Origin of the sequence: Pelagibius marinus, assembly GCF_014925385.1 — a bacterium.
In the GTDB taxonomy this organism is placed as follows: domain Bacteria; phylum Pseudomonadota; class Alphaproteobacteria; order Kiloniellales; family Kiloniellaceae; genus Pelagibius; species Pelagibius marinus.
The window spans coordinates 225,700-447,654 of record NZ_JACSDK010000003.1 but is presented as its reverse complement, the minus strand read 5'-3'; the positions used below and the strand labels follow the sequence as shown (position 1 = coordinate 447,654).

The 221,955-nt window shown below is 67.0% G+C and carries 215 protein-coding genes, 2 tRNA genes, 1 other RNA gene and 2 pseudogenes (1 of these 220 only partly in view); 95 read left to right on the top strand and 125 right to left on the bottom strand.

Translation table 11 applies throughout. From position 1 onward, the window contains the following. Positions 1 to 311 precede the first annotated feature (311 nt). The 3 genes and pseudogenes from H7X47_RS07440 to H7X47_RS26500 form a co-directional block, all read left to right on the top strand. Positions 312 to 1,205, top strand: a complete 894-nt coding sequence (locus tag H7X47_RS07440) for a hypothetical protein (protein ID WP_193367994.1) — start codon at positions 312 to 314, stop codon at positions 1,203 to 1,205. Positions 1,206 to 1,390: 185 nt separating this feature from the next. Further along, positions 1,391 to 1,699 carry a hypothetical protein gene (locus tag H7X47_RS07435; protein ID WP_193367993.1) on the top strand — a complete coding sequence of 103 codons (309 nt, stop codon included), beginning with the start codon at positions 1,391 to 1,393 and terminating at the stop codon, positions 1,697 to 1,699. A 2-nt stretch (positions 1,700 to 1,701) separates the two neighbouring features. Beyond that, positions 1,702 to 2,727: pseudogene (locus H7X47_RS26500) on the top strand (recombinase family protein); the annotation flags it as partial. A 33-nt stretch (positions 2,728 to 2,760) separates the two neighbouring features. Here H7X47_RS26500 and H7X47_RS07415 read toward each other — a convergent pair. The 4 genes from H7X47_RS07415 to H7X47_RS07400 form a co-directional block, all read right to left on the bottom strand. After that, positions 2,761 to 3,027: a hypothetical protein gene (locus H7X47_RS07415; RefSeq protein ID WP_193367992.1), complete on the bottom strand. Its 267-nt coding sequence runs from the start codon at positions 3,025 to 3,027 to the stop codon at positions 2,761 to 2,763. A gap of 264 nt (positions 3,028 to 3,291) precedes the next feature. Next, positions 3,292 to 3,367 (bottom strand) — tRNA-Glu (locus H7X47_RS07410). A 121-nt stretch (positions 3,368 to 3,488) separates the two neighbouring features. Beyond that, on the bottom strand, positions 3,489 to 4,535 hold the full coding sequence (locus H7X47_RS07405) for a threonine aldolase family protein (protein ID WP_193367991.1): 1,047 nt from the start codon (positions 4,533 to 4,535) through the stop codon (positions 3,489 to 3,491). A gap of 1 nt (position 4,536) precedes the next feature. Continuing rightward, positions 4,537 to 4,875, bottom strand: coding sequence for a hypothetical protein (locus H7X47_RS07400; protein ID WP_193367990.1), 339 nt, complete (start codon positions 4,873 to 4,875; stop codon positions 4,537 to 4,539). A gap of 121 nt (positions 4,876 to 4,996) precedes the next feature. Here H7X47_RS07400 and H7X47_RS07395 point away from each other — a divergent pair, with 121 nt between their 5' ends. Both H7X47_RS07395 and rpoH read left to right on the top strand, forming a co-directional pair. Beyond that, positions 4,997 to 5,953, top strand: coding sequence for an RluA family pseudouridine synthase (locus tag H7X47_RS07395; RefSeq protein ID WP_319633553.1), 957 nt, complete (start codon positions 4,997 to 4,999; stop codon positions 5,951 to 5,953). 194 nt (positions 5,954 to 6,147) lie between these two features. After that, positions 6,148 to 7,032 (top strand): RNA polymerase sigma factor RpoH, encoded by an 885-nt coding sequence (gene rpoH / locus H7X47_RS07390; RefSeq protein ID WP_193367988.1) that lies wholly within the window; start codon positions 6,148 to 6,150, stop codon positions 7,030 to 7,032. A gap of 59 nt (positions 7,033 to 7,091) precedes the next feature. Here the strand turns inward: rpoH and H7X47_RS07385 are convergent, their stop codons facing one another. The 4 genes from H7X47_RS07385 to H7X47_RS07370 all read right to left on the bottom strand — a co-directional run bounded on the left by H7X47_RS07385 (position 7,092) and on the right by H7X47_RS07370 (position 12,402). After that, positions 7,092 to 7,625 carry a hypothetical protein gene (locus H7X47_RS07385; RefSeq protein ID WP_193367987.1) on the bottom strand — a complete coding sequence of 178 codons (534 nt, stop codon included), beginning with the start codon at positions 7,623 to 7,625 and terminating at the stop codon, positions 7,092 to 7,094. An 84-nt stretch (positions 7,626 to 7,709) separates the two neighbouring features. Continuing rightward, positions 7,710 to 9,755, bottom strand: a complete 2,046-nt coding sequence (locus H7X47_RS07380; RefSeq protein WP_193367986.1) for a protein kinase family protein — start codon at positions 9,753 to 9,755, stop codon at positions 7,710 to 7,712. Between the two features lie 193 nt (positions 9,756 to 9,948). Beyond that, positions 9,949 to 11,241 (bottom strand): adenylosuccinate synthase, encoded by a 1,293-nt coding sequence (locus H7X47_RS07375; RefSeq protein ID WP_193367985.1) that lies wholly within the window; start codon positions 11,239 to 11,241, stop codon positions 9,949 to 9,951. A gap of 6 nt (positions 11,242 to 11,247) precedes the next feature. Continuing rightward, on the bottom strand, positions 11,248 to 12,402 hold the full coding sequence (locus tag H7X47_RS07370) for an ATP phosphoribosyltransferase regulatory subunit (protein WP_193367984.1): 1,155 nt from the start codon (positions 12,400 to 12,402) through the stop codon (positions 11,248 to 11,250). A 297-nt stretch (positions 12,403 to 12,699) separates the two neighbouring features. Between H7X47_RS07370 and H7X47_RS07365 the strand changes: the two genes are divergently transcribed. Next, positions 12,700 to 13,236, top strand: a complete 537-nt coding sequence (locus H7X47_RS07365) for a paraquat-inducible protein A (protein ID WP_193367983.1) — start codon at positions 12,700 to 12,702, stop codon at positions 13,234 to 13,236. On the opposite strand, the gene H7X47_RS07360 is transcribed toward H7X47_RS07365, so the two are convergent. From H7X47_RS07360 to H7X47_RS07350, 3 genes are all read right to left on the bottom strand, one after another. Next, positions 13,233 to 14,222: a VCBS repeat-containing protein gene (locus H7X47_RS07360; RefSeq protein WP_193367982.1), complete on the bottom strand. Its 990-nt coding sequence runs from the start codon at positions 14,220 to 14,222 to the stop codon at positions 13,233 to 13,235. The genes H7X47_RS07365 and H7X47_RS07360 overlap by 4 nt on opposite strands. Continuing rightward, positions 14,179 to 15,756, bottom strand: a complete 1,578-nt coding sequence (gene serA / locus H7X47_RS07355; RefSeq protein ID WP_193367981.1) for a phosphoglycerate dehydrogenase — start codon at positions 15,754 to 15,756, stop codon at positions 14,179 to 14,181. The genes H7X47_RS07360 and serA overlap by 44 nt, the downstream gene beginning before the upstream one ends. 91 nt (positions 15,757 to 15,847) lie before the next feature. Beyond that, positions 15,848 to 17,017 (bottom strand): phosphoserine transaminase, encoded by a 1,170-nt coding sequence (locus tag H7X47_RS07350; protein ID WP_193367980.1) that lies wholly within the window; start codon positions 17,015 to 17,017, stop codon positions 15,848 to 15,850. Positions 17,018 to 17,315: 298 nt separating this feature from the next. On the opposite strand from H7X47_RS07350, the gene H7X47_RS07345 reads away from it, so the two are divergent. The 6 genes from H7X47_RS07345 to H7X47_RS07320 all read left to right on the top strand — a co-directional run bounded on the left by H7X47_RS07345 (position 17,316) and on the right by H7X47_RS07320 (position 22,103). After that, a complete protein-coding gene (locus H7X47_RS07345) occupies positions 17,316 to 17,612 on the top strand; it encodes a hypothetical protein (protein WP_193367979.1) in 297 nt (98 codons plus the stop codon). Beyond that, entirely contained in the window at positions 17,609 to 17,974 is a 366-nt protein-coding gene (locus H7X47_RS07340; RefSeq protein WP_193367978.1) for a hypothetical protein, read from the top strand. Before H7X47_RS07345 ends, H7X47_RS07340 begins: the two co-directional genes overlap by 4 nt. After that, on the top strand, positions 17,971 to 19,956 hold the full coding sequence (locus tag H7X47_RS07335) for a hypothetical protein (protein WP_193367977.1): 1,986 nt from the start codon (positions 17,971 to 17,973) through the stop codon (positions 19,954 to 19,956). The genes H7X47_RS07340 and H7X47_RS07335 overlap by 4 nt, the downstream gene beginning before the upstream one ends. Positions 19,957 to 19,960: 4 nt before the next feature. Beyond that, positions 19,961 to 20,647: a hypothetical protein gene (locus H7X47_RS07330; protein WP_193367976.1), complete on the top strand. Its 687-nt coding sequence runs from the start codon at positions 19,961 to 19,963 to the stop codon at positions 20,645 to 20,647. After that, entirely contained in the window at positions 20,647 to 21,012 is a 366-nt protein-coding gene (locus H7X47_RS07325; RefSeq protein WP_193367975.1) for a hypothetical protein, read from the top strand. The genes H7X47_RS07330 and H7X47_RS07325 overlap by 1 nt, the downstream gene beginning before the upstream one ends. Positions 21,013 to 21,155: 143 nt before the next feature. Next, complete coding sequence (locus H7X47_RS07320; RefSeq protein ID WP_193367974.1) at positions 21,156 to 22,103, top strand: hypothetical protein; 948 nt, start codon at positions 21,156 to 21,158, stop codon at positions 22,101 to 22,103. A 12-nt stretch (positions 22,104 to 22,115) separates the two neighbouring features. Here H7X47_RS07320 and H7X47_RS07315 read toward each other — a convergent pair whose 3' ends face one another. From H7X47_RS07315 to H7X47_RS25745, 5 genes are read right to left on the bottom strand one after another with little or no spacing between them, the layout of a single operon-like run. After that, positions 22,116 to 22,565 (bottom strand): MaoC family dehydratase, encoded by a 450-nt coding sequence (locus H7X47_RS07315; RefSeq protein WP_193367973.1) that lies wholly within the window; start codon positions 22,563 to 22,565, stop codon positions 22,116 to 22,118. A 60-nt stretch (positions 22,566 to 22,625) separates the two neighbouring features. After that, on the bottom strand, positions 22,626 to 23,108 hold the full coding sequence (locus tag H7X47_RS07310; protein WP_193367972.1) for a GNAT family N-acetyltransferase: 483 nt from the start codon (positions 23,106 to 23,108) through the stop codon (positions 22,626 to 22,628). Then, a complete protein-coding gene (locus tag H7X47_RS07305) occupies positions 23,108 to 23,587 on the bottom strand; it encodes a cupin domain-containing protein (RefSeq protein WP_193367971.1) in 480 nt (159 codons plus the stop codon). The genes H7X47_RS07310 and H7X47_RS07305 overlap by 1 nt, the downstream gene beginning before the upstream one ends. A gap of 41 nt (positions 23,588 to 23,628) precedes the next feature. Then, positions 23,629 to 24,426, bottom strand: a complete 798-nt coding sequence (locus tag H7X47_RS07300; RefSeq protein WP_193367970.1) for a PhzF family phenazine biosynthesis protein — start codon at positions 24,424 to 24,426, stop codon at positions 23,629 to 23,631. 14 nt (positions 24,427 to 24,440) lie between these two features. After that, on the bottom strand, positions 24,441 to 24,683 hold the full coding sequence (locus H7X47_RS25745) for a DUF1127 domain-containing protein (protein WP_227010265.1): 243 nt from the start codon (positions 24,681 to 24,683) through the stop codon (positions 24,441 to 24,443). A 103-nt stretch (positions 24,684 to 24,786) separates the two neighbouring features. Between H7X47_RS25745 and H7X47_RS07290 the strand changes: the two genes are divergently transcribed. The 3 genes from H7X47_RS07290 (at position 24,787) to dapB (ending at position 27,725) form a co-directional block, all read left to right on the top strand. Continuing rightward, positions 24,787 to 26,175, top strand: a complete 1,389-nt coding sequence (locus H7X47_RS07290) for an aminotransferase-like domain-containing protein (protein ID WP_193367969.1) — start codon at positions 24,787 to 24,789, stop codon at positions 26,173 to 26,175. A gap of 16 nt (positions 26,176 to 26,191) precedes the next feature. After that, the gene (locus H7X47_RS07285; RefSeq protein WP_227010264.1) at positions 26,192 to 26,545 is read left to right on the top strand and encodes a hypothetical protein; all 354 of its coding nucleotides are present in this window, start codon (positions 26,192 to 26,194) and stop codon (positions 26,543 to 26,545) included. 379 nt (positions 26,546 to 26,924) lie between these two features. Further along, a complete protein-coding gene (dapB, locus tag H7X47_RS07280; RefSeq protein WP_193367968.1) occupies positions 26,925 to 27,725 on the top strand; it encodes a 4-hydroxy-tetrahydrodipicolinate reductase in 801 nt (266 codons plus the stop codon). Positions 27,726 to 27,862: 137 nt separating this feature from the next. Here the strand turns inward: dapB and H7X47_RS07275 are convergent, their stop codons facing one another. The 19 genes from H7X47_RS07275 to H7X47_RS07185 form a co-directional block, all read right to left on the bottom strand. Further along, entirely contained in the window at positions 27,863 to 28,045 is a 183-nt protein-coding gene (locus H7X47_RS07275; RefSeq protein ID WP_193367967.1) for a hypothetical protein, read from the bottom strand. A 36-nt stretch (positions 28,046 to 28,081) separates the two neighbouring features. Continuing rightward, positions 28,082 to 28,306, bottom strand: a complete 225-nt coding sequence (locus tag H7X47_RS07270) for a carboxymuconolactone decarboxylase family protein (RefSeq protein WP_193367966.1) — start codon at positions 28,304 to 28,306, stop codon at positions 28,082 to 28,084. A 209-nt stretch (positions 28,307 to 28,515) separates the two neighbouring features. After that, positions 28,516 to 29,235 (bottom strand): LrgB family protein, encoded by a 720-nt coding sequence (locus H7X47_RS07265; RefSeq protein ID WP_193367965.1) that lies wholly within the window; start codon positions 29,233 to 29,235, stop codon positions 28,516 to 28,518. Next, positions 29,232 to 29,600, bottom strand: a complete 369-nt coding sequence (locus H7X47_RS07260; protein ID WP_193367964.1) for a CidA/LrgA family protein — start codon at positions 29,598 to 29,600, stop codon at positions 29,232 to 29,234. The genes H7X47_RS07265 and H7X47_RS07260 overlap by 4 nt, the downstream gene beginning before the upstream one ends. A 58-nt stretch (positions 29,601 to 29,658) precedes the next feature. Then, positions 29,659 to 31,005, bottom strand: coding sequence for a phosphoglucosamine mutase (glmM, locus tag H7X47_RS07255; RefSeq protein WP_227010263.1), 1,347 nt, complete (start codon positions 31,003 to 31,005; stop codon positions 29,659 to 29,661). A 59-nt stretch (positions 31,006 to 31,064) separates the two neighbouring features. Further along, positions 31,065 to 32,231: a dihydropteroate synthase gene (folP, locus tag H7X47_RS07250; protein WP_227010262.1), complete on the bottom strand. Its 1,167-nt coding sequence runs from the start codon at positions 32,229 to 32,231 to the stop codon at positions 31,065 to 31,067. 94 nt (positions 32,232 to 32,325) lie between these two features. Beyond that, positions 32,326 to 34,260 carry an ATP-dependent zinc metalloprotease FtsH gene (gene ftsH, locus H7X47_RS07245; RefSeq protein ID WP_193367963.1) on the bottom strand — a complete coding sequence of 645 codons (1,935 nt, stop codon included), beginning with the start codon at positions 34,258 to 34,260 and terminating at the stop codon, positions 32,326 to 32,328. A gap of 88 nt (positions 34,261 to 34,348) precedes the next feature. Beyond that, positions 34,349 to 35,734, bottom strand: coding sequence for a tRNA lysidine(34) synthetase TilS (tilS, locus tag H7X47_RS07240; RefSeq protein WP_193367962.1), 1,386 nt, complete (start codon positions 35,732 to 35,734; stop codon positions 34,349 to 34,351). Between the two features lie 27 nt (positions 35,735 to 35,761). Beyond that, a complete protein-coding gene (gene ybgF / locus H7X47_RS07235) occupies positions 35,762 to 36,898 on the bottom strand; it encodes a tol-pal system protein YbgF (protein WP_227010261.1) in 1,137 nt (378 codons plus the stop codon). A 258-nt stretch (positions 36,899 to 37,156) separates the two neighbouring features. After that, the gene (gene pal / locus H7X47_RS07230) at positions 37,157 to 37,681 is read right to left on the bottom strand and encodes a peptidoglycan-associated lipoprotein Pal (protein ID WP_193367961.1); all 525 of its coding nucleotides are present in this window, start codon (positions 37,679 to 37,681) and stop codon (positions 37,157 to 37,159) included. Between the two features lie 148 nt (positions 37,682 to 37,829). Further along, positions 37,830 to 39,239, bottom strand: coding sequence for a Tol-Pal system beta propeller repeat protein TolB (gene tolB / locus H7X47_RS07225; protein WP_193368023.1), 1,410 nt, complete (start codon positions 39,237 to 39,239; stop codon positions 37,830 to 37,832). A 5-nt stretch (positions 39,240 to 39,244) separates the two neighbouring features. Then, the gene (gene tolA / locus H7X47_RS07220) at positions 39,245 to 40,174 is read right to left on the bottom strand and encodes a cell envelope integrity protein TolA (RefSeq protein ID WP_193367960.1); all 930 of its coding nucleotides are present in this window, start codon (positions 40,172 to 40,174) and stop codon (positions 39,245 to 39,247) included. 54 nt (positions 40,175 to 40,228) lie between these two features. Further along, the gene (gene tolR / locus H7X47_RS07215) at positions 40,229 to 40,720 is read right to left on the bottom strand and encodes a protein TolR (protein WP_193367959.1); all 492 of its coding nucleotides are present in this window, start codon (positions 40,718 to 40,720) and stop codon (positions 40,229 to 40,231) included. A gap of 3 nt (positions 40,721 to 40,723) precedes the next feature. Beyond that, on the bottom strand, positions 40,724 to 41,452 hold the full coding sequence (tolQ, locus tag H7X47_RS07210) for a protein TolQ (protein ID WP_193367958.1): 729 nt from the start codon (positions 41,450 to 41,452) through the stop codon (positions 40,724 to 40,726). Between the two features lie 3 nt (positions 41,453 to 41,455). Continuing rightward, a complete protein-coding gene (ybgC, locus tag H7X47_RS07205) occupies positions 41,456 to 41,932 on the bottom strand; it encodes a tol-pal system-associated acyl-CoA thioesterase (RefSeq protein ID WP_227010259.1) in 477 nt (158 codons plus the stop codon). Further along, positions 41,929 to 42,999: a Holliday junction branch migration DNA helicase RuvB gene (gene ruvB / locus H7X47_RS07200; RefSeq protein WP_193367957.1), complete on the bottom strand. Its 1,071-nt coding sequence runs from the start codon at positions 42,997 to 42,999 to the stop codon at positions 41,929 to 41,931. Before ruvB ends, ybgC begins: the two co-directional genes overlap by 4 nt. Further along, positions 42,996 to 43,601, bottom strand: coding sequence for a Holliday junction branch migration protein RuvA (ruvA, locus tag H7X47_RS07195; RefSeq protein ID WP_193367956.1), 606 nt, complete (start codon positions 43,599 to 43,601; stop codon positions 42,996 to 42,998). Before ruvA ends, ruvB begins: the two co-directional genes overlap by 4 nt. Then, positions 43,598 to 44,173: a crossover junction endodeoxyribonuclease RuvC gene (gene ruvC, locus H7X47_RS07190; RefSeq protein WP_193367955.1), complete on the bottom strand. Its 576-nt coding sequence runs from the start codon at positions 44,171 to 44,173 to the stop codon at positions 43,598 to 43,600. The genes ruvA and ruvC overlap by 4 nt, the downstream gene beginning before the upstream one ends. 36 nt (positions 44,174 to 44,209) lie before the next feature. Further along, complete coding sequence (locus H7X47_RS07185; RefSeq protein ID WP_193367954.1) at positions 44,210 to 44,959, bottom strand: YebC/PmpR family DNA-binding transcriptional regulator; 750 nt, start codon at positions 44,957 to 44,959, stop codon at positions 44,210 to 44,212. A gap of 281 nt (positions 44,960 to 45,240) precedes the next feature. Between H7X47_RS07185 and H7X47_RS07180 the strand changes: the two genes are divergently transcribed. Further along, on the top strand, positions 45,241 to 45,528 hold the full coding sequence (locus H7X47_RS07180) for a hypothetical protein (RefSeq protein WP_193367953.1): 288 nt from the start codon (positions 45,241 to 45,243) through the stop codon (positions 45,526 to 45,528). Between the two features lie 8 nt (positions 45,529 to 45,536). Here the strand turns inward: H7X47_RS07180 and H7X47_RS07175 are convergent, their stop codons facing one another. From H7X47_RS07175 to H7X47_RS07155, 5 genes are all read right to left on the bottom strand, one after another. Further along, on the bottom strand, positions 45,537 to 46,349 hold the full coding sequence (locus H7X47_RS07175; RefSeq protein WP_193367952.1) for a TIGR00282 family metallophosphoesterase: 813 nt from the start codon (positions 46,347 to 46,349) through the stop codon (positions 45,537 to 45,539). A gap of 31 nt (positions 46,350 to 46,380) precedes the next feature. Next, positions 46,381 to 46,998, bottom strand: a complete 618-nt coding sequence (locus H7X47_RS07170; RefSeq protein WP_227010258.1) for a 5-formyltetrahydrofolate cyclo-ligase — start codon at positions 46,996 to 46,998, stop codon at positions 46,381 to 46,383. A 49-nt stretch (positions 46,999 to 47,047) separates the two neighbouring features. Continuing rightward, positions 47,048 to 47,204: non-coding RNA, 6S RNA (gene ssrS, locus H7X47_RS07165), on the bottom strand. Between the two features lie 20 nt (positions 47,205 to 47,224). Beyond that, on the bottom strand, positions 47,225 to 47,587 hold the full coding sequence (locus H7X47_RS07160) for a cell division protein ZapA (protein WP_193367951.1): 363 nt from the start codon (positions 47,585 to 47,587) through the stop codon (positions 47,225 to 47,227). A gap of 16 nt (positions 47,588 to 47,603) precedes the next feature. Then, positions 47,604 to 47,843, bottom strand: coding sequence for a hypothetical protein (locus tag H7X47_RS07155; protein WP_193367950.1), 240 nt, complete (start codon positions 47,841 to 47,843; stop codon positions 47,604 to 47,606). Between the two features lie 401 nt (positions 47,844 to 48,244). Between H7X47_RS07155 and tkt the strand changes: the two genes are divergently transcribed. From tkt to H7X47_RS07100, 11 genes are all read left to right on the top strand, one after another. Further along, the gene (gene tkt, locus H7X47_RS07150) at positions 48,245 to 50,191 is read left to right on the top strand and encodes a transketolase (protein WP_227010257.1); all 1,947 of its coding nucleotides are present in this window, start codon (positions 48,245 to 48,247) and stop codon (positions 50,189 to 50,191) included. A gap of 74 nt (positions 50,192 to 50,265) precedes the next feature. Beyond that, the gene (locus H7X47_RS07145; protein ID WP_193367948.1) at positions 50,266 to 51,270 is read left to right on the top strand and encodes a class I fructose-bisphosphate aldolase; all 1,005 of its coding nucleotides are present in this window, start codon (positions 50,266 to 50,268) and stop codon (positions 51,268 to 51,270) included. Between the two features lie 79 nt (positions 51,271 to 51,349). Next, entirely contained in the window at positions 51,350 to 52,357 is a 1,008-nt protein-coding gene (gene gap / locus H7X47_RS07140; protein WP_193367947.1) for a type I glyceraldehyde-3-phosphate dehydrogenase, read from the top strand. 99 nt (positions 52,358 to 52,456) lie between these two features. Further along, positions 52,457 to 52,867 carry a beta/alpha barrel domain-containing protein gene (locus H7X47_RS07135; RefSeq protein WP_193367946.1) on the top strand — a complete coding sequence of 137 codons (411 nt, stop codon included), beginning with the start codon at positions 52,457 to 52,459 and terminating at the stop codon, positions 52,865 to 52,867. Between the two features lie 4 nt (positions 52,868 to 52,871). After that, positions 52,872 to 53,375: an ATP-binding protein gene (locus H7X47_RS07130; RefSeq protein ID WP_193367945.1), complete on the top strand. Its 504-nt coding sequence runs from the start codon at positions 52,872 to 52,874 to the stop codon at positions 53,373 to 53,375. 23 nt (positions 53,376 to 53,398) lie between these two features. Beyond that, entirely contained in the window at positions 53,399 to 54,091 is a 693-nt protein-coding gene (locus tag H7X47_RS07125; RefSeq protein WP_193367944.1) for a thiamine phosphate synthase, read from the top strand. Positions 54,092 to 54,204: 113 nt separating this feature from the next. Further along, complete coding sequence (efp, locus tag H7X47_RS07120) at positions 54,205 to 54,771, top strand: elongation factor P (RefSeq protein ID WP_193367943.1); 567 nt, start codon at positions 54,205 to 54,207, stop codon at positions 54,769 to 54,771. 62 nt (positions 54,772 to 54,833) lie between these two features. Then, the gene (locus H7X47_RS07115; protein ID WP_193367942.1) at positions 54,834 to 55,637 is read left to right on the top strand and encodes an inositol monophosphatase family protein; all 804 of its coding nucleotides are present in this window, start codon (positions 54,834 to 54,836) and stop codon (positions 55,635 to 55,637) included. A 240-nt stretch (positions 55,638 to 55,877) separates the two neighbouring features. Continuing rightward, on the top strand, positions 55,878 to 57,332 hold the full coding sequence (locus H7X47_RS26275) for an OmpA family protein (RefSeq protein WP_193367941.1): 1,455 nt from the start codon (positions 55,878 to 55,880) through the stop codon (positions 57,330 to 57,332). A 113-nt stretch (positions 57,333 to 57,445) separates the two neighbouring features. Beyond that, entirely contained in the window at positions 57,446 to 58,606 is a 1,161-nt protein-coding gene (locus H7X47_RS07105; protein ID WP_193367940.1) for a flagellar motor protein MotA, read from the top strand. A gap of 270 nt (positions 58,607 to 58,876) precedes the next feature. After that, positions 58,877 to 60,304 (top strand): peptidoglycan -binding protein, encoded by a 1,428-nt coding sequence (locus tag H7X47_RS07100; RefSeq protein WP_193367939.1) that lies wholly within the window; start codon positions 58,877 to 58,879, stop codon positions 60,302 to 60,304. Positions 60,305 to 60,435: 131 nt separating this feature from the next. On the opposite strand, the gene H7X47_RS07095 is transcribed toward H7X47_RS07100, so the two are convergent. Further along, complete coding sequence (locus tag H7X47_RS07095; protein WP_193367938.1) at positions 60,436 to 62,277, bottom strand: ABC transporter transmembrane domain-containing protein; 1,842 nt, start codon at positions 62,275 to 62,277, stop codon at positions 60,436 to 60,438. Between the two features lie 279 nt (positions 62,278 to 62,556). Here H7X47_RS07095 and rpmE point away from each other — a divergent pair, with 279 nt between their 5' ends. Then, positions 62,557 to 62,778: a 50S ribosomal protein L31 gene (gene rpmE, locus H7X47_RS07090; protein WP_193367937.1), complete on the top strand. Its 222-nt coding sequence runs from the start codon at positions 62,557 to 62,559 to the stop codon at positions 62,776 to 62,778. A gap of 129 nt (positions 62,779 to 62,907) precedes the next feature. On the opposite strand, the gene H7X47_RS07085 is transcribed toward rpmE, so the two are convergent. Continuing rightward, complete coding sequence (locus H7X47_RS07085; RefSeq protein WP_193367936.1) at positions 62,908 to 63,321, bottom strand: DUF1465 family protein; 414 nt, start codon at positions 63,319 to 63,321, stop codon at positions 62,908 to 62,910. Between the two features lie 363 nt (positions 63,322 to 63,684). Between H7X47_RS07085 and H7X47_RS07080 the strand changes: the two genes are divergently transcribed. Then, positions 63,685 to 64,152 carry an Hsp20 family protein gene (locus H7X47_RS07080; RefSeq protein WP_193367935.1) on the top strand — a complete coding sequence of 156 codons (468 nt, stop codon included), beginning with the start codon at positions 63,685 to 63,687 and terminating at the stop codon, positions 64,150 to 64,152. Positions 64,153 to 64,243: 91 nt separating this feature from the next. On the opposite strand, the gene H7X47_RS07075 is transcribed toward H7X47_RS07080, so the two are convergent. After that, positions 64,244 to 65,422, bottom strand: a complete 1,179-nt coding sequence (locus H7X47_RS07075; protein ID WP_193367934.1) for an MFS transporter — start codon at positions 65,420 to 65,422, stop codon at positions 64,244 to 64,246. A 206-nt stretch (positions 65,423 to 65,628) separates the two neighbouring features. Between H7X47_RS07075 and H7X47_RS07070 the strand changes: the two genes are divergently transcribed. From H7X47_RS07070 to H7X47_RS07060, 3 genes are read left to right on the top strand one after another with little or no spacing between them, the layout of a single operon-like run. Continuing rightward, entirely contained in the window at positions 65,629 to 67,197 is a 1,569-nt protein-coding gene (locus H7X47_RS07070; RefSeq protein ID WP_193367933.1) for an ATP-binding protein, read from the top strand. Positions 67,198 to 67,247: 50 nt separating this feature from the next. Then, positions 67,248 to 67,859, top strand: coding sequence for an ABC transporter ATP-binding protein (locus H7X47_RS07065; protein ID WP_193367932.1), 612 nt, complete (start codon positions 67,248 to 67,250; stop codon positions 67,857 to 67,859). Then, positions 67,856 to 68,653, top strand: a complete 798-nt coding sequence (locus H7X47_RS07060) for an ABC transporter permease (RefSeq protein WP_193367931.1) — start codon at positions 67,856 to 67,858, stop codon at positions 68,651 to 68,653. The genes H7X47_RS07065 and H7X47_RS07060 overlap by 4 nt, the downstream gene beginning before the upstream one ends. A 131-nt stretch (positions 68,654 to 68,784) precedes the next feature. Here the strand turns inward: H7X47_RS07060 and H7X47_RS07055 are convergent, their stop codons facing one another. From H7X47_RS07055 to H7X47_RS07040, 4 genes are read right to left on the bottom strand one after another with little or no spacing between them, the layout of a single operon-like run. Beyond that, positions 68,785 to 69,219, bottom strand: coding sequence for an acyl-CoA thioesterase (locus H7X47_RS07055; RefSeq protein WP_193367930.1), 435 nt, complete (start codon positions 69,217 to 69,219; stop codon positions 68,785 to 68,787). Next, a complete protein-coding gene (locus tag H7X47_RS07050; protein ID WP_193367929.1) occupies positions 69,216 to 69,725 on the bottom strand; it encodes a hypothetical protein in 510 nt (169 codons plus the stop codon). Before H7X47_RS07050 ends, H7X47_RS07055 begins: the two co-directional genes overlap by 4 nt. Positions 69,726 to 69,756: 31 nt before the next feature. Continuing rightward, positions 69,757 to 70,545, bottom strand: coding sequence for an alpha/beta fold hydrolase (locus tag H7X47_RS07045; RefSeq protein ID WP_193367928.1), 789 nt, complete (start codon positions 70,543 to 70,545; stop codon positions 69,757 to 69,759). Positions 70,546 to 70,553: 8 nt separating this feature from the next. Further along, on the bottom strand, positions 70,554 to 71,849 hold the full coding sequence (locus H7X47_RS07040) for an O-acetylhomoserine aminocarboxypropyltransferase (protein ID WP_193367927.1): 1,296 nt from the start codon (positions 71,847 to 71,849) through the stop codon (positions 70,554 to 70,556). Positions 71,850 to 72,935: 1,086 nt separating this feature from the next. Here H7X47_RS07040 and H7X47_RS07035 point away from each other — a divergent pair. The 4 genes from H7X47_RS07035 to H7X47_RS07020 all read left to right on the top strand — a co-directional run bounded on the left by H7X47_RS07035 (position 72,936) and on the right by H7X47_RS07020 (position 76,137). Then, positions 72,936 to 74,387 carry a TrkH family potassium uptake protein gene (locus H7X47_RS07035; RefSeq protein ID WP_227010256.1) on the top strand — a complete coding sequence of 484 codons (1,452 nt, stop codon included), beginning with the start codon at positions 72,936 to 72,938 and terminating at the stop codon, positions 74,385 to 74,387. A 7-nt stretch (positions 74,388 to 74,394) separates the two neighbouring features. Continuing rightward, a complete protein-coding gene (locus tag H7X47_RS07030; protein ID WP_193367926.1) occupies positions 74,395 to 74,904 on the top strand; it encodes an Aq_097 family APC-type transporter in 510 nt (169 codons plus the stop codon). Then, on the top strand, positions 74,817 to 75,353 hold the full coding sequence (locus tag H7X47_RS26615; RefSeq protein WP_496196151.1) for an Aq_097 family APC-type transporter: 537 nt from the start codon (positions 74,817 to 74,819) through the stop codon (positions 75,351 to 75,353). The genes H7X47_RS07030 and H7X47_RS26615 overlap by 88 nt, the downstream gene beginning before the upstream one ends. A 253-nt stretch (positions 75,354 to 75,606) precedes the next feature. Next, entirely contained in the window at positions 75,607 to 76,137 is a 531-nt protein-coding gene (locus H7X47_RS07020; RefSeq protein WP_322096459.1) for a peroxiredoxin, read from the top strand. A gap of 61 nt (positions 76,138 to 76,198) precedes the next feature. Here H7X47_RS07020 and H7X47_RS07015 read toward each other — a convergent pair whose 3' ends face one another. The 3 genes from H7X47_RS07015 to H7X47_RS07005 form a co-directional block, all read right to left on the bottom strand. Next, entirely contained in the window at positions 76,199 to 77,404 is a 1,206-nt protein-coding gene (locus H7X47_RS07015) for a flavin-containing monooxygenase (protein WP_193367923.1), read from the bottom strand. 240 nt (positions 77,405 to 77,644) lie between these two features. Continuing rightward, positions 77,645 to 79,060, bottom strand: a complete 1,416-nt coding sequence (locus H7X47_RS07010; protein WP_193367922.1) for a cytochrome P450 — start codon at positions 79,058 to 79,060, stop codon at positions 77,645 to 77,647. A gap of 249 nt (positions 79,061 to 79,309) precedes the next feature. Then, a complete protein-coding gene (locus H7X47_RS07005) occupies positions 79,310 to 79,696 on the bottom strand; it encodes an ArsR/SmtB family transcription factor (protein WP_193367921.1) in 387 nt (128 codons plus the stop codon). A 122-nt stretch (positions 79,697 to 79,818) separates the two neighbouring features. Here H7X47_RS07005 and H7X47_RS07000 point away from each other — a divergent pair, with 122 nt between their 5' ends. The 3 genes from H7X47_RS07000 to H7X47_RS06990 all read left to right on the top strand — a co-directional run bounded on the left by H7X47_RS07000 (position 79,819) and on the right by H7X47_RS06990 (position 82,725). Then, positions 79,819 to 80,364, top strand: a complete 546-nt coding sequence (locus H7X47_RS07000) for a TRAP transporter small permease subunit (RefSeq protein WP_193367920.1) — start codon at positions 79,819 to 79,821, stop codon at positions 80,362 to 80,364. Between the two features lie 7 nt (positions 80,365 to 80,371). After that, positions 80,372 to 81,745, top strand: a complete 1,374-nt coding sequence (locus H7X47_RS06995; RefSeq protein ID WP_193367919.1) for a TRAP transporter large permease — start codon at positions 80,372 to 80,374, stop codon at positions 81,743 to 81,745. Positions 81,746 to 81,861: 116 nt separating this feature from the next. After that, positions 81,862 to 82,725 (top strand): cation efflux transmembrane domain-containing protein, encoded by an 864-nt coding sequence (locus tag H7X47_RS06990; protein WP_319633552.1) that lies wholly within the window; start codon positions 81,862 to 81,864, stop codon positions 82,723 to 82,725. Between the two features lie 135 nt (positions 82,726 to 82,860). On the opposite strand, the gene katG is transcribed toward H7X47_RS06990, so the two are convergent. Then, entirely contained in the window at positions 82,861 to 85,020 is a 2,160-nt protein-coding gene (gene katG, locus H7X47_RS06985) for a catalase/peroxidase HPI (RefSeq protein ID WP_193367918.1), read from the bottom strand. A 164-nt stretch (positions 85,021 to 85,184) separates the two neighbouring features. On the opposite strand from katG, the gene H7X47_RS06980 reads away from it, so the two are divergent. After that, positions 85,185 to 86,153, top strand: a complete 969-nt coding sequence (locus tag H7X47_RS06980) for a hydrogen peroxide-inducible genes activator (RefSeq protein WP_193367917.1) — start codon at positions 85,185 to 85,187, stop codon at positions 86,151 to 86,153. Between the two features lie 13 nt (positions 86,154 to 86,166). Here the strand turns inward: H7X47_RS06980 and H7X47_RS06975 are convergent, their stop codons facing one another. Both H7X47_RS06975 and H7X47_RS06970 read right to left on the bottom strand, forming a co-directional pair. After that, complete coding sequence (locus H7X47_RS06975) at positions 86,167 to 86,949, bottom strand: 3-hydroxybutyrate dehydrogenase (protein WP_193367916.1); 783 nt, start codon at positions 86,947 to 86,949, stop codon at positions 86,167 to 86,169. Between the two features lie 46 nt (positions 86,950 to 86,995). Then, on the bottom strand, positions 86,996 to 87,931 hold the full coding sequence (locus H7X47_RS06970) for an AEC family transporter (RefSeq protein WP_193367915.1): 936 nt from the start codon (positions 87,929 to 87,931) through the stop codon (positions 86,996 to 86,998). A gap of 96 nt (positions 87,932 to 88,027) precedes the next feature. On the opposite strand from H7X47_RS06970, the gene H7X47_RS06965 reads away from it, so the two are divergent. Then, positions 88,028 to 88,261: a hypothetical protein gene (locus H7X47_RS06965; RefSeq protein ID WP_193367914.1), complete on the top strand. Its 234-nt coding sequence runs from the start codon at positions 88,028 to 88,030 to the stop codon at positions 88,259 to 88,261. On the opposite strand, the gene H7X47_RS06960 is transcribed toward H7X47_RS06965, so the two are convergent. The 3 genes from H7X47_RS06960 to H7X47_RS06950 form a co-directional block, all read right to left on the bottom strand. Then, positions 88,254 to 89,627, bottom strand: coding sequence for a TRAP transporter large permease (locus tag H7X47_RS06960; RefSeq protein WP_193367913.1), 1,374 nt, complete (start codon positions 89,625 to 89,627; stop codon positions 88,254 to 88,256). The genes H7X47_RS06965 and H7X47_RS06960 overlap by 8 nt on opposite strands. A gap of 3 nt (positions 89,628 to 89,630) precedes the next feature. Beyond that, positions 89,631 to 90,284, bottom strand: coding sequence for a TRAP transporter small permease (locus H7X47_RS06955; RefSeq protein WP_193367912.1), 654 nt, complete (start codon positions 90,282 to 90,284; stop codon positions 89,631 to 89,633). Between the two features lie 133 nt (positions 90,285 to 90,417). Beyond that, positions 90,418 to 91,428: a TRAP transporter substrate-binding protein gene (locus H7X47_RS06950; RefSeq protein WP_319633551.1), complete on the bottom strand. Its 1,011-nt coding sequence runs from the start codon at positions 91,426 to 91,428 to the stop codon at positions 90,418 to 90,420. A 457-nt stretch (positions 91,429 to 91,885) separates the two neighbouring features. Here H7X47_RS06950 and H7X47_RS06945 point away from each other — a divergent pair, with 457 nt between their 5' ends. From H7X47_RS06945 to H7X47_RS26070, 3 genes and pseudogenes are all read left to right on the top strand, one after another. Further along, positions 91,886 to 92,032, top strand: a complete 147-nt coding sequence (locus H7X47_RS06945) for a hypothetical protein (protein ID WP_193367910.1) — start codon at positions 91,886 to 91,888, stop codon at positions 92,030 to 92,032. Then, a pseudogene (locus H7X47_RS26495) lies at positions 92,020 to 92,238 on the top strand (SUMF1/EgtB/PvdO family nonheme iron enzyme); the annotation flags it as partial. The gene H7X47_RS06945 and the pseudogene H7X47_RS26495, both read left to right, overlap by 13 nt. 95 nt (positions 92,239 to 92,333) lie before the next feature. Next, positions 92,334 to 92,585 (top strand): SUMF1/EgtB/PvdO family nonheme iron enzyme, encoded by a 252-nt coding sequence (locus H7X47_RS26070; protein ID WP_319633550.1) that lies wholly within the window; start codon positions 92,334 to 92,336, stop codon positions 92,583 to 92,585. 15 nt (positions 92,586 to 92,600) lie between these two features. Here H7X47_RS26070 and H7X47_RS06935 read toward each other — a convergent pair whose 3' ends face one another. Then, positions 92,601 to 93,023 (bottom strand): DUF6647 family protein, encoded by a 423-nt coding sequence (locus tag H7X47_RS06935; protein ID WP_193367909.1) that lies wholly within the window; start codon positions 93,021 to 93,023, stop codon positions 92,601 to 92,603. A 588-nt stretch (positions 93,024 to 93,611) separates the two neighbouring features. Between H7X47_RS06935 and H7X47_RS06930 the strand changes: the two genes are divergently transcribed. Continuing rightward, positions 93,612 to 96,539 (top strand): caspase family protein, encoded by a 2,928-nt coding sequence (locus H7X47_RS06930; protein ID WP_193367908.1) that lies wholly within the window; start codon positions 93,612 to 93,614, stop codon positions 96,537 to 96,539. 3 nt (positions 96,540 to 96,542) lie between these two features. Further along, positions 96,543 to 97,826 (top strand): tetratricopeptide repeat protein, encoded by a 1,284-nt coding sequence (locus H7X47_RS06925; RefSeq protein WP_193367907.1) that lies wholly within the window; start codon positions 96,543 to 96,545, stop codon positions 97,824 to 97,826. Here the strand turns inward: H7X47_RS06925 and H7X47_RS06920 are convergent. From H7X47_RS06920 to H7X47_RS06910, 3 genes are read right to left on the bottom strand one after another with little or no spacing between them, the layout of a single operon-like run. Beyond that, complete coding sequence (locus H7X47_RS06920) at positions 97,823 to 99,184, bottom strand: sigma-54-dependent transcriptional regulator (protein ID WP_193368018.1); 1,362 nt, start codon at positions 99,182 to 99,184, stop codon at positions 97,823 to 97,825. The genes H7X47_RS06925 and H7X47_RS06920 overlap by 4 nt on opposite strands. Positions 99,185 to 99,186: 2 nt before the next feature. Further along, on the bottom strand, positions 99,187 to 101,082 hold the full coding sequence (locus H7X47_RS06915) for a sensor histidine kinase (protein WP_319633549.1): 1,896 nt from the start codon (positions 101,080 to 101,082) through the stop codon (positions 99,187 to 99,189). Then, positions 101,057 to 101,239 (bottom strand): DUF1192 family protein, encoded by a 183-nt coding sequence (locus tag H7X47_RS06910; RefSeq protein WP_193367906.1) that lies wholly within the window; start codon positions 101,237 to 101,239, stop codon positions 101,057 to 101,059. Before H7X47_RS06910 ends, H7X47_RS06915 begins: the two co-directional genes overlap by 26 nt. Before the next feature lie 183 nt (positions 101,240 to 101,422). On the opposite strand from H7X47_RS06910, the gene H7X47_RS06905 reads away from it, so the two are divergent. After that, the gene (locus tag H7X47_RS06905) at positions 101,423 to 102,427 is read left to right on the top strand and encodes an NAD(P)H-quinone oxidoreductase (RefSeq protein ID WP_193367905.1); all 1,005 of its coding nucleotides are present in this window, start codon (positions 101,423 to 101,425) and stop codon (positions 102,425 to 102,427) included. 193 nt (positions 102,428 to 102,620) lie between these two features. Beyond that, positions 102,621 to 103,271 carry a DUF1013 domain-containing protein gene (locus H7X47_RS06900; RefSeq protein ID WP_193367904.1) on the top strand — a complete coding sequence of 217 codons (651 nt, stop codon included), beginning with the start codon at positions 102,621 to 102,623 and terminating at the stop codon, positions 103,269 to 103,271. 82 nt (positions 103,272 to 103,353) lie between these two features. On the opposite strand, the gene H7X47_RS06895 is transcribed toward H7X47_RS06900, so the two are convergent. Next, positions 103,354 to 103,986, bottom strand: a complete 633-nt coding sequence (locus H7X47_RS06895) for a hypothetical protein (protein WP_193367903.1) — start codon at positions 103,984 to 103,986, stop codon at positions 103,354 to 103,356. A 277-nt stretch (positions 103,987 to 104,263) separates the two neighbouring features. On the opposite strand from H7X47_RS06895, the gene H7X47_RS06890 reads away from it, so the two are divergent. Then, positions 104,264 to 105,817 carry a peroxidase family protein gene (locus H7X47_RS06890; protein ID WP_193367902.1) on the top strand — a complete coding sequence of 518 codons (1,554 nt, stop codon included), beginning with the start codon at positions 104,264 to 104,266 and terminating at the stop codon, positions 105,815 to 105,817. A 35-nt stretch (positions 105,818 to 105,852) separates the two neighbouring features. Here the strand turns inward: H7X47_RS06890 and H7X47_RS06885 are convergent, their stop codons facing one another. The 10 genes from H7X47_RS06885 to H7X47_RS06840 form a co-directional block, all read right to left on the bottom strand. Next, positions 105,853 to 106,512 carry a hypothetical protein gene (locus H7X47_RS06885; RefSeq protein ID WP_193367901.1) on the bottom strand — a complete coding sequence of 220 codons (660 nt, stop codon included), beginning with the start codon at positions 106,510 to 106,512 and terminating at the stop codon, positions 105,853 to 105,855. 19 nt (positions 106,513 to 106,531) lie between these two features. After that, the gene (locus tag H7X47_RS06880; protein ID WP_193367900.1) at positions 106,532 to 107,545 is read right to left on the bottom strand and encodes an Ldh family oxidoreductase; all 1,014 of its coding nucleotides are present in this window, start codon (positions 107,543 to 107,545) and stop codon (positions 106,532 to 106,534) included. Between the two features lie 26 nt (positions 107,546 to 107,571). Beyond that, a complete protein-coding gene (locus tag H7X47_RS06875; protein ID WP_193367899.1) occupies positions 107,572 to 108,363 on the bottom strand; it encodes an SDR family NAD(P)-dependent oxidoreductase in 792 nt (263 codons plus the stop codon). Positions 108,364 to 108,383: 20 nt separating this feature from the next. Continuing rightward, positions 108,384 to 109,304: an HAD family hydrolase gene (locus H7X47_RS06870; protein WP_367575726.1), complete on the bottom strand. Its 921-nt coding sequence runs from the start codon at positions 109,302 to 109,304 to the stop codon at positions 108,384 to 108,386. Then, positions 109,288 to 109,986: a hypothetical protein gene (locus H7X47_RS06865; protein ID WP_193367897.1), complete on the bottom strand. Its 699-nt coding sequence runs from the start codon at positions 109,984 to 109,986 to the stop codon at positions 109,288 to 109,290. The genes H7X47_RS06870 and H7X47_RS06865 overlap by 17 nt, the downstream gene beginning before the upstream one ends. Before the next feature lie 81 nt (positions 109,987 to 110,067). After that, on the bottom strand, positions 110,068 to 111,963 hold the full coding sequence (locus H7X47_RS06860) for a propionyl-CoA synthetase (protein ID WP_193367896.1): 1,896 nt from the start codon (positions 111,961 to 111,963) through the stop codon (positions 110,068 to 110,070). A 288-nt stretch (positions 111,964 to 112,251) separates the two neighbouring features. Continuing rightward, positions 112,252 to 112,755: an NUDIX hydrolase gene (locus H7X47_RS26490; protein WP_367575725.1), complete on the bottom strand. Its 504-nt coding sequence runs from the start codon at positions 112,753 to 112,755 to the stop codon at positions 112,252 to 112,254. Positions 112,756 to 112,767: 12 nt separating this feature from the next. Beyond that, positions 112,768 to 113,268 (bottom strand): hypothetical protein, encoded by a 501-nt coding sequence (locus H7X47_RS06850; RefSeq protein ID WP_193367894.1) that lies wholly within the window; start codon positions 113,266 to 113,268, stop codon positions 112,768 to 112,770. Continuing rightward, positions 113,262 to 114,704, bottom strand: coding sequence for a hypothetical protein (locus H7X47_RS06845; protein ID WP_193367893.1), 1,443 nt, complete (start codon positions 114,702 to 114,704; stop codon positions 113,262 to 113,264). Before H7X47_RS06845 ends, H7X47_RS06850 begins: the two co-directional genes overlap by 7 nt. 58 nt (positions 114,705 to 114,762) lie before the next feature. Beyond that, complete coding sequence (locus tag H7X47_RS06840; RefSeq protein WP_193367892.1) at positions 114,763 to 115,035, bottom strand: hypothetical protein; 273 nt, start codon at positions 115,033 to 115,035, stop codon at positions 114,763 to 114,765. 340 nt (positions 115,036 to 115,375) lie between these two features. On the opposite strand from H7X47_RS06840, the gene H7X47_RS06835 reads away from it, so the two are divergent. Both H7X47_RS06835 and H7X47_RS06830 read left to right on the top strand, forming a co-directional pair. Further along, positions 115,376 to 115,864 (top strand): GNAT family N-acetyltransferase, encoded by a 489-nt coding sequence (locus tag H7X47_RS06835; protein ID WP_193367891.1) that lies wholly within the window; start codon positions 115,376 to 115,378, stop codon positions 115,862 to 115,864. Positions 115,865 to 116,042: 178 nt separating this feature from the next. Beyond that, entirely contained in the window at positions 116,043 to 116,735 is a 693-nt protein-coding gene (locus tag H7X47_RS06830; protein ID WP_193367890.1) for a hypothetical protein, read from the top strand. 175 nt (positions 116,736 to 116,910) lie between these two features. On the opposite strand, the gene H7X47_RS06825 is transcribed toward H7X47_RS06830, so the two are convergent. The 3 genes from H7X47_RS06825 to H7X47_RS06815 form a co-directional block, all read right to left on the bottom strand. Continuing rightward, on the bottom strand, positions 116,911 to 118,038 hold the full coding sequence (locus H7X47_RS06825; protein ID WP_193367889.1) for a slipin family protein: 1,128 nt from the start codon (positions 118,036 to 118,038) through the stop codon (positions 116,911 to 116,913). A 487-nt stretch (positions 118,039 to 118,525) separates the two neighbouring features. Then, positions 118,526 to 118,601 (bottom strand) — tRNA-Asp (locus H7X47_RS06820). A 517-nt stretch (positions 118,602 to 119,118) separates the two neighbouring features. Further along, positions 119,119 to 121,188, bottom strand: coding sequence for a methyl-accepting chemotaxis protein (locus H7X47_RS06815; RefSeq protein WP_193367888.1), 2,070 nt, complete (start codon positions 121,186 to 121,188; stop codon positions 119,119 to 119,121). A 299-nt stretch (positions 121,189 to 121,487) separates the two neighbouring features. Here H7X47_RS06815 and H7X47_RS06810 point away from each other — a divergent pair, with 299 nt between their 5' ends. Further along, positions 121,488 to 123,119 (top strand): acyl-CoA synthetase, encoded by a 1,632-nt coding sequence (locus H7X47_RS06810; RefSeq protein WP_193367887.1) that lies wholly within the window; start codon positions 121,488 to 121,490, stop codon positions 123,117 to 123,119. 313 nt (positions 123,120 to 123,432) lie between these two features. Here the strand turns inward: H7X47_RS06810 and H7X47_RS06805 are convergent, their stop codons facing one another. After that, on the bottom strand, positions 123,433 to 123,603 hold the full coding sequence (locus H7X47_RS06805) for a YdcH family protein (RefSeq protein ID WP_193367886.1): 171 nt from the start codon (positions 123,601 to 123,603) through the stop codon (positions 123,433 to 123,435). Positions 123,604 to 123,706: 103 nt separating this feature from the next. On the opposite strand from H7X47_RS06805, the gene H7X47_RS06800 reads away from it, so the two are divergent. Together H7X47_RS06800 and H7X47_RS06795 are read left to right on the top strand one after the other, a co-directional pair. Then, positions 123,707 to 124,303, top strand: a complete 597-nt coding sequence (locus H7X47_RS06800; protein ID WP_193367885.1) for a UbiX family flavin prenyltransferase — start codon at positions 123,707 to 123,709, stop codon at positions 124,301 to 124,303. A 15-nt stretch (positions 124,304 to 124,318) separates the two neighbouring features. Next, complete coding sequence (locus H7X47_RS06795) at positions 124,319 to 124,549, top strand: hypothetical protein (protein WP_193367884.1); 231 nt, start codon at positions 124,319 to 124,321, stop codon at positions 124,547 to 124,549. 4 nt (positions 124,550 to 124,553) lie between these two features. Here H7X47_RS06795 and H7X47_RS06790 read toward each other — a convergent pair whose 3' ends face one another. Continuing rightward, positions 124,554 to 125,105 carry a TIGR02444 family protein gene (locus H7X47_RS06790; protein ID WP_193367883.1) on the bottom strand — a complete coding sequence of 184 codons (552 nt, stop codon included), beginning with the start codon at positions 125,103 to 125,105 and terminating at the stop codon, positions 124,554 to 124,556. Then, entirely contained in the window at positions 125,102 to 126,217 is a 1,116-nt protein-coding gene (locus tag H7X47_RS06785; protein WP_193367882.1) for an ATP-dependent 6-phosphofructokinase, read from the bottom strand. The genes H7X47_RS06790 and H7X47_RS06785 overlap by 4 nt, the downstream gene beginning before the upstream one ends. 216 nt (positions 126,218 to 126,433) lie before the next feature. Here H7X47_RS06785 and H7X47_RS06780 point away from each other — a divergent pair, with 216 nt between their 5' ends. After that, complete coding sequence (locus tag H7X47_RS06780; protein ID WP_193367881.1) at positions 126,434 to 126,640, top strand: YdcH family protein; 207 nt, start codon at positions 126,434 to 126,436, stop codon at positions 126,638 to 126,640. A 59-nt stretch (positions 126,641 to 126,699) separates the two neighbouring features. Here the strand turns inward: H7X47_RS06780 and H7X47_RS06775 are convergent, their stop codons facing one another. After that, entirely contained in the window at positions 126,700 to 127,431 is a 732-nt protein-coding gene (locus H7X47_RS06775; protein WP_193367880.1) for a GGDEF domain-containing protein, read from the bottom strand. A 296-nt stretch (positions 127,432 to 127,727) separates the two neighbouring features. On the opposite strand from H7X47_RS06775, the gene purE reads away from it, so the two are divergent. Together purE and H7X47_RS06765 are read left to right on the top strand one after the other, a co-directional pair. Beyond that, positions 127,728 to 128,225, top strand: a complete 498-nt coding sequence (gene purE / locus H7X47_RS06770) for a 5-(carboxyamino)imidazole ribonucleotide mutase (RefSeq protein WP_193367879.1) — start codon at positions 127,728 to 127,730, stop codon at positions 128,223 to 128,225. A gap of 15 nt (positions 128,226 to 128,240) precedes the next feature. After that, on the top strand, positions 128,241 to 129,350 hold the full coding sequence (locus H7X47_RS06765) for a 5-(carboxyamino)imidazole ribonucleotide synthase (protein ID WP_227010254.1): 1,110 nt from the start codon (positions 128,241 to 128,243) through the stop codon (positions 129,348 to 129,350). 19 nt (positions 129,351 to 129,369) lie between these two features. On the opposite strand, the gene H7X47_RS06760 is transcribed toward H7X47_RS06765, so the two are convergent. Both H7X47_RS06760 and H7X47_RS06755 read right to left on the bottom strand, forming a co-directional pair. Beyond that, a complete protein-coding gene (locus tag H7X47_RS06760; RefSeq protein ID WP_193367878.1) occupies positions 129,370 to 129,744 on the bottom strand; it encodes a response regulator in 375 nt (124 codons plus the stop codon). 8 nt (positions 129,745 to 129,752) lie between these two features. Then, positions 129,753 to 131,114 (bottom strand): sensor histidine kinase, encoded by a 1,362-nt coding sequence (locus H7X47_RS06755; protein WP_193367877.1) that lies wholly within the window; start codon positions 131,112 to 131,114, stop codon positions 129,753 to 129,755. 550 nt (positions 131,115 to 131,664) lie between these two features. Here H7X47_RS06755 and H7X47_RS06750 point away from each other — a divergent pair. The 4 genes from H7X47_RS06750 (at position 131,665) to H7X47_RS06735 (ending at position 133,345) form a co-directional block, all read left to right on the top strand. Next, positions 131,665 to 131,895, top strand: coding sequence for a PAS domain-containing protein (locus H7X47_RS06750; RefSeq protein WP_193367876.1), 231 nt, complete (start codon positions 131,665 to 131,667; stop codon positions 131,893 to 131,895). Between the two features lie 84 nt (positions 131,896 to 131,979). After that, entirely contained in the window at positions 131,980 to 132,138 is a 159-nt protein-coding gene (locus H7X47_RS06745) for a hypothetical protein (protein ID WP_193367875.1), read from the top strand. Between the two features lie 58 nt (positions 132,139 to 132,196). After that, positions 132,197 to 132,715, top strand: a complete 519-nt coding sequence (locus H7X47_RS06740) for a PAS domain-containing protein (RefSeq protein ID WP_193367874.1) — start codon at positions 132,197 to 132,199, stop codon at positions 132,713 to 132,715. 111 nt (positions 132,716 to 132,826) lie between these two features. Continuing rightward, a complete protein-coding gene (locus tag H7X47_RS06735; RefSeq protein ID WP_193367873.1) occupies positions 132,827 to 133,345 on the top strand; it encodes a PAS domain-containing protein in 519 nt (172 codons plus the stop codon). A 16-nt stretch (positions 133,346 to 133,361) separates the two neighbouring features. Here the strand turns inward: H7X47_RS06735 and H7X47_RS06730 are convergent, their stop codons facing one another. Together H7X47_RS06730 and def are read right to left on the bottom strand one after the other, a co-directional pair. Beyond that, entirely contained in the window at positions 133,362 to 134,084 is a 723-nt protein-coding gene (locus tag H7X47_RS06730) for a COQ9 family protein (protein ID WP_193367872.1), read from the bottom strand. Beyond that, complete coding sequence (gene def / locus H7X47_RS06725) at positions 134,077 to 134,673, bottom strand: peptide deformylase (RefSeq protein WP_193367871.1); 597 nt, start codon at positions 134,671 to 134,673, stop codon at positions 134,077 to 134,079. Before def ends, H7X47_RS06730 begins: the two co-directional genes overlap by 8 nt. A 372-nt stretch (positions 134,674 to 135,045) precedes the next feature. Here def and rpsU point away from each other — a divergent pair, with 372 nt between their 5' ends. Next, positions 135,046 to 135,249 carry a 30S ribosomal protein S21 gene (gene rpsU, locus H7X47_RS06720; protein WP_167223142.1) on the top strand — a complete coding sequence of 68 codons (204 nt, stop codon included), beginning with the start codon at positions 135,046 to 135,048 and terminating at the stop codon, positions 135,247 to 135,249. Between the two features lie 243 nt (positions 135,250 to 135,492). Here the strand turns inward: rpsU and H7X47_RS06715 are convergent, their stop codons facing one another. After that, entirely contained in the window at positions 135,493 to 136,095 is a 603-nt protein-coding gene (locus tag H7X47_RS06715; protein WP_193367870.1) for a GNAT family N-acetyltransferase, read from the bottom strand. A gap of 368 nt (positions 136,096 to 136,463) precedes the next feature. Next, a complete protein-coding gene (locus tag H7X47_RS06710; RefSeq protein WP_193367869.1) occupies positions 136,464 to 137,924 on the bottom strand; it encodes a tetratricopeptide repeat protein in 1,461 nt (486 codons plus the stop codon). Positions 137,925 to 138,448: 524 nt separating this feature from the next. Between H7X47_RS06710 and H7X47_RS06705 the strand changes: the two genes are divergently transcribed. Continuing rightward, a complete protein-coding gene (locus tag H7X47_RS06705; protein WP_193367868.1) occupies positions 138,449 to 141,157 on the top strand; it encodes a PAS-domain containing protein in 2,709 nt (902 codons plus the stop codon). Between the two features lie 14 nt (positions 141,158 to 141,171). On the opposite strand, the gene H7X47_RS06700 is transcribed toward H7X47_RS06705, so the two are convergent. Beyond that, the gene (locus H7X47_RS06700) at positions 141,172 to 142,110 is read right to left on the bottom strand and encodes a DNA-formamidopyrimidine glycosylase family protein (RefSeq protein WP_193367867.1); all 939 of its coding nucleotides are present in this window, start codon (positions 142,108 to 142,110) and stop codon (positions 141,172 to 141,174) included. Between the two features lie 7 nt (positions 142,111 to 142,117). Continuing rightward, a complete protein-coding gene (locus H7X47_RS06695) occupies positions 142,118 to 142,540 on the bottom strand; it encodes an NUDIX hydrolase (protein ID WP_193367866.1) in 423 nt (140 codons plus the stop codon). A 111-nt stretch (positions 142,541 to 142,651) separates the two neighbouring features. Here H7X47_RS06695 and H7X47_RS06690 point away from each other — a divergent pair, with 111 nt between their 5' ends. Further along, a complete protein-coding gene (locus H7X47_RS06690) occupies positions 142,652 to 144,136 on the top strand; it encodes an AMP nucleosidase (protein ID WP_193367865.1) in 1,485 nt (494 codons plus the stop codon). A 189-nt stretch (positions 144,137 to 144,325) separates the two neighbouring features. Here the strand turns inward: H7X47_RS06690 and araD1 are convergent, their stop codons facing one another. The 4 genes from araD1 to H7X47_RS06670 all read right to left on the bottom strand — a co-directional run bounded on the left by araD1 (position 144,326) and on the right by H7X47_RS06670 (position 148,603). Next, a complete protein-coding gene (gene araD1 / locus H7X47_RS06685) occupies positions 144,326 to 145,324 on the bottom strand; it encodes an AraD1 family protein (protein ID WP_193367864.1) in 999 nt (332 codons plus the stop codon). Between the two features lie 142 nt (positions 145,325 to 145,466). Beyond that, on the bottom strand, positions 145,467 to 146,069 hold the full coding sequence (locus H7X47_RS06680; RefSeq protein ID WP_193367863.1) for a GNAT family N-acetyltransferase: 603 nt from the start codon (positions 146,067 to 146,069) through the stop codon (positions 145,467 to 145,469). A 225-nt stretch (positions 146,070 to 146,294) separates the two neighbouring features. Beyond that, the gene (locus tag H7X47_RS06675; protein WP_193367862.1) at positions 146,295 to 147,977 is read right to left on the bottom strand and encodes a methyl-accepting chemotaxis protein; all 1,683 of its coding nucleotides are present in this window, start codon (positions 147,975 to 147,977) and stop codon (positions 146,295 to 146,297) included. A 26-nt stretch (positions 147,978 to 148,003) separates the two neighbouring features. After that, positions 148,004 to 148,603 carry a hypothetical protein gene (locus H7X47_RS06670; protein WP_193367861.1) on the bottom strand — a complete coding sequence of 200 codons (600 nt, stop codon included), beginning with the start codon at positions 148,601 to 148,603 and terminating at the stop codon, positions 148,004 to 148,006. Between the two features lie 494 nt (positions 148,604 to 149,097). Between H7X47_RS06670 and H7X47_RS06665 the strand changes: the two genes are divergently transcribed. After that, complete coding sequence (locus H7X47_RS06665) at positions 149,098 to 149,652, top strand: PAS domain-containing protein (protein WP_193367860.1); 555 nt, start codon at positions 149,098 to 149,100, stop codon at positions 149,650 to 149,652. Between the two features lie 283 nt (positions 149,653 to 149,935). Then, positions 149,936 to 150,433 carry a PAS domain-containing protein gene (locus H7X47_RS06660; RefSeq protein ID WP_193367859.1) on the top strand — a complete coding sequence of 166 codons (498 nt, stop codon included), beginning with the start codon at positions 149,936 to 149,938 and terminating at the stop codon, positions 150,431 to 150,433. Here H7X47_RS06660 and H7X47_RS06655 read toward each other — a convergent pair. From H7X47_RS06655 to H7X47_RS06630, 6 genes are all read right to left on the bottom strand, one after another. Next, positions 150,426 to 152,939: a cation:proton antiporter gene (locus H7X47_RS06655; RefSeq protein WP_193367858.1), complete on the bottom strand. Its 2,514-nt coding sequence runs from the start codon at positions 152,937 to 152,939 to the stop codon at positions 150,426 to 150,428. The genes H7X47_RS06660 and H7X47_RS06655 overlap by 8 nt on opposite strands. Before the next feature lie 148 nt (positions 152,940 to 153,087). After that, positions 153,088 to 153,420 carry an SHOCT domain-containing protein gene (locus H7X47_RS06650; protein ID WP_193367857.1) on the bottom strand — a complete coding sequence of 111 codons (333 nt, stop codon included), beginning with the start codon at positions 153,418 to 153,420 and terminating at the stop codon, positions 153,088 to 153,090. A gap of 12 nt (positions 153,421 to 153,432) precedes the next feature. Then, positions 153,433 to 154,104, bottom strand: coding sequence for a hypothetical protein (locus H7X47_RS06645; protein WP_193367856.1), 672 nt, complete (start codon positions 154,102 to 154,104; stop codon positions 153,433 to 153,435). 126 nt (positions 154,105 to 154,230) lie between these two features. Next, on the bottom strand, positions 154,231 to 154,980 hold the full coding sequence (locus H7X47_RS06640) for a retropepsin-like aspartic protease family protein (RefSeq protein ID WP_193367855.1): 750 nt from the start codon (positions 154,978 to 154,980) through the stop codon (positions 154,231 to 154,233). Between the two features lie 90 nt (positions 154,981 to 155,070). Next, the gene (locus tag H7X47_RS06635; protein ID WP_319633548.1) at positions 155,071 to 155,652 is read right to left on the bottom strand and encodes a DUF4396 domain-containing protein; all 582 of its coding nucleotides are present in this window, start codon (positions 155,650 to 155,652) and stop codon (positions 155,071 to 155,073) included. A gap of 140 nt (positions 155,653 to 155,792) precedes the next feature. Further along, positions 155,793 to 156,542 (bottom strand): GntR family transcriptional regulator, encoded by a 750-nt coding sequence (locus H7X47_RS06630; protein ID WP_193367854.1) that lies wholly within the window; start codon positions 156,540 to 156,542, stop codon positions 155,793 to 155,795. Positions 156,543 to 156,781: 239 nt separating this feature from the next. On the opposite strand from H7X47_RS06630, the gene H7X47_RS06625 reads away from it, so the two are divergent. From H7X47_RS06625 to H7X47_RS06595, 7 genes are all read left to right on the top strand, one after another. Beyond that, positions 156,782 to 157,768 carry an ABC transporter ATP-binding protein gene (locus H7X47_RS06625; RefSeq protein ID WP_193367853.1) on the top strand — a complete coding sequence of 329 codons (987 nt, stop codon included), beginning with the start codon at positions 156,782 to 156,784 and terminating at the stop codon, positions 157,766 to 157,768. Positions 157,769 to 157,856: 88 nt separating this feature from the next. Continuing rightward, positions 157,857 to 159,146 carry an ABC transporter substrate-binding protein gene (locus H7X47_RS06620; protein WP_193367852.1) on the top strand — a complete coding sequence of 430 codons (1,290 nt, stop codon included), beginning with the start codon at positions 157,857 to 157,859 and terminating at the stop codon, positions 159,144 to 159,146. A gap of 67 nt (positions 159,147 to 159,213) precedes the next feature. Next, on the top strand, positions 159,214 to 160,083 hold the full coding sequence (locus tag H7X47_RS06615) for an ABC transporter permease (protein WP_193367851.1): 870 nt from the start codon (positions 159,214 to 159,216) through the stop codon (positions 160,081 to 160,083). Positions 160,084 to 160,085: 2 nt separating this feature from the next. Beyond that, on the top strand, positions 160,086 to 160,934 hold the full coding sequence (locus H7X47_RS06610; RefSeq protein WP_193367850.1) for an ABC transporter permease: 849 nt from the start codon (positions 160,086 to 160,088) through the stop codon (positions 160,932 to 160,934). Positions 160,935 to 160,947: 13 nt separating this feature from the next. Next, on the top strand, positions 160,948 to 161,649 hold the full coding sequence (locus tag H7X47_RS06605; RefSeq protein ID WP_193367849.1) for an aspartate/glutamate racemase family protein: 702 nt from the start codon (positions 160,948 to 160,950) through the stop codon (positions 161,647 to 161,649). Continuing rightward, positions 161,646 to 162,503, top strand: coding sequence for a GNAT family N-acetyltransferase (locus H7X47_RS06600; RefSeq protein WP_193367848.1), 858 nt, complete (start codon positions 161,646 to 161,648; stop codon positions 162,501 to 162,503). Before H7X47_RS06605 ends, H7X47_RS06600 begins: the two co-directional genes overlap by 4 nt. Before the next feature lie 101 nt (positions 162,504 to 162,604). Continuing rightward, a complete protein-coding gene (locus tag H7X47_RS06595) occupies positions 162,605 to 163,003 on the top strand; it encodes a VOC family protein (RefSeq protein WP_193367847.1) in 399 nt (132 codons plus the stop codon). Here H7X47_RS06595 and guaD read toward each other — a convergent pair. Together guaD and H7X47_RS06585 are read right to left on the bottom strand one after the other, a co-directional pair. Further along, a complete protein-coding gene (gene guaD / locus H7X47_RS06590; RefSeq protein ID WP_193367846.1) occupies positions 163,000 to 164,310 on the bottom strand; it encodes a guanine deaminase in 1,311 nt (436 codons plus the stop codon). The genes H7X47_RS06595 and guaD overlap by 4 nt on opposite strands. Positions 164,311 to 164,320: 10 nt before the next feature. Next, positions 164,321 to 165,544, bottom strand: coding sequence for a urate hydroxylase PuuD (locus tag H7X47_RS06585; RefSeq protein ID WP_193367845.1), 1,224 nt, complete (start codon positions 165,542 to 165,544; stop codon positions 164,321 to 164,323). Between the two features lie 330 nt (positions 165,545 to 165,874). Here H7X47_RS06585 and H7X47_RS06580 point away from each other — a divergent pair, with 330 nt between their 5' ends. Next, a complete protein-coding gene (locus H7X47_RS06580) occupies positions 165,875 to 166,858 on the top strand; it encodes a LysR family transcriptional regulator (RefSeq protein WP_193367844.1) in 984 nt (327 codons plus the stop codon). Between the two features lie 10 nt (positions 166,859 to 166,868). Here the strand turns inward: H7X47_RS06580 and H7X47_RS06575 are convergent, their stop codons facing one another. The 5 genes from H7X47_RS06575 to H7X47_RS06555 all read right to left on the bottom strand — a co-directional run bounded on the left by H7X47_RS06575 (position 166,869) and on the right by H7X47_RS06555 (position 170,903). Further along, positions 166,869 to 167,645 (bottom strand): alpha/beta hydrolase, encoded by a 777-nt coding sequence (locus H7X47_RS06575; protein WP_193367843.1) that lies wholly within the window; start codon positions 167,643 to 167,645, stop codon positions 166,869 to 166,871. Between the two features lie 10 nt (positions 167,646 to 167,655). Continuing rightward, positions 167,656 to 168,681, bottom strand: coding sequence for an adenylate/guanylate cyclase domain-containing protein (locus tag H7X47_RS26440; RefSeq protein ID WP_193367842.1), 1,026 nt, complete (start codon positions 168,679 to 168,681; stop codon positions 167,656 to 167,658). Between the two features lie 157 nt (positions 168,682 to 168,838). Then, complete coding sequence (locus H7X47_RS06565) at positions 168,839 to 170,263, bottom strand: protein kinase domain-containing protein (protein WP_193367841.1); 1,425 nt, start codon at positions 170,261 to 170,263, stop codon at positions 168,839 to 168,841. A gap of 30 nt (positions 170,264 to 170,293) precedes the next feature. Then, the gene (locus H7X47_RS06560; RefSeq protein ID WP_193367840.1) at positions 170,294 to 170,596 is read right to left on the bottom strand and encodes a zinc-ribbon domain-containing protein; all 303 of its coding nucleotides are present in this window, start codon (positions 170,594 to 170,596) and stop codon (positions 170,294 to 170,296) included. A gap of 85 nt (positions 170,597 to 170,681) precedes the next feature. Further along, on the bottom strand, positions 170,682 to 170,903 hold the full coding sequence (locus tag H7X47_RS06555) for a hypothetical protein (RefSeq protein ID WP_193367839.1): 222 nt from the start codon (positions 170,901 to 170,903) through the stop codon (positions 170,682 to 170,684). Positions 170,904 to 171,131: 228 nt separating this feature from the next. Between H7X47_RS06555 and H7X47_RS06550 the strand changes: the two genes are divergently transcribed. Further along, on the top strand, positions 171,132 to 172,817 hold the full coding sequence (locus tag H7X47_RS06550) for a tryptophan halogenase family protein (protein ID WP_193367838.1): 1,686 nt from the start codon (positions 171,132 to 171,134) through the stop codon (positions 172,815 to 172,817). A gap of 21 nt (positions 172,818 to 172,838) precedes the next feature. Here the strand turns inward: H7X47_RS06550 and H7X47_RS06545 are convergent, their stop codons facing one another. From H7X47_RS06545 to H7X47_RS06535, 3 genes are all read right to left on the bottom strand, one after another. Next, on the bottom strand, positions 172,839 to 173,261 hold the full coding sequence (locus H7X47_RS06545) for an MOSC domain-containing protein (protein WP_227010253.1): 423 nt from the start codon (positions 173,259 to 173,261) through the stop codon (positions 172,839 to 172,841). A gap of 187 nt (positions 173,262 to 173,448) precedes the next feature. Beyond that, positions 173,449 to 173,757: a hypothetical protein gene (locus tag H7X47_RS06540; RefSeq protein ID WP_193367837.1), complete on the bottom strand. Its 309-nt coding sequence runs from the start codon at positions 173,755 to 173,757 to the stop codon at positions 173,449 to 173,451. Between the two features lie 354 nt (positions 173,758 to 174,111). Then, positions 174,112 to 174,666, bottom strand: a complete 555-nt coding sequence (locus tag H7X47_RS06535; protein WP_193367836.1) for an MOSC domain-containing protein — start codon at positions 174,664 to 174,666, stop codon at positions 174,112 to 174,114. 181 nt (positions 174,667 to 174,847) lie between these two features. Between H7X47_RS06535 and H7X47_RS06530 the strand changes: the two genes are divergently transcribed. Both H7X47_RS06530 and H7X47_RS06525 read left to right on the top strand, forming a co-directional pair. Continuing rightward, a complete protein-coding gene (locus H7X47_RS06530) occupies positions 174,848 to 175,555 on the top strand; it encodes a DUF899 domain-containing protein (RefSeq protein ID WP_193367835.1) in 708 nt (235 codons plus the stop codon). A gap of 157 nt (positions 175,556 to 175,712) precedes the next feature. Continuing rightward, positions 175,713 to 176,603, top strand: coding sequence for a DUF2167 domain-containing protein (locus H7X47_RS06525; RefSeq protein WP_193367834.1), 891 nt, complete (start codon positions 175,713 to 175,715; stop codon positions 176,601 to 176,603). A gap of 78 nt (positions 176,604 to 176,681) precedes the next feature. On the opposite strand, the gene H7X47_RS06520 is transcribed toward H7X47_RS06525, so the two are convergent. The 7 genes from H7X47_RS06520 to uraH all read right to left on the bottom strand — a co-directional run bounded on the left by H7X47_RS06520 (position 176,682) and on the right by uraH (position 185,687). Continuing rightward, complete coding sequence (locus tag H7X47_RS06520) at positions 176,682 to 177,764, bottom strand: BMP family ABC transporter substrate-binding protein (protein WP_193367833.1); 1,083 nt, start codon at positions 177,762 to 177,764, stop codon at positions 176,682 to 176,684. A 51-nt stretch (positions 177,765 to 177,815) separates the two neighbouring features. Next, positions 177,816 to 178,745: an ABC transporter permease gene (locus H7X47_RS06515; protein ID WP_193367832.1), complete on the bottom strand. Its 930-nt coding sequence runs from the start codon at positions 178,743 to 178,745 to the stop codon at positions 177,816 to 177,818. 5 nt (positions 178,746 to 178,750) lie between these two features. Next, positions 178,751 to 179,854: an ABC transporter permease gene (locus H7X47_RS06510; RefSeq protein ID WP_193367831.1), complete on the bottom strand. Its 1,104-nt coding sequence runs from the start codon at positions 179,852 to 179,854 to the stop codon at positions 178,751 to 178,753. Beyond that, positions 179,844 to 181,406 (bottom strand): ABC transporter ATP-binding protein, encoded by a 1,563-nt coding sequence (locus H7X47_RS06505; RefSeq protein WP_193367830.1) that lies wholly within the window; start codon positions 181,404 to 181,406, stop codon positions 179,844 to 179,846. Before H7X47_RS06505 ends, H7X47_RS06510 begins: the two co-directional genes overlap by 11 nt. Continuing rightward, complete coding sequence (xdhB, locus tag H7X47_RS06500) at positions 181,403 to 183,745, bottom strand: xanthine dehydrogenase molybdopterin binding subunit (RefSeq protein WP_193367829.1); 2,343 nt, start codon at positions 183,743 to 183,745, stop codon at positions 181,403 to 181,405. Before xdhB ends, H7X47_RS06505 begins: the two co-directional genes overlap by 4 nt. A gap of 96 nt (positions 183,746 to 183,841) precedes the next feature. After that, on the bottom strand, positions 183,842 to 185,326 hold the full coding sequence (xdhA, locus tag H7X47_RS06495) for a xanthine dehydrogenase small subunit (RefSeq protein ID WP_193367828.1): 1,485 nt from the start codon (positions 185,324 to 185,326) through the stop codon (positions 183,842 to 183,844). 4 nt (positions 185,327 to 185,330) lie between these two features. Beyond that, on the bottom strand, positions 185,331 to 185,687 hold the full coding sequence (gene uraH / locus H7X47_RS06490) for a hydroxyisourate hydrolase (protein ID WP_193367827.1): 357 nt from the start codon (positions 185,685 to 185,687) through the stop codon (positions 185,331 to 185,333). 266 nt (positions 185,688 to 185,953) lie between these two features. Here uraH and puuE point away from each other — a divergent pair, with 266 nt between their 5' ends. From puuE to H7X47_RS06470, 4 genes are read left to right on the top strand one after another with little or no spacing between them, the layout of a single operon-like run. Then, positions 185,954 to 186,862 carry an allantoinase PuuE gene (puuE, locus tag H7X47_RS26435; protein WP_193367826.1) on the top strand — a complete coding sequence of 303 codons (909 nt, stop codon included), beginning with the start codon at positions 185,954 to 185,956 and terminating at the stop codon, positions 186,860 to 186,862. After that, entirely contained in the window at positions 186,859 to 187,365 is a 507-nt protein-coding gene (uraD, locus tag H7X47_RS26430) for a 2-oxo-4-hydroxy-4-carboxy-5-ureidoimidazoline decarboxylase (RefSeq protein ID WP_193367825.1), read from the top strand. Before puuE ends, uraD begins: the two co-directional genes overlap by 4 nt. After that, positions 187,362 to 188,615 (top strand): allantoate amidohydrolase, encoded by a 1,254-nt coding sequence (locus H7X47_RS06475; protein WP_193367824.1) that lies wholly within the window; start codon positions 187,362 to 187,364, stop codon positions 188,613 to 188,615. Before uraD ends, H7X47_RS06475 begins: the two co-directional genes overlap by 4 nt. Before the next feature lie 12 nt (positions 188,616 to 188,627). Continuing rightward, positions 188,628 to 189,869 (top strand): M20/M25/M40 family metallo-hydrolase, encoded by a 1,242-nt coding sequence (locus H7X47_RS06470; protein ID WP_193367823.1) that lies wholly within the window; start codon positions 188,628 to 188,630, stop codon positions 189,867 to 189,869. Here H7X47_RS06470 and H7X47_RS06465 read toward each other — a convergent pair whose 3' ends face one another. From H7X47_RS06465 to H7X47_RS06455, 3 genes are all read right to left on the bottom strand, one after another. After that, positions 189,870 to 191,057, bottom strand: coding sequence for an adenylate/guanylate cyclase domain-containing protein (locus H7X47_RS06465; protein WP_193367822.1), 1,188 nt, complete (start codon positions 191,055 to 191,057; stop codon positions 189,870 to 189,872). It lies immediately after the preceding gene. A 222-nt stretch (positions 191,058 to 191,279) separates the two neighbouring features. Continuing rightward, positions 191,280 to 192,275 (bottom strand): sugar-binding protein, encoded by a 996-nt coding sequence (locus tag H7X47_RS06460; RefSeq protein WP_227010252.1) that lies wholly within the window; start codon positions 192,273 to 192,275, stop codon positions 191,280 to 191,282. Positions 192,276 to 192,318: 43 nt separating this feature from the next. Further along, the gene (locus H7X47_RS06455) at positions 192,319 to 193,299 is read right to left on the bottom strand and encodes an NAD-dependent epimerase/dehydratase family protein (protein WP_193367820.1); all 981 of its coding nucleotides are present in this window, start codon (positions 193,297 to 193,299) and stop codon (positions 192,319 to 192,321) included. A gap of 308 nt (positions 193,300 to 193,607) precedes the next feature. Here H7X47_RS06455 and H7X47_RS06450 point away from each other — a divergent pair, with 308 nt between their 5' ends. The 7 genes from H7X47_RS06450 to H7X47_RS06420 all read left to right on the top strand — a co-directional run bounded on the left by H7X47_RS06450 (position 193,608) and on the right by H7X47_RS06420 (position 200,097). Beyond that, positions 193,608 to 194,348: an ATP-binding cassette domain-containing protein gene (locus H7X47_RS06450; RefSeq protein ID WP_193367819.1), complete on the top strand. Its 741-nt coding sequence runs from the start codon at positions 193,608 to 193,610 to the stop codon at positions 194,346 to 194,348. Positions 194,349 to 194,359: 11 nt separating this feature from the next. Further along, positions 194,360 to 195,379 (top strand): ABC transporter permease, encoded by a 1,020-nt coding sequence (locus H7X47_RS06445; protein WP_322096458.1) that lies wholly within the window; start codon positions 194,360 to 194,362, stop codon positions 195,377 to 195,379. A gap of 124 nt (positions 195,380 to 195,503) precedes the next feature. Then, positions 195,504 to 196,520: a LacI family DNA-binding transcriptional regulator gene (locus H7X47_RS06440; RefSeq protein WP_193367818.1), complete on the top strand. Its 1,017-nt coding sequence runs from the start codon at positions 195,504 to 195,506 to the stop codon at positions 196,518 to 196,520. A 6-nt stretch (positions 196,521 to 196,526) separates the two neighbouring features. Continuing rightward, entirely contained in the window at positions 196,527 to 197,279 is a 753-nt protein-coding gene (locus tag H7X47_RS06435; RefSeq protein WP_193367817.1) for a class I SAM-dependent methyltransferase, read from the top strand. A gap of 197 nt (positions 197,280 to 197,476) precedes the next feature. Beyond that, positions 197,477 to 197,926, top strand: coding sequence for a hypothetical protein (locus H7X47_RS06430; RefSeq protein ID WP_193367816.1), 450 nt, complete (start codon positions 197,477 to 197,479; stop codon positions 197,924 to 197,926). Positions 197,927 to 198,064: 138 nt separating this feature from the next. Continuing rightward, positions 198,065 to 199,735 carry a gamma-glutamyltransferase gene (locus tag H7X47_RS06425; protein WP_319633547.1) on the top strand — a complete coding sequence of 557 codons (1,671 nt, stop codon included), beginning with the start codon at positions 198,065 to 198,067 and terminating at the stop codon, positions 199,733 to 199,735. Between the two features lie 101 nt (positions 199,736 to 199,836). Next, on the top strand, positions 199,837 to 200,097 hold the full coding sequence (locus H7X47_RS06420) for a DUF6455 family protein (protein WP_193367815.1): 261 nt from the start codon (positions 199,837 to 199,839) through the stop codon (positions 200,095 to 200,097). 8 nt (positions 200,098 to 200,105) lie between these two features. On the opposite strand, the gene H7X47_RS06415 is transcribed toward H7X47_RS06420, so the two are convergent. The 9 genes from H7X47_RS06415 to H7X47_RS06375 all read right to left on the bottom strand — a co-directional run bounded on the left by H7X47_RS06415 (position 200,106) and on the right by H7X47_RS06375 (position 209,985). Further along, entirely contained in the window at positions 200,106 to 200,960 is an 855-nt protein-coding gene (locus H7X47_RS06415; RefSeq protein ID WP_193367814.1) for an amidohydrolase family protein, read from the bottom strand. A gap of 15 nt (positions 200,961 to 200,975) precedes the next feature. Beyond that, on the bottom strand, positions 200,976 to 202,004 hold the full coding sequence (locus tag H7X47_RS06410) for an aldo/keto reductase (RefSeq protein WP_322096457.1): 1,029 nt from the start codon (positions 202,002 to 202,004) through the stop codon (positions 200,976 to 200,978). Between the two features lie 65 nt (positions 202,005 to 202,069). Continuing rightward, positions 202,070 to 203,503, bottom strand: coding sequence for a homospermidine synthase (locus H7X47_RS06405; RefSeq protein ID WP_193367813.1), 1,434 nt, complete (start codon positions 203,501 to 203,503; stop codon positions 202,070 to 202,072). Between the two features lie 37 nt (positions 203,504 to 203,540). After that, positions 203,541 to 204,098, bottom strand: a complete 558-nt coding sequence (locus tag H7X47_RS06400; protein ID WP_193367812.1) for a GNAT family N-acetyltransferase — start codon at positions 204,096 to 204,098, stop codon at positions 203,541 to 203,543. Positions 204,099 to 204,123: 25 nt separating this feature from the next. After that, the gene (locus H7X47_RS06395; RefSeq protein ID WP_193367811.1) at positions 204,124 to 205,254 is read right to left on the bottom strand and encodes a type III PLP-dependent enzyme; all 1,131 of its coding nucleotides are present in this window, start codon (positions 205,252 to 205,254) and stop codon (positions 204,124 to 204,126) included. A 491-nt stretch (positions 205,255 to 205,745) separates the two neighbouring features. Beyond that, a complete protein-coding gene (locus H7X47_RS06390) occupies positions 205,746 to 206,678 on the bottom strand; it encodes a carbohydrate kinase family protein (protein ID WP_193367810.1) in 933 nt (310 codons plus the stop codon). A gap of 113 nt (positions 206,679 to 206,791) precedes the next feature. Continuing rightward, complete coding sequence (locus tag H7X47_RS06385) at positions 206,792 to 207,592, bottom strand: ATP-binding cassette domain-containing protein (protein ID WP_193367809.1); 801 nt, start codon at positions 207,590 to 207,592, stop codon at positions 206,792 to 206,794. Continuing rightward, positions 207,589 to 208,824 carry an ABC transporter permease gene (locus tag H7X47_RS06380; RefSeq protein WP_193367808.1) on the bottom strand — a complete coding sequence of 412 codons (1,236 nt, stop codon included), beginning with the start codon at positions 208,822 to 208,824 and terminating at the stop codon, positions 207,589 to 207,591. Before H7X47_RS06380 ends, H7X47_RS06385 begins: the two co-directional genes overlap by 4 nt. Before the next feature lie 120 nt (positions 208,825 to 208,944). Then, positions 208,945 to 209,985, bottom strand: coding sequence for a sugar ABC transporter substrate-binding protein (locus H7X47_RS06375; protein WP_193367807.1), 1,041 nt, complete (start codon positions 209,983 to 209,985; stop codon positions 208,945 to 208,947). A 334-nt stretch (positions 209,986 to 210,319) separates the two neighbouring features. Between H7X47_RS06375 and glgC the strand changes: the two genes are divergently transcribed. The 7 genes from glgC to H7X47_RS06340 form a co-directional block, all read left to right on the top strand. Beyond that, positions 210,320 to 211,600: a glucose-1-phosphate adenylyltransferase gene (glgC, locus tag H7X47_RS06370; RefSeq protein WP_193367806.1), complete on the top strand. Its 1,281-nt coding sequence runs from the start codon at positions 210,320 to 210,322 to the stop codon at positions 211,598 to 211,600. 42 nt (positions 211,601 to 211,642) lie between these two features. Continuing rightward, positions 211,643 to 213,130, top strand: coding sequence for a glycogen synthase GlgA (gene glgA, locus H7X47_RS06365; protein WP_193367805.1), 1,488 nt, complete (start codon positions 211,643 to 211,645; stop codon positions 213,128 to 213,130). Next, on the top strand, positions 213,127 to 215,226 hold the full coding sequence (glgX, locus tag H7X47_RS06360) for a glycogen debranching protein GlgX (protein ID WP_193367804.1): 2,100 nt from the start codon (positions 213,127 to 213,129) through the stop codon (positions 215,224 to 215,226). Before glgA ends, glgX begins: the two co-directional genes overlap by 4 nt. After that, positions 215,223 to 217,334 (top strand): 4-alpha-glucanotransferase, encoded by a 2,112-nt coding sequence (gene malQ, locus H7X47_RS06355; RefSeq protein WP_193367803.1) that lies wholly within the window; start codon positions 215,223 to 215,225, stop codon positions 217,332 to 217,334. The genes glgX and malQ overlap by 4 nt, the downstream gene beginning before the upstream one ends. Further along, entirely contained in the window at positions 217,325 to 218,968 is a 1,644-nt protein-coding gene (locus tag H7X47_RS06350; RefSeq protein WP_193367802.1) for an alpha-D-glucose phosphate-specific phosphoglucomutase, read from the top strand. The genes malQ and H7X47_RS06350 overlap by 10 nt, the downstream gene beginning before the upstream one ends. 142 nt (positions 218,969 to 219,110) lie before the next feature. After that, positions 219,111 to 220,322, top strand: coding sequence for an ROK family transcriptional regulator (locus H7X47_RS06345; RefSeq protein ID WP_193367801.1), 1,212 nt, complete (start codon positions 219,111 to 219,113; stop codon positions 220,320 to 220,322). A 63-nt stretch (positions 220,323 to 220,385) separates the two neighbouring features. Continuing rightward, positions 220,386 to 221,955: the 5' portion of a glycogen/starch/alpha-glucan phosphorylase gene (locus H7X47_RS06340; RefSeq protein WP_193367800.1), read on the top strand. The gene runs 848 nt beyond the window's last position; the window shows 1,570 of its 2,418 coding nt (coding positions 1-1,570); its start codon is at positions 220,386 to 220,388; the stop codon falls past the right edge of the window.

Below are 221,955 nucleotides of genomic sequence, written 5' to 3'. Positions count from 1 at the left end.
GGCAAGCGGGGGGGAAGAAGGGGAGGACTAAAATCCCTATCCGCCCCCCCCCCCCCTCCCTCCGCTTTTTTGGCGCGTCGCGGAAAAATTCGAATTTCTGAGTCGATTTTCGGGCCGGACTGATCAGGACGTACCCACGTCATCTCTAAGTGACAATTTTTCTTTGTTTTTGCCTCCGCCCCGCCGCGAAGCGCTCAGCGAGGCAAAAGGAGAAAGCAGAGTTATCGGACGCCTCGTGAAAGCTGCATATAGCAGTCGTTTGATCCCCGGTCGGTCGGAAGACGACCCTAACAGAAGGACCTTAAGATTCGATGAGTAACAAGCCTGAGTCGCCCAAGTCCGCCACGCCGAAGCGTGACGAAACTTCGCCCGCCAACAACAAGGACGCCGCGAAGGTGGACGTTCCGTCGCCGGAGAGCGTGGCCGGGAACGCCTCCTGGGGTGAGCTGAACGAGCCCCAGAAGGCGATGACCGCGGCGGAAAAGCTCAGCCCCGAAATCTTCGGCCCGCTGGCCAAGAAGCTCTCGGGCCCGCGCAAGAAGTTCACGCTCTCACAGAGCAGTGCGGCCAGGAGCATCACGCACCTCCATGACGGCCTCGAAGCGACCTATGGTCTCTGCCAGTCGGTCCGCGATCGGCCCGAGATCCTGGTCGCCATCGCCCTCGCCGAAAAGATCACCTTCAACAAGCGTTCGCTTGAGACCGGCTTTCTCCTCGGCGTGAAGCTCGCCATGAACCTCAAGGGCAACGAAGACGACCGGAAGACGGCCTCCTTCTATGCCCGCGCCATGAACTATGCCGCGGCCTGTGACATGGGCCCGGCCGAGTTTGGCCAGGCGCTCAAGGAGCACGGGGTGAAGGCCCTGGCTGACCTGGAAGCGCAGCGCCAGAAGCTGCGCAAGGCCAAAGCCGCGGAGATCCCGACGCCGGAGGATCCGATAGAGCAGTTCTTGGCCCGCCACGAGCCGGTCGCGCCGATCGATGGAGTGGTCCTCCCCGAAGAGATCGAGAAGCAAGGTCTGGCGCTTCTCATGGTCGGGACGCGCAACGGGAAGGCCGAAGCCTATGCCTTCGACACGGACCCCAAGCGACTCCTCGCCGCGGTGCGCAGCGCCAACAAGCGGTGCACGACCGAAGCATCCGAGAGCGAGGACTCCGAAACCGAGGAGTCTGAAATCACGGAGGAAGTCCTGGCCGCGGAATAGCTACGGCGAGGCCTCCCCAAAAAAAATCGCCGGGGGGGGGGCCGGGCCGCCCCCCCCCCCGCCGGGGGCACCGAGCCAAGCCGCAAGGTCTGCGCTCCAACCCAACCAGTGACAATACCCGATCCATCGAGCTGAACCGGCTGCCACGAGCCGGAAACCCAAAACACAGAACCCACGAGACGAAGATGACCGACGCGCCAGACCACCGGACCAACAGCGCCCAGCCCGCGGACGATGAGCAGCATGCCTCTCTGAGCTCGCTGGACGCCCAGACCGAATCGCCTAGATCTCCCTTTGCGAACCTGCATGAGGTAAACTTTGAGGGCGTCGGTACGGGATCTCCCCCTTCCGGTTCGAAGGCCCGAGTGAAGGTGATTACGGATTGGCCGGAGAGATTCCCGATCAGCGAAGCCGAAGTTCTCCTCGCGTCCACCTTCTTCGCCGACCTGCTGAGTGAAGCCGTAGCTAACGACAACCACCCCCAGGAAGACTGACCATGACTCTCCGTGTCGCTACTTACCTTCGAGTCTCCACGACGCGCCAAGCGGAGAACGACCTTTCGATTCCCGATCAGCGGTCAAAGGCGAAGCAGTATTGCGATGCGAAAGGCTGGTCGGTTATTGCGGAATACGTAGAGCCCGGTGCGAGCGCCACGGAAGATCGGCGCCCTCAGTTTCTACAGATGGTAGACGATGCGTGCAGGCAAGATAGCCCGTTCGATGCGATCCTCGTACACAGCTATTCACGCTTCTTCCGCGACGCCGTAGGAATGGAGATCTATATCCGCCGGCTAGCTAAGAAGAACGTGAAGGTGCTCTCGGTCACGCAGGAGCATGGTGACGACCTGAACGGCGAGCTCATTCGGCGTATCCTCTCCCTATTCGACGAGTACCAGAGCAAGGAGAACGGTAAGCACACACTGCGGGCGATGACCGAAAATGCCCGACAAGGTTTCTGGAACGGCGCAGTTCCTCCTCTCGGCTATCGCGCGGTTGCCGCAGAGCAACGTGGCCAGAAGACAAAGAAGAGGCTGGAGGTCGAGCCCACCGAGGCTCGGATCATCCAGACAATCTTCAAGCTTTATCTCTACGGAAACGGGGAGAGCGGCCCTCTCGGAATCAAGGCCATCGTCAACGAGATCAATAGGGCTGGGCTTCGGCAACGCAGCGGACGCCCGTTCTACCAGAAGAACGTGCATCAGATCCTGACTCGAACGACCTACGCAGGGCGGCACTTCTTCAACCGGGTCCACGCAAAGACCGGCGAGGAGAAGCCTCGCGATGAATGGGTGGAGCTTGAGACGCCTGCCATTATCGATCAGGAGACCTTCGATGCGGTGCAGTCTCGGCTCAAGCGCAACCGCCCTGATGCCACCCCGCCTCGTGTCACCAGCGGGCCGACCGTCCTGACCGGCCTTCTTCGGTGCGGCTACTGCAACGACAGCGGCATGACGATCAGGACCGGCAAAGGTGGGCGCTACCGCTATTACGCCTGTGCAAAGAAGATCCGGCAGAGCAAGGACGCTTGCCACAGCCCGAACCTGCCGATGGCCGAGCTAGATGCGCTGATCATGCAGGCCTTGGCCGATCAGATCTTCACCGGCGAACGCATCGCAGAACTGCTTGAACAGCTTTTTGAGAGACAGGCCTCGAGCAAGGACGGAGCCAAGGGCGAGCTTCAGCAGCTTAAGCAGGAGCTGAACAAGGCCGACAGTGGCATCGGCCGCATGTACGATGCGTTGGAGAACGGAGTCCTGACAGCGGACGAGACTTTCCGTGACCGCATCCAGGCTCTCAAGGCGCGGCGCGAGCAAACCCTGCACTTAATCGCGAAGACGGAGCGGAGGATGACCCTCCCCGGCCTCGAACTGAGCCCTGCCAGGATTGATGCCTTTGCACATAAGCTTCGCGAGAGGCTCTTGACCGGCGACGCCAAGCTCAGGAGGGCCTATCTGCAGCTTTTTGTGAGCGAGATTGTGGTGACAGAGGGGGAGGCGCGCGTTCTCGGCCCGGTTTCCAGCCTTGAGAAGGCTGCGGAAGGCCAGGAGGCTGGCCTTGAGGGCTTGGTGCCCACTTCTGAGCGAGAGTGGCGTCCCCTAGGGGAGTCGAACCCCTGTTTCCGCCGTGAGAGGGCGGCGTCCTAGGCCACTAGACGAAGGGGACCAATGGCCGGAAGGCCGGTGGTGTAGCCCAAGATCCGGCCGCTTGCAAGCCCCATGTGCGGGGCCGGCGGCACACCCTTCGAGACGGCGGCTCCGCCGCCTCCTCAGGGTGAGGAAGATCGTTAATGGCCGCCCAGCCCCGCCAGGCGCGCAGCCTCGGCCAGGAGGGCGGCCACGTCCTCGGGGCGGCTGTCGAAGGACGTCACGAAGCGGCAGAGCGGGGCCGGGCCTTCGTCGCGCCAGACGTAGAAGACGAAGCCCTTGGCCTGCAGCCCCTCGACCAGGGCCCGCGGCAGGGCGGCGAAGACCTCGTTGGCCTGCACCGGGGCGGTCACTTCCACGCCGGGCAGGGCCTGCAGCCCCTCGGCCAGGTGGGTTGCCTGGGCGTTGGCGTGGTTGGCGTTCCTCAGCCAGAGGTCGCCGGTCAGATAGGCCTCGAGCTGGGCCGAGACGAAGCGCAGCTTGGAGAAGAGATGCCCGCCGCGCTTCCTGAGATAAGGGAACTCCGCCGCCTGCTCGGGCCTGAAGAAGATCGCCGCCTCGGCGGCCAGGGCGCCGTTCTTGGTGGCCCCCAGGGTCAGCACGTCGACACCGGCCTTCCAGCTCGCCTCGGCCGGGCTGCAGCCCAGGCGGGCCAGCGCGTTGGCGAAGCGCGCGCCGTCCATGTGCAGGGCCAGCTTGTGTTCCCTGGCCACGGCGGCCAGGGCCGCCACCTCGCCCGGCGCGTAGACCGTGCCCTGCTCGCTGGCCTGGGTGATGGAGATCGCCGCCGGCTGCACGTGGTGGACGACGCCGGCGCCGCTCACCGCCGCGGCCACGGCCGCCGCGTCGATCTTGGCGTGGGGACCGTCCAGGGCCACCAGCTTGGCGCCGCCGGTGAAGAACTCCGGCGCGCCGCACTCGTCGACGTTCACATGGGCCTCGCGGTGGCAGTAGACGGCGCCGTAGCGCGGCGCCAGGACCGAGAGCGCCAGGGCGTTGGCGCCGCTGCCGGTGGCCAGCGGGAAGACCGCCACCTCGTGCTCGAAGACCTCGGCCACCAGCGCCTCCAGGCGCCGGGTGATATCGTCCTCGCCGTAGGGCATGGCCGGGCCGGCGTTGGCGCGGGCGACGGCCTCCAGGATCTCCGGGCTGGCGCCGCTGACGTTGTCGGAAGCGAAGTTGGCCATGTTACCGCGTGCCGGCGGGAACGGCCTTCACCCGGCCCAGCTCCTTGCCGCTGGCCAGATCGACGATCACCAGTTGCTGGCAGCCGCGCTCGGCCTGGCCGTCCAGGCGGATCACCAGGCGCTCGCCGGTGAGTTCGCTGCCCGCGATGACGCAGCCCGCCGGCAGCGCCAGTTCGACCTCGCCGAAGGGCGCGCTCATGGCGCCGCCGGCCCCTGCACCCTGGCCATCCGCCGCCGTCTCGTTCCCGCCGGTGCGGGTCACCAGGCCGTACACCAGCAGGGCCATGCCGGCCATGATGAGGATGCCCATGAAGATGACGAGGGCTTTCAACGCTTGCATCGGGTAGAACCCCTTATCAGAACCTGTATGCGTGGTTAGGGAGCGAGGAAGCATGGCCGCCCAGCGGGGTCAAGGTCCAGATCAGGGTCAAGAACCGGATGGGGACCAGGAGAGACACGAGGTGACGGCCGGGCCGGAGGCCGCCGGCGGGCGGCTGGACCGCCTGCTGGCCGGCGCCCTGCCCGCCCTCTCCCGCAGCCGCCTGAAGGCCCTGATCGAGGAGGGCCAGGTGAGCACGGACGGCAAGGCCGTCACCAGCCCGGCGGCCAAGGTCAAGGCCGGCCAAACTTTCGCCGTCATTATCCCCGAAGCTCGGCCCGTCGCCCTGGAAGGCCAGGCGATTCCGCTGGAAATCCTCTACGAGGACAAGGACCTCATCGTGTTGAACAAACCGGCAGGCTTGGTCGTGCACCCGGCGGCGGGCAACCCCGACCGCACCCTGGTCAATGCCCTTATCGCCCACTGCGGGGCCCAGCTTGAGGGGGGACTGACGGGCATCGGCGGCGAGCAGCGCCCGGGCATCGTCCACCGCCTGGACAAGGACACCTCCGGCGTGATGGTGGCGGCCAAGACCGAGGCGGCCCACCGGGGCCTGGTCGAGCAGTTCTCCGCCCGCAGCATCGAGCGCAGCTACCTGGCCCTGGTCTGGGGCCGGCCCAGCCCGGCGGCGGGCGCGATCACCGGCAACATCGGGCGCAGCCCCCGCAACCGCAAGAAAATGGCGGTTCTGCGCCGCGGCGGCCGCCCGGCGGAAACCGGCTACCGCGTGCTCGAGAGCTTCCAGAACGGCAAGGTCAGCCTGGTGGAATGCCGGCTCAAGACCGGACGCACCCACCAGATCCGCGTCCACCTGGCCGAGGCCGGGCACCCCCTGCTGGGCGACCCGCTCTACGGCCGCGGCGACGGCCGGCGGGCCCAGGCCCTGCCGGCGGAGGCGCAGGCGGCGCTGACCGCCCTGGGCCGCCAGGCCCTGCATGCGAAAACCCTGGGATTCCAGCACCCTGTCAGCGGGGATACCTTGCAGTTTACCTGCGAACTACCATCTGACATTGGTGCCTTGATTCGTTCCTTAGAATGATTTTAAATATACCTGACTGAACTGGTCGGATTTGGCGCTATCCGCAGGGGGACCCATGCTAAACTGGCATCCGAAAGCACGGAATTCCCACCCCTGCCGTTGGGCCGCCGTGTCAGTTTCCGTTCAGTCGAAGCGCTTATAAGGAGTCTGGGGCAGCGCCAGCCGCCCGAGCCTGCCGACCACGGAGTATCGCTATGGCCGCACCTAAAGTTCCCGTCCTTGCCCCGGAAGGCAATCTCAGCAGCTATCTGCAGGAGATCCGCAAGTTTCCGATGCTGGAGCAGAACGAAGAGTACATGCTCGCCAAGTCCTGGCGGGAACGCGGCGACACCGAGGCGGCGCACAAGCTGGTGACCTCCCACCTGCGCCTGGTGGCGAAGATCGCCATGGGCTACCGCGGCTACGGCCTGCCGCTCTCCGAACTGATCTCCGAGGGCAACGTCGGCATGATGCAGGCGGTCAAGCGCTTCGATCCGGAGCGCGGCTTCCGCCTGGCGACCTATGCCATGTGGTGGATCCGCGCCTCGATCCAGGAGTACATCCTGCATTCCTGGTCGCTGGTGAAAATGGGCACCACGGCCTCGCAGAAGAAGCTGTTCTTCAACCTGCGCAAGCTGAAGGGCCAGTTGAAGGCCATGGAGGAAGGCGACCTGCACCCGGAGAACGTCTCCAAGATCGCCGAGACCCTGGGCGTGCCGGAGCAGGACGTTGTCTCCATGAACCGCCGCCTTTCGGCGCCGGACCACTCCCTCAACGCGCCGCTGCGCATCGACGGCGACGGCGAATGGCAGGACTGGCTGGTCGACGAGGGTGAGGATCAGGAGACCCTGCTGGCCGAATCCGAAGAGCTGGGCAAGCGCCGCGCGCTGTTGAAGGCGGCGATGGAGAACCTCAACGAGCGGGAGCGCCACATCCTCCAGGAGCGCCGGCTGAAGGACCAGCCGACGACGCTGGAGGATCTTTCCCAGGAATACGGCATCAGCCGAGAGCGGGTGCGCCAGATCGAAGTGCGGGCCTTCGAGAAGCTGCAGAAGGCGATCCGCAACGCCGCCATCGAGGAACGCCTCGCGGTAAGCTAAGAGGGACGGTCAACCGGGGCCACCCTTCCTCCAGCGGGGAAAAGGAACAGGCCGGGGCTCTAGCCCGCTTGGGGCTCGACCAGCTCCGCTTCGGTCACCTCTGCCGCGTCCTCGTCCGCGTCTTCCGCATCCTCGTCTTCTTCCTCGTCGCTGTGCATCGCCACCTCGAGGCCCTCGGCCACGGCATGGCCCCATTCGGCGATCAGCGCCTTCTGCCGGCGCACCAGCCCGTGAATGCGGGTCTGCGTGGTCATGCGGAAGTAGCTGCCAACGAAGGACGGCATGATGGCGAAGATCCCCCAGCCGACGAAGGCCGCTCCGTAGGCAATCACCCACACGAAGACGTCGCCGATCAGGTCCATGGCCGCCGGGTGGCTCTGCCCGCGCGTCCAGAGATCGATGATGGCCGGCAGCGTGCCGGCGAAGTTCAAGAGACCGACGGTGATCGCCAGGTGCTTCTCGCGCGAGCGATCGGTGATATAGGCGACGAAGGTCGGGCCCATCATCGTGACGAAAACCAGGGTCGTCGGCAGCAGCAGCGCCGCGAAGGGAAACAGCAGGATCAGCACCAGGACCTTGACCCAGGTCTTCATCGGCCCGCGCCTCGCCTTGCCCGGCTTACGCCTGGCCGCTGTCTTCGTCCTTGCCGCTGCTTTGGCCATGGTCCCCGCCCCGCCCTAGAATACCGAGTTCAAGGTGATCAGCAGCACCGTCACCGCGGCCACGACGGAGGAAAAGACGCTGGAGGCCTCGCGGGCGTTGGCCTTGATCACCGCCGGCTTGGTCAGGCCGCCGTTGCGCAGCCAGTTCGTCTGCTCGACCAGGGAGGCGAACTCGGCCTTCGCGCGGCGGAAGCCCTCCTCATCGGCAGCCCGGCGCTGCGGATCGTCCGCCATCAGAACCAGGGCGGAGATATTGCCCTTGGCCGCGGTCTCCTGCAGTTCGGTCAGCAGCTGTTCTCGGCGGCTGCGGTTGCGGAATTTTTCGATCGCCGGCTTCAACAGCGACGAGCACCAGGCCGCGAGATAGGGTGTGCTGGCCGGCCCGACCGCTTCCTGCACCCTGGCCAGAAGCCGCACCACGCCCAGATTGAAGACCGCCGCATCCTCGTCATGCGTCATCTCGTCGAAGGCGCGGTCCGGCGCCGACTTCATGTGCGCGGAGACGAAACCCGCGATGTGCCAGTCGATCGGCAGGCGATCGGTCTTGCCTTCGCGGGCCACGCGCTCCAGGGCCGGCAGCAGGCTCTCCAGGTCCGCCACATAATCGTTGCGCAACAACGGGCTCTGGCAGGGCCAGCTCGCGTTGAGGGAATAGACCGCCCGCTCCAGACCGTAGCCGATGCGCGGCTTGGTCAGGTGCATGAGGATGTGATCGTAGGTGCGCGCAAAAGCGATGTAGTCCGCCCGCGAAACCGGCTGCGCGTCGATCCACGCCTGGGGCAGCTTGTGGACCATCAGCTCGGCAAAAGTCTGGCGCCGTTGATCGTCGTGATAGTTCACCGCGAAGGCCGTGGCCAGCCCCTGGATACGCGCGGCAACCTGCTTGTAGCGCAGCGGCGCCTGGCTATCCAAGGCGATGAGCACCCGCGACAGCAGGCGGTCTTCCAGCGAGCCGGCGGTGCCGCCGCCGATGCCGATCACCGCCTGCGTCGCCGCCCCGACGGCGTCGGCCCGGGTGTCGTCGGAAAGCGAACGGCGGATCCAGCGCTCCAGGTCGTTCTCTTTGATGACCTGCAGCCCGGCGGACCAGTTGCGCCCCATGGCGTTGGACAGTGCCGGGGCGTTGTTGTAGTCGACGCCCTCGAAAGGAAAGAGCCGGGCCGCCTTGGGCGGCAGCAGGGCCTGCTTCGGGCTCAAGTGGCGCCCGTTCAGCCACATCATCACGTCATCGTGGCGCCAGCGCTCCTCGGGATCGTCGCACAGCAGACCGCGCAGCATCTCCACCATGGGCAGGGACAGGCGCGTATCGCCCACCAAGGTGGCGTAGGAGCCTTTGCTGATCTTGGACTCGACGATTTCCTGCTCGCTCATATCGGTGCAGGGATTGCCACCACAGATCAGCACCAGGATCATCACGCCCAGCGCGTAGTAGTCGTCGGCGGGGGTGCCATGACCACGCCCTTCCGGCATCGACATGGCACTGTCGATGGGTTCGTAGATCGACGGCTGCGCCATGGCCGGCGGCGCCGAGAAGCACTCGCCCAGCACCACCGAATCCCGGGAGCCGTCGGCAAAGAAGAGGTTGTCGGCCCGAATGCCGCGGTGGGTCAGCAGGCGGTCGCCCAGTTCCTTGAACATGGGCAGCAGCGGATGCATGACCACCCGGACCACGCGGTCCTCGCGCCAGGGCTCGATCGTCGCGTCGGCTTTGGGCAGAACCCGTTCGCCGCCCGGCTGGTGCAGGACGATGGCGAAGCGCCGCGCCCGCTCCGGCGGCCAGTGGACCACGCCCCAGCGCAGGGGCGAGGTCATCGGCAGGCGGCTGAAGCGGGAAAACTGGTTCAGAACTTCGGTTCTGGGCGCGACGTCGCTGCGGCACACCAGGGCAAAGAGGGCCTTGGGCGCGCCGCGTTCGTCGGTGACATTGAATGCCCTGACGCCCGCCGGTCCATCCAGCGCGGGGATCGGTTCCTCGGGATGGATACGGTAGCGATCGGCCACCATGACCGATCCCGACGTGTCTCCCCCACTGACATCCGCTTGGCGCGCTTTGCTGCTCATTGCCGTTTCTAAACGAAGCCGAGTTCCCAGGGGCGGCCGGAGAGGCCGTCCCGCAGCCATGAACTTAGCCGCAATAAGGCAAACAGTTCGTTAAGGCGGCCCCTCCGCAATCGCAGAATTCCGCGCCTTTCGGGCGTTCGGGGGACCTGAAAGGGCCCCGGGCGCAGCCCGCGCCCCGCAAATCCGGGGAGCCTCAGTCGGCGAAGGGGTCGCGCACCAGGATGGTGTCGTCGCGCTCGGGCGAGGTGGAGAGCAGCGCCACCGGCACCTCGATCAGCTCCTCCAGGCGGCGGATGTACTTCACCGCCGGGGCCGGCAGCTCGGCCCAGGAGCGTGCGCCCATGGTGCTTTCCGACCAGCCGGGAATGGCCTCGTAGACCGGCTTGGCCGCGGCCTGGCGCGAAGGCTGCGCCGGCAGGTAGTCGATCCGCTCTCCCTCGACCTCGTAGCCGATGCAGACCTTGATCTCCTCCAGGCCGTCCAGCACGTCCAGCTTGGTCAGCGCGATGCCGTCGATGCCGGCCACCTTGGCGGCCTGGCGCACCATCACCGCGTCGAACCAGCCGCAGCGCCGCTTCCTGCCCGTCACCACGCCGAACTCGCGCCCGCGTTCGCCCAGGCGCTCGCCGATGGCGTCGGTCAGCTCCGTCGGGAAGGGCCCGCTGCCGACGCGGGTCGTGTAGGCCTTGGTAATGCCCAGCACGTAGTCCAGCGCCGCGGGGCCCATGCCCGAGCCGGCGGCGGCGCTGCCGCCCACGGTGTTCGAGGAGGTAACGAAGGGATAGGTGCCGTGATCGACGTCCAGCATGACCCCCTGCGCGCCCTCGAAGAGGATGCGGCGGCGGTTGTGGCGCGCCTCGTCGAGGCTCTGCCACACGCGGTCCGCGAAGGGCAGGATGCGCGGCGCCAGTTCCAGCAGGCTGGCGACGATCTCGTCGGCGGTGAACTCCGGCTGGCCGAGGCCGCGCAGCAGCGCGTTGTTGTGTACCAGCAGGCCCTCGACGCGCTGGCGCAGCAGCTCGGGATCGGAGAGGTCGCAGAGCCGCACCGCGCGGCGGCCGACCTTGTCCTCATAGGCCGGGCCGATGCCACGCCCGGTGGTGCCGATCTTGCCGTCGCCCTTTGCGGCCTCGCGGGCGCGGTCCACGGCCCCGTGCATGGGCAGGATCAAGGCCACGCTCTCGGCGATGCGCAGGCGCTCCGGCGTCACGTCGACGCCCTGAGCGCGGATGCGGTCGATCTCCTCGATCAGGGCCCAGGGGTCCACCACGACGCCGTTGCCGATGACGGAGAGCTTGTCCTGGCGCACCACGCCCGAGGGCAGCAACGACAGCTTGAAGACCTCGCCGCCGATGACCAGCGTATGTCCGGCATTGTGGCCGCCCTGGTAGCGCACCACAACGTCGGCCCGCTCCGACAGCCAGTCGACGATCTTGCCCTTGCCCTCGTCCCCCCATTGGGACCCGACGACGACCACGTTAGCCATGATGGATCAGTCCTTTATTTCTGAAATCTCGCCGTCGCGCAGCATATGGCCGCAGCCCAGGCGCCTGGCCTCGACCGCGGGATCGGCCTCCGCCGTGAGGCCGGCCAGGGTGACCCAGCCTTCGGCGCGCAGCCGCCTGCCCTCCTCCGCCGGCGTGCCCAGCGGCAGGTAGACGCGCCGGGCCGGCGCCGGCGCCGGCAGGGCCCGCAACACGGTGTCCATGAAGAGCGTGAAGCCGGTGGAGGACTCGCGTTCCCCGTTGGGGCCGGAGGCCTCGTAGCGGCCGCCGCGGCCCAGCTCGCCGCGCACGCCCTTGGCGAAGAGAATGAAGCTGATGCCGGTTTGATACTCGAAGCCGCGATGCTCCACCGGATCGACGGTAAGACGCGCCTGGGGCGCCGCCGCACAGATCAGCGCCACCACCTCGGCCAGATGCCTCACCTCGCCAGCCGCGGCCGCGGGCAGCGCGAGCTTTTCCAGCGCCGCCAGCGCCTTGTCCGCCGGCCCGGCCGCGCGCAGCAGCTCCTGGAACAGGCCCGCATGGCCGCCGGCCAGGTCGCTCACCTCCGCGGCGTCCTTGCGGTCGAGGGCAAGACGCAGCTCGGCGACCTGCTCGGCCGCCAGACCGAGATCCTTGGCCAGAGCGCCGACCAGCGGCGGCAGGTTGAGATCGACGGAGAGGTTCTCGACGCCCAGCGCGGTCAGTGCCTCGATGGCCAGGGCCACCACTTCGGCATCGCCGGTCGCGTCGGTGGCGCCGATCAGCTCGACACCGGCCTGGGCGAACTGGCGCTCGGGGCGCAGCTGGCTGCCGCGCACCTGCAGCACCTGGCCGCCGTAGCAGAGGCGCAGGGGACGCGGCGTGTTCTTCAGGCGCGTGGTGGCGATGCGCGCCACCTGCGGCGTCATGTCGGCACGCAGGCCCATCATGCGCTGGCTGACCGGGTCCATGAGGCGGAAGGTCTGGCCCGCCACGGCGGCGCCGGCGCCGGCCAGCAGCGCTTCCTCGAATTCCAGCAGCGGCGGCTTCACCCGGTCGTAGCCCTGCGCCTGGAAAGCGGCGATGAGGCGCTCCACCACCGCCGACTCATGCGCGGCGAGCGGCGGCAGCACGTCTTCCAGGCCGGCCGGTAGAAGGCCCTTTTCGGCATGATCGGTCATGTCAGTAGATCGGCGGAAAAAAGCGGTCCGGTTCCATGGGGCAAGCACGGAAGCGGTCGCGCCCCGGTCCCCCAGCGCCTCTTGCGCCGTCACGGGGCCCGCTTCCGCCCTCTGTTACCAGCCCAGGCCCCGGCGGGCAAACAGAAAACCGCCGCGTCTCTTCGAGCCCCGAAGGGAATGCCTGGAATATCAACGCCTTGACGCGCCGTCGGGCTGGCTGCCGCGCCCGGGCCGGTGTAGACTGGCGGTCAACAAACAAGACCGGACGCCATCGACCCACCCCTTTATCCTGCCCCCATGCGCCTCAAAGCTTTCCGCCTCTCCGCCCCCGGCACCCTGGCCGCCGACAGCCGCGGGCCGGACCGTTTCCTGGGCCTCCTGCTGCTGGCCTCGGCCGCGGCGCTGCTCGCCGGCTGGCTGCTGCCGGTGATGACCGTCCACACGCTGGTGATCTTCGACGACGAGGTCTCCATCCTGACCGGCGCCTTCCGCCTGCTGGAAAGCGGCGACTACGCCATCTTCATCCTGATCGTGCTGTTCACCGTGGTGCTGCCGGTGGGCAAGCTGATCTTCGCCTGGCTCGCCTGGAGCCGCCTGAAGGTCGACGACCCGCGGGTGCGGCGTGCCCTGCACTGGGTCGAGGCCGTCGGGCGCTGGTCCATGCTCGACGTCTTCGTCATCGCCATCCTGGTGGTGGTGATCAAGCTGTCGCTGATCAGCGACGTGGAGATCCATTCCGGGCTCTACGTCTTCATCGCCGCGGTGGTGCTCTCCATGATCGCCGTGCGGCGCATCGCCGTTCTGGCGCACAGGAAGCTGGAAGAAGGCCGCTAGCGGTACAGCCGCACTTCCAGGCCGTCGTCGAGCTGGAAGATGACCTCGTCCATGCCGTTGCCGTCCAGGTCTTCCAGGCGGAAGTCGCCGATGATCTGCGCGTCGTAGAAGCTGCGCCCGAGAAGCTTCAGCTCGCCGTCCTGGTAGCGCATGACGCGCAGGGAGCGGCGCCGCGCCGAGGGCAGGAAGATCTCCGGCAGGCCGTCCTCGTCGAAGTCGAGGATCGCGGAGAGGCCGAGCTCGCGCGTGCCGATGAGGTGGTTGGAGAAGCCGGCCCAGGAGGCCTCCTCCACCAGCTTGTCGCCTTGAAGCGAGACGATGCGCAGGATGCCGCCGATGTGCGGCGTCTCCACATAGGCCACCTCGATCTGGCCGTCGCCGTCGAAGTCGGCGGCGCCGATGGGGTTGAGCCAGCGGTGCGCGGTGAGGTTCTGCGGCCCCTCGGCGATCAGCTTCAAGTCCTCGCCGACCAGGCCATAGGCGGTCAGCACCGCACCGTGGTCGAGGGAGGAGCGCACCAGCAGCACCTCCGGCTCGCCGTCCCGGTCCAGGTCGGCCAGGCGGGGCGTGAGGTCTTCGAAGACCTGGTCTTCGGGCAGCAGCAGCCGGCGCTCGCTGCCGTCGGTGAGACGCAGCAGCAGGCCGCCGGCCTCCACCGCGTCGCCCAGCACGCCGTGGTCGTAACGCTCGGTCGGGTCGATGAGCCAGGCCTCGGCGATGCGTCCCCAGCCACCGCCCGCCGCCAGGGCCGGCTGGCCGTCGGGCAGCGCGTTTTCCGGCCGCGCGGTGCGGCGCACCTCGACCTTCACCCGCGAAGAGGGTTCGGTGAACAAGGGCCGGAAGCCGAGGGCCTCCAGGCTCTTGATCGAAGCGGCCGCCGCGCCGTCCGGCGGCGCCCAGAAAAGGGCGGCGCCGAGCAGCGCGAGGCCGGCGAAGAGGACCTTAGAAGCGCAGGGGCTCGGCCTGCTTGGTGTGCGGCAGGGCACGCACCTTCTCCAGCGTCTGGGGATCAATCTGCCCGTCCAGTTCCAGAAGCGCGATGGCGCCCTGCCCCTGGGCGGCGCGGCCCAGGTGGAAGGTGGCGATATTGACCCCGGCGTCGCCCAGCGTGGTGCCGAGCGCGCCGATGAAGCCCGGCTTGTCCTCGTTGGTGATGTAGAGCATGTGCGGCGTCAGCGCCGCTTCAATGGAGATGCCCTTGATGTCCACCACGCGCGGCTTGGTGCCGCCGAAGAGGGTGCCGGCCACGCTGCGCTCGCCGCGCTCCGTGGTCACGGTCATCCGGATCAGGGTCTGGTAGTCGCAGTCGCGCTCGTGCTTCACCTCGGCCACGTCGATGTCGCGTTCGCGCGCCACGTGCGGCGCGTTCACCATGTTGACCGTATCGAGCATGGGGGTGAGCAGACCGCAAAGCGCCACCTGCGTCAACGGCCGGGTGTTGTGCTCCGCCACGTCACCTTCGTACTCGATGGTGATCGCCTTCAGCCCGGTGCGGGTCAACTGGCCGGCGAAGCTGCCGAGCTGCTCGGCCAGCGTCATGTAGGGCTTCAGGCGCTTGGCCTCGTCGGCGGTGAGCGAGGGCATGTTGAGGGCGTTGGTGATGGCCCCGGTCATGAGGTAGGCGCTCATCTGCTCGGCGATCTGCAGGGCCACCTTCTCCTGCGCCTCGGCGGTCGAGGCGCCCAGGTGCGGCGTCGCCACCACCTGCTCGAGGCCGAAGAGCACGTTCTCCTTGGCCGGTTCCACGGAGAAGACGTCGAAGGCCGCGCCGGCGACGTGGCCCGACTCGATGGCCGCCCTCAGATCCTCCTCCACCACCAGGCCGCCGCGCGCGCAGTTGACGATGCGCACACCCGGCTTGGTCTTCGCCAGGGCCTTGGCGTCGATCATGCCGCGGGTCTGGTCGGTCATGGGCACGTGCAGGGTGATGATGTCGGCGCGCTTCAGCAGCTCGTCCAGCTCTACCTTCTCCACGTCCAGGTCGGCGGCGCGGTCGGGCGAGAGGAAGGGGTCATAGGCGATGACCCGCATGCGCAGGCCCAGGGCGCGGTCGACGACGATGGCGCCGATGTTGCCGCAGCCGATGACGCCCAGCACCTTGCCGGTCAGCTCCGTGCCCATGAAGCGCGACTTCTCCCACTTGCCGGCCTGGGTCGAGGCGTTGGCCGCCGGGATCTGCCGGGCCAGGGAGAGCATCATGGCGATGGTGTGCTCGGCGGTGGTGATGGAGTTGCCGTCAGGGGTGTTCATCACCACGATGCCCCTGCCGGTGGCGGCCGGGATGTCGACGTTATCGACGCCGATGCCGGCGCGGCCGACGACCTTCAGGTTATCCGCGGCGGCGATGATCTCCGCCGTCACCTTGGTGGCCGAACGGATGGCCAGGCCGTCGTAGTCGCCGATGCAGGCCTTCAGCTCCTCCGGCGTCATGCCGGTCTTCACGTCGACCTCGACCCCGCGCTCGCGGAAGATCTCCGCCGCCTTCTCGCTCAACTTGTCTGAAATCAATACCTTTGGCATTTCGGTTTAGACCTCTCTCTCGCGGTGCGCCAATTTCACGAGGGGGCGCGCCGTCGTTGTGCAACTCGTTGTCTTCAAAGGGTCGTGCCGTTCAGGCGGCCGCCTTCTCCGTCTTAACCGCACCGTAGGCCCAGTCGAGCCAGGGCAGCAGGGCCGCCATGTCGGAGGGCTCCACCGTGGCGCCGCCCCACAGGCGCAGGCCCACCGGCGCGTCGCGGTAGCCGCCGATGTCATAGGCCACGCCTTCTTCCTCCAGCAGGGAAGCGATGCGCTTGGCCGCCGCGGACTGCGCGTCCGGGTCCAGGGAGCGGAACCAGGGGTCGACGATCTTCAGGCAGATGGAGGTGCAGGAGCGCGTCTCCGGCGTCGCGGCCAGGAAGTCGGCCCAGTCGGAGGCGGCCACCCAGTCGGCCACGGCCTTGAGGCTCTGCTCGGCGCGGGCGATGAGCGCCGGCAGGCCGCCGATCTCCTCGGCCCACTTCAGGGCGTCGAGGGCGTCTTCCACCGCCAGCATGGAGGGGGTGTTGATGGTCTCGCCCTTGAACACGCCCTCGATCAGCTTGCCGCCCTTGGTGAGGCGGAAGATCTTGGGCAGCGGCCAGGCCGGGGCGTAGCTCTCCAGGCGCTCGACGGCGCGCGGGCTGAGCGCCAGCATGCCGTGGGCCGCCTCGCCGCCCAGCACCTTCTGCCAGGACCAGGTGACCACGTCGAGCTTGTCCCAGGGCAGCTCCATGGCGAAGGCCGCCGAGGTGGCGTCGCAGATGGTGAGGCCCTGGCGCTCGGCCGGGATCCAGTCGCCGTCCGGCAGCTTCACGCCGGAGGTGGTACCGTTCCAGGTGAAGACCACGTCGCGGTCGAAGGACACGCTCGAGAGGTCCGGCAGTTCGCCGTAGCCGGCCTCGATGATATTGAGGTCGGTCAGCTTCAGCTGCTTGGCCGCGTCGGTGGCCCAGCCCTTGCCGAAGCTTTCCCAGGCCAGCACGTCGACGCCGCGGGCGCCGAGCAGCGACCACAAGGCCATCTCCACGGCGCCGGTGTCGGAAGCCGGGACGATGCCCAGGCGGTAGTCCGCCGGCATGCCCAGGATCGTCTTGGAGCGCTCGATCACCTCGGCCAGCTTGGCCTTGCCCAGCTTGGCGCGATGAGATCGACCCAACGCCGCCTCGCTCAGACCACCCAGGGACCAACCCGGGCGCTTCGCGCAGGGTCCTGAGGAAAAGCAAGGGTTCCCAGGCCGATTGGCCGGGCGGACGGCGTTCATAAGGCTGCTCCTTAAGAAGAGAGTGTGGAAGTGTCGCTGCACCCCATTTGAGCTATCAAACGCCCACAACTCCGGGGCGCGCGCGGGCGGATACTAGCACCGTGTTGCACCGCGTCAATTATTGAAACGCCGCTTTCCGGCGCCAAAGCGTCGCAGCTGGCAAACTTGACCGAAGAGTCAGGAAATGAGGGATAGCAGTCCGGCGAGGGTCCCTGCCCTGGCATTGGCCCGCGGGATGCGGAATACTGCTGCTCAACCCAAGGATTAGTAACTTTCGAGACCATCGCAGTTGGACCCTATGGTCACCAAGCTCGCCCTGATCGCCGTGGTAATTCTTTCCTTCTTGGTGGCAGCCGCCTCAATGGGCCTGTTGCTGTACAGCGTCATCAGGCTGTTGAGCACCATCGAAGATCGCAGCAGGAGAACTAGCCACAAGGTCGCTGCTGCCATCTTGCCGCTTCTCCTCTTTACTCCCGCTTTTCAGCCCCCCGAGAAGCACAAATACATCAAACGCTTCTATCTTAGCCTTGTCGCATTTCTGATCTCATTTGGGCTTGCTCTCTTCATCCAATCTAGAAACTGGAGCCCGAATTGATCCGCCGCCTGCTCCTCGCCCTTGTCCTCGGCGCTGCGCTGCTACCGGCCGCAGACGCCTCGGCGCAGGAGGCCACCCGGCAAGACGATCAGCCGGCACTGCAGAAGAACTTCGCCTGGGCCGTCGAAGCAACACGCGATTACGTCGCGAGAGCTGAAGGCTGGCCCGAGTCCGAGTACACGATCACTCTCAAGGTGGATAGTCCAGACCAGCCAAGATCGGTCACCGCCCGAGTGGTGCGTCGCGATAATCAGTTCTTTGGTTTGGAGGAGTGCTTTATCTCGCCGCCGATCTGCTGGAACGAACTCCGCTTCTCCGTAGAGACCAAAGAAATTTACTACATGCTCTGGGGCACCCAATGATCCGCCACTTGGTCTTCGTCCTCGGCCTCCTGGCCACGCTGCTGCCCGGCACCGCCGCCGCGCGGGACGTCACCTGGCAGGACGTGGCGCAGTCGTTCCTCATCGTCGCCGGCACGCCGGAGCCGTATGAGTCCAAGTTGCTGTCCCAAGATGACCTGCAAAACAGACGGCTTTTGCAGGTCAAGAACCCGGTCTTCCTGAAGGGCGACCAATCAGACATTCCGGTTCTGCTCCAGGTACTTCCCTACGACCTCGTACTTTGGAACCAGCCGACGGTCTTCTTTCTGAGGAAATTCTCGCTGGAAGAAGGTGCCGAGGGGAGAGAACTCTACGGTTTGACCTCCTGGTACGACTCTGAAGGCATGTTCAGGTTGGATTACGGACCCAGACCGCGGCCCTATACCGACGGTTTGGCGGCGCAGATCAGGAAGCTGATCGCCCAGAACGATCACTACCGGGAAATCGGCGCCGCCTACAAGCCGGACCCGGATGACCCTCTCCTGGCAGAGGTTCAGAGAGATCTCCACGAGATCGCAAACTCACTGGACCTTCAGGGGGGCACGGAACCAGCGGAGATCGCACCGCACAGCCTGGCAATCCGCCGCCTCTTGTATCGGGGAGAAGACATCGTTCCGCGGCTGGTCTCACTGCTTGATACCGCGGCTCCGTTCCCGGCGGGATATATCATCGAGGATCCGACCCACTTCCAGTGGATGGACGCCAAACCCCCTCCGTCTGCGGGCAACAAGGCCGAAGCCATCGACATTCTGCTGAGAAGCTGGTCGGGCTTCATCTTCGGCTATCGCAATTCCTTTCCCACCCACCGATCTGTCGTCGAACTCTGGCAGACCTACCTCGGATACCAGCTATCGGGGATCGATCCGTTGCAGGTTGGTCCAGTCGATTGGAAGCTGATTGCCCAAAGCCAGTTGATCGCTGAAGGAACACTGACCATTGCAGAGGACCGGTACGAGCGGGACATCTACAAGCCCTATAGCAGCATCTGGGCGACCCTTTCGGACCCGAGGTTCCTGAAGGGGGAAGATCAAGGCGCCCCCTATCGAATACCCCTCAACAAGCATTGGATCCGGCGGGCGAAGAAGATCGAGGGCAAGGTCGTCGTTTTCTCCAGGGGGAGGCAAATCAGCACAGCCGACCAGCAGCCATTCTATGGCCTTGTCCTCGTAGAAGATCACAAAGAGCTTCATCGATCCGAGGGCTTTGACTTCAACCAACTCGACACTGTTCTGGCGATAAGTCGGAGTTACCGGGAGAGCGGAGGTTCCTTTCAAATCGACGCCAACGATCCCTACTGGTCGGAACTCAGACGCAGCCTCGAGAGCATAGCGACAGCTTCCGGTAAGGACGAGTTCAGCTCCGCCGTGCAGCGCGTGATCGAGTATGGCGAGCCGGCGGTTCCCTATCTCATTGCACTCCTGACTGCTCAGGAACCGTGGCCCTATGGCAAAATTTTCAGTTTTCTGGAGCGGCCGTGGCTGGGCACCCCGTCTACTGTCTACGCAAAGAACTGGGGACACATCGCAATGCAGTCTCTCAATTGGATCACGGAGTTACCCCTGAGCGAGTGGCCCATCGGCCCCTCCCTCGTCGAAGAGCCGGGGCGAAGCGCATACTGGTCCGCCTACCTCGGACAGAGGCTATCCACGCCGGAGGGGCGCCTGTCGCTGTCGCACGATCCGGCCGTGAGCAAAGCCGAAGCGCTGCGCCGCGCAATCTCAGCCGAACTGCCTCCTGGCGTGGGGCGACCGGAAATCGATGCCTTTTTCGACAGACGAGAGCTATCCCCCTTCTACGATGAATTCAGCTACTACGGCGCGATCAGCCCGCGTTACCAGGCCGTTGTGCCCGATGCCAATCCCGACGACGACCTGGACGAGACGGTCGTCGTGCATATCTTCCTCGACAACGACGCGCGCCTCATCGGCTCCGACGTCCGCTACCTCTTTGACCTCTACCGGTGAGAAAATGAAGCTAGCCGCTGCATTGCTTACCGTCCTCTTGTTGCTCCTCAACAGAGCGGCAGCGGCAGAAAACGCTGTCGTCGAGGTCTACTTCCTCCCTTTCGAAGGCGGTCCCAGGGAAGCCGTCACGACGGAAAGCATCCGGACTCTCGGGTCCCATTTTGAGGTCCCGATATTCAGCTTTGCCCTGTCGGATCTGACGTCATGGATCGAGCAGGCGCGCCGGTCAGGGCCTTTTGACGATAAGTCAGTTCGCGCATGGATCGCGTTCCCGGATGGCTCGGAGGTCGCCATCGATGCCAGAGGGACCATCAGGAGAGAGGCGGGACTCTTCCGCAATGGCAAAAAAACCGTGGACGACCTGGCGAGCATATTCGAGCGGCTGCGCAGGGAGGTTTTGGCGGAACAGAAGCTTCGCAAGCAATGGCCGTGGGTCATCGCCGCGGCAAACGCACAGATTGCCAGCAACGAAGGCTGGCCGGAATCCGACTACGGGCTCTGGCTGGCATCGCCTTGGTGTCGCGATCAAAGTCCAGACGAACTCTGTGTCATGGTTTCGCATCGGGAGGATACTGAGCCCTACATAAGCGACGTGCCGCCCGAAGTCCTGACTGCCGGCGGCGGCAAGTCGACTCTTCTCTACTTCGACAAAAAAACACGGCAGTTGGTCCGGCAGATGTGGTTTCAGTGATGAACAAGGAATTCCTGCCGCGCATTGCCGAGCTCTATGAACTGCTGCGCAATGATGGCCAGTATCTCACCGGCGAATTTGATTCCAAAGACGATGAGGATGCCGCCTTCGATCTCTTCGATCATGAGAACCTGATCTGCCCGGCCGCGTGGAAGATGCTGAATGGGTTCGAGACGCTCCATCCTCTCGACAAGGCCGCCCTGCAGGATCCCATACTCTTCGGCACGCGGCTGCTCAAAATCCCGGACGGCAGCGACGACGGGGCGACAACCCGGGAGATCGGCCACCTCGAGCATATCCTGCGCTATGCCCGCAACCTTGAAGAGCTCCGCCGGGTCTGCCTGCGCTGCATGACGGAGCCCTGAATCCCCGAACTCCCCCTCCAAAGAGCAGGTGCCGCCGCTGTACAGGCCGCCGCAGAGAGATCACACTATTGGCGTTGCTTCCTGTTGTAGCGTCGTCAGTTCCTTGACCTGTCGCAGCTTCCGGAGGTGCCCCCGCGTCCGCCATGACGAAAGCGCCAGCATCCGTTATCCAGGGTCTCACCCGGCCGCTGATCCTCGCCGGCTTCCTGGTGGCGGGCGAGGTCGCGCTGATCACCGGGGCGGCTGAATTCTTCCGCGCCATGAACGGCGACATCCCCGCCGACCTGCTGAGCGGGCTGCTGCCCGCGCCCGACGATCCCACCCTGCGCGCCGAGGCGCTGCACGCGCGTCTTGCCTGGATTGTCAGCGTCGTCCTGGCGATCTTCGCCTCCATCGGCGCCACGCTGCTGGCGGTCACCAAGATCATGAAGGAGGCCGAGCCGCTGCGCCGCGGACTGCTGATCGCGGTCGCGGCGCTCGCCTTTGTCACCGCCATCGTCGCCGCCAGCTCCGACGTGTCGCGCGAGGTGCTGCAGCGCCCGGTCCTGGAGCCGACCCTGGGGAGCTGGAGCGTCGGCGGCATCGCGGTGGCGACGACCTTCACAACCATCCGCCAGGTGGTGAACGCCCTCTTCTCCGCCGCCACCGTCGCCCTGGTGCTGGCCCTGGCCGCCCGCGCCGCCCTGGGCCCGACCCAGGAGCTGCAGCAGGGCCGGGAGTTGAACGCGGCGGAGCGCAAGGCGGACCTGCGCGAGCTGCTGCTGGGCGCCGCCGCGGTGCTGGTCTCCATCGTCATCACCATGGCGGCCTGGCTGACCTGGCCCAAGGCGGGGCTGGCCGACAACTCCGCCGCCTTCGTGACGCTGGACCACATCGCCCAGGGAATCGGGCTCTACTGGGGCGGGGTCTTCTCGCTCTGCCTGGTGCTCGCCTATCTGCCCTGCGTGGCCTACCTGAAGGACCTGGAAGGCAAGGGTGCGGCGGCGGGCGAGGCCGCCGGCGACGGCGGGCGCCAGGTGAAGCTGCTGCAGGACGTGGCGGCGCTCGTCAGCCCCTTCGTCTCGGCGCTGGTGCCCGTCTTTCTGATCTAGCCTGTTCCTGACCTAAGCCGTCTTGCGCGCGAAAATGTGGATGGCGGTGAAGGTCATCACCGCCTCGCCGTGCTGGTTGCTCACCTCGTAGTCCATCAGCAGGGTGCCGCGGTCGGGCTTGGACTTGGAGGGGCGCTTCTCGCGCACCGTTCCCTTCACCTTCAGGGTGTCGCCGGGACGCACGGGGCGCAGCCAGCGCAACTCGTCCAGGCCCGGCGAGCCCATGGAGCAGGCATTGATGATCTTCTCCTGGTAGAACAGGCGAAAGGCGAGGGAGAGAGTCTGAAAGCCGGAAGCGATGAGGCCGCCGAAGGGGCCTTCCGCCGCGGCGTTTACATCCAGGTGGAAGGGCTGCGGGTCGTAGAGCAGGGCGAAGTCGAGGATCTGCGACTCCGAGAGGGTCGCGCCCTTGCTGTGGAATTCCTGTCCCGGCTCGAAGTCGTCGAAGTAGAGGTCCTGCACCGTCGCGCGCCCTTCCTGCTGTTCATCGTGTTGGGAAAAAATAGCCGCTAGTACCCACTATCAGGCGGAGGCGAGCGCCGACAGGTCGCAGACCAGGCGGCGCACATTGGCCGGGGTCCCCGGCTCCGGCGGCACGGCGCGGAAGCCGAGCTCCGCATAGAGCGCCTGGGCGGCGGTCATGAAGTCCAGGGTCTCCAGCACCATGCGGCGGTGGCCCCCGGCCCGCGCGCCCGCCAGCGCCGCCTCGGCCAGGCGGTGGCCGAGCCCCAGGCCGCGATAAGCCTCGCGCAGCCAGAGGCGTTTCATCTCACAGGCCCCGTCCGCCAGCGGCCAGAGGCCGACGACACCGGCCGGGGCGCCATCGACCCGGGCGATCCAGAGGCCGCCGGCCGGCGGCGCGTAGGCGCCGGGCAGGCCGGCCAGCTCGGCCTCGAAGTCCTGCAGGCAATAGTCGACCCGCAGCCAGGCCGCGTATTCGCGGAAGAGGTCGCGGACGTCGTCCAGGTCCGCTCCTGCGGCGGGAGCGACAACAACCTCAGCCATCAGTAAGGCTCGCCGTTCTTACGGGTGAAGCGATAGTTCCCGTCCGGAGCGGCGGGCAGGTGGAGATCGATGTCCGGGTAGTGGCAGGCATCGTCCGGTGAACGGCTGCCGACCTCCAGGTAGACCGCCCAGGCATCGCTCCTGTTCACCATGTGGTGGCCGTCTTCCTTGCCGGCGGGAAAGCCGGCGGTCATGCCCGGCGTCAGCACCTGCTCGCCGGCATCGGTGATGAGGGTCACCTCGCCCTCCAGCACGTAGACGAACTCGTCCTCGTGGCTGTGCCAATGGCGCTGCGAGGAGGGGCAGCCCGGCGGCAGGCGCACCAGGTTGACGCCGAAGGCCGAGAGGCCCAGCGCATCGCCGAGGGCGCGCTTGTCCCGCGCGCCGCAGGCCGAGCCCCAGGGCTCGGGGTAGGAGGACCCGGTGCGGGCCTCGAGGGAGGCGGGATCGAGGGCGGGCGGCGTCGGTTTCCCGGTCATGAGCGCTCCTGGTCGGTCGTTTTGGTTGATCGACCGCCAGTTTATACGCGGATGCGGCCCTCGAGATAGGGGGCGACTTTGCCCGAGATCAGCGTGCGCGCGCCTTTGTCCTCCACCGTCAGCTTGCCGAGGCGCTCCGAGATCTGCCGCGCCGCCAGCTTGGCCTTGCCGAGCCGGGCCGCCCAGTAGGGCGTCAGCACCACATGGGCCGAGCCGGTGACCGGATCCTCCGGAATGCCGGCGTGCGGCGCGAAGTAGCGCGAGACGAAGTCCACCTCGTCGCCTTCGGCGGTGATGATGAGGCCGTCGCCGGGCAGCGCCTTCACCTTGGCCAGGTCCGGCGCCGCGGCGCGCACTTCCGCTTCATTGGCGAGCACCGCCATGATCTTGCCGCCGTCGATCCTGGGCGCCTTCAGCACTTCCTGCGGGACGATGCCCAGCGCCGCGGCGACGGCGCCGCCGTCGTCGAAGGCGGCCGGCGGCTCGCTCGGGAAGTCGAGGGTGAAGACCTCGCCGTCGCGGGTGACCGTCAGCGGGCCGCTGGCCGAGTGGAACACCACCCGCTCCATGGCGGAATCGATGTAGGTAGCGATGACGTAGGCCGAGGCGAGGGTCGCATGGCCGCAGAGCGCCACCTCGATCGCCGGGGTGAACCAGCGCAGGCGGTAGCCGCCGTTTTCGGGTACGAAGAAGGCGGTCTCCGAGAGATTGTTCTCCGCCGCGATGGTCTGCATCGTCGCATCGGGCAGCCACGCCTCCAGCGGACAGACCGCCGCCGGATTGCCGCCGAAGACCGCATCGGTGAAAGCGCCCACCTGGTAGAGGGTGATCTCGGTCATCGCCTTTGCCTTCCTCACGCCCGCCAGAACGGCTTCTCGGCCTCGCGCCGGGCCTCGGCGCGGGTGAGCCCGATGTCGCGCAGGCGCGCCTCACTCATGGCCTCCAGGCAGGCACGGTCTTCCAGGCGCTGCTGCCAGACCATCAGCAGGTTCACGGTTCCCAGGACCAGGCGCCGGGCGAAACCCACAAAAAAACCGGGGGCGCCATCTTGCCCGCGACCCGGCAGGCGGGCGGCCGGCAGGTCCGTTCTCATCATTGTACTCATTTCATCCTCCTATCGAAGGGGATTGTATCGATCCAGTTGTTGAATATTGTATTAGTTGTTGCCATCGCCTGAGGTCAATTGCTATATTGTCATCATGACAAATTGGACGCCTTCCCTGGAGGGAGCCGCGGGGCCGCGCTATCTGGCCATCGCCGACGCCCTGGCCCGCGATATCACCGCCGGCCGCCTGAAAGCGGGCGATCGCCTGCCCACCCACCGGGACCTTGCCTGGCACCTGGGGGTGACCGTGGGCACCGTCAGCCGCGCCTATGCCGAGGCGGAGCGGCGCGGCCTCACCTCCGGCGAGGTCGGCCGCGGCACCTTCGTGAATGTCCCCGTCTCCTCGGAACAATTGCACCGCTGGCACGACGCCAGGCCCGGCACCATCCATCTGCGCTCGGCGCCGCCCATGCCCTGCCCCGAGGAAGCCGAGATTTCCGAGGTCATGCAGCGCGTCGCCGCCAGCCCGCGCGCCATGGAGATGATGCGCTACCAGCCGCAGCGCGGCCGGCCGGAGCATCGCGAGGCCGGCGCCCTGTGGATGAGCCGGCCCGGCTTCGAGGTGACGGCGGACCACATGACGCTCAGTGCCGGCGCCCATCACGGGGTCCTGATCGCCCTGGCCGCGGTGACCCGGCCGGGCGAACACATCGTCTCCGACTCGCTGACCTATCCGGGCATCCGCAGCCTCGCGCGCATGCTGGGCCTGCGCCTCGACGGCCTGGAGCGCGATGCCGACGGCCCGCTGCCCGATGCCTTCGAGGAAGCCTGCCGCACCCACGACGTGAAGGCGATCTACCTCTGCCCGAACCAGCACAACCCGACCAGCGTCACCATGTCGGAAGAGCGCCGCCGCGATCTCGCGGCCGTCGCCCGCAAGTTCGGCGTGGCGGTGATCGAGGACGACACCTTCGGCTTCCTGGACGGCTCCGAGCCCCTGCCCCTCGCCGCCCACGTGCCTGAACTGGGCTACTACGTGGTCGGCCTTTCCAAGACCGTCTCGCCGGGACTGCGCTGCGGCTACGTGGTGGCGCCGGAAAAGGCGCAGAGCCGCCTGGCCAGCGCCGTGCACAGCACCTGCTGGATGGCCTGCCCGCTGACCGCCGAGATCGGCGCCGAGCTGATCCGCAGCGGCGTCGCCGCCCGGATCAGCGCCGGGCGCAAGCGCGAGGCCGAGGTGCGCAGCGTCATCGCGCGCGAGGCCCTGGACGGCTGGGACTTCGACTGCAGCGAGGGCTCCACTTTCCTCTGGTTGCGCCTGCCCGAGCCCTGGCGCTCCAGCGAGTTCGCCAGCGAGGCGGAGCGCCGCGGCGTTCTCGTGACCCCCAGCGACCCCTTCATGGTCGGACGCCGCGAAAGCGCGCCGGCGGTGCGCGTCTGCTTCGGCCCGCCCGAAGACCACGACGAACTGCGCCGCGGCCTCGCCATCCTCGGCGAGCAGCTCCGCGAAGGCCCCTCCTATGCCTTCAACAACGTGGTGTAGGCGAGAAGCTCAAGCGATGGCCAAGAAGCTTTACTGCTGGCGTTGTCAAGTCGAGGTCCCGATGCTCGACGAGGCTGAGTGGGTGCAGGTGGAGCCGCTGCTGTCGAACGCGATCAAGCAAATCAAGCGCTACCGCGCTGAGCATGACGTATCTCTCGCCGAAGCGAGACGTGACGGCTATGGGAAGGATGCGCTGGAACGCTACTTCCAAATCACCGGCTACCGCGAAACGAATGCAGACGCCCTTTGGCACCATAGGCTGCTCTACTATGGTCCACCATGCATAAAGTGTGGAAAGCCGCTTCGCACACCCCAGGCCAAGCTCTGCGCTGAGTGTGGAGCAACCGTGGCCGTTCCAAATCAGGGCTGAGGGCACTCGCCCCTTACCATAGCCAATCGATCAGCAGCGGCACCAGGAAGGCGGTCAGGAGGCCGTTCAAGTCCATCAGGCGACCTATGCCCCTTGGCGGGCATTGCACCTTGACAAGCTACCTTGGCATTGGCGCATGCTGTGCTGTCTCGTATCACCGCGCCTATGGAAGAAGTTCATTTGCGGCGCCGGCCTTCCGGCGGCCGATCGAGTTCTTGGCACCCAGCAGGCGAGAAGCTCCAGATGATTGTCATTCAACTGGGGCGATATCCGTGTCGCCAGTCGAACCAGGAAAAACTGTCCCAGAGACACTTGGCGAAGGGGTGATGGACCCATTCTCACGAGTGATCGTGATGGTGAAGGTCGGAGTGCAAAGAGAATGACCAAGATTGGATTGTACGGCGCTGCCGGTCACATGGGCCTAACCCTGATTAAGGCCATCAGCGAAAGTGACGTCTGCGAACTCGCCGGCGGCTGCGAGAGGCCTGACTCACCGAAGCTTGGCGAAGATCTCGGAACGATGGCCGGCCTGCCGCCTCTCGGAGTTGAGGTGACAGCTGATCTGACCGCTGTTTGCGACGCAGCGGACGTGATTGTCGATTACAGCGCGGCATCGGCGACGATGTCTCTTCTGCCGGTCGCGATTGAACGGCAGACTCCGGTTCTGATATGCACGACCGGATTCAATGAAGAACAGCACGGCGCGTTGGTCGATGCAGGTCGGTCGCTGCCGGTCATGATTGGGGCGAACATGAGCATTTCAGTCATCGCGATGTACGAGCTGGTCACGGCCGCCGCACGATTGCTTGGCGATGAATTCGACATCGAGATCTTCGATTTCCATCCATGGGACAAGATCGACTCCCCATCCGGGACGGCGCTGGAACTTGCCGAATATGCCGCCGCAGGTCGCGGCGTTGCTCTGTCCGACGTCATGGTGACCGCACGCCACGGCGAAACCACCAAGCGCAAGCGTGGCAGCATCGGCTTTTCGTCGGCCAGAGGCGGTGACGTACCGGGCGAGAACTCGGTCTTCTTCGCAGGCCCCGGCCAACGTCTTGAGATCACCAGCCGGGTGACGGACCACAAAGCCTTCGCAGGAGCTACCCTGGATGCCGCGGTATGGATCGCAGCCAAGGGGCCTGGATTCTACGGCATGGATGACATGCTGCGGCCTTAGGGCGACTCCCCGCACGGGAAAGAGCCAACCCGGCTTCTCCCGAGCGGGTCGGAAAACCGTGGCAGCGGGCTATACCTGATCGACCTATGGCACTTCCCGCCACAATCAAGACACTCGATTGGGGGCGCTGCAATGCCTCAAACCGGGCCGGCAGCGGACCCCGACAAAACGATCACCGCAGCCAGTCGATCAGCAGCGGCACCAGGAAGACAGTCAGCAGGCCGGTTCAAGCCCATGGCGATGGGCGCGGTCACCACATTGGGCGCCAGGGAGGCCAGGGCCTCGAAACTGACGCCCAGCAGGGCGGCGACGCGCACCATTCTCCGCCGCTTCCAACCATTACTGTCGCCGTGCGCCTAGGCTGCCGCGTCCATCGACTCACCGAGCAGTTCTCGTGCCTTTTTGCGAATAGCGCGCTCGGCACCGTGATTGACTATCAGGCCCACCTTGACCGCTTCGATAATCTCCGCACGGGAAATTCCTAGTTCGTCACACTTGGTCAAATGATGGTCCATACAAGGATGGCAATTGGCTGCCGCTGCGGCACCTATCGCCACAAGCTCTTTCATTTGCTCATCCATCGTCTTAACTCCAGAAATCGGGGAGCCAGTTGGATTGTTAACTCACTTTCCTCGTCCGCGCATTGATGTGGATCTATATCTCGATTATTGAGAACCCGAGTCCACCTGCGCCTGGTCTCTGGGAGGTCCGTATCTGGCACATTCGGGACGTTTGGTCGGCGGCGCAGCGATGTTTCAAACGACGCCGACAGCGGACTCCGAAAGAGCGATCAGCGCAGCCAGTCGATCAGCAGCGGCACCAGGAAGGCGGTCAGCAGGCCGTTCAATCCCATCGCGATGCCGGCGAAGGTGCCGGCGACCTCGCTGACGTGGAAGGCCCGCGCGGTGCCGATGCCGTGCGCGGCGACGCCGGCGGCGAAGCCGCGCGCTTTCCAGTCGGTGATGCCCAGCAGGTTGAGGACCGGCGTCGCCAGCATGGCGCCCAGGATGCCGGTCAGAATCACCAGCACCGCGGTCAGCGACGGCAGGCCGCCGATGCGCTCGGAGATGCCCATGGCGATGGGCGTGGTCACCGACTTGGGCGCCAGCGAGGCCAGGGTCTCGAAGCTGGCGCCCAGCAGGGCGGCGACGCCCACGGCGCTGACCACCGCGGTGACCGCCCCGGCCAGCAGCGCCACGAGCATGGGCACGACCACGGCGCGCACCTTGCCGAAGTGGCTGTAGAGCGGGATGGCCAGGGCGATGGTCGCGGGCCCCAGCAGGAAGTGCACGAACTGCGCGCCCTCGAAGTAGGTCTGGTACCCGGTGCCCGTCGCGGTCAGCAGGGTGACCAGCAGGACCACGGCGATGGCGACGGGGTTCAGCAGCGGGTTCAGGCCGGCGCGCTCGTAGAGCCACTGCGCGGCCACATAGGCGGCCAGGGTCACCGTCAGCCACAGCAGCGGCCCGGTGCGCAGGTAGACCCAGATGTCGGTGAACTCGGCGATCATGCGGCGCCTTCCTGATCGTCATCGAGCTTCATCAGCCGCATCATGGCGCGCATCACCACCGCGGTGACGACGATGGTGGCGACCGAGCTGACCAGCAGCGCCGCGGCCAGCGCCAGCCATTCCGCCTGGATGCGCGCCAGGTGCTGCAACACGCCGACGCCGGCGGGCACGAAGAGCAGCGAGAGGTGTTTCAGCAGGGTGCCGGCGGTGGTCTCCAGGCTGCCGGGAATGCCCTTGCGCAGGGCCAGGAAGGCCAGCATCAGCACCAGGCCCAGCACCGGGCCGGGCACCGGCAGATGGGTGAGGCGCACCACCGTCTCGCCGATGAGCTGGCACAGCAGCAGGCCCGTCAACGCCGTCAGCATGGCCCCTCCCCCGCTTGGCCCCCCGTGCCGTCTTGCAGTGTGCCGCCCTGCCGCCGGCTCAGCCGGCGCGCTGTTCGATGGTCTGGCAGATGTCGCTCACCACCTGGTCGACCAGGGCCTCGTCCTCGCCCTCGGCCATGACGCGGATCAGCGGCTCGGTGCCCGACTTGCGGATCACCAGGCGCCCGGCGTCGCCCAGACGCGTCTCGCCGTCGCGGATCGCCGCCTGCACCTTGTCGTCCTCCAGCGGCGCGCCGCCGTTGAAGCGCACGTTGCGCAGCAGCTGCGGCAGGGGTTCGAAGAGCCGCGTCACCTCGCTGGCCGGCTGGTCGGACTGCACCACCACCGCCAGCACCTGCAGGGCGGCGATGAGGCCGTCGCCGGTGGTGGCGAAGTCGGTCAACACGATGTGGCCCGACTGCTCGCCGCCGACGTTGAAGCCGCCGGCGCGCATCTGCTCGACCACGTAGCGGTCGCCGACCGGGGTGCGCACCAGGCCCACCCCAAGGTTGCCCAGGAAGCGTTCGAGGCCCAGGTTGGACATCACCGTGGCGACCACCGCGCCGCCGCTGAGGCGCCCGTCCTGCAGCCAGGAGCGTCCGACCAGGGCCATGACCTGGTCGCCGTCGACCACGTTGCCCTTCTCGTCGGCCAGGATGGCGCGGTCGGCATCGCCGTCCAGCGCGATGCCGAAGTCGGCGCCGTGGGTCACCACCGCTTCCTGCATGCGCGCCGGATCGGTCGCGCCGCAGCGCTGGTTGATGTTGAAGCCGTCGGGATAGACGCCCACCGGCACCACCTCGGCGCCCAGTTCGTAGAGCACCTTGGGGGCGACGCGGTAGGCGGCGCCGTTGGCGCAGTCGATCACAACCTTCAGCCCGTCCAGGCGCAGCCCGCGCGGGAAGCTGCCCTTCACGAACTCGATGTAGCGGCCGTGGCCGCTCTCGTCGAGGCGCTGGGCGCGGCCGAGCTGGTGGGCCGGCGCTACCTCGCAGTCGCCGTTGTCGATGCGCGCCTCGATCTCCGCCTCGACCTCGTCGGAGAGCTTGTAGCCGTCCGGGCCGAACAGCTTGATGCCGTTGTCTTCATAGGGGTTGTGCGAGGCCGAGATCATGACGCCCAGGTCGGCGCGCATGGAGCGGGTCAGCATGCCCACCGCCGGCGTCGGCAGCGGGCCGAGCAGCACCACATCCATGCCGACGGAGATGAAGCCCGCGGCCATGGCCGGCTCCAGCATGTAGCCGGAAAGGCGCGTGTCCTTGCCGATCACCACGGTATGGCGGTGGTCGCCGCGCAGAAACTGGCGCCCGGCGGCCTTGGCCACCGCCAGCGCGGTCTCGGCGGTGATCGGCTCCACATTCGCGGTGCCGCGAATGCCGTCGGTTCCGAAAAGCTTGCGTGTCATCAGCGGGTCCTGGTTCTGCGACTCGCCCCGGCCGGGCGACTCTCTATATAGCAGAGCCCTTACGGGAGGGCACTGCCGCGGCGCGCGGCCGCGCTGTCGGCGTCCTCGACCGCTGCCCCTCCAACGGGTGGGGGCACGGCGCCGGCCGCCTGCCATACGGCGACCGCCTGGACGGTCTCGGCCACGTCGTGAACGCGCAGGATCTGCGCGCCGCGCTGCAGGCCGAAGAGCGCCGCCGCCAGGGAGCCGGCGAGGCGCTGCTTGGGCCCAACGGCTTGTCCTGCGGCCTGGGGCGCCAGCTTGGCGATAAAGCTCTTGCGGCTGGCCCCCAGCAGCACCGCGCTGCCGAGGCCCTGGAACAGCGCCAGCTGCTCGAAGAGCTGCAGGTTGTGGTACAGGGTCTTGCCGAAGCCGATGCCGGGGTCGACGACCACCCGGCCGGGCTCGATTCCCGCCGCCGCGCAGGCCTCCAGGCGCCCCGCGAGATAGCCGTAGATGTCGAGGGCCGCCGAGTCATAGGTCGGGTTGGCCTGCATGGTCTGCGGCTCGCCCTGCATGTGCATGAGGATGACCGGCGCGCCGGTTTCGGCCGCCACGGCGAGACTGTCGGGGTCGCCCTCCAGGGCGGTGACGTCGTTGATGATGGCCGCGCCGGCGGCCACCGCCTCGGCCATGATGGCGGCGTGGCGGGTGTCGATGGAGACGACGGCGCCGGCCTTGGCCAGGGCCTCGACCACCGGCAGCACCCGCGCCCGCTCCTCGGCCAGGCTGACCGGCTGCGAGCCGGGGCGCGTCGACTCGCCGCCGACGTCCAGGATGTCGGCGCCGTCCGCCAGCATGGCCAGGCCGTCGCGCACGGCGACCTCCGGGGCGGCGCGGTCGCCGCCGTCGGAGAAGGAATCCGGCGTCACGTTGAGGATGCCCATGATCCGGGGGCGGTCGAGGCTGAGCCCGGCCAAGGGCGCGCGCGGCGCGCTGAGGCGCTGGAGCAGGGCTTCCGCCTCGGCGGCGCCGCGCCCTGGTGCCTGCGCCTCCGCCCAGGGCGCCAGGTCGTCCAGCGGCAGCACGGCGCGCCGGGTGTTGCCAGCGGCCCGCCAGATCGCCTCGCACTTGCCGAACCGCAGCGGCCCGGCGGCCAGGCGGAGCAAGTTCTCCGCCGCCGCGTCGATTTCCGCCGGCCCGCGCAGGCCGACCGGCCTCAGGGTGAGCTCACCGTTCATACCCATGCTTATATCCGCGCCGGGCCGTCAAGAAAACGGCCATAGAAAAAGGGCCTCCGCGCGGCGGAGGCCCTCGATCGTTGTCTTCGCGCCGGCGCTTCTAACTTCCCGGCTGGGGCTCCGGCTCCAGGCCGCCCGGCGACTCGCCGCTGTCCTTGCCGGCGGCCTTGCCGCTGGTCGGCACCGAGGAACGGCGTCCCGTGGGGCCGCTCGGCGTCTCGTCACTGCGGTCGATGCTGCCGCCGTCGATGATGATCTGCACCTCGTCGCCGCTCAGCGTCTCGAACTCGAGCAGCGCCTTGGAGACGGCGTGCAGGGCGTCCATGTGGTCGGTCAGCACCTTGCGGGCCTTCGCCTCCGCCTCCTCGATGATGCGGCGGATCTCCTCGTCGATAAGCCGCGCCGTCTCCGGCGAGATGGTCTGACTGCGCGCCACGGAGTGGCCCAGGAAGACCTCTTCCTGGTTGTCGACATAGCGCAGGCGGCCGAGCTTGTCGCTCATGCCCCACTCGGTGACCATGGAGCGGGCCATGTTGGTGGCCTGCTGGATGTCGTTGCTGGCGCCGGTGGAGACGTTCTCGATGCCGTAGATCAGCTCCTCGGCCATGCGGCCGCCGAACATCATCGCCAGCTTGGCCGTGATTTCCTTGAACTTCAGGCTGTAGCGGTCGGATTCCGGCAGGTTCATGGTAACGCCCAGGGCGCGGCCGCGCGGAATGATGGTGACCTTGTGCAGCGGGTCGTTGCCCGGCGTGAAGAGACCGACCAGGGCGTGACCGGCCTCGTGGTAGGCGGTCATCTCCTTGTCTTCTTCGCTCATCACCATGGAGCGGCGCTCGGCGCCCATCATCACCTTGTCCTTGGCGTTCTCGAAGTCGGCCATGGTGACGACGCGCTTGTTGGCGCGCGCGGCCAGCAGGGCGGCCTCGTTCACCAGGTTGGCGAGGTCGGCGCCGGAGAAACCCGGGGTGCCGCGCGCGATGGTCTTGGCCTCCACGTCGGGGCCCAGCGGCACCTTGCGCATGTGGACCTTGAGGATCTTCTCGCGGCCGATGATGTCGGGGTTCGGCACCACCACCTGGCGGTCGAAGCGGCCCGGGCGCAGCAGCGCCGGGTCCAGCACGTCGGGCCGGTTGGTGGCGGCGATCAGGATGACGCCCTCGTTGGCCTCGAAGCCGTCCATCTCAACCAGCAGCTGGTTCAGGGTCTGCTCGCGCTCGTCGTTACCGCCGCCCAGGCCGGCGCCGCGGTGGCGGCCGACGGCGTCGATTTCGTCGACGAAGATGATGCAGGGGGCGTTCTTCTTGCCCTGCTCGAACATGTCGCGCACGCGGCTGGCGCCGACGCCGACGAACATCTCGACGAAGTCTGAGCCGGAAATCGTGAAGAAGGGCACGTTGGCCTCGCCGGCGATGGCGCGGGCCAACAGGGTCTTACCGGTGCCCGGCGGGCCCACCAGCAGGCAGCCCTTGGGGATCTTGCCGCCCAGGCGCTGGAACTTCTGCGGGTCGCGCAGGAATTCCACGACCTCTTCTAGTTCCTGCTTGGCCTCGTCGATGCCGGCGACGTCGTCGAAGGTGACGCGGCCGACCTTTTCGGTCAGCAGGCGCGCCTTGGACTTGCCGAAGCCCATGGCCTTGCCGCCGCCACCCTGCATCTGGCGCATGAAGAAGATCCACACGCCGATCAGCAGCAGCATCGGGAACCAGGTGATGAGGATGTTCAGCAGGGTGTTGTTGTTGTCGACCGGCTTCACCGTGAAGGTCACGCCGCCCTCGCGCAGCGCCGGGACCAGACCGTCCAGTTCGTCCGTCGCGCGGGTGGCGAAAGCCCGGCCGTTGCTGTCGATGCCGGTAATGTCGCTGCCCTGGATGGTGACGCTGGTGACCTGGCCACTCTGCACGTTATCCAGGAAGGTCGAGTAGGGGATGTCCGACTGCGGCCCCCGACTCATACTGCTCTGGAAGAAGTTGAACAGCGCAAACAACAGCAGAACGATAATGATCCACAGCGCTGCGTTCCGGCTGAAATTCACGGCCTAACCCCTGTTAAACGTCCAGGCACCCAAAAGGGCCTCGGCGGCCGCCCGACCGCCTCTCGTAGAAGATAATGCGCCTTGCGGTCTAAACAACCGTAAAAGCGGGGTTGGTTAACCCGTTTGTGGGGGCAAAACGGCATTCTTTCAACCGCTTGGCCGTTCCGGCGTCCCGAAAATAGCCCACAGGTGGCACCGCCGCCAGGCCCGCTCGGTCGCGGAGGGCCGGCAGAGCCCCCCGGGCCGCCGTCGGAATCCGGGCGGCCCTTGCCCCGGCCCCCACCGCCTCCAGCGCCTTGGCCAGGCGGCGCCAGCCCTCGCTGCCCAGCGGGCCGATGGTCATCTCGCCGGCGGATTTTTCCCGGGTTTCCGCGGTCGCGCCGCGCGACAGCCGGACCTCGAAGCGGCCGTCCCACAGCAGGGCGCCGCCCGGCTTCAGGGCCGCTTCGGCGCTGCGCCCGGCCTCCCGGACGATGAGCCAGCGCTCAGCCCCCGCGGACGACTTGCGCGGCAGAATGCGGCAGCCGCCCAGGGTCACGCCGCGGGCCAGGCCGCTCTCCAAGTAGGCATGCAAACGTTCCAGGCGCTCCAGGCGCGGCGTGTAGTCACAGCCGCCCACGGCCATGAGGCAGCGCGCCAGGGCGCGCAGGGACACCTCGGCGCTCTCGCGCCGCAGGAGAGCGGGATCCAGATCCAGAAAACCCGCCGGGTCGGGCCGCACCGCCCGCGCCAGGGCCGCCGCCACGTCCGCCTCCAGCGCCGCGCGGGCGCGGCCCAGATTGTGGCTGGCGCTGCCCAGGCGCGCCGGCGTCATCCCCTCGTCCGCCAGCTCCGGCAGCAGGCGGCGCAGGCGCACCCGCGCGAAGGCGCCGTCGGCATTGCTCGGGTCCTCGACCCACTCCTGTCCGCGCGCCGCCAGCAGCTCGACGAGCTGCGCCTTGGAGATGGAGAGCAGCGGGCGCAGCAGGCGCAGGCCGCTGGTCTCGCTGACCGGCGCCATGGCGGCCAGACCGTCCAGGCCGCTGCCGCGCCCGAGACGCAGCAGGAAGGTCTCCGCCTGGTCCTCCAGGTGATGCGCCAGGGCGAGATGGAAGATACCGCGCGTCTCGCAGGCCTTCAGCAGCAGCGCGTAGCGCGCCGCGCGCGCCGCCGCCTGGTACGAGGACCCGCTCTTCTTCAGGGGCTTGGGCCCCTCCCACCGCAGGGTGCGGTGGGCAACGCCGAGGGGCTTCAACTGCTTCGCCACCCAGGCCGCCTCTTCCGCCGATTCGGGCCGCAGGCCGTGGTCGACGGTGAAGGCGGTGAGCCTGCCGCCGCGCGGCGCCAGCCAGTCAGCCAGCAGCAGCGCCAGCGCCATGCTGTCCGGACCGCCGGAGACCGCCGCCGCCACATGAGGACGGGGCTCGAAGGGTCCGAGTTCCGCCATCAGGCGGTCGAAGGCCTCAGAAGTGACGCTGGCGGCGCGGTCGCTCATCGGCGTGTCGTCCGCTGGCCGCGCGGCTCAGGGACAGCTCAGCCGCTGCGATTCCCGCTGCGCCCGCGACAGGATCGTGGCCGGGGCGTCAGCGTAGCGGTCCAGCAGCACGTCGAAGGTGCCGCAGGCGTCCTGGGTGCTGCCCAGAGAAGCCAGCGACATGCCGAGTTTCAGCAGGTTGTCCGGCGCCTTGGAGTTTTCGGGATAGGTCTCGAAGCCCTCCGCGAAGGTCACCGCCGCCTGCTGGTAGTTGCCGCGCACGTAGTAGGTCTCGCCCAGCCAGTACTTGGCATTGCCGGCGAGGGCGTCGCCCGGGTGCTGGGCCAGGAAGGCCGCGAAGGCCTGCTCGGCGCCGGCATAGTTGGCCTGGCGCAGCAGGCCGAAAGCGTAGTCGTACTGCTGCTGCGGCGTGCCCGCCGGCAGCACCCCCGCGCCCGGCGGCACGGCGGCCTGCTGCTGGCCGCCGAGGACCGGGGCCGACGGAGTCTGGGCTTGGGTCTGGGCCTGGGCTTGGGCCTGAGCTTGAGCCTGGGCGACGTTGGACGACTGCTGGCTCTGGAAGCTGCTGAGATCCGATTCGCTGATCGAGCCGATGGTGCCCGGCTGCGTCCCGCCGGCAGCGGCGGCGCCCGCGGGCGCCGCCCGGTTCAGCGGCGCCGTCTGGCCGCCGGCCATTTGCCCGGCGGCCATGGTCTCGCCGCCGCTGGTGGCGTTCGCGCCGACCGGCGGCAGGCCGCCCTGCTCCAGGTTGCGCAGGCGCAGGTCGACGTCGGCGACCAGCTTGTCGAGGCGGTCGCTGACACTCTGCATCTGGAAGCCCATCTCCTCGACGCGGCCGGTCAGTTCCTGCAGCTGCACCTCGTACTGGTCGAGCTGCAACTGGATACGGGCCGCCTGGGTCGGCGCCACGCCGCCCGAGGCGGCGCCGGACGTGGCCGCGCCAGCTGGGGGCGCTTCGCCGCCGTAGACCTGCCGCTGCAGGTCAGAGAGCTCGCGCTGCAGACGTTCCAGCTGATCGTCGACGCTCTGCGCCAGCACCGGCTGCTGCAAGCCGGCGAGCAGCACCAGCGGCAGAGCCAGAACGCCGCCGCGCGCCAAAGACACCACCCTGGAAATCGGGAAGGGGGAAGTCGTGAAGGGGAAGCTGCGGACCCTGCAGGCCATCGCTCTTTCCTCCGCTTTGTATTCGGTTCCGGGAGCCTTCGGCCGGGGGCGACCCCGTGGCTCCGCCGGCCATCTTCTGTGGCAGGTCTTCATGTCATCTTTATGGCGCAGTTGCCCACCCGAGACCAGTTTTACGGCCGGCGTGCGGCCCAGCGCAGGCCCGGGAAGGCGCGCCAGACATGCGAAAACCCCGCCCGGCAAAGCGGCAGACGCTCGGCCGGACGGGGCTCTCAACACGACTGAGGCGTCAAACGCCCCTTAGTTCACAACGAAGACGCCGCGGCGGTTCTGCGCCCAGGCGGAATCGTTGGAGCCGAGCACGGCCGGACGCTCCTCACCGTAGCTGACGGTGGAGAGGCGGCCGGGGTTGATGCCCAGCGCAACTAGGTAGTCGCGGACCGAGTTGGCGCGGCGCTCGCCGAGCGCCAAGTTGTACTCACGCGTACCGCGCTCGTCGCAGTGGCCTTCGATGGTCAGGGTGACCGACGGGTTGGTGTCAAGCCAAGCCGCCAGAGCCTCCACGGTGCCACGCTGATCGGCCCGGATGTTGTACTTGTCGAAGTCGAAGAAGACGCGGTCGCCCACCTCGACGGTCAACTCTTCCTGAGTGCCCGCGCCAGGACCGGGAATGGTCTGGGAATCGGTGCCGCTGGTGGACGACTGCGAGGTCGTGCCGGTGCCACTCGAGCCGCTGCCAGACGCTGCGCCGGAATCTTCGGACGGAGTAGAACACGCCGCGAGCAGCAAGGCCGCAGCGAAAGTCGTAACAAGGGAAAAGCGCATATTCTGCCCTCTCAAACACATCCCCGGATTTTCTGGATTCGAGGCCGATCTGCCACCGGTGACTTAACAGATCGAACCTGCTTGATACGGCCCCCCAACGTCGGCAACTAACAGCCGAAAATGGTTAACGGACTATACCGACGCCCCCCTAGCGAATCAAGGGGGACCACGCCGGATCGGATGCGTCCAGAGGCGTCACAAGCTCGCGTTCGTTGAACCCTGTAAGATCAATCGTAAAGATCTTACTAGTGATCTTCCCGCGCGAGTCGGCGCGGGAACTACGGAAGTAGGACAGGACCCGCCCGTTGGGGGCCCAGGTAGGGGCTTCCACGTTGTAATCCCTCACTAACATGCGCTCTCCGGAGCCGTCCGGGCGCATCACGCCGATGTAGAATTCCCCCGCATGCTGACGTGTGAAAGCGATCAGATCGCCGCGCGGAGACCACACCGGCGTGTAGTAATATCCCTGTCCACGACTGATTCGGCGCACATTGCTTCCATCACGATTCATCACATAGATCTGAGGCCGCCCGCCGCGGTCTGAATTAAAGACAATTTCGCGCGAATCGGGCGAAAACGACGGCGAGGTGTCGATGGCCGGGTGGTTGGTCAGCCGCGTCTGGCGCCGGGTGCGCAGGTCGACGGTGTAGATTTCCGTGTTGCCGTCTTTGGCCATGGAGAGGATGACCTCATTGCCCTCGCTGGAAAAGCGCGGAGCGAAGGTCATGCCCGGAAAGTCGCCGAGCACCTCCTGCTGGCCGGTGTTGAGGTTGAAGAGATAGACCCGCGGCACCTCGGCATTGCCGACCGCCTGATAGGCCATGTAGGTGATCTCGCGGCTGGACGGCGAGAATCGCGGGGTCAGCACCAACTCGTTGCCGCTGGTCAGAAAGCGGTGGTTGGCGCCGTCCTGGTCCATGATCGCCAGGCGCTTGATGCGCCGGTTCTGCGGTCCCTGCTCGGCAATATAAACGATCTGAGTATTAAAATAGCCGTCCTCGCCAGTGAGGCGCTCGTAGATCTCGTCGGCGATGCGGTGGGCGATGCCGCGCCAGTTGGCCGGCGGCGTGGTGTACTGGGTGCCGCGCATCTGCACTTCGGAATAGACGTCCCAGAGGCGGAACTGCACCACCATGCGGCCGTCGGCCTGCAGCTGCACGGCGCCGGAGACCAGCGCCTGGGCGTTGATCAGACGCCAGTCGCCGAAGCGCGGGCCGTAGCGCAGGCTGGCGGCATCCTGGATGAAGGCGCCCTTGTCCACCGGGCGGAACAGGCCGCTGCGCTCCAGGTCGGAGGCCACCACGCCGGCGATGTCGGCGCCCAGCTTGGCCTCCTCCGAGACCTCGCCGTAGAGCTCGGGAATGGCGATCGGCAGCGGCTCGACGAAGCCCTTGGTGATATCGACGTTGAGCTGCGCGCGCGCCGGCGTGCCCCCGGCGAGCACCAGGGCGGAGAGGACGGCGGCGAGGGCCAGGCTCCCGCACCAGGCCCGGCGCAGGGTCCCGCGAAAGGCCTCGGGTCGGGCGAGCCTGGTCGGACGGGATTTGAAGCGGTGCATCGACATCATGATCCAAGCATCTCTCTCGGGTTGAAGGTCAGGTTCATCGTCTTCCATGCCGTATATTGGTCGGCGGGCAGCTGGAAGGGGCTGCATTTCAGGATCGCGCGCACGGCGTTCTCCGCCGCGCTGCGGAAATAGGCGTCACGGCTCATGCGCACGGTATCGACCACCCGCGGCTGACCGATCACGCGGCCGTCGGCGGCGAGATCGACGGTAATCTCGACGATCAGGTCTTCGGCCTGGCGGGCCCCGGCATCGATGCGCCAGCAGCGCCGGATCTGGTTCTGCACCGAGTTCTCCAGCTGCTGGCGCTGCACGGCGGAGATCTTCGGCGTCGCCGCCTGAACCGGCGCGCGGGCGGCCTGCTGCGGCTGGCTGGAAGGCTTGTCCTTCAGCTTCTCGACGTTCTTCAGGATCGAGGTCAGGCGGTCTTCCGGCTTGGGCTCTTCCTTCTTCTTCTCCGGCTCCGGCTGCTCGGCGACCTGCACCGGCGGCTTGGGTTTGGGCTTCGGCTTGGGCGGCGGCGCCTCGGCCTCCGGCTCGGGTTCCGGCTCAGGCTCGGGCTCCGGTTCGGGCTCCGGTTCGGGTTCCGGCTCGGGTTCGGGCTCCGGTTCCGGCTCGGGTTCGGGCAGCGGGGCCGGCTCGGGCTCCGGTTCCGGCTCCGGTTCGGGCAGCGGGTCCGGCTCGGGCGGCGGCGCCTTGGCGATCTCGGGCTCGGGCTCCGGGGCTTCCTCGGGCGCCTCGTTCACCGGCTCCGGTTCGGGCTCGGGCTCCGGCACCGGGGCATCGGTGGCCGCCTCCGGCTCGAACACCATCTCCACCGGCACCGAATCGAAATCGACCATGGGGTCGCGCAGGGCGGGCAGCCCGAACACCAGGGCGAGGATCACCCCGAAGTGCAGAAGCGCGGAAAGGAGACTGGCCTTACCCATGATGGCGTTCAGCGATGCTCTCTTGGCTCGAAATGGCGCCCGGCGGCGGCGGGCTTACTGCTGCCCGGCCGGCGCCGGCTCTTCGTCGGCGGCACCCGCCTCGCCGCCCTTCGGCAGTTCGGCGATCAACGCGACCCGCTTGAAGCCGGCCGAGTTCACCGTGCCCATGACCTGCATGATGCGGCCGTAGGCAATGGCGCGGTCGCCACGCACGAAGATGCGGGTATCCGGCTTGTTCTCGGTGATGGCGCGCAGGCGCGGCACCAGCTTGTTCAGCTCGACCTCCGTGTCCTGGATGTAGATCGTCCCTTCCGCGTTGACGGAAATGACCAGCGGTTCATCCGGGTCGGCGATCGACTGGGCCTGGGTCTTCGGCAGGTCGACCGGCACGCCGACGGTCAGCAGCGGCGCCGTCACCATGAAGACGATGAGCAGCACCAGCATGACGTCGACGAAAGGCGTCACGTTGATCTCGCTCAAGGGGCGGTAGCGCTTCTGGGCGCCCCGGCCGCCGCGGCGGCCCGATGACATGAGTGTCGCGGCCATGGCTCAGTTCTTCTCGTCGAGCTTGCGCGACAGGATGGCGCCGAACTCGCCGGAGAAAGCCTCCAGGCGGCCGGCGTAGCGCCCCAGGTCGTTGGACAGCTTGTTGTAGCCGATCACCGCCGGAATGGCGGCGACCAGGCCCAGCGCCGTGGCGAAGAGCGCCTCGGCGATGCCCGGCGCCACCACCGCCAGGCTGGTGTTCTTGGCCGCGGCGATGGAGGTGAAGGCGTTCATGATGCCCCAGACCGTGCCGAAAAGGCCGATGAAGGGCGCCGCCGAGCCGACCGAGGCGAGGAAGGTCATGTGCCGCTCCAGGCGGTCCATCTCGCGGCCCATGGCGATCTCCATGACCCGCTCGATGCGCTGCTGCAGGCTGGCCTTGATCTCCGCCGAGTTGGCGAGGCCGCGCGCCGAGGAACGGCGCCATTCGCGCATCGCCGAGACGAAGATCGAGGCCATGGGATCGGGCGGGCGGTTGTCCAGCCGGTCGTAGAGGTCGTCCAGCGAGCCGCCGGACCAGAAGGCTTCCTCGAACTGGCCGGCGCGTTCCTTCAGGCGCCGCATGCGCAGCACCTTCTCGAAGATGATCGCCCAGCACCAGAACGACGCCATCAGCAGCAGGATCATCACGACCTGCACGACGATGTCGGCCTCCAGGAAAAGCGCCCAGACCGACAAACTCGGGTCGACCGAACCCTCGAGCACAAGAGAATTAACGGCGTCCTGTTCCATGGGTTACCCCTGCTTCAAAGGCTGTATGAAAGGTTCCAAGGCGGCGCGGATCGGCGCCGGAATGCGGGCCGGGCGGCCGTCGCCGTTGACCGAGGCGACGACCACGACCAGGCGGACCAGTTCCTCACCGGCCCGGCAGATGCTCTGCAGGGCGCCGAGCCGCGCCCCACGCAGCTCGGTGAAGCGCGAGCGCACCTCCACCAGGTCGTCGAGCCGCGCGGGGCGGCGGTAGTCGACTTCGCAGCGGTGCACGGCGAAGACGATGTTGTGGCTGTCGCGCAGCTTCGACTGCTCGATGCCGGCCAGGCGCAGGAGCTCGGTCCTTGCCCGCTCGGCGAACTGCAGGTAGCGCGAGTGGTAGACGATGCCGCCGGCGTCGGTGTCTTCGTAGAAGATGCGCAGCGGATAGTGGTGCTCGCCATCGACCACCTTGCCCGACAGCTCAAAAGCGGGCAGTTCGGAAGCGCGAAGGTCGATCAAGCCGCGCCTCCCCCGTTGCCCGTCTCGTCGCCCAGGAAGTCGAGCTGCTCCAGGTTGCGCGGCACGTCGAGGCCCAGATAGGTGAAGCCGCCGCGGGTCAGCACGCGCCCGCGCGGGGTGCGCTGCACCAGGCCCTGCTGGATCAGGTAGGGCTCGATGACCTCCTCCAGCACGTCGCGCTGCTCGGACAACGCCGCCGCCATGGTCTCGACCCCGACCGGCCCGCCGCCGTAGTTGTCGGCCATGCACCTCATATAGCGCCGGTCCATGGCGTCCAGGCCGCGTTCGTCCACGTCCATGCGCTTCAACGCGCTGTCCGCCTGCACCGCCGCGACCTCCTCGACCCCGGCCACCGCCGCGAAATCGCGCACCCGGCGCAGCAGGCGCCCGGCGACACGCGGCGTGCCGCGCGAACGCCGCGCGATCTCCGCCGCCCCCTCGGCCGTCAGCTTCATGTCCAGCACCCGCGCGCCGCGGCTGACGATGAGTTCCAGTTCGTCCGGCTCATAGAACTGCAGACGCAGGGGGATGCCGAATCGTTCCCGCAAAGGGGTGGTAATGAGGCCCGAGCGCGTGGTCGCGCCGACCAGGGTGAAAGGCGGCAGGTCGATGCGCACCGAGCGCGCCGCCGGCCCCTCGCCGATGATGAGGTCCAGGTGGAAGTCCTCCATCGCCGGGTAGAGCACCTCTTCCACCGCCGGGGAAAGGCGGTGGATCTCGTCGATGAACAGCACGTCGCGCGGCTGCAGGTTGGTGAGGATCGCCGCCAGGTCGCCGGCCCGCGCGATGACCGGGCCGGAGGTGGCGCGAAAGCCGACGCCCATCTCGCGGGCGACGATCTGCGCCAGGGTGGTCTTGCCCAGGCCCGGCGGGCCGAAGAACAGCACATGGTCCAGGGCGTCGCCGCGCCCGCGCGCCGCTTCGATGAAGACGCGCAGGTTCTCGCGCACCGCGCGCTGGCCGATGAAGTCGTCCAGGTGGGAGGGCCTCAGGGTGACCTCGCCGTTGTCCTCCTCGCGGAAGTCGGGCGTCACCACCCGGTCGTCCTGGGCGCTGAAGTCGCTCATGACGCCAGCTCCTTGAGGCCAGCCTTGATCAGCGACTCGACCGAGGCCTTGGCGCCCAGCTCACCGCTGGCCTTGGCCACCGCGGCGAAGGCCTCCGCCCGGCGGTAGCCCAGGTTGACCAGCGCCGAGACCGCGTCTTCCGACACCTCGCCGCCGGCACCGCCGACGCCGTTGACCGCTTCGGCGGGCCCGAGGGCCATGCCCCCGGCCTTGTCCTTCAGTTCGGACGCGATGCGCCCGGCCAGCTTGGGGCCGACGCCGCTGGCGCGCGACAGCGAGGCCTTGTCCTGGGCGGCGATGGCGCGCACCAGCTCGTTCGGCGGCAGCACCGAGAGCACGGCCAGCGCCATCTTGGCGCCGACGCCCTGCACCGAATGCAGCAGGCGGAACCAGTCACGCTCGGCGGTCTCGGCGAAGCCGTAGAGATGGATGTGGTCCTCGCGCACGTGGGTCTCGATCCACAGGGTCGCGGCGCCGCCGGGCGGCGGCAGCAGACCCAGGGTGCGCCCGGAGCAGAACACCAGGTAGCCGACCCCGCCGACATCGAGGATCGCCCAGTCGTCGCCGGTGGAATCGACGATGCCGGTCAGCTTGCCGATCAACGGCGGCCTCCCGCGGCAAGACGCCGGGAGGCCGGTTTGATTTTCGCCGCGGACTTGCCTGCGGCGGCCAGGGGATCCTCGACCCCGGCGGCCCATTTCCGCCCGGTGGCCAGGTTGTGGGCGTGGCAGATGGCGACGGCCAGGGCGTCGGCGGCGTCCGCGGCCGCCGGCTTGCAGCCCGGCAGCAGGCGGGTGACCATCATCTCGACCTGTTGCTTGTCCGCGTGGCCGGTGCCGACCACCGCCTTCTTGACGATCATCGGCAGGTATTCGGCGACCTCCAGCCCGCTCAGCGCCGGGGTCAGCAGCGCGATGCCGCGCGCCATGCCGAGCTTCAGGGTGGAGGAAGGGTTCTTGTTGGCCAGCGTCACCTCGACCGCGGCGGTCTGCGGCGCATGGGCCGCCACCACTTCGGCGATGCCGCGGTAAAGCTGCAGCAGACGCTCGGCCAGGTCGGCCTTGCCGTCGGAAACGACCACGCCGTTGGCGACGTGCCGGAGGTGATTGCCCTCGGCATCGATGACGCCCCAACCGGTATGGCGCAAACCCGGATCAAGTCCAAGTACTCGCATTACGGTCGCTTCGGTTCCCCCACTCGTTGCCGCCGGCTAGGCGGTCAGGCGCGCCATCACGTCGTCACTGATGTCGAAGTTGGCCGCGACCCGCTGCACGTCGTCGCTGTCGTCCAGCACGTCGAGCAGCTTCAGCATGGTCTGGGCCTTGTCCTCATCGATCTCGACGGTGTTCTGCGGGCGCCAGGTCAACTCCGCCTCGCGCGGATCGCCGAACTTCTCGGTCAGCGCGTCGCGCACGGTGGAGAAATCGTCGGGATCGCAGGTGATCTCGTGCTGCTCGGCGTTGCTCTCCACGTTGCTGGCCCCGGCCTCGACCGCCGCCTCGAAGACCTCCTCGGCCGAGCCGACCTCGGCCGGATAGGCGATGACGCCGAGACGGTCGAACATGAAGGACACCGAGTTGGTCTCACCCAGGGTGCCGCCGTGCTTGCTGAAGGCAGAGCGCACCTCCGAAGCCGTGCGATTGCGGTTGTCGGTCAGCGCCTCGACGATGACGGCCACGCCGCCGGGGCCATAGCCCTCGTAGCGGACCTCTTCGTAGTTGGTGCCTTCGTCGCCGCCGGCGGCACGCTTGATGGCCCGCTCGATGTTGTCCTTGGGCATGTTCGCCGCCCGCGCGGTCTGGATGGCGCCGCGCAGGGCCGGGTTCTTGTCCGGATCCGGCAGGCCCGCCTTGGCCGCCACCATGATTTCACGGGTAAGACGTGCGAACTGCTTGGCGCGCTTCTTATCCTGCGCGCCCTTGCGGTACATGATGTTCTTAAATTGTGAATGGCCCGCCATAACTCGACGATCCTGATCCTACATAGTGGGACGATAAGGTGAACAGCCTACCACATTTTGAGTGAAGCGGGGCACTCCAGCGCAACGCATAAGCTCCCAATATGGCGACATTAGGGCGGCTTCTAGCAGGTCGCCCGCCCGATCTAAAGACTTAAGAGCCAGCAAAACCGCGGGTTGGACGGCCAGACACCAGAAATGCAATGGGGCGGGTTAACGCCAAATTAACACCGCCGCGTCACTCTCAGGGCTCTCAAACCCCTTTCCTTGAAGGACGGAGCCCCATGCAGCGGCCCTTGAACATCATCGATCTGGCCATCACCGAGGAGGTGTCGGACGACGCCGCCGAGGTCGCCCGGCGCCTGGATCTGGCCGCTGACCTGGTCGAGGAGTTTGCGGAGGAGACCGCCATCGGCGCTCTGGACAGCCTGCTGGCCGCCGCGACCGCGGGAGGCAAAAAGAGCGCCGCCGAGATCGGCCAGCTGGCCGACGACACCGCCGAGCAGACGGAAATCCTGCATTCCGAGATCGAGCGCTTCCTCGCCGTCTCCGCCGGCCAGCGCCCCAACTGATACCCTAGTCAGTCCGGAACGGCTTCCGACAGCCGCCCACCGAGCCTGACCGGCGCCACGCGACGGGCCAGCCCGGTGGCATCGTCGGTTTCCACGAAAACCGCACAGAGCGTCCCCTCGCCGCCGGCGACGGAGAGCCGCTCGCCCCGCACCTTCTTCACGAAACGCTCCATCGGCACGGTCTTGTCCATGCCGATCACCGAATCATAGTCGCCGCACATGCCGGCGTCGCTCTGGTAGGCGGTGCCGCCGGTGAGAATCATGCTGTCGGCGGTGGGCACATGGGTGTGGGTACCGACAAAGAGCGACACCCGGCCGTCGACGACATGGCCGGCGGCCATCTTCTCGGAGGTCGCCTCGGCGTGGAAATCCAGGATCGCCGCGTCCACCGTGGCCCCCAGGCGGTGCTGGGACAGCTGGTTGTTCATGCAGGCGAAGGCGTCGTCCAGGTCCTCCATGAAGAGCTGACCCATGACGTTCAGCACCAGCACCTTCTTGCCGCGCCGCGCCGCGAAGACGCCGACGCCGCGCCCCGGGGTGCCGGGCGGGAAGTTCTGCGGACGCAGCAGGCGCGGCTCGCCGTCGATGTAGGACATGACGTCGCGCTGGTCCCAGGAGTGGTTGCCGCCGGTGATCACGTCGACCCCGGCCTCGAAGAGCTGGCGGCAGATCTTTTCGGTAATGCCGAAGCCGGAGGCGGCGTTCTCGCCGTTGGCGACCACGAAGTCGAGGTCCAGGCGCTGGCGCAGGCCCGGCAGGTGGGCGGCGACGGCGTCGCGCCCGGGCCGGCCTACGATGTCGCCGCAGAACAGAAGTCGCATGCTCGGGGTCTTTCCTTAGTCTTTGCCCGTCTTAGTCTTCCGGGGCGCCAGGCGTGACCACGCCGCGCTCGGTGACCACCAGGTCGAGGGGCTGGTCCGTCACCTCGCGCGGCACCGCCGCCACCTGCTGGCCGGCATAGGCCAGGCCGACCGCCAGGGTATCGCCCGCCTTGCGCAGAAGGGCAAGGCTGCGGTCGTAGAAGCCGCCGCCGTAGCCCAGGCGGTAGCCGGCTCCGTCGAAGGCCAGCAGCGGCACCAGCAGCAGGCCGGGCCGCAGTTCTTCGGCTCCGGAAAGCGGTTCCCGGGTGCCGAAACCGGCCGGCTGCAGGGCGTCGCCCGGCCGCCAGGCCCGAAAGTCGAGCGGCTGCCCGGCGGCGCGGATCGCCGGCAGGGCCAGGCGGTGGCCGCGCCCGGCCAGGGCGTCCATGAGGGGGCGCGGGTCGATTTCGTCGCCCATCGGCCAGTAGGCGGAGACCACCACCCCTTCGGCCAGGGGGACCGCTGCCAGGAAATGGTCGCGCAGGACCGCGGCGCCGGTGCCGCCGGCCTGCCGGTCCGCCGCCGCGGCGCTGGCGCGGGCCGCCTTGGCGCTCCGCCGCAGCGCCCGTTTTGCTTCCTGAAGGGGCGGAATCGCAGGATCAGCGGGCAAAGTCGGGGCTTTCGGGCTGGACGGGGACAGGAGGCGGGAAGGTGCGTGTGGCGGCGCCGCGAAGGCCGTTGGTAACATGAATCCTCTGCGGCCTGCCAAAGCAGGTGGGCGCCATATACCGAGACCAGGGTCCCGGCAGGGACAGCTCCCTAGAGGTTTGTATTGGCCCCAGGGATTGCGATACCTGACGCACCCCGCAGCGCCGCCACACGCTTGAAGACCCTATCTAGGCACCCTGGAGGCGGGCGGCAATAGCTTCTATTCGCTGGGCACAGGCGTCGAGGGCCCGCGAGGCCTGCTCTTCGGAGGCGCCCGGGGGCCCTCCGGCGGCCGCGGCCGGCGCGCGCTGGCCGGCGGGACGGCCGGCCTTGAGGCCGTCGACCTGGCGCTGGGCGTCGTAAAGCTCGTCGGCGATCAGGAGGCAGGCCATGAACAGCAGGCGCTGCTCGCCGACCTGCCCGATGCTGCCTTCCAGCTCCGCCATCTTGCCGTCGATGTGCTCGGCCAGCTGCAGCAGGTGGCTCTCCTGGCCGTCGTCGCAGGTCACCTGGTAGCTGCGGCCGTGAACGGTGAGGGAAATCTGTGCCATGCCCCGGTCCTTATCCTTAGCTCACCAGCTTGCGCAGGCGTCCGATGGTCGCGTCCAGGCGCGTCGACACCGTGCCGGCAAGCCGCTGCAGCTGGGCGTTCTCGCGCCGCGCCGCGTCCAGGGCCTCGCGCAGGGCGTCATCCTCGCCGCCCGCATTACCGCCGGGGCCACCCTGGGCGGCCCGCGCCGCCACCACCCGTTCCAGATTGTCGATCGCAACCTGCAGCCTGTGGCTGGCTTCTTCCAATCGGGGCATTCCGCTTCCGTTCGATTTTCCGGTCGATGCACAGATCTGGAGATCGATCCCTTTTCAGGTCGGATTCCTGTTCAGGCCGATCTGTAGTCGTGGCGACGGCGCGGATTCCCGCGCCGCGCGCCCTAGCAGAGGATAGGCTTCGCCTTCGTGACCGGTCAACTGCGGACCCGGGAAAGCGCCCGCGCCACCGCCGCGCAGCGGTGGTAGGACAAAAGGCGGCAGATTCCGCCTTTCTGCGGCGATATGCCGGTTGACCTTGGCGGGGCGTGGCGGCATGTTGCCGCACGAAAGCGGCCCGCGCTGCCGCCCTTCCGTTCCCCACCAGGTGGACCTTCTTGATGGACGTCGTCACGTCATCCCCGACGCAAGACAACTCAGCGATCCCCGAAAACCAGCAAGACATGGCCAACGCGATCCGCGCGCTGGCCATGGACGCCGTGCAGAAGGCCAATTCCGGCCATCCCGGCATGCCCATGGGCATGGCCGACGTGGCCACGGTGCTGTTCTCGCGCTTCCTGAAGTTCGATCCCACGCGCCCGGACTGGCCCGACCGCGACCGCTTCGTGCTGTCGGCGGGCCACGGCTCCATGCTGCTTTACGCGCTGCTGCACCTGACCGGCTACGAGGACATGACGCTGGAGGAGATCAAGAACTTCCGCCAGCTCGACAGCCGGACCGCCGGCCACCCGGAATACGGCCACGCCAAGGGCATCGAGACCACGACCGGCCCGCTGGGCCAGGGCCTGGCCAACGCCGTCGGCATGGCGCTGGCCGAGCGCCTGCTGAACGCGCGCTTCGGCGACGCGCTGGTCGACCACTACACATATACGATCGCCGGCGACGGCTGCCTGATGGAAGGCGTCAGCCACGAGGCCATCTCCCTGGCCGGCCACCTGAAGCTGAGCAAGCTGATCGTCCTCTTCGACGACAACTCCATCTCGATCGACGGCAGCACGGACCTCACCTGCGACGACGACCAGATCAAGCGCTTCGAGGCCTCGGGCTGGGACACCGCCCGCGTCGACGGGCATGACCCGGAGGCCGTGGCCGCGGCCATCGCGGCGGCCCGCGAGAGCGACAAGCCGAGCCTCATCGCCTGCAAGACCACCATCGGCTACGGCGCCCCCAATAAGCAAGGCACCGCCGCCACCCACGGCGCGCCCCTGGGCGACGAGGAGATCGCCGGCGCCCGCGAGGCGCTGGGCTGGCCCTACCCGCCCTTCGAGATCCCCGAGGCCGTGCTGAAATCCTGGCGTGCCGTCGGCCGGCGCAGCCAGGAGGCGGTGCAGGCCTGGCAGGGCCGCCTGGAGGCCAGCGACCAGCGCGCCGTCTTCGAACGCCAGATGGCCGGCAAGCTGCCCGAGGGCTGGCAGGACGCCGTTGCCGCCTTCAAGGCCGAGATTGCCGCCGAGGCGCCCAGCGTGGCGACCCGCGTGTCCTCGCAGAAGACCCTGGACGTGCTGGCCGCCGCGATCCCCGAGATGATCGGCGGCTCCGCCGACCTGACCGGCTCCAACAACACCAAGGCCAAGTCCCAGGGCGTGGTGACGCCCGACGACTTCTCCGGCAGTTACATCCACTACGGCGTGCGCGAGCACGGCATGGCCGCGGCCATGAACGGCATCGCCCTGCATGGCGGCCTGATCCCCTACGGCGGCACCTTCCTGGTGTTCAGCGACTACTGCCGCCCCTCGATCCGCCTCTCGGCGCTGATGGGCCAGCGGGTCGTCTACGTCATGACCCACGATTCCATCGGCCTGGGCGAGGACGGCCCGACCCACCAGCCGGTCGAGCACCTGGCCGCCCTGCGCGCCATCCCGAACCTGCTGGTCTTCCGTCCGGCCGACACCATCGAGACCGCCGAGTGCTGGGAACTCGCCCTGCAGAGCGAGGACGCGCCCTCGCTGCTGGCGCTGACCCGCCAGGGCCTGCCGACCCTGCGCAAGGACATCTCGGAGAACCACTCGGCCTACGGCGCCTACATCATGGCACCGGCCGACAGCGAGCGGCAGGTGACGCTGATCGCCTCGGGCTCCGAGGTGCAGATCGCCCTGGAGGCGCAGAAGCTGCTGCGCGACGAAGGCATCTCCGCCGCCGTGGTGTCCATGCCCTGCTGGGAGCTGTTCGACCAGCAGCCGCCGCACTACCGCGACGAGGTGCTGGGCCCCGGCACGCTGCACATCGCCATCGAGGCCGCCGTGCCCTTCGGCTGGGAGCGCTGGGTCGAATCCGGCGGCGCCTTCGTCGGCATGCGAAGCTTCGGCGCCTCGGCGCCCATCAAGGATCTGTACAAGAAGTTCGGCATCACCGCCGAAGCCGTGGTGGAAGCCGTCAAGACACGCATTTGACCGCGCCCACGGCGTCGCGGGTTTTCTATAAGAGCCCTGCCCACTGAAGCAGGAACGCAATTGGAGGCCAAGTTATGACTTCTTCTGCGCTGGCGGAAACCGCCCAAGCCCTGGTTGCCGACGGCAAGGGAATCCTGGCCGCGGACGAAAGCTCCCCGACGATCAAGAAGCGCTTCGACAGCATCAAGATCGAGAGCACCGAAGAGAACCGCCGCGACTACCGCGACATGCTCTTCACCACGCCGGACGCCGGCAAATACATCTCCGGCGTCATCCTCTACGACGAGACGATCCGCCAGAAGGCCGCCGACGGCACGCCGCTGGTCGACAAGCTGACCAAGGCCGGCATGATCCCCGGCATCAAGGTCGACATGGGCGCCAAGCCGCTGGCCGGCCACCCCGAGGAGACTGTGACCGAGGGCCTGGACGGGCTGCGCGGGCGCCTGGAGGAATACGCCAAGCTGGGCGCCAGGTTCACCAAGTGGCGCGGCGTCTACCGCATCGGCGACGCCATCCCCAGCGCCGGCTGCATCACCGCCAACGCCCACGCCCTGGCCCGCTATGCCGCCCTGGCGCAGGAAGCCGGCCTGGTGCCGATCGTCGAGCCGGAAGTGCTGATGGACGGCGACCACGACATCGATGTCTGCGAGGCGGTCACCGAAGAGGTGCTGCGCAGCGTCTACAACGAACTGGCGCTGCAGGACGTCTGGCTGGAAGGCACGCTCTTGAAGCCGAACATGGTGATCTCCGGCCAGGACTGCAAAGACCAGGCCGGCGTCCAGGAAGTCGCCGAGCGCAGCGTGCAGTGCCTCAAGCGCACCGTGCCGGCCGCCGTGCCCGGCATCGTCTTCCTGTCCGGCGGGCAGAGCGACGCGCTGGCCACCGAGCACCTCAACGCCATGAACAGGCTGCCCGGCACGCTGCCCTGGAAGCTCAGCTTCTCCTACGGGCGCGCCCTGCAGGCGGCGCCGCTGAAGGCCTGGAGCGGCAAGGCGGCGAACCTGGAAAAGGGCCAGGCCGCCTTCCTGAAGCGCGCCCAGGACAACGCCGCGGCAGCGAGCGGAAAATACGCCGCCTGATCCGCGGCACACAAGAAATGCAGGGGAACCGCCGGCTGCCTGAACGAGGGCGGCCGGCTTTAGGGAACGGAGACTGAATATGGCAGTTCGGGTTGGTATCAACGGTTTCGGGCGCATCGGGCGGCTGGTGTTCCGCGCCGCGATGGAGTCCAAGCGCAAGGACGTGGAATTTGTCGCCATCAACGACCTCGGCACGCCCGAGGCGAACGCGCACCTGCTGAAGTACGATTCGGTGCACGGCACCTATCCGGGCAAGATCCAGGCCATGAAGGACGCCATCAAGGTCGACGGCAAGAAGGTCAAGGTGCTGTCCGAGCGCGACCCGGCGAACCTGCCCTGGGGCAAGCTGGGCGTTGACATCGTCATGGAATGCACCGGCATCTTCACCAGCAAGGAAGCGGCCGGTAAGCACCTGGAAGCCGGCGCCAAGAAGGTGCTGGTCTCCGCGCCGGCCAGCGGCGCCGACATCACCGTGGTCTACGGCGTCAACGACAAGAAGCTGAGGAAGAGCCACAAGATCATCTCCAACGCCTCCTGCACCACCAACTGCCTGGTGCCGGTGGCCTGGATCCTGGACAAGACCGTCGGCATCAAGCACGGCTTCATGACCACCATCCACTCCTACACCGGCGACCAGCCCAGCGTGGACACCCTGCACAAGGACCTGCGCCGCGCCCGCGCCTCGGCCCTGTCGATGATCCCGACCTCGACCGGCGCCGCGCGCGCCACCGGCCTGGTGCTGCCGGAGCTGCTGGGCAAGCTGGACGGCACCTCGGTGCGCGTGCCGACCGCCAACGTCAGCCTGGTCGACCTGGTCATCGAGGCGAAGAAGAAGACCGACGCCGAGGCCATCAACGCCGCCATGGTGAAAGCCGCCAACGGCCCGCTGAAGGGTGTGCTGGCGATCAACGACGAGCCGCTGGTGTCCAGCGATTTCAACCACGCCCCGGCCAGTTCGACCTTCGACGTGACCCAGACCCAGGTGCTGGACGGCACCTGCGTGCGCGTCCTGTCCTGGTACGACAACGAGTGGGGCTTCTCCAACCGCATGAGCGACACCGCCGTGGCGCTCGGCAAGCTGCTCTAGGAGCCGCGTCCCCGGACCCGATGGGCGGGCCGGGAACAGTCTGGAGTTGCAAAAAATAAAGCGGGACCTTCGGGTCCCGCTTTTTATTATCATCCGGCCATGAACGAACGCGTCATCATCATCCACTCCCTGGAACAGGCGGTCACCGCGCTGAAGGCGGCGCGCGACCTGGACCTGCCGGTCACCCTGGCCTCGCCGCCGGGAGCGGCGGCCTATACCGGCGCCCTGTGGTTCCGCGAGGTGGTGAAGCAGGCCGAGCGCGAGGTCCCCCAGGCCGAGGTCTCCTCGATCCTCGACTGCGGCGACAAGCCGGGCCTGGTCATGGCGGCCTTCCGCCAGGGAGTGCTGCGGGTGCGCTTCACCGGACCCAAGGCGGCCGCCGACAAGCTGCGCGCCATCGCCGAGGCCGAGAGCCACCACCTGATCACGGGGCCGCTGGAGGCCCTGGACCTGCTGGACGTCGCCGACAAGGCCCAGGCCTGCCGCGACTGGCTGAACAAGGAGACCTAGCGACATGACGAAATCGCCGGCACCGCTGCTCATCGACGAACTGCCGCTGTCGCAGAAGGACATCGATATCCTCCAGAAGATAGCCGGCAACGCCGGCAAGAAGGCGCACCAGCTCTGCCTCTTCTCCGGTCCCAGCGGCACCGGCAAGACCCTGGTCGCCTCGGTCCTGGCCAACCAGCTGGAGCGGCCGCTGCAGCGGGTGAAACTGCCGGCGTTGGTCGGCAAGTCCGCCGAGGAGACGGAAAAGAACCTGGTGGCCTTGCTCGAGAAGGCGCAGGCCGCCGAGGCAGTGCTGTTCTTCGACGAGGCCGACGCCCTCTTCGGCAAGCGCAGCGAGGTCAAGGACAGCCACGACCGCTTCGCCAACCAGGAGGTCAGCCACCTGCTGGACGCCCTCATCGCCTACAACGGCCTGGTGATCCTGAGCAGCAACCTGAAGGCCGCGGCGGATTCTCCCGTGTCGGCCTGCAAGGCGCACGCGCTGACCTTCGAGAAACAGGACCACTGAGCACCTTCGAGAAAGTCCCGCCCTTGTCCGACTTCCTGCCCCGCCTGATGCTGGTCTCGCCGCCGCTGGACGACAGCGCGGCCAGTGATGTGGCCAAGGCCCTGGCGGCCCTGGCTCCGGAGGCCCCCGACCAGCAAACCAAGGGCGACGTCGAGGTCTCCGCCCTGCTGTTGCGCGGCGGGGCGCTGAACGACGCGGCCTTTGCCCGCCTGGCCGCGCCGCTGATCGCCGCCGCCCAGGCGCGGGACATCGCGGTGCTGCTGGAGGACCGCCCGGCGCTGCTGCCCGCCAGCGGCGCCGACGGCCTGCACCTGAACCTGGCGGAAGATGAGAAGTCGCCGGTAAAGGCGCTGCGCAAGCGCTTCGGCGAGGACGTCATCCTGGGCGCCGGCTGCGGCAACTCCCGCCACCTGGCCATGTCCGCCGGAGAGGAAGGGGCCGACTACATTGGCTTTGGGGGCTTCGGAGACCTGGGAGGCGCCCCGGAAGGCGCCCCGGAAGGCAGCGGAGCCGCCGATCCGGAGGTCATCGCCTGGTGGGAAGCGGTCATGACCCCGCCCCAGGTGGCCTTCGGCGCCGGGACCCCGGAGGAAGCCCGCGCCCTGGCCGCCGCGGGCCCCGACTTCCTGGCCCTCGGCCCGGCCTTCTGGCTGGGGCAAGAGGACCCTGCCGCGGCGCTGCAGGCGCTGCTCCGCGGCCCCGGCGAAGGCGCCTGACAGCGCAGTTTCCCGCCCTTTCCCCCGGCTGACCTCCGGCGTTGCCACCTTAGGGGCAAGCTGGTAGCTTCCGCGCGCTTTCCAGAACACCTAACTTTCCGGACGATCCCCCAATGAAGATCAACGGCAACGCGATCCGCCCTGGCAACGTCATCGAGCACAAGAACCGCCTGTGGCGCGCCGTCAAGATTCAGCACACCCAGCCCGGCAAGGGCGGCGCCTACCTGCAGTGCGAACTGAAGGACATCCGCGACGGCACCAAGCTGAACGAACGCTTCCGCGCCAGCGAGGACGTCGAGCGCGTGCGCCTGGATCAGAAGGAGTACCAGTTCCTCTTTGAAGACGGCGAGATGCTGACCTTCATGGACAACGACACCTACGACCAGATCACCCTGAACAAGGACCTGGTGGGCGAGCCGGTGGTCTTCCTGCAGGAGGGCATGAGCGTCACCATCGAGTCCTACGAGGAAGAGCCGATCTCGGTCATGCTGCCGGACACCGTGGTCATGGAGATCACCGAGGCCGACCCGGTGGTGAAGGGGCAGACCGCCTCTTCTTCCTACAAGCCGGCGGTGCTGGAAAACGGCAGCCGCATCATGGTGCCGCCGCACATCGAGGCCGGCACCCGCGTGGTGGTGAACACCGCCGACGCCACCTACGTCGAGCGCGCCAAGGACTGACGCCTCTCACAAGGCCTTCGCCGAAGGCCACCCCTTCCCGACCGAAAGACCGCAAGACCCGCATGGCCACCCGCTCCGCCCTTTTGAACGTCATGACCAAGGCCGCCGACAAGGCCGCCCGCGGCCTGAAGCGCGACTTCGGGGAGGTCGAGAACCTGCAGGTCTCCCGCAAGGGGCCGGCGGATTTCGTCTCCACCGCCGACCTGAAGGCCGAGAAGGTCCTGAAGGAGGAACTGCGGAAGGCGCGGCCCGGCTACGGCTTCCTGATGGAGGAATCGGAGGAAGTGGCGCCGAGCGACGACAGCGGCCGGCGCTGGATCGTCGATCCCCTGGACGGCACCAGCAACTTCCTGCACTCGCTGCCGCATTTCGCCATCTCCATCGCCCTGGAGGAGCGCGGCGAGATCATCGCCGGACTGGTCTACGACCCGATCAAGGAAGACCTGTTCCACGCCGAGAAAGGCCAGGGGGCCTTCCTCAACGACCGCCGGATCCGGGTTTCCGCCCGCAACCGGATGACCGACTGCCTGATCGCCACCGGCGCGCCCTTTGCCGGCAAGGGCGACCGCCCGCAGTTTCTGGGCGAAATCGACGCCGTCATGGCCAATACCGCGGGAATCCGCCGCTGGGGCGCCGCCGCCCTGGACCTGGCCTATGTGGCGGCGGGGCGTTTCGACGGTTTCTGGGAGCGCGGCCTGGCCCCCTGGGACTACGCCGCGGGCCTGATTCTCGTGCGCGAGGCCGGCGGATATGTCAGCGAAATGAACGGGAAAGCCCTCATCATGGGCTCTCCCAGCGTTCTGGCGAGCAACAACGCCATCCACAGCGACCTGATGAAGCTGCTACGCAAACCTTTAAGTAACTAAAAGGCTCAATAATACGACCCTCGGCGGCCACCTCGGTGCGCCGCCCGCCGCCCCTGCGGCCCGCAAAGCAGGTTGTCCCGGGCGCGGCGGAAGCATAGTGTTAACCATAGAGGTTAGCAGGGGAAATCGGGGTATTAGGGGCTCATGAGCAGACTCGCACCACTTGGCCGGAAATCGGCTGAAAACCAGGCAAAAGGCCGCCGTTTGGCGCCGGCCTGCGCGGCTGCAGGCGCCCTCACCGTGGCCCTTTCCCTGACGACGGCCCTGGCCCCCGTGGCGCTGGCCCAGTCCAACAACGGCATCACCATCAACAACGACGTGCTCAACAGCCTCGGCCCGGGTCCCAGCCCCGCGCCGGGTGCGCCGCTGGCCCCGCAGCCGGGCTACGCGCCGGCCCCGCAGGTCCAGGCCCAGCCGACCCTGCAGCTGGCGCCGCAGTTCCAGGAGGCGCCCGGCAGCACGTCGCTCCAGCCCTACGGCGGCGGCAACTACGTGGTGACCCGGCCGGGCACCCTGCTGTTCCCGCCGTTGGAGCCGCCGACCAGCACCCTGGCGCCGGGCTTCAGCGACAATCACGCAGCCCGCAACGAGGCCATGCAGAACGCTTTTGCCGAAGGGCCCGAGCCCTCCTCGCAGCTGCTGATCCCGCTGGACGACGGCGGGGCCCCGGCCAACGGCGCGGGTTCCGACAGCAGCGTGGTCGTCTTCATGGACAACCTGCCGCCCGCCGACAACAGCGCCGCGGCCGCCGACGCGCCCCGGCTGACCCTGCGCCGCCCGCCGATGGCCGCCCCCCAGCCGGCCCCGCGCAAGCCGGAAGTCTCGCCGGAGATGCTGGCCGAGGTCGGCGTGACCACGGTCGACGAACCGGCAACGGCTTTGGCGCCGGAGTTCCAGACTTCGCCCGGCGCCGACGAGACCCCGGCCATGGCCCCGACGGTGGCCGAGGTGCCGCCGGTGGCCGAGGTCGAGACCACCGCCATCGAGCCCGCGCCCGCTGCGCCGGCCGCCGCGACGGCCGCGCCCGAAGCTACGATGACCGAAGCTACGATGACCGAAGCTACGATGACCGACGACACGATGACCGGGAGCACGATGGCCGAGAGTGCCATGCCGGCCGGCGGCGCCGACATGCCCGCGCCCGTCGCCATGACCGAGCCGGCCCCCCAGGCGCCGATGGTCGAGGCGGAGAACGAAGGTCCGGTCAACCTGCTGCCGGCGGAAACCCGCGAAGCCGCCGCGGCTGATACGTCTACGAACGAACCCCGGCCCGCGGCTTCCATGACCAGCGAAACCGTCGCCAGTGCCGACGTTGCGGCGCCGGTCGCCCCGTCGCCCTCCACGCCGGGCGTGCAGACCGCCAGCCTGACGCTCGGCGAGCCGCTGGAGGACATGAGCGTCGCCTTCGACAGTGATTCTGCGGAGCTCTCCGACCTGGTCCAGGCCGAGTTGCGCTCCCTTGCCGACAGCCTGCGCGCCAATGATGACGGCCGCATCCAGGTGCTCGGCTTCGCCAGCGCCAAGGACGGTTCCCAGGACCTCGCCCGCAAGCTGGCCCTGTCCCGGGCGCTCAAGGTCCGTACTTTCCTGATCGACGCCGGCGTGCCCTCGGCGCGCATCCAGGTCCGTTCCCTCGGCGACCAGGCCGACGGCGGTCCCGCAAATCGGGTCGACATCCGGCCAATTGACAGCTAACCCTTAGGGACGTGAGCTTAAGGCGGATTCCCGGCTGCGCGGGTCGCGGCGCGGGCGAATCTGCCTTATGATTGACACATCCGCCCCGCGGACCCGAGGGTAAGACCGTCACGATGTCCTTCCTGCAGACCTATCTCATCCGAATGGTGGCGTTTCTGGCGGCCTGCGTCGTGGCCGGCGCCTTCATCGCCCCGCAGCTGCAGAACGCCTTCGTCGCCAATCTCTGGCTGAACGGTTTCATTATCCTGATTCTGATCGTCGGCATCGCCTACAGCTTTATCCAGGTGCTGGGCCTGCGCGGCGAGATCTACTGGCTGGAGACCCTGCGGCGCGAGAGCCGCGGCGGACTGGTCTTCCCCGGCACCCTGTCGCAGGACAGGCCGCCGCGCCTGCTGGGCCCCATGGTCACCATGATCGGCGACAAGGCCGGGCGGCTCAGCCTCTCGACCATGTCGATGCGCTCGCTGCTGGACACCATCCAGGCCCGCATCGAGGAATCGCACGAGATCTCCCGCTACGTCATCGGCCTGCTGATCTTCCTCGGCCTGCTGGGCACCTTCTGGGGCCTGCTGGACACGGTCAACGCCGTGGGCGAGACCATCGGCGGCCTGTCGGGCGGCAGCGGCGACGCCGTCGCCCTCTTCGAGGAACTGAAAGGCGGCCTGCAGGCGCCGCTGTCGGGCATGGGCACGGCCTTCAGCTCCTCGCTCTTCGGCCTCGCCGGCTCGCTGGTGCTGGGCTTCCTGGAACTGAACTCGGCCCAGGCGCACAACCGCTTCCTCAACGAGCTGGAAGAATGGCTCTCCAGCGTCACCAAGCTCAGCAGCGGCGGCGGCTTCAGCGGCGAAGGCGAGCAGCCGGTTTCGGCCTACGTCCACGCCCTGCTGGAAAAGACAGCCGACAGCCTGGAGCAGCTGCAGCGCACCGTGGCGCGCGGCGAGGAAGACCGCGCCAGCGTGAACCAGAACCTGGTGGCGCTGTCAGAGCGGCTCAGCAGCCTCACCGACCACATGCGCACCGAGCAGTCGGTGATGCTCTCCATCGCCGAGACCCAGGCCAGCCTGAAGCCCCTGCTGCAGCGCCTGGCCGATTCCGGCAGAGAAGACGGCGGCGGCCTCGACAAGGCCACCAAGGGGCATATCCGCAACCTCGACCTGCGCCTCGAGCGCATCTCGGCGGAGATGGCGCACGGCCGCGAGTCCGCGGTCGAGGAACTGCGCAGCGAAATCCGCCTGCTGACCCGCACCTTGGCGGCCATGGCCGAAGAGGGCTAGGTAAGGCCCCACCATCAGGATTAGGTGCATCATGAGATCGACTTTTCGACCGCACCCGACAGGAGCCACGCACAGCAGGATGTGGTGCATGGGGCAAGCGGGGCAACGCCGCGGGTGCGGAGCGAAAAGCGACCCTGCGGGCGGTCGGGAAGGTCCCGTGGACGTCGTCGCACCGGCTTGCCGATGGCCCACATCGCCTGCACCGGTGCTCCTAGCCACGGGGCGTTCCCGACCGTCTCATGGCGCACCTAATCCTGTTGGTGGGGCCTAATGTACGCGCTGGGCAGAGGAGGCTCACGCCGCTCGATCAACATCTGGCCGGGCTTCGTCGACGGCCTCGCGACCCTGCTGCTGGTCGTCATCTTCGTCCTCATGGTCTTCATGGTGGCGCAGTTCTTCCTCTCGGTCGCCATCACCGGCAAGGACGAGGCGCTAACGCGCCTGGAATCGGAAATCAACGAGCTGGCCCAGCTGCTGGCGCTGGAGCGCAGCGCCAATACCGAGTTGCGCCTCAACGTGCAGCAGCTCTCCGCCGAGCTGCAGAGCTCCCTGGCTTCGCGGGAGTCGCTCTCCGGCCAGCTCGCCACCCTTACCGAGGAACGCGAGTCCCTGGCCAACCAGCTCGCGGCCCTGGCCGACGAGCGCGACCGTCTGGCGGCGCTGCTGACCGAAGAGCAGAGCGAGCGTGAGCGCCTGGCCAGCGTCGCCGCGAGCAGCGAGGAAGAACTGGCCGCCGCGCGGGCGGAGCTGCAGCAGAACCGCCAGGCGCTCAGCCAGGCCGAAACGGCACTGGCCGACAAGCGCGACGAGTTGAACGCCGCCCTCGCCCGCCTGGAGGTCGAGCAGAAGAAGCTGGAAGAGGCCCTTGCCGCCATCGCCGCCGGCAAGGCAGAGCTGGAAGACGCCTATTCGACCATCGAGGTCGACAAGGAAAAGATCGAGGCGCAGCTCGCCGAGCTGGCGATCCTCAAGTCCCTGCGCGACGACCTGGTGGAGAAGCTGCAAAGCTCCGAAGGAGCCCTGGAAAAGGAGCGCGCCGCACTCGCCGAACAGAAGCAGCTCTCCGAGGAAGCCCAGCTGCAGGTGACGCTGCTGAACCGCCAGCTGGCGGCGCTGCGCGAACAGCTCGCCCAGGTCGCCGATGCGCTGGAAATCTCCGAAGCCAAGAACAAGGAGCAGGAGGTGCAGATCGCCGACCTCGGCAAGCGCCTCAACGTCGCCCTGGCCAGCAAGGTGCAGGAGCTGGCGCGCTACCGCTCCGAGTTCTTCGGGCGCCTGCGCGAGGCGCTGGGCAACCGCCAGGACATCCGTATCGTCGGCGACCGCTTCGTCTTCCAGTCGGAGATTCTCTTCGCCAGCGGCCAGGCCACCATCGGCGGCGAGGGCCAGCGGCAGCTGGCGCAGCTGGCGGCCACCCTGAAGGAGATCGCCTCCACCATCCCCGGCGAGCTCGACTGGGTGCTGCGCGTCGACGGCCACACCGACCGCGCGCCCATCAGCACCTCCGCCTTCCCCTCGAACTGGGAGCTGTCGACGGCGCGCGCCGTCTCGGTGGTGAAATTCCTCATCGCCCAGGGCATCCCGCCGGAACGTCTCGCCGCCACCGGCTTCGGCGAGTTCCAGCCCCTCGACCCCGGCGGCGACGAGATCGCCTACCGCCGCAACCGCCGCATCGAATTCAAGCTGACCCAGCGCTGAGTTATTTCCCAGCGGCCCGCCTCGCCCTTCGAGACGGCCTTTCAGGCCTCCTCAGGGTGGGCTCTAACCCGGACCTCATGCTGAGGTGGCCGCGCAGCGGCCGTCTCGAAGCATGTGCCGCGTAAAACTCCTCAACTCCCAGAAGCGCGGGCGCCTTCTTCCCCGGAGCCATTGTTGCCCAGCGCCGCGCCTTCGCCGAACTGCAGCGTGGCGAGGTGGGCGTAGAGGCCGCCGGCGGCCACCAGCTCGGCATGGGTGCCGCTTTCCACCAGGCGGCCCTGGTCGATGACCAGGATGCGGTCGGCCTTCAGCACCGTGGCCAGGCGGTGGGCGATGATGAGGGTGCTGCGCCCGGTCATGAGGCGGTCGAGCGCCTGCTGCACCACGCGCTCGCTCTCGGCGTCGAGGGCCGAAGTGGCCTCGTCGAGCAGCAGCAGCGGCGGGTCCTTGAGGATGGCGCGGGCAATGGCGAGGCGCTGGCGCTGGCCGCCGGACAGGCGCACACCCTTTTCGCCGAGATAGGTGTCGAAGCCCTCGGGCAGCTGCTCGAGGAACTCGAGGGCGCCGGCCGCCTCGGCCGCCGCGCGCACCTCCTCGTCGCCGGCCTCGGGACGGCCGTAGCGGATGTTCTCCCAGGCGTCGGCGGAGAAGACCACCGGCTCCTGCGGCACCAGGCCGATGCGCGCGCGAAAGTCGGCCGGGTCGGCCTCGGGCAGGCCCACGCCGTCGAAGCGGATGACGCCGCTCTGCGGATCGTAGAAGCGCAGCAGCAGCTGGAAGATGGTGGTCTTGCCGGCGCCGGAGGGTCCGACCACGGCGACCTTCTCGCCCGGCGCCACAGCAAAGCTCAGCCCTTGCAGGGCCGAATGGTCAGGGCGCGAGGGATAGTGGAAGACCACGTCTTCGAAGGCGACGGCGCCGCGCGGCGGCTGCGGCAGGGCCACCGGGTTCGCCGGCGCGGTGATGTCGGGCTCCACGGCCAGCAGGTCGAGCAGGCGCTCTGTGGCCCCGGCGGCGCGCTGCAGGTCGCCGATCACTTCCGAGAAGGCGCCGGCGGCGCCGGCCACCACGATGGCGTAGAACACGAAGGCGGAAAGCTCGCCGGCGGAGATGCGCCCGGTGATCACGTCATGGCCGCCGATCCACAGGATGGTGCTGACCGCGCCGAAGACCAGCACGATGACCACGGCGGTCAGCATGGCGCGCGCCGCCACGCGCTGGCGCGCCGCGCCGAAGGCCTCCTCGACGCGGGCGCTGAAGCGCTTGCGGTCCACGTTCTCGTGGACGAAGGCCTGCACGGTGCGGATGGCGTCCAGCGCCTCGCCGGCGTAGACGCCCAGGTCGGCGACGCGATCCTGGCTGGTCCGGCTGAGGCGGCGCACCCGGCGCCCATAGGTGAGGATCGGCAGCAGCACCAGCGGCACCACCAGAAAGACCAGCGCCGTCAGCTTCGGCGAGGTGACGACCAGCAGCACGCTGCCGCCGATCAGCAGCAGAAAGTTGCGGATGGCGATGGAGACCGAGGAACCGACCACGGTCTGCAGCAGCGTGGTGTCGGTGGTCAGCCGCGACAGCACTTCGCCCGTGCGGGTCAGCTCGTAGTAGGCCGGCGACAGCGTGAGGATATGGTCGAAGACGCGCGCGCGGATGTCGGCCACCACCCGCTCGCCGATCCAGGACACCAGGTAGAAGCGCGCGTAGATGGCCAGCGCCAGCAGGAAGACCACGCCGAAGAGCACCAGGACCGCCTGGTTCAGCAGGGTCGCGTCGCCGGTGGAAAAGCCCTCGTCGACCAGCCGGCGCAGCCCCACGCCGAGGCCCAGCACCGTGCCGGAGGCGATCACCAGGGCAGTCATGGCGCCGGCCAGCTGCAGGCTGTAAGGGCGCACGAACTGCCACAGCTCGGCCAGCAATTTCAGACTGCCCCGGGCCCGCGCCTCCTCGCGCTGCGACGCCGGTACGGCAGAAGACATTCTCATATAAAGACGATCCCTTCGCCCCCGCCGGCCCAAGGTCCATGTGGGGGCGGGTGGCGAGAAGATAACGCCTCGCAAGGCGCTTGGCGAACCCTCAGGCGCCCGCCGGGGCCGGGTGATAATTGCGCTTATCGCAATCCTCGGAAGGTGCCCCGGGTGGCCCTGTCAACTATTTGGAAAACATAGCTGATTCAGAATGCCACCAGCACCCCGCCCAGGGCTTGCGCCGCCGCGTGGTCTCGGGTATACAGCGCGGCGCTTTAAAGGATCAAAGCCATGAAAAAAGACATTCATCCCGACTACCACGAGATCACCATCCAGATGACCGATGGTAGCGAGTTCAAGACGCGCTCCACCTACGGAGCCGCGGGCGACACCATGCGCCTGGAGATCGACCCCAAGACGCACCCGGCCTGGACCGGCGAGCACCGTCTGGTCGACAGCGGCGGTCAGGTGGCCAAGTTCAACAAGCGCTTCGGCAGCTTCGGCCTGAAGTAAGACGGGCCAGCACGCCCGGGCGCCTCTCGGCGCCCCTCAAGACGTCACAAAGGGCGGCAGTTCTGCCGCCCTTTTGTCATGCCTGAATGGTGGGCCCGGGGGATGGGCCCAAGTCCCGCGGGAAAGAGCCTAGCTGAACTGGCGCTGGGGCGGGTCCTGCAGGGCGTCCAGGCGGGCGACGCGCTGGTAGAGGCTGAGCGATTGCTCCATCAGCTCGGCCAGGCGCGGCTGCAGGGAGCCTTCCACCGGCGGCCTGGTCTCCTCGCAGACCGTCTTCCCGGCCAGGCGGAACTCCGGCGCCCTGGCCTCCTCGCGGGTCATCTCCCCCGCGTGCACCGCCTTCTGAACCAGCAGCCAGGCCATGACCTGGGTCAGGCGCGAGGTCAGCCGCATGGCCTCGCAGCTCGCCAGCATGCGGTCGTTGGGGGTCAGCCGCTCACGCTCCACGGGCTCGCGATGGGTCAGGTAGTCGCGCGCCTCCCGGGTCAGCGCCAGGGCCTCCTCGAAGGTGCTGTCGAAAAAGGTGACGGTGGTATCACTCAAACTGAAGTCTCTTGGCCTGAAATCGCTTGCGGGGCCCACGCGTAGCGGCGGGCGGCCGCCGCCCCCCGGTCCGCGCTTCCGGGCCCGCGCTCTCTGGCGGCGAGTTTAACCGAGACCGGCTTAATAATCCCTTGGTCTCGGGGGGACAGATCGCCGCGCCACCAAACCCGCATCTATGAATATTTTCCTGTAATTCCGGGGGCCCGGCACGTCTTGAACCGGCCCCTGCTCCTCACGATATATCCAGTGTCGCCAAGGGGATGCCTCCCAGCAGGGTCCCAAGATCGGCGGCAGGCAAGTGAGGGTCCGACCAACCGGTGGGCCCGTTGACTGAAACCATGTTGCTCAAAGGAGAATGTGGACATGCGTACCATGGATCTTTCCCCCCTGTACCGCGCCTCGGTCGGCTTCGACCGGCTTCTGAAATCGCTCGACACGGCTGGCCGTCTCGAGGAGAGCGCGTACAGCTATCCGCCCTACAACATCGAGAAGGTCAGCGAAGACGCCTACCGCATCGTCATGGCGGTCGCCGGCTTCGGTGAAGACGAACTCGACATCACGGCGAAGGAAAACAGCCTCGTGATCTCCGGCCGCAAGGAAAAGGCCGAAGGTGAGGACGAGGTGACCTTCCTGCACCGCGGCATCGCCAACCGCGCCTTCGAGCGCCGCTTCGACCTCGCCGACCACATCAAGGTGACCGGCGCGAAGCTGGAGAACGGCCTGCTGGCCGTCGAGCTGGTGCGCGAGATCCCCGAGGCCATGAAGCCGCGGAGCATCTCCATCACCTCTGGCGAGAAGTCCTCGAAGGTGATCGAAAACGAGGCGGCCTAAGCGGCCGCCCCCACCCCCTGTCCGCCAGGGGGTTCATGACCAGAACGGCCGGCCGGGTGGAGCGATCCATCCGGCCGGTTTCTTTATGGGCTCAGATGGGACGCGCCTTCCAGGCGGCGAGGAAGAGGCCCAGGCCGACGACGGCCGCGGCCAGCATGACGCCCAGCACCAGGTCGTAGCTGCCCAGTTCCCACAACAGCGCGCCGATGAAGGGCGCCACCGCCACGGTCAGCTTGAAGATCATCGCCTGGGTGCCGCTGACGGCGCCGAAGTTGGCGCGCCCCAGGACGTCGCCGATGACCAGCGGCTTCATGATGCTGGTCACGCCGTGCCCGGCCCCCTGCAGGATGACGAAGGGCACCAGCATCATCGGCACCAGCGAGGCGGTGAAGAGCGAGACCGTCGCCAGGGCCACCGAGCAGAAGCAGGCGGCGGTGATGCCGCGGTTGGAGACGTGACGCTCCACCGCCATCAAGGCGAGCCGCCCGGCCACCTGCATGGGCCCGATCATCGAAGCGGCGAAGACGGCCATGCCCGCCGGGATGCCGCGCTCGTCGAGCAGCGGCAGCAGGTGGTTGAGGATGGTCGAATGGTTGAGCCCCAGCAGCGCGAAGCCCACGGCCAGCAGCCAGAAGGCCGGGCGGCGCAGGAAATGGGTGGGCTTGCCCTCCCCTTCTTCGCCGTCCAGAGCGATCTCAGGATCCGCCGCCGCCTCCAGGCGTCGCGCGCCCTGCCACATGAGGGGCAGCCCGAGGAGGCCGATCAGCAGCGCATAGGTAAAGCAACTCGCGCGCCAGCCGAAGGCCTCGGCCGTGGCGTGGGCCAGCGGAAAGGACAGGGTGCCGGCGAGGCCGGCGACCAAGGTGATGAGAGTGATCGGACGCCGCGCCTGCGTACCGGCGCTCCGCACCACCAGGGCGAAGCAGGCGTCGTAGAGGCAGAAAGCGGTGCTGATGCCGATGAGGCACCACAGCAGATAGAATTGCCACAGGGATTGCACAGCCCCCAGCAAGGCGATGCAGAGACCGCCCGCCAGCGCCCCGCCGGCCAGCACCTGCGGGCCCAGGCCGCGGTCGATCAGACGACCGGCCAGTGGCGAGAACACGGCGGACAGCCCGATGGAGAGCGTGACGGCGCCGGTCAGTTCCGCCTTGGCCCAGCCGAAATCCGTCTCCCAGCGCAGGATCAGCGCCGGAAAGCTGTAGAACAGCCCCGCCCAGACGATGGTCTGCGCCAAGGCAAGCTGCCAGACCGCCGGAAGACGCCGCACGCCGCTCTCCTCCCCTTCAGCCGGCCTCCCTCGGTGGAGGCGGCGCCGGTGATCATAGTCCTAAAGCGCACTTTTCCACCATGCCGGCGCTGCGGCACGGCACCTTGCTCATTCTTTGTTAACCATTGGCGTCAACGATCTGCTTTGGCTTTTGCAATAGGGTGACGGCCAGGCGGCAAACGGCCGAAAAACGCTGGGGACGGCAGTTGTCAGGCGTCAGCAACGAAAGACTCGACAGGACGACACTCCTCCAGTGCCGGGCCGGCAAGGCCTGGCTGCTGCTGCTCGTCCTCATCCTCTTTTCCAGCCTCGCCGGCGGCTACGCCCTCTACCGCTCCAACCTGCACTGGTTCGAGACCAACAAGGCGGAGGAGACCGCCACCGCCCTGCGCCTGGTCGAAGCCATGGTGGCCAACTACACCGATATCCGCAGCAACCTGCAGGCCGACGACGCGCCGGTGCCCGCCACCTTCCGCGCCCACGCGATCGACCGCTTCAACGCGGCGCGCGACAGCGACCACCAACTGCAGATGGACTGGCTGGGTATCCCCGGGCGTGAGATCGCCACGGCGCCGCAGGACGAGACGACGGCTGCCGCGATTTCCGAAGCGGTGCGGACCGGGCGCAGCGCGCCGCGCAGCGAATGGCTGACCGTGAACGGTGCCCTGGTGTTCCGCACCATCGCCCCTTCCGTCGCCAGCCAGCAGGCCTGCGTCGACTGCCACAACCTCTATGTCAGCAGCGGCGAGCCATGGCAGCTGGGCGACGTAATGGGCGCTTTCGTCATCGACGTTCCCGCCGCCGGCTTTCTCGCCGCGGCGCGCCGCGACGCCGCCGTCTCCGGCGGCGTGCTGTTTCTGGTGCTGGCCACGGTGAGCGGGCTCATCCTCTTCCTGCAGCACCGCCGGCAACAGGCCGAGATCCTGGCCTCGGCCAATGCCGAGCAGGCGCGCAGCGCCGCCGAAGGACGCCGCATCGCCGAGGCCGCCAGCCGCGCCAAGTCGCGCTTCCTGGCCCTCATGAGCCACGAGCTGCGCACGCCGCTGAACGCCATCCTCGGCTTCTCCGAGGTGATGACGCGCGAGACCATGGGGCCCATCCCGGCACGCTATGCCGACTACGCGCAGGACATCCACAAAAGCGGCCAGCACCTGCTGACGGTGATCAGCGACATCCTCGATCTGGCGCGGGCCGAATCGGGCCACCTGCGCCTCAGCACGCAGGAGATCACCCTGGAAGAAGCCGTCGGCCCCTGCCTGCGCCTCATCCGGCCTCGCGCCGAGCAGCAGAGAATTTCCGTCGCCGCCAAGCTGCCCAAGGACCTGCGGCTCGACGCCGACCTGACCAAGCTGCGCCAGGCCGTCCTGAACCTGCTGTCGAACGCGGTGAAGTTCACGCCGGAAGGCGGCCGCATCCTGGTGACCGCCGAGCTGCGCGACAACAGCGCCCTCGCCATCGCCGTCACCGACAGCGGCATCGGCATCAAGCCGGAGGAAATCCCCCAGGCCCTCACCCCCTTCGAGCGCCTGGAAGCCGCCGAGCAGATCGAGGGCACCGGCCTGGGCCTGCCGCTCGCCAAGGTGCTGACGGAACTGCACGGCGGATCTCTGGAACTGGAAGGACTGGCCGAAGGCGGCACCCGCGTCACCCTCGTCCTGCCGGCCGAGCGCGTCCGCAAGCAGGCCCCGGAAGAAGACGCGGGCGAAGACGCGGCGGAAGCCGGCCCGGTCACCGGCGGCGTCGAGCCGCGCCTGGCCGCCATGCCGGAGCGCTAGTCCGGAGCGCTAGCGACATCCGGGCCGCGATGCCTTAAATTGGCGGCTCTATGCTCAGCATCAAGAATCTCATCCGCCCCGGCCTGGAGCCGGTCTCCCTGGAACTTGCCGCCGGCGAATGCATCGCCCTGCGCGGCCCCTCGGGCGCCGGCAAGTCGCTGCTGCTGCGCGCCGTCGCCGACCTCGACCCCAACGAGGGCGAGCTCACCCTGGACGGCACGCCGCGCGAGAAGATTCCGGCGCCGGAGTGGCGCCGCCGCGTCGGCTACATCCCCGCCGAGCCGGGCTGGTGGTCCGAACGCCTGAGCGACCACTTCCAGGACTGGGCCGCCCAGGCGGGCCCGGCCCGCCGCCTGAAAGTCTCACCGGAAGCCGAGACGCGCCGGGTCAGCCAGCTCTCCACCGGCGAGCGCCAGCGCCTGGCGCTGCTGCGCGCCCTGGAGCACCGCCCCGAAGTGCTGCTGCTGGACGAGCCCACCGGGCCGCTGGACGAGGAGACCACCGCCGCCGTCGAGGCGCTGCTGCGCGAGAAGCAGGAGAACGGCCTCGCCATCCTCTGGGTCACCCACGACAAGCGCCAGGCCGAGCGCGTGGCGACACGGCGCTTCTGGATCGACCGCGGCCGCCTGCGCGAAGAGATGCTGGAGGAGGCGGGCCAATGAACTACATCCGCCTCGACTACTGGGACCTGGGCCTGGCCGCGCTGCTGCTGGTCGGCGTGGCGGCGCTGTCGCTGGCCCTGCAATTGAAGATCGAGAAGAAGCTGCTGTGGGCGGGCCTGCGCTGCGCCCTGCAGCTCGCCCTCGTCGGCCTGGTGCTGACCAAGCTCTTCGAGCTGGTCTCGCCCTGGTGGACCAGCCTTGCCGCGCTGGCCATGGTGCTCTTCGCCGGGCGCGAGATCATGGCGCGCCAGGAACGCGGCTTTGAGCCCTCCTGGGCCTATGGCATCGGCACCTCGGCCATGCTGATGGCCGCCGCCCTGGTCACCATCTTCGCGCTGACCACCGCGGTGAAGCCCGACCCCTGGTACGACCCGCGCTACGCCCTGCCCCTGCTGGGCATGATCATGGGCAACACCATGACCGGCGTGGCGCTGGGCCTGCAGCGCCTGACCGAGGGCGCGCGCCAGCAGCGCCCGGGCATCGAGGCCCTGCTCTGCCTCGGCGCCAGCCGCCGCGCCGCCCTGCTGCCGGTGACCCGCCAGGCGCTGACCACGGCGCTCATGCCGATCATCAACGCGCTGGCCGCCACCGGCCTGGTCTCCCTGCCCGGCATGATGACCGGCCAGATCCTCGCCGGCGTCGAGCCGCTGGAAGCGGTGAAGTACCAGTTGATGATCATGTTCATGATCGCCGGCGGCACCACGCTGGGCGCCGTCGTCGCCGTCTTCGTCGGCGTCTACCGCCTGACCGACTCCCGCGACAGGTTGAGGCTGGACCGCCTGGCGGGGGATTAGGTTTTCTGGCTTGTCACCCTCGGGCTTGACCCGAGGGTCCATTCCTCAACCGCACGGTCCGGAGAAGTGGACGAATGGATGCTCGGATCAAGTCCGAGCATGACGATTGAGGATGTCGGGAGGGGCAGCGCTCACACCTGCAACGTCTCGAGCGCCTTTCTTAGCCTGTCCGGGATCGGCACCGCCTTCATGGTCGCGCGCTCGACGAAGACATGCACGAAGCTGCCGACCGCCGCCGCCTCTTCGCAGCCTTCCTTGAACAGGCCGATCTCGTAGCGCACCGAGCGGTTGCCCAGGTGGCCGACGCGCAGGCCCGCCTCGACGTCTTCGGGAAAGGCGAAGGAGGCCTTGAAGCTGCAGCTGCTCTCGGCGCAGACGCCGATCACTTCGCCGCCGTGAATGTCGAGCCCGCCCGCGCGGATCAGGTATTCGTTGATGACCGTGTCGAAGTAGCTGTAGTACACGACATTATTAACGTGGGCGTAGATATCGTTGTCCATCCAGCGCGTCGGGATTGTGAGGAAGTGCGGGAAGCGGTCACGTGTTTCCGGAGACGGTTCACTCATATTTCTTTCGAGTCCTCTGCACTCTGGTCTACAGCGAAAAGCCAGGAGCCGCTGTCGGGTTCGTCCTCACCAGCCAAGAACCGCGTCGTTGTCCCTGCAACACGATCATCCAGACCGTGCGCACCCGCAGCAAACTCTCTCGGCAGGGCTTCGTCGTGCACCAGTGGCTTAAACAACTCAATTTCTTTGGCCAGGAAGATATACACCTCAGGCGGAGCAGCGTTCGGCGAACCCGAGAACCATTCTGTTTCGACAATCAGAAATGGCTCGGAGACATGGATGGCCACAACACTCCGGCGATCCTCACTCCAAGCTCTCAGCAAATCGAACCCCAGCCGGACGCCGGTCAGGACTCTTTCAGGATTGATCGGATTCGGATCGAACTTTGGTGGCAGAACATGCCGCCTGATATGCCACACAGGGGCGCTGTCTTTCTCGAAGGCCCGGACCTCATCACTGAGGTCATTTTCCCTCAGTAGTCGGTTCTTGATTTCGGCATACGGCATCGGAGCTTCCTGCAAGTCCAAGAACGACCCTCTAGAGAATCGTCTTTAGCGCGTCCAGGGTCTCGTCGGGCTTTTCCGCCAGCATCATGTGGCCGCAGCCGGGGATCAGCACCTGCTGCGCGTTGGAGATCGCGCCCGCCAGCTTCGCGCCGGCGCGCGCCGGGGTCATCTTGTCGTCGCTGCCCATGATCACCACCGTCGGGCAGGTGACCTTGGCGGCGGCCTCCATCCCCTCCTGATAGGCGTTGCAGGCGGCGAGGTCGGCTGAGAGCACTCCGGGCTTCACCCGCTCCAGCAGGCGCTCGCCGCCGCCCATGAGCCAGGACCCCGGCACGCGCGCGCCGCCCAGGTGGCCGGCCGGGCCGAAGCCCCAGGAAGTCATGAGGTCGAAGGCCTTGTGGTCGTTGGCTTCCGCCGCCGCCAGCAGGTCCGGGTGCACCGGCATCTTCGGCGCCGCGCCCATGAGCGCCAGCGCCCGCACGCGCTCTGCATGGCGCGCCGCCGTTTCGAGGGCGACCAGCGCGCCCTGGGAGTGGCCGACCAGCGCCGCCTTTGAGGCGCCCACTTCGTCCAGCAGCTTCACCACCCAGTCGGCCAGGGCGGCGATCGACGTCAGCGGTGCGCCTTGAGACTTGCCGTGGCCCGGCAGGTCGACCGCCAGCACCGAGAGGTCGTGGTGGGCGAAGTAGCGCGCCGGCAGCGCCCAGACCGTGTGGTCCAGGCCGGCACCGTGAAGAAAAACGACGAGGGGAAGGTCGGGATCGAAGGCGCGTCCGCCGGTGCCGGCATGGACGTGCTGCCCCGCAACGGTAAGGTCCATCTTGGGTCTCAGTCCTTTTGGGAAGCGCGGAGCGCCTGGCGCAGGTCGGCGATGATGTCGTCGGGGTCTTCCAGGCCGACCGAGAGGCGGATCATGTCCTCGCCCACCCCGGCGCGCCGCAGTTCCTCCGCCGTCATCTGCTGGTGGGTGGTGCTGGCCGGGTGGATCACCAGGGTCTTGGCGTCGCCCACGTTGGCGAGGTGCGAGGACAGCTGGCAGGCCTCGATGAACCTGGCGCCCGCCGCGCGCCCGCCCTTCACGCCGAAGGAGACGATGGAGCCGCAGCCCTTGGGCATGAGTTTCTGACCCAGGGCGTGATCCGGGTGGTCGGGCAGGTCCGGGTGCAGCACCCAGGAGACCGCGTCCTCGCGCTTGAGCGCCTCCAGCACCTTGTGGGTGTTGGCCATGTGGCGCTCCATGCGCAGCGGCAGGGTCTCGATGCCCTGCAGGATGTAGAAGGCGTTCTGCGGCGCCATGGTCGCGCCGAAGTCGCGCAGGCCCTCGGCCCGCGCGCGCATGGCGAAGGCCTGGGGGCCGAACTCCTCGGCGAAGTCGATGCCGTGATAGCCGGCATAGGGCTCGGTCAGGGTGTCGAACTTGCCGCTGCCTTCCCAGTCGAAGCGTCCGCCGTCGACCAGCAGGCCGCCCAGGGCCAGGCCGTGGCCGCCCAGCCACTTGGTGGCCGAGTGCATGACCAGGTCGGCGCCCAGCTCGATGGGGCGGCAGAGGTAGGGCGTGGCGAAGGTGCTGTCCAGCATCAGCGGCAGCCCGGCCTTGTGCGCCACCTCGGCCACCGCCGGGATGTCCAGCACCTCCAGGCGCGGGTTGCCGAGCCCCTCGGCGAAGATCAGGCGCGTCTCCGGGCGGATGGCCTCACGGAAGGCGGCGACGTCGCGCGGATCGACGAAGGTGGTGGTGATGCCGAAGCGCGGCAGGGTGTGGGTGAAAAGGTTGATGGAGCCGCCGTAGAGCGAGCGCGAGGCGACGATGTGGCCGCCCTGGCCCATCAGCGTAGCCACCGCCAGGTGCAGTGAGGCATGGCCCGAGGCCGTGGCGATGGCGGCGACGCCCAGTTCCAGCGCCGCGATGCGCTCCTCCAGCACCGCCGTGGTGGGGTTGGAGATGCGCGAATAGATGTGGCCGGCGCGCTCCAGGTTGAACAGCGCGGCCGCCTGGTCGGTGTCACGGAAGACGTAGGACGTCGTCTGGTAGATCGGCACCGCCCGGGCGCCGGTCGCCGGATCGGGCTGCTGGCCCGCGTGCAGCGACAGGGTGTCGAACTTCAGGAACTTTGGATCCGCCACGTTGCCTCCCTCTGCCTGCCTCTTCCCCCGGTCTGTCTTTTTTGGGGGCCGCCTGATCGCTCAAGCGGCGGCAGCTTACACGAATGGCCCCGGCGGAGGGACACTCGAAACCTTCGGCGGGCGATCGGGAGGGGCTGATTGGGGGACGGGCCGGGCCGGCAGCAGCCGGGAAACCGCGCAGAGATCGAAAGCGGCCTGCAGCGTCTCACCGCGGGCAAAGCAGCCGGCAAATATCCGCCCGGCGATTTACTTTAGAAATGATCTAAGTCCAGGCTGAATAGGGAGAGCCCCAAGAAAAGGGGCCCAAAATTAAAGGAGGGCCTTCGATCCGTATGGATCGTGGCCCCTCCCCTTGTTTAAGTCCTGCCCTGTCAACTTGCCTGGACGGAACAGTAACAGCGTCCCTCCGCCGGTCAAGTGGAGAATCGTTAATACCAAGCGAAGTCACTAGAAACGTTGGATTCTCCGGGGATTCCCGGACTTCCGGGCCACCCGGAAGTCAGCGCCGGCGCAAGTGTGCAGCGCGACAAAGCGCCGCAAGACGTCGTCTGTGGATAACTCTGGGGACAAAAGAAAAAACCGCCGGGCGAACCCGGCGGCAAGTTTAACAGGGAGGCGTTACAAGGAACGGATAAACATCCGAAAGACGGCCGGGAGGACCCGGGGAGGGCTCACCGAGCCGTCTGTGTCTAAAATTAGTCCTAAACTCCTAAAAAATGGTTAACAGAATTATTAATACAGCGGCGGCAGAGAAAAATTTCTAAGTGACTGTTTTTCAATGCTATGAAGACTCGCGGGTGGGTTCGGACAGGACTTGGGGGCGGCAAATAGCGTCCGAAAAGCCCCCGTATTTTAACTTCTGCCGCTGATCTTGCCGCCACGCCACCGAATCGGGCCGCCGCGGGCCGGCCGATTCGCCGAGGCTGGCGGCCTTGGCCCGAAGTGAAGAACGCGCGAATATGCGGCCCCGATCTCGAGGGCCTTTCCCTGCCGCCGGCAGAGCCGCCCCCTGGAGCGACAGGACCAAGGCCGACCACCGACAAGAACGCATGCGATACCACTTCATCTCAGCCGAAGGGCGCGCTCTTGGCCGATATTGACGTCACGCCGGTTGCCAGGGTGCTGGGCCTGATGATCAGCGCGCTGGCCGGCATCATGCTGATCCCGGCCGCGGTCGACGCCAGCTTCGCCAATCCGGACTGGACCGCCTTCGTCGAGTCCGCCGCGGTCACCGGCTTCATCGGCGGCGCCATGGTTTTGGCCACCCAGCATCGCGGCGCCTTCGAGCTGAGCCTGCGCCAGGCCTTTCTGCTGACCGTCGCCAGCTGGCTGGGAATCACCGCCTTTTCCGCTCTGCCCTTCCTCGGCCTGGGGCTCGACTATACCGATGCCTTCTTCGAGGCGATCTCCGGGATCACCACCACCGGCTCGACCGTCATCTCCGGCCTCGACGCGCTGCCGCCGGGGATCCTGCTGTGGCGCTCGCTGCTGCAATGGATCGGCGGGCTGGGCATCATCGTCATGGCCATCGTCATCCTGCCCTTCCTCAGGGTCGGCGGCATGCAGCTGTTCTACACGGAAAGCTCGGAGCGCTCGGAAAAGGTGGTGCCCAGCGCCTTCCACCTCTCCGCCTGGATCGTCACCATCTATCTGGTGCTGACCGCCACCTGCGCGCTGCTGTACGGCGCGGGGGAGATGTCGGCCTTCGACGCCATCAACCACGCCATGGCGACGCTGTCGACCGGCGGTTATTCCACCCACGACGCCTCCTTCGCCTACTTCCAGAAGCCGGGCACGCAGTGGACCGCGACGGTCTTCATGCTGGCCGGCGCCTTTCCCTTCGTCGCCTACATCCGCTTCCTGAAGGGCGAGCGCCGCGCCTTCTGGCGCGACCCGCAGATCCGCGGCCTGCTACGCTTCCTGCTGATCGCCGTCCTCGCCATGGCGCTCTGGCTTTGGACGACGCGGGAGATCGACTTGCTCGACGCCCTGCGCCTGACCGCCTTCAACATCACCTCGGTCGTGACCACCACGGGCTTCGCCAGCGACGACTACGGCCGCTGGGGCGCAGTTGCGGTCGCCGCCTTCCTGATGTTCACCTTCGTCGGCGGCTGCACCGGCTCCACCTCGGGCGCCATCAAGATCTACCGCTACCAGGTGTTGTGGATCATCGTGCGCAGCCAGCTGCTGCGCCTGGTCAGCCCGCACCGCGTGGTGCTGCTGCGCTACGGCAGCCGCACCATACCCGCCGACGTGCCGGCCTCGGTGCTGGCCTTCGTCGCCGTCTTCCTGGCCACGGTCGCGCTCTTCACCGTCGCCCTGGCCGGCATGGGCCTGGACCTCGTCACCGCGCTCTCGGCAAGCGCCACGGCGATCACCAACGTCGGCCCGGGCCTCGGCCCCATCGTCGGGCCGGCCGGGAACTTCGCGGTCCTGCCGGACGCCGCCAAGTGGATCCTCTCGGTCGCCATGCTGCTCGGGCGCCTGGAGATCTTCAGCGTGCTGATCCTCTTCGACCCCGAATTCTGGCGTCCCTGAACCGGCCATGGCGGGCAACGGTCTCGTTCTGACCGTCGTGGCGATTCTACTCGCCGCCGTGCTGCTCAACCCCCGCCTGATGAAGTGGCCCTTCTGGCAGGCGACCGTCACGCCGCTGGCCTCCATCATCGGCTCCGGCTTCCTGGTCGCCGGGCCGATCCTGGCCCACGCGGCCGGCCGCCACGCCTGGGTCGCCATGCTGGGACTCTGCGCCGTCTCCTATCTCTTTGGCGCCGCCCTGCGCCACAACATCCGTCACGTGGAGCCGCTGCTGGCCAGCGGGCACCACAGCGGGGTCTCCGCGACGGTGCGCGGGCTGGAGCGTGCCTCGGAGCTGGCGCTCTCCCTCGCCTACTTCGTCTCCGTCGCCTACTACCTGAACCTCTTTGCCGCCTTCGGCCTCAGGATCGAGGGCATCGTCGACCCCTTCTGGATCCGTGTGGCGGCGACGGCTACCATCGTTGCGGTCGGCAGCGTCGGCGCGCTGGGCGGGCTGAGCGGGCTGGAGCGCGTCTAGATCGGCGCCGTCGGCCTGAAGCTCAGCCTGATCGGCGGGCTCTTCGCCGCCCTCGCCGTCGCCACCGCGGCGGCGCTGGCCGGCGGCAGCTTCGGCTGGCCGCGGCGCCGGCGATCATCATCGCGGCCCTGGCCTCCCAGCTCTCCGCCGCGGTCGCCGACATGAACGGCGCCGGGGGCCTGCTAACGGAAATCTTCGGCCGGCGCCTGAAGGTCAGGATCGGCAACCTCATCACCGCCCTGATCGCCATCGCCATCACCTGGTCGGCCAACATCTACGAGATCATCGCCTACGCCTCCAAGGCCTTCGTGGCCTACTACGCCCTGCAGTCGGGCCAGGCCTTCCTCTCGGCCTGGCGCCAGCGCCGCTACCTGCAGGCCACCCTCTTTCTGGCCGCCACGGCGATCGCCCTCGCCGTCATCCTCTTCGCCACCCCGGTCGAGGTCTGACGCCCGCCCCGGCGCGGCGCCTTGCCTCCCTGGGCCCGGAAGGCCTAAAAAGTCCGGAAATCCGCCGGTTTCCGCGATTCCGCTTTTCCACAGAAAACCGCCCTCTTCCCTCTTGATTTTGCAGTGCAGCATATTATATTGGAATAATTCCAATTAACAGAAAAAGATCCGTTGGGCCAAGACCCTGGGTTTTTCAGACACCCTGTTTGCTGCTGCGAGGAGATTATTGATGATCGGCCGAAAGCTTCCCCCCGTGACCTTCCGAACCCGCGTCCGTGACGAGTCCATCGAGGGCCCGAACCCCTTCCGTTGGGAAAACAAGACCACCGACGACTACTTCAAGGGCAAGAAGGTCGTGCTCTTCTCCCTGCCCGGCGCCTTCACGCCGACCTGCTCCACCTACCAGCTGCCCGACTTCGACAAGATGGCCGAAGACTTCCGGGCCAAGGGCATCGACGAGATCTACTGCCTCTCGGTCAATGACGCCTTCGTGATGAACGCCTGGGGCAAGCAGCAGGGCCTGAAGAACATCAAGCTCATCCCGGACGGCTCCGGCGAGTTCACCCGCAAGATGGGCATGCTGGTCTGCAAGGACAATCTGGGCTTCGGCATGCGCTCCTGGCGCTACGCCGCCGTGATCGACGACGGCGTGGTGAAGGCCTGGTTCGAAGAGCCCGGCTTCTCCGACAACTGCGAGACCGATCCCTACGGCGAGTCCTCGCCGCAGAACGTCTACGAGAAGCTCACCAACGAGGTTCTCGGCGAGAAGGTCGAAGCCGCCTAAAGGCAGGCTTCCCTTCGAGACAGCGAGAAACGGCCCGCCACCCGGCGGGCCGTATTCTGTTTCATGCGGCTTCACCGGCCTGGCGCGGCTGCGACAGGTCCCGGGCTTCGGCCCGCGGCCGGCGCGCAAGCTCGGCCTCGATCGCAGCGGCAATGGCCTTGCCCGCGCGGCCCGCATCGCGCAGATAGCCGCCCAGGTAGGGGCGCATGCCGGTAAAGCGCAGCCCCGGGCAGCCGGGCACCGTTTCCGCACCGTTGACCAGCGGCACCCCACGCCCGTCGAGCACGCCGAGAGGACCGAGCAGTTTCTCCAGGCCGGTGCCGTAGCCGGTCGCGGCGACGACCATGTCCGGTGTGAGGCGGCGGCCGTCGATGAGGCGGACCCCCTCCGGCTCGAAGGCCTCGATTTCCGGCACGACCTCGACCTTCCCGGCCTTCAGCGCCGCGATAAATCCGTTGTCGATGGCCGGCGCCGTACCGGTCGTCGCCATGCGGGTCGCAGCCCCCACCGGATGCCGGCGCAGGCCCCAGCGGGACAGGCGGCCAAAGGCCAGGCGCTCCGTGATGACAAGCAAACGGTCGACGGTCGCCAGCGGCAGCCTCTCCATCAAGGGTCCCGTCAGCTGGATCGGGAATCCGAGCATCCGGGTGGGAAAGATCACCGGCCCGTGGCGCAGCGACACCCACAGCTGTCCGGTCTCGACACGGCTCAGGTGGTTCAGCGCGTCGGTGCCGGAATTGCCGGCCCCGACCACGAGGACCCGCTTGCCGCGGTAGCGCTCGCGGGGCCCGAAATCGGCGCTGTGCAGGATCTCGCCGCGAAAGTCGGAAGCGCCGGGCCAGTCCGGCAGGCGCGGCACCCTGTTCTCTCCCGTCGCCACGACAACCTGCCGTGCCGCTTCGCTGCCCCGGCTGGTCTGCAGCAGCCAGCCGTCGCCGTCGCGCTCGATCCCCTCGACGCGGACGCCGAAATCAATCGGCAGGTCGAAGCGCGCCGCATAGTTCTCCAGGTAGCGGATCAGCGAGTCACGGTCCGGAAAGGCGCCGGCCGACCGCGGCAGCTTCATGCCCGGAAGGCTGGAAAGCCAGCGATGGGTGTTGAGCCGCAGATGGGGATGGCGGTGACGCCAGGCCTCGGCAACCCTGTCGGAGGCCTCGAGGACCCGCACCGCGATGCCGCGCTGCTGCAGCGCCTGGGCCGCGGCGAGGCCGGCGGCGCCGGCGCCGATGACGATCACCTCGCCGCGCGGCTGCGTACGATTGCTCATGTCTCGAACTCCTTGAGTCTCTGGCGCGGCGGCCCGCAAGTTAGGCGCTGGCGCCGGGCGCGTTAAGAGGCCAATAAGCCGAAAAAGAGGCAAACATGCCACTTTCAGGAGGCCACAGTCACAAGAAGCGGCCCGCCGCCCGGCGGGCCGTATTTCATTCGCGGCGCAGGCTGCTCAAGTTTGGGGGTGGAAAGGAGCGGGCACTTTCCGGCACTTCGGTGAACAAGCCGCCGGACCGCCTCAGTGGGGAAACTGTACGAGTTCCCTGATCCTGCCCTGGATCGGTGGGCTTTCGCCCACCCTGCCCGGCGCCGACAACCTGCCCGGCACGCTCGGATGCGGCGACAACGAGACCGTCACCTTGTAGCCGATGCGGCTGTGCTCATCGATCCTCAGACGGTAGCGGCGGATGATCGCCGCCAGCGCCACCTTCAGCACGGCATTGCCAAAGCCGAACCCGGGACAGGCCCTCGGCCCGGCACTAAACACAGCATATTGGAAGGGGGAGGGGTCGATCTCGGCCCAGCGATCCGGAACGAAGCGGGCCGGGTTGACGTAGATCGAGGGATTCCTGTTCACGACGAAGGCGCACAGCACGGCGCGGGTGCCCGCGTCGACCGGGAATGCCGACAAGCTGGTATCCTGTACGGCTACGCGATACTGATTCGGTACGGGCGGCAGAATTCGGAAGGTTTCCTTGATGACGGCGCCGAGGAACGGCAGGCCGTCCACCTTTTCGAGCGTCAAAGACCCGGCGCCGACAGCCGTGCTGATTTCGTCGCGAAGCGACGCTTCGACCCTGGGGTGCGTGGCGACGAGTATAAGCGACCAGATCAGGGCGTTCTGGCAAGTCTCATAGGCGGCACCGAACAGCGTGGGAACATGGCCGCAGACAACACGCTTACTCGGCGCATCACCGTTCTCGTCTTTGCTGTTGACGACAATGGACAGCAGGTCCTGCGGGTCGATCTCTCCCTTCTTCCCCGCCGCCCAGTCCAGTATCCGCGCCTCCAAGGCTTCGGTGAGCCGGAGGAACTTCCGGTAGGGCGTACCCGCCAGGTCCAAGCGGAGAAGGTTGATCGACAGTGACCAGCTGGCCGCCACGTAATCGCTGATCATGCGCGCGATCTGTAGCGCTTCTTCGTCGCCGTCGCCGAACAGGTGCAGCGCGGCGAGTTCCCGCATCATGTCGCGGGACAGCGACAGCAGGTCGACTGTTTCATCCTGCGGCCAGCGCTCGCAGATGCGCTCGGCCGTCTTGCCGAGACTCTCGCTCATGTTAAGGACGCTGGCCCGGCGCAGAGGCGGTGTGACGAGCCGCCTGTAGTGCTCGTGCCTGGCGCCGCGCATGCGGACCAGTCCCTTGGACAGGCGGGACGAAGCATGACCCCTGCGGCCCGCCGCTGCGATGTTGACGGTCCGCCATTTGCCCGGGTCACCGAGAATCTCACGGAAGTGCGGAGCCGCGGCTGTGAAGATCACCGAGGACGGCATTCGTCCCACGGCGCAGGGAATCTGAAGCTTGACGAAATCCCCGTGCGCCGAGGAAAGGCGCAGCGCGGCGCGGATCGGATCGCGGAAAAATCCGATGAATGGCGGGATCACATGGACACCGCTGAGGATCGCCGGATCGCGCTTGGCGTCAGACGTAACCATCAGGAGGCCTCCCCCCTCGCAGCTTCGCCGGCGGCCCTTTCGCCGGAAGCGCAGGACTAAGTTACCCGTTTGCAGGAAAAGCGAGCAACTGTACCACCGATAGCTCCAGGGTTGCGCCTGCCGCCGTCGATGGAGAGCGGCGTACCGGCCGTTAGAGATGAACTGCGGATCGCCTGCCGTGCCGGCGCCCAGAGAGAGAGAGAGAGAGAGAGAGAGAGAGAGAGAGAGAGAGAGAGAGAGACCGCGCCGCTACAGCCGTGAACGGCGCTTTTTCTGAGCCTGCTCGGTCACGCAGGCCGCATCGACCTCCGATGAGCTTCGATAGTTCGCGCATTCAAAGATTCGGCGGCCGAGGTCCGCGAGCACTTCGTCCGCCAGACGGAGCATGGTCTCGATGCGGGCATCGCTGAGGCGGTAGTAGACGAAACGCCCCCGTTGCTCAGCCTCGACCAGGCCGCACGCGCTCAGGCAGCGCAGGTGGTTCGAGGTATTCGACTGCGACAGACCGGTGACCTCGACGATACGCCCGACCGCCAGCGGTCCCTCGCGAAGCGCCTCGAGAATCGCGAGCCGCGAGTCGTCGGAAAAGCCCCGGAACAGCTTGGCCTGCAGTTCGTAGGTCTCGTTGTTGCCCATCTGATGGAATCGCCTTTCCAATGCGTTGTCATCGTATCATTGAATGATGATATGATGAACTGTTTTCGGGCCGGGCTCGAGCAGGCGGGGTAAAGCGGATCGCATAAAAAGGGGGGGCGAGAATGGCCGTTTCACGACTGCGCTATCTCATCGGAAGGGTGGAGGCGGCTGTCGCCTGGTGCTGCACCCTCCCGGTAATGGTCATTCTTCCGCTGCTCATCGGGGTCAGCGTCTACGACATCATCGGGCGGCAGTTCTACAACACCGGCTCCACCCGTCTTCAGGAACTGGAGTGGCATCTGTTCCTCACTCTTGTGATGGTGTCCATCGGCTATGCCTACCTTCGCGACATCCACGTGCGTATCGACGTATTCCGGGACCGGGCCAGCGACCGGACCAAGGCCATTGTCGAGATCGTCGGCTATTTTGTTGCGCTGGTGCCCTTTTGCCTCGTCGTTGTGGCCTACGGGTCGGAGCTTGCGGCGATGGCCTTTACGACCGGCGAGAGATCGCGCGCGGCAATGGGCCTGCCGATGCGATGGATCATCAAGAGCACCCTGCCGTTCGGCGCACTGATACTGCTGCTGGCCGGAAGCTGCGCCTTTGGGCGGAACGTTCTCTTTCTTCTTGGAGAGGAACCCCGGCCGGCGCCGGGCGGCGACAGGTAGCGCCGCCATGGACAGCTTGATCGATGCCCTGCCCTTCCTGATGGCGGCAACCTTGGCGGTCTGCCTCTTCGCGGGCTATCCGGTGGCCCTGACGCTTTCCGCCGTCGGCTTCCTCTTCTTCGCGGTCGGCTATCTGTTCGACCTGATCCCCCTCGTCGCCCTTTTCAACCTGCCGCTGCGGATGTACTCGAACCTCGGCGAGAACCTGATTTACCCGGCGGTACCGATGCTGCTGTTCATGGGGATCGCGCTGGAGCGCAGCGGCGTCGCGCGGGAACTGCTGACCTGTCTCGACCTTCTGCTGCGCCGGGTGCCCGGAAGCCTCGCCATTGCGGTTGTCATCATCGGCATCGTACTGGCGCCTTCGGCCGGGCTGATCGGCGCGTCCGTTGCGACCCTTGCCCTCATCGCGCTGCCGAGCATGCTGGCCCAGGGCTACCGCATCCCCTTCGCATCCGGATCGGTGGCGGCGGCAGGCACCCTGGGCTTGATCTTCCCGCCCGGGCTCATGCTGTTTTTCCTGGCCGAACGTCTCGATGTGCGGCTCGGGCCCATGTTTCTCGCCACCGTCGTTCCCGGGTTGCTTCTGACCGTCCTCTACGTCGTCTACCTGCTGGGGCGGACGCTCGCCGATCCCGCCGTGGCCCCGCGCTCGGCAAAGCCGGAGACGATTTCGGCGGTACAGTTCACGGTTTATGCGCTGCGCAGCCTCGCGCTGCCGCTGCTTCTGGTGTTCCTGGTGTTGGGCTCGATCGTTGCCGGTATCGCGACGCCGACCCAGTCGAGCGCGGTGGGCGCGGCCGGCGCCATCCTGCTGATGGCACTGAACCGCAGCCTGTCCTTCCGCCTGTTCTACGAGGTGGCGATGGCGACGGCCATGATGACGGCCATGGTGTTCCTGATCATCATGGCGGCCACGGTGTTTTCCTTCGTCTTCATCTTCCTCGGCGGCGGCGACGCCATGACCGATGCCCTCTACGGATTGGGCCTCGGGCGCTGGGGGACCCTTTTGTCGGTGCTCGGCCTGCTCTTCGTCATGGGGTTCTTCATCGACTGGATCGAGATCACCGTCATTGTCCTTCCCATCGTGGCGCCGGCCCTCGGCGCGCTCGACTTTACCGACTACCTGGGCTCGCCGGATCTCTCCATGTTGTGGATTGCCGTCCTGGTGGCGCTGAACCTTCAGGCATCCTTCCTGACACCGCCCTTCGGCTTTGCACTGTTCTTCCTGAAAGGGGCAGCGCCACCGGAGGTCAAGCTGGAAGCCGTCTATCGCGGAGTCGCCCCCTTCGTCGTCCTTCAGGTCGTCGGCATAGCCTTGGTATTGCTGTTCCCGCTGCTCGCCACCTGGCTTCCCCTCTATGCTTTCGGATCACCATAAGAGGACCCGACGTTGCCTGCTGCAGAACCGACCCTGGCCCACCCCAAGACACCCGACAGGCGTCGGGTGCCCCTCAGGCGCGAGAACAGGGGCGGCCGCGGGACCGGGGCAGCGTCGTGACCACGCGCCCTTCGAACAGCGGCGAAGACCTGCGCTACAGCGTCGCCGGAATGGACTGCGCTTCCTGCGCCGGGAAGATCGAAGACGCGGTACGCGCGGTGGCGGGCGTCCGGCAGGTGAGAGTCTCGCTCGCCTCGCAGGTGATGTCGCTTGCGACGAGCGGCGCCGAGAGCACAGCGGCGGCCGAACGCGCGGTGACGGCTCTCGGCTATCAGCTCAGCCGGCTCGACGACTCCCGCGGCCGGGCGGGCGGACCAGACGAGGAAGACGGCAAACTGCCTGCACACCTTGCGGCCGGCTACCGAAAGGCGCTCTGGACCGTCGTTCTGCTGAACATAGGCTACGGCGTGGTCGAAATGGCCGGCGGGTTCATTTCCGGATCACAGGCGCTCAAGGCCGATGCGCTGGACTTCCTGGGCGATGGCCTGATCACCTTCCTCGGCCTGCTCGCCATCGGCTGGAGCCTGGCCTGGCGGGCGCGCTCGGCGCTGTTGCAAGGGATATTCCTGGGTGCCCTCGGGTGCGGCGTCTTCGTCAACACGCTGTACCGCGTGCTTGTCCTGAACATCCCGGCCGCCGAACTGATGGGCACCTTCGGGGCGGTTGCGCTCGTGGTGAACGTGACCGCGGCCCTGGTCCTGATACCGCACAGAACCGGCGACGCCAACGTAAGGGCCGTGTGGCTGTTCAGCCGCAACGACGCCATCGGCAACATCGCCGTCGTGGCGGCGGCGGGGCTTGTCTACTGGACCGCCACCCCCTGGCCGGACCTGGCCGTGGCGCTCGTCATCGCCGGCCTGTTCCTGCATTCGGCTTGGCGCATCGTGAAGGACGCCCGCAGCGATCTCGCATCGTCCTAGGAGACGCGTGAAACGGACCGCCTTGCGGCGGGGCGTTCTTCCTCGCGCCGTCACGGGCACGCTGCTGCCCGAAAAAGCAAAGGGGCGCTCCATGACACCATGAAGCGCCCCTGTTGTACCTACCTCGGCCGGGGATCAGGCGAGGTCGAAGCGGTCGGCGTTCATGACCTTGGTCCAGGCCGCCACGAAGTCCTGCACGAACTTCTCCTGGCAGTCGTCCTGGGCATAGACTTCGGCATAGGCCCGCAGGATGGCGTTGGACCCGAAGACCAGATCCATGCGGGTCGCCGTCCACTTGACCGCGTCGGTCTTGCGGTCGCGGATCTCGTAGAGGTTCTTGCCCGCCGGCACCCACCTGTAGGCCATGTCCGTCAGGTTGACGAAGAAGTCGTTGGTCAAGGCCCCTTCGCGATCGGTGAAGACGCCGTGCTTGCTGCCGCCGTGGTTGGTGCCGAGCATCCGCATCCCACCGACCAGCGCGGTCATCTCCGGCGCGGTGAGGCCCATGAGTTGCGTGCGGTCGAGCATCATTTCTTCCGGACTGACCGCATAGGCCTGCTTCTGCCAGTTGCGGTAGCCGTCGGCGAGCGGCTCCAGCGCATCGAAGGACTCGGCGTCGGTCATCTCGTCGCTGGCATCGCCGCGGCCCGGCGCGAAGGGCACATCGACGTCGAAGCCAGCGGCCTTGATCGCCTGCTCGATGCCGAGGTTGCCGGCCAGCACGATGACGTCCGCCACGCTGGCGCCGCTCTCGGCCGCGATGGGCTCGAGCACCGCCAGCACCTTGGCCAGGCGCTCAGGCTCGTTGCCCTCCCAGTCCTTCTGCGGGGCAAGGCGGATGCGCGCCCCGTTGGCGCCGCCGCGGTTGTCGGAGCCGCGGAAGGTGCGGGCAGAGTCCCAGGCGGTGGACACCATCTCGCCGATCGACAGGCCGCTCTCCGCGATCTTCGCCTTGACCGCACCCACGTCGTAGTCGGTCTTGCCGGCGGGGATCGGGTCCTGCCAGATCAGGTCTTCTTCCGGCACCTCGGGGCCGACGTAGCGCACCCTGGGGCCCATGTCGCGGTGGGTCAGCTTGAACCAGGCCCGCGCGAAGGTGTCGGCGAAGTAATCCGGGTCGGCCATGAACTTCTGGCAAATCTCGTTGTAGACCGGGTCGACCTTCATCGCCATGTCGGCATCGGTCATGATCGGCATGCAGCGGATCGTGGGATCCTCGACGTCGACAGGCATGTCCTCTTCCTTGATGTCGACCGGCTGCCACTGCCAGGCGCCGGCCGGACTCTTCTTCAGCTCCCACTCGTGGCCGAACAGCATCTCGAACCAGCCCATGTCCCACTTGGTGGGGTTCTTGGTCCAGGCGCCCTCGATGCCGCTGGTGATGGCGTCGCGGCCAAGGCCCTTGCCGGTCGGGTTGCCCCAGCCGAAGCCCTGGTTCTCGACGTCGGCGGCCTCGGGGTCGGGACCCAGCAGCTCGGCGTCGCCATTGCCGTGGCACTTGCCGATGGTGTGGCCGCCGGCGGTCAGGGCGGCGGTCTCCTCGTCGTTCATGGCCATGCGCGCGAAGGTCTCGCGCACTTCCGCCGCCGTCTTCACCGGGTCGGGCTTGCCCCCGACGCCTTCCGGGTTCACGTAGATCAGGCCCATCTGCACGGCAGCCAGCGGATTCTCCAGCGACTGCGGGTTGTCGTCGCTGTCGTAGCGGCCGCGCCCCAGCCATTCCTTCTCGGAGCCCCAGTAGACGTCCTTCTCGGGATGCCAGATGTCTTCGCGGCCGAAGCCGAAGCCGAAGGTCTTCAGGCCGGCGTGCTCATAGGCGATGTTGCCGGCCAGGATCATGAGGTCGGCCCAGCTCACCTTGTTGCCGTACTTCTTCTTGATCGGCCACAGCAGGCGACGCGCCTTGTCGAGGCTGACGTTGTCCGGCCAGGAGTTCAGCGGCGCGAAGCGCTGGTTGCCGGTGCCGCCGCCGCCGCGGCCGTCGGCGAGACGGTAGGAGCCGGCGGCGTGCCAGGCCATGCGGATCATCAGGCCTTCGTAGTTGCCCCAGTCGGCCGGCCACCACGACTGGCTGTCGGTCATCAACGCGTGGAGGTCTTTCTTCAGGGCCTCGACATCGAGCTTCTTCAGCTCTTCACGGTAGTTGAAGTCCTTGCCCAGAGGATCGGTCTTGCTGTCGTGCTGATGCAGGATGTCGAGGTTGAGGGCGTTGGGCCACCACTCCATGACGTCTCTGCTGAGGGAGGTGTTCCCCCCGTGCATCACCGGGCATTTGCCTTCAGGTAATGTGTCCATCGTTCGTTCCCTCCGGTCGCGTTGGGATTGTTGAATGCTGCCGAGGTCAAGGAACCACGTCTGCGCCCAGCGGCGCCTGGACGCTCCTTACATTGGAATAATTCTAACCAACACGAAGCATCAGAGAAATTTTGATTTTCTGATTGTTATGATAAGATCAGCTTATGATAAATCTGACGCTCAAACAGCTCCGCTACTTCGAGGCCGTGGCGCGGCATGGCCACTTCGGGCATGCGGCCGAAGACTGCGCGATCTCCCAGCCCGCTTTATCCATGCAAATCAAGGAATTAGAAGAATCCTTGGGGACTGAGCTCTTCGAAAGGAGCGCGCGCAAGATCCGGCTGACCGCCTTCGGTGAGGAACTTGCCCTGCGCGTCCGCGACATCCTGCGGTCGGTCGATGAACTGGGGGACCTGGCGCGCGCCTCGCACGAGAGGCTGGTGGGACGGCTGCGGATCGGCGTGATCCCGACGATCGCCCCCTACCTGCTGCCGGCGATCATCGCCGACCTCACCCGCCTGTATGACGGCCTCGACATCCATGTACGCGAGACCCTGACCTCCAAGCTGATTCAAGAGCTGGCGGAAGGCCGGATCGACACGGCCATCGTCGCCCTGCCGGTGTCCGAGCCTTCCTTGACCGAGGTTGCGCTCTTTACCGAGGAGTTCGTGCTGGTGCGGCCGGCCGCCGACGAAGGAAAGCCCGTGCCCAATCACGAAGCGCTGCGCAGCATGAGGCTGCTGCTCCTGGAAGAGGGCCACTGCTTCCGCGATCAGGCCCTGTCGTTCTGCGATTTCCATTCGGCGCGGCCGCGCGAACTGCTGGACGGCAGTTCCCTCTCCACCTTGGTGCAGATGGTCGGCGCCGGCATCGGTGTCACCTTGATCCCCGAAATGGCCGTGGCGGTGGAGACACGCTCGGCCGCCGTCTCCATCGCCCGCTTCAAGAACCCTCGGCCGTCGCGGACCATCGGCATGATCTGGCGCAAGACGAGCCCCCTGGCCGCACAGCTCCAGCAGGTCGCCGAGGCGGTTCGCCAGTCCGCCGAGGCCTTACGTGAGCAGCAGACCCCGAAGGCACAGGCGCGCAAATCCCCGGCCAAGTCTCGGAAACCCGCCGTTCAAGAGGCGTGAACTTGACACCTTCCTATTGCGCCATCCAGCCGCCGTCGATGGAAAGCGGCGCGCCGGTGATCTGGTCGGCCGAGGGCGAGCAGAGGAAGACCGCCAGGCCGCCGATCTGCTCGGGCGTCGAGAAGTCCTTGGACGGCGTCTTCTCCGCTACCAGGGCCAGCTTCTCCTCCTCGTAGCTCTTGCCCGAAGCCGCGGCGCGATCCTCGATCTGCTTCTTCACCAGGGGCGTCAGCACCCAGCCCGGGCAGATGGCGTTGCAGGTGATGCCGCTGCCGCCGGTCTCCAGCGCCGTCACCTTGGTCAGGCCGACGATACCGTGCTTGGCGGCCACGTAGGCCGACTTGTTGGCCGAGGCAGAGAGGCCGTGCGCCGAGGCGATGTTGATGATGCGGCCCCAGCCCTTGCTCCGCATGGCCGGCAGCGCCGCCTTGGTGGTATGGAAGGCCGAGGAGAGGTTGATGGCGATGACCGCGTCCCAGCGCTCGTCGGGGAACTCCTCGATCGGCGAGACGTACTGGATGCCGGCGTTGTTCACCAGGATATCGACGGCGCCGAACTGCGCCTCGGCGTCCTTCACCATGCGGGCGATCTCCGCCGGCTTGGTCATGTCGGCGCCGTCGTAGGTGACGGTGACGCCGTTCTTTTCCGCGATCTCCGCGCGCAGCGCCTCGATGGCCGCGCCCTCGCCGAAGCCGTTCAGCACGACGTTGGCGCCCCCGGCCGCCAGGGCCTCGGCGATGCCCTGGCCGATGCCGCTGGTCGAGCCGGTCACCAGCGCGGTCTTTCCCTTCAACATGCTCCTTCGTCCTCCGCTGAAATGAGGTCCTTGCTTGGCGCCGTTGCTACCCCCCGGGGCGCAGCGTGGCAAGCAGGAAGGTCAGGGTCACCACCGAGAGGGCAGTGGAGATCAGCACCGCCGAGGCGGCGCGGCCCAGGTAGATGTCGTACTGGCGGGCCATGATGAAGACATTGGCCCCGGCCGGGATCGCCGCGGTGATGACGGCCACAGTGGCGGCCAGGGGCGGCAGCTCGAAGACCCAGAAGGCCAGGACCGCCATGACCGCCGGGTGGACCAGCAGCTTCATGGCGACGATGGCCAGGGTCTCCTTGATATCGCCGCGCAGCTCGAAGGAAGTCAGCGAGGCGCCCAGGGCGAAGAGCGCGCAGGGCGCCGCCGCCCCGCCGAGCAGCGCCAGGAAGCGCTCGGCCGCCCCCGGCAGGGGCGCGCCGGTAAGGCCATAGGCGATGCCGAGAATGAGGGCCAGGATGATGGGGTTGAGGGCGATGGCCCGGAAGGTCTGGCCGAAGAGCCGCCGCCAGCCCTGCCCGGCGCCGCGCCGCAGTTCGATCAGCACGGTGATGACCGGCAGGATGATCACCGCATGGAAGGTGATGATCAGCATCAGCTGCAAGCCGGCGGCCTCGCCCAGCACGGTGAAGACCAGCGGGATGCCCAGCAGCACGGTGTTGGAGAAGATCGAGCCCATGCCGAAGAGCACCTGCTCCACCGGTCCGGTGCGGAAGGCCAGGCGGGCCACAACCAGGGCCAGCAGGAAGGTGGCCAGCACGCCCGCGAAATAGGCGCCGACGATGGTGAACTCCACCGGCCCTATGCCGCGCGCCATGGCGCGGAACAGCAGGGCCGGAATGGCGAAGTAGAAGACGAAGGTGTTGAGGCCCTTGATCGCCTCCTCGCTCATCCAGCGCCGGCGGCCCACCACGTAGCCGCAGAGCACCAGGCCGAAGATCGGCAGCACGGTTTCTAGGATGGACAGCATGGGTGTCGGAAGCGCGTGGGAACCGCCGGAAAATCTACAAGTCTGGGGTCAGCAAGCGGCTGGAGGCCGCCGCCGCTATGGGCCACAATAGCAGCCATGGACCCGAAACTCACGGCCTGGCTGATCGTCATCTTCGGCTACCTGCTGCCCCTGGCCCACGTGGTGCTGTCGCGGCGCGGCGGCAGCTGGCGGCCGCCGCCGGGCAGCGGCTGCCCGCTGGGCCCGCGCGTCGGCTGGATCGTGCTGGTCCTGCTGCTCGGCCCGGTCGGCTGGTTCATGTTCTGGCGCAGCCGCAAGCGGACCAGGCCCGGACACCCGCCGCCTAGTTGACGATCACCTCCGGGCCCATCAGCGCCGTCGGCACCACGGTGGAGATCCAGGGCACGTAGGTGATGATGATCAGGAAGACGAAGAGGATTCCCAGCCAGGGCAGCGCCGCCTTCACCACGTCCAGGACCGGCATTCCCGCCACACCCGAGGTGACGAAGAGGTTGAGGCCCACCGGCGGCGTAATCATGCCGATCTCCATGTTCACCACCATGATGATACCCAGGTGGATCGGATCGATCCCCAGCTCGATGGCAATGGGAAAGACCAGCGGCGCGACGATGACGATCAGGCCCGAGGGCTCCATGAACTGGCCCCCGATCAGCAGGATCACGTTGACGATGACCAGGAACATGACCGGCCCGAAGCCGGCCTCCAGCATCGCCCCGGCGATGGCCTGGGGGATCTGCTCGTCGGTCAGCACGTGCTTGAGGATCAGCGCGTTGGCGATGATGAAGAGCAGCATGATGGTGATCTTGCCGGCCTCGAAGAGGGCATGCTTGGTGTCCGGGTGGAAGAACACCGTGATGAGGCTTTGCGGCCGGGACAGGAAGGAATGGCGATGCTCGCCCTCCCCCTTCAGCGGCCCCATGTCCTTATAGACGAAGTTGGCGATCACGAAGGCATAGACGGCGGCCACCGCGGCGGCCTCCGTGGGCGTGAAGATGCCGCCGTAGATGCCGCCCAGGATGATGACGATGAGGAAGAGGCCCCAGGAGGAATCCCGCGCGGCGGCGAAAATCTCGCCCCAGCCGGCCCAGTCCTCCGAGGGCAGGTTACGGATCTTGGCGGCGACATAGATGCCGATCATCAGCATGACGCCGGCCAGGAGCCCGGGGATGATGCCGGCCAGGAACATGCGGCCGACCGAGACGTCCACGGCGGAAGCGTAGACCACCATGACGATGGAGGGCGGAATCAGGATGCCCAGCGTGCCGGCGTTGCAGATCACGCCCGCGGCGAAGTCCTTGGAGTAGCCGACCTGGCGCATGCCGGCGATGACGATGGTGCCGATGGCGACCACCGTGGCCGGCGAGGAGCCGGAGAGCGCGGCGAACATCATGCAGGCGAAGACGCCGGCGATGGCCAGCCCGCCCTGCACGTGGCCGACGCAAGCGATGGAAAAACGGATGATGCGCCGCGCCACGCCGCCGGTCGACATGAAGACCGAGGCCAGGATGAAGAAGGGAATGGCCAGCAGCGTGAAGTGCCCGGCAAAGGCATTGAAGAAGGTTTGGGCGATGGAGCCCAACGAGGAATCGGAATAGACCAGCAGAAAGATGATCGAACTGAGACCCAGCGAAATGGCGATGGGCACGCCGATCAGCAGCAGGCCGATCACCATGGCAAAGAGGAAGAGCACATCCATGGCTCAGTCCTCCTTCTTCGCCTGGGCGGCGGCTTCTTCAACCAGGTCTTCCGCCTCGTGACTGGCGATGATGACGTCCTGCTGGCCGGTCACGACCCGCCAGGCGACCTGCAGAAAGCGGAAGGTCAGTAGCGCCATACCGAAGGGCAGCGCCGCGTAGGGAATGAAGCGTGGCAGCTTTTCATAGGCTTCGCCGGCGTTCATCGGCCCCTCGATGAAGCGCAGGAAGTCCAGCATGGGGATGTCGTTGACTTCGTACCAGGCCTGATCCCTGAAGGAACCGTCGAGCTCCGGCAGGGCCGCGAAGGGCGCCCAGTAGTTCCAGGCGCCGATCAGCAGCAGCAGCGAGAACGCGAGGGAGGCCGTCACCGCGAGCAGCGCCAGCACCCGGCGGGCACCGGGGCCGACCATGTGCAGCACCACGTCGACGCCCAGATGCGCGCGGGTCTTCACGCAGTAGGAGGCGCCGATGAGAACCAGCCAGGCGAAGAGGAAGACCGTCGTCTCCAGCGCCCAGAGGATATTGCTGTTGAAAACGTAGCGCGCGACGACGTTGGCGAAAGTGACCAGCGTCATGAGGCCGAGGAGCACCGCGATCAGCGTCTCCTCTAAGTCGTTGACCACGCGCCCGAGCCGGGTCTTCGGCTGGTCGTGCATGTCATTCCCCCCTTAGCGAAGCCCTTGTTGGCCGGGCTGTCTTCTATTCGGGTCCGGCGCGCGATCGTCCGGCGCGGCCCGGAAACTCCGGACCGCGCCAGTAGATCACGAAGTCGCCGACAGGCGAAGCCCGTCAGTTGGTCGCGTTGGCAGCCTGCGCGGCGGCGATCAGGTCCTCGCCGATGTCGTCCGCGAACTTGTCCCAGACCGGCTTCATGGCGGCGACCCACAGGGCGCGCTGCTCGGCGGTCAGGCTTCGCACCTTGCCGCCGGCGGCGATGACGGCCTTCTTGGCCTCCTCGTTGACCGCCGTGGACTCGGCGTTGCGGGTCTCGGTCACCTCGTCGAGGATGGTTTTCAGCTGGCCTCGCACGTCATCCGGCAGGCCGTCCCACCACTCGGTGGAGGTCACGACCAGGTAGTCGATGACGCCGTGGTTGGACTCGGTGACGCCGTCCTGGACCTCGAAGAACTTCTGCCCGTAGACGTTGGACCAGGTGTTCTCCTGACCGTCGACAACGCCGGTCTGCAGGGCGCCGTAGACCTCGGAGAAGGCCATCTTCTGCGGATTGGCCTTCAGGGCCTCCATCTGGGCGACCAGCACGTCGGAGGGCTGGACGCGGAACTTCAGCCCGGCGGCGTCGCTCGGCTCGATCAGCGGCTTGTTGGCCGAGATCTGCTTCATGCCGTTGTGCCAGAAGGCCAGGCCCTGCAGGCCGCGGCGCTTCATGGAGCCCTTCAGCTTCTCGCCGTCCGCCGAGGTCTGGAAGCGGTCGACCGCGTTGATGTCGTCGAAGAGGAATGGCAGATCGAAGAGGCGGAACTTCTTGGTGAACTTCTCGAACTTCGACAGCGAGGGCGCGGCGAGCTGCACGTCGCCGGCCAGCATGGCCTCCAGCACCTGGTCATCGTTGTAGAGCTGGGAGTTGGGGAAGACCTCCATGCAGGCCTTGCCGTTCATCTCCTCGTTGACGCGCTTGGCCAGCAGGCTGGCGGCGATGCCCTTGGGATGCTTGTCGGTGTTGGTGACGTGGCTGAACTTGATGACGATCTCGCCGTCTTCGCAGGACGCGAAAGCCGAGGTCGCGGACAGGGTCGTGGCTAGCGCCACGGCGGCCGCCGTGGCAATCAGATGAGTCTTCACTGGAATTCCTCCCGTTATTCTTTCGCCCGCGACGCCGGGACCGCTTGCCCCCGCGCCGGAACGCTGACTTTTCATGAGCAATGGGCGTGCCAGTTTTCCGGCACGCCGGCCGAACCGCACTAAGTTGTTGTTTGATCTAGACCCGGGCGCCGGAAGATCAACGTCCGTGGCCGGCGTCGGTGTGTGGCCGGCCACCCACCGGCGGCCGGCGATGTGTAGGAATCTACACAGGCCAAGGCGGCGATGGCCCCGCCCTCACCCGCCGGAGCCCCGCGCATATCCTCTTTCCCTGAAATGTCGTAGTTCCCGAAAGCCTTTGCAGAACAAACAACTTTTCCGCCGGTCGCAATAGTATTTTTCGCTCCGAAGTTGCCTCACTTCAAGCGGCAACTCCGACCGCGACCTCGCCATGGCGTAGCAGGCGACGGCAGCGGACGGCCCGCGCTTCGCCCTCTTCGTGCACTACACCGAAAACAAGCGCGAGTTCGCCTACGATCGCGAAAGCCACATCGGCAAGCTCGATGAGGGCCTGGACGAGGCCGCGGCCAAGGGCTGGACCGTTATCGATATGGCCAAGGACTGGAAAATCGTATGGCCGGAATGATCCGTCATCTCGCCGCTTGGGGTGCGGCTTTTGGCGTTGCGTTCTCGACAACGGTCACAGCCGCCGACTTTGTGCGCCTCGAGGGCGGCACCTTCACCATGGGCTCACAGGAATTCTACCGCGAGGAGGGCCCGCTGCGCCGCGTGACGGTCAGCCCCTTCCTCATCTCGCATACCGAGATCACCAGTGCCGCCTTCGTCGCGGCCACCGGCTGCGTCACCCTCGCCGAGCGCGGCCCCACCCGGTCGCCTATCCCAACTGTCCCAAGGACCTGCTGCTGCCCGGCACCATGGTTTTCGCCGTGCCCGGGAAGGTCCGCGGCCGCGCCGACATCATGCAGTGGTGGTCCTACGTGCCCGGCGCCGACTGGCGCCACCCGACGGGGCCGGGCAGCAGCATCGAGGGCAAGGAAACCCACCCGGTGGTGCAGGTCTCGCCGGAGGACGCGGCGGCCTACGCCGCCTGGGCCGGCGGGCGCCTGCCCAGCGAGCAGGAACTCGGCTCCAACCATATCGGCTTCAGAATCGTGAAGGACATCGACGCGCCGGGCTGAAGGAGCGTTGCTGGCCTAGTACGGCAGGCAGGCCGTGGTCAGCTTCAGAGTGATGGGATCCAGCTCGAACTCCTGAAACAGGTCCGCACCGAAAGAGGCGAGCCATTGCGCCTGGGCGTGGTAGGCAAGCTCTTCGCGCGCCGCCGGGCAGGCGAATCTGGCTCTCCCCACGTTCTGCAGGTGGTGCACCATCTCGTGAACCAGGACAGAGAGGTCCGCGACGCTCCGGCCGGTCCAGGCCAGGTTCAGGTAGATCGTCTTTGAGGAGTCGTCATAGACCGCCACCACGTCGCGGTGGCTCATGAGGCCGCTGTTGCCATAGCGAAGTTCCGAAATCTGCTCGGCGGGCAACAGCTCGACCCGGGGATGGTCATGGATTGCCGGCAGGCCGAACCTGGCCGCCAGCCAGTTCACGATGACGGACTGAAGGTCGGCCATGGCAACACCGGACAGCGGTAAAGCGGCGGGCCGCTGCGAGGGAGGGGAGAAGCGGGAAAGAGGCAAAGCGGCCGTGGTGACACCGGCCCGGCCGTGGGGTGTTTGTGGCGGTTGGTGTTGGGATGCCGGCGCGGCGTGCGGCGCGGCAGAGGGCGCGCAGACGGCGCCCGCCAGGAAAAACAAACCGAACAACAAAAGGCCCAGCTTTGGGTGCTGCATCTCGAAACTTCCCTCTTGCGGGTTTCGTTGAGCGCACCTCCCTAAACGCTGCACTTTTTGCAGTGCACAGTTAAGAATTCTTTAACCACGATGGCATTTCAAGAAAAATTTGTGCAGTGCAGTATTCTTCCGCGCGATCGGCGAACAGGATTCTTTTATGCACGGATAGCTGGCCGGCGGGCGGAAAGGCTGCGACCGGTCCCTCCTGCAATGGAGAGGAAACAACAGAAATCAGCACGAAGAACCTGCAGCCGGCGGCCGGCATGGTCCGCCTGAGTCCCAACGGCAAATCTGCGCAGCGCACAAATTAGAGTAGGCCCGCAAATCTGTGATATCATCGCGGATCGTCCATTGCGGCATGGAGGCGAGATGCTATCCGCGATGCTCCACTCGGACGTTAAGAACCTTATCCTTTTTCTGATTGCCCTGCTGGCCGCTCCCGCGAGCCAGGCGGAGCCGCAGTTCCCGGAGAACCCGGTCGCGGTGGTGGAAATCGGCGCGCATGGGGCACCGATCCGGAGCATGTCCACCGACCAGGCGGAACGCTGGATCGTCACGGGATCGGACGACAAATCCATCAGGATCTGGGAAGCGGCAACAGGGCAGCTGATCTCAACCCTGCGCGTGCCGCTTGGCCCGAGAAAGCTCGGCCAGATTTTTTCCGTGGCGATTTCACCGGACGGTCAATGGATCGCCGCGGGCGGCTTGACGGGCACCCTCGGTGACGATCACCGGATTTACATCCTGGACCGCGCGAGCGGCACGCAGATCCATGTGATCGAAGACCTGCCGGACATGGCCATCGACCTGACGATCTCGGCGGACGGCAGCCGCCTGGCGGCGTCGCTCTGGGGCGCGCACGGAGTTCGCCTTTACGAAACGTCCGGCTGGACGGAGATCCGGCGGGACAGCGACTATGGCGACAGTTCCTATTCCATCGACATCGCCAAGGACGGCCGCCTGATCGCGACCTCCGACGACGGCGACCTCCGCCTCTACGACGCGGCGTTGAACCTGGTCCTGCGGAAGCAGGGCGATTCCGGCCGCTATCCCTTCACAGCCCGCTTCTCCCCCGACGGCGAAGAGATCGCCGTCGGTTACGACGATGTGCCGGTCGTTGAAATCCTCTCGGCAGCGGACCTCAGCCACCTGGCCTTCACCGACACTCTGCAGGTGGAAACGTCGAGCCTGTTCAAGGCCGTCTGGTCCCAGGACGGGTCGCGGCTCTGCGCCGCCGGGCGATCGCTGACCGGCGACGAGAACCCGGTAATATGCTGGGACGACGCCGGCCGAGGGCCGATGCAGGTCGTCGATGCGGGCGCCACCGATACCGTGGTCGATCTCACCTTCTTGAAGGGTGGTGACCTGCTGGTCTCGGCCCACGATTCTCTCGTGGCGCGTCTCGACCCGGCGGGACAGGTCGACTGGGCGGTCCGCGGAGAGAAAGCCGACTTCAGAGGCCAGCGGGAAACCGACGGACGCAGCCTGCGCGTCTCCGCGACCGGCGACGTCGTCGAGTTCGGTTTCCTGACCTGGGGCGAGGACCGTGCGGTGCTCGACCTCTCCGCCGGAGAATTTAGCCCCGAAGCGCTGCCCTGGCACAAACTGGCACCGGCCCTCGAGACCGGAATGGACATCGAAAACTGGATCAACACCACCGAGCCGACGCTGAACGACCGCCTGCTGGACCTGGAGCCCTTCGAAACCGCGCGCTCGATTGCCATCGTCCCCGGCCAGCAACGCTTCCTGCTCGGCACCGACTACTCGCTGCGCGCCTTCGACGCCACGGGCCGGCAGATCTGGGGGACCAAGCAGGACACGGTAACCTGGGCCGTCACGGTCGCGCAGGCCCGGCAGGTCGCCGTCGTCGGCATGGGCGACGGCACCCTGCGATGGTTCACGGTGGAAGACGGCCGCGAGCTGCTGCGCGCCTTCGTCCACCCCGACGGACGCTGGGTCGCCTGGATGCCCGAGGGCTTCTTCACGGCCTCCGCCAACGGGTCGAGCCTGCTGCAGTACATCATCAACCGCGGCGCCGACCGCCTGCCCGAAGTGGTCGCGGTCGAGCAACTGGCGGAGCACTATTTCCGGCCGGACCTGATCGCCGCGCGCCTCGCCGGAGACGAGGAAGTGATCGCTGCGGCGGTCGCCGCGCTCGGCCCCGTCGACGACCTGCTCCGGAAGCGGCAGGCGCCGAGAATCACCCTGGTCGGCCCCGAACACGTCGATCACAACCGCATCGACTTCGAGAGCGAAATCCGGATCGAGGGGCCGGATCAGCAAGACCTGGAGCTGGTCTACATCGTCAACGGCGTGCGCATCGCCAGGCCGGGCGCCCGGGCCGCCCGCCGCGACCGCCGCAGCGTGGTGCTGACCCAGCCTCTTACGCTGGATCCAACACTGCCGGGAGAGGTATGCAACCGCATCGAGGTCTATGCCGAAACGGCCGACGGGGCGTTGCGTTCACCCAGCGTCACCCAGACAGTCTGCATCGACGATCCGCGCTACCGCCCCCCGAAGCTCTATGCCCTGGTCATCGGCATCGACGACTATTTCGACAGTTCGCTCGGCCTCATGTGGGCGCGCGACGATGCGGAGCGCGTCGGAAAGATGCTGGAATCCCAAGGCCGCGGGCTCTACCAGCAGATCAAGGTCGTTCCCCTGCTGGATGAAGACGCGACCAAGGCGAAGATCAAGGAGACCTTCGAGACGCTCGCACGCGAGGTGCAGCCGAGCGATGTCTTCGTGCTTTATATAGCGGGGCACGGATTTGCAACCGACGGCCGCTACCATTTCGTGCCGCAGGAAGCGCGCTTCACGAACAGCGACGCGCTGCGCGAGGCGAGCATCGCCGAGGAACAGATCATCGAGTTCCTCGCCGGCATCAACACCACCAAGAGCCTGATCATCCTCGACACCTGCGAATCGGGCGCCTTCTCGCCGGTGGGCACCAGCCAGCTGGCCCTGGCGCAGACGCGCGGCGCAAAGACCAAGTTCGCCATCGACCGGCTGATGCGCCAGTCCGGCCGCGCGGTGCTCGCCGCCTCCAGCGCCCGCCAGGAAGCTCTGGAGGGCTACCAAGGGCACGGCCTCTTCACCTGGGTGCTGCTGAAGGCCGTCGCGGAGTCGGACAAGCGCTTCGGCAACGGCAACGAGCTGGTCGATATCGGCGAGTTGAACAGCTACCTCAGCGAAGAGGTGCCGAAACTCTCCAAGCAGGTCTTCGGGCGGGCCCAGGTGCCGATGGGGACCGTCAGCGGCAAGCTCGAGTTCATCTTTGCGAAGGATGCCGAATAAGCGATGTCCAAGCTGTCCGAGGAAGAAATCGAACAGATCGCCCGGATCGTCGCAGCCGCCACAGAGACCAAAGCCGATGAGGCGCCCGCCAGGAGCGGGCTCGTCAAAGTCGGCGGGTTCTTCCTGACCAACTGGCCGCTTACCGTCCTGCTGCTCTCCGCCGTCAGCTTCTTCGGCGCCATCGCCTACGAGGGCGCCTCTCCCCTCTACTACTTCAAGAAGATCGCCGCCGAGGACCGGAAGGTCTCCGCCGAGCTGCGGATGCACGAGTACCGGGAGGACCTGACGCGGCGGCACCTGGAACTGGGCTACAAACTGCTGGACCAGGGGCTGCAGGACGACGCCCTCGCCGAGTTCAAGGCCGCACAGGTGATCTCCGTGGACAGCATCCCTGCCGCGCTTGCCATCAGGACGGCCGAACTCTTCAAGCAGGACGCCTTCGCGGAATACAGCCCCAGCGTTTTCAAGACGCGCGTAGTCTCCCTCTTCGGCGAAACGGCGGCGGACTCTGATGCTTCCTCCGAGCCCCAAGTCCACGATCCCCATGTTCTGGCCTACCTGGGCGACTTCTATCGCTGGTCCGGCGATTCCTCCGCGGCCACCTCGGCCTACGACGCCGCGCTGGCGGCGCGCCCGACCCTTGCGCACGCGGTCTTGGGCCTGGGTCACATCGCCTACGATGCCGGCGATTTCGCCGGCGCGGAGGCGCGCTACCGGCGCGCCCACGAGCTTTACCCGGAAAACCCGGACTACCTGGCGAACCTCGCCTCGGCGCTGCGGCTCGTCGCCAGGCACGAGGACGCCATCACCTTCTTCCTGGAGGTGGCCAGGCTGGATCCCGACCGCCTCGCGCCCATTGCGGAACTCTGCCTGACGCTGCGCGCCGAAGAGCGCTACGCCGAGAGCTATAACGCCCTGCGCCAGACCAGGGCTTACCTGGCGACGGAGGAGAACAGAAACCGCCTCTTCACCAAGGGCGGCAAGAACGACCCCGGCTGGCTGATCGTGATCGCGGATACGACGGAGACCCTTTCGGCGCGCGAGGAGAAGCTCGCCTTCCTCGATGTATCGGCAGGGCTTTCGGCGGCCCTGCTGGGCCGTAAGCAGGAGGCTCGCGCTTTGATTCAGGACTGGGCCGCCGCGCCGCGCTTCCTACCGCAGGTGTCCAAGCTGATGCAGGCAGAGATCGCCTTTCTGAAGGACCGCTACCCCGCCCGCCGCCAGGATCTGGACGGCTTCCGGGCGATGCTTATCGAGGCAGCTTCCCGGGCCGGCAACACGGACTAGCCTTCCTCGCTCCCCACGAAGTCCTCGCGCTTCAGGCCGTGGCGCTGCAGCTTGTCGTAGAGGGTCTTGCGCGACAGGCCGAGGGCCTCGTAGGTGGCCTTGAGGCTGCCGTTGTGGCGGCGCAGCTCGGCCTCCAGGATCGATTTTTCGACTGCCTCCAGGCGCTCCGGCAGCGGCCCTTCGGCGGGGCCCACCGCCGCCGCGGAGAGGCCGGGCACCACGTCCTCCAGGCCCAGCACGAAGCGGTCGGCGGCATTCCTCAGCTCGCGCACGTTGCCGGGCCAGTCATAGGAGGCGAGCGCCGCCAGCAGCGCGCCGTCGAGCTCCGGGATCTCGCGGCGGTAGCGCGCCCGCGCCTCGCGCGCCAGGTGATGAAACAGCAGCGGAATGTCCTCGCGCCGTTCGCGCAGCGGCGGGATGGTCAGCGAGACCACGTTGAGACGGTAGTAGAGATCCTCGCGGAAGCGGCCTTCGCGGCAGGCCTCGGCCAGGTCGGCCTTGCTGGCCGCCACGAAGCGGATGTCGAGCGGCACCGGGGTGTTGGAGCCCAGGCGCTCGATGCTGCGGGTCTCGATGGCGCGCAGCAGCTTCACCTGCAGATCGGGCGGCATGGACTCGATCTCGTCCAGCAGCACGGTGCCGCCGTCGGCGAACTCCAGCTTGCCGGTGCGCGCCTTCTGGGCGCCGGTGAAGGCGCCGGCGACGTGGCCGAAGAGCTCGCTCTCGATGATGTCGGCGGGCACGGCGCCGCAGTTGATGGCGACGAAGGGGCCCTTGCTGCGGGCGCCGAAGTCGTGCAGGGCGCGGGCCACGACCTCCTTGCCGCTGCCGGTCTCCCCCACCACCAGCACGTCGGCGTCGGTGTCGGCCAGGGCCTTCACCTGGCCGCGCAGCCGCTCCATGGCGGGGCTGCGGCCGACCAGGCGGGCCTCCAGCCCGGCGCGGCTTTCCTCCAGTTCCTGGCGCAGCACGCGGTTCTCCAGCACCAGGCGGCGGGTCTGCAGCGCCCGCGCCACGACGCTGGCCAGGTGCGAGGTGTCGAAGGGCTTCTCGATGAAGTCGTAGGCGCCGGCGCGCATGGCCTCCACCGCCAGGGGCACGTCGCCGTGGCCGGTCACCAGCACCACCGGCAGGGCCGGGTCGATCTCCAGCGCCCGGCGCAGCAGGGCGAGGCCGTCCATGTCGGGCATCTTGATGTCGGTGACCAGCACGCCGTAGAGGGTTCGGCTGAGGCGCGCCTCGGCCTGGCGGGCCGCGGCGAAGCAGGTGGTCTTGTGGCCGCAGAGCTCCAGGCCCTGCTGCACCGCGTGGCGCAGGGGTTCCTCGTCGTCGACGAAGAGGACCTGACCTTCCTCCATGCTCACGCGGAGACCCTCAAAGCCGCGGCCGGCAGCAGCGGCAGGTCGATGATGAAGACCGCCCCGCCTTCGGGATGGTTCTCGGCGCGCAGGGTGCCGTCGAAGTCCTTCATGATGTTGTAGGAGATGGAGAGTCCCAGGCCGAGCCCTTCACCCACTTCCTTGGTGGTGAAGAAGGGATCGAAGATACGCCCGATCTGCCCGGCGGGAATGCCCGGACCATGGTCGCGCAGGGTGATCGTCACCCGCTCGCCCACTTCGGCTACCGTGATCTCCAGCTTCGGCGCCGCCTGCCCCTGCATGGCGTCGAGGGCGTTGGAGACGAGGTTCAGGATCACCGATTGCAGGCGCACGCGCCCCGCCCGCACCGTCAGGCCGCAGTCGGGCTGGTCGAGCGTGACCTCGGCGCCGGCCCGCTCCAGGCGGATGCGCAGGAAATCCAGGGTGTCGTCCAGCACCTCCGCCAGCACCACGGGCCTGAGCTCGCTGCGCGGCTTGCGCGCGAAGGTCATGAGGTGCTTGCTGATCTCCGCCATGCGCGCGGTCAGGTCCTTGATGAGCTTCAGGTTGCCGCAGGCCTCGGCCTCGCGGTTGCGTTCGATGAGCAGCTGGGCGTTGTCGGCGTAGGAGCGGATGGCCGCCAGGGGCTGGTTGAACTCGTGGCTGAGGGCCGCCGACATCTGGCCCAGGGCCGCCAGCTTGCCGGCCTGGATCAGGTCGTCCTGGGCCTGGCGCAGCTCGGCCTCCGCGGCCTGGCGCTCGGCGATCTCGCGCTCCAGCTGGACATTGGCCTCGGTCAGGTCGGCGGTGCGCTCCTCGACCCGGTGTTCCAGTTCCACCGAGGCGCGGCGCTGGTATTCGATGCGCTCGATGAAGCGGCTGCGGCGCTGCAGGATCAGGGTGGCGATCAGCAGGGTGATGGCGCAGGCCAGCGCCGCCACCACCATCGCCGTGACGGTCTGGGATCGCGCCAGCTGGGTGGAGGCCAGGACGTGCAGGGTCCAGCCCGCCTCCGGCATCTCCTCGTCGACCATGATGTACTCGGCCCCGGCCTCCGGCGCCGCCTGGCCGGTGAAGGTGAGCAGTTCGGCCCCGGTGGAGCCGAGCGCGCGGCGTTCCAGTTCCAGCGGGCGCAGGTCCACCGACTCGTAGCGCCGGTTCTCGGCGATGGCCTTCAGCGCCGCGTCGTCGAGGGGCGCCAGGCTGCGGAAGCGCCAGTCCGGCTGGCTGGCGATGAAGATCACGCCGTAGGGGTCGGTGACGATGACGTCTTCCTCGCTGGCGGTCCAGGCGGCCTCGATGTCGTCCAGGCTGACCTTCACCACCACGGCGCCCAGCGCCTCGCCCCCCTCGGCCTTAGGGGCGGAGACCCGCGAGGCGAAGTAGTAGCCGCGCTTGCCGGAGGTGGTGCCGAGCGCGAAGTAGCGCCCCAGGCGGCCCTCCATGGCCTGCTGGAAGTAGGGCCGGTAGCTGAAGTTGTGCCCGACGAAGGGGCGCTCGCTGTCCCAGTTGCTGGCGGCGAAGGTCATGCCCTGGGCGTCCATGAGGTAGGTGTCCTCGGCGCCGGTCAGGTCGTTGATCGTCGCGGTCAGCAGGTTGGCACGCGCCTGGGCTTCCGGGTCCCCGGCCCGGCGGAACAGCGCCACCACGTCGCCGTTGAGGGCCAGCAGGCGCGGCACCGCCTGGTACTTGGCCAGGGCCCCGGAGAGGTTGCTGGCGTAGAGGTCCAGCTTGGCCGCCGCGCGGGCGCGGGTCTGCTCCAGGAACAGGTCCTCGGCCCAGGTCCGCGTCAGCAGGACGACCAGCGCGCAGGCGGCCAGCGCCAGGCCGACCTGCACGGCCGTGCGCAGGTGGCTGCGGCCTGTGGCCGCCTCAGCTCTTGAAGAGGGAGTCGGCACCGCTCAGGTAGCTCTTCTTGGCCGCGATCTTCGCGCGCACGCGTTCGGCCTCTGCTTCCAGCTCGGCCAGGTATTCCTCCAGCTCGTCCACGCCCAGGCTTTCCAGATCCTTCGGCTTGGGCTGCTGCTTGCGCGGCTCCAGGTCATCCACATCCATGGGTCACAGCCTCCCGTTTTCGCAGTCAAATCGGCAGTTCTCCGCCGGTCTTGCCATCAGACCGGCGCGGCTTCGGGGCCGCCCGGCCCCTTTTCATTTTCCCGGCGGCACTATACTAACTCACCTCCAGGAAGGCGATTCTTCCCCCGCACCGCAAGACCTTAAAGCCAAGGAGCCGCCCCCATGAGCCAGAGCCTGCCCGCCACGATGAAGGTGATCGAGATCAGCGAGGCCGGCGGTCCGGAGGTGCTGAAGCCGGCCGAGCGGCCGGTCCCCCAGCCGGGCGAGGGCGAGGTGCTGATCAAGGTGGCCGCGGCCGGCGTCAACCGCCCGGACTGCCTGCAGCGCCAGGGCAGCTATCCGCCGCCGCCGGGCGCCTCCGACATCCCCGGCCTGGAGATCGCCGGCGAGGTGGTCGCCCTGGGCGCCGGTGTGACGGAGCCTAAGATCGGCGACAGGGTCTGCGCCCTGGTGACCGGCGGCGGCTATGCCGAGTACTGCGCGGCCCCGGCGCCCCAGTGCCTGCCGCTCCCCAAGGGTTATTCCCTGGAGCAGGCGGCGGCCCTGCCGGAGACCTTCTTCACCGTCTGGGTCAACGTCTTCGACCGCTCCGCCCTCAAGCCCGGCGAAAGCTTCCTGGTACACGGCGGCACCTCGGGCATCGGCACCACGGCGATCCAGCTGGCCAAGGCCTTCGGCTGCACCGTCTTCGCCACCGCCGGCTCGCCGGAGAAGGTGAAGGCCTGCGAGGACCTGGGCGCCGACCGCGCCATCAACTACCGCGAGGAGGACTTCGTCGAGGTGGTCAAGGAAGCCACCGGCGGCAAGGGTGTCGACGTCATCCTGGACATGGTCGGCGGCAGCTACATCCCCCGCGACATCAAGGCCATGGCCCCGGACGGGCGGCTGAGCTTCATCGCCTTCCTGGGCGGGCCCAAGGCGGAGGTCAACTTCGCCGCCGTCATGATGAAGCGCCTGACCATCACCGGCTCGACCCTGCGCGCGCGCCCTGTGGCGGTGAAGGCGGCCCTGGCCGAAGCCCTGAAGGCGAAGGCCTGGCCCCTGCTGGAGGCCGGAGAGATCGCCCCCGTCATGGCCGCCAGCTTCCCCCTGGCCGAGGCCGCCAAGGCCCACGAGCTGATGGAATCCTCCAGCCACATCGGCAAGATCGTCCTGACGCTGGACTAAAAAAATCGCGGGATTCCGCGCCTCTGCGGCTGGCCGGGGCTCCCACGGGAGAAATTCAGGACAAACAACCGGCCTGAGCTTTATTCCGGCTTGGCTGGGCCCTATATTGGGGGTATTCCCACGTCGGCATGAATAACGTGCCGCCGGCCGGGCGCAGGGGACTGCGCCGGTCGGAAGGAAGGAGGATTATCTGATGTCACTACCGCTCATGCCGAAGGCGACGGCCGTCTGGCTGATCGACAATACCGGCCTGACCTTCGAGCAGGTTGCCGATTTCTGCGGCTTGCATGCCCTGGAAGTGCAGGGCATCGCCGACGGCGAGGTGGCCGTGGGGATCCAGGGCATGGACCCGATCACCAGCGGCGAGTTGACCCGCGAGGAGATCCAGCGCTGCGAGGGCGATCCCTCGGCGCGGCTGGTCATGGCCAAGACCACCCTGCCGCAGCCGTCCAAGCGCACCAAGGGCCCGCGCTACACGCCGGTGGCCAAGCGCCAGGACAAGCCCGACGGCATCGCCTGGCTGGTGCGCCATCACCCGGAGCTGAAGGATTCCCAGATCGCCCGCCTGATCGGCACCACCAAGACCACCATCCAGGCGGTGCGCGAGCGCACCCACTGGAACTCACCGAACATCCGCCCGCGCGATCCGGTACTGCTGGGCCTGTGCAGCCAGGGCGACCTGAACGTGGCGGTGGAGAAGGCCCGCAAGGCGGCCGAGAAGGCCGGCATCACCCTGCCCAAGCCGGAGTACGAGCAGGAAGAGGCCCCCGCGCCCGAGCCCGCCGGCGATCCGGACAACCCCTTCTCGCTGGAGAACTTCGGCCTGCCCAAGAGCGGCGGCTGATATCCAGGGCATTGGAAGTGAAAAACCCCTCCTGCGCGCACCGCAGGAGGGGTTTTTCATTCAGGCAGCGCAGCGCCGCCCGTCAGTTCCCCGGCGTGTAGGTCACCGTGATGGTGTCGGCCGGGCGCTTCCAGCCGGCGACCAGGATATTGGCGAAGCTGAGATCGTCGTCGTCGGAACTGCAGAAGAAGTTGATGTGGATATCGTCGGTGTCGTTGCTCTGCGCGACGATCTGATGCGGGAAGTTACCGCCGGCGAGCGGCGCCTCGCTGTCGCCGTTGCGCCGCGACGGCGTACCCATGATATCGGTCGCCTCGTAGACGCCGGACCCGTCGGTCGGCCCCAGCAGATTGCCGCTGCGGATATAGAAGCGGTCGCCGTCGACTTCCAGGTGATTGATTGAGAAAGCCTCGAAGCCCGTCAGCGGCACGCCCGGCACCGTCGTGCCGAAGATGATGCTGGTGACGACGAACTCGCCCTCGGCGCCGTCGCTGTCGATGACAATCTCCGCCGTCGAGGTGCCCTGCCCGGCGCTGTCGCAAAGGCCGCCGGGGATGACCACCTTGAAGGGCACCACCTGGGCATCGATCTTGTCGTTGATCGCCTGCAAGGCGTTGAGGGCGGCCTGCGCCTGGGCCGGCGCCGCTGCCGTCATCGCCGCCGGCAGCGCGCAGAACAGACCAGCGGCCAGAGCGGCAAAACGAAACTTGGACATTTATCTTCTCTCCCGGATTGATAGACAGGCCCCGGACTGATTCGCCTCAACCGGGCGGCGCGAAGGTGTCAGACCGCGCGGCAATACTCTGTGATGCTTCGCACAATGGCGCCGGCGCTTTGGGAGTAGCAGTGGTCGCCGATGCGCCGCCGCGACTTACTCCGCGCGGCATGAGGAGAGTCGCCCGATGCCCCGCCCCAACCCCCCGAATTGTGCTTGCCGCGCCGAGCGGCGCTCCACATAAGAAAAGTTCTGATCACAACAGGGGGCAAAGCAAATGGCCGACGACAGGGGCGGGACCTCCCTGAAAGACCGGCTGCTGGGTGCGGCGCTCAAGGTCGTCGCCGCGGTGCCGCCGCTGCACCGCCTGGTGAACAAGCGTCTCATCAACTCCTACGCCTACGCCGCCGGCTTTCGCCCGCGCGCCTTCTCCATGGCCGCGGACTACACGACCTGGCGCGGGCTGACCGACCGGCGCTATTCCGGCCGCCACCTGCCCGCGGCGCCTGCCTACAACGCCGCCCTGCCGCCGGCCGAAGAGGTGCTGAAGCTGTTCAAGAAAACGGGCGACCTGCGCGCCCGCGACACCAGCCTGCTGTTTCCCTTCTTCGCGCAGTGGTTCACCGACAGCTTCCTGCGCACCAAGTGGAAGAAGCCGGACGAACAGGACTTCGCCGAGAACGAGAGCAATCACGAGATCGACCTCTGCCAGATCTACGGCATCAGCGAAGTTCAGACCGGCATGCTGCGCGCCTTCGAAGGCGGCCGTCTGAAGTCCCAGACGATCAATGGCGAAGTCTTTCCCGCACCGCTCTTCGAGGAACGCAACGGCGCAGTCGTGCTGCGCCCTGAGTTCGAGAGGCTCTACAGCGAAGAGAACTTCGACCGCGTCTTCGCCAACGCCGACGACGCCCACAAGAAGAACAGCTTCGCCGTCGGCCTGGAGCACGGCAACTCCACGCTCGGCAACACGCTGATGAACACGCTTTTCCTGCGCGAGCACAACCGCATCGCCGGGGAGCTGCAGAAGGCGCATCCGGACTGGGACGACGAGCGCCTGTTCCAGACCGCGCGCAACATCTGCATCGTGATCCTGCTGAAGATCGTCATCGGCGACTACATCGTCCACATCGCGCCGGCGGACTTCCCGCTGATGGTGGTTCCCGGCATGGCGGAGAAGGAGCGCTGGTACCGCACCAACTGGATTGCCGTTGAGTTCGCCCTGCTCTACCGCTGGCACGACCTCATTCCCTCGACGGTCATCTTCAACGGCGAGACGCGGGATTCCAGCGCCCTGCGCCACGGCAACGGCTGGTTGCTGCAGGTCGGCGTCGACCAGGCCTGCCGCGAGGCCTCCCGGCAGCTGGCCGGCAAGATCGGCCTGGGCAACACGCCGGACTTCCTGATGAAGGTGAAGGAGAGCAGCCTGGCCATGGCGCGGCGCTGCGCGCTGGCGCCCTACAACGCCTACCGCGAACACTACGGCAAGGAGCCGATCAGGAGCTTCGAGGAACTGACCCGCGACCCGGCCCTGGCGGCGAAGCTGAAAGAGGTCTACGGCGACATCGACAAGCTGGAGTGGTTCGTCGGCATCTTCGCCGAGGGTTACGACGACAAGGAGATGATGGGCGAGCTGCTGAAGACCATGGTCGCCAACGACGCCTTCACCCAGGCCCTCACCAACCCGCTGCTCGCCGAACGGGTCTACAACGCCGAGACCTTCTCACCGGAAGGCCTCGAGATCATCGAGAACACCAACAGCCTGGCCGACCTCATCCAGCGCAATACCGGCGTGACGGACAAGGCCGAAGTCGGCTTCCAGATCCGCTGAGCCGGCGCCCTGACTGGCACTTGGTCATTTCCTGCTTAATTGACCAAGGGGCTCAAGTCCCGACTGTAGACAGGCAGGCCCGAGTTTGCCAGGACCGACACTTTTGGCCCCGCGATCTCCAGCTTCTTGAAGTTCGGAACAAAAACAACCTCGTCAGGAACGGTTTTCATTATCTGGTCTTCCAGAACTAGTATGTCCTTTCGATAGACGCGCAGCCAAAGCTGAAAGCTGTCCATCGTCAAACTACAGTCAAAGGACAACGTGAGGCCCAGTCCACGCGGGCATTTTCTCTTCCAAATCCACTCGTTCCGGTATCCGCCGGCCCGAAACTCGTCGATCGCTTCGTGGAACGCCACAAGGGGAATCTCATACTGACCGCACACCTTGTCGAGGCCAAGCCGAAGCAAATCGATGAAGTAGTCGCTCGGCTGCTCATCATCGAGCTTTCCGAAGTCGGCGGTGGAGAACGGCACATCAACCGTGAGCACTTTGCTCGTGTTGACGAAGCAAACCGCGCCAGGACTGCTCTTGCCGATCACACAGATCCTGCCGAAGGGGGCTTTGAAATTTTCCCGAGCAACCCGCTTACCGACAAAATGACACAGGCAACGCGTCCGGTCGCGAAATTGACCAAGGCGAGGGTGCCCGTTGAACTCCACTAAGTCGGGGTAGAGGTGGATATCGCGAAGAATCATGCCGGCGTAGCTCCCCTACTCAAGCCAGCGCCTTCACCCGCGTCCACAGATCGGCGTCGACAGTGAAGCCGCGGTGGCGGGCGTGGTGCAGGGCTTCGCCCTTGGCGAGGCCGGGCAGGTGCACGCCCTCGTCGGCTTGCACCGCCTCGAACCAGTCGTGCAGGCGTGCATGGAAGCCGGATTGCGGTGAGACCGCGAGGATGAAGAGCCCCGCGCCCGGCGAGCGGTTGCCCTTGTTGTAGGCCGGCGCGTCCTTCGACCAGTTGGCGCCGGTAAGCCCCGCGGCCAGCATCTCGACCATGAGGGCGATGTTGGCGCCGCGCGCGCCGCCGAAAGGCAAGAGACTGCCGGCCAGGGCCGCGCGGGCGTCGGTGGTGGGGTGGCCGGCGGGGTCGAGCCCCCAACCCTCCGGGATCTCCCGGCCCGCTTCGGCATACTCGCGGAGCTTGGCCAGGGAGGCGGAGGACGACGACTGGTCGATGACCAGCGCCGGGAGCGCCTCGCCGTTCGGCCCGCCGGGTCCGGTCGGCACGGCGAAGGCGATGGGGTTGGTGCAGAAGACCGGCGTCCTGCCGCCGGAGGCCGCCATGACCGCCGGGCCGGCGTTGGCCGCGGCCAGGGCGGCGAGACCGTGCTCCTCGGCCAGCTTGCGCGCGAAATAGCCGAGCGCGCCGCAGGGATAGCCGTTGCTGAGCGCCAGCAGGGCGAGACCTTGTTTGCGAGCGCCTTCGGCCAGGCGCGGCAGGGCGCGCTCGAAGCCCAGGTGCGGCAGGCCCTCGGCGGCGTCGACGCGGGTCACCACCTCGGTGACCGCCTCGATGACCGGCTCGGCCTCGCCCTTGGCACGTCCGGCGGCCAGCGCGTCGCCGTAGGTGAAGAGGTGCTTCAACCCCACACCACGATTGCCCTCGGCCTCGGCCGTCACCACCGCGCGGGCGGTCGCCGCCGCCTGCTCCGGCGAGGCCCCGGCGGCCTTCAGCGCCGCCACCGCGGCGGCCAGCGCCTCGTTGAAGCTGACGGTGATCTCGGCCATCCGGCCCTCCCCCCCGGTGGCCGGAACTATTCCTTCACGGGCACGGTGTAGTTCAGCGGCAGGCGGCCGCCGTCGGCGTAGATCGTCTGCCCGGTGACGTAGCTGGAATCCGAAGAGGCCAGGAAGACGGCGACGTTGCCCATCTCCTCCGGCTCGCCCAGACGCCCCATGGGGGTGCGCGACATGAGCCTGTTCCAGGCCGCCGGATCGTTGTTCACCGCGCGCACCATCTCGGTGTTGATGGAGCCGGGGCCGACGGCGTTCACGCGGATGCCCTTGTCGGCCAGGGCCAGCGCCATGACGTGGGTGAGCTGGTTCACCCCGCCCTTGGCGACGCAGTAGGGCGTGATGGTCGGGATCGCCATCACGGCGTTGACGGAGGACATGTTGACGATGGTCCCGCTGGTGCCGTCCGCACGGGGGCCCTGCTGCACCATCTGCCGCGCCGCCGCCTGGCCGCAGAGGAAGACGCCCTTCAGGTTCACGCGGATCACCGCGTCGAAATCCTCCTCCGTGAAATCCAGGAAGTCGGCGCCCTTCACGATGCCGGCATTGGCGACCAGGCAGTCGATGCGCCCGAAGGCCTTCACGGCTTCGGCGATCAGCGCCTCGACCTGGGCCTTGTCGCCGACGTCACAGGCGACGAAGACGGCCTCGGCGCCCTCGCCCTTCAGGCTCTCCAGGGCCGCCTTGCCCTTCTCCGCGTCGATGTCGGAGAGCACCACCTTGGCGCCCTCGGCGGCGAAGCGCCGGGCGCAGCCATAACCGATCCCCGCCGCCGCGCCGGTGATCACGACGACCTGGTCCTTCACGCGCATAATTCTGGTCCCCTTAGAAGCTATCTTGAATGAGACGCCCTTGCATCCGAATGGACGTCTCGACTGCCATTGTTGCCAAGCAGGATCACCGGCAATACCTCGGAAAATGAGCCGCGGGCAACGAAGTCAGGCCGAACCTGCTCAGCAGCTAGTTTTAGGCTTTTTTCCCGCCTTACATCTTCTGTAGTCCAATGCGAGATCCGCACCAACTTATTGTACTCTTTCGGGTCATGTTTGGCGCCATAAGCTGCCCAAATCGCAAACACTCCCGCCTGTTTCGCCATCAACATATCCCGCGCCATGCTATCGCCGACATACGCTGAAGACGATGGCCGCACACCTTCTCTACTACAAATTTCCAGGAGCACATCTACGTTTGGCTTTGTCTGATGCTTAGACAGCTCAACAACTCGGTTCATTGGAAAATCTTCGAGGAATTTGTCATCAGTCCCCACTCCAAGGTGTTGCGAGATACTCCTCTCGCGACAATAAATCCTTGAAAAGGAGTTCGTCAGCCCGAGCAGCCTGAACCGGCTCACAATCGCGTATAGCTTGCTCTCGGTGTGCGCCACAACCCTCACGCCCGAGCGGTTTAGTTGATCAAGTGCCTCGGGAATACCTGGATGCAGTTTGAGAGTCTTTTTTCTTGTAGAATTATAAGCGTGGAAAGCAGGGTCTAGGAGCCGAGCGACCTCATCCATTGACTTGCCTGTAAACCTCTCGCGAACAATAGACGTTTCTAGCAAGGAGAATGGATGTTCAGAATCGTGGTGCCGCTGATGGACCGCTTTTAGATCGTCTAGTAACGCATCTCTATCGCAGCCAATTATCTCTACAGCCTTGTCGACCATTGCGTAGAAGGACGGGACGAAAAACCCAACCCAATCGTACAGCGTGTTGTCCAAGTCACAGACAAGGAGCTTCTTAGCGACTTGGCTCATCTGAGTTTGCACCATTCATTTCTGTGTCGCTCATTTGTTCGGCGTTTGAGACGTTATCGAAGCCCGTTATCACCATCATCGGCGACCAGTTTGTCACAACGAATAAGCCGATCGTGACAGCGAACAGCGCACCAATGGTAACTCGATAGAAGCTTCGAATTTTAGACTCGGCTGTCGTCTCTCGTTTGCCTGAGTATTGATACTTTCCGTCTACAAGCTCCTTCTTAGCATCGCTGAACCGGTTGTAATGGGAGATCGCTTGAGTCATGCCCTTCTCAAGATCGAATATTTCCTTCATATAGACTTGCTCGAAGTCTTCGCCGAATGTCACGGCTCCTCTCAGCATCTTATGATAGACGTTGAGGTCAAATATGCTCACCGCCCATAGCGCCAGAGCAGATGCAAAAACTATCAGAGCCGAGACATGGACTTGGAACTCAAGGTTGTCCCAAGGAACCGGTAGCGCGAAATCGTTTCCGCGACTGAGCAAAACGATGCCGACACCCAAAGCCGCCGCAACAAACGTAAGCCCCAGTTGTCGAGACTTCACTGCCATCTCATTGAAGTGCATTTGCGTATCAACAGCTTTCTGCCAGATTTGGACATACAACCTTCGTTCTTCATCTGATGTCCCAATCTCATATGAAGCAACTGCCAAGGATTCATTCTCGATACTGGCCATTTAGTCACCTCACTCTCCTAGCTCTCGACGCTTAAGCAAATAGCGTCTCCACCAGAAGTAGAAGTTCTTATAGCCAGTGTGTCAACTTGCCTTCGGGTAGCCGATGCTGGCGAGGGTCTCCTTGATCTCGTCCAGGATGGCCGGGTCGTCGATGGTGGCGGGCACCTTGACCTCGGCGCCGTCGGCGATCTGGCGCATGGTGGCGCGCAGGATCTTGCCGGAGCGGGTCTTGGGCAGGCGCTTGACCACGGCGGCGGACTTGAAGGCGGCCACCGGGCCGATGCGGTCGCGCACCATCTGCACCACTTCCTTGGTCACCTCGTTGGAGGAGTCGGCGCCGGCCTTCAGCACCAGGAAACCGACCGGCAGCTGGCCCTTCAGCTGGTCGGCGACGCCGATGACGGCGCACTCGGCCACGTCCGGGTGGGCGGCCAGGACTTCCTCCATGGCGCCGGTCGAGAGCCGGTGGCCGGCGACGTTGATGATGTCGTCGGTGCGCGCCATGACGTGGACGTAGCCGTCCTCGTCGATGATGCCGGCGTCCCCCGTCTCGTAGTAGCCGGGGAAGTTCTTCAGGTAGGCGTTGTGGTAGCGCTCCTTGGCGTTCCACAGCGTCGGGAAGCAGCCCGGCGGCATCGGCAGCTTGCCGGCCAGGGCGCCGATGGTCCCGGCCGGGACCTCCTTGCCGTCGGCGTCCAGCACCCGCAGGTCCCAGCCCGGCACGGGGCGCGTCGGCGAGCCCGGTTTGACGGGAAGATACTCGATGCCCATGCAGTTGGCGGCGATGGACCAGCCGGTCTCGGTCTGCCACCAGTGGTCGATGACCGGCACCTGCAGCTTCTCCAGCGCCCACTCCAGGGTGTCGGGGTCGCAGCGCTCGCCCGCCAGGTAGAGCACGCGGAACTGCGAGAGGTCGTACCTGGCCAGGTGCTCGGCCTCCGGGTCCTGCTGGCGGATGGCGCGGAAGGCCGTGGGCGCGGTGAAGAGGCTGACCACCTTGTGCTGCTCGATGACCCGCCAGAAGGCGCCCGGGTCCGGGGTGCCGACCGGCTTGCCCTCGTAGATCACCGTGGTCGCGCCGTGTAGCAGCGGGGCGTAGCAGATGTAGGAGTGGCCGACCACCCAGCCGACGTCGGAGGCCGCCCAGTACACCTCGCCCGGATCGATGTTGTAGATGTTCTTCATCGACCACTTGAGCGCCACCGCGTGGCCGCCGTTGTCGCGCACGATGCCCTTGGGCTGGCCCGTGGTGCCGGAGGTGTAGAGGATGTAGAGCGGGTCGGTGGCGGCCACCGGCACGCAGTCGTGCGGTTCGGCAGCATCCACGGCCTCGTTCCAGTCGTGGTCGCGCCCGGCGGTCATCTCCGCCTGCTCCTGCGGGCGCTGCAGCAGGAGGCAGAACTCCGGCTTGTGGATCGCCATCTGGATGGCGGCGTCCAGCAGCGGCTTGTAGGGGATGACGCGGTTCACCTCGATGCCGCAGGAGGCGGAGAGGATGGCCTTGGGCCGTGCGTCGTCGATGCGGGTCGCCAGCTCGTTGGCCGCGAAGCCGCCGAAGACGACGGAGTGAATGGCCCCAAGCCTTGCGCAGGCCAGCATGGCGATGAGCGCCTCGGGCACCATGGGCATGTAGATGATGACCCGGTCGCCCTTCTCGACCCCGCGCGCGGCCAGGGCCCCGGCGCACTTGGCCACGGCGTCCTGGAGCTGCCTGTAGGTCAGGTGGCTGACGGTGTCGGTGACCGGGCTGTCGTAGATGATGGCCGCCTGGTCGCCGCGCCCGTCCTTCACGTGGCGGTCGACGGCATTGTAGCAGGTGTTCAGGGTGCCGCCGGCAAACCAGCGGTAGTAGGGCGGGTCCGAGTCGTCCAGGACCTTGTCCCACTTCTCGATCCAGTGGATCTCCTCCGCCGCCTGGCCCCAGAACCCCTCAGGATCCGCCTTGGCGGCCTGATAGACCTCATCGAAACGCCCCATGGTCACGTCACTCCCTCTATGCGCTCAGCCGTAAAGCCGCCCTCCGCCCTCATCCTGAGGAGCCTTGCGCAGCAAGGCGTCTCGAAGGATATGCCGGAGGCTCGGCCCCAGATAGCACCTCTGTGCGGGCGGCTGCCCGCCGCGGAAATCCGCGGCCCACCCGTCGTTGGATCCGAGAATAGTCCCGGAATCCCGCGAAAAAAAGCCTATCGGAGAGTGGGGTGGGGGGCTGTGATTTAGGTCAAGCGGGATGGAGAACTGAGCACTGAACTCTGCCACGTTCTAGCTCTATGACTTTAAAACTTCTATCTCTGTCAGCCAATCCAACCATACAGGCTCTAGTCCAGGATTCTGTCGCCATGAGGTCTCGGAGACTTGCCCTGACAAGTACTGCTGGGTCCGATGAGCGAGTTCACGCAACTGGGGCACACTGACCCATCGATAGCTTTTAGTTTCTATGGAACTCGGACTCACTCTACCAATCGCCTCACCTCTGTAGACTTTCCAATAGTGCCAATTACCAGACACTCTTCTGCATGGATTGTCTTTCCTTCCCTCAACAATAAGCGAAAGCCGCCTCAAACTGAGACCTACTTCTTCCCGGAGTTCAGCAATCGCTGCGTCCATATAGGAACCATGACCGTCAACATGGCCAGCCGGCGGCGCCATACCATATGGTGGCCTCTTCCGCTCAATAAGGAGCAACTTGTCATTTCTCCAGACAAGGATACCGACGCTAGTGTGATCACATTCTTTCAATTGACTCGCCCAGCAAGAGTCGTTGTCGCACACCGACAGGATAGACTACCAGCAAGACTTAAGGGCAGATATGATCAGGCCAACAGCGCCGAAGGCTCCGACTAAAGCAAATATCGCCTTGTTGATCTGGCTAAACGAGCAGAGCGAACGATATTCTTTTTCGTCATCAGATATTTCAATGAGCTTGATCCCCGACTTCCCAAGTTGCTGAGCCAATTCCGCCTGATCATCCTTGAGATATGCCTCTGAGATCTTCACCAAAGCACGGTTGCGTCTATCGAGGCGATAAAAGAGAAAAGTAGAAACCAGGAGGACTAATGCCAAAATCCCTGAAACTAAGTGCTCCTTCGCCAACAACGATGACACATAGCCTGCGGATATGAAGGCTATAACGAGCAGGAAGAAGCGAAATACAGCCAAACGCTGACCAGCATGGTACTCAAACCACTTCCACGCCAGATCCCGTGCCACCACTTGATAATCAGTTGAAGTATCCACCATCGGATGCTCCTCCCCCTTATCCGTCCAAAACAGATCGCCTAGCATTCGCTTGAGCGCCTGCGTGAAATCATCGTTTCCCTGCGCCTATCCAACTCTTCCATCAATTGAGTGAGCACCTTCTTTCTGTTTTCTGGGTCGTTCAAGTTCGGCTGGCCTTCAAAAACCTGACTCGGCGTCAACTCAATACCTATGTTTGGTGCTGTCAGTTCGTTGTCACACGCGGGGTCGCGAATAACGAAGAGCTGCTTACCAGTCTCGCGCGCTCGCATTGCCTCATGGTAAGTACCCGTACTCCACTTCCATGGCTCCTCACCCCAGGCTTTTGTGTTGTATGTTGGCCGGTAGACGACCACACAATCTGATTGATCAATTAATCGAAAGTCGCGTCCCTCCACTTGTCGAGCTAACTCGCTCTTCGCACCTCGGGACATAGGACCAGCCACCTCAACGAGTTCATCCTTGCTCATCTCATGTTTGCTACGGTCCTCTCCACACAACGTCTGTAGCCCCGGTATTGGCCATTGATCGGACTCAGTGAGTTCCACTTTCGCGGCAGCACTCTGTTGATGCCGTCTTAGCAAATCTCGAAGAGGCAGTTCGTCGATCGTCAAGGGATCAAAAACGCAATAAGAGCTGTGGAGTGTGTTCCGAAAGTCATCTATTTCGGCCATCGCTCTACTCCGCTCTGAAGAATCCTCCAGGCGACGTGGAGATCCTATCGGAAAGGAGGCATAGATCCGTGGAACTTCAGGTTCAAAGAGATATCGCGCTAGCATCTTCGGAGGATGGCGAATGGGAATAACAGGGCTTCGTTCAAATTGAAAACTTGGTTGATCGCCATGCGTGTACTCTGCTGGAACAACCAGCTTCGCCGCCAAGTCGGTCATCATCACTTCGATGTCGCGCCAGCTTAAGAGCTCACGAAGCCGGAAATGATGATGCTTGATTCTACTTTGAACGGCTTGGATATCGTCGATCAGATTTATGCAATAATGTGGCTTGTACACACCATGGATGTACCTCATGAATGAATCTTCCAGGCAGGTCTCTTCATCAAAATCGCCGGTATCCTTTGGGACCCTCCACGACATTGGTGAGAAGACATGGCTATGCCAATGAAAGGTCAGATGAAGAGAAAAAAAGGTGTAGTCAGGCGCTGGATTGGCCTTTTGCCATGCGCTAAGAGCCTTTCCGACAGCTTTGCGCCAAATCTCTTGTTGTGCAGCTAATGAAAAGGTCATGAACAAGCCCATGTCGTCGATGTAGTCCTCGACACAGTAATGGGCAGCAGTTCGGTTCGGCAGTTCAGTACCCAGAAACTTGCAGAATCGGTCTAAGACACCGCGCTTGTATAGCCCGGTATGTCCAGTAACCAATACACGAACCTTGTCCGGCAAAGTCATGCCGACCTCACAAAAATGGCCGCGCTCTAGCGCGGCCAATGCATCGGCGGAACATTGGGCCACGCTAAAGGTGGCCATCCTACATTAGATTGAAAGAGTCGAAAACTTTCCTACCACAAAATTGTATGCGCCAGCATCAATCTCTCAGGTTACGGATGTATTCGACAAATCTTCTTATGCCATCTAGTCCATAGTAGCTGGTTCCAGATGCTACTAACTCCGGGACTATCTCATCCTCACCTGTGCTTTGGCGCGACACTACCGACATAGCTGAGCCAAATTCTTGGAACAGTAGTTGTTTTGCCTGGGTATCTTCAGGGGTTTCATTTTCGTGGATAAAGAGGACTGGAGAGCGCGTTATAAGCTCTCTGATCGACTCAGCCGACTTGAGCTTGAGAACCTGTGTCATCTTTCTTCCCCATCACATAGTAGTACAAAACAAGAACATCATATCAACAATCCGAATCGGAGAATAGCACATGATGTAGTGCCCAGGTTCCAACCGATCACCATATTTTGTGCATGATACAAGCAACGTTCAGAGTACCGCGAAATCTGTGAAATTTTCGGGAATCACCCAGCAATCGCTCAGGACCACAATGCCTGCAGCAAGCAGGCCTTTGAAAGGAGCATTCCTGGGGACAGTTCGGTATAGCGGGGATAATCCTGTCTGCAGTATCGCTAAGTGCTTGGAAGCAACAGAGTTGACGCAATTGAGGCATAGCGAGCATTTAGCAAGGAATACCCTCATGCCCTCCACCGCCCTCATCCGCCCGCCGCGCCCCGACGACTACGATCAGTGGCTGCCGCTCTGGCACGCCTACAACGTCTTCTACGGGCACGCCTGGGGGCCGGGCGGCGAGCCGCCGGTGGAGCCCGACGTGACGGCGATGACCTGGGGGCGGCTCTTCGACGACGCCCAGCCGCTGTGGGGACTGGTGGCGGAAGCGGCGGACGGCAGGCTGCTGGGCTTCACCCACTACCTCTATCACCTGAGCACCAATGTCCTGGGCTCGCTGTGCTACCTGGAGGACCTCTTCACCGCCGAGGCGGCGCGCGGGCAAGGCGTCGGGCGGGCGCTGATCGAGGCGGTCTGCGACGCGGCCATGGCGGCGGGCGCCAAGCGCGTCTACTGGCAGACGCAAGGCGACAACGCGACGGCGCGGCGGCTCTACGATGCCGTGGCCAAAAACAGCGGCGCCATCATCTACGAGCGCGAGATCAAGGGCGGACGCTAGGCGGAGCGACGGGGAAAAATCGCACTACTGCGGCAACTTACCGCAGTGCGGCAAAACGCCCTGCGACACTTCTGCAAGTCGATCGCGCGGGGGGCCTGCCCTATATCCGGGGCACCTGACTGGCAAATCAGAACAACAAAAACCGATCCCCCCAACTGCAAGGCTGGACCCCTTACCTATGCGTCATCTTCCCTACGTTGTCGGCCTCTTCATGCTGCTGCCCTTCGCGGTGTGGCTGGGCCTGGACCTGACCATCCTGCCGGGCTCGACCCGCAACCTGGACCTGCCGCTGGTGGCGGCGCTGACCGCCGTCTGCCTGCCGCTGCTGGCCTGGTTCTTCCTGGTGAACCTGGGCTTCCTCGCCAACTCCATGAGCGGCGCCTGCGAGTTCGAGCGGCCGCGGAACCCGGCCGTGCGCCTCACCATTGCTGCTCTGCCCTGGATCTCCCTGGGCGGCAGCCTGGCCAGCGTGCCCTTGCTGGCTGCCGAAGGATTGCAACCGGCCCTGCTGGCGCTGCCGCCGGTCGTCGGCGCGCTGATCTTCTTCGCCATCCGCTTCGGCGAGAAGGCGCGGACGCAGGACCGCCACCGCCTGCGCGCGAAGGCCGCCGCCGACAGCCGGCCGCGCGGCGCGGGCCTGGCGGCCCTGGGCGGCGGCGCCTTGCGCGCGCTCTACGCCGTGCCGCTCGTCGGCTGGCTGGTGAAGGACGCGGCCAACGGCCGTGCCAGCGCCAAGGCCTTCTTCGCCTTCAACTGCTTCCTGCTGCTGGCCGCCGGCGTCGCCGTCTTCGGCTACCCGGTGCTGATCGTCGCCGCGCTGAGCCTGGTGCCGCTGGTCTTCGCCGGCCTCTTCGTGCTGACCTGGGCCTGACAAAGGGCGAGGCGGGCCCGCGAGTCCGCCGCCCCACCCCCACCCTGACCCTCCCCCATCAAGGGGGAGGGGAACGCAGGAATGGGGAGAGGGATAAAAAAACGGGGCCGGACCCACCGTTCGTTCGATGGGTCCGGCCCCGCCGGCAGTCCGGGCTCAGCCGGCCTTCGCGTGCTTACGCACGCTTGGGCCGGATCCGCACCAGATCCTCTAGAACGCCGTCGATACCGTTGGTCACGACGACGTTGCCGAACTTCTCCGACACCTTCTCAAGCGCCTCGAGCTCCTTCAGCCGCAGGAGGATGGGGTTGTCCTCCATCAGCTTGGCGGTGTTCAGCAGGGACCGCGTGGCCGCGGTCTCCTCACGCCGCTTGATGACGTTGGCCTGGGCGGTCTTCTCCGCCTCGATGACCCGGTTCATCAGCTCCCGCACGTCTCCGGGCAGGATGATGTCCTTCACACCGACGGAGGGTACCGCAAGGCCCGCGTCACCCAGCTTGGGCAGCACCAGCGCCTCGATCGCCTGGTTGATGCCCAGCTTGTCGCCGAGCACCTGCTCCAGGGTCCGGGTGCCGATGACCTGCCGCAGCGCGAACTGAAGCTCCTTGTAAAGGAAGTCCTTCAGGTCGCTGGTCAGGGCGACCGCCTTCAGCGGATCGACGATCCGGAAGACGGCGGTCAGGTTGGCACGCAGGCCGACCCGGTCCTTGGTCAGCAACTCCTGGCCGGTCACCTCCAGGGTCTGCAGCCGCAGATCGAAGGAGGCCACGTCGATCCGGTGCAACGCCTTCACGAAGGCGTAGCGGCCCGGCTTCAGCTGCTTCTGCAGCACGCCGTCCAGGTAGAGCAGACCGACGTGGTCGGAGACCACCTCAACCACCGCCACCAGGTCCTTCGCGCCCAGCCGCGCCAAAGGGCCGACCAGCCGCTCCGGCAGCTCGAAAGCGGCGGCCGCGTCGACCACCTCCAGCTTCACCTGCCGCAGCGCCTTGGCGTAGAACGCCACGCTACGCGGCGCCACCAGGCCCGCCAGCTTGCCGTCGGCATAGACGATGCCCAGATCGCCATCCCCCATGTCGGCGACGAGGAAGTGCTCCTCGACCACCCGGGGGTGGGTCAGGTAGAGCGCCGCCAGGGCCGCGTCGCGAACCGGCAGGGCCCGCAGGTCGAGCTTCACGACCTCGATCTCCGCCCGGCCCGGCAGGAAGCGGTACACGCCCGGCGCCAGCACCTTCTGGAAGGCCCGGTCCCGGTAGAGGAGACCGAGCTCGTAGTCCGCGATCTTCTCGGTCTTGAAAACCATCGGTCTGTTCCTTTCTTCTTCTTTCTCTCTTCTCTTCTTCTGTCGTTGTCCCGCGAGGGATCGGAGCATTGCTTGTTTATGTTTTTCGCCCCGTTTCGGGGGCCGGGAAATGCTCCTAAAAAATATCGGTTGAGGAACACCGGAAGAGCCCCGACGCCGGCTGCTGGACGGCCCCGGCCCTCTCCCTCCCCCGCCCGCGCGGGACCCCGGGGTTCCCTTCCCGAAAATGCGGAAAGGGCGTGCCGGAATCTCTTGTGGACAGCGTCGGAGAGCGCGGTGGGGACGCGCGGAAGCAGGCCGCCGCCTGGCCCCTGCCCGTTGCCGCGGCGCACCGCCGAAGCGGCACGCAGCAGCGCGAGGCGGGGCCTGGCGCTCTTCCGGCATCCTTCGTTTCGGATCAGCGTTAAAGGCTGAGTGTGATGGCGGGAGTTGAACCCGCGACATCTAGCGTTGAAAGCTAGTGCTCTTACCCTCTGAGCTACATCCATGGCGCCGAATGCGGGAATCGAACCCGCGACCTCCGGATCGACAATCCGGTGCTCTCACCGCTGAGCTAATTCGGCCGCTAAGGTACCTATTGCTCGACACACGAAGGGCGCATTACCAACGCCGATCGCGCCGGCCGGGCCTACAGAACCCGGACCATAGAGCGGTCTGCCAAGTACCAAACGAATAGGGCTCCTGATCCTCTCGCGAGGGATGCCGTTCGTCGTTATGTCTGTCTTGAATTCATTTCGTTCCTGCCTCCGTCTTGCGTTGTCGCCGGGGCAGGAGTCGCGCGGAAACCGCGGGCTCTAGACCCGGTGTGTGTTGGCCCTTTCGTCGGGGCTTATGTGACGATCCATAAAGGTCATCGGGTTTCCGTTTCGCGTTGTCCGGCGCGCGGGAGTGCGTCCGGGAGGCGGGGTATAGGCCAGGTCGGAGTCGGAAATCAACCCGAACCTGCGGTTGAGGCGAAAAAAGACCAATCGTGAAAGTTCGCGGCGGTGAAGCGCGAAGAAAGTTGCGCCGCCTCGGGAAGAAGCCCGGCCGGGCCCGCCCGAGACGGCGCAGGAGAAGAACGGAAGCTTGGGCCCGCGCCTAGGCCGCGCGCACGGAGTCCAGGAAGTCCTGCACCTCGCGCTGCAGCTCGTCGGCCTGGGCCGTCAGGGCGTCGGCGGCGCTCAGCACCTGCGACGCGGCGGCGCCGGTCTGGGCCGCCCCCTGGTTGACGTTGCCGATGTTGGCGGAGACGTCGCTGGTGCCGGCCGAGGCCTGCTGCACGTTGCGGGCGATCTCCGAGGTGGCCGCGTTCTGCTGCTCCACCGCCGCGGCGATGGCCGAGGCGTTCTCGTTGATGCTGGCGATGATCCCGCGGATGCCGTCGATGGCCGTCACTGCGCCGCCGGTGGCGTCCTGCATGCCGCCGATCTGCAGGCCGATCTCCTCGGTCGCCTTGGCGGTCTGGGTCGCCAGGGTCTTCACCTCGCTGGCCACCACGGCAAAACCCTTGCCCGCCTCGCCGGCGCGCGCCGCCTCGATGGTGGCGTTCAAGGCCAGCAGGTTGGTCTGCTCGGCGATGTCCTGGATCAGGCCGACGACGTCGCCGATCTTCTGCGCCGCATCGTCCAGGCCCTTGACCCGCCCGGTGATGTTCTCGGTCTCCGCCACCGCCTTGGTGGTGTAGTCGTTGGACTGGGCGACCTGGCGCGAGATCTCGCCGATCGAGGCGGACAGCTCCTCGGCGCCGGAGGCCGCGGTCTGCACGTTGGAAGACGCCTCCTCCGCCGCGCCGGTGACCAGCTTCGCGTTATCAGCCGTCTCTTCCGCCGTCAGGTTCATCTTCTGGGCGACCGCGCGCATCTCCTCGCAGGAGGTCGTGACGGCCTTCAGCACCGCCGCGGCCTTCTGGTCGAAGCTCTGGCAGAAGCCCTCGATCTGCCTGGCGCGCGCTTCCTTGGCGGCCTGTTCCTGCTGCTGTGCCGCCGCGAGTTCCTTCGCCTTCACGCCGTTCTGCTTGAAGACCTCGACCGTGCCGGCCATGGCGCCGATCTCGTCCTTGTCGGCGGCGAAGGGCACGGTGACGGAGAAGTCGTCCTCGGCCAGCTTCAGCATGGCGCCGGCCAGACGGCCGATGCGCACGGAGATGCCGCGGCCCATGACCAGCGCCAGGGTCACCGCCACCACGAAGGAGACCACCGTGGCGATGATGATCAGGATGACGCCGTCGCTCCTGTGGCCGCGCAGGTTCTCCACGCCCAGCTCCATGGCATCGTGGATCGCCTCCTCTGCGGCGTCGGCGGTGGCGATCAGGGTCTCGAAGGAGGTATCGAAAATCTCGTCGGCCTCGCTGCCGGCGCCGGACACGTCAAGGCTGGACTGGTAGCGGGACTGTGCCAGGTCGCTCAGCTCCTGAATGCCGCTCAGCAGTTCCGAGGCACCGGCCATGCGGTAGGTCTCGCCCAGTTGGGCGATGCGCGCCTGGGCCTCGGCGAAATTGCCGGTGGCCTCCACGATATCCTCGCCGGCGTCGCCGCCCACTACCTCTTCCACCATCAGGTGACCGTTGGCCAGCAGGAAGCGCGCCTCGCCGGCGAGCTGCTGCGCTTCGGCGACGTTGCTCAGGAACCCGTCGCCGGCGCCCTCGGCGATCCCGGCCAGCAGGCCGTCGTAGAGCTCGTCGAAGCGCACGTCGGCGTCGCTGCCGACACCCTGGTTGTCGTTCAGCGAGGCGTAACGCTGCTCCGCCACAGCGATAAAGCTGTCGAGATTCTCCAGGACCTTGGTGACGTCGCCGCGCACGACCGGGTCTTCGCTGGCGTAGAAGCGGCCCTCGTCGTTCTCGCCGCCGTTGAGGATGGCATTGGCGTAGAAGCGCGCTTCGTCGAGCAGATCCCAGACCACCTGGATATCTTCGCCGGTGTCCCCGGCCATGATCTCCTCGAAGATCAGGTGGGCCTCGGTGGCCGACAGCTTGATCTCCATGGCGGCATCGCCCAGCGGCGCCAGCCGCTCGGCCACCTCGACACCCTCGCGGCCGATGCTGTTGGCGGTCCAGCCGCCGATCAGGCCGGTCACCGCGGTCAGCACGGCCAGGGTCACGAAACAGCCGAGAATCTTCGCCTTCACGCTCTGCCCGCGAAGGAAACTCAAACCGGTCGCTATGGTCATGGGAAAGGTCACTCCTGCGCCCGCCGCGGGTCCCAGCTGCCGCAGGCCTGTTGAATAGGAATACGTAGCTTTAGCACCAAGCAATTAACAAAAAATGCCCAAGAATCAGGGGTCTATTGACTTACGGTTCAGAATGGAGAAACAAACACAACCTTTAGCCGAAACGATTAGATCAGGCCGGCAAGGCGCAACCGGCGCGGCAGCGGCGAAGAAAGTTGCGCGGCTCAGGGCGAGGCGCTACCTCTGCTGGCTGGGCGGGAACAAGAAAAACACTGCGGATGGGGCGGGCGACGGCGGTTATGGGCAACAGCGTAAATCCCTTCGAAGACAACCTGGACCAGGGGCCGGCCAACCACCTGGCGCTCAGCCCCCTGAGCTTCCTGCCGCGCGCGGCCGCGGTCTACCCAGAGCGCTGCGCGGTCATCCACGGCGATCTCACCTACACCTGGGCGGAGGCCTACGCGCGCAGCCGGCGCCTCGCCTCGGCGCTGCAGCAGCGCGGCATCGGGCGCGGCGACACCGTGGCCATCATGGCGCCCAACACCCCGCCCTGCCTGGAGGCCCACTTCGGCGTGCCCGCCGCCGGCGCGGTGCTGAACGCCCTCAACGTGCGCCTCGACGCCGCGACCATCGCCTTCATGCTGAACCACGGCGAGGCCAAGGTGCTGATCACCGACCGCGAGTTCTCACCCGTCATCAAGGAGGCCCTGGCGGAGATTGGCCGCGAGATCCTGGTGATCGACATCGACGACCCGCTCGGAGAAGGCGGCGAGCTGCTGGGCGAGACGGACTACGAGAGCTTCCTCGCCACCGGCGACCCCGACTTTCCCTGGACCCTGCCCGGCGACGAATGGGAGTCGCTCTCCCTGCTCTACACCTCCGGCACCACCGGCGACCCCAAGGGCGTGGTCTATCACCACCGCGGCGCCTACCTGAACGCCATCGGCAACATCCAGGTCTGGGGCATGGGCCCGCACCCGATCTACCTCTGGACGCTGCCGATGTTCCACTGCAACGGCTGGTGCTTTCCCTGGACGATCACCGCGCTGGCCGGCACCCACGTCTGCCTGCGCCACGTGCGCGCCGCGGCGATCTACGACGCCCTGGCCGACCACGGCGTGACCCATATGTGCGGCGCGCCCATCGTCATGCAGATGATCCTGAATGCCCCTGAGGAAGAGCGCCGCGACTTCGATCAGCAGGCAAAGTTCATGACCGCCGCCGCGCCGCCGCCGGCCGCGGTGCTGGCCGCCATGCAGGACGCGGGCATCGAGGTCACCCACGTCTACGGCCTGACCGAAGTCTACGGCCCTGCCGTGGTCTGCGCCTGGCACAGCGAGTGGGACGGCCTGGACATCGATCAGCAGGCGGCGATGAAGGCGCGCCAGGGCGTGAACTATCCGGCGCTGGAAGGCCTCATGGTCGCAGACGCCGAAACGCTGGAACCGGTGCCGCGCGACGGCGAGACCCTGGGCGAGGTCTTCATGCGCGGCAACGTGGTGATGAAGGGCTATCTGAAGAACGAGAGCGCGACGGACAAGGCCTTCAAGGGCGGCTGGTTCCACACCGGCGACCTCGCCGTGTGGCATCCCGACGGCTACATCGAGCTGAAGGACCGCTCCAAGGACATCATCATCTCCGGCGGCGAGAACATCTCCTCCATCGAGATCGAGGACGCGCTCTACCGCCACCCGGCCGTCGCCGGCGCGGCGGTCGTCGCCCGGCCCGACGACAAGTGGGGCGAGACCCCTTGCGCCTTCATCGAGCTGAAGCCGGGCGCGAGCGCCGAGGAGGCGGAGATCATCGAATTCTGCCGCGACCACCTGGCCCACTTCAAGGCGCCCAAGACCGTGGTCTTCGGCCCCCTGCCCAAGACCTCCACCGGCAAGATCCAGAAATTCGTTCTGCGCGAAGAGGCGAAGGGGCTGTAGTCCTCGATCACACCCTTCGAGACGCGATCCTTCGGACCGCTCCTCAGGGTGAGGCTGGAGAACCGACCTCATGTTGAGGAGCGGGCGTCTCGAAGCACGAGGTCAATCATCCCAGAAACAAAACCGCGCCCCTCGGCACCTCCTGAAACGGAGGGCGGGGGACGCGGGTAAAAGCGTCAAATGCCTGCTTGTCTTCTCGTCGTGCCGACGCTTGGTCCTAGCTTTACTCCTTTGGGGACATCTCCCCCGGCACGAGCCTGCCTGGCGGCTGATTGGTCAGCGCCTGAGACTGAGGCTTTGCTTGGGAGTTTTGCTAGGCGTGGTCTAGATGCCCCGCTATTTCGTCCTTGATGCGGAGCTTTTCACGTTTAAGTTCAATGATGCGGAGATCATCGGGATGCGGCCGGTGCTCTTCGTCGTCAATTGCGTTTTCGATGGCCGCATGCTTGGTGCGCAATGACGCGATACGCTCATCTGCTGGCATTCGGAACCTCCAATGAGCCTTGGGTACCTCCATATGCTAGCCTAGGACGCATTTTTTTGCAATTACGTGACGCCCTGAAATTGCACGGATCCGGGTTAAAATTGTGACGCAAAATCAACGGCTGATCGTCGGAATTACGGGGGCAAGCGGCGTGCGATATGGCGTGCGGATGCTGGAAATCCTGCGCGATCTGCCGGTTGAGAGCCACCTGGTGCTCTCCAAGGCGGCGGAAACCACCCTGGCCTATGAAACCGACCTCAAGGTCGCCCAGGTCAAGGCCCTGGCCGACGTGGTCTACCCGGTGGGCGACGTGGGCGCGGCGATCGCCAGCGGCTCCTTCCAGACGCTCGGCATGGTGATCGCCCCCTGCTCGATTCGCTCCATGTCGGAGATCGCCACCGGCGTCACCTCCAACCTGTTGACCCGCGCTGCCGACGTGGTGTTGAAGGAGCGCCGCCGCCTGGTGCTGATGCTGCGCGAAACGCCACTGCACACGGGCCACCTGCGCTCCCTGCTGGCGCTCTCGGAAATGGGCGCGGTCATCGCCCCGCCGGTGCCCGGCTTCTACGCCAAGCCGGAGTCGCTCGACGAGATGGTCGACCACACGGTGGGCCGCGTGCTCGACCTCTTCGGGCTCGAGGCCGGCAAAGTGAAACGCTGGGGCGAGGAGTCGGGCAAGGTGCGCCCGCTCAGGGGCTGAGGGTAAGCGCCAACCATGTACGCCCTATCCCAGATCTACAGCTTCTATCAGCGAATATTCTGGTGGATGGGCCGGAAGCGACAAGAGCGGCCCTTCACCTACGGCCTTGTCTTCGCGCTCGCCTGCCTCTGCTCTATCGCGCTTGCGCCTTATCTGTTGAAGCCCATCGTACCCTTTGGCGTCACCTTCCTGGCCACCCTTGTCCTCTGGGCTCCCCTGCTCTTCATGTACTTTCGCCAGGACTGAATTTTCAGTCTTCGAGGATGCGGATCGCGTGCACCGGGGCCACCTCAGGGCAGGCGCCGTGCAGGATGGCCGCGAGATCGGCGAGGTCGTCGTCGGTGGGCAGCGGCTTGAAGCGCGTGAGATAGAGCCGCAGGTTGGCGGCGACGGCCTCGGCGTCGCCCGCGCCTTCCGGCACCTCCAGTTCCTGGTAGAGCACCAGCTGCTCCAGCATCTCGGCCTGCAGCTCCAGGCCCTTGACCTCCTCGCGGAAGGCCTCGCCCAGGTCGTCGGGCACGACGACCTGCTGCTTCAGCCAGCGCCGCGCCGCGCGCAGCGGCGCCACCACCTCGTCGTGCCAGGGCCGCGAGGCCGAGCGCAGCAGCCCCAGGTCGGCGTTGTCGAGCCGCCGGCCGCGGGTGCCCGCCCAGGCGCAGAACAGCAGCAGGTTCACGTCCAGGCCGTGGCGGTCCTGCAGATCGAGGCAGGCCTCGGCCACGCCGGGCCGTCCGTAGACGCTGCCGGAAAAGAGCCAGAAAGGCGTCTTGTCCGGTGCGGTGACAGCCTCCCTCTGCGTCATGGCGAGAACTCCCCGAGATAGGTGCCCAGCCCGCGGGCGGTGTGCACCAGCGGTCCGTCCAGATCGACGGCCTTGTAGCCGGCGATGGCCTCGGCGATGGGGATGTCGACAACCTGGCGGCCGCTCCAGGCCACCATGCGGTCGAACTTGCCCTCGGCGATGAGGTCCACCGCGTGGACGCCGAAAATGGAGGCCATGAGCCGGTCGCGGTCGGTCGGCATGCCGCCGCGCTGCAGGTGGCCCAGCACGGTCACCCGGGTCTCCGCGCCCGTCTCCTCGGCGATGCGCGCGGCCAGGTAGTGGCCGACACCGCCGTAGGTCTGCGCGCCGCTCGCCTGTGTCTGCTTCACCAGTTCACCTTCCTCGGTCTTCACCGCCTCGGCCACCACCACCAGGGCGAAGTTGCGCCCGCCCTGGCGGATCTGCTCCAGTTTGGCGGCGATGCCGGTCACGGTATAGGGAATTTCCGGGATCAGGATGACGTCGGCGCCGCCGGCGATGCCGGCGGCTATGGCGATGTGGCCGGCGTCGCGGCCCATGACCTCCAGCACCATGACCCGTGAGTGGCTGGCCGCCGTCGGCTGCAGCTGGTCCAGGGCGTCGGTCGCCACCTTCACCGCGGTGGAATAGCCGATGGACAACTCCGTGTGGCCCAGATCGTTGTCGATGGTCTTGGGCACGGTGACCAGGTCGATGCCGCCCTCCTGGGCCAGGCGCCGCAGGATCGCCTGGCTGCCGTCGCCGCCGATGCCGATCAGGGCGTCGAGGTCCAGCTCGCGGTAGCCCTCGATAACCTCGCCGGCCCGGTTGACGCGGCTGCCGTCGGGCAGCGGGTAGTCGAAGGGATTGCCCTTGTTGGTGGTGCCCAGGATGGTGCCGCCACGGCGCAGCAGGCTGCCGTCGAAGAGATCGAGTCCCAGTTCCAGGGTCTGCGCCTCCACCGGCCGCGCCAGCAGGCCGGCTGTGCCGTTGCGGATGCCGACCACCTGCCAGCCGTAGTGCCCGACCGCGCGCAGGACCACCGCCCGCAGGATCGCGTTGAGGCCGGCGCAGTCGCCGCCGCTGGTCAGTACCCCGATGCGTTTATGCCCTGTGGGTTTGACTGCAACCATGGTCCCCCGTCACCTTCCGCGCGAAAAAAGTCCTCTCCGGGAGACTTTAGAGTCCTTTTAAGTCAGATTGAACCGTCCTGCCGGGCGAGACCCCGCCCGCGGCAGCCCGGCGCGGGCTCCAAGAACCGCGGCTTTGTGGAAAGAAGCCGCGCAGGACTCCCACCCCGGGCGCCAAAAGAGTATACTGGCGCACCTCGAGAACCGTTCCAGAGCGCAATGGACCAACCCGATTTTGAGCAGATGCGTCGCAGGCTGGCGGAGCTGAAGTCAGAGCACCGCGACCTCGACGACGTGATCAGCCATCTAGTGGAAACCCGGCCTTTCGACCAGCTTCAGCTGCAGCGCCTCAAAAAGCGCAAGCTGGCGCTGAAAGATCAGATTCTGAAGCTGGAAGACGCGCTCCTGCCCGACATCATCGCCTAGGGTATTATCGCCGGGGGTATTATCGCCGGGGCCTCATGGCCCCGGGGCAAGGGATCCGCTCAGGGTTCCCCGCGGCCGCCGCGCTTGTTCGCGTACATCGCCCGGTCCGCCGCCTTGAGGGCGTCGTCGGCCTGCTGGCCGCCGCTCAGCGCGTGGGCGCCGTAGGCGACGCTGACGCGCAGGGGCTCGCCCTCCCAGACCACCTCCTCGGCGGCGATGGCCGCGGCCAGCCGGTCCGCCTTGTCGGCGGCGACGTCGAGGCCCGACTGGGCCAGGATGACGCCGAACTCGTCGCCGCCCAGACGCCCGACCACGTCGGAGGCGCGGGTGTCACGCAGCAGCACCTCGCAAATCCGCTTCAGCACCGCGTCACCGGCGGCATGGCCGTGGGTGTCGTTGATGACCTTCAGGTCGTTGACGTCGAAATAGAGGACCGCGCCGGCCGCGCCATAGCGTTCCTCGAAGGCCGCCATGCGGCCCAGTTCGCGCACGAAGGCCCGGCGGTTCAGCACCGGGGCCAGGGAATCCTGGTCGGCCAGCTGCTCCAGGTAGCCGACCCGCTGGCGCGCCTCCTCCAGATCCTGGCGCAGGGAATAGACCTCCGCCATGAGCTCCTGCAGGGCCTTGCGGACCTTCGGCGTCAGCTCCGATTCGGGGATCCCCATCACGGTCGCCACGTCTTCGGCCCGCGGCACCGGCTGGGGCTGGGCCGCGTTGCGGTAGGCGGTCTCGGCCCTGACCGCGCTGCCGCCGGTCACGGGGGTGGCCCCACCTGTCTTGCTTACCTTCATCCTGGCTTCCGTCACTTGCCCAGCGGCCGCTCCGCCCGGTGAACCCCCGGCGACGCCCCGAATCTAGCACGAAGCTTAGTGCGGGAGGGTAAACGCTTCCTTGCGGCGCCGGAACCGGGGAACCGCCGTGGGCCAGCGCCAAAGCCCGGAAAACCGCCCTTTTCCGCGCCCTTCAGGTCCCGCCCTCCCCCCGGACGCGGCCCTGCCTGCGCCCCGCTTGCGTGCGGAGGGGCTAGTCCGGATAATGCGCCCCTTTTTCGGGAACGCCCCCAAGGCTGCAGGAAACGGAACAAGAGATGGCGGAAGCAACGCCCCAGGTCGGCATCATCATGGGCAGCCAGTCCGACTGGCCGACCATGAAGCACGCCGCCGAGGTCCTGGAAACGCTGGGTGTCGCCTATGAGGCGCGCATCGTCTCGGCCCACCGCACGCCCCAGCGGCTCTACGACTACGCCAGCGGCGCGCGCGAGCGCGGCCTGAAGGTGGTTATCGCCGGGGCCGGCGGCGCCGCCCACCTGCCGGGCATGGCGGCCTCCATGACACCGCTGCCGGTCTTCGGCGTGCCCATCGAAAGCAAGTCGCTGAAGGGCCAGGATTCGCTGCTCTCCATCGTGCAGATGCCCGGCGGCGTGCCGGTCGGCACCCTGGCCATCGGCAAAGCCGGGGCGATGAACGCCGCCCTGCTGGCCGCCGCCGTGCTGGCGCTGAACGACCCCAGGATCGCCGCGGCGCTGGACGAGTGGCGGGCCCGGCAGACCGAGGCCGTGGCCGAGCATCCCTCCGACGACGGCTGACCGGGGGAAGCGACCTTGCCCGATCACCCTGTGCCTGATCTGAGCGGCCCCCTGGCCCCCGGCGCCACCCTCGGCATTCTCGGCAACGGCCAGCTCGGCCGTATGGCGGCGCTGGCCGCCGCGCGCCTGGGCTACCGCTGCCATGCCTACGGCCCCGAAGCCGACGGGCCGGCCAACCAGGTCTGCGATGCCGCCACGGTGGCGGCCTACGACGACGAAGCCGCCCTGGCGCGCTTCGCCGCGGCAGTCGACGTGGTCACCTTCGAGTTCGAGAACATTCCCCTGGCCACGGTTGAGGTGCTGGAGAAGCTGGTGCCGCTCAGGCCCAGCGCCAAGGTGCTGTCGATCTGCCAGCACCGGCTGCGCGAGAAGGAGTTCTGCCACGGCGCCTCCGTGCCCACCGCGGACTACCGCCCGGCCGAGGACGTGGACAGCCTGCAGCAGGCGGTCAACGAGATCGGCACCCCCTGCATCCTGAAGAGCGCCGAGCTGGGCTACGACGGCAAGGGCCAGGTCCGCATCACCGCGGACAGCGACCTGGGCGAAGCCTGGAACGCCATGCGCGGCCATGCCGCCCAGGCCATCGGCATCGTCGAGGCCGTCGTCGAGTTCCGCATGGAGATCTCGGTCATCGTCGCGCGTGGCGCCAACGGCACGACGCGCGCCTATGTGCCCGTGGAAAACCGCCACAAGAACCACATCCTGGATGAGACCATCGCGCCGGCCAACCTGCCCGACGAAATCTCCGACCGCGCCGAGGCCATCGCCCGCCACCTGGCGCAGGAGATGGAACTGGTCGGCCTGCTGGCGGTGGAGATGTTCGTCACCCATGACAACAAGGTGCTGGTCAACGAAATGGCGCCGCGCCCGCACAACTCGGGCCACTGGACCATCGACGCCTGCGTGACCTCGCAGTTCGAGCAGTTCGTGCGCGCCGTCGCGGGGCTACCCCTCGGATCGACCGAACGGCTGTGCGATGCGGTGATGAAAAACCTGCTGGGCGACGAGATCGACGACTGGAAGAAGATCCTTGGCGACCCCGGCAACAAGCTGCACCTCTACGGCAAGGCCTCGGCCCGGCCCGGGCGCAAGATGGGCCACGTTACCCGGCTGATCCGCCGCTGACGGACCGCCGGCCCGGCGCTCAGGGGCGCGGGCAGAAGCGGATGAGGGCGTCTTCGATCTGTTCGGCCAGGACCGGCTTGATGAGAATGTCGGCGGGATGGTCGGTCTTGATGCGGTCGATGGTTTCCTGCTCGTTCGAGCCGGTCACATAGACCGTGGGCACGGACTTGAACCGGCAAATCTCGTTGGCTGCATCCACGCCGTCCTTGGCGCCCACAAGGCGCACGTCCATGAAGACCATCGCCGGATCCTCCTCGCGGGCCAGGCGGACAGCTTCGTCCGCCGACTTGGCGATCCCGCAGACGTCGTAACCCAGAGACTCGACGAGCACCTTGAAGTACTCGGCGATCATACGTTCGTCCTCGACGATAAGAACCTTGGGTGCAACTTCCATCAAGTTCCTCAATCCGATGCCAGGGGGATCGTCAAAATTACCCCAAAACCGTCCTTGGAAGTGGTTTGGATTTCGGCGCCCAGCTGGGAGGCCAGGGAACGTAAGATCATGCCGCCGACCCCTTCGCGTCCGCCGTCGTTCTGGCCGCCTTGCGCGCCGGAACGGCCAACCCCGTCGTCGCTGACCGAGAGCCGCAGCAGGTCCTCTCCCTCGCGCTCGGCGACGATGGAAATCACGCCCGCCCGGCCGTCCGGAAAGGCGTGCTTGGCGGCGTTGGACACAAGTTCGGTGATTACCAGGCCGATGGGAATGGCGCGTTCCAGATGGAGCGGCACCGAGGAGATGGCGGTTTCGATGCGCACGCCCCGCGCGTCGAGCCCGGCACCCCGGGCCTGGTAGCTGCACAGATCTTCCAGGAAGCCGCGCAGGTTCACCGTCGCCAGGTCGCGCGCGCCAATGAGGTGCTGGTGGACGAGGCTCAGCGCATGCACGCGGGTGCGAATGCCGGAGAGGCGCTCTTCCAGGGAGCTGTCGTCGCCGTCCATCGCCTCCAGCGCCAGCATGGCGTCGATGAACTGCAGATTGTTCTTTACGCGGTGATAGACCTCTCTCAGCAGGATCTCGCGATCGCTGAGCGCGCGGCGCAGTTCGTCGTTGGACTTGAGCAGCAACTTGGCATCTGCGTTCTCGCGCCAGGCGGTCCACAGCAACAGGATGACCAGGCAACCGGCACCGGTGATCGCCATGATGCTGAGCCGGAAGTTGGCATTGATGAAGCCGCCCTCGACCGCGACCAGCGCCAGCCAGCAGAAGACGAAGGGGCCGAGCACCGCAAACGGCAGGGTGCGCCGCAGCATCGCGCTGCCGGGGCCCGGACCGACGAGGATGCTCATCCACCCCCACGCCGGCCGTGACAGCAGGAGAGCCAGGAACAGCAGGAAGAAGGCGGCGGCGGTATGCAGCGCCATGGCCGAAAAGGCCAGGATCTCGAAGAGGGCCTGGCTGTCGAACACATAGCCGGTCAGGGCCAGCAGCGTGATGAAGAGGCCGATTCCCGTCAGCAGGCCGTAGAGTTCACCGTTTAAGAAGACCGCGCGGCGGCGGCGCACCAGCAAGGCGCTGGCAGCGATGGCCAGGCAAATGGACGTCGCGGGCGCCATGTGGATCGCGGCGCGCTCGTCGGAAAAGGTGAAGAAGAGCTGATCAATGCCGCGTCCTGGCTCCAGCGCGAGCAGCGCCAGGTTCACCAGCGCCAGCGCCAGGGCGGCCATGGCCACGAAGTGGCAGCCGGATCGCCTGGCGGCCCGGTTGTCCGCCAAGGCCTGCAGGAGGCAGAGGCCGCAAGCCAGCAGCCCGAGCGCCGTGCTCATGGCCATCCCCGGCAGCCCGGGCAGGAAACTGCGCAGGAGGGCGACGTCGAGCCCCCAGCCAACCAAAAGCACACAACTTGATAGTAAAACCACGATCGCGGCAAGGAACGCCGCAAGTCGCTTCAAGAACCGGTCCCTGGCACGCCATCGCGACGGCCGCATCTCAATTTCAGACTCTAATAGATGGTCAGTAATCAATTCACCTGGATACCATGGAAATACCCGGAATTGCCCTCGGGGCGTCGCGCCATCCAACACTATCGCAGCGGAACTTAACGATACCAAAATCGGAATAAATCGCAGTGTTTCGTTTAGACATGGATTGTTTTGCCAGTGATTCCATAGCATGGCAACTGCAGGACGAACTTGCCCCCGTAGGACCACTATCCGACAGCCGGGTCGCTGCCGGCGGCCCCTTTCGGCCGGCCGCCAACAGCACGGGAACCAGCGGCGCCCGCCTCGTGCAAGAGTTGGACTGAGCGGACGAAGCGTGGAATTCTGTTTCCTCACCCGGGATTCCCTTGCCGGTAGTCCAGCCGTCTGAGGTCGCATGCAAAGCTTCACTGATGCCGCCCAGACCGACAGCGAGATCATCCGCCAACGCTTCGGCTACTGGCACAGCAAGTGCGGTCCCGGCGCGATCCCAAAACGCAACGATATCGATCCCGGCGAAATTTTCCCGATCCTGCCGAACATCCTTATTGTTGACTTCGAGCAGGACCCTTTCCGGGTGAAGGTCCGCCTGGTCGGCACCCGCATCGTGGAGGTCACGGGGTACTAGTTTAGCGGGTGTTATCTGGACGAGATCGTCGCCAGGGACGTCGAAGGAGATTTCGCAGAGTGCTATCGTACTGCAAGCTTGCGGATGATCCCGGTGCCGACCCGCATCCTGTGGCGCTTCGACGAGGAGACCACGGGCAATTACGACTTTTCCGCAATGCCTCCGGACGACGACGGGCGGATCGCCACGCGGGCGATAGCGGTGGAGTGCTATGCGAAGCTTGAAAAGCAATACCTGCCCTGAAGCGGTAGCAACAGCGCCGGCCCGAAAGGGCCACCGCTTGGCGAGGGAATGACGCCCCATGCAGTGCATCACCCAGGCCGACCAGATCGAGAGCGCCGCGATCCGCCAGCTGTTCCTCTACTGGCGCAGCAAGTGTGTTGACGGGCGCATTCCCCGGCGCGCCGACATCGACCCGGTGGACATCCCGAGCCTTATGCCGAACATCATGATCACCGACATCGAGCACGACCCCTTCCGCGTCAGATACCGCCTGGTGGGGACCAAGGTGGTGCAGATGACGGGCTATGAGTTCACCGGCAAGTACCTGGATGAGATCGCCCTGCCGAACGACGAAGGGCCGTTCCAGGAATGCTATCAGGCCGCCTGCGAAAGCCGTCTGCCGGTGCTGCAACGGATCAGGTGGCATCTGGCCGAAGACACGATCGAGGAATACGACATCTGCATCCTGCCCCTGTCCGACGACGGCGAGACGGTGAACAAAGCCGTGGCGATCGAGTGCTACGCCACCGTCAGGCGCGCCTACAAGTTCGCCGGCAAACCGGCGGCGGCGCCCGCTACAAGGAACCCCGTCAAGTAGATTGCCGGCGGCGCGTCGGGGGGGAGGACAGCCCCAACCACGTTGGCTATCATGCAAGATCGGGAAACCGAAGGTGGAGAGGGCCGACCATCGCGAGACAATGCCATATTGATGAAACGCATTACCCATGAGGACGAGATAGAAAGCGCCGCCATCCGCGCGCTTTTCAGATATTGGCAAAGCAAGTGTCCCGAAGGCGGCATCCCGCGCCGGGCCGACATCGACCCCGTGGAAATCCCGCGGCTGATGCCCAACCTGCTGATCGTCGACATCGAATATGGCCCATTCCGGGTCAAGTACCGTCTGGTCGGCACCCGCATCGTCGAGATGACCGGCTTCGAGTTCACCGGCAAATACCTTGACGAAATCGCCCTGCCGAACTTCGAAGGCCCTTTCGAGGAGTGTTACCAGGTCGCCTGCGAGACGAAGTCGCCGGTCATCACCCGCATCAAGTGGAGCCTCTCCCCGGACATCGTCGCCGAGTACGACGTCTGCTTCCTGCCGCTTTCGGACGACGGGAAGACCGCCAACATGGCGCTGTCGCTGGAATGCTACGAGAACATAGAGCGCGACTTCACGCTCTTAGCCGGGCGGGTCTACAAGGCCGGCACGGAAGGCTCCGGCAACTAGGCCGCCGCCTCCCGCATCAGCGTCGCGCGCTGCGCCGCGGCCCGGACTGCCGGCCGGGCTGTCTGCTGGCGGTCATGGCGCCGACGAAACGCTCGGGCAGGTTGAGGACCGCGCCCACCCCCTTGCCCAGACGCCCGGCCACCTGCAGCACCTCGGAAATGCGGCGGTCGAGAAAGGCCCAGGTCGCCGCATAGTCCTCCGACTTGTCGTTCAGCCAGAACAGCAGCGTGGAAGAGTAGACCGCGCCCAGGAGCGCGCGCTTGCTGTAGAAGTTGTAGTCCGTCGCCTTGTCACCGGCGGCGTACCAGATGGCGTCCACCGTGCGGTAGAGACAGGCGAGGCCCGCCGCCGCGTTTTGCGGCAGGGCGAAAAAGTTGAGGCCGCTGCGTACCGCCTCCCGGTGGGCGGCGACGGCCTCCAGGCGGACGCGCACGCCGGCGGCGATTTTCTCGCGCACCTTCATGGCGTCCAGGTCGAGGCCTTCCAGCGTCTCCAGCAACTGGCGGTCGGCCTCGCTGCTGAAGGCGCGGATCAACTCCAGCGGGCCGCCGGGGAAGAGGCGCTGCGCCTCGCCCGCGTCCAGGCCCAGGTCGCGGGCCCCGGCGTCGAGCGCCGTCCAGGTCCAGCCGTCGAAGGGAACGTGCCGCAAGGCCGCGTCCAGCAGGCTGCGGCGCTGGCGCGCCAGCTTCTCGGCCACCGCGTCGTCGATCGGGGTTTCGCGCTCCTGCGCTTCAGCCATGGCTCTCTGCCCTTTCCTCTGCCAGGCGGCCCGCCTCTTCCGCCCCGCCATCCAGCGGCTCTCGGCCGGCCTCGCTGGTGAAGGCCAGCAGCGAGAGGTCGGTCATGCGCTGCGGATAAAGGATGCCGTCCAGGTGGTCGCACTCGTGCTGCACGACGCGGGCATGGAATCCCGCGGCCTCGCGCTCGATGGGAGCGCCTTCCAGGGAGAGGCCGCGATAGCGGATCCGCGTTACCCGGGGCACCTGGCCGACCAGGCCGGGAACCGAGAGGCAGGCCTCCGGCCCCAGGGCCAGTTCGTCGGTCAGCGGTTCGATGACCGGGTTGATGAGCACCGTCAGCGGCACGTCCTCCCGGCCGGCCCCGGAGCCCTCCTCCGCCGCCGCGCGGCGGCCGGACACGAAGAACACCACGACCCGCAGCGGCACATGCACCTGCGGCGCCGCCAGTCCCGTGCCGCCGGCGTCATCCATGGTTTCCAGCATGTCGCGCACCAGCGCCGTGATCTCCGGCGCGCTCGGGTCGGCCACCGGGGCCGCCTTCTGGCGCAGCACCGGATGGCCCATGCGGGCGATCTTCAGAATGGCCATGGAGTCAATATGGCCCGCCCCCGCGGCCGGGTAAAGGCGCCGGGTGGACGTCTAGGGCGGGCGACTCGGGCGCCCCGGGGCCCGTCCAGCCCCGGGGACCGGCCGCGCTTTCCGGGGCAAAAAGGAATATTTTCCGATCACGCCGCAGCCCGGCCGCTGCGGGGCCCGGAGAGGCCGCGTGAGGCCCTCTGAGGCGGGGAAAAACCCTTAGAAACCCCTTCCTTTTTCCCAAACCCTGTGATACCAACGCCCCTGTCTCTGCGGCAGCTGTGCCGCGGAAATGATTTTTTTGCCCTTATTGTTGAGCAATCCGGCCCGAAGGTCTGTCGGGAGACAGGCTTTCACGGCTTAAGAAAGGAGCGCAGAGCGTCTGTGCAAGTTCAGGTTCGAGACAACAACGTCGATCAAGCCCTCCGCGCGCTGAAGAAGAAGCTGCAGCGCGAGGGTGTCTTCCGGGAAATGAAGCTGCGCCGCAACTTTGAGAAGCCCTCCGCCCGCAAGAAGCGGGAGCGGGCCGAAGCCGTGCGCCGCTATCGCAAGCTGCTGCGCAAGCGCATGGAGCGCGAAGGCTTCTAGAGCCTTTCCGGCCCCCTGGTCGGAGAGGGGAACCGAGGGGCGTGTCCGCTTGAGGAGCGCCCGCTCAGGCCCCGGAAGAAGCGCCCGCAACGGCGGGCCGGGAAGTCAGGCTGCCAGCAGCCGCTTCCGATCGTAAGACGAAGGATGTGCCGCCAGGCCGCCACCCGAGGGTGCGCGGCCTTTGTCGTTTGCCGCGGCGGGCCTGGCGGCCAGCGACCTCCGCGGCCGGCGGCGCTGTGCGGCTCAGGCGGCGGTGGCGTCGTTGGTGTCGAGGGCGATCAGCTTGGCCATATGGACCGCGGGCACCTCGGTGCCGTTGCCGCCCGGAATGGACAGCCGGCGGATCTGCTGGTAGCCGAGCCTGCGGTAGAGCGGCACGCCGGTGAGGCTCGCCCAAAGCTCCAGCAGGCGGAAGCCGGCGGCCTGCGCCTCTTCCTCCGCGTGGTGCACCAGCCGCGAGCCCAGGCCGCGGCGGGCGTACTTGGGATGCACGAAGACGGAACGGATCTTCGCCGAGGTCGCCGAGAGGATCGAGGTCTGTTCGTCGATGCCGGCGCCGGCGGCCTCCGAGACCGGCAAGTGCTGCGCCCAGCCACCGCTGGCGACGACCTGGCCGCGGTCCTCGATCAGATAATAGGTGCCGCCATAGACCATCGACTGGTCGTAGGTGCCGTGGGTGATGAAGGCTTCCAGTTCGGCCGGGCTGTAGTCGGCCGAACCGAGGCCATGCACGGACAGGAAGTGCATCGCGTCGATGGCGGGGATGTCCGCCGGCGTGGCGCGGCGCAGCGTCAGCTTCGCTGCAGCGTCCTGCTGTTTCTTACACTTCTTCGATTTTTCGGTCATGGCTCGCTACTTGCCTTCATGTCGGCGTGGAACGGCACACTGGTGGATGGACTGAGTTGGATGGGGTGCGTGCAGTGCGGGTTACCGGAACCAGAGGCCACTGCCTCAAGCTTCTGCGACGGAGTCGCCGCATGAACCGCCGCGGGAGCTTGATGCCGACCGAGCCCCGGCCCCAGCACCGCACGCCATGGACAAACTGGCAGACGAATGTTTCAGCCTGTTTTCGCGCCACGGGGCAAAGTGTATTGATTGTTTCCCGAGGCCGGAAAAAAGGGGAGCCCTGGGGCTCCCCTGTGTACATCCGCAACTTTTTGCTCGCGTGAGAAGTTGCAGGCGCCCCTTGAGGGCACGCGCCTCACGCGACCTCGTCAGGCAACCAGGGCCTGCTCCATCCGCCGGAGGGCGGTGCCCCGGGAATCGGTCTCGCCCAGCTCGCTGAAGAGGGAGGCGGCGCGGCGGTAGTCCTCGGCCGCGCCCAGGCCATTGCCCATGCGCGCGCGGCAGTCGCCGCGGCCCATGTAGGCCCAGGGCTCGGTCGGATTGAGCGTCACGTCGTGCTCGAAATCCGGCAGCGCCGCCTCGAAGCGCTCCTGGCGCAGCAGGAAACGCCCGCGCTTCTGGAAATAGCTGCCGTTGCCGGGCTCCAGCTCAACGGCGCGGTTCAGATCCGCCAAAGCGCCTGCCCGGTCGCGCAGCCGCTCACGCCAAGAGGCCCGCTCGGCGTAAGCGCGCGCGCAGTTCGGCGACAGCTGCAGAGCCTGGTCGCAGTCGCCGATGGCCTTGGCGTAGTTCTTGATCTCGCCGTAGCAGCGGGCCCGCTCCAGAAACAGCGAGGCCCGCCCTTCGCCGCGGGTCAGCGCCGCGTTGAAGTCGATCACCGCGTAGCGCAGCTGGCCCAGCTTGCTGTAGCACTGGCCGCGGCGGGCGTGGGCCTGCCAGGACCCCGGGTCGAACTCCAGCTCGCGGGTGAAGTCCTCGATGGCGCCGCGATAGTCCTCCAGGCGTTGCAGCAGGCGGGCCCGGTTGGCGTAGACCGGGGCGAAGGTCGGATCGGCGGCGATGGTACGATCGAAGTCCTCCAGCGCCTCGGTCAGCTTGCCCTGAGCCTCGCGCGTGATGCCGCGCCGGTTGAGGATCGAGGGCTCATCCGGCGCGAAGCCCACGGCGCGGGTCAGGTCGGCCTCGGCCTCGGCGTAGCGCTTCAGACGATAGTAGGCAGCGGCGCGGTGAAACAGCGTCACCACCTGCTCGCCGCCCAGGTCGAGGGCGCGGGTGAAGTCGGCCACCGCTTTCAGGTCGTCGTAGCGGTCCAGGTGGCAGAGCCCGCGGTTGGAATAGGCCGCGGCAAAGCCCGCGTCGTGGTGGATGGCGTTCTCGAAGTCGCAGAGCGCCCCGGTCAGGTCGCCCTTCTCCCGGCGCACCATGCCCATGCCGTTATGAGCCGCCGCCCAGCCGGCGCCATGGATGCCGGCGCGCTCGAAGTCGTCGATGGCGAGGTAGGTGTAGCCGAGGCAGCGGTAGCTGTAGGCGCGCTCCAGATAGTAGAGGCCGTTGCGGGAGTCGCAGGCCAGGGCGGCGGAGAATTCCGCCACCGCGCCCTGGTGGTCGCCGGCCTCGGCGCGCGCCAGGGCTCGCTCGAAACTGTCACTGCCGTCGCGCGGCCGTGGCGTCTCCTCGCTCGCCGCCGTCACGGCGGCCGGGACGCTCAGCTTCTCGCCGAGGGAATCGAACAGCAGCTCGCGCGGCAGGGCCGCCGCTTCGGCACAAACAGGGGATCCCACGGCGCTGTTGGCGACCGGAACGAGGGCCAGGGGGTCAATCTCGATCATGCGCCGCGCGCGGCCATCGGCCGGCAGGTCTGTAGGAAAAAAGTCACAAGGAATGTGACGTGACAGCCGAAGTCCGCTCTCCCGCACGGCGTTCTGCGGTGCATTCTCTTGCTGGCCAGCCATGGTACTCCCCCTTAAATGGGCCTTCGCCCTTTGGCACGGTTTCAGGGTCGAGACCTTGCCCGAGGCCCGCGCGGCGCTCTGTGAGGAAAGTCACACTGCAGGCAAATCGGGAGACTTCTGCTGGAATTCCGGGGGATCCCGGGCGCCGCCGGGGGGCCTGGCCCGGGCCGCCAGGCGGCGCCGGCGGGGCCCCATTTTTTTGCATCCCTGCCGCTGTTTCCCGCGTAGGTGCGGGTTGAGAACAATCGAAACCAATTCCCCGCGCCCGTCACATGAGACTGAAACATTTTCGCTGCAGGGTCTTGCCTGCCGCTTCCGGCACCGCGTCCGCGCCTGCTAAGCTCGCGGACCCGCGCCGGGAAGCGGTGCCCCTAGCTTGCTGGTCCAGTCAGGTCTCTGTGATGTCCAAACCCGTCCACCCCGCGATCTGCAGTCCCCGCCGCGCCACCGCGGCCCTGCACAGCCTCGATGGCCCCCTGGCGCTGGCCACGGGGGAGGCGCAGCCGCGGATGGTTGGCGCCAACCGGGCCTTCGTCGAGGCCACCGGCTGGGACGCCGCGGCCATGCGCGGCCGCCGCCTGGAGGACATCTGCGAGGAAGCCGAAGGCGCCGCGCCGGATGCCCGAGGCGCGTCCCCCATCGACGTGCGCCCGCTCTATGACCGCGCCGGGCGGCACCGTCACTGGCTGGTGATCCACCGCGAGAGCGACAAGGAACGGGCGGACAAGGACACCGGCGGCGAGGACGCGACGGCGGCACCCGGCAGGTCCGCCGAGGCCGGCAGCGGGACCGATTTCCGCGCCCTGGTGGAGGGCATCAGCAACGGCGTGCTGGTCCACCGCGACTTCAAGCCGCTCTATGCCAACGCGGCCTGCGCGCGGCGCGTCGGCTTCGAGAGCGGCGAGGAGCTGCTGCGCGAGCCGACCCTGCTGCCCTTCCTGCCCATCGAGATGCACAGCCGCGCGCTGCGCCGCCATGCCCGGCTGCTGGCCGGCGAGACGCCGGGACCGGCGCGCATCCTGCGCTGCCTGACGCGCAGCGGCGAGCCCTTCTGGGTCGAAGCCTCGGAAAAGCGCATTATCTGGGAAGGCGAACCCGCCGTGCTGGTGTCGCTGAACGATGTGACCGAGCAGGTACAGATGCGGCGCACGGAGCTGATGCTGCGCGAGGCCATCGACAATCTCTCGGACAGCTTCATCCTCTACGATTCGGACCAGCGGGTGGTGCTCACCAACCGCCGCTTCCACGAGATCCTGCCTTTCCACCCCAGCCAGGACGAGATCGTCGGCAAGCCGATGCGCGAGCTGATCGAAGCCAGCGTCGTCAACAACGCCATCACCGATCCGCGCGTCCTGCACGACCCCGAACGCTTCGTCGACGAGTTCATCCAGGAGCGCATGAACAAGCACTCCAACGTGCGCGAGGACACCTGGCCCGACGGGCGCTGGGACCTGGTGAAGGAGCAGCACACCCGCTCCGGCGGTTTCGTCAGCGTGCGCACCGACATCACCGAGCGCAAGAAGGCGGAGATCGCCCTGCGCGACCAGGAAAGCCGCCTGGAGCAGACCCTGGCCGAGCGCACCTCGCAGCTGAAGGGCGTGCTGGCCAACATTGCCCAGGGCGTCACCGTCACCGCGCCGGACCAGACGGTCCTGCTGGTCAACCAGGGCTACCTCGACATCTTCGGCCTGCCCGAAGAGCTGGGACGACCCGGCATCCATCTTTCGGAATACATTCGCCACGGCCTGAAAATCGGTGAATACAATCCCGCCGAGGTCGCCGCAGCCGGCGGCGACGAGGGCTTCGTGCAGCACCGCCTGGCAGTTCTTTCCAGCGCGCAGCGCGGCGTCGCCCAGCGCAAGCTGGGGGATGGCCGGGTGGTGGAAATCCGCCAGCAACGGCTGCCCAACGGCTGCATTGTCTCCACCTACAACAACATCACCGACCGGGTGCAGACCGAGCAGGAACTGCAGCGCCAGCGCGAGAAGGCCTATCAGAACGAGAAGCTGAGCGCGCTCGGCTCCCTGCTGGCGGGCGTCTCGCACGAGCTGAACAACCCGCTCTCGGTGGTCATCGGCCAGGCCGCCCTGCTGGAGACCATGGCCGGCAGCGGCGAGATCGCCGATCGTGCGGTCAAGGTGCGCACCGCCGCCGACCGCTGCGCGAAAATCGTGAAGACCTTCCTCTCCATGGCCCGCCAGCGCCCGGCCGACCGCCGTCCGATCCGGGTCAACGACCTGGTCAGGGACGTGCTCGACCTGGTGACCCACCAGCTCAGCACCACCGATATCGAGGTGACCTGCAACCTGGCACCGGAGCTGCCGACGGTGGCCGGCGACTCAGACCAGTTGAGCCACGTCCTGCTCAACCTCTTCATCAACGCCCAGCAGGCCATGCTCGACACGCCGCTGCCGCGCCGCCTGATCATCTCCACCTCCAACCTGCCGGCCAGCCGGCAGGTGCGCATCACGGTGCGCGACAACGGCCCCGGCGTGCCCGACGACATCCGCTCGCGCATCTTCGATCCCTTCTTCACCACCAAGCCGGTCGGCCAGGGCACCGGCGTCGGACTCTCCGTCTGCCACGGCATGGTCAGCGCCCACGGCGGCAGCATTTCCGTCGACGAGGCCGCCGGCGGCGGCGCGGTCTTCAGCGTCCTGCTGCCTGCCGGCGAAACGGCTCAGGCCCCCGGCGAGGAGCAGCAGGAAGAAGCCCCTGAACCCGAAGCCGTGGCCCGGCGCCAGGTGCTGGTGATCGACGACGAGCCGGACATCACCGGCTTCCTGGTCGAGATCCTGGAGGCCTCGGGCCACGCGGTGGACGTCGCCGCCAGCGGCGAGAGCGCCCTCGCCCAGCTCAAGCAGCGCGACTACCAGGTCATCATCTGCGACCTGCGCATGCCGCACATGGACGGCCCCGGCCTCTACGAGGCCCTGAAGGCGCTGAAGCCGCACCTGCTGGATCGCATCATCTTCGCCACCGGCGACCTGCTGAACGAGACCACCGACAGCTTCCTCAAGTCCACCGGCCGTCCCTGCGTCGAGAAACCTTTCCTCCCTGCCCAGATCCGCGAGCTGGTCGAACAGGTTACCGCCGAGAATAAAGACTGAGTAAGGCCTCGAGCTCACCCCTCCCCGCGCAGCGCCTCCAGCTCCTCGATGGACTTCGGCCAGTCCTTCTTCAGCAGCGCCGAGAGCCCGCGGTCGGCCAGCAGCTTGCCGCCGGTCTGGCAGCGCGGGCAGTAGTTGGTCTCGTTGTCGGCGTGGCGGATGCGCTGCACCCTGGTGCCGCAGACCGGGCAGGGCTCCCCATAGCGGCCGTGCACCGCCATGCCCTTGCGGAAGGCGGTGACCTTCTCCGGAAATTTTCCCTTGGCCTCGTCGCGCAGGCGCTGGGCCCAATCAAGCAAGGTTTCGCGCGTCGCCGTGTAGAGGCGTGCGATCTCCGCCGCCGACAGCTTCTGCGTCATGGCCACCGGCGACAGGCCGGCGCGGTGCAGGATCTCGTCGGAATAGGCGTTGCCGATGCCGGAGAAGATGCGCGGGTCGGTCAGCGCGCGCTTGACCGTGTGGTTGCGCGCGGTGAGCGCCGCGGCGAAGTCGGTTTCCTCTGCCGCCAGAACCTCCAGGCCCCCGGGGTCGTGTTCCGCCAGCGCCGCTTCGCCCTGTAGCAGGTGCAGGGCGGCGCGCTTCTTGGAACCGGCCTCGGTGAGCGTCAGGCTGCCGTCCGCGAAGTCGAAGGCCGCCAGGGCAAACTTGCCCTTCAGGGGCGCGCCCTTTTCCTTCCAGTGCAGGCGCCCGGCGATCATCAGGTGCAGCACCAGGAAGAGGTCGCCTGCCTCGCTGTTTGCCGGATCGCCCTGCGGGCTCCCCTCCAGGCCAAAGACGATGCGCTTGCCCAGACGGCGCAGGGACACCACCTCCCGGCCCTCCGCCTCCTTGATCGGCGGCACCGCCGTGCGCAGCAGGAAGGGGCTGGCGAGGCGCACCTTTTCCAGCTTCCGATGGAGAATGCGCTCTTCCAGCGCTTCGATGTAGACGGTGATGTCGGGCAGCTCCGGCATGATCTGCCTACCTGCGCCCGGAGAGGTAGTCGGAGAGGCGCCGCTGCAGCTGGGAAATCGCATCCGGCAGGACCAGGAAGTCCTCGATGGGCATCATTCGCCAGTACTGTCCCTCCGCGCCGAAGCGGATGGCGGCGACCTCCGCCGCGGCGATCTCCGCGGCCAGGAAGTAGCTGCTGCGCTGCGGGTCCAGCATAGCGGGGTAGCGGCGGCACCAGTGGACCCGCCCCGGCGCCAGGGCCAGGCCGAACTCCTCCTCGACCTCGCGCAGGGCGCAGTCGGCCGGCGTTTCGGCGCCCTCGCGCCCACCGCCCGGCAGGTCCCAGAGCCCCGGCCAGGGGATCGCGGGAATATCGTCGCGCTTATAGGCGACGAGGTCCGCGCCGCAGACCAGGGCGATCTTGGCCCCCATGAAAGCTTCGCTCTCCATGCCGCAAAGCTGCCACAAGGGGGCCGCGAAGGTCGATAGCGAGGTCGATAGCGAGGTCGATAGCGAGGTCGATAGCGAGTCTGGGGCAAATGGTCTAGGCTCCGCCCTGACATGACCGAATTGCCCAAGACCGAAACCCCCGACGCCGGCGCGCCGGAAGCCTTCACCGACCCGGAAGCGGCGGTGGAGCGGCTGATCGAGCTCTACAGCCAGGCGACGGACTTCCTCTGCCGCGGCTTCGACGGCCTGCTGGCCGGCAAGGCGGCGCCGCGGCGCCTGCGCGCCTTCTATCCGCAGGTCGCCATCACCACCACCAGCTTCGCCCACATCGACTCGCGTCTTTCCTACGGACACGTGCCGATGCCGGGCCACTACGCGGCGACCATCACCCGCCCGGACCTGTTCCGCGACTACCTGAGCCAGCAGCTGGGCCTCTTGCTGAAGAGCCACGAGGTGCCACTGGTGGTCGGCCCCTCGCAGACGCCGATCCCGCTGCACTTCGCCTTTCCCGACGGCATGCACGTGGAAGGCGCCCTGGTGGAGCAGCTGGCCCAGCCCTTACGCGACCTCTTCGACGTGCCGGACCTGGCCGTTACCGACGACGCCATCGTCAACGGCACCTTCGAGCCCAAGCCCGGCAAGCCGCTGCCGCTGGCGCCCTTCACGGCGCCGCGCGTCGACTATTCCCTGCACCGCCTGTCCCACTACACGGCGACGGCGCCGGAGCACTTCCAGAACTTCGTCATCTTCACCAACTACCAGTTCTACATCGACGCCTTTCGCGACCTGGCGCGCGACTGCCTGACGAAGGACGACAACGACTACGAGGCCTTCGTCGAGCCCGGCAACCTGGTCACGGCGCGCGGCGCGACCTCCGCCACCGGCGGCCCGCGCCCGGAGCGCCTGCCGCAGATGCCGGCCTATCACCTGAAGGGGCCGAACCACAGCGGCATCACCATGGTGAACATCGGTGTCGGCCCCTCCAACGCCAAGACCATCACCGACCACATCGCCGTGCTGCGCCCGCACGCCTGGCTGATGCTGGGCCACTGCGCCGGCCTGAGGAACACCCAGGCGCTGGGCGACTACGTGCTGGCCCACGGCTACGTGCGCGAGGACCACGTCCTGGACGCCGACCTGCCGACCTGGGTGCCGATCCCGCCCCTTGCCGAGGTGCAGGTCGCCCTTGAGGAGGCGGTGGAGGAAGTGACCGGCCTGGAAGGCTACGAGCTGAAATCGATCATGCGCACCGGCACGGTGGCGACCATCGACAACCGCAACTGGGAACTGCGCGACCACCGCGAACCGGTGCAGCGCTTCTCCCAGTCGCGCGCCATCGCCCTGGACATGGAAAGCGCCACCATCGCCGCCAACGGCTTCCGCTTCCGGGTGCCCTACGGCACCCTGCTCTGCGTCTCCGACAAGCCGCTGCACGGGGAGCTGAAACTGCCGGGCATGGCCACGGCCTTCTACCAGCGCCAGATCGGCCAGCACCTGAAGATCGGCCTGCGCGCCCTGGAAAAGCTGCGCGACATGGCGCCGGAGCGCCTGCATTCCCGCAAGCTGCGCAGCTTCACGGAAACCGCCTTTCAGTAGCCTGAAGAAGCCGCCGGAAAAGGCGCATCGTCCTCGCAACAACACAGTCGTCATGCTCGGACTTGATCCGAGCATCCAGGGCGACCGCTCTGTCGCCTGCCCTGGACCCTCGGGTCAAGCCCGAGGGTGACAAACGGGGAGGTGGAGATGCAGGCGACGACAGCCGTCGACCTGTGAAGTCTGTACCGCCTACAGCTCCACCACCTTGCCCGAGCCGCCGCCGCGGATCAGCAGCGGGTTGCGCAGCGCCCGCCCGAAGACCGGGCTCTCGATCTCGAAGACGTCGTTTTCCTCGGCGCGGACGCCGTCGGTGAAGCTGAGCGTCGCGGCGCCGAAGTAGTGGACGTGGACGTCGCCGGGGCGGCGGTGCTGCGGATACTTGAAGTGGTGGTGCTCCAGGTTGGCGATCGTGTGGCTCATATTGGCCTCGCCGGTGGCGAAGGGCTTCTCCCAGAGCACCTGCGCGCCACGGCGGATGCGCGCCTTGCCCTGGATGTCGTCCGGCGCAGCGCCGAGCCGCAACTCCGGCCCGAAGGAGCAGGGCCTGAGCTTGGAGTGCGCCAGGTAGAGGTAGTTGCGCTGCTCCAGCACGTGGTCGGAGAACTCGTTGCCGAGCGCGAAACCGAGACGCCGCGGAATACCCTGGGGATCGACCAGGTAGAGCCCGACCAACTCCACCTCGTCGCCGCCGTCCTCGGCGAAGTCGACCATCTCGAAGGCCTGCTCCGGCGCCGTTACGATGCCGCCGTCGCCCTTGTAGAACCACTCCGGGGCAACACCGATGCCGCCGCCGGCGGGCTTGCCGCCCTCCAGGCCCCATTTGAACATCTTCATGGAGTCGGAGAGCGCCTCTTCGCCCTCCTCGGCCACTTTCTTGTGCATGGAATCGCGGGCATCGGCGCTGCCCAGGTGCGTCAGCCCGGTGCCGGTCACCAGGCAGTGGGCGGGGTCGGGATGGTCGAGCGGGGCCAGCAGGCGGCGCTCCGCGACGACGGCGTCATAGTCCTCCGACGCATCGCCGATCCGTTCCTCGGCCGCCAGGACCAGGCTCTGGCCGTCGTCCAGCGCCATCTGCGCCAAGTCGTAGACGCTCTCCACGCCGTCCAGCAGGCTGAGCTGGGTGCCACCCTCGTCCGGCGCGCCGACCACGCGGTTGCCGTGCTTGTCGATGAATTGAACCAAACGCATGTGCTGTCCCACCCAAACCCAGTTGTTTTGCTGCCGCGGCTGACGCCGGGGGCAGTCTAGTGAAAAATCCGCGGGCCGCCACCCCGGCTTTGCGCCGCGGCGGCGCCAGGAACGCTAAAGGGCAGGCGCCAGAGGCGGCAGGCTAGATAGAAACGGGGCGAGTCATCAGCAGGACTTCGGTGCTGTAGGGATAGCACTCATGCGCGATGATCGGCCGCCGGTCCGCCACGGTGTAGCCGCAGCGCAGGTAAAGGCGGTGGGCGCTGAGGTTCTCGGCGAAGACCTGCACGCTGAGCAATGGGCAGCCGGCCGCCTTGGCGCGGGTTTCGGCGATGGCCAGCAGAGCGCTGGCGATACCGGCGCCTCGGTAGGCCTCAAAGACGGCCAGGGCGTTCACGTAGAAGCTGCCGGGGACCTGGTATTCCAGCTCCACCAGGGGGCGCAGCAGTTCCGGCATTTCCGGCACCGCGGCCAGTTCCTCCGGCGTCGGCTCGGGCAGAGGGTAGGCCAGCAGCATGCCCGCGACCTTGCCCTCGACGTGGGCGACGACGCTGTTGCGGTAGGAGAAGTTGGCATCGTCGCGCGCCGCCCGCTCGGCCCCGACATCCAGGGCCGACTGGCCGTCTCGGGCCTGCTGCGACCACAGATATGAGGGAATCCCCTCACCGGCGATCTCGATGAGCTGCGCCAGCGCGCGGGCGTCGTCTTTCCTGGCGTCACGGTAAAGGGGCAGGGAACCAGCCATAGGGAACATCCAATCCTCCGCAATCGCAGTTTTTATAGTGGTTTCCGCAGCGTGCGGCGGGCAACCCCGAAGACATACGCATAAAGCGGTGCGAGAGGTGTCAATAAGAGACAAAAAACACCTCCGGGCGGCAGCACGAGGCAAAAAAGGGGCCCGGGGCGCCAGCGCCCGGGGCCCCGGATTGACCGCTTCACGCGGCTTTACCGAGGGGCGGCTTGCGGCCGGTCAGGCCGCCTTGATGGCCGCGATGAAGCTCTGCACGGTATCGCGCATGCGCTCGGCGTGCTGCGACAGCTCCTCGGAGGCCGTCAGCACATTGCGCGAGGCGGAACCGGTCTCGCTGGCCCCGCCCTTGACCTGCGTGATGTTGCTGGTCACGTCGGTGGTGCCGCGCGAGGCTTCGGCGACGTTGCGGGCGATTTCCTTCGTCGCCGCCGCCTGCTCCTCGACGGCCGCGGCGATGGCGGTGGTGATCTCGTCGATCTGCTGAATGACCGTCGAGATGTGGTCGATCGCCGTGACCGCGTTCTCGGACTCGCCGCGCACGCTGGCGATCTGAGCCGAGATCTCCTCGGTCGCCTTGGCGGTCTGGGTGGCCAGGCCCTTGACCTCGCTGGCCACCACGGCGAAGCCCTTGCCGGCTTCGCCGGCGCGCGCCGCCTCGATGGTGGCGTTGAGGGCCAGCAGGTTGGTCTGCTCGGCGATCTCGTTGATCAGCTTGATCACGTCGCCGATCGAGTCCGACTGCTCGCGCAGGCCGTTGATGACGCCGGTGGTGTCCTTCGCCGCCTTCACCGCGCCCTGGGCGACTTCGGTGGCGCGCGAGACCTGCCCGGCGATCTCCGCCAGGGAGGCGTTGATCTCCTCGGTCGCCGAGGCCACGGTCTCGACGTTGGTGGAGGCTTCCTCAGCGGCCGCGGCCACGCTGGTGCTCATCTCCTCGGTGCGCTGGGCAATACCGGACATCGAGGTGGCGACCTCCTTCAGCTCGCTGGAGCCGTCGGCGACACTGGCCACCATCTGCGAAGAGGCGGCGTCGAACTCGTCGGTCATATCCTCGATGCGCTTGGCGCGGGCCGCCTTTTCCTCGTTCTCCTTGGCCGCGCGGGCTTCCATCTCGCGGTTCTCGATGAGGCGCTGACGGAAGAATTCGACCGACTTGGCCATCATGCCGATCTCGTCACTGCGGTTCTGGTTGGCGGTCTGCTCGTCATAGTGACCCTCGGCCAGGCGGCCCATGAAGGCCGACATACCGTTGATCGGGGTGGCGATGGCGCGCGACAGCACGAACCAGGCGGCCGCGGCGAAGAGCATCGCGATCGCGGTACCGGTCAGCAGGGTCATCAGGGTGATTTCGAAGGCCGATTCCACCGCCTGCTCATTGCGGGCGGTCAGCTCGCTGGCCAGCTTGGTCAACTCGGTCAGGTCGGCGTTGGCGGCGCTCAGCAGGCGCTCGCCGTAGCCGTTGGCCTCCAGCACACGCGCCTCGTCGACGGTCAGCGGGCTGCGCATCAGACTGATCTGACGGGTAACGATGTCAGCTTGCCAGCTCGCGATCCGCTCACCCGCCGAGGCGATGAGCTCTTTGGCCTTGTCGACGGTAAGCTGCGACTGCAGCGCGTCGAACAGGCGGTCGTACTCCGCCTTGGCGGTCGTGTAGTCCTGAATGTACTGGCGGTTGCCGCTCAGCAACAGGCCGCGCACGGCCGCCTGCTGCCTGGCCACCTCCTGGCGCATGGCTTCCATGTCGTCGGTGATGGCGTTGATGCGCGCGGTGTCGGCGACACGGTCGCGCGCCTGGCCCAGCTCGTAGAAGGTGACGCCGGACAGGCAGGCGATGATGAGGACCAGGGTCGCGAAGGCCGCGACCAGCTTGATCGAAATCTTGGTGTTATTGATGAGGTTCATCTTTCAGGCTCCAGTGCGGGCGGCGCTCAGACTTTGCCCGCGGCATAGCGGCGGCGAAGCTCAGTGACATTGACTTCCACCGTGATCGCGCCGACCACCTGGCCGTCCTGCGCGATGGAAAGGTTCACCTGGGCGTTTTCGGTGCCCGTATCCTCGTTGATCTCGATCTCGTCGATGAAGATGGCGTCGGGGCCGACCTGGAAGGTCTTCTGCCACTTGCCCTCATCGCCCTGCCAGAAGTCCGAGGTGATGGAGGACTGGCCCGCGTTGAGGCCCTTGGCGTCCATCACGAAGATCTCCGTGTAGAGTCCGCGCGAGCGCGCCTGGATTCGGGTGAGGTAGTTCGACAGGGGACTGGAGAGCACGGCGGTGATCAACGGCTGATCCTCCACCTCGCGTTCGGCGCGCCACTGCTTGTCCAGGGCGTCGATGCCGGCCTGGTCGAGACTGGCGTAGCGCTCGTTGCTCGCCTCCAGGGTCAAGAGGATCACCGGCGACGACGACCACGACCGGATCTCGTCAATGATGTGCTCACGAATCAGCCACTCGTCGGCCGAAGCGCTGCTCGAAAAAAGGACCGAAAGGCAGACCAGGAAGGTCGCCGCAAATGCTCTCATTGATGTCATCGATTTTTTCCCTCCACCTGGAGACTCGCACTCATCTCCGACGCGCTGTCTTAGGTGAAAGTTCTTAAGTTTCTCATAAATACTTGGCAAAGGTGGGAATTTCGGCATAAGGGATAGAATTTTCCCCGATGCAATTCTCTACTATTGAGAATTTCCCGCTATCCCGATGCCGAAAGGCACTGCGGGAACTTAGAACCATACAAAAAGCGAGCTTCATTTCTTGGTTCTAAAGTAATACCAATTGTGATCTATCTATCAGAGCGACAAAGATTCAGCCGTCATCCTATCCGGGGTTCTGTCGGAGAAACTGCGGGCCCCGCCCGCCAAGGGCGGCCCCGGCGCGCCGTCATCGCCGGCAGCGAGACATTGCGCTGACCGCGCCTTGCTTTCCTTTTCCCCCCGGCCCAGACTTCTTTGAAAGTCGGTCGGGGACAGAAACACACAAGGCCAGAAGAGCGGTTTCGAGGCGTTTCCCGCATGCAGGAAGGAGAAACATGAACGCCCCAAAAAAAGCGACGGGAAGCCCCCAGGGCGGCGGCGGGAAAGCCGCAAGCCAGTGGCCGGAAAACCTGCAGGACAAGATCGGCCGCGAAAATCTCTCGGCGGATCACATGCGCGCCGCCTATGACTATTGGTGGCAAACGCGCGGCGAGTTGGAACTGCCGCCGGCCGACGCCATCGACCCGCTGAGAATGCCACGCGCCTGCCTGCCGTTCATCGTGATCCTGGAAGTCGAGGCGTCGCCCTTGCGGTTTCGTTGCCGGCTGACCGGCACCCGGGTCGTCGACAGTCTCGGCGTGGACCTGACCGGCCTCTATATCGATGAACTCCCGAATATAGAAAAGCCGCTCGCCCGCATGGCGTGGTGCGTGCGCGAGAGGCGTCCCTATCTGGTCGAAGACGCGGTGACCTTTGCGCCCAATGACTACCGACGCTATCGCACAATGGCCCTGCCCTTCGGTGACGGCGGACAGGGTGTTGAACGCATCGTCTTCGTTTTCGACTTCGACGTTCACCTTAACAAAGCCGGTGAGGACAGCGCCGGCTGACGACGGCGCCGGGGGTAGAACCGGCATCGCATACCGCAAGAGACATTACGCGACGCAACAAAGCCCTTGGGTTGAAATTCGGCGGTTTTTTGTGGCCTCGGAGCCTTTCTCAGGCTTGCCTCCGCTTCCCCCGCTGCCCACACTTGCGGCTGTGCTCACGTTCCCACGCCCCAAAATTCCGGACTGGTTCAGCCTGAAGAATAAGACCACAGACAGCGGCAAGCTTCGGCGAGAAGAGCCTAGCGGGCGACCGAACCCCACCAAGGGAGATGAGGCTGCCCCCATGAGCAAGCCGCTGGTAAAGCTGCAGACGGAGATCCATCGGGACGCCTTAAGACAGGACTACGCCGGTGATCTGTTCACCTATTGGTGCGAGGCGCGCGGGCCGGCCGTCATGCCGCCGCTATCCGCCATCGACCCGGTACGCCTGCCGCGGGCCTGCCTGCCGTATATCTCCGTCCTGGACGTGGAGCGGTCACCGTTCCGTCTGCGCGCACGTCTTACCGGCTCGGCGCTGGTCGATCAGTTCGGCCTCAACCAGACCGGCCACTATCTCGACGAATTCCCGGGAATGACGGCGCAGATCGAGCGCATGGAATGGTGCGTGCGCGAGCAGTGCCCCTACCTGGCCGAAGACGAGCTCACCTTCGGACCCAACGACTACAAGCGCTACCAGGTCCTGGTGCTGCCCTTCGGCGATCCGGGGTGCGGCGTCCAGCGCCTCGTCGGGACGTTCTGCTTCATGGAAGGCTTCGATCCCGTGCGGACCTGGACTACTTAGCTTCGGAATCGCCTGCCTCTGTCGCGCGGAGGTTCATCTCGCGGCGGCCGCGGGCGACCTCGGCGAGCTTGGAGCGCCACTGCGGGAAGGAGCGGCCGAGCTCCTCGAAGGCGGCGCGCGGCAGGAACAGCAGGTGCGAGTAGCTGATCGACCGCACCGGAGCACTGCGCCGGCTCTGGTCCAACAGAGCCATTTCCCCGAAGAAATCGCCGCGCCCGAGACGAGGGTGCTCTTCGCCGACGGCGATCTCCACCGCGCCGCTGGCGATGAAGTACATGCCGTCGGCCCGTTCGCCGCGCTTGAAGACGAAGGCGTCGGCGGCGAAGACCCGCTCCTGCAGGCGCTTCGCCACGCGCTTCAGCTCGTCCTCGCTGAGGTCGCTGAACACCGGAAAGGCGCGCAGCAGTTCCGGCGTGGTGACGCGGATGTCGACGGCGCTGGCGCGCTGCCGGCTGGCGTGGACGTCCTCGGCCTCGGAGCGCAGGTGGCGCGCCAGGTCCTCGCTGATGATGCCTGCCTCGCGCATCTGCACCACCTGCTCGACTTCCTCCCGATAGGCGTAGCGCTCCAGCACCGCGTGGTCCAGCTCGCGGGCGAACTTCGGATACTGCAGGCGCAGCGCGTCGATGTGGCGCTCCACCTCGGTCAGGCGCTGGTTGACGATCTCGCCCAGCAGTTCGGTCAGGCGGTCGCCGAGCAGGCTGCCCAGGCGGAACTCCAGGAACACCACCAGTTCCAGCAAAATGATGCGGTTGACCAGCAGGTACTGAAAGCGCCGGCCCAGGTAGGTCGCCAAGGGCCGGCTGAAGCCGAGATGGGAGTGGAGGGCGCCGAGCAGGCGGAAGCGCCAAGTCTGCTTATAGGGTTGCCGCGCGGCGCGCAGGTAGCCCAGGCGGCCGTCCTCGCGCGCGCCGTCGATCATGGCCTCCACCGTCAGCAGGTAGCGGTCCATCAGGGGGCTCGCCAGCCCGCCGCTCCAGCGCTGCTCCAGGATCAGCGCCTTTTCCTGGTTGGCCAGAGCGATGAGCCCCACCGTCAGCCGCTCGCGGTCGCTCAGCTCCTCGGCGAAGGAATTATCCTCCGCCACCCGCGACAGGCGCTCGCTGTAGGGCCGCACCGCCTGGTCGACCAGGTCGTCATCCAGTTCGTAGCGCCCGGCGAAGGAACGCAGGTTGGAGCGCACGCTGGACAGCGACTGGGTCAGCACCTGGCTGCGGAAGGCGCGGTCGATGGGGGAGAGCTGGTCCAGGCCCAGCCAGCGCATGAGCGGGCTGAGCGTGGTGCCCTGCACCAGCAGGGTGAAGAGCGCAAAGCCGGTCGCCTGGATGGCGATGAAGCTCTTCACCTCCGGCTCGACGTCCAGGTTCTCCGTCACCGCCAGGGCCAGCGCCAGGGTGACCGAGCCGCGCAGCCCGCCCCAGATGATCACGGTCTTCATCGGCGTGGTGACCTTCTGCACCACCCGCGCGGCCGACAGCAGCGGGAAGGCGCCGAAGAGGACCACCGCGCGGGCAACCAGCGCGGCCACCACCGCGACCAGCAGGTACAGCAGATCGGCGAAGGTCGCGGCCTCCAGCATGCGCGGCACCAGGATGGCGGCCAGCACGAAGACCAGGCTGGTGGCCCAGTAGGCGAGTTGTTCCAGGGTATCGAGACAGAACTGGAAGGCCTCCGGCTGGAAGCGCGAGCGCCCCACCGCGCTCAGCACCAGGCCGCTGGTGACCACGGCGACGACGCCGGAGACCTCCAGGTAATTGGTGCAGAGCACGTAGACGACATAGGGCAGCGCCACGGTGACGGTGATCTGCGCGCCGCGGTAGGAGCGCAGGAAGGAGAGCAGCTGCGCGGCCGCATGCCCGCCCAGCAGGCCGACCAGAATGCCGCCCGAAAGCCGCCAGGCCAAATCCTCGGTCACCGTCCAGAAATTCAGGTCCTGGCCGGTGACGACGACAGTCAGGAAGGCGCCGAAGGCGGCGATGGCCGTGGCGTCGTTCAGCAGGCTTTCGCCCTCCACCAGGCGGGTGAGCCGGGCCGGCGCGCCGAGATCACGGAACAGGGCGATGACCGCGCTGGGATCGGTGGTCGCGACGATGGCGCCGAACAGCAGGCAGACCACCAGGGGCATGGGCGCCACGAGGTAGACGGCGCCGCCGATCACCACCAGGGCGACCACCACGGCCAGCACCGCCAGCAGCACCACGGCGACGATGTCCTGGGCCAGGCGGCGCACGTCGATGGTGATGGCGCCCTGGAACAGCAGCAGGGGCAGCAGGATGGTCAGGAAGGTGGCGGAGGAGACCGGGATGTCGATCACCATCTCCGCGACTTCGTCCAGTTCCCGGACCGCCTGGCTACGCAGCACCCAGAGCGCGGCCAGGCCGATCAGCACGCCGACCACGGCCAGCACCACCGTAAAGGGCAGGCCGGTGCGCCGCGCGAGCGGTTGCACGCTGGCCACGACCATGAGCAGCACGGCGGTGGTCAGAACGATGTCGGCGATGATCATGCCCGGTATCTTTCACAGCGAAGCCGGCAGCAGGCGCCGGTTCCAGTCTCTGACTTACCGGTCTATCAAATATTCCTGCCCTGCACCAAGCCCAGCCCGCACCGGGACTGTGCGAAACCCCACCGGATAACGCCGGAGCGGGGTCGGACTACTCGCCGAGCACTCGGCGGCGCTCTTCGAACTCTTCCTTGTCGATCTCGCCCCGGGCGTAGCGCTCCTTGAGAATGTCGAGGGAGGCCTTCCCGCCGGGCGTGTGGTGGCCATGGTGGCCCGGCAGGCCGCCGAACCATCGAATCCCCACAACCACCGCGACCACCAGGACCACGAAGAACAGCATCATGAAGAGCGGGCCCAGGAACATGCCGTGCCAGCCGCCGTCCCACATGTAGTGACCGTAGTAGGGGCGACCCTCCTGGGCCACGGCCAGCGCCGGCAAGAGCCCCGTGAAGAGCACCGCGCAGCATGAGAAGAAGAACTTCATTCCGGCTCCTTTCTAGCGGACGGTGCGGGTCCAGCCGCGGTGGCGGTCCACTTCCAGACGCTGGACCAGCGAGCCGTCCTGGGTGACGATCTCGGCGACGATCGTGTCGTCGTCCTTTTCCGCCACCTCGCCCAGCTTCACATGGGGATTGCCCTGCCAGGCAAGGCGGCGCTCCAGCATGGTCTTCACGTCATCGGCGCTGAGGGTCCTCGCGGTCGGCGGTATCATGCCCGGACCCATGCCTTGGCCCATTCCGGGGGCCATGCCCTGGCCCGTCCCTGGGCCCGTCCCCGGGCCCATACCTTGACCCATACCGGGTCCCATGCCGTGACCCTGCCCGCCCGGCCCCATCATCGGCATCTCGCCCCCTTCCGGCCCGTAGCCCGGGCCCATCATGCCCGGGCCCATCATGCCGGGTCCCATCATGCCGGGTCCCATCATGCCATAGCCGCCCATGCCGTAGCCGGGCGCCATGGGACAGCCCTGCATCATCATGCCCTGTCCGCCCATCATCGGGCCCATCATGGGCCCCATGCCGCCGCCATGATGCCAGCCGTAGTGCCAGCCATAGGGATTGCCGCCGCCATAGCCGGGGCCGGAGCCATGGGCCAGGGCCAGGCTCGCGGGCACGAGGGTCATACAGGCCGCCAGTGCGGCGGCGATCAGTGGATTCCTGCGGATCATGACGTCCTTCTCCCATCTTTTCCCAGAGGGCCCTGTGCAACATTAGGCACCGATCGCCGCGCCGTCACATTGAGGAAGGTCAACACTTCGTGTGCCGGGGGGGCGCCTCGCCGGCAAAAAGCCGCTTCAGCGACGCAGGATCAGGCGGTCACGCCGCACTTCATAGGAATCCAGCTGGCGCAGGAAAGTCATGCCCAGCAGGGACTCGCCCATGGGCGCCTCGTTGACCGAGGCCGGCAGGTCGTTGAAGACGATAGGCCCGACGGCCAGGCTGTCGAGACGCACCGGCGCGCCGCGGCCCAAGCCGTTGGCGGTGTTGTAGTAGCGGGTGAAGCTGAGCTGCGCCGGGTCGTAGCCCAGGCGCCGGGCATCGCCCGGGCTGAGCACGATGTCGCTGGCCCCGGTGTCGACCAGGAAGTCGACCGGCTGGCCGTTGACCTCGGCGGTGACCGTAAAATGACCATCCCGGCCGGCGCGGATCTCCACCTCGCCCGCGCCCAGGTCGACCGCCTGGGAAGGCAGCAGCTCACCGCTGAGGCGCGCGCCCACGTTGGAGAAGTCGTCGCGGTAGGAGTAGCCGATCAGCAGCACCCCGGCGATGCCGGCCCAGATCGCGGCGTTGCGCAGGGTCTCGCGCAGAGGAACGCGGCGCAGGAACAGGAGACCGCTGGAGCAGACCACCACGATGGCCGAGAGCTTGACCAACTGCACCCAGTCCGCCTGGCCGAGCTGGCGCTGGGGAAAGATCTCCAGCAGGACCCAGACCAGCGCGCCGAGCCCGGCCACCAGCAGCAGCCACAGCCAGGGGCCGTGAAAGCCGCCGCCGCCGGGGCTGCCGCCTTGCTGCCTGTTCCAGGGGTCTCTCTCGGGAGTCATCGCCCTTCCCGTCTATCGTTTCTACCCGAAGTGTATATAGGCGACAGGGCGCCGGCGTCCAAGCGCGGCAGGGACTTCAGGGTCGGCGCCTCAGGAATCATGGCTTTCCTTCGGGCTGTGCATGCCCTCTTTCACGCCCCAGGCGATGAGCAGCAGGTTCACCGGATAGGCGGCCAGCAAGCCCATTGAGAGCGAGAAGATCAGCGAAGCCCAGAAGATCGGGTCGCCGAGACCCGCCTTGCCCGCCAGCCAGAGGTCGACCGAGATGGCGACGACCTCCATCACGGTGATGCTGGCGGTCTCGCTGTAGACCGCGTCCCAGACTGCCCGGCGCAGCGGCACGCCCTCCTGCATAAGCGGCCCGACGGTAAGGGCGAATCCGGCGGCATAGGCCAGTGAGAAGGTGATGCCGGCAACCCACCAGGTGCCAAGGCCGAGTAGCCCTGCGGTAACGGAAATGCCGACGATCTCGCCGGCGCCGCAGCCGGAGTAGCAATGCGCGACGGAACGGAAACCCCGGCGCCACAGCGAATCCCGGGCGATCTGCCGGCGCCCGGAATAGAAGTAGACGGCGAGGCCGAGCGGGCCGGAGTAGAGGACGGTAAAGCCCCAGACCAGTTTCATCAGCGAGGGGGTCTGTGGGTTGCTGAGCGTCAGGTCACGGATCAACACGGCGAGCGAAAGCGCGACCAGCGGGCCCCAGACCCAAAGGAAGGCGGGATTGGTCAGGATAGACTTCAGCAGATCGTCCAGCTTGTGCTCCCTTGACGCTTGGCCGGGCGGGCAGACCGCCCGGGCCCGGCAGGAAAAGACTAGCCGCGGAAGACTTCCGCCAGCGTCTGGCCGTGATGCGGGCGCTCCTTGAGCTCGAGGCCGGAGTGAAGATCGACGATGTGGCTTTTCATGATCTCCTCGGCCGCCTGCCCGTCGTGCGTGGCCATGGCTTCCAGGAGAGCATGGTGGGAGTGGCTCTCGCAAGCCGTGTCCGGACGCTTCCAATACAGCGCGATGATCAGGGAGGAGCGCGAGATCAGCTGGCGGATTATGGCGCCGAGGACCTGCTGGTCGGCGATGTCGGAAACGGCAATGTGAAACAGGCCGGAGAGCGAGAGGGACTTGCCCATCTCGCCGGCGTCCAGGGCCACGTGCTCGGCCTCGATATGCGCCTTCAGGGTTTCGAGCTGCGCCTCGGTCACCGCCAGGGCCGCCATGCGGGCAACGCGCGGCTCGATGAGGGCGCGCGCCTCGAAGACCTCGTGCGCCTCGCGAATGGTCGGGCGCGAGATGAAGGCGCCGCGGTTGCGCTCGATGGTGACCAGGCCGGAGTGCGCCAGGGCGTGAAGCGCCGCGCGCACCACGGTGCGGCTGGCGCCGAAGATCTCCCCGACCTCGTCCTCGGACAGCTTCATGCCCGGCTGCAGGCGGTGCTCCAGGATGGCCTGCTGCAGCTCCAGGCAGATGGTCAGGGCACGGCCCGGGGGCAGCGAGAAGCCGCCGTCCGGCCCCCTGCCCGCGCCGCCGGCCTCGCCGAGGCCGCTGCCTGCCACCGCCGCCGATGTCATGCTCTCGCCTTCCAGAAGTCTACCTTTCAGCGATAGCCTATGCCTGCCGCGCAGGCAATTAGAAATCGTATACAATTTTTAGGCAGTTTGTATCACATCTGCACAAATCGCGGGCAGTCACCTGCCGGCCTTTTGACTGTCGATTTTTTCGGCCTGCGTTATCAGGAACTTAACAGCGACTGCCGTTTGGCACGGCTGTTGCGATTGAACTCCCCAGGATCCTTGAACGGGCTTTGCCGATGACCACAGAGAGCGAACTGGAGCTGGTCTCCCTGACCAAGCGCTACGGCGACACCCTGGCCGTGGACGCCATCGACCACCGCTTCCCCGCCGGCACCTATTCCTGCCTGCTGGGCCCTTCGGGCTGCGGCAAGTCCTCGACGCTGCGCATGATCGCCGGCCACGAAACCGTCAGCCAGGGCGACATCGTCCTGGGCAGCGCCAACATCACCGACCTGCCGCCGGCCAAGCGCGGCACGGCCATGATGTTCCAGAGCTACGCGCTGTTCCCGCACCTCTCCACGGCCGACAACGTCGCCTTCAGCCTGAAGATGCGCGGCGTGGCCAAGGCCGAGCGCCTGGCCAAGGCGCGTGAGCTGCTGGCGCTGGTCGATATGGCGGACTACGCCGGGCGCCTGCCGGACCAGCTATCCGGCGGCCAGCAGCAGCGCGTCGCCCTGGCCCGCGCGCTCATCACCAGCCCCTCCATCCTGCTGCTCGACGAGCCGCTGTCGGCGCTCGACCCCTTCCTGCGCCTGCGCATGCGCCTGGAGCTGAAGCGCCTGCAACGTGAACTGGGCATCTCCTTCATCCACGTCACCCACTCCCAGGACGAGGCCCTGGCGCTGGCCGACGGCATCATCGTCATGAACGCCGGCAGGATCGAGCAGGCGGGCACGCCGCAGCAGGTCTTCGACGCGCCCGAGACCGAGTTCGTCGCCCGCTTCATCGGCGGCCACAACGTGCTGCAGGCCGAAGGCGGCACCATCGCCGTGCGCGCCGACCGTATCGCCATCGCGCGTGAAAGCGCCGCGGCGCATCTGGAAGCGGTGGTGCGCGACGTCGAATACCTCGGCACCACGGTGAACATCGCCCTCAACGCCGGCAACGCAGGCGACATCACCGCGACCCTGCCCGACAGCATCTTCTTCCAGCAGCCCATCGAGATCGGTGAAACCGTGTTCCTCAGCTGGAACGCCGCCGACGCCCACCGCCTCGCGGCCTGACCACGAGAGTCCCCGCGCGAGAGTCCACAAGACGAAAGTCCCCAAGGCAAACCATCGAAACCTCCGGAAAAATCAAGGAGCAGTGAATATGACGACAGGGAAAGCTAAGAAGTTCAGCCGCCGCAGCGTCCTGAAAGGCGCCGCGGCCACCACGGGCCTGGCCGTCGGCTCGGGCGCCGTCACCGGGTTCCCGACCATCTGGGCGCAGAACATCAAGGACGTGACGCTGCGCCAGTTCGGCACCGGCGTGTCCAACCTCAACGAGGTGGCCGAGAAGGTGAAGGAAGACCTGGGCTTCACGCTGGAGATGACGGCGCTGGATTCCGACAGCGTGACCCAACGCGCGGCCACCCAGCCGAAGTCCTTCGACATCGCCGACATCGAGTACTGGATCTGCAAGAAGGTCTGGCCCGCCGGCAACCTGCAGGCCATGGACGTTTCCAAGATCAAGAACTACGACAAAATCGTCGGCATCTTCAAAAGCGGCAAGCTGACGCCGGAATCGACGATCGCCCAGGGCACGGCGCCGCACAGCGTCGGCTTCGTCGACGGTCCCGACGGCACCAGCTTCGCCGATCACGAGTCCGGCTGGATGACCCTCATCCCGACGATCTACAACGCCGACACCCTGGGTATCCGCCCCGACCTCATCGGCCGCCCGATCGAGAGCTGGACCGAGCTGCTGAACCCCGAGTTCAAGGGTAAGGCCTCGATCCTCGACATCTCCTCCATCGGCATCATGGACGCCGCCATGGTCTGCGAGGCCATGGGCGAGATCAAATACGGCGACAAGGGCAACATGACCCGCGAGGAGATCGACAAGACCATGGCGATCTTCACCGAGGCCAAGAAGAGCGGCCAGTTCCGCGCCTTCTGGAAGACCTTCGACGAGAGCGTCAATCTCATGGCCTCGGGCGAAGTGGTCATCCAGTCCATGTGGTCGCCGGCCATCACCGCCGTGCGCTCCAAGGGCATCCCTTGCGTCTACCAGCCGCTGAAGGAAGGCTACCGCTCCTGGGGCGGTGGCATCGGCCTATCGAAGAACCTCTCCGGCCTGGAGCTGGACGCGGCCTACGAGTACATCAACTGGTACCTTTCCGGCTGGGTCGGCGGCTTCCTGATGCGCCAGGGCTACTACTCCGCCGTGCCGGAGACCTCCAAGAACTTCATGTCCGCCGACGAGTGGGGCTACTGGTTCGAGGGCAAGGAAGCCCAGGGCGACATCGTCAACCCGCAGGGCCAGGTCATGGAGAAGGCCGGCGCCGTGCGCGACGGCGGCTCCTTCTACGACCGCATGGGCGCGGTCGCCTGCTGGAACGCGGTCATGGACGAGAACCAGTACATGGTCCGCAAGTGGAACGAGTTCATCGCGGCCTAACGCAAGTGGGCAAGGTCCCGTCCGGCGCTGCGGCGCCGGGCGGGCGGCCCGCGCCGGATCCGGATCTATGACCCTCAAAGGCCTCATCAGCGCCAGTGAGCGCACTTCCTGGCTGCTGGTCAGCCCGCTGGTGCTGATCCTCGCCTTCTTCCTGGTGCTGCCGATCCTCACCATCGTGGTCGTCAGTTTCTGGAACTACAACGAGTTCACCTTCTTCCCCGACTTCATCTTCGACAACTACGCCTACCTGCTGACCTCGCAGGTCACGCTGTCGACCTATCTCAAGACCCTGAAGTTCATGGTGCTGACGTGGATCTTCTGCACCGCCATCGGCTTCACGGTGGCCTACTTCCTGGCCTTCCACGTGCGCAGCCTGGGCGCGCAGGTCGCGCTTTTCCTGCTCTGCACCATCCCCTTCTGGACCTCCAACATCATCCGCATGATCTCCTGGATCCCCTTCCTGGGGCGCAACGGCCTGGCGAACTCCGCGCTGATATCGATGGGCGTCATCGACGAGCCGCTGGAATGGCTGCTGTTCTCGGACTTCGCGGTGGTGCTGGCCTTCGTGCACCTCTATGTCCTCTTCATGGTGGTGCCGGTCTTCAACACCATGATGCGCATCGACAAGTCGCTGATCGAGGCGGCGCGCGACGCCGGGGCCAACGGCTTCCAGATCCTGACCAACGTGGTGATCCCCTTGAGCAAGCCGGGCATCATGATCGGCTCGATCTTCATCGTCACCCTGGTGATGGGCGACTTCATCACGGTGCGCTTCATGTCCGGCGGCCAGAGCGCCTCGGTGGGCCGCGTCATCTCCAACGAGATCGCCCTGCTGCAGTATCCCTCCGCCGCGGCCAGCGCCGTGGTGCTGCTCTGCACCGTGCTGCTGATGATCGCGGTCATGCTGCGCTTCGTCGACATCAGGAAGGAGCTTTAGGCATGAGGACCCGCGAACCGCGTCCCGGCTCCTTCTACGCGCTGGCGCTCTTCTTCGCGCTCTTCGTGCTGTTTCTCTACGGGCCGATCATCACCATCGCCATCCTGTCATTCCAGGGCCCGCAGGGCGGCCTGACCTTCCCCATGAACGGCGTCTCGCTGCACTGGTTCGTCGATCTCTTCGAAAAACAGGCGGTGGGCGACATCTGGGGCGCCTTCCGCCGCTCCTTCGCCCTCGGCCTCATGGTGATGGCCGTCACCGTGGTGCTCTCGGTCATGGGCGGCCTCGCCTTCCGCCGGCGCTTCATCGGCTCGGGTGCGCTGTTCTACCTGATCATCGCCAGCCTGATCATTCCCTCGATCCTCATCTCGCTGGGCGTCGGCCTGATCTTCGACATCCTGGACTGGGAGGTCCACTGGACAACTTCGGGCTTCGGCGCGCAGCTCACCTGGACCCTGCCCTTCGGCCTGCTGATCATGTTCGCGGTCTTCAACCGCTTCAACAAGGCCTACGAGGAGGCCGCGCGCGACCTCGGCGCCTCGCCCTGGCAGACCGTGCGCTTCGTGGTGCTGCCGATCATCGCTCCCAGCCTCATCGGCGTCGCCCTCTTCGGCTTCACCCTTTCCTACGACGAATTCGCGCGCACCCTGCTGACGTCAGGGTCCTACAACACCCTGCCGCTGGAGATCTTCGGCATGACGACCAACGTCACCTCGCCGGTTCTCTACGCACTGGGCACGTTGACGACCGTCTTCTCTTTCCTCATCATCACCAGCTTCATCGCGCTGGCCGTGATACTGCGCCGGCGCCGCGCGAAACTGGGCTCCGACGCCGGCAAGGGCATGGTCTGACGCGGCCACCGACATGCACATTCTGGTTATAAACCCCAACAGCACGGCCGCCATGACGGAGGCGATCGGGGCGGCGGCGCGCCGCGCGGCGCTGCCGGGCACGCAGATTACCGCCCTCAACCCCGAAGGTGGGCCGCCCGCGATTCAGGGCCCGGCCGACGGCGAGGCCGCTCTGCCCGGCCTCTTCGCCCTCTTCGAGCGGGAAGTCCTGGGCAAGAGCGAGTTCGATGCCGCGATCATCGCCTGCTTCGACGACACCGGCCTCGCGGAGCTGAAGGCGCGCTCGCCGGTCCCCGTGCTGGGCATCGGCGAGGCGGGGTTCCTGGCCGCCATGATGGTGGCCGAGCGGTTTTCCGTGGTCACCACCCTGCCCGTCTCCCTGCCGGTCATAGAGGCCAATCTGGCCGCCTACGGCTGGGCCAAGCGCTGCGCCCGGCTGCGCGCCTCGGACGTTCCCGTGCTTGATCTGGAGAACGCGACGAGTAGTGTGGTAGAGGCCATTGCCGACCAGATCGGCGAGGCCCTGGCCGAGGACGGCTGCGGCGCGGTGGTGCTGGGCTGCGCCGGAATGGCGGATATGGCGGAAGAGATGACGGCGCGATTCAGAGCTCCGGTGATCGACGGCGTAGTGGCGGCGGTGGCCTTCTGCGAGGCCTTGCGCCGCAACGGCACCGACGGCATCCGCGTGGCGCCGGACCCCCTCGCCGCCCCATGAGCAAGCTGCAGATCCGCGCCGCCTCGGCGGAAGAATTCCGCACCGCGATCGACTGGGCAGCCGCCGAGGGCTGGAACCCCGGACTGGACGATTTGCCGGTCTTCCACGCCACCGATCCCGGCGGCTACTTCATGGGCTGGATCGGCGACACCCCGGTCTCCTCCATTTCCGTGGTGCGCTACGGCACGGACTTCGGCTTTCTGGGCTTCTACATCGTGCATCCGGACCATCGCGGCAGCGGCGCCGGCATCGCCACCTGGAACCACGGCATGGCCACCCTGGAGGGACGCTGCGTCGGCCTGGACGGCGTCGTCGCCCAGCAGGACAACTACCGCAAGATCGGCTTCGCGCTGGCCGGGCGCAACATCCGCCACAGCGGCGTGCCGGCCATCGAAGGCGCGGGAGCCCCCGCGGTGGAGGTCCGCCCGGTCACCGAGCTGGAGCTGCAGGCGGTCGTCGCCTACGACGGGACCTTCTTCGCCGCGCCGCGAGCGGTCTTCACCCGCCCCTGGGTGCTGCCGGAGGACGGCGTGCGCCGCAGCGCGCGCTTCGCGCTGAAGGACGGGGAGGTTACCGGCTACGGCGTCATCCGCGACTGCCGCAGCGGCTGCAAGATCGGCCCGCTCTTCGCCGAGGACGCGGCCACCGCCACCGCCCTCTTCCTGGCCCTCTGCGCAACCCGGCCGGGCGCGGAGGTCGCCCTCGACACGCCGGAGGACAACAAGGCAGCCGTCGGCTTGGCCGAAGGCTTCGGCCTGCAGCCGGTCTTCGAGACCGCGCGCATGTACCGCGGCCCGGCGCCCGACCTGCCCACCGACCGCACCTTCGGCATCACCACCTTCGAGCTGGGCTGAACCGGAATCTTCCGCCCCTCCGGCGCGAGGGAAGATTCCCAAAGGGCGAGATTTTCCCGGCGGCGGCCGCTAACATCGGCGGCAAACAGGCTGGGGGCCCAATGCTGGACCATATCTCGATCACCGTCTCGGACATCGCCCGGGCCGCGCCCTTCTGGGACGCGGTCATGGGCGCGCTGCTGGTGCCCTGCGTCCTGCGCAGCGACCGGCAGCTCGGCTACGGCCTGCGCAACCGCCCCGAGGACGACAGCCACAGCTATCTCTCGATCTTCGAGAGCCGCGGCCCGGAGCTGGTGCCCGACAACCGCCATTGGTGCTTCCGCGCGCCGAGCCGCCCGGCGGTCGACGATTTTCATGCCGCGGGCCTGGCCCACGGCGGCAGCTGCGACGGGCCGCCGGGGCTGCGCGGCGACTACCACCCCGCCTACTACGCCGCCTTCCTGCGCGATCCCGACGGCAACCGCGTCGAGGCGGTCTTCCACCGGCAGCCGGAAAGCTAGACCCGGTCGTAAGCCTTTTCGCCGGCGATGTAGGTGGCGCGCACGGCGCGGTCGTCGCCCAGGGTCATGAGCAGGAAGAGTTCCTCCTCCAGGGTTTCCACCCGCTCGGCGCGGTGGGCCATGGCCGGGGTGGCGCGGGCGTCCAGCACCACGATGTCGGCTTCCCGGCCCGCTTCCAGGGTGCCGATGCGGTCGTCGAGTTGCAGCGCCCGGGCGTTGCCGAGAGTAAGCCAGTAGAAGCCGAGCAGCGCCGGCAGGTTCTGGTGCTGAAGCTGCAACACCTTGTAGCCCTCGGCCAGGGTGCGCAGCATGGAATAGCTGGTGCCGCCGCCGACGTCGCTGGCCAGGCCGACGCGCAGGCGCAGGCTCGGGTCGTGCGCCTTGGCCAGGTCGAAGAGCCCCGAGCCGATAAAGAGGTTGGAAGTCGGGCAGAAGACGGCCACCGAGCGGCTCTCGCTGAGCAGCAGCCGTTCATGGTCGCTCAGGTGGATGCAGTGGCCGAAGAGCGAGCGGGCGCCCAGCAGGCCGAAACGCTCATAGACCTGGGTGTAGCTCTCGGCCCAGGGGAAGAGCTCGTGCACCGTCTCGATCTCGCGGCGGTTCTCGCTCAGGTGGGTCTGCAGGTAGCAGTCCGGATGCTCCTGCAGCAGCGCGCCCGCCGCCTCGAGCTGCGCCTCGGTCGAGGTGATGGCGAAGCGGGGGGTTACCGCATAAAGCTGGCGCCCCTTGCCGTGCCAGCGCTGGATCAGCGCCTTGGACTCTTCAAAGCCGCTGCTGGCGGTATCCAGCAGGCCGTCCGGCGCGTTGCGGTCCATCAGCACCTTGCCGGCGATCATGCGCGTGTTGCGGCGGTGGGATTCGGTGAAGAAGGCCTCCGCCGCCTGCGGGTGCACCGTGCCGTAGACCGCCGCCGTGGTGGTGCCGTTGCGCGCCAGTTCGTCCAGGAAAAAGCCGGCCACGGCGGCGGCGTGCGCCGGCTCGGCGAAGCGCAGCTCCTCGGCGAAGGCATAGCGCTCCAGCCAGTCCATGAGCTGCGCGCCGTAGGAAGCGATGACCTGGGTCTGCGGGAAGTGGATGTGGGCGTCGATGAAGCCCGGCAGGATGAGACCGCCGGGAAAGTGGTCGACCGCCGCGCCTTCGGGCAGGCGCGCCAGCAGTTCGGCGGCCTCCCCCACCTCGGCGATGCGCCCGCCCTCCAGCAGCACCAGGCCGTCCTCGATGTAGGAATAGCTTGCGTCTCCGGCTGTTGCCGGATCGTCGCGGAAGGTCAGGAGACGCCCGCGCAGGGCGCGTGTCACGGCGGTCATGGCGGCAAGTCTACCAAGCCGGGGCGCCGGCGGCGAGCCAGGCGGCGAGGACCTGGCGCTCGCCCTCCTCGATGAAGGTGACGTTGCCCGGCGGCATGGCGTGGGTCGCGACCGCCTGCATCTCGATCTTTCGCGCCTGGGCGCGGATCTGCGCCGGCGTCTCCAGCATCACGCCCTTGGGCGCCACCCTGACGCCCTCCCACAGCGGCTCGGCCGCATGGCACATGGAACAGCGCGACAGCACCACGTTCTCCACCTCGAGGCCCAGGTCCTCGTGACTCAGTTCGGCCAGCTCGATCCCTTCCGGCAGGGCGGCCGCGTCCAGGGAGGTTGCCGGCTGGGCCGAAAGCCAGACGAGGGCGGCCAGCCCGGCGGCCGCCGCGCCCCAGGTCCACAAGGGGCCCTTGCCGGTCTTGTGCTTGGTGTTGAAGTAGTGGCGGATGATCGCGCCCATCACCAGCACCACGGCGAGGATCAGCCAGTTCCAATGGCTGGCGAAGGCCAGGGGGTAGTGGTTGGCGATCATCACGAAGATCACCGGCAGGGTCAGGTAGTTGTTGTGCAGGGAGCGCTGCTTGGCCTGCATGCCCAGCTTGGGGTCCGGCTGCTGGCCGGCGATGAGGTCGGCCACCACCTTCTTCTGGTTGGGGATGATGACCACGAAGACGTTGGCCACCATCATGGTGCCGATGAGCGCGCCCATCTGCATGAACATGCCGCGCCCGGAGAACACCAGCGTGAAGAGAAAGGAGAGCGCCACCAGGAAGACGAAGCCGACCAGCGCCAGCGCCGTGTCGTTCCGGCCCAGCGGCGACTTGCAGAGCAGGTCGTAGACGATCCAGCCGAGCGCCAGCCCGCCCAGGCTGACGGCGACGGCGATCAGGGGCGTCAGTTCCATCACCTGGGCATCGATCATGAAAAGCTCGGCCTGCAGGTAGTAGACCAGCACCAGCAGGCCCATGCCGGAGAGCCAGGTGGTATAGGCCTCCCACTTGAACCAGGTCAGCTCGTCGGGCATGCGCGCCGGGGCGACCAGGTACTTCACCATGTTGTAGAAGCCGCCGCCGTGGACCTGCCAGGCCTCGCCGCCGGCGCCCTCGGGCAGGCCTTCCCGCTGCTTCAGGCTCAGATCCAGGGCGATGAAGTAGAAGGAGGAGCCGATCCAGGCGATGCCGGCGATGACGTGCAGCCAGCGCACCGCCATCTCGGCCCATTCCCAAAGCACAGCAGTCATTCAAGTTCCCCTTCGTTGTAACGCACTGCCGGCCTCGCCCTTCGAGACGGGCCTCACGGCCCTTCTCAGGGTGAGGCTCGAAATCAGAGTTTGGCCTCATCCTGAGGAGGCGCGTCAGCGCCGTCTCGAAGGAAGAAGACAATCCCGCACCGCCCCTAAATCCTTCGCCTGCCTACGGAATTTCCGTGCGATCGCCGTTCATGCTAGCGCGGCCCGCGCGGCGGCGGAATGGGAGGCTGGGCGCTATGACTTTCAAAGAAAACGAAATAAACTATCCGCAAGAATAAGCCCCCACCAGGGAAACAAGCGGGTCAGGGAAGCGAGCGGGCGATGTCCCTCCTGGACAACATGCGGGTCTTCGTGCGCGTGGTGGAGCAGGACTCCATGTCCGCCGCCGGGCGGCTGCTGCGCCTTTCCCCCGCCGTGGTCAGCCACCGCATCCAGGCGCTGGAGAGCCATCTGGGCGTGCGCCTCTTGAACCGCACCACCCGGCGGGTACAGCCCACCGAGCAGGGCCTCGCCTTCTACACCGCCTGCCAGGAGGTGCTGGCCTCGGTGGAACGGGCGGAAAACGTGGTGGCCGGCGCCGGCGGCGCGCCCCAGGGCTCGCTGCGGGTCACCGCCCCCCTGGGCTTCGCAAGGCGCATCCTGGCGCCCCTGGTGCCGGAGTTCCAGGAGCTGCACCCCAAGGTGACGCTGCAGCTGCGCTGCTCCGAGCACCTGCTGGACCTGCTGACCGAAACCGTCGACGTGGCCGTGCGCATGGCCATCCTCTCCGACTCCTCGCTCATCGCCCGCAAGATCGCCGACTGCGAGCGCCTGCTCTGCGCCGCCCCGGCCTACCTCTCGGACAAGGGCGCGCCGGAGACGCCGGAGGACCTGCTGGACCACAACTGCCTGCTCCTGCGCTTTCCCGGCTCCCAGCAGTTCCGCTGGACCCTGCAGACGCCCGAGGGCCCGAAGCCCTATTCGGTGCAGGGCCGCTTCGACGCCGACGACGGCGACGCGCTGACCGGCTGGGCCCTGGCCGGACAAGGCATCGTCCTGAAGCCGCTGTGGGAGGTGGCCGGGCACCTGCGCGACGGCCGCCTGGTCCCGGTGTTGGCCGACTTCCCGCCGGAGCCGGTGGCCTTGAGCGTGCTCTACCCCCACCGCCGCCTGCTGCCCGCGCGGGTGAAGGCCTTCTCCGACTTCGCGGTGACGCGCTTTGCCGAGGAGATCGACAAGCGGCTCGAGGGGATGACGCTGGCGGGACTGCGGGGAGCGGATGAAAAGTCGACGAGAAAGAAGCGGGCCCGCGCCACGAAAAAATGACTGCGGCCGCCTAGGGCGTGTGACTCTTGATGAAGTCGGCGACGGCGGCCAGCACCTCGTCTTCGATGCCATAGAAGGTATGGTATGTACGAACCCCGCAGGCCCGCCGCCCGGCATTGCGGCCGCCGGAGAAGGTTCTTACCTCGGCGGCGCGCGAGCCGCTTGCCGCGGCCACGATCCGCGTGGCACCTTCCGGCGGCGTCCCGGGGCAACCGTCGGCTTCGTGTGCCACAGCCAGCAGCGGAACCTGGATCCTCTGCAGCGGAAAGCGGTCGACCGGCTCTCCCTTCGAGTTGTCGGTCGAACTGGACATCAGGATCACGCCGTCGATCTGCTCCGGCCAGTTCGCCGCATACCAGGCGACCGAGCGGCTGCCCAGGCTGATGCCCAGCACCCAGAGCGGCAGGTCGCTGCGCGCCCGCAGGGCCGCGACTACCCCGTTGATATCCCGAAGGTGAGCGTCGGACTGGCGAAAATTGGGATGCATGCCGCCCATGAACTGGCGCTTGTCCGACGGGGCATCGATCAGGGCACTGGCCATGCCGACCCTGGCCAGGCGCTGGTGGGCCAGAGAGGCGAAACCCTTGGCTGAAGCCTTGATGCGGCCGCCGCCGCCCTCGAAGAGCAGGATCAGAGCCGTCGCCTCCGCGGGCAGTTCGAGGTCCACCATGACGGTGGCGCCGGGCCGCGTCTCGAGGGACAAGCGCTCGGCACCCGCCTCGGTCGCCACCGCACCCGACAGCACCATGCAAAGGCCGCCCCAGGCCAGGCGCAGCGTCAGCTTCATCCGCGGTACCTCATTTGACGAGAGTCCAGGGCAGCACCACGCCGTCGATCGGGCGCACAGCAGTCAGCGTCGCGCCGGATTTGACGATGCGCGGGCAGGCGCGCTGTCCGCGGGCAAACCGCGGGATCTGCAGGCAGAAGCGGTAGTCCTCGGTCCACCAGCGGCCGGTCTCGTTGAAGGCCGCGCCACTGTCGCCGCTGAAGGAGTAGTTCGCAGACCGGTCGGAATTGAGGACGATCGTGAAGGGCTGGTCGTCGCTGGCCCGACGGCCTGAAATCGTGACGCCCGCCATCAGGGCCACGATGTCGTCGGCCACCAGTGAGTCAGTGGTGAGGCTTTCCGGAAAGGCGGCCAAGGGCTTTGGCCCCTGGGCCGACTGGCTCCAGAACCAGAAGGCCGCCGCCGCAGCCGCCACAACGACGACCGCCGCCGCGGCGACCATTGCACCGCGCCGGGCGGGCCAGGCGCCGGCGATGCCCTTTGCTGATTTCCGGGCGGCAACGGTCACCGGGCCCGTGGTGATGGAAAAGGCAGCGACCGGGTCGGGAATGTTCTTGACCCGCTGGGGGCCGAGATCCTCGAAGCCGACCGAGAGCTTGTTCTTCACCTGCTCGAAGGTGCTGCCGGAGATACAGACGCCGCCGGGCCGGGCAATGCTTTCCAGGCGCGCAGCCACGTTGACGCCGTCGCCGAGCAGATCGCCGTCTTGCACAAAGACATCGCCGATGTTGATGCCGATGCGCAGTTCCAGGCGGCGCTGCGGCACCAGTTCCGCATTGCGCAGGCGCAACTCGTCCTGCACCGCAATCGCGCACCGCACCGCCTCCACCGCCGAGCCGAACTCAGCCAGCACCGAATCGCCGCCGGTGTTGAAGATGCGCCCGTCGTGGCGCGCGATGAGCCGGTCGATGAGGTCGCGGTAAGCGCGCAGCCTGCGCAGCGTCGTCTCCTCGTCATCGGCCATGAGACGGCTGTAGCCGACGACATCGGCGGCGAAGATCGTCGCCAGACGCCGGCGCCCGTGTGTGCCCTCCATCTTCGCCCCTCCCCTTGCCAGGCGACAAGACACGCCACAGCACTATTATGAACCCTTCCCGAAAGGAGGGAAGCGGAAAGCAGGGAGCCAGTTGCAATGCCGAGCCGGCCTTCGCCAAATCCGCAAGCAGCATATGTCGAATCAACAGGGGAAGGCTCTAGGTCCCGCCCTCCGGCACGCGGTAGCCGCAGTTGGTGCAGAAGCGGTTGCCGGGCTGCAGGCGGCTGCCGCAGCGGTGGCAGAACTTCACCGCCGGGTCCGGCCGGGGCGGCCTCCTGCTGCCACGCGGGCGCACAGGCGCCGGTTCCGGTTCCGGCGCGGGCTTTGGCTTCTTCACCGCGGGCGGGTCCTCCAGCGCGGCGAGCAGGGCGCCGGCGTCGACGTAGCGCTGGTCGGCGGGCGCGACGCAGGAGTCCAGCACCTCGATCAGCGGCGCGGGCACGTCGCGCGCCTCCAGGTGGCGGCGCCAGCCGCCGTCCATGGGCCAGGCCACGTTGCCGACCAGGAGCTGGTAGCCGACAACGCCCAGGGCATAGACGTCGTCCTGCGGCGTCGCCGGAGCGAAGCGCTCGCGCAGCGGGTCGGTGTAGACCGGGGTGTAGGCGCCGTGCAGCAGGGTCGGGTTCATCGAGCCGACGCTCTGGCCCGCCTGCTGGCCGGCCTCGCTGTCGGCCATGAGCGCGCCGATGCCGAAGTCCGCGACCTTCACGCGGCCCGCGTCGTCGACCATGAGGTTGGCGGGCTTCAGGTCGCGGTGCACGATGCCGTGCTCGTGCGCCACGGCCACGGCGCGCGCCGCCATCTTCAGGACCGAGACCACCTCCTTCGGCGGCGGCGGCTTGCCCTCGAAGCCCTCCAGCCAGTTGGCGAGGTTGCCGCCCGCCATGTACTCGTAAACCAGGAAGGGCGGCTCGGCGCTGAGCGCGTTCTGGCGCAGCTGCACGAAATCCTTTTCCGGGCTGATGCGCTGCAGCCTGTCGACCAGGCCGGTCTCGCGCTTCAGGCTGACCAGCAGATCGGCGTCGAGGCAGAACTTCAGCGCCAGCGGCGGCTCGCCGGGACGCTCGATGTTGTGCGCCTTCCAGACCTCGGCGAAGCCGCCCTGGCCCAGCAGCGTGTCGAGGCGCAGGTCGTGCCCGGCGACCTTGTCGCCGGGGCGGAAGCGCGGCGGGCGGAGCGGCACGAAACGCGCCATCTGTTCCGGATTGCGCGGCAGCTGCGACAGCAGGGTGGTAACGTGGCCGCCGTCGTTGGAGCGGCGCAGCGCCTGGCGCGAGGTCATGGGAATGGCCGAGAGATACTTCACCAGCTCGGCCTGCTGGTCTTCGTCCAGGCCGCTCGCCGCGACGCTGCGCGCCGCGATGTCATAGGAGCGGCTGAAGGGCACCCTCGCCAGGGAGTCCATCGCCTCCTGCCGTTCGGCGCCCTTGTATCTGTCGTAAGCCATGAAGAAGGCGCGGCTGACGTGGGGCACCAGCGCCAGCGCGATGTGGCTGCCCGGCACCACGATCCCGACCACTTCCTTCAGGGAGGCCGTGACGATGTCCTGTAAGAACTCCTCGCCAAGCAGATCGGAGATCATGGCCCTGCTCCTCGCCGCGGTGCCGCGCCGCTACAGGCCGGACAGCAGCGCGAGGACGAACATCCCCACGAAGAAAATGCCGATCCACTTGAAGATGTTGTCCCAGGAGGACTTGCTGCCGCCGCCGACCTGTTGCGGCGCCTGCATCGGGTTGCCGCAGCTGCCGCAGAACTTCGCACCGCCGGGGTTGCTGGCCCCGCAATCCGGACAATTCATGATCCGCTCCCCATAGGTTTTGCCGTTACCGGCCTTATGGGTTCTCAGCGCGCCGCCATTGTCCGCCGAATCACCGCGCGCCGCAATCACCGGAAAGGAGAGAAAGCAGCCCGGCAATGCGAGGATCGCGCTGGCTCCACGCGCCTGTCAGCCTGCAGTCTCACGGAAACCCGCCGGACCGTCTGTGCGGCTTCTCACATTCCTAGGCCGAGCGCGGCAGCGCCGGGCCGCCCTCCGCCGCGCTCATCCGCCACGCACTCAGCAGCGCGTTGAGGGAGGCCGGATAGGTCATGAAGATGACGGAGGTGCAGATCCGCGCCAGCACCATGAGCGGCAGGTTGACGGAACCGCCGGCCGGGGCGCCACCACCATGGGCGCCACCAGAGGGGGCATCACCGGCGCCGAGGTCACTGGAAGACGGCATAATCTCAGGAGATCCGAAGGCTGCGGCGCAGTGGCTATACTCCGAGGCAAGGTATGGCCCGGCGCCCTCGCTTCATCGGTCCTGCCCGCTCGTAGGTGTCGCAATTGACCATCTGACTATATCAGGGCACTCTTCCGCCCAAGAATCGTGGCCAGTCGAAGGGCATGCCGGGCTTCCCGGTTGCCGCCCCAGACCGAGCCACATCGGGGGATCTGTGGGGGACGGTTGATGGGGGAACGACTCCGGAGTGTCACGATCGTGGGCGGCGGCACCGCCGGCTGGCTCACCGCCTTGCTGCTGGCGACCTATGCCCGCAGCAGCAAGAGCGCGCCCCAGGATCTCAAGATCACCCTCATCGAATCCCCCAGCGTGAAGTCCGTCGGCGTCGGCGAGGCCACCGTTCCCTCCATGCCGATACTGCTGCGGCAGACCGGCGTCAACGAGCGGGACTTCTTCAAGCGCTGCAATGCCTCCTTCAAGCTGGGCGTCCTGTTCGACAACTGGAACGTCGACCGCAACGGCAAGCCCATCGCCTTCATCAACTCCTTCAACGAGGGGCGGATGATCCGCGGTGTCGAGTCGGCCTACTATTATTTGAAGTACGGCGCCGGCGGCGGCCCCTTCTCCGATGTCGTCACGACCGCGCTGGATCTCGCCCGGGAGTTCAAGGGCCCCCACCCCCTGGGCGCCAAGACCGAGGACCAGAACCCCGGCTTTGCCTATCATCTCGACGCCGGGCTCTTCGCCGACCTGCTGCGCGACATCTGCGTGGCGCGCGGCATCGATCATGTCCACGACGACGTGGTCGACGTCGAAAAGGACGAACGCGGCTTCATCGCCGCCCTGCAGTTGAAGGAGCGCGGCCGCCTGCCGGTGGAACTGGTGGTCGACTGCACCGGCTTCCGGGGCATGCTGATCAACAAGGCGCTGGACGAGCCCTTCGTCGATTATTCGAAGTGCCTGGCCAACGACCGCGCGGCGGCGATCCAGATCCCCCACCCGAACCCGGACAAGCTCGAGCCCCTGACCCGCTCCACCGCGCTCAGCTCCGGCTGGGTCTGGCGGGTGCCGCTCTACAACCGCGTCGGCACCGGCTACGTCTTCTCCTCCGCCCACCGCAGCGACGACGAAGCCTGCGACGAGCTGCTGGCCCACCTGCACGCGACCGGGCAGCCACCGGCCAAGGGGTCGGAGCCGCGCATCATCCCCATCCGTGTCGGGCGCACGCGCAATGCCTGGGTGAAGAACTGCATTGCCATCGGACTGTCGAGCGGCTTCATCGAGCCGCTGGAGTCGACGGCCATCTTCATGATCGAAAAGTCGGTGCGCTGGCTGCTGGCCTACTTCCCCGACTCCGATTTCGCCGAACCCCTGCGCGCCCGCTACAACAAGGTCTCCAACCGGCTCTACGACGAGGTGCGCGACTTCATCTGCCTGCACTACGCCCTCAACAACCGCGCGGACAGCCCCTACTGGATCGACGCCCGCGAGGCGCTGGAAGTGCCCGACAGCCTGGCCGAGAACCTGGAGCTCTGGAAGCACAGCCTGCCGACCCGCCACGACCTGGACTCACGGCTGCTCTTCGGTCATCGCATCTACCATGCCGTCCTGCTGGGCAAGCAGGTCTACGGGACGGGCTTCGCCCCGCCGCCGGTCAGCGCCGCCACCCTGTACCCCGACACCTGGCGCGACTACGTGAAGCAGTTCCGCCGCGGCGTGGCTCAGGCAACGCAGGTTCTACCGGACCTCAAGACCCTGCTGGCCACCCTGCGCGGCGAGCTCGATCCCGCCACCCTGCCCGGCGCCGCGGGCCCGAAGATCCCGGCGGCGCCGGGGCTGCGGGGGACGGTGCCCCTGCCCGGCCAGGCCGCGCCCTTGAAGCCGCAGATCACGATGAAGCGGAAGGGGGCGTGAGCCAACCGCGCGGCCTGCCCGTCAGGTCAGTTTCTTCACCTTGTCGCCCAGGCTGATACGCCCGTCCTGCACCACGCGGGCGTAGATGCCGCGCAGGCGCAGGCGCTTGGCCTCGCGGGTACTGACGAAGGCCAAGGCATCGCGCCCGAAGCGCTCGACGAAGGACTTGCAGCCGTTGTGCGGCACGGCGGTGATCTCGAGCACCGCGCTGCCGAGGGCAAGTCGCTGGCCCGGCACCAGGTTCTCTTCCGAGAGGTCCATGTCGAGGAAGAGGTTGTCGCCCGCCGGCGCGCAGTTGGACCGCGCCTGCGCGATGAGGCCGATGCAGCGCGCGTTCATGATGCAGATCTGCATGTCCGGATGCGGCTTGCCGTCCTCCGTCGTCCGCCAGCAGCCCTTGGCCCAGTGGTCGCCCTCCAGCCCGCCGGCGAGGCTGATCGCCACGCTCTCCGGCTCCACCCGCTGCCCGTGATCCGGCCGCACGACGATGCCGAGCGGTTCGCCTTCGTCCTGGGGCGAGCGTCGATGATCCCGTCGGGGAGAACGAGGGAGGCAGATAGAACGCTGGCCCCATCGATACCGACAGGGCCAGTGCAGGGCCGTTAGGGGACTTTGGCCTTTCGGCCGCCGCCTAGGCGGCGGCTTTGGTCGTCGCCCTGGTATGCGCGACGGTCTCGCCGCCGATCATCTTCGGCGCGTTCGGCAGGAAGCGGGACATGTTGGTCTGCACCCACTTCGTCGCCACCTTCACCGCTTCGTCTGCGCCGGGCTTGTCCTTGAAGACGCTGATGCTCGCCATAGTGTCGTCTCCGGACTTCACCGCGTAGTACTCCTGAAAGCCAGCGATCTTGCTGATGACCGGCAGAAACTCGTCGCGAACCTTGGTCGCGGCCTCGGTCGGGTTCTTCACGCCGTCATAGAGTCTGATTGCAACGTACATGGTTGGCTCCTATTGCGGTTCAAAGTTGCGCCGAGCTTCGGAAATCCGCCCCTCGACCGCGACTCTCTGGGATGGTCGCTTGCCATCTTGGGCGGCTGCCCGGCAGCAGCAGGTATTTGCTGTCCATAGATACGTGATGCACAATCCGGTTATTACAATGACGGAAAGGATTTTTATTTTAACAATAGAATAAAATCGAATGCGTCATTTTACATGGCGTGCATTTAACTTGGATCATTTAAGTAACATTCGCTTTTTTATTTTTGGCCGCTCGTGAGAAACGCTTGACACCCGGCCCCGACGCGAGATGCGAACAACAGCAAAGGCATCGGAAAAGGGGAGGACGGCGCGGGCTCAGGCCAGCTTGACGGCCCTGTCGCCGACGGCGATGCGGCCGTCCTGCACCACGCGGGCGTAGATGCCGCGCAGCCGCAGGCGCTTGCCCTCTCGCGAATTGACGAAGGCGCAGGCCTCGCGCCCGTAGCGCTCGACGAAGGACTTGCAGCCGTTGTGCGGCTCGGCGGTGATCTCGAGCACCGCGCTGCCCAGGGCGAGGCGCTGGCCCGGGGCCAGGTTCTCGCTCGAGAGGTCCATGTCGAGGAAGAGGTTGTCGCCCGCCGGCGCCCAGTTGTCGCGCTCCTGCGCGATAAGGCCGATGCAGCGCGCGTTCATGATGCAGATCTGCACGTCCGGATGCGGCCTGCCGTCCTCCGTCGTCAGCCAGCAGCCCTTGGCCCAGTGGTCCCCCTCCAGCCCGCCGGCGAGGCTGACCGCCACGCTCTCCGGCTCCAACCGCTGGCCGTGATCCGGCCGCACCACAATGCCGAGCAGCTCGCCCTCGTCCTTGGGCGAGGCGAGGATGTCCGGCAGTCCGGCGAGCAATTCGTCTTTGGTCAGGTGTCTGGGCATGGATCGGTCTTCCCCTCCCGAGTAGCGGCGCCAGTCTAGCGTCGCTTCCGCGCGCTGTCCTCCCCTGCCGGCCCTGTCCTCCCCGGGGCCGACACAGTTCCGTGAGCCCGCCCCGCCGGGGCGGCGCCGCGTGCTAGGATGGCGGCCGGACGCTCACGCTCCCCGATCAAGGAGAAGAACCGTGAAACCCAACGAAATCGTTTCCCATGAAGACTGGGTCGAGGCCCGCAAGCGGCTTCTGGCGCGGGAAAAGGAATTCACCCGCGCGCGCGACGCGCTGAGCCGCGCGCGGCAGGCGCTGCCCTGGGAGCGGGTGGAGAAGGACTACGTCTTCCAGGGGCCCGGCGGGAAGGAATCTCTGGCCGACCTCTTCGGCCCCTGCAGCCAGCTCATCGCCTACCACTTCATGTACGCCCCGGACTGGGACGTGGGCTGCAAGAGCTGCTCCTTCATCGCCGACCACTTCGAGCCGGCGGTGGTTCACCTGAGGCAGCGGGACGTTTCCCTGGTGGCCGTGTCCAAGGCGCCGCTGGCGACCCTGGAGGCCTTCAGGAAGCGCATGGGCTGGACGTTCAAGTGGGTGTCGTCCCACGACAACGCCTTCAACCGCGATTACAACGTCTCCTTCACGCAAGAGGAAATCGACAGCGGCGAGGCCTACTACAACTACAAGGCCCAGGGCTTCCCCAGCACTGAAGCACCCGGTGCCAGCGTGTTCTACAAGGATGAGGACGGCAGGGTCTATCATACCTACTCGGTCTATCAGCGCGGCCTCGACATGCTGATCACCGCCTATCACTACCTCGACATGGTGCCCAAGGGCCGCGACGAAGACGGCCTGACCTACACCATGGAATGGCTGCGGCTGCACGACGACTACAACGGCTAGTCCCCCGGGCAGCTGCCGGCGGTTTAAGCGCTGAAATAGTAATCAACTGTTGATATTCTCCTGCTAGACAGGCTTCCACGGCGTGGGGGCGCCTGAGATTTCTGCATAACAGTTTGATTTTATGTCTATTTTGAACAATGCAGGGGAGCCTTTTCCGATGAAACCACTACAGACTCTGACAGCCGCGCTGATGCTGTCGTGCCTCGCCGTCGCGCCGGCCCAGGCGCTGACCGAAGACGAGCAGGCGCAGCTCGACGCCATCGCGCAGAACGTCGTCGATGCCTCCGCCGGGACGCAGGTCGGCAATGCGACCATCACCGCCCAGGGCGCGGTCATGCTTGAGGGACAGGATGCCTGCGCCTACGACCGGCTGCTGAATGCCGAAGAGACCTGCACGATCGAAGCCATCCTCTTCCCGCCGGAAGACAGCGCCGTCGACACCGTCTACTTCTCGCCGCCCAACGAGATCGGTTATGTGGACATGGAGGAATGGACCGACGACGCCAGCTCGCAGATCGACGAGATCTGGGAGAGCTACGTCGAGGGTTCCAAGGCGCAGAGCGAGCGCCTCGGCTACGAGGTCAAGCCGGTGAAGTGGGTGCTCTACCCGACGCTCAACAAGGAAACCAAGGTGATGACCTATGGCTTCCTGCTGACCTTCAATGGCGACCCGGTGATCAACCTTCACTCCGTGAAGTTCACCCGCAACGGCTACGTCGAGATGACCGTCGTCACCTATGACGAAATGCTGAGCGCCGCCAACAGCAGCTTCGACGACGTCGCCAACTATGCGGCCAGCAGCTACACCCCGGACAGCGGCTTCCGCTACGCCGACTTCAAGGACGGCGACAAGGTCGCGGCGATCGGCGCGGTGGGCGTGCTCGCCACCGTGATGGGCGTGCAGTACAGCCAGAAGGGCACCCTGGCCGCCATCGGCGCGGCCATCCTGGTGTTCGCCAAGAAGCTCTGGTTCCTGCTGATCGCCATTCCCGTGGCAATCTGGGGCGGCATCCGCAGGCTGTTCGGGCGCGGCAAGACCACCGAGTAAAGCTGCGTCCACGGAACGCCAAGCAAAAACGGCGGGGATCACTCCCCGCCGTTTCTTTTTGCCGCGGTGGCGTTTGGCCTACGCCGAAACCCCTTCCACGTACCAGTCCATGCCCAGCAGGTCGCCGTCGGGGATGGTCTGGCCGGCGGGGATCTTCTCCGCGCCGGACTGGTCGTTGATGGGGCCGGTGAAGGGATGCAGCGTGCCGGCAATGATGCCCTTGCGCACGCTCTCGGCGGCCTCGACCACCTCGCCCGGCAGGTTCTTGTTGTAGGGCGCCATCTCGACCATGCCCTCCTTGAAGCCCTGCCAGACGTTGGAGGTCTGCCAGGTGCCGTCCAGCACCGCCTTCACGCGCTCCACGTAGTAGGGGCCCCAGACGTCGAGGATGGCCGTCGCGTGCTGTTCGGGCGCGAAGGTCGTCATGTCGGAGGCCTGGCCGAAGCAGAGCACGCCGCGGCTGCCCGCCGTCTGGATCGGCGCCGGCGAGTCGGTGTGCTGGGTGATGACGTCGCAGCCCTGGTCGATCAGGGCCTTGGTGGCGTCGGCTTCCTTGCCCGGGTCGTACCAGGAGTTCACCCAGACCACCTTGATCTCGGCGTCCGGGCGCACCTTGCGCGCGGCCAGGATGAAGGCGTTGATGCCCATCACCACTTCCGGGATCGGGAAGGAGGCGATGTAGCCGAACTTGCCGGTCTTGGTCATGTGGCCGGCGATGGTGCCGATGACCGCGCGCCCCTCGTAGAAGCGGGCGTTGTAGACCGAGAGGTTCTTGGCGGTCTTGAAGCCCGTCGCGTGTTCGAACATCACGTCGGGGAACTGCTTGGCCACCTTCACGGTCTGGTTCATGAAGCCGAAGGAGGTGGTGAAGATCAGCTTGTTGCCCGAGGAGGCGAGCTGGCGGATGACGCGCTCGGCGTCCGGGCCCTCGGCCACGTTCTCCACGAAGGTGGTCTTCACCTTGTCGCCGAATTCCTTCTCGATCGCCTTGCGGCCCAGGTCGTGGCCGTGGGTCCAGCCGAAGTCGCCCACCGGGCCGACGTAGACGAAGCCGACCTTCAGCGGGTCGGCGCCCAGGGCGGTGCGGCCGCCGAGGGCGAGCGCGCCGGCCGCGGCGGTGCTGCCCGCCAGGAAACGGCGTCGCGACAGGTCTTTGAACATGAGTGCCTCCTTACGTTCGTTTGACTGCGTGTTTGTTGCGTTTTCTTTAAGTCAAGTAGATGGCCTAAACGGCTTGCCAAGGCAAGCCGGGGCGTTGAGCCGGCCCTTCCAGGGCCCGGCGGCGATGATGGTCAGCACCAGGATGGTCGCCAGGTAGGGCAGCATGGACATGACCTGGGCGGGAATTCCCAGGCCGCCGGCGCTCTGGGTGTAGAGCTGGGCGATGGTGACGCCGCCGAAGAGGTAGGCCCCGGCCAGCAGGCGCCAGGGTCGCCAGGAGGCGAAGACCACCAGGGCCAGCGCGATCCAGCCGCGCCCCGCCGTCATGCCCTCGGCCCAGAGCGGCGTGTAGGAGAGCGACAGAAAGGCCCCGCCCAGCCCCGCCATGGCGCCGCCGAACAAGACCGCGCGGTAGCGCACGGCGATCACGTCGTAGCCGATGGAATGGGCGGAGATGTCGGATTCCCCGACCGCGCGCAGGATCATGCCCGCGCGCGACTTCTTCAGGAACCAGGCGACGGCGATGACGGCGACGATCGAGAGGTAGACCAGGGCGTCGTGGCCGAAGAGCAGCGGGCCCACCAGCGGCAGGTCGCTGATCCCGGGAACGGCCAGTTTGGCCAGGGGCGGCACCGGAATGCCGACGTAGCCCGCGCCGATGAGCGAGGAGAGCCCGAGGCCGAAGATGGTGAGCGCCAGGCCGGTGGCCACCTGGTTGGCCGCCAGCGTCAGGGTCAGGACTCCGAAAATGAACGCCAGCGCCGCACCCGCCACGGCCCCGGCGGCGACGCCCAGGCTGCCCGAGCCGGTCCCCGAGGCCACCGCGAAGGCGGCGACGGCGCCGACGATCATCATGCCCTCGACGCCCAGGTTCAGCACGCCGGACTTCTCCACCACCAGCTCGCCCAGGGCGGCGAAGAGCAGCGGCGTGGCGGCGCTGATGACGGTCAGGAGAACGAGGGAGACGGCATCGAAGGTCATGCGCTCTACTCCGCCGCTTGCGGCTGCACGGCAACCGCGCCGCGCAGGCGCAGGCGGTAGCGCACCAGGAAGTCGGAGGCCAGCAGGAAGAACAGCAGCAGGCCCTGGAAGACGCCGGTCACCGCCTGGGGCAGGCCGACCTCCACCTGCGCCGTCTCGCCGCCGATGTAGCTGAGCGCCATCAAGAGGCCCGAGAGGATGATCCCCAGCGGGTGCAGGCGCCCGAGGAAGGCGACGATGATGGCGGTGAAGCCGTAGCCGGGGGATATCTGCGGGACCAGCTGGCCGATCGGCCCGGCGACCTCGAAGAGCCCGGCGAGGCCCGCCAGCCCGCCGCTCAAGAGCAGCACGAGCCACACCAGGCGCGGCCCGCTGAAGCCGGCGAAGCGCGCCGCCTGGGGCGCCTGGCCCAGCACGCGCACCTGGAAGCCGACGATGGTGAAGGTCATCAGCACCCAGCCGGCCACGGCGATGGCCAGCGCGATGAAAGTCCCCAGGTGCAGGCGCGTGCCCCCGGCCAGGATCGGAAGCAGGGCGGCGTCGCCGAACATGCGCGACTGCGGGAAATTGAAGCCCAGCGGATCCTTCAGCGGCCCGTAGACCAGGGTCGAGAGGAAGAGCGTCGCCACGTAGGTCAGCATCAGGCTGGTCAGGATCTCGTTGACCCCGAAACGAGTCTTCAGGAAGGCCGGGATGGCCGCGTAGGCCATGCCGCCGGCGATCCCGGCCAGGCACATGAGCGGCAGCGTCAGCGCCGTTTCCTCGCCCCAGAAGGCGAGTGCCACCGCGCCGCCGGCGACGGCGCCCATGGTGAGCTGCCCCTCGGCGCCGATGTTCCAGACGTTGGCGCGGAAGCCCACCGCCAGGCCGACGCCGATCATGATCAGCGGCGCCCCCTTCACCATCAGCTCGCTCCAGCCGTAGACGGTCAGCAGCGGCGAGACGAAGAAGTGATAGAGCGCCAGGAAGGGGTCGTAGCCCATGGCGAGGAAGATGAAGAAGCCGGCGACGACGGTCAGCGCAACGGCCAGCAGCGGCGTCGCGTAGAGCAGGCCGCGCGAGACCTCGCGCCGCGGCTCGATCTTGAACAGTGGTGCCTTAGGCGACATGGACCTCCTCCTCCCCCTCGGCGGTGGCGTCCAGGCCGTGCACGCCGCCCATCAGCAGGCCGATCTCCTCCACCGAGGCTTCCTTGGTCACCATGGCGCTGGACAGCACGCCCACATTGATGACCGCCAGGCGGTCGGTGATGGCCAGCAGCTCGTCCAGGTCCTGGGAGATCACCACCACGGCGACGCCTTCGGTCGCCAGGTCGGCCAGCGCCTGGTGGATGGTGGCCGCCGCCCCGGCGTCGACGCCCCAGGTCGGCTGGGAGACCACCAGCACCGTCGGGTTCTGCAGAATCTCCCGCCCGACGATGAACTTCTGCAGGTTGCCGCCGGAAAGGCTGCCGGCCGCCGCGCCGGTGCCCGGCGTGCGCACGTCGAAGGCCTTGACGATCTCGCCGGCGAAGCGGCCCGCCGCCGCAGCGCGGATGAACAGCGAGGAGACCAGCCCCATGCGGTGATGGCCGCTCAGGACCGCGTTCTCCACCAGCGTCATGCCGGGCACCGCCGCATGGCCGTTGCGCTCCTCCGGCACCGCACAGAGACCCTGGCGGCGCCGCGCCCCGGCGTCGCGGCGGCCCACCGGCGCGCCGTCGATGCGCACCACCGTCTCGTGGTCGCCCAGGCGCTCGCCCGACAGCGCCGCCAGCAGTTCGTTCTGCCCGTTGCCCGCCACCCCGGCGATGCCGAAGACCTCGCCCGCGCGCACCGCGAAGGAGACGTTCTTCAGGTCGGTGCCGTGGACCTCCTCGGATGCCAGGCTGAGGCCCTCCACGACGAGGCGCGCTTCGCCCAAATCGCCGCCGGCGCGCCGGGTCACGGTCTTCAGCTCGGCGCCGATCATCATCTGCGCCATGGACTTGGCGGTCTCCGCCTTGGGATCGCAGGCCGCCACCACCCGGCCGCCGCGCAGGATGGTCGCGCGGTCGCAGAGCGCCTTGATCTCCGCCAGCTTGTGGGAGATGTAGAGGATCGACACGCCCTCGGACGCCAGCTGGCGCAGGGTCTCGAAGAGCCGTTCCACCTCCTGCGGCGTCAAGACCGAGGTCGGCTCGTCCATGATGAGAAGTTTCGGATTCTGCAGCAGGCAGCGCACGATCTCGATGCGCTGGCGCTCACCCACCGACAGGGTGTAGACGTCGCGGTCGGGATCGAGCGGCAGGCCGTAGGCCTCGCTGACCTCGCGCACGCGCCGCGCCAGGGCCGCCATGTCGCCCGGCTTGTCCATGCCCAGCGCCACGTTCTCCAGCACCGTCATGGCCTCGAAGAGGGAGAAGTGCTGGAACACCATGCCGATGCCCAGCGCGCGGGCGGCATGGGGGTCGGCGACGGAGACTTCCTCGCCGTTCCAGGAAAGCGAACCTTCGTCCGGGTGCAGCACGCCGTAGATGATCTTCACCAGGGTCGACTTGCCGGCGCCGTTCTCGCCCAGCAGGGCGTGGATTTCCCCCGGCGCCACGGCGAAGTCCACCTTGTCGTTGGCCAGAACGCCGGGAAAGCGCTTGCTGACGCCGTTCACTTCCAGGCGCGCCGGGATTGTCTGGAGTTCGGTCATGCCACCTTTCCTTCCAGCTCGGCCGCTTCCCTTTGCAGGCGCTCGACGGTCATGAGCACCCGTTCCGGCGTCGCCGGGGCGTCGAGGCGCGGGCAGAGGCGGTAGTCCGCGACCGAGGCGATGGCGTCGGACAGCGCCTGCAGCACCGAGATCGCCAGCATCAGCGGCGGCTCGCCCACCGCCTTGGAGCGGAAGATGGTCTCCTCGCGGTTCGGGCTGTCCTGCACCAGGTCGACATTGAAGATGCGCGGGCGGTCGCCGCAGGCCGGGATCTTGTAGGTCGAGGGCGCGTGGGTGCGTAACTGCCCCTTGTCGTCCCACCACAGCTCCTCCGTGGTGAGCCAGCCCATGCCCTGCACGAAGCCGCCCTCGATCTGGCCGATGTCGAGGGCCGGGTTCAGGGACTCGCCCACGTCGTGCAGGATGTCGACCCGGACCACCCGGTACTCGCCGGTCAGGGTGTCGACCGCGACTTCCGTGGCCGCCGCTCCATAGGAGTAGTAGTAGAAGGGCCGGCCCTTGCCGGCCGCCCGGTCCCAATGGATCTTCGGCGTCTTGTAGAAGCCGGTGGAGGACAGCGAGACGCGGGCCATGTAGGCCGCGTTCACGAAGTCGGGAAAGTCGACCTCCTGGTTGCCGACGCGCACCCGGCCCGGCAGGAACTCGACCTGTTCCCTGGGCACTTCCCAGTTCTCCGCCGCGAAGTCGACGAGCCGCGCCTTGATGGCGGTGCAGGCGTTGAGCGCGGCCATGCCGTTGATGTCGGAGCCGGAGGAGGCGGCGGTCGCCGAGGTGTTGGGCACCTTGCCGGTGGAGGTGGCGGTGATCTTCACCTTGTCGATGTCGACCTGGAAAGCCTCGGCCACCACCTGCGCCACCTTGGTGTAGAGCCCCTGCCCCATCTCCGTGCCGCCGTGGTTCAGGTGCACCGAGCCGTCGCGGTAGATGTGCACCAGGGCGCCGGCCTGGTTGTAGGCCGTCAGCGTGAAGGAGATGCCGAACTTCACCGGCGTCAGGGCGATGCCGCGCTTGATGACCGGCGAGGCCTTGTTGAACTGGCGGATCTCTTCGCGGCGCTTCGCATAGTCGCAGTCGGCCTCCAGCTTCGCGATGATCTCCGGCGCGATGTTGTCCTCCACCTGCTGGTGGTAGGGGGTGATGTCGCGCCCGGGGCCGTAGAGGTTCAGCTTGCGGATTTCCAGCGGGTCCTTGCCCAGGGCGAAGGCGATCTCCTCGATCACGCGCTCGCCGCCGACCATGCCCTGCGGCCCGCCGAAGCCGCGGAAGGCGGTGTGGGAGCAGGTGTTGGTCCGCAAGGGCTCCGAGGTCAGGCGCACCTCGGGGAAGTAGTAGCAGTTGTCGGCGTGAAACAGGGTGCGGTCGGTGACCGGGCCGGAGAGGTCCGCCGACCAGCCGCAGCGCGCCGCGTAGTTCATGTCGACGGCGAGGATGCGCCCTTCGTCGTCGAAGCCGACCTCGTAGTCGATGAGGAAGTCGTGGCGCTTGCCGGTGATGACCATGTCGTCGTCGCGGTCCGGGCGCAGCTTGGCGGCGCGGCCCGTCTTCTTGGCGACCAGCGCCGCCACCGCGGCGAAGAGGTTGCCCTGCGTCTCCTTGCCGCCGAAGGCGCCGCCCATGCGCCGCACCTGGCTCGTCACCGCATTGGCCGGCACGCCCAGCGCCCCGGCCACCATGGTCTGGATCTCCGTCGGGTGCTGGGTGGAGCAGATCACCGTCACCTCGTCGTCCTCGCCCGGGTAGGCCAGCGCGATCTGGCTTTCCAGGTAGAAGTGCTCCTGCCCGCCCAGGTTCATCTGCCCGGCGAGGCGCCGCGGCGCCTTTTCGAGCGCCGCCTTGGCGTCGCCGCGCGCCAGCGTCATGGGCTCGGTCACCAGCTTGCCCGCCGCCCGTGCCTCTTCGTAGCTGAGCACCGCCGGCAGGGGCTCGTAGTCGATCGCGGCCAGGCGAGCGGCGAAGCGTGCCTGCTCGCGGGTCTCCGCCGCCACCGCGAAGATCGGCTGGCCTGCGTAGTGCACCTCGTCCTCGGCCAGGATCGGCTCGTCGTGCAGGTGGGTCGGGCTGATGTCGTTGACGCCGGGAATGTCGGCGGCGGTCAGCACCAGGTGCACGCCTTCCGCCCGGCGCACCGGATCCAGGTCGACTTTCTTCAGGCGGGCATGGGCGTGGCTGGAGAGGCCGAGGCAGACGTGCAGCAGGCCCTGCGGCTCGACGAGGTCGTCGGCATAGGCGGCCGCGCCGGCCACGTGCTTGTGGCCGCTGTCGTGGCGCTGCGGTGTCTGCACACCGCCCCTGATCACGTCAGCTTTGATCCCAGCCAAGAAGCCTCTCCGTCGTCTCGCCGGCTGTCTGCCGGTCTCGTCTTTCGAATTCCCCGCGCGATGATCCCACCAAGCGGAGGCGGGCGCAAAGCCCTGTTACCCTGCGACCCTCCCCAGTTCCTCGAGGGCCGCTCCGGCGAGCCGCGTGGCGCTGTCCGGCGCCGTCGTCTCGATGAAGCAGCGGCGCAGCAGGTTCTGCGCCACCTTCATGCGGTAGGCCGCGCTGGCGCGCCAGTCGGTCAGCGGCTGGAAGTCGTCCTCCAGGGCCGCCATGGCGCGCGCCACGGTCGCCTCGTTCCAGGGCTGGCCCAACAGCGCCGCCTCGGCCCGCGCCGCGCGTTTGGGCGTCGCCGCCATGCCGCCGTAGGCGATACGCGCCGCGGCCACCACGCCGCCTTCGATCTTCAGGTTGAAGACGCCCAGCGCCGCCGTGATGTCCTGGTCGAAACGCTTGGAGATCTTGTAGGCGCGGAAGATGCTGCCGGCCTCGGGCAGCGGCAGGGTGACTCGCTCCACCAGCTCGCCGGGCGCGCGGTCCTGCTTGCCGTAGTCGAGGAAGAAGTCCTCCAACGGCAGGGAACGGCGCACCGACCCTTTGCGCAGTTGCAGGCTGGCACCGGCGGCGATCAGCAGCGGCGGCGAGTCGCCGATGGGCGAGCCGTTGGCGATGTTGCCGCCGATCGTCCCGGTGTTGCGGATCTGCACCGAGCCGATGCGGCGGATCACCTCGCCCATGTCCGGGTAGTGCCGGGCCAGCAGGGCCAGCGCAGCGCTGTAGGTGGCCCCGGCGCCGATCTCGACGGCCCCGGCCGTCTCCTCGATCCGCGCCAGCTCGGCCACGCGGCCGGTATAGATCAGCGTCGCCGGGCGCTGCATCTGCTTGGTGACCCAGAGGCCGACGTCGGTGGAACCGGCGCTCAAGGTCGCCTCGGGGTGCTCTTCGTAGAGCGCCGCCAGGTCATCCAGCGTCGCCGGTGCGAAGAAGCGCCTGCCCCCGGCGCCGCCCAGGGCAATGGTCTCGTCGTCGCGCAGCGCCTCCAGCTTCTCCAGAGTCGCCGCTTCGCCCGCGGCGAAGCTGTCCGCACGCGGGTTCAGATCGTAAGCGCTCTTGGCCGCGCGGGCGATGGGCGCGTAGCCGGTGCAGCGGCAGAGGTTGCCCGCCAGCACATCGTCGATGGTGGCTTCGTCGGGGGCCACCTCGTGGTCGCGGGTCATGGCAAAGAGCGACATGACGAAACCCGGCGTGCAGAAGCCGCATTGCGAGCCGTGCAGATCGACCATGGCCTGCTGCACCGGATGCAACCGCCCCTCTTTCGCGAGATGTTCCACGGTGATGAGCTGGCAGCCGTCCAGGGTGCCGAGGAACTGGATGCAGGCGTTGACCGCCTGGTAGCGCAGCCGGCCGTTCTCCGGCTTTGCCAGCACCACGGTGCAGGCCCCGCAGTCGCCTTCGTTGCAGCCTTCCTTGGTGCCGGTCAGCTGCTCGGTTTGGCGCAGGTAGTCCAGCACGGTCATGGTGGGATCGAACTGCGTCAGGCGGCGCGGCGCGTCATCCAGCAGGAATCGGATTTCGCCGCGCATGATCTCAGCTGCCCCGGTAGGTGGAATAGCCGTAGGGCGAGATCAGCAGCGGCACGTGGTAGTGCTGGCCGGGCTCGGCGATGCCGAAGCGGATCGGCACCACGTCGAGGAAGGCCGGCGACGGCAGGTCGCTCCCGGCGCCGCGGAAGTAATCGCCGGCATGGAAGACCAGCTCGTAGGTCCCGGCGGCGAAATCGGCGCCCGCAAGCAGCGGGGCGTCGCAGCGCCCATCGGCGTTGGTTTCGACCGCGGTCAGGCGATCGCGGCTTTCGCCGGCCAGGCGAAAGACCTCGATCCGCACCCCGGCGGCCGGCCGGCCGGCGGCCGTATCCAGCACATGGGTTGTCAGTTTGCCGCTCATGTCTATCCCCCTCACGGTCAGCTCGGCCCAATTAGCGGGTCGTTTCAGCCCTTTACGGGCCTCCCCCGATTGATTAGGGGTTGTCTCAGTTCTTGTCGCCGACCTTCTGAGTCGGGTAATTCTCAGGGCTCGCGACGGGAAACTGAAGACTACTCCCTCCGGAAGCAGTTTCAAAAAAAACATGCAAATTCAGCCCCGTTCGTCTGCGTTACTATGATGCGGGGCCTTGCCGCAAAGGGCGGCCTCAAAGGGGAAGCGACCAGACCATGACCAGCGACTATCCGCGCGACCTGATCGGCTACGGCGCGACACCCCCCGATGCGGCCTGGCCCGGCCGCGCCCGCATCGCGGTGCAGTTCGTCATCAACTACGAGGAAGGCGGCGAGAACAACATCCTGCACGGCGACGCCGCTTCCGAGGCCTTCCTCTCCGAGATCGTCGGCGCCCAGGCCTGGCCCGGCCAGCGCCACATGAACATGGAATCGATCTACGAGTACGGCAGCCGCGCGGGCTTCTGGCGCCTGCACCGCCTCTTCACCACCGCCGGTATCCCGGTCACGGTCTACGGCGTCGCCACGGCGCTTCAGCGCAATCCCGGCGCGGTGGCCGCCATGAAAGAGGCGGGCTGGGAGATCGCCTCCCACGGCCTGAAATGGATCGAATACAAGGACTTCACCAAGGACGAGGAGCGCGCCCAGCTGGACGAGGCGATCCGTATCCACACGGAAGTCACCGGCGAGAGGCCGCTGGGCTGGTACACCGGGCGCACCTCGATCCACAGCCTGGACCTGGTGATGGAGGAAGGCGGCTTCCTCTATTCCGCCGATTCCTACGCCGACGACCTGCCCTACTGGGTTCAGGGGCCCAAGGGCCCGCACCTCATCGTGCCCTACACCCTGGACGCCAACGACATGCGCTTCGCCACGCCCCAGGGCTTCAATTCGGGCGACCAGTTCTTCGCCTACCTGAAGGACTCCTTCGATATGCTCTATGCCGAGGGCCGCGCCGGGCAGCCGAAGATGATGTCCGTCGGCCTGCACTGCCGCCTCGCCGGGCGGCCCGGGCGCGCCGCGGCCCTGGCCCGCTTCCTCGACTACGTGCAATCGCACGACGCCGTCTGGGCGGCGCGGCGCATCGACATCGCCCGCCACTGGCACGAGACCCACAAGCCGTGACCGAGGCGGCCACACAGGACCGCGCGGCCTTCGTCGCCCGCTTCGGCAGCGTCTTCGAGCATTCCCCCTGGATCGCCGAGGCCGCCTTCGACGCCGGCCTGCCGGCGGAACCCTGGACTCCTGAAGGTCTGCACGTGGCCATGGCCGCCGCGCTGCGCGCCGGAAGCGAAGAACAGAAGCGCGCCCTTATCCAGGCCCACCCGGACCTGGCCGGGCGCCTGGCCCAGGCCGGGCGGCTGACGGCGGAGTCGACCAGGGAGCAGGCGGCCGCCGGGCTCGACCTGCTGAGCGACGCGGAGCGGGCGCGCTTCACCGAGCTGAATGAGCGCTACAAGGCGAAGTTCGGGATGCCCTTTATCATGGCGGTCAAGGGGCGTACCAAGGAGGAGATCCTGGCGGCCTTCGAGACCCGGTTGGAGAACGATCCGGCGGCGGAAGCCGCTACCGCCCTTGAACAAATCGAACGAATCGCCCTCTTGCGGCTGAAGGAGATGCTGCCATGACCCTCGCCACGAACCCCCTGGCCGGGGCCGGGACCTGGATCAAGGCGATGGTCGACGGCTGGGCGCGCTTCAGCGAAGAGGAAGAGAAGCTGACCCGCGTCTTCCTCAGCCCCGAGCACCAGGCCTGCGCCGAAGCGGTGATGACCGCCATGCGCGCCGCCGGCATGACCGCGCGCATCGACGCCATCGGCAACGTTGTCGGCCGCTACGAGGCAGCCACAGAAGGCGCGAAGACACTGATCACCGGCTCTCACATCGACACCGTGCGCGACGCCGGCGCCTATGACGGCAACCTGGGAGTCGCCCTGCCCATCGCCTGCATCGCCGAGCTCGATTCCCGCGAGAAGCGCCTGCCCTTCGCGGTGGAGGTCATCGCCTTCGGCGACGAGGAGGGCGTGCGCTTTCCCACCACGCTGTCCGGCTCGCGCAGCATCGCCGGCACCTTCGATCAGGCGGCACTGGCGGCGACCGACGCCCAGGGGACCAGCCTGGCCGAGGCGCTCACCCACTTCGGCTGCGATCCCACGGCCATCGCCGCCGAGGCGCGCAAGCCGGAAGACGTCCTGGCCTTCGTCGAGGTGCACATCGAGCAGGGTCCGGTGCTGGAAGCCGAAGAGCTGCCGGTCGGCGTGGTCACCGCCATCAACGGCGCCAGCCGCTACGCCATCACCCTTGAGGGCATGGCCGGCCACGCGGGCACCGTGCCCATGCACCTGCGCAAGGACGCCCTGGCCGGCGCGGCGGAGATGATCGCCGCCATCGAGCAGCGCGCCGCCGCCGAGGAAGGCCTGGTCGCCACCGTCGGCCGCATCGAGGCGGCCCCGGGCGCCATCAACGTGATCCCGGGCCGCGTCAGCTTCACCATCGACCTGCGTGCGCCGGAGGACGGCCAGCGCAGTGCCGCCGTCGCCTCGGTGAAGGAGAAGCTGCAGGCCATTGCCAGGCGCCGCGGCCTGGAGCTTTCCATGGAGCTGCTCTACGAGGAAGGCGCGGCCGGCTGCGACCCGGCGCTGATGGAGCAGCTCGACAAGGCCGTCGAGCGCCAGGGCTTCCGCGCGCTGCGCCTGCCCAGCGGCGCCGGCCACGACGCCATGGCGCTTTCCGCGCTCTGCCCCATCGCCATGCTCTTCGTGCGCTGCGGCGGCGGCATCAGCCATAACCCGCTGGAAAGCATCACCAGCGAGGACGCCGAAGCGGCGGCCCGGGTGTTCCTGGACTTCCTCGAGAACTTCGACCCGAACTTCGGCTGAGGCCTCTTTTAAATGACCGACATCCAAGAAACGATCCTGAGCACCCTTGAGGCCGAGCGCGAGCCCCAGACCCGCTTCCTGGCGGAACTGGTGAAGGTGCCCTCCGACAACCCGCCGGGCGACTGCGCCGCCCATGCCGAGCGCGCCGCCGAGCTGCTGGAGGGCCTGGGCTTCGAGGTCGAGCGCCATCCGGTGCCCAAGGCAACGGTCGAGGCCGCCGGCATGATCGCCGCCACCAACCTGGTGGTGCGCCGCAGGTTCGGCGACGGTCCCGTGATCGCGCTCAACGCCCACGGCGACGTGGTGCCGCCGGGCGAGGGCTGGACCAAGGACCCCTACGGCGCCGAGGTGGCCGACGGCTGGATGTACGGGCGCGGCGTCGCCGTCTCCAAGTCAGACTTCGCCACCTACACCTACGCCCTCCTCGCCCTCGAGGCCGCCGCCAAGGCGGGTGCGGACCTGAAGGGCACGGTGGAGTTGCACTTCACCTACGACGAGGAGGCCGGCGGCGAGATCGGCCCGCGCTGGCTGCTGGACCAGGGCATCTCCAAGCCCGACCTCTCCATCGGCGCCGGCTTCTCCTACAACGTGGTGACGGCGCACAACGGCTGCCTGCACCTGGAAGTGACGGTCACCGGCAAGTCGGCCCATGCCGCCATGCCCTTTACCGGCCATGACGCCCTGGAGGCGGCCAACGCCGTGCTGACCGCGCTCTACGGCTGGCGCAAGGGCTTGGCGTCCAAGGTTTCAAAGATCGAGGGCATCGGCAGCCCGCAGTGCACCGTCGGCCTCATCGAGGGCGGCATCAACACCAATGTGGTGCCGGACAAGGTGACCTTCCGCCTGGACCGCCGCATGATCCCGGAGGAAAACCCGGAAGAGGTCGAGGCCGAGCTGCGCGGCCTCATCGAGTCATCGGCCGCACCCTTCCCCGGCATCACCGTCGCCGTCCGCCGCATCCTCTTCTCCGCGCCGCTCGTGCCGCTGGACGGCAGTGAAGCCTTGACGCAGAGGCTTTGCCAGCGCGCGACAGGGGTCATGGGCGAAACGGTGGAAGCCAAGGGCGTGCCGCTCTATACCGACGCGCGGCACTACACCGCGGCGGGCATTCCCACGGTGCTCTACGGCGCCGGCCCCCACAACATCGAGGAAGCCAACGCCCACCGCGCCGACGAACGCCTGCCGCTGGACGACCTCTACAAGGCGACCCAGGTGGTGGCGCTGGCGCTCTATGACCTGTTGAGTGGGGCCTGATCAGGCGGGCGTTTCCACCAGGCCGCGCAGGTCGTAGACCCCGACCGGCTTGCGGACGCCCTTGAGGTCGAAGCTTCCCATGGCCTCGGCTTTCACCTGCCCCTCGACATCCGCGTGGGCGCGCTGACTGAGCAGAATTTGTCCCTCCGCCGCCGTGTCGCAGAGCCGGGCGGCAACATTCACCACGTTGCCGATGGCGGTGTAGTCGCTGCGCCCCTTGAAGCCGACGAGACCAAGCGTGGCAAAGCCGCTGGCGATGCCGATGCCGAGGCCGATGGTTTCGCCACGCCGGGCCCAAGGCTCCCGGATGGCATCGAAGGCGCGGCGCAGATCGCACGCCAGTTTCACGGCATCGAGCACCGGTTCCTCGCAGGGGACGGGATCGTTGAAGAATACCATGGCGCCGTCGCCCGCCAGGAAGCCGATGGTGCCGCCGTGGTCTTCGACCAGGCCGCCCAGCATCGCGTGATAGTCCTCCAGCAGGGCGATGAGTTCCTCCGGCTCGATCTCTTCGGAGAGGGCCGTGAACCCCCGGATATCGCAAAACAGGCAGGCGACATAGCGGCGGTGGGTGGCCAGCAGCGCCTCCTTGCCCTCGGAGACCACCAGCTCGGCGACCTGAGGGGCGAGGAATTGCTTGAGACGGGCCAGGCGGCCGATCTCCTGCCCCTGGCTTTCGACCCGGCTTGCCAGGCTGCGGTTCAGCCGGTCGATCGCCTGAGCCTGGTCACGCACGGTGCGGTTCAGGGCGCCCAGGAAGGTGACCCAGTTCAACAGGGCCGCGATGGTCAGAAGGACATAGGCCAGCGATTCCACGCGGCCGTCGTAGCTCAGGTAGAGCGTGCCCACCAGGATCGCCAGTGCCGCGATGCCGAGGGCCAGAGGGATGGTGCCGCCATGGCGCCGCCGGTCCCGCCACAGCGCAAAGACCGCGACCAGCGCAAGGCCCCACATCAGCACCGCCTGGACGTGAGGATTGAAGAGTTGTTCCTTCTGCACGCCCAGCAGACTCGTCATCACAATGCTGCCGTAGCAGACGGTCAGGGACCCCAAAGCTGCAAGGAAGGCTGCCGCACCGGCGGGCAGCACGATCTTGCCAGCATACTGCCGCGGCGGGCCGAGGACAGCCTGTGCTTCCCCGCCTGCGGGGCCAAGGGCGGCAACTTGCCGCCGCTGGTCTTCGGCCATGGCGAGCCTCCCATCGGCCATACGATTCGAGAGACGGAAAAAGCCTAAGACGCGGTGGAGCAGGACGCAAAGCCTTACGCACCCCTCCGACACGGCGGTGCGCTCCAGAGTCGATCAGCGCCGCCGCGCCTCAACCAAACGCTGCAATGGCGCCGGCAGCAAAAAAAAGAGGGCGCCGCTCGAAAACGAAGGGCGCCCTCAGTTCAGAGGCAAACCACAGGGTTATTTGGCCAGACAGCTGTCCACGTTTTCCGGCGTGCATTCGTCGAGGCCGGTGTAGAGCGTGCCGTCGGTGGGTGACCCCTTGATCAGCTCGATCATCACCGAAGGCGCCTTGTAGCCCATCTCGAAGGGCCGCTGGCCGATTTGCGCGTGGCTGCGCCCGGCCTTCAAGGCGTCGATCTGCGGCGGCAGGGTGTCGCCGGCCACGATGATGAGCTCTTTGCTCTTCAGCTTGTCCATCACCTGGTCTGTCACCTGGGCATAGGCCTGCGGCGCGAACTGCGCCCAGCCGCCGACCAGGATGAAGGCGTCGAGGTCGGGATTGGCGGTGAAGGTGTCGGCCATCTGCTGGTTGGCGAGATCCACCTGGTCGTTGGTGAACAGCGGGCAGCCGTCGATCTCCGTCCAGCCGTTGGTATCGGCCAACCGGTCGACGCCCTTCTTGCCGGCAATGGTGTCGCGGAAACCGGCGGCGCGGGCGTTGATGTTATCCGCCGCCACGTTGCCGAGCTGCAGGCAGACCGTCCCGCCCTCGGGCTTCAGCTTCATGGCGTGCTCGGCCATCTTCACGCCCATAAGGTAGTTGTCGGTGCCGAGGTAGGTCTCACGCAGCGCCGCGTCCTCGGCCATGAAATCGGCGTCGATGGTCATGATCGGAATATCGGGCGCGCGCTTGCGAATGAGATTGGCCATGGCCGGCGCATTGGACGGCGAGATGGCAATGGCGTCGACGCCGCGCGTCAGCAGGTCGTCAACGATCTGCACCTCACCCGCCTCGTCGGCGCTGGAGGCCGGACCGGTGTAATAGCACTCGTATTCGGACTGCGGGTTTTCGGAAATCCACTTCTTGCATCCCAGATTGATCTGCTCGAAGAAGGGGTTGTCGAGGCCCTTGACCACGATAGCCAGGGTCTTCTTCTCCTGCGCCATGGCCGTAGCAGCCAGCACGGAGAAGGCTGCCGCCGCTATGACGGCAAACAACTTCCTAAGAGTCATCTTCATCCTCCCGTTGTCGCGAGCGGCCGCGCCGCTGCGGTTGTCAGCCCGGATACCAGACCCTTCGCGGGTCGTTGTGTTCTCGTTGGTAGCTCCAGGCCTCTTCGATCAGGCGCTGCAGATCGTACTGCGGCTCCCAGTCCAGCAAGGCGCGCGCCTTGCTGTTGTCCATCCAATTGCTGTGATAGCTGCTGTCGATGCGCACGGAGGGCAGATCGCGGGTGCGCGCCAGGTAGTCGGCGACCTCGCCGTAGTCGATCGGCCGGTTCATGCAGATGTTGAATAGCTGCCCGCGCGCCTTGGGATTGTCGAGCGCCGCAAGGATGGCCTCGACCAGGTCGCCGACATGGACGAAGTTGCGCCGCAACGGTTCGCCGTCGGCGTCGTGCAGGCAGGGCACCGTGCCACTGCGCTGGAAGTCCTCCGCCACCTCTTCGCCCACCAGTTCGCGCCACTGCGGCGCGCCGAAGACATCCTCGCCGAAGGACAGCGTGTACTTGAAGTCGTCCTTCTCCATGATCCAGGGCGCGCGCAGGCAGCAACCGTTGAAGTCGTACTGCAGGCAGTATTGCTGCAGCATGACCTCCTCCAGCACCTTGGAGAGCGCGTAGCAGCCCGGATAGGCCTGGTGCGGCACTTCCTCCGTCGCCGGGACCGGCAGGCGGTAGTGGAAATGACCGATCGCCGCGTCGCCGCCGATCAGCACGAACTGGCGGAAAGCCGGGCTCGCGCGCGCTTCCTCAAGCAGCCAGAACAGCCCCTTGACGGTGACGTCCATGACGTCGTCGGGTGTTTCCTTGCAGGTCGCCAGGTGGACGGCGTGGGTCACGCCGTCGAGGGCCTCGGCAACGACGGCGCGCTCCGCAATCGATCCGCGAACCACGGAAATCCGGTCCGTCTCCTCGATGCTGCGGTTATGGCAGAGCGCACGTATCTCGGCGCCGCCCCACCTTTCGTCGGACAGCAGGCGGGCAATCAGGGTTCGCCCCACCTTCCCCGTGGCACCGGTCACCAAAAGTCGCATCGCTGTACCTCGATAGCGCTACCATACTAATATTCTGAATTTTCATTAGTCAATCTGATTCCCACAATCTCCAGCAGTAATCGATGCTGCAGCGCGACGATCGGGTAGCAGGAAGAAAGCGCCAATTTTCATATATCATATTAAGAAACATGGTATTTTCCGGGAATCGGGCACTCTGGCGCGGCCGCGGCCACGCCAGAGTGCCCGCTGCGCGATTGACGCCATCAAGCCGCCGGGATAAGGATGGTAATAGATAATATTAGCTCACTTCGCTTGGCGCGTGCCTTTCAGGGAGGGGGTAACGGCCGATGACTGTTCTCGCACTGTCCGGAGTCTCGAAGCACTTCGGCGCCATCCAGGCCTTGAGCGACGTCTCGCTGACCCTGCGTTCGGGCGAAGTGGTGGGGCTGATGGGCGACAACGGCGCCGGCAAGTCGACGCTGGTGAAGATCGTCGCCGGCAACTACCCGCCCTCGTCGGGCGAGATGACCATCGAGGGGCGCAACGTTCATTTCAGCGGCCCCGCGGACGCGCGCTCGGCCGGCATCGAGATCGTCTACCAGGATCTGGCGCTCTGCGACAACCTGACGGCCGCCGCCAACGTCTACCTGGGCCGCGAACTGACCAAGAGAATGGGCCCTCTCCGCCTGCTGAACTACAAGGCCATGTACGACCGGGCCGGCGAGCTCTTCGCCGAGCTGAAATCCGAGACCCGTCCGCGCGACCTGGTGCGCCGCATGTCCGGCGGGCAGCGCCAGGCCGTGGCCATCGCCCGCACGCGGCTGTCCGAGCCCAAAATCGTGCTGATGGACGAGCCCACCGCGGCCATCTCCGTACGGCAGGTCGCGGAGGTGCTGAACCTCATCCGCAGGCTGCGCGACCACGGCATCTCGGTGGTGCTGATCAGCCACCGCATGCCCGACGTCTTCTCCGTCTGCGACCGTATCGTGGTCCTGCGTCGGGGCACTAAAGTCGCCGACAAGGCGGTCGAGCAGAGTTCACCCGAAGAAGTGACCGCGCTCATTACCGGCGCCATCGAGACGGCCTAGAGGAGAACCCCATGGCGAGGGAAGAAGTGGGCATGGTGACCAGCCTCGAAGACGCGATCAGCCGGCAGACGCACGGCCATCCGCTGAGCTGGCTGACCAGCCGCCAGACCTTCTGGGTCTTTCTCGCCGCCGTCATCGCCTGCGTCACCCTGAGCCTGGTCACCGACACCTTCGCGACGGAGCGCAACCTCTTCAACGTGACGCGCAACTTCGCCTTCGTCGGCATCGTCGCCCTGGGCATGACCGCGGTGATCATCATCGGCGGTATCGACCTGTCGGTGGGATCCGTCGTCGTACTCTCTGCGATGGTGACAGGGATGACCATGGCGGCCGGCTATCCGATCTACCTCGCGGTCCCCCTGGCCCTGGCCGCCTCGCTGGCCGTGGGCCTGTTCAACGGAGTGATGGTGGCCTTCCTCAAGGTTCCGCCCTTCGTCGTCACCCTGGGCGTGCTTTCCGTCGCCCGCAGCCTGGCCATGGTGCTGTCCGACAACAAGATGGTCTATCAGTTCGGACCCGACCACCAGGCCCTGCTGACGCTGGGCGGCGGCTCGACCCTCGGCATTCCGCATCCCGTCTACTTCCTTGTTGTCCTGGCGCTGGGCACCGGCTATTTCTTCCGCTGGACGCGCTGGGGCCGTCACATCTTCGCCATCGGCGGCAACGAGCAGGCCGCCACTCTCACCGGCATTCCCGTCAGGAGCGTGAAGATCTCTGTCTATATGTTCGCCTCGCTGATGGCCGGCATCACCGGAGTGCTGGAGGTCGGCTGGCTGGGCGGCGTCACCACCAATCTGGGCCAGAGCATGGAGTTGAGCGTCATCGCAGCGGCGGTGATCGGCGGCGCCAACCTGGCCGGCGGCATCGGCACGGCCTTCGGCGCCGTCGTCGGCGCAGCCCTCATCGAAGTCATCCGCAACAGCCTGATCCTGCTGGGCATCAGCACCTTCTGGCAGGGCACCTTTGTCGGCTCCTTCATCATCATCGCGGTGCTCTTCGATCGCCTGCGGGTGAGCCGCGCCAACGACTGAGAGCCGGCAGAAAACCAATCGACCTATGCGACATAAATCTTCACAAGCCCCTGAAACCGTGAACCTCGAAGACGACGCGTCGCCGCGGCCCTCCTCGCCCGGGCGACCCGCCAAGCGCGTAACCATGACCGACGTCGCGCGGGTCGCCGGCTGTTCCCAGTCGACGGTCTCCGTCGTGCTGAACGAAACGCCGGGCATCCGCATCTCCGATCGCACCCGCCGGCGGGTCAAAGCGGCGGTGGACGAACTGGGTTACGGCTATCAGCGCAGCAAGGCGAGCCGCAGCTTCGAATCGTGCCAGATCGCCATCATCTTCGACCAGATGGCGACCAGCCCGGAGGCGGTGGTGTCCTTCGACGGCGCCCGCGAGGCCGCCTGGCAGTCAGGCCACGTGGTAAGCGCCTTCCAGACCTACAACGATCCGGTGATGGAGCCGCGCACGCTCGAGGCCGTGCAGAACAATCACGTCGCCGCTATCATCTACGCAACCATCATGACGCGCAAAGTCACGCCGCCGCGCGCGCTGCTGGAGGCGGGCGTGCCGGTGGTGCTGCTGAACTGCTACGCCGACCAGAACCCCTTCCCCACCGTGCTGCCCGGCGAGGTCGCAGGCGGAAACCGGGCGACCCACACGCTGATCTCCGCCGGCCACCGGCGCATCGCCCACATCACCGGCGAAATGTGGATGGACGCGGCCAAGGACCGCCTGAAGGGCTACCGCCAGGCTCTCGCCACCGCGGACATCCCCTACGACCCCGCGCTGGTGCGCGAGGGCAATTGGCAGCCGAGCGCCGGCTACGAGCACACCAATGCGCTGCTGGATCTGGAGTGGCCGCCGACCGCGATCTTCTGCTCCAACGACCGCATGGCGCTGGGCTGTTACGAGGCCTTGAAAGAACGCGGCCTGAAGATTCCGCGAGACATCTCGGTCATCGGTTACGACGACGAGGAAGTCGCCCGCCACCTGACCCCCCAGCTCACCACCCTGGTGCTGCCGCACCGGGAAATGGGCCGCTGGGCCGTGGAACAGATCCTCTCGTCTCCCTCGGCGGAGTTGCCGCCGGGCGGGCGCTACAGCATCACCAAGCTGGAATGCCCACTCATTGAACGCGAATCCGTGGCGCCGCCGCGTGACGAGTGATCCTTCTTGAGTCGCGACGATCCGCTCTATGAAGATGGAAACCTCGTCCAGTTCTACGACCTGGAGAACGGCTGGGGCCCCGACTTCGATTTCTGTGCCGGACTGGCAGCCGGGGCGCGCTCGGTGCTGGACCTCGGTTGCGGCACCGGGGAACTGGCGGCGAAGCTCGCCGAAACCTGCGAGGTGGTCGGCGTCGATCCCGCCGCCGCCATGCTGGCGGTGGCGCGGGCGCGGCCCGGCGGCGACAGGGTCGAGTGGCTGGAGGGCGACGCCCGCGACCTGCGCCTGGACCGCCGCTTCGACCTCATCCTGCTGACCGGTCACGCCTTCCAGGTCTTCCTGACGCCGGAAGACCAGCTCGCCGCGCTCCGGACCATCGCCCTGCACCTGAACCCGCGTGGCCGCTTCATCTTCGACAGCCGCAACCCGGCGGTGGAGGAATGGCGCGAGTGGGTGCCGGAAGAATCACGAGAAGAGATCACACACCCCAAGCTCGGCGCCGTCGAGGCCTGGAATGACGTGGCCTACGATCCCGCCACGGGCATCGCCACCTACGAGACCCACTACCGCGTCGTTTCTACGGGACAACATTTCAGCGCCACCTCGCAGATCCGCTTCACGCCGAAAGACGAACTGGAGGCGCTGATTTCCGAAGCCGGGCTGCACGTCACCCAATGGTACGGCGATTGGCAGGGCGGCCCCTGCACGGCGGACTCCAAGGAACTCATCCCGCTCGGCGGCCTGGTGCAGCTGGCCTGACCGGCCGCAAGGCCGTGCTCTTTCCTGAGTGCGGGCGGCCTAGCGGGCGAGAATTCAGAAAAATCTCCCGGTTCGTAAGAATTTGACATTTCGTTAGAATTCGCGCCGCCTTACAACTTGGGGTCGCATTCTATTAAGATCTTTCGCCATACAATCGCTACTCCGAAACGGGCGACCAGAAATGGTAGGCGAGAGCGATGCATCGACAGCAGACCTTCACCTATATCTTGATCGTCGCGGGCGTGCTTGGGCTGGGCATCGCTGCGGGGCTGGGACTGTTCGAAACGCTTGGCGAAAGACAGGCTGCGGCTTCGCAATCGACCCGGCGCGACCCTCAGGCAACAGCTGTTTACGATAGCTGCATGACGAGTATTGCGGCGTCCCGGCTCAAAGACCCTTCGGTGCAACAAGCTATCTGCAACTGCTACGTCGACGAAGCCACTCAGAGCTTCGAACCTGAGGACTATTCGATTATCGTCGCGGCCATGTCAGGCGATACCAAGCGCGTCGAAGCCGAGATCCGTTCTCTTTCCAGGAACGAACAGATCGCTTTCACAAAGCGGATGAAGCACCTCACTGCCTCGGCCTTTCCGCGCTGTATGAAGACTGGAATCAAGGCAGCCGAGAATGCGCGCAATGCATTGTAGTCACGTTGTTGCGCGGCAGGCTCAACACCCGGCATAGTTTCAGACTACGGAATGGGGGAAGAGAAAAAGCTGGGTTAGGGTCACAAGTCCGACAAGTACCCCGGCGGGTACCGGCACCTGGGTCACCACCGCCATGAGGTGACACGCATCGCCCGCGACGACTTGCTGCCGCCGGCGGCAGAAGGCTGTAATCTGGCCGCTTTCCGCCCGCAGCGGCTCGATTCCCTCTGGAGTGCCTTCCTTATGTCCTCCTTCTCCTCGTCCCAGACTGTCCGCAAGACCGCCACCACCTCGCACAAAGGCCTCGTCGCCGCGCAACACCGCAAGGCGGCGGAGATCGGCGCGGAGGTTCTGGCGGCCGGGGGCAACGCGGTGGACGCGGCGGTCGCGGTTTCCTTCGTCCTCGGCGTCGTAGAGCCCTGGATGAGCGGGCCGGCGGGCGGCGGCGCGGCCATGCTGTGGCACGCGGAAGACAGCCGGGCCGAGGCCCTGTTCTACGGCCTGCGCGCCCCGGCCGGCCTCGAGCCCGCCGATTTCCCTCTGACCGGCGAGGAGTCCAGCGGTGACCTCTTCCCCTGGAAGGCCGTGGTGGCGGACCGCAACGTGATGGGCGCCACCTCGGTCGCCGTGCCGGGCCTGGTCGACGGCCTGGGCAAGGCCCACGCGCGCTACGGCAGCCTGCCGTGGCGCGAGCTGCTGCAACCGGCCATCGCCTGCGCCAAGGAGGGCTTCCTGGTCGACTGGTACGTGGCGCTCCTGATCGCCTCCGCCGCGCGCAACCTGGCGAAGGATCCGGACGCCGCCGCCCGCTTCCTGGACGACGGCCAGTGGCCGCGCGTCGCCAACTGGACCGCGCTCTCCGACCAGCGCATCGACATGTCGGCCATGGTCCCGACCCTGGCGGAAATCGCCGAGCAGGGCCCGCGCGCGCTCTACGACGGCGACCTGGCGGCGGCCCTGGCCAAGGACGTCGAGGCCAAGGGCGGTTCCCTGCGCCTGGCCGACCTGCAGGCCTACCAGGCCGAATGGCAGGAGGCGCTCAGCTTCGACTACCGCGATGCACGGCTCCACGTCACGCCGCAGCTGACCGCCGGGCCCACCATCGCCGAGGTCTTCGCCCGCCTGGCCGAGGGCTTCACGCCGGCCGCGTCCCCGGTGGGCGCCCACTACACCGCCTACGCCGCCGCCCTGAAGGCCGCCTACGCCAAACGTCTGGCGGAAGACGGCGACAACGAGGATCCGCGCGCGCCGACCTGCACCACGCATTTCTGCGTGGCCGACAAGGACGGCAACATGATCGCGATGACCCAGACACTGCTCTCCGCCTTCGGCGCGCGGGTCGTCTCGCCCTCCACCGGCCTGCTGCTCAACAACGGAATCATGTGGTTCGACCCGGAGCCCGGCAAGCCCAACTCCCTGGCGCCCGCCAAGCGCTGCCTGATGAACGTCTGCCCGCTGATCGGGGAGGTGGGAGAGCGGCGCTTCGCCCTCGGCGCCTCCGGCGGGCGCAAGATCATGCCGGCGGTGGCGCAGCTCGCCTCCTTCCTGGCCGATTTCGGCATGAGCCTGGAGGACGCCTTCCACCAGCCGCGCATCGACGTGTCCGGCGGCGCAACGGTAATCGCCGACGACAGCCTGGCCCCGGAGGTTCTCTCCGCCCTGGCCGCGGACCACCAGGTGGTGGCCGCCCGGCGCACGCCCTACCCCTACGCCTTCGCCTGCCCGGCCGGAGTCCTGCGCCAGGCCGGGGAGAACTGGGGCGCGACCGAGCCCCTCTCGCCCTGGGGCGATGCCGTGGCAGAGACCTGATTCTTCAGGTTTTTCTCATCCCGGGAGAATTGATCCAGCGCAAGGCCCGAGGTCCGGAAAAGGCCGAAACTGCTTTCGGATCCAAGATGAGGGCATGCCTGATGACGAACTTTTTCTCCCGGTTGGAGCTCCACAGCAAGCTGATGGGCCAGATGATGGAACGCTGCGGCGTCGATCCTGCGGAGTTGGCGCAGGATCGCTGCGGCGCCACCTTGGCCACCGCCGCGCGGGCCTGCATGGTCTGCGGGCGCACCGACAGCTGCCAGCGCTGGCTGGAGGCCACCGAGGGCGGCGTGGAGCAGATTCCGCCAAGCTTCTGCCCCAACGCCCGGCGGTTCGAGGCGCAAAAGGCGGTCAACTGAGGCAGGGCCTAGCGCCCCTCAAGGCCGTAGAAGCGGCTTGCCGTGCCGCCGAAGACTTCTGCACGGCCGGCATCCGTCAGGCCGGCGCAGAGTGATTCTGCGGCGGCGTGCCATTGCCGGTAGCCGGCGCGCCGGGTGCAGACCGGCCAGTCCGAACCCCACATCACCCGCTCGGGACCGAAGGCCCGCAGCACCACCTCCACATAGGGCGCGAGATCTTCTTCCCGCCAGTCCCCGTCGGCCTCCGTGACCAGGCCGGAGAGCTTGCAGCAGGCACCGCTTTCTTCCGCGATGCGCCGCAGCCCCTCGCCCCAGACAGCCAGTTCCTCCTTCGCGGTGCCGTGGTCGCGGATCTGCGGTTTCATGCAGTGATCAACCACCATCCTCAGCTTCGGGTAGCGCTTCACGACGGCCAGGAAGTTTGCCAGGTGCCGGGAGAGACCCAACGCGTCGAAGGTAAGGTCGAGGTCGACGAGGGCGGCATAGGCCCACTGCACGGCGTCGCCCAGCATCCAGTCGACATCGGGGACGAATTCAATCATCGGACGCAGGCCGACGAACTTCGGATGCGCCTTCCAGCGCTCCAGGTGCCTCAGATGGTCCCGGTCCTCGAAGTCGATCCAGCCGACCACGGCGGCAACGCTCTCGGTGGCCTCGGCAAGCCCCAGCATGTACTCGGTCTCCGCGACCGTACCCGCCGCCTGCACCAGCACCGTGCGGTCGATCCCCGCCGCCGCCAGTTCCGGCGCCAGGTCGCCTGGCCCATAGGGCAGCGCCAGTACCGGATCGTCCATCGACATCCAGGCGTAGTCGCCGCGCCGCGGGTCCCAGTAATGCTGATGCGCATCGACGCGCAATGTCATCGCCTCGCCTCCCGCTCAGCCCGCCGGCGCATCGTCGCGCAGCAGGCCCTTGGCCTTCAGGTCCTGCCACAGCGCGGGCGGCACCGTCTTGTCCAGGATCGCGCGGTTGCTCTGGACCTCCCCCGCGCTCTGCCCGCCGGGGATGACCGAGACGACGCAGGGGTGCAGCAGCGGAAACTGCAGCGCCGCTTCGATAAGGCGCAGGCCGTGGTCCCCGCACACCGCCTCGATCTGCGCCACGCGGTCGAGGATCTCCTGGGGCGCGGGGTCGTAGTTGTAGAATGCGCCGGGCTTCGGTCCGCTGGCCAGGATGCCGGAGTTGTAGGGCCCGCCGAGCACGATGCCGATGCCGCGCCGCTCGCAGAGGGGGAGAAAGCTGTCCAAGGCTTCCTGCTCCAGCAGAGTGTAGCGGCCGGCCAGCAGGAAGAGGTCGAAGTCGCCGCGCTCGGCCAGCCACTGGCAGGCCTGCCATTCGTTGAGCCCGGCGCCGAAGGCCTTGATGACCCCCTGGTCGCGCAGGGACAGCAGCGCGTAGTAGCCGCCTTGGATGAACTCCTGCAGCTTGGCGTCCAGTGCCTCCTGCGTACCGTGGTTGAAGAGGTCGATGTCGTGGCCGTAGAGGATATCGATACGGTCGACGCCCAGGCGTTCCAGGGAAGCCTCGAAGGAGCGCATGACGCCGTCGTAGGTATAGTCGTAGACCTCGCGGCGCGAGGGGGTGTCGAAGAACTTGCCGATGCCGGTGCGCTGATCCGGCGGGCAGACCTGCAGCAGGCGCCCCACCTTTGTGGAGAGGACGTAGTCGTCGCGCCGGCGGCCGAGCAGGAAGCGGTTAAGCCGGGTTTCGGCCAGCCCCAGGCCGTAAAGTGGCGCGGTGTCGAAGTAGCGGCAACCGGCGTCCCAGGCCGCCTCCAGCGCCGCCTGCGCCGCCTCCTCGCTGATCGCGCGGTAGAGGTTGCCCAGCGGCGCCGTGCCGAAGCCAAGCTCGGTGAAGGTCAGCCCCCCGTTGTCGATCCGCTGGAAGTGCCTCGTCTTCAGGGACATGCCCTGCTCCTCCCCAATGAACCGGGGAAGAGCCTAGCACAGCCACGGCGCCGGATGCCTGTGCCTTAGCGCACCAGCACGTTGCGGAACTGCCAGGGGTCGCTGTCGTCGGTGTCTTCCGGAAAAAAGCCGCGCCGGTCGGTGAGCGGCGTCCAGTCGGTGTAGTAGCCCTTCACCGGCCCCAGGTAGGGCCGCTGCACCTTGAGGCAGAGGGCGTGGTCCATCTCGTCGGTCTCGACGATGCCCGCCTCCGGGTTCTCCAACGCCCAGACCATGCCCGCCAGCACCGCCGAGGTCACCTGCAGGCCGGTGGCGTTCTGGTAGGGCGCCAGCTTGCGCGTCTCCTTGATCGAGAGCTGTGAGCCGTACCAGTAGGCGTTCTTGGCGTGGCCGAAGAGCAGCACGCCCAGTTCGTCGATGCCGTCGATGATGTCGTGCTCGTCCAGGATCTTGTGGGCCTCGGGCGCCTGCCCGCCGCGCCCGAACATCTCGTGCAGGCTGAGGACCGCCACGTCGGCCGGATGATAGGCGTAGTGGCAGGTCGGGCGGTAGACCGCCTTGCCGCCCTCGCTGAGGGTGTAGTAGTCGGCGATGGAGATCGCCTCGTTGTGGGTGACGAGAAAGCCGTACTGCGCCTGGGCCGTCGGCGTCCAGGACCGCACCCGCGTATTGGCGCCGGGCTGCAGCAGGTAGATGGCGCACTGCGGGCCCGCGTCGAAGGTCCGCGCGTTCTCCGGCATCCAGGCTTCGTGGGTGCCCCAGCCCAGTTCGGCCGGCTGCAGCCCCTCGGAGATGAAGCCCTCCACCGACCAGGTGTTCCAGAACTGGTTCATCGGCCTCGGCTCGCGGGCGCGCTGGGTGTCACGCTCGGCGATGTGCACGCCCTTGACCCCCAGGCGCTGCATGAGGCTTGCCCAGCCCTCTCGGCTCTGCGGCGTGTCGGTCTCGACACCGGTGTCCCTGGCGATGTCGAGCAACGCCTGCTTCACGAACCAGGAGACCATGCCCGGGTTGGCGCCGCAGCAGGAGACCGCCGTGGTGCCGCCGGGGTTCGCCGCCTTCTCCCGCCGCACCGTTTCGCGCAGGGCATAGTTGGTGCGCTCGGCCGGGTCGGCGCCCTCGTCGAAGTAGAAGCCGGGCCAGGGCTCGACCACCGTGTCGATGTAGAGCACCCCCAGTTCGCGGCACAGCTTCATCACGTCCAGCGAGGAGACGTCGACCGAGAGGTTGACGCAGAAGCCCTGGCCGTCGCCGTCGGTCAGCAGCGGCGTCAGCAGCTCGCGGTAGTTCTCCGGCGTCAGCGCCGCCTGCACGAAGCGGATGCCGCGTTCGTCGAGCAGTTCCTTGTCGGTATCGTCGGGGGCGATAACGACGAAACGGCTGCTGTCGAAGTCGAAGTGGCGCTCGATCAGCGGCAGCGTGCCGCGGCCGATGGAGCCGAAGCCGATCATGACGATGGGGCCGCTGATGGCGCCGTAGTCAGGCCAGGGGGTGGTCATGGCGCAGTCTCCCTTGCTGCGGTTTAAAGATACTCCGTCAGGCCGCGACGGCGGCCAGCGGCGCCGCGGGGAACGGCGGTGCAACGACAGACGGCAGGTCAGCTTGCCAGATACCGGCGGCGCGCAGCAAACCGCGCGCCTGCTTCAGGGCGCCGGGGCGCAGCTCCAGGCCCAGAAAGCGGTGCCTTTCGACCGGCCCCGGCAGTTCCAGGTTCTGCGCCACGGCGGCGGTGAAACCGAAGCGCGCGTAGTAGGGCGCATCGCCGACCAGCAGCACGGCGCCCTGGCCCGTCGCCGCGGCCCGGTTGAGCGCGCGGCACAGCAGCGCGGCGCCGATGCCCTCCCCCTGGCGCCCCGGCTCGACCGCCAGCGGGCCCAGCAGCGCCAGGCCGCGGGCCCCCGCCGCCGCCACGGACCACAACCGCACGGAGCCGATCAGCCGGCCGCCCTCGCGGGCGACCAGGGACACCTCCGGCAGGCGGCCATCGCGCAGACGTTGAGAAGTCTTGGCGAAACGCCCCGGCCCCATGGCCCGGTCGAGCAGCGCCTCGCGGGCGCCGGCCTCGCCCGGCGCCTCCTCGTCGATCACGTACATGGCAGGGCCCTCTAATCCACGCCCGCTAGATCACGAAGGACTTCAGCGGCGCGAAGCCGTTGAAGCCCACCGAGGCATAGGTCGTCGTGTAGGCGCCGGTGCCCTCGAAGAGCAGCATGTCGCCGATCTCCAGAGACAGCGGCAGCAGGTAGGGCGTCTTCTCGTAGAGCACGTCGGCGGAATCGCAGGTCGGTCCGGCGACCACGCAGGGGCCCGCCGCCCCGCCGTCGCGTTCGCTGCGGATCGGGTAGCGGATCGCCTCGTCCATGGTCTCGGCCAGGCCGCCGAACTTGCCGATGTCCAGGTAGACCCAGCGGGTGTCCTCGCCGGGATCCTTCTTGGAGATCAGGACCACCTCGGTCTTGAGCACGCCGGCGGAGCCGACCATGCCGCGGCCCGGCTCGATGATGGTCTCGGGCGGGCGGTTGCCGAAGTGGCGCAGGATCGACTCGCGGATCGCCTGGCCGTAGCGCACCGCCGCCGGCTCATCGCCGCGGTAGCGGGCCGGAAAGCCGCCGCCCAGATTCACCAGGGTCAGGCGGATGCCGCGCTCTGCCAGGGTGCGGAAGATGCTGCTGGCGCTGGCGACCGCCGCGTCCCAGGCTTCGGTGTTGCGCTGCTGCGAGCCGACGTGGAAGGAGATGCCCGCGGCCACCAGGCCCAGGCGATGCGCCGTTTCCAGCACCTCGGGCGCGTGCTCCGGGGTGCAGCCGAACTTGCGCGACAGCGGCCAATCCGCCCCGGCGCCGTCGCAGAGGATGCGGCAGAAGACGCGGGCGCCGGGGGCGGCGCGGGCGACCTTCTCGACCTCTTCGATGCAGTCGACGGCGAAGAGGCTGACGCCCAGGCGGTGGGCCGTCGCGATGTCGCGCTCCTTCTTGATGGTGTTGCCGTAGGAGATGCGGTCCGGGGTCGCGCCGGCGGCCAGGGCCGCGTCGATCTCCACCACCGAGGCGCAGTCGAAGCAGGAGCCGAGCGCCACCAGGGCGGAGAGGATCTCCGGCGCCGGGTTGGCCTTCATGGCGTAGAAGATGCGGCTGTCCGGCAGGGCGCGCTCGAACGCCAGGTAGTTCTGGCGCACCTCCTCCAGGTCGACGACGAGGCAGGGCCCCTCGTGGCGGTGGCTACGCAGGAACTCACGAACGCGGTCGGTCATGGGACTCTCCCGTAAAACGACGTCCAAGAACCGCCGGCGCCGCCCCGGGGGCCCGCCGCGATGGAGACGGCGGCCCGCAGGCGATACCGGCCGTCGCGCGCTCATGCCGGACTGCGGCATGGTCGTCGCGACCCCGAATAAGTGCTGCCTTGGCTTGGAACGGGAGACCCGGTCCGCACGGCTGGCAATGATGTAGCTGCCTCTTCAGTGACCCCGGCCCTTGGAGAGGCCGGCAGAGACCAAAAAAGCCCTCTACGTCGTTGCTTTAAGTCGCTCGGCGCTCCGAAGCTTTGGAGAGCCCCGCCATCTGGGCGTCCCGGGAGCGACCACGGGCACGTGCGAATTTGGGCGAGGGGTAAATAGGCCCGAACGGGTTCCGGCGCAAGAGAAATTTTTCGCTTTTTTCGCTGACGGATTAAGACCTTGTTCATCCGCCGGGCCGCGGCGGGGGCCCCCGCCCCATCGAGGCGGGAGCGGCGAGACAGCGGCGTTCAGAGCGCGGGCACCTCGCCGCGGCGCGGCAGGTCGGCGCCGCGGCGCGAGCAGGTGACGGCCGCCGCCGAGATGGCGAAGCCGGCGATGCGCCGGCAGTCGTCGAGGGTCAGCTCCGGCAGCCCCGCCTTGGTCGCCTTGCCCAGCTCCTCCAGGCCGCAGAGCAGCGCCGCCTGGAAGGTGTCGCCGGCGCCGACGGTGTCCACGGTCTCCACCTTGCGGCCCGGCACTTCGAAGGCCTCGCCGCGCAGCGAGGCGACGACTCCCTCGGCGCCGCGGGTCACCAGCACCAGCTTCACGCCGCGCGAATGCCAGCGGGCGATCGCGCTGTCGATGCTATCGCCGGGAAACAGCAGGTCCAGGTCCTCGTCGCTGACCTTCACGATGTCGGCGATCTGCGAAAAGCTTTCGACGCGCCGGCGCCACACCGCCGCGTCGGGCTCGACGCTGAGGCGCACGTTGGGATCCAGCGAGATAAGCTTCCCGGCGGCCTGGCTGTGGGCCAGGGCCTCCAGGGCGTCGGCGGTCTGACCGACCACCAGGGAAAAGGAGCCGAAGTGCAGACCGGTGACCTCCGCCGGCAGGTCCGGCAGATCGGCCGCCGTGACCACGCGGTCGGCGGCATCGTGGCCATAGAAGGTGTAGTGCGGCACGCCGCTGGCGGTCAGGCCGACCACGGCGAGCGTCGTCGGATTCTGCTTCTTCACCAGGTAGCCGGTCTCGACCTTCTCCTCGGCCAGGGCGCTCTCCAGGCGGCGGCCCAGGGGATCGCTGGACAGGCCGGTGAAGAAGGCGACCCGGCGCCCCAGGCGCGACAGGCCGACGGCGACGTTGAAGGGCGAACCGCCGATGCGGGCGTCGAGCGTGAAGCCCGCCGCCGTTTCAGCCACCGGGAAAATATCGTAGAGCGCTTCGCCGCAGATCAGGAACATCTCTCATCAATCCGCAAGAAAAAGGAGGGGCGCGAAACCTCGTTGCTCCGTCGCGCCCCTCCAGGCAGGCGGCCGCATGGCCCGAGCCGCCAGGGGGGAGGGCTAAGCCCGCCTTAGTTCAACACCGCGCCCTCGGGCAGAGCGATCTCCGCCGGCGGCTCCATCGCCCCGGTCATGATCGCGACCGCGTCGGACATGGTGAAGTCCTGCGGGCGAATCACCGCATGACGCTTGCTCAGCCGGTGAATGTGGATGCGGTCGGCCACCTCGAAGACGTGCGGCATGTTGTGCGAGATCAGCACGATGGGCATGCCGCGCGCCTTGACGTCCTGGATCAGCTCCAGCACGCGGCGGCTTTCCTTCACGCCCAGGGCAGCCGTCGGCTCGTCCATGATGACGAACTTGGTGGCGAAGGCCGCCGCCCGGGCCACCGCGACGCCCTGGCGCTGGCCGCCCGAAAGCGTTTCCACCGCCTGGGTGATCGACTGCACCGTCATCAGGCCCAGTTCCGTCAGCTTCTGCCGGGCGAAGTCGCGCATCTGCTTCTTGTCCAGCATCTTGAAGACGGAACCGGCAATACCGTCCTTGTAGATCTCGCGGCCCAGGAACATGTTGTCGGCGATCGACAGAGCGGGCGACAACGCGAGGTTCTGGTAGACGGTCTCGATCCCGGCTTCACGCGCGTCCATCGGCGACTTGAAGGTGACCGGCTGATCGTCCAGGCGGATTTCTCCGTCGTCTATGTGCACGGCGCCGCAGAGCGCCTTCACCAGGGTCGATTTGCCGGCCCCGTTGTCGCCGATGATGGCAAGCACCTCGCCGGGAAAGAGCTCGAAGTCGGCACCATCCATGGCAGTGACCCGGCCATAGCGCTTGGTGAGACCGCGACCGGTCATGACGGGTTTCAGGCTCATGCGGTTACCCTCCGGATCCACTGGTCCATGGCGACGGCCACGATGATCAACAGGCCGACGGCGAAGGTCTGCCACAGCACATCGACGCCGCCGAGTTTGAGGCCGGAACGGAACACGCCGACGATCAGGGCCCCGAAGAGGGTGCCGAAGATCGCGCCGCGGCCGCCGAACAGCGAGGTGCCGCCGATGACCACCGCGGTGATGGCGTCCAGATTGCCTTCATAGAAGGACTGCGGCGAGGCCGAGCCGACCCGGCCGATGGCGGCCCAGCCGCCCAGCGCGCAAAGGAAGCCGGCGGCGCCGTAGACCGACAGCAGCACGCGGTCGGTACGGATGCCCGACAGCTCGGCCGCTTCCTTGTCATCGCCGACGGCGTAGACAGCACGGCCCCATCCGGTCCAGTTCAGCGCGTACCACAGCACGATGAAGATAGCGATCATCAGGAAGGAGCCGAGCGTGAACTGCGCGCCCAGCAGCTCGACCCGCAGACCGAAGATCTTCAGAAGCGGCGCGGTGGTATCGATGTCCTGGCTGCGGATCGTCTCCGACTCCGAATACCAGAGGTTCAGGGCAAAGAAGATCGACCAGGCGCCCAGGGTGACGATGAAGGGCGGCAGCCGCAGCTCCAGCGCCGGGCCGAAGCTTAACCAGCCGACGGCGAGACCCGCCAGCATGCCGAGCGGCACCACATAGATCAGCGGCAGGCCGAGGCTGAGCAACAGTACCCAGGCCAGCACGGCCACGGCGACCGGCACCAGGCGGGTGCGGGTGACCAGGCTGCCGTTGAACAGGCCACAGGCCAGGCCGACGGCCAGGCCGGCAAGCACGGCGAGGACAGAAGGCACGTCGCCCTGCACCGCCAGGCGGGCCATCACCATGTAGCTCAGCACCATGATGGCGGCGACGCTGAGGTCGATGCCGGCGGTCAGGATGACCAGGGTCTGGGCGGCGCCCAGGATGCCGATGATGGTGACCTGCTGGATGATCAGCGACAGGTTGAACGCCGAGAAGAAGTTGTTGGCGACCACCCCGAAAACGGCGCAGCTGAGCACCAGCACCACCACCGGGGCGGCCGTCGGATTGGCATGCAGGAAATGGTGGAACTTAGCGAGCGGCGACTTGTCGTGCGTCTCGAAGGAAGCGACATCTGTCGAGCTCTTTTCGAGAACCTTCTCGAAGTCCTGTGGGCCTCTGGCGGCACCACCCGCGGGGCCTCCCGGATCACTGGCCATGACTTAAACCTCCCATGAGTTGGTAGGCGCGGGAGGTGCCATGGGCACCTCCCCGTCCGCAGCACCCTTGCTCTTATTCGGCTTGTCGGGTGCGGCTTGCTTTCGATCAGCCCTTGAGGTTCACCCCCAGCACTGAGCCAGGGCCTCTTCAGAGCTGATCGAGGGGATGCCCTCGACAGGCTCGTCGGTCACCAGCTCGACGCCGGTGTTGGTGAAGTTGAGGCCCTCGGAGTTGACCGGCTTCTTGCCGGTCTTGGCGTACTCGACCACGGCCTCGACGCCGAGCGAAGCCATGCGCAGCGGGAACTGCATGGAGGTTGCGCCGATGACGCCTTCCTTGACGTTCTGCACGCCCGGGCAGCCGCCGTCGACGGAGACGATCAACACCTGCTCGGTCAGGCCGAAGGACTTCAGGCCTTCGTAGGCACCGGCGGCGGCCGGCTCGTTGATCGTATGTATGACGTTGATGCCGGGATCCTTCTGCAGCAGGTTCTCGATGGCGGTGCGCCCGCCTTCTTCCGAACCAAGCGTCACGTCGCCGCCGACGATGCGCGGATCGTCCTCGTCGTACATCTTGTTGATGTTCTTCACGTCAACACCGAAGCCCTTGAGGAAGCCCTGGTTGCGCAGCACGTCGACGGTGATCTGCGCCTCGGAAAGGTCCAGCGTGGCGATCTTGGCCTTGGCGGTGTCGCCCATCTTGGCCGCCGCCCACCGGCCGATCAGCTCGCCGGCCTTGAAGTTGTCGGTGGCGAAGGTGGCGTCGGCCGTCTCCGGCGGATCGAAGGGCGTGTCGAGGGCGATGACCAGCAGCCCGGCCTCGCGCGCGCGCGCCACGGTGTCGGTCAGGCCGGCGGGATCCGACGGGGTGATCAGGATGCCCTTGGCGCCGGCGGCGACCAGGCTCTCGATCGCTTCGATCTGGGCCTCGTTGTCGCCGTCATACTTGCCGGCGAAGGTGCGCAGCTCGACCCCCAGCTCCTCGGCCTTGGCCTGGGCGCCTTCGCGCATCTTCACGAAGAAGGGGTTGGTGTTCGTCTTGGTGATCAGGCCGACGATGATGTCTTCGGCCATCGCCGGCGCCGTAGCGCCACTCGCCGCGACGCCGGTCAGGGCGACGAAGCTGGCAGTCGTAAGTGCTCTGATGAACTTCGATTTCATGGAAATGTTCCTCCCAAGTGGCAAAACGTCGGACTAGGGTTCGTTCTTGTCGGCTCTTGGACGCCAGGCCAGGCAGGGCTTTGGCGCCGTAATAAACATAACGTTAGTCCCCGGTCGACGCCCCTGTCAATAAATAAATCACATTGAGTTTTTTATTGGCACGCCCGCCGAAATGCGCCATGCTGCCCACAAGAACGATGCGCAGAGCCCTCAAGCCGGGCAGCATGGCTGGCGTGGCCGACTTGGAAGCTTCACGGGACAGGACCGGGCACGGTCCCTAAGACTCAGAAGCGCTGGCAGGGGTTCTTTTCAGGTAAAAAACGGGAGGATGACCATGCAATCAGGTCAATCAGCTACTCAGGCCGGTACCGGCGCCCTGACCCGCCAGGCCATGGCCTTCGTGCTCGCCGGCGGGCGCGGCAGCCGCCTGGAGGAGTTGACCGACCGCCGGGCCAAGCCCGCGGTCTACTTCGGCGGGAAAAGCCGCATCATCGATTTCGCCCTCTCCAACGCGGTAAACTCCGGCATCCGGCGCATCGGCGTGGCCACCCAGTACAAGGCGCACAGCCTGATCCGCCACCTGCAGCGCGGCTGGAACTTCTTCCGGGCCGAACGCAACGAGATGCTGGACATTCTGCCGGCTTCGCAGCGCGTCGACGAACGGCAGTGGTATCTCGGCACCGCCGACGCCGTCACCCAGAACATCGACATCATCGAAGGCTACGGTGTGAACTACATCGTCATCCTGGCCGGCGATCACATCTACAAGATGGACTACAGCGTCATGCTGGCCCAGCACGTGGAGACCGGCGCCGACGTCACCGTCGGCTGCGTCGAGGTCCCGCGCATGGAAGCGACCGGCTTCGGCGTGATGCACGTGGACGAATCATCGCGCATCATCGACTTCTTCGAAAAGCCGGCCGACCCGCCGGCCATGCCGGGTAACCCGGAGGTCGCCCTGGCCTCCATGGGCATCTACGTCTTCGAGACAAACTTTCTCATCGACCTGCTGCACAAGGACGCGGCCGACCCGGAGTCCGACCACGATTTCGGCAAGAACCTCATCCCCCAGATCGTCAAGCACGGCAAGGCCGTCGCCCACAAGTTCTCCGACTCCTGCGTCATGACCGGCTCCGAGCCGAAGCCCTACTGGCGCGACGTCGGCACGGTGGACGCCTTCTGGCAGGCCAACATCGACCTCACCCAGTTCGTGCCTGAACTCGATATCTACTCCCAGGACTGGCCGATCTGGACCTACAGCGAGGTCACGCCGCCGGCCAAGTTCATCCACGACGAGGAAGACCGGCGCGGTTCCGCCGTCTCCTCCATGGTCTCCGGCGGCTGCATCATCTCCGGCGCCAACGTGGCCGAGAGCCTGCTCTTCACCGGCGTGCACTGCCGTTCCTACAGCGAACTGGACAAGGTCGTCGCCCTGCCCCACTGCGTGATCAACCGCAAGGCGCGGCTGCGCAACGTAGTGCTGGACCGCGGCGTCGTCATCCCGGAAGGGCTTGTGGTCGGCGAGGACCCGGAGGAAGATGCCCGCCACTTCCGCGTCAGCAAGGGTGGAGTCACCCTGATCACCCAGAAAATGATCGATGCCTTGAACAGCTGAGGCCCCCGCTTGAGTCTCTCGCGCCTTGGAAAAGCCACCCGCATGAAGGCCCTCTTCGTCGCCTCCGAATGCGTCCCCTTCGTGAAGACCGGGGGACTGGCCGACGTGGTCGGCGCCCTGCCCGGCGCCCTGGCCGCGCAGGGAATCGACGTGCGGGTACTGCTGCCGGCCTATCCGGCGGTGAGAGCGGCTTTGCCCAAAAGCGCCAAGACCGTGGTGCTCGGCAAATTGTTGGAAGGCAAGCAATCTGGCAAGCGGCCCCAACTCATCGCCGCCAAGGCGGCGGGGCTCGACGTCCTGGCGCTCGACATACCGCAGCTCTTCGACCGGCCCGGCAATCCCTATCTCGGACCCGACGGCAGGGACTGGCCGGACAATCACCTGCGCTACGGCGCACTCAGCCGCGCCGCCGCACGCATCGCCCTCGAAGGCGTCGGCGGCTGGCGTCCGGACATCGTGCACAGCCACGACTGGCAGGGCGGCCTGGTGCCCGCCTACCTGAAGCTGGGCAGCGCCAAGGAACGGGCCGCGGCCCCGCCGACGCTGATCACCATCCACAACATCGCCTTCCAGGGCCTGTTCCCGGCCGACACCCTGGAAGTCCTCGGACTGCCGGAGAGCGGCTTCACGCCGACGGGCCTCGAGTACTTCGGCAAGCTCGGCTTCCTGAAAGCCGGCCTCGCCTACGCCGAACGCATCACCACGGTCAGCCCCACCTACGCCCGCGAACTGGCCAGCCCGGAGTTCGGCATGGGGCTCGAGGGCCTCATCGCCCACCGCCGCGCGGACCTGAACGGCATCCTCAACGGCATCGACCTGGACGTCTGGAACCCCGAGAGCGACTCCCAGATTACCGCCAACTACGCGGTGACGCGGCTGGCCGGCAAGGCGAAGAACCGCCGGGCCCTGGCCGAGCATTTCCGCCTGGACGGCAACGATGACGCCCCGCTGTTCTGCGTCATCAGCCGGCTGACCCGCCAGAAGGGGCTCGACCTGCTGCTGGAGGCCCTGCCGCGGCTGCTGGCGCGCGGCGCGGGCCTTGCGGTGCTGGGCTCGGGCGATGCCGACCTCGAGGCTGCCTTCGCCGCGGCGGCGCGCGACAACCCGGGCCGCGTCGGCGTCGTCATCGGCTATGACGAGCCCCTGTCGCACCTGCTGCAGGCCGGCGCCGACTCCATCCTCGTGCCCTCGCGCTTCGAGCCCTGCGGCCTCACCCAGCTCTACGGCCTGCGCTACGGCACCCTGCCGCTGGTGGCACGTACCGGCGGCCTGGCCGACACGGTGATCGACGCCAACGAGGCGGCGCTGCAGGCCGGCGTCGCCACCGGCTTCCAGTTCGCCCCCGTCGCCGCCGCCGCGCTGGCCGACGCCATCGACCGCGCCTGCGACGCCTATGCCGACAGGAAGCTCTGGACCGGCATGATGCGCCGCGCCATGCGGCACCCGGTCGGCTGGGAAACTTCCGCCGACGCCTATGCGAAGATCTACGGCGAGCTTGCCGAGGACGCCGCGCGGAGGAAGGGGGCATGAAGCTGAAGACCACCCGCCATCTGCTCGCCGGCGCGCCCGGCCCGCTCGGCGTCACCTGGGACGGCGCGGGCGCCAACATCGCGGTTTTTTCCGAGAACGCGACCAGGATCGAGCTCTGCCTGTTCAGCGACGACGGCCAACGCGAGACCGAGCGCTTGCTGCTGCCGGAGAAGACCGGCCCGGTGTGGCACGGCTACCTGCCGGGCATGTCGCCGGGAACGCTCTACGGCCTGCGCGCCCACGGCCCCTACGCGCCCGAGCGCGGCCATCGCTTCAACCCCAACAAGCTGCTGCTCGACCCCTACGCCCGCGCGCTTTCAGGGCGGGTGAGCGCCGGCGACGCGACCCTGGGCTACGACCCGGAGGCGGCGGAGGCGGACCTCTCCCTCTCCACCGCCGACAGCGCCGCGGCCATGGCCAAGTGCGTGGTGACCGCGCCGGCCGCGCCGGTGCCGCCGGAAGAACGCCCCAACACGCCCTGGGCCGAGACCATCATCTACGAGGCGCATCCCAAGGGCCTGACGCAACTCTGGCCCGGCCTGCCGGAAGAGCTGCGCGGCAGCTACGACGCGCTGGCCAGCGCAGCGGTGATCGAGCACCTGACCGCGCTGGGCGTCACCGCGGTGGAGCTGCTGCCGGTCCACGCGCTGGTCGACGACCGCTGGCTGGTCGAAAAGGGGCTCGGCAACTACTGGGGCTACAACTCGATCGGCTTCTTCACGCCGGAGCCGCGCTACTTCGGCCCGGCGGGGCTGGACGGCTTCCGCGAGATGGTGCGCCGCCTGCACGCCGCCGGTATCGAGGTCATTCTCGACGTGGTCTACAACCACACCGCCGAGGGCGACCAGAACGGCCCCACCCTGTCGTTCCGCGGCCTCGACAACGCCGCCTACTACCGCCTGCAGCAGGGCCAGAAGCGCTTCTACGTGAACGAGACCGGCTGCGGCAACACGCTGAACGTGGCGCACCCCTATGTCCTGCGCCTGGTGCTGGACAGCCTGCGCTGGTGGGTCGAGGCCATGGGGGTCGACGGCTTCCGCTTCGATCTCGCCACCACCCTGGCCCGCGAGGCCCACGGCTTCGATGCCGCCGGCGGTTTCCTCGACGCGCTGCGCCAGGACCCGGTGCTGTCGCAGGTGAAGCTGATCGCCGAACCCTGGGACGTCGGGCCCGGCGGCTACCGCCTGGGCGAGTTCCCGCCGCCCTTCGCCGAATGGAACGACGCTTTCCGCGACGGCGTGCGCAAGTTCTGGCGCGGCGACGCCCACGCGGCGCAGGACATGGCCGAGCGGCTGCTGGGCTCGGCCGGCACCTTCGACCGCAACGGCCGGCGCAGCTGGTCGTCGGTCAACTTCGTCGCCTGCCACGACGGCTTCACCCTGGCCGACGTCACCGCCTACAACGAGAAGCACAACGAGGCCAACGGCGAGGAAAACCGCGACGGCCACCAGGAAAACTACAGCGACAACTGCGGCGAGGAAGGCGAGACCCAGGACACGGACATCCGCCTGCGCCGGGAGCAGCGCCGCCGCAACCTGCTGACCACGGTCTTCCTGGCCCAGGGCACGCCCATGCTGCTGGCCGGCGACGAGATCGGCGCCAGCCAGCAGGGCAACAACAACGCCTACTGCCAGGACAACGCGATCAGCTGGATCGACTGGTCCGCCGCCGACCACGTCTTCCTGGGCTTCCTGCGCAAGGCGATCGCCTTCCGCAAGGCGCATCCCTGCCTGCGCCAGAGCTGGTTCCTGCACGGCGGCAAGCGCCAGCAGGACGGCCAGCAGGACGTGAAGTGGCTGGGTCTGCATGGCGGCCAGGTAAACTGGCGCGATCCGGGCCTGAAGGGTTTCTGCCTGGTGCTGCGCGAGTCGGCCGAGGCGCCCGCCTACGCCACCGACGGCGACGTGGTGGTGCTGGCCTTCAACGGCTCCGACAAGGCGGTCACGACCCGCCTGCCGGCGCCGCCCGAGGGCCGCGTCTGGGTGCGCGCCCTGGATACCGCCAAGCCGGAAGCCCAGAAGGCGGTCTGCCGCGACCGGGCGCAGGACATTCCGGCGGCGACCATCGTCGCCTTCGAGACCGGAGAGCTGCTGTGAGCGGCGGCGCGTCGCAGACCCTCGCCGAGGCCCTGGGCATCCTGCCCGAGTGGCATGATATCGCGGGCCGCCACCATATCACCGCGCCGGAGACCCAGCGCGCCCTGCTGAAGGCCATGGGCGTGGCCGCCGCGGGCGAGCCCGGGCCCGCCGAATCCCTCGCTGAGCTGGAGGCGCGCCGCGCGGCGCGTCGCCTGCCCGAGGAGGTGGTGACCACCCCCGGCGCGGAACTGCGGCTTCCCTTGGTGGCGCCCACGGAGTGGCGCCTGGACCTGGAAGACGGCGGCAGCGAGAGCGGCCGCGCCGAAGAAACGATCCAGATCACCCCGCCCGCCGGCCTGCACCGCCTCACCGCCGGCGAGGAGAGTTGCCTGATCATCGCCGCGCCTGAGACCGCGCCCGGCGTCGCCGAGGTGCTAGGCCGCACCTCCGGCAGGCGACCGCACAGCGGGGGCGCGCACGGCTGGGGCGTCACCGCCGCCCTCTACGGCCTGCGCTCGCCGCGCAATCTCGGCGTCGGCGACTACGCCGACCTGGCCGTCGCCGCCGAGCAGCTCGCCGGCCTGGGCGCCGCTTTCCTGGGCATCAACCCGCTGCACGCGCGCGGAGCCGCCTGCGACGGCATCAGCCCCTACACGCCCTCCTGCCGCACCGCCCTGGAGCCGCGCCACATCGCCGTCGACGCCGTCCTCGGCTCCCGCCAGAGCGAAACCGCCCAGGCATTGCTGCGCGACAACGCCGCGCGCCTGGCGGCGGCGCGCGAGGGAGAGCTCGTCGACTACGCGACCTGCGACGGCCTCGGCAACGACGTGCTCCGCGCCCTCTTCGCCGATTTCGAGCGCTCCGCCGGCCCCGCGGTCGACGCCTTCGCGGCCTGGCGGCGCGGGCCGGGCCAGGCGTTGGAGTGGTTCGCGCTCTTCGAGGCGATCTCACTGCGTCACGGCGCGGATTGGCGCGGCTGGCCGGAACAGCTGCAGCGCTTCGGCAGTCCGGCGGCCCTCTCCTTCGCCACCGCCAACGCCAGAGAAGTGCGCTACCACGCCTGGCTGCAGTGGCTGGCGCAGCGCCAGCTTTCCGCCGCGCAGGGCAATGCGAAGAATGCCGGCATGGGCCTCGGCCTCTATCTCGACATCGCGGTCGGCGTGCGTCCGGGCGGCGCCGATACCTGGTCGGCGCCGTCCTGCTTTGCCGAGGGCGTGTCGCTGGGCGCGCCGCCGGATGCCTTCAACCCCGCCGGACAGGACTGGGCGCTGGCGCCCTTCAACCCGCTGGGGCTGCACAGCGCCGCCTACCGCCCCTTCATAGAGATGCTGCGCGCCGCCATGGCCTATGCCGGCATCATCCGCATCGACCACATCCTGGGCCTGCGGCGTAGTTTCTGGGTACCGGAAGACGGCGCGCCCGGCGGCTATGTCGCCTACCCCTTGGAGCCGCTGCTGGCGCTGATCCGCCTGGAAGCCCGCCGCGCCGGCTGCGTCGTGGTGGGGGAGGATCTGGGCTCGGTGCCGCCGGGCCTGCGCGACCGCCTGGCCGAGGCCGGCCTGCTGGGCTGCGCCGTCGTGCAGTTCGAGAAGCAGGACCAGCGCTTCCACCCGCCCGAAGGCTACCGCGCGGCGACGCTCGCCAGTTTCGGCACCCATGACACCCCGACCCTGCGCGGCTGGTGGTGCGGCTGGGACATCGACCAGCGCCACGCCATCAACGGCGGTGACGAAGCCGGACACGAGGCAGAGCGGCAGCAGCGCGCCGCCGAGCGCGCCGCCCTCGCCCGACTGCTGTGCGACGAGAACCTCGCGCCGACCGGGCTCGACCCCGACGCGCCGCCGCCCCAGGCCGACGACGCCCTCGCCGAGGCGCTGCACCGCCTGCTGGCGCGGGCCGGCTCCGCCCTGGTCGCGGTGCAGCTGGACGACGCGCTGGGCAGCGTCGCGCAGCAGAACCTGCCCGGCACCGTCGACGAGCACCCCAACTGGCGCCGCCGCTATCCGCTGTCCGTCGAGGAACTCGGCAGCGATCCGCGCCTGCGCGCCCTCGCCGCGCTCTTCGCGCCACGCGCGGCAACCGAGCCCCAGGAGGACCAGTCCCAGGAGATGAAGTCATGTCCGTGAACGTCGTCGCCACCACGCCGGTCGAGGGCCAGAAGCCCGGCACCTCGGGCCTGCGCAAGCAGACCCGCGTCTTCATGGAGCCCGGCTACCTGGAGAACTTCGTGCAGTCGATCTTCGACGCGGTCGGTGGCCCCGGGGGCGACCTCACGGGCAAGACGCTGACCCTGGGCGGCGACGGGCGCTACTTCAACAAGCGGGCGATCCAGACCATCGTGAAGATGGCCGCGGCCAACGGCGCGTCGCGCGTGCTGGTGGGACAGAACGGCATCCTCTCCACCCCCGCCGCCTCGGCGGTGATCCGCGCGCGCAGGACCGACGGCGGCCTGATCCTCTCGGCCAGCCACAACCCGGGCGGCGCGGACGGCGACTTCGGCCTGAAATACAACATCCCCGCCGGCGGCCCGGCGCCTGAGAGCGTCACCGAGGCGATTCACAAACGCACGCAGGAGATCACCGAGTACCGTGTGCTGGAGGCCGGCGACGTCGACATCTCCACCTGCGGCGAAAGCACCCTGGGCGGGATGACGGTCGAGGTCATCGACCCGGTGGCGATCTACACGGAGCTGATGCGCGAGCTCTTCGACTTCGCGGCCATCCGCGCGCTCTTCGCCTCCGGCTTCACCCTGCGCTTCGACGCCATGCACGCGGTGACCGGGCCCTACGCCAAGGCGATCCTGGAGGGCGAGCTCGGCGCGCCCGAGGGCAGCGTGATGAACGCCACGCCGCTGCCCGACTTCGGCGGCGGCCATCCCGACCCCAACCCGGTCTACGCCAAGGAGCTGATGGATCTTATAATGGGGCCGGACGCGCCGGACTTCGCCGCCGCCTCCGACGGCGACGGCGACCGCAACATGATCCTCGGGCGCGGCGTCTACGTGACGCCCTCCGACAGCCTGGCGGTGCTGACCGCCAACGCGCAGCTCGCCCCCGGCTACAAGGGCGGCCTGGCGGGCGTGGCGCGCTCCATGCCGACCAGCCGCGCGGCCGACCGCGTCGCCGAGAAGCTGGGCATCAAGGCTTTCGAGACGCCGACCGGCTGGAAGTTCTTCGGCACCCTGCTGGACGCCGGGCTGGTCACGCTCTGCGGCGAGGAAAGCGCCGGCACCGGCTCCAACCACGTGCGCGAGAAGGACGGCCTCTGGGCGGTGCTGCTGTGGCTGAACATCCTGGCCGAGCGGCGCCAGCCGGTGGCGGAGATCCTGGAGGCGCACTGGCGCGACTACGGGCGCGACTACTACACCCGCCACGACTACGAGGGTGTCGACAAGGCGGCGGCCGAAGCGCTGATGGATGACCTGCGCGCAGGCCTCGGCAGCCTGCCGGGACAGAGCTTCGCCGGATTGACGGTCAGCGCCGCCGACGACTTCGCCTACCAAGACCCGGTCGACGGCTCGACAGCGCGCCAGCAGGGCATCCGCATCTTCTTCGCCGAGAACGCCCGCGCGGTCTTCCGCCTGTCGGGCACCGGCACCGTCGGCGCCACCCTCAGGGTCTATCTGGAGCGCTTCGTGGACGACCCCGCGCTGCTGGCGGGCGATCCCCAGGAGATGCTGGCCGAGGTCATCGGCGCCGCGGGCGAGATCGCGCAGATCGGCGCGCGCCTGGGCCGCGATGCCCCTGATGTGCGGACGTGATTCGCGATGGCTCGCTCATGAATTGCAAAGATAAATCACCAGGAATTATTTGCCTGTACCGAGAGAAGGCTGCACTCTGGAACCAAGCGAAAAACTGCCGGAATCGGCGCGGTTCGCTGCAGTGAAAGGCGGGATGAGGACCATGCAAGGCGAACACCAGATCCGCGGCGGCGACCAGTTGGGGCTGCGTGCTTACAACAAGCGCATGATCCTCAACCTGATCCGCCAGGAAGGCGCCCTGCCGAAGGCCGAGATCGCCCGCCTGACCGGCCTCAGCGCCCAGGCGGTTTCCGTCATCGTCAACGCCCTCTTGAAGGAAAAGCTGGTCCGCAAGGAAAAGAAAGTGCGCGGCAAGGTCGGCCAGCCGCACACACCCATCGCGCTGAACCCCAACGGCGTGCTTTCCCTCGGGGTGAAGATCGGCCGGCGCAGCCTGGAGCTGATGCTGGTCAACTTCCACGGCGAGGCCATCGACTACAAGCGCTTCGCCTACACCGCCCCGCGCCAGGCGGAGGTTTCGGCGCTGCTGCAGCGCGAGCTGCCGCCGCTGCTGCAAAGCCTCGACGAAGCCCTGGCACAGCGCGTCATCGGCGTCGGCGTGGCCATGCCCGGCAACCTCTCGGCCTGGACCGACGTCATGGGTCTCAACCCGGCCGAGCTGCTGGACTGGGACGAGGTCGACGTCGCCGCCGAGATCGGCGGACTCACAGGCCTGCCGGTGGAGACCTACAACGACGCCACCGCCGCCTGCGCCGCCGAGATGGTGCTGGGCAGCGCCCTGACCTTCTCCAGCGCGCTCTACATCTACGTCGGCACCTTCATCGGCGGGGGCGTGGTGATCAACGGCCAGCTTTTCGAAGGCGCACAGCGCAATGCCGGGGCCATCGGCTCCCTGCCGGTGCCGGCGCGCAGCGGCGCGGCGGGGGCCCAGGAGCAGCTGATCCGCCAGGGCTCTCTCTTCAGCCTGGAGAACGACCTGCGCGCCGCCGGCATCGGCGACCTGGGCCTGATCGCCGAACTGGCGCGCGACCCCCGCGCAGCGGAAGCCTTCGCCGAGTGGCGCCGCCGCGCCGCGCCGCCCATCGCCCAGGCCATCGCCGCCGCCGTCAGCGTCATCGACTTCGAAGGCGTGGTGATCGACGCCATGCTGCATCCCCCGCAGCTGGAAGCGCTGGTGGCGGACGTGCGCGCGGCCCTGCAGAAGCTGGACCTGACCGGCATCAGTCCCTTCGACATCCGCCAGGGCAGCATCGGCCCCAAGGCGCGGGTTTGCGGGGCGGCGATCCTGCCGCTGATACGGCAATTCTCGCCCGACCAGCAGCTGCTGGTGAAGAAGATCGCCAGCGCCGCCTGACCCCTTCCCCGCGCGGCCCCTTGCGAGCTTGAGCAACAAGTTGGGACGTCTTTCGAGGACTCTATGCAGACCGAACCGCTGATCCTTCATCCTCAATCGCAGCCGGACGCGGAAGCGCTGCGCCGCGCGATCGAGTACCACCTGCGCTACACCATAGGGAAGAACGTCAAGGCGGCGAAGCTGACCGACTGGCGCATGGCAGTAACGCGCGCCATCCGCGACCTGGTCATCGCGCCCTGGTTCGAAACCACCGAGCGCGTGCGCGCGGAACGCCCCAAGCGGGTCTGCTACCTCTCCATGGAGTTCCTCATCGGCCGCCTGCTGGAGGACGCCATCGACAACCTCGGCCTCGACGAGATGGTGCGCGAAGTGGTCGAGGCCTTCGACGTCGACTACAACGCGCTGCTGACCGACGAGCCGGATGCGGCGCTGGGCAACGGCGGTCTGGGCCGCCTCGCCGCCTGCTTCCTGGACTCCATGTCGACCGTGGGCCTGGCCGCCCACGGCTACGGCATCCGCTACAACCACGGCCTGTTCCGCCAGTCCTTCGAGGACGGCTGGCAGACCGAAGAAGCCGAGGACTGGCTGCGCCAGGTCCACCCCTGGGAGTTCGAGCGCCCGGAGACCCAGTACCGCATCGGTTTCGGCGGCGACGTCCGCAAGGAGGACGGCCACCGCCAGTGGCGCCCGGAGGAGACCGTGTTGGCGGTCGGCTACGACACGCCGGTGCCCGGCTGGCGCGGACGTTGGGCCAACACCCTGCGGCTCTGGTCGGCCAAGGCGGAGCGCGAGTTCGACCTGGAGCCCTTCAACAGGGGCGACTACATGGCCGCCGCCGCGCCTTCGGTACTGGCCGAGACCGTCAGCCGCGTGCTCTATCCCGACGACACCACCGAGCAGGGCAAGGAGCTGCGGCTGAAGCAGGAGTACTTCTTCACCGCCGCCTCGCTGGCCGACATCCTGCGCCGCTTCCTGGCGCACCACGACACTGACGTCACCAGGCTGCCCGAGTTCATCGCCATCCAGCTCAACGACACCCATCCGGCCATCGCCTTTCCCGAACTGATCCGCCTGCTGGTCGACGTCCACGAACTGCCTTTTGCCTCGGCCTTCGAGACGGCGCGCAACTGCCTGCACTACACCAACCACACGCTGCTGCCGGAAGCCCTGGAGCGCTGGTCGACCGACCTGATGGGCCGCGTGCTGCCGCGCCACATGGAGCTGATCGACCAGATCGACTCGCATCACGCGAAGCTGGTCAAGCGCCCGGCCTCGGTGAAGATCGTCGACCACGGCGAGGTGCGCATGGGCGATCTCGCCTTCATCGGCGCGCGCCGGGTCAACGGCGTCTCGGCGCTGCACACCGAGCTGATGAAGCAGACGGTCTTCAAGGACCTGCATGCCCTGCACCCCGAGCGCATCATCAATCAGACCAACGGCGTGACGCCGCGGCGCTGGCTCTACAACTGCAACCCCGCCCTGCGCGGGCTGCTGGAGGAGCGCATCGGCAAGGGCTGGGTCACCGACCTGGAGCAGCTCCAGTCCCTGGCGCCGCTGGCCGATGACGGCGACTTCCGCCAACGCTTTGCCGCGGCCAAGCGCGAGAACAAGCTGCGGCTGGCGGGCCACCTGG

Coding starts and splice junctions, on each gene's coding strand:
- H7X47_RS06715 (WP_193367870.1), bottom strand. CDS start 136,095: ATGACCGAAAAATCGAAGAAGTGTAAGAAACAGCAGGACGCTGCAGCG.
- H7X47_RS06630 (WP_193367854.1), bottom strand. CDS start 156,542: ATGACATCGGCGGCGGTGGCAGGCAGCGGCCTCGGCGAGGCCGGCGGC.
- H7X47_RS07160 (WP_193367951.1), bottom strand. CDS start 47,587: ATGGCACAGATTTCCCTCACCGTTCACGGCCGCAGCTACCAGGTGACC.
- H7X47_RS06805 (WP_193367886.1), bottom strand. CDS start 123,603: ATGCCAGCAGATGAGCGTATCGCGTCATTGCGCACCAAGCATGCGGCC.
- guaD (WP_193367846.1), bottom strand. CDS start 164,310: ATGACCGCCGTGACACGCGCCCTGCGCGGGCGTCTCCTGACCTTCCGC.
- H7X47_RS06860 (WP_193367896.1), bottom strand. CDS start 111,963: ATGGGGCGTTTCGATGAGGTCTATCAGGCCGCCAAGGCGGATCCTGAG.
- H7X47_RS06385 (WP_193367809.1), bottom strand. CDS start 207,592: ATGAGCCTGAAACCCGTCATGACCGGTCGCGGTCTCACCAAGCGCTAT.
- H7X47_RS06395 (WP_193367811.1), bottom strand. CDS start 205,254: ATGACCGACCGCGTTCGTGAGTTCCTGCGTAGCCACCGCCACGAGGGG.
- glgA (WP_193367805.1), top strand. CDS start 211,643: ATGAAGGCCCTCTTCGTCGCCTCCGAATGCGTCCCCTTCGTGAAGACC.
- H7X47_RS07080 (WP_193367935.1), top strand. CDS start 63,685: ATGCGTACCATGGATCTTTCCCCCCTGTACCGCGCCTCGGTCGGCTTC.
- purE (WP_193367879.1), top strand. CDS start 127,728: ATGGCGGAAGCAACGCCCCAGGTCGGCATCATCATGGGCAGCCAGTCC.
- H7X47_RS06465 (WP_193367822.1), bottom strand. CDS start 191,057: ATGGCCGAAGACCAGCGGCGGCAAGTTGCCGCCCTTGGCCCCGCAGGC.
- H7X47_RS06640 (WP_193367855.1), bottom strand. CDS start 154,980: ATGACTCCCGAGAGAGACCCCTGGAACAGGCAGCAAGGCGGCAGCCCC.
- tolQ (WP_193367958.1), bottom strand. CDS start 41,452: ATGGAACAGGACGCCGTTAATTCTCTTGTGCTCGAGGGTTCGGTCGAC.
- tilS (WP_193367962.1), bottom strand. CDS start 35,734: ATGAGCGACCGCGCCGCCAGCGTCACTTCTGAGGCCTTCGACCGCCTG.
- H7X47_RS06455 (WP_193367820.1), bottom strand. CDS start 193,299: ATGCGACTTTTGGTGACCGGTGCCACGGGGAAGGTGGGGCGAACCCTG.
- glmM (WP_227010263.1), bottom strand. CDS start 31,005: ATGACACGCAAGCTTTTCGGAACCGACGGCATTCGCGGCACCGCGAAT.
- H7X47_RS06890 (WP_193367902.1), top strand. CDS start 104,264: ATGGCCGACGACAGGGGCGGGACCTCCCTGAAAGACCGGCTGCTGGGT.
- H7X47_RS06470 (WP_193367823.1), top strand. CDS start 188,628: ATGACCGACATCCAAGAAACGATCCTGAGCACCCTTGAGGCCGAGCGC.
- H7X47_RS06680 (WP_193367863.1), bottom strand. CDS start 146,069: ATGGCTGGTTCCCTGCCCCTTTACCGTGACGCCAGGAAAGACGACGCC.
- H7X47_RS06430 (WP_193367816.1), top strand. CDS start 197,477: ATGCATCGACAGCAGACCTTCACCTATATCTTGATCGTCGCGGGCGTG.
- H7X47_RS07320 (WP_193367974.1), top strand. CDS start 21,156: ATGACGAAAGCGCCAGCATCCGTTATCCAGGGTCTCACCCGGCCGCTG.
- H7X47_RS06875 (WP_193367899.1), bottom strand. CDS start 108,363: ATGCGCGTGAAGGACCAGGTCGTCGTGATCACCGGCGCGGCGGCGGGG.
- H7X47_RS07330 (WP_193367976.1), top strand. CDS start 19,961: ATGAAGCTAGCCGCTGCATTGCTTACCGTCCTCTTGTTGCTCCTCAAC.
- H7X47_RS06930 (WP_193367908.1), top strand. CDS start 93,612: ATGCTATCCGCGATGCTCCACTCGGACGTTAAGAACCTTATCCTTTTT.
- H7X47_RS07345 (WP_193367979.1), top strand. CDS start 17,316: ATGGTCACCAAGCTCGCCCTGATCGCCGTGGTAATTCTTTCCTTCTTG.
- H7X47_RS06450 (WP_193367819.1), top strand. CDS start 193,608: ATGACTGTTCTCGCACTGTCCGGAGTCTCGAAGCACTTCGGCGCCATC.
- H7X47_RS07305 (WP_193367971.1), bottom strand. CDS start 23,587: ATGACCGGGAAACCGACGCCGCCCGCCCTCGATCCCGCCTCCCTCGAG.
- H7X47_RS06955 (WP_193367912.1), bottom strand. CDS start 90,284: ATGCACGACCAGCCGAAGACCCGGCTCGGGCGCGTGGTCAACGACTTA.
- H7X47_RS07050 (WP_193367929.1), bottom strand. CDS start 69,725: ATGCCGTATGCCGAAATCAAGAACCGACTACTGAGGGAAAATGACCTC.
- H7X47_RS06405 (WP_193367813.1), bottom strand. CDS start 203,503: ATGACCACCCCCTGGCCTGACTACGGCGCCATCAGCGGCCCCATCGTC.
- H7X47_RS07000 (WP_193367920.1), top strand. CDS start 79,819: ATGGCCGTTTCACGACTGCGCTATCTCATCGGAAGGGTGGAGGCGGCT.
- efp (WP_193367943.1), top strand. CDS start 54,205: ATGAAGATCAACGGCAACGCGATCCGCCCTGGCAACGTCATCGAGCAC.
- H7X47_RS06850 (WP_193367894.1), bottom strand. CDS start 113,268: ATGCTAGGCGATCTGTTTTGGACGGATAAGGGGGAGGAGCATCCGATG.
- H7X47_RS06775 (WP_193367880.1), bottom strand. CDS start 127,431: ATGAAGGTAAGCAAGACAGGTGGGGCCACCCCCGTGACCGGCGGCAGC.
- rpmE (WP_193367937.1), top strand. CDS start 62,557: ATGAAAAAAGACATTCATCCCGACTACCACGAGATCACCATCCAGATG.
- tkt (WP_227010257.1), top strand. CDS start 48,245: ATGGCCAACGCGATCCGCGCGCTGGCCATGGACGCCGTGCAGAAGGCC.
- H7X47_RS06460 (WP_227010252.1), bottom strand. CDS start 192,275: ATGACTCTTAGGAAGTTGTTTGCCGTCATAGCGGCGGCAGCCTTCTCC.
- H7X47_RS07055 (WP_193367930.1), bottom strand. CDS start 69,219: ATGAGTGAACCGTCTCCGGAAACACGTGACCGCTTCCCGCACTTCCTC.
- H7X47_RS07310 (WP_193367972.1), bottom strand. CDS start 23,108: ATGGCTGAGGTTGTTGTCGCTCCCGCCGCAGGAGCGGACCTGGACGAC.
- H7X47_RS06880 (WP_193367900.1), bottom strand. CDS start 107,545: ATGGCCGAGATCACCGTCAGCTTCAACGAGGCGCTGGCCGCCGCGGTG.
- H7X47_RS06655 (WP_193367858.1), bottom strand. CDS start 152,939: ATGATCATCGCCGACATCGTTCTGACCACCGCCGTGCTGCTCATGGTC.
- H7X47_RS06420 (WP_193367815.1), top strand. CDS start 199,837: ATGACGAACTTTTTCTCCCGGTTGGAGCTCCACAGCAAGCTGATGGGC.
- H7X47_RS06900 (WP_193367904.1), top strand. CDS start 102,621: ATGTCACTACCGCTCATGCCGAAGGCGACGGCCGTCTGGCTGATCGAC.
- H7X47_RS06505 (WP_193367830.1), bottom strand. CDS start 181,406: ATGACCGAACTCCAGACAATCCCGGCGCGCCTGGAAGTGAACGGCGTC.
- H7X47_RS06835 (WP_193367891.1), top strand. CDS start 115,376: ATGCCCTCCACCGCCCTCATCCGCCCGCCGCGCCCCGACGACTACGAT.
- H7X47_RS07285 (WP_227010264.1), top strand. CDS start 26,192: ATGGCCAAGAAGCTTTACTGCTGGCGTTGTCAAGTCGAGGTCCCGATG.
- H7X47_RS06535 (WP_193367836.1), bottom strand. CDS start 174,666: ATGCCCAGACACCTGACCAAAGACGAATTGCTCGCCGGACTGCCGGAC.
- H7X47_RS06830 (WP_193367890.1), top strand. CDS start 116,043: ATGCGTCATCTTCCCTACGTTGTCGGCCTCTTCATGCTGCTGCCCTTC.
- H7X47_RS06615 (WP_193367851.1), top strand. CDS start 159,214: ATGACCCTCAAAGGCCTCATCAGCGCCAGTGAGCGCACTTCCTGGCTG.
- H7X47_RS06555 (WP_193367839.1), bottom strand. CDS start 170,903: ATGCCGTCTTCCAGTGACCTCGGCGCCGGTGATGCCCCCTCTGGTGGC.
- H7X47_RS06925 (WP_193367907.1), top strand. CDS start 96,543: ATGTCCAAGCTGTCCGAGGAAGAAATCGAACAGATCGCCCGGATCGTC.
- H7X47_RS06350 (WP_193367802.1), top strand. CDS start 217,325: ATGTCCGTGAACGTCGTCGCCACCACGCCGGTCGAGGGCCAGAAGCCC.
- glgC (WP_193367806.1), top strand. CDS start 210,320: ATGCAATCAGGTCAATCAGCTACTCAGGCCGGTACCGGCGCCCTGACC.
- tolR (WP_193367959.1), bottom strand. CDS start 40,720: ATGGCCGCGACACTCATGTCATCGGGCCGCCGCGGCGGCCGGGGCGCC.
- H7X47_RS06345 (WP_193367801.1), top strand. CDS start 219,111: ATGCAAGGCGAACACCAGATCCGCGGCGGCGACCAGTTGGGGCTGCGT.
- H7X47_RS07300 (WP_193367970.1), bottom strand. CDS start 24,426: ATGACCGAGATCACCCTCTACCAGGTGGGCGCTTTCACCGATGCGGTC.
- H7X47_RS06585 (WP_193367845.1), bottom strand. CDS start 165,544: ATGACTGCTGTGCTTTGGGAATGGGCCGAGATGGCGGTGCGCTGGCTG.
- uraH (WP_193367827.1), bottom strand. CDS start 185,687: ATGAGCGGCAAACTGACAACCCATGTGCTGGATACGGCCGCCGGCCGG.
- H7X47_RS06400 (WP_193367812.1), bottom strand. CDS start 204,098: ATGTACGTGATCGACGAGGAGGCGCCGGGCGAGGCCGGCGCCCGCGAG.
- H7X47_RS06705 (WP_193367868.1), top strand. CDS start 138,449: ATGTCCAAACCCGTCCACCCCGCGATCTGCAGTCCCCGCCGCGCCACC.
- H7X47_RS07435 (WP_193367993.1), top strand. CDS start 1,391: ATGACCGACGCGCCAGACCACCGGACCAACAGCGCCCAGCCCGCGGAC.
- H7X47_RS06865 (WP_193367897.1), bottom strand. CDS start 109,986: ATGGCCAGTATCGAGAATGAATCCTTGGCAGTTGCTTCATATGAGATT.
- H7X47_RS06895 (WP_193367903.1), bottom strand. CDS start 103,986: ATGTCCAAGTTTCGTTTTGCCGCTCTGGCCGCTGGTCTGTTCTGCGCG.
- H7X47_RS06410 (WP_322096457.1), bottom strand. CDS start 202,004: ATGTCCCTGAAGACGAGGCACTTCCAGCGGATCGACAACGGGGGGCTG.
- H7X47_RS06595 (WP_193367847.1), top strand. CDS start 162,605: ATGCTGGACCATATCTCGATCACCGTCTCGGACATCGCCCGGGCCGCG.
- xdhA (WP_193367828.1), bottom strand. CDS start 185,326: ATGCGCGGCGAAATCCGATTCCTGCTGGATGACGCGCCGCGCCGCCTG.
- H7X47_RS06885 (WP_193367901.1), bottom strand. CDS start 106,512: ATGATTCTTCGCGATATCCACCTCTACCCCGACTTAGTGGAGTTCAAC.
- tolA (WP_193367960.1), bottom strand. CDS start 40,174: ATGGGTAAGGCCAGTCTCCTTTCCGCGCTTCTGCACTTCGGGGTGATC.
- H7X47_RS07440 (WP_193367994.1), top strand. CDS start 312: ATGAGTAACAAGCCTGAGTCGCCCAAGTCCGCCACGCCGAAGCGTGAC.
- H7X47_RS06845 (WP_193367893.1), bottom strand. CDS start 114,704: ATGGCCACCTTTAGCGTGGCCCAATGTTCCGCCGATGCATTGGCCGCG.
- H7X47_RS06710 (WP_193367869.1), bottom strand. CDS start 137,924: ATGATCGAGATTGACCCCCTGGCCCTCGTTCCGGTCGCCAACAGCGCC.
- H7X47_RS06755 (WP_193367877.1), bottom strand. CDS start 131,114: ATGAGCACGGCGCTCGGGCTGCTGGCTTGCGGCCTCTGCCTCCTGCAG.
- H7X47_RS26440 (WP_193367842.1), bottom strand. CDS start 168,681: ATGGAGGGCACACACGGGCGCCGGCGTCTGGCGACGATCTTCGCCGCC.
- H7X47_RS06965 (WP_193367914.1), top strand. CDS start 88,028: ATGGACCCGAAACTCACGGCCTGGCTGATCGTCATCTTCGGCTACCTG.
- H7X47_RS07325 (WP_193367975.1), top strand. CDS start 20,647: ATGAACAAGGAATTCCTGCCGCGCATTGCCGAGCTCTATGAACTGCTG.
- H7X47_RS07370 (WP_193367984.1), bottom strand. CDS start 12,402: ATGACCGATCATGCCGAAAAGGGCCTTCTACCGGCCGGCCTGGAAGAC.
- H7X47_RS07065 (WP_193367932.1), top strand. CDS start 67,248: ATGCTCAGCATCAAGAATCTCATCCGCCCCGGCCTGGAGCCGGTCTCC.
- H7X47_RS06600 (WP_193367848.1), top strand. CDS start 161,646: ATGAGCAAGCTGCAGATCCGCGCCGCCTCGGCGGAAGAATTCCGCACC.
- H7X47_RS06675 (WP_193367862.1), bottom strand. CDS start 147,977: ATGAACCTCATCAATAACACCAAGATTTCGATCAAGCTGGTCGCGGCC.
- H7X47_RS06380 (WP_193367808.1), bottom strand. CDS start 208,824: ATGGCCAGTGATCCGGGAGGCCCCGCGGGTGGTGCCGCCAGAGGCCCA.
- H7X47_RS07045 (WP_193367928.1), bottom strand. CDS start 70,545: ATGGACCTTACCGTTGCGGGGCAGCACGTCCATGCCGGCACCGGCGGA.
- H7X47_RS06375 (WP_193367807.1), bottom strand. CDS start 209,985: ATGAAATCGAAGTTCATCAGAGCACTTACGACTGCCAGCTTCGTCGCC.
- H7X47_RS06580 (WP_193367844.1), top strand. CDS start 165,875: ATGTCCCTCCTGGACAACATGCGGGTCTTCGTGCGCGTGGTGGAGCAG.
- H7X47_RS07145 (WP_193367948.1), top strand. CDS start 50,266: ATGACTTCTTCTGCGCTGGCGGAAACCGCCCAAGCCCTGGTTGCCGAC.
- H7X47_RS07135 (WP_193367946.1), top strand. CDS start 52,457: ATGAACGAACGCGTCATCATCATCCACTCCCTGGAACAGGCGGTCACC.
- pal (WP_193367961.1), bottom strand. CDS start 37,681: ATGCGCTTTTCCCTTGTTACGACTTTCGCTGCGGCCTTGCTGCTCGCG.
- H7X47_RS06970 (WP_193367915.1), bottom strand. CDS start 87,931: ATGCTGTCCATCCTAGAAACCGTGCTGCCGATCTTCGGCCTGGTGCTC.
- H7X47_RS06790 (WP_193367883.1), bottom strand. CDS start 125,105: ATGACGCAGAGGGAGGCTGTCACCGCACCGGACAAGACGCCTTTCTGG.
- H7X47_RS07005 (WP_193367921.1), bottom strand. CDS start 79,696: ATGGGCAACAACGAGACCTACGAACTGCAGGCCAAGCTGTTCCGGGGC.
- ruvB (WP_193367957.1), bottom strand. CDS start 42,999: ATGAGCGACTTCAGCGCCCAGGACGACCGGGTGGTGACGCCCGACTTC.
- H7X47_RS06475 (WP_193367824.1), top strand. CDS start 187,362: ATGACCCTCGCCACGAACCCCCTGGCCGGGGCCGGGACCTGGATCAAG.
- dapB (WP_193367968.1), top strand. CDS start 26,925: ATGACCAAGATTGGATTGTACGGCGCTGCCGGTCACATGGGCCTAACC.
- katG (WP_193367918.1), bottom strand. CDS start 85,020: ATGGACACATTACCTGAAGGCAAATGCCCGGTGATGCACGGGGGGAAC.
- H7X47_RS07260 (WP_193367964.1), bottom strand. CDS start 29,600: ATGCTGACGGCGTTGACGGGCCTGCTGCTGTGCCAGCTCATCGGCGAG.
- H7X47_RS06670 (WP_193367861.1), bottom strand. CDS start 148,603: ATGACATCAATGAGAGCATTTGCGGCGACCTTCCTGGTCTGCCTTTCG.
- H7X47_RS06905 (WP_193367905.1), top strand. CDS start 101,423: ATGAGCCAGAGCCTGCCCGCCACGATGAAGGTGATCGAGATCAGCGAG.
- H7X47_RS06825 (WP_193367889.1), bottom strand. CDS start 118,038: ATGGTTTTCAAGACCGAGAAGATCGCGGACTACGAGCTCGGTCTCCTC.
- H7X47_RS07335 (WP_193367977.1), top strand. CDS start 17,971: ATGATCCGCCACTTGGTCTTCGTCCTCGGCCTCCTGGCCACGCTGCTG.
- H7X47_RS07350 (WP_193367980.1), bottom strand. CDS start 17,017: ATGAACGCCGTCCGCCCGGCCAATCGGCCTGGGAACCCTTGCTTTTCC.
- H7X47_RS06810 (WP_193367887.1), top strand. CDS start 121,488: ATGGGCAACAGCGTAAATCCCTTCGAAGACAACCTGGACCAGGGGCCG.
- H7X47_RS06515 (WP_193367832.1), bottom strand. CDS start 178,745: ATGACCTTCGATGCCGTCTCCCTCGTTCTCCTGACCGTCATCAGCGCC.
- gap (WP_193367947.1), top strand. CDS start 51,350: ATGGCAGTTCGGGTTGGTATCAACGGTTTCGGGCGCATCGGGCGGCTG.
- rpoH (WP_193367988.1), top strand. CDS start 6,148: ATGGCCGCACCTAAAGTTCCCGTCCTTGCCCCGGAAGGCAATCTCAGC.
- H7X47_RS06605 (WP_193367849.1), top strand. CDS start 160,948: ATGCACATTCTGGTTATAAACCCCAACAGCACGGCCGCCATGACGGAG.
- H7X47_RS07275 (WP_193367967.1), bottom strand. CDS start 28,045: ATGGTGCGCGTCGCCGCCCTGCTGGGCGTCAGTTTCGAGGCCCTGGCC.
- H7X47_RS06700 (WP_193367867.1), bottom strand. CDS start 142,110: ATGCCGGAGCTGCCCGACATCACCGTCTACATCGAAGCGCTGGAAGAG.
- H7X47_RS06565 (WP_193367841.1), bottom strand. CDS start 170,263: ATGATCTCCGATCTGCTTGGCGAGGAGTTCTTACAGGACATCGTCACG.
- H7X47_RS06795 (WP_193367884.1), top strand. CDS start 124,319: ATGTACGCCCTATCCCAGATCTACAGCTTCTATCAGCGAATATTCTGG.
- H7X47_RS07405 (WP_193367991.1), bottom strand. CDS start 4,535: ATGGCCAACTTCGCTTCCGACAACGTCAGCGGCGCCAGCCCGGAGATC.
- H7X47_RS06690 (WP_193367865.1), top strand. CDS start 142,652: ATGACCGAATTGCCCAAGACCGAAACCCCCGACGCCGGCGCGCCGGAA.
- H7X47_RS06625 (WP_193367853.1), top strand. CDS start 156,782: ATGACCACAGAGAGCGAACTGGAGCTGGTCTCCCTGACCAAGCGCTAC.
- H7X47_RS06750 (WP_193367876.1), top strand. CDS start 131,665: ATGCAAAGCTTCACTGATGCCGCCCAGACCGACAGCGAGATCATCCGC.
- folP (WP_227010262.1), bottom strand. CDS start 32,231: ATGGGTATGAACGGTGAGCTCACCCTGAGGCCGGTCGGCCTGCGCGGG.
- H7X47_RS07175 (WP_193367952.1), bottom strand. CDS start 46,349: ATGCGACTTCTGTTCTGCGGCGACATCGTAGGCCGGCCCGGGCGCGAC.
- H7X47_RS06785 (WP_193367882.1), bottom strand. CDS start 126,217: ATGGTTGCAGTCAAACCCACAGGGCATAAACGCATCGGGGTACTGACC.
- H7X47_RS06520 (WP_193367833.1), bottom strand. CDS start 177,764: ATGTTCAAAGACCTGTCGCGACGCCGTTTCCTGGCGGGCAGCACCGCC.
- H7X47_RS06660 (WP_193367859.1), top strand. CDS start 149,936: ATGAGCAAGCCGCTGGTAAAGCTGCAGACGGAGATCCATCGGGACGCC.
- H7X47_RS07100 (WP_193367939.1), top strand. CDS start 58,877: ATGTACGCGCTGGGCAGAGGAGGCTCACGCCGCTCGATCAACATCTGG.
- H7X47_RS06645 (WP_193367856.1), bottom strand. CDS start 154,104: ATGATCCGCAGGAATCCACTGATCGCCGCCGCACTGGCGGCCTGTATG.
- def (WP_193367871.1), bottom strand. CDS start 134,673: ATGGCCATTCTGAAGATCGCCCGCATGGGCCATCCGGTGCTGCGCCAG.
- H7X47_RS06510 (WP_193367831.1), bottom strand. CDS start 179,854: ATGTCGCCTAAGGCACCACTGTTCAAGATCGAGCCGCGGCGCGAGGTC.
- H7X47_RS06840 (WP_193367892.1), bottom strand. CDS start 115,035: ATGACACAGGTTCTCAAGCTCAAGTCGGCTGAGTCGATCAGAGAGCTT.
- H7X47_RS06550 (WP_193367838.1), top strand. CDS start 171,132: ATGGGGGAACGACTCCGGAGTGTCACGATCGTGGGCGGCGGCACCGCC.
- H7X47_RS07060 (WP_193367931.1), top strand. CDS start 67,856: ATGAACTACATCCGCCTCGACTACTGGGACCTGGGCCTGGCCGCGCTG.
- H7X47_RS06415 (WP_193367814.1), bottom strand. CDS start 200,960: ATGACATTGCGCGTCGATGCGCATCAGCATTACTGGGACCCGCGGCGC.
- H7X47_RS07180 (WP_193367953.1), top strand. CDS start 45,241: ATGCAGCGGCCCTTGAACATCATCGATCTGGCCATCACCGAGGAGGTG.
- H7X47_RS07270 (WP_193367966.1), bottom strand. CDS start 28,306: ATGGATGAGCAAATGAAAGAGCTTGTGGCGATAGGTGCCGCAGCGGCA.
- ybgF (WP_227010261.1), bottom strand. CDS start 36,898: ATGGCCTGCAGGGTCCGCAGCTTCCCCTTCACGACTTCCCCCTTCCCG.
- H7X47_RS07400 (WP_193367990.1), bottom strand. CDS start 4,875: ATGCAAGCGTTGAAAGCCCTCGTCATCTTCATGGGCATCCTCATCATG.
- H7X47_RS06920 (WP_193368018.1), bottom strand. CDS start 99,184: ATGGAGGAAGGTCAGGTCCTCTTCGTCGACGACGAGGAACCCCTGCGC.
- H7X47_RS07155 (WP_193367950.1), bottom strand. CDS start 47,843: ATGCCCCGATTGGAAGAAGCCAGCCACAGGCTGCAGGTTGCGATCGAC.
- H7X47_RS06575 (WP_193367843.1), bottom strand. CDS start 167,645: ATGAAGCTGACGCTGCGCCTGGCCTGGGGCGGCCTTTGCATGGTGCTG.
- H7X47_RS06740 (WP_193367874.1), top strand. CDS start 132,197: ATGCAGTGCATCACCCAGGCCGACCAGATCGAGAGCGCCGCGATCCGC.
- H7X47_RS06815 (WP_193367888.1), bottom strand. CDS start 121,188: ATGACCATAGCGACCGGTTTGAGTTTCCTTCGCGGGCAGAGCGTGAAG.
- H7X47_RS06995 (WP_193367919.1), top strand. CDS start 80,372: ATGGACAGCTTGATCGATGCCCTGCCCTTCCTGATGGCGGCAACCTTG.
- H7X47_RS25745 (WP_227010265.1), bottom strand. CDS start 24,683: ATGATGAGAACGGACCTGCCGGCCGCCCGCCTGCCGGGTCGCGGGCAA.
- araD1 (WP_193367864.1), bottom strand. CDS start 145,324: ATGCGTTTGGTTCAATTCATCGACAAGCACGGCAACCGCGTGGTCGGC.
- H7X47_RS06610 (WP_193367850.1), top strand. CDS start 160,086: ATGAGGACCCGCGAACCGCGTCCCGGCTCCTTCTACGCGCTGGCGCTC.
- H7X47_RS07030 (WP_193367926.1), top strand. CDS start 74,395: ATGGCGGGCAACGGTCTCGTTCTGACCGTCGTGGCGATTCTACTCGCC.
- H7X47_RS06440 (WP_193367818.1), top strand. CDS start 195,504: ATGACCGACGTCGCGCGGGTCGCCGGCTGTTCCCAGTCGACGGTCTCC.
- tolB (WP_193368023.1), bottom strand. CDS start 39,239: ATGCACCGCTTCAAATCCCGTCCGACCAGGCTCGCCCGACCCGAGGCC.
- H7X47_RS06390 (WP_193367810.1), bottom strand. CDS start 206,678: ATGTTCCTGATCTGCGGCGAAGCGCTCTACGATATTTTCCCGGTGGCT.
- H7X47_RS06760 (WP_193367878.1), bottom strand. CDS start 129,744: ATGGAAGTTGCACCCAAGGTTCTTATCGTCGAGGACGAACGTATGATC.
- serA (WP_193367981.1), bottom strand. CDS start 15,756: ATGCCAAAGGTATTGATTTCAGACAAGTTGAGCGAGAAGGCGGCGGAG.
- glgX (WP_193367804.1), top strand. CDS start 213,127: ATGAAGCTGAAGACCACCCGCCATCTGCTCGCCGGCGCGCCCGGCCCG.
- H7X47_RS06960 (WP_193367913.1), bottom strand. CDS start 89,627: ATGGATGTGCTCTTCCTCTTTGCCATGGTGATCGGCCTGCTGCTGATC.
- H7X47_RS06665 (WP_193367860.1), top strand. CDS start 149,098: ATGAACGCCCCAAAAAAAGCGACGGGAAGCCCCCAGGGCGGCGGCGGG.
- H7X47_RS06735 (WP_193367873.1), top strand. CDS start 132,827: ATGAAACGCATTACCCATGAGGACGAGATAGAAAGCGCCGCCATCCGC.
- H7X47_RS07290 (WP_193367969.1), top strand. CDS start 24,787: ATGACAAATTGGACGCCTTCCCTGGAGGGAGCCGCGGGGCCGCGCTAT.
- H7X47_RS07105 (WP_193367940.1), top strand. CDS start 57,446: ATGTCCTTCCTGCAGACCTATCTCATCCGAATGGTGGCGTTTCTGGCG.
- H7X47_RS06975 (WP_193367916.1), bottom strand. CDS start 86,949: ATGTTGAAGGGAAAGACCGCGCTGGTGACCGGCTCGACCAGCGGCATC.
- H7X47_RS06695 (WP_193367866.1), bottom strand. CDS start 142,540: ATGGAGAGCGAAGCTTTCATGGGGGCCAAGATCGCCCTGGTCTGCGGC.
- H7X47_RS06745 (WP_193367875.1), top strand. CDS start 131,980: ATGATCCCGGTGCCGACCCGCATCCTGTGGCGCTTCGACGAGGAGACC.
- H7X47_RS07365 (WP_193367983.1), top strand. CDS start 12,700: ATGCGCCTCAAAGCTTTCCGCCTCTCCGCCCCCGGCACCCTGGCCGCC.
- H7X47_RS07265 (WP_193367965.1), bottom strand. CDS start 29,235: ATGATCGCCGAGTTCACCGACATCTGGGTCTACCTGCGCACCGGGCCG.
- H7X47_RS06525 (WP_193367834.1), top strand. CDS start 175,713: ATGAAACCACTACAGACTCTGACAGCCGCGCTGATGCTGTCGTGCCTC.
- ruvC (WP_193367955.1), bottom strand. CDS start 44,173: ATGCGAGTACTTGGACTTGATCCGGGTTTGCGCCATACCGGTTGGGGC.
- H7X47_RS06650 (WP_193367857.1), bottom strand. CDS start 153,420: ATGAAGTTCTTCTTCTCATGCTGCGCGGTGCTCTTCACGGGGCTCTTG.
- H7X47_RS06870 (WP_367575726.1), bottom strand. CDS start 109,304: ATGAGCCAAGTCGCTAAGAAGCTCCTTGTCTGTGACTTGGACAACACG.
- H7X47_RS06445 (WP_322096458.1), top strand. CDS start 194,360: ATGGCGAGGGAAGAAGTGGGCATGGTGACCAGCCTCGAAGACGCGATC.
- H7X47_RS06540 (WP_193367837.1), bottom strand. CDS start 173,757: ATGTACGTTGCAATCAGACTCTATGACGGCGTGAAGAACCCGACCGAG.
- H7X47_RS07385 (WP_193367987.1), bottom strand. CDS start 7,625: ATGAAGACCTGGGTCAAGGTCCTGGTGCTGATCCTGCTGTTTCCCTTC.
- H7X47_RS06620 (WP_193367852.1), top strand. CDS start 157,857: ATGACGACAGGGAAAGCTAAGAAGTTCAGCCGCCGCAGCGTCCTGAAA.
- H7X47_RS07015 (WP_193367923.1), bottom strand. CDS start 77,404: ATGAGCAATCGTACGCAGCCGCGCGGCGAGGTGATCGTCATCGGCGCC.
- H7X47_RS06730 (WP_193367872.1), bottom strand. CDS start 134,084: ATGGCTGAAGCGCAGGAGCGCGAAACCCCGATCGACGACGCGGTGGCC.
- H7X47_RS07380 (WP_193367986.1), bottom strand. CDS start 9,755: ATGAGCAGCAAAGCGCGCCAAGCGGATGTCAGTGGGGGAGACACGTCG.
- puuE (WP_193367826.1), top strand. CDS start 185,954: ATGACCAGCGACTATCCGCGCGACCTGATCGGCTACGGCGCGACACCC.
- H7X47_RS06780 (WP_193367881.1), top strand. CDS start 126,434: ATGGACCAACCCGATTTTGAGCAGATGCGTCGCAGGCTGGCGGAGCTG.
- H7X47_RS07095 (WP_193367938.1), bottom strand. CDS start 62,277: ATGTCTTCTGCCGTACCGGCGTCGCAGCGCGAGGAGGCGCGGGCCCGG.
- H7X47_RS07185 (WP_193367954.1), bottom strand. CDS start 44,959: ATGGCGGGCCATTCACAATTTAAGAACATCATGTACCGCAAGGGCGCG.
- H7X47_RS06980 (WP_193367917.1), top strand. CDS start 85,185: ATGATAAATCTGACGCTCAAACAGCTCCGCTACTTCGAGGCCGTGGCG.
- H7X47_RS06935 (WP_193367909.1), bottom strand. CDS start 93,023: ATGGCCGACCTTCAGTCCGTCATCGTGAACTGGCTGGCGGCCAGGTTC.
- H7X47_RS07375 (WP_193367985.1), bottom strand. CDS start 11,241: ATGGCTAACGTGGTCGTCGTCGGGTCCCAATGGGGGGACGAGGGCAAG.
- H7X47_RS07130 (WP_193367945.1), top strand. CDS start 52,872: ATGACGAAATCGCCGGCACCGCTGCTCATCGACGAACTGCCGCTGTCG.
- H7X47_RS06910 (WP_193367906.1), bottom strand. CDS start 101,239: ATGGATGTGGATGACCTGGAGCCGCGCAAGCAGCAGCCCAAGCCGAAG.
- H7X47_RS07010 (WP_193367922.1), bottom strand. CDS start 79,060: ATGGTTACGTCTGACGCCAAGCGCGATCCGGCGATCCTCAGCGGTGTC.
- H7X47_RS07115 (WP_193367942.1), top strand. CDS start 54,834: ATGGCCACCCGCTCCGCCCTTTTGAACGTCATGACCAAGGCCGCCGAC.